Origin of the sequence: Streptomyces noursei (assembly GCF_016917755.1) — a bacterium.
In the GTDB taxonomy this organism is placed as follows: Bacteria; Actinomycetota; Actinomycetes; order Streptomycetales; family Streptomycetaceae; genus Streptomyces; species Streptomyces yunnanensis.
This window is the reverse complement of the sequence record NZ_CP070326.1, coordinates 8232251-8460202: the sequence shown is the minus strand read 5'-3', so window position 1 is coordinate 8460202 and position 227952 is coordinate 8232251. Positions and strand designations below refer to the sequence as shown.

Below are 227952 nucleotides of genomic sequence, written 5' to 3'. Positions count from 1 at the left end.
CCCCGCACGGCGTGCAGGTACAGCATCGCCATGTCGAGGGTGAAGTACGAGCTGTAGGAGATGTCCGGGGTGTCCCCGCCGGTGTGGTAGCCGCCGATCACCCCGATCACGGCGTAGCCGCGGAAGTCCCGTACCAGGAACGGCCCTCCGGAGGTGCCGCCGATGTAGCCGGCGCAGGGGATCTCCAGGAAGTCCCCCGGCGCGGCCGGGTCGGTGCTGGTGTAGCGGTGCGTGGACGAGGAGCAGTCCAGCGGTTCGGGGTAGTGGGCGTCGCTGCTGCCGGGGTAGCCGATGAGCCGGACGTCGGAGTGGTCGTACCCGGGGTAGGGGAGGAGGTCGAAGCCGCCGGTGACCTGCTGGACCCGGGAGCCGTCCTCGCGGGGGCCGACCCGCACGAGCGCGTAGTCCCAGCGGGCGCCGGCGTCCGTACCGAGGTCGTAGTAGCGCTGGTCGAGGTAGATCCGCTCGACGGGGTAGATGCCGTGCGGCTTGAGCCCGTCGTGGTACTGCGGCACGAAGGACAGGTACTTCTTCGGGTCGGGGGAGCGCAGGCAGTGTCCCGCGGTGATGACGAGGTCGCGGTGCGGGCTGCGGATCACCGTCCCGCCGCAGAACCGGCCGGTGTTGCTGCCGTCCGTCCAGAAGAACGTGCCCACCTGGGGCAGGCCCGCGAAGGGGTGGCTGGGCGGGATCGGCGTGGTGGCGGCACGGGGCCGGGGGGCCTCGGGCCCCTTGTCCACCACGGGTTCGGCGGCCTCCATGCGCCGCGCGCTCCAGTACGCGTCGACGGTGGAGGCCGGGTCTCCGGGCGCGCCGGCGGCGTGCGCGGGCGGTGCGGGTACCGCGAGGAGTGCCAGGACGAGCACCAGCAGGGCGGCCAGCGGCGCGGGGACGGGACGGCCGCGGGCGGCGAGGGGTCTGCCCATGGACGGGTTCCTTTCGGAGGGAGGGTGGGCCCGGCCGTCGACTCCCGGACGACGGGAACCTAGCGACGGGGCCGGGGACATGGTCGTACGACGGGCGGCGGCTGGCCAGAGGGCCGTCACCGCTTGCCTTCCGTTTCCCGTTCCGTGGCGTCGAGTTCCGCCAGAATGCGCGTCCGGTCCTCGTCCAGGGCCGGGATCCGGTCCATCCGGGGTTCCCGGCCGGCGACGGTGACCGGCGGCAGCAGCGCGTCCAGCGGGCCGACGGGGGAGTCCACGGTGCGCCAGCGGTCCCGGGCGGCGAGCTGCGGGTGCGCGGTGAACTCCGCGACGTCCCGCAGCCGTGCGTGGGCGATCCGGGCGCCGGCCAGCCGCCGTTCGATCTCCTCGGCCGCCAGTTGGGCGAAGCACGCCTCGATCCGCTCCCGCAGCGCCTCCCGGTGGGCGACCCGGGCGGAGTTCCGGTCGAACCGGGGATCGGCCGCCAGTTCGGGGAGTTCCAGCACCTCGGCGCAGAACGCCGCCCACTCCCGCTCGTTCTGGACGCCGAGGAAGACGCGGGTGCCGTCCGCCGCGGGGTAGGGCCCGTAGGGGGCGATGGCGGCGTGCTCGGCGCCGGAGCGGGGCGGGGTGGTGCCGCCGTAGCGGGTGAAGTAGGCCGGGTAGCCCATCCATTCGCCCAGCGCCTCCAGCATCGAGACCTCGAAGGCGCCGCCCCGGCCGGTGCGTTCGCGCTCGTAGAGGGCGGTCAGGATGCCGCTGTAGGCGTACATCCCGGCGGCGATGTCGGCCACCGGGATCCCGATCTTGGCCGGTTCTTGCTCCGTGCCGGTCAGCGACATCGCCCCGGCCTCGCACTGCACCAACAGGTCGTACGCCTTGGCGTGGGCGTACGGGCCGCCGGTGCCGTAGCCGGAGATGCCGCACACCACGAGTCGCGGGTGGGCCGCGAGCAGCGTCGCGGCGTCCAGGCCCAGCCGTTCGGCGGCCCCCGGCGCGAGGTTCTGCACGAAGACGTCGGCCCGGGCGAGCAGCCGGTGCAGCACCGCGGCGTCCTGGGGGCTCTTCACGTCGAGCGCGAGGGACTCCTTGTTGCGGTTGAGCCAGACGAAGTGGCTGGACATCCCGCGCACCGTCTCGTCGTAGCCGCGGGCGAAGTCGCCCGTGCCGGGGCGCTCCACCTTGATGACCCGGGCGCCCAGGTCGGCGAGTTGGCGGGTGGCGAAGGGGGCCGCGACCGCCTGTTCGAGTGCGACCACGGTGATGCCGTCCAGCGGGAGCATAAGCGGACCTTTCCAGAAGAGACGGGGCGGAGCGGGGCGACGGGGGTACCTATGTGCCCGTGGATCCGGACCGACGGACCCATGGATCCGGCAGGATCCGACGGCACCCACGCACCCGCAGGAGTCACCATGACAGCCGACCGGCACGGGCACGCCATGACCGAGACCGGCACCGAGGCCCTCGGTCACTACGAACGGGCCCTGGACGACCTGCTGTTTTTCCGCCCCGGCGTCGAGGAGCCCGCACGGGCGGTGCTGACCGCCGCGCCCCGCTCCCCGATGGGCCACGCCCTCGCCGCCTATCTGGGCGTGCTGGGCACCGAGGAGCAGCAGGCGGCGGCCGCCCGCGACACCTTCACCGCCTTCCGCACCGGCCTCGACCCCGCCCGCCTCACCCCGCGCGAGCGGATGCACCTGGCCGCCGCGGAGGCGTGGCTGGACGGCGACCTCGACACCGCCGGACGGATCCTCGGCGAGATCACCGTCGCCCACCCCCGCGACCTGCTGGCCCTCTTCGCCGGCCACCAGCACGACTTCCTCACCGGCGACGCGCTGCGGCTGCGCGACCGGGTCGGCGGCGCCCTGGACGCCTGGGACGACGACGATCCGCACTACGGCCCGCTGCTGGGCATGTACACCTTCGGCCTGGAGGAGAACGGCCACTACGAACACGCCGAGCAGACCGGCCTGGCCGCGCTGGAGCGGCACCCGCAGGACGTCTGGGCCATCCACGGCGTGGCGCACACCTACGAGATGCGCGGTCGCTTCACCGACGGCACCCGCTTCCTGGACGCCCGCACCGACGCCTGGTCCAAGGGCACCCTGCTCACCGTCCACAACTGGTGGCACTACGCCCTGTACGCCCTGGAATCCGGCGACACCGCCCGGGTCCTGGAGATCTACGACGCCGCGCTGCGCCACGACGAGACGCGGGACGTGGCCATGGAACTCATCGACGCCGCCGCCCTGTTGTGGCGCCTGCACCTCGCCGGGCACGAGCTGAGCGCCCGCTGGGCCGCCGTCGCCGACGCCTGGGAGCGCCGCGACGACGGCCCGTACTACGCCTTCAACGACGCCCATGCGGTGATGGCGTACGTCGGTGCCGACCGCCCGGACCGGGCCGAGCGGCTCGTCCGGGACCGCGAGCAGTGGCTGGCGCGGACCCCGGCCGGCCCGACGCCCGCCAACCGCGCGATGACCGCCGACATCGGCCTGCCCGTCTGCCGGGCCCTGCTCGCCTACGGCCGGGGCGACTTCGCCGGCGCCGCCGATCTGCTGCTGCCGGTCCGCCACCGGCTGAACGACTTCGGCGGCAGCCACGCCCAGCGCGACGCCGTCCAGCGCACCCTGGTCGAGGCCGCGCTCCGGGCCGGCCGGCACGACCTGGCCCGCACGCTGCTCAGCGAGCGCAGCCGGCTCCGCCCGATCTGCCCCTACAACTGGTCGGCCAAGGCCCGGCTGGCGGAGCAGGTGGGCGCACCGGAGGCCGCGGCGGCGGCCCGGGCGCGGGCGACGGCGCAGGCGGCCGGCGCCGCGCAGGCCGGGTGAGCCGGGTGAGCCGGGCCGGGCGGGGTCAGGTGGTCAGCACCTGCTCCGCCCAGATCACCTTGCCGTCGGTGGTGTAGCGGGTGCCCCAGCGGTGGGTGAACTGGGAGATCAGGAACAGCCCGCGGCCGCCCTCGTCGGTCGTCCGCGGATGCCGCAGGTAGGGCGAGGTGCTGGAGCCGTCGCACACCTCGCAGATCAGGGTGTGCTCCAGGATCAGCCGCAGCCGGATCGGCCCCGACCCGTACCGGATCGCGTTGGTGACCAGCTCGCTGACCACCAGCTCGGTGGTGAACGTCAGCGCCGGCAGGCCCCATTCGGCCAGCTGCCGGGCGGCCATCTCCCGGGACCGGCCCACCACGGCGGGGTCGGCGGCCAGTTCCCATGAGGCGAACCGGTCCGTGGCCAGCCCGCGGGTCCGGGCCAGCAGCAGCGTGACGTCGTCGTGCTGCCGGCGCGGCACCAGTGCGCCGATGACCGACTCGCACAGCGCGTCGAGGGAGTCGCCGGGCGCGGCGAGGGCGTGCAGCAGCCGTTCCTTGGCCGGTTGGCCGGCCTCGCGGTCCGCGCCGGCCAGCAGCCCGTCGGTGTAGAGCGCGAGCACGCTGTCCTCTTTGACGGCCACCTCGACGGCCTCGAACGGCAGCCCGCTGACGCCGAGTTGGGGGCCGACCGGGAGCTCCGCGTAGGCGGCGGTGCCGTCGGGGGCGACGATGACCGGCGGCGGGTGCCCGGCGCTGGCCATGGTGAAGCAGCGGCCGACCGGGTCGTAGACCGCGTAGAGGCAGCTGGTGCCCGTCGCGCCGGTCTCCGCGCCCTTGCCGCCCTCCTCCGACACCCGGCTGACCAGGTCGTCGAGGCGGGCGAGGAGCTCCTCCGGGCGCAGGTCCAGGGCGGCGAGGGTCTGTACCGCGGTGCGCAGCCGGCCCATCGTGGCGATCGCGCTGATGCCGTGCCCGCGCACCTCGCCCACCACCAGCGCCAGCCGTGCCCCGGACAGCGGGATGACGTCGAACCAGTCGCCACCCACCCCGGCCAGTTCGTCGGCCGGCCGGTAGCAGGTCGCCAGGGACAGTGCGCTGTGGTCGGCGACGCCCTGCGGCAGCAGGCTGCGCTGGAGGGTGAGCGCCGCCGCGCGCTCCCGGGTGTAGCGGCGGGCGTTGTCCAGGCACACCGCGGCCCGGGCCACGAACTCCTCGGCCAGCCGCTGGTCGTCCGGGCCGAACGGTTCGCCGGGCGCGCAGCGGAAGAAGCTGGTGACGCCCATGGTCGTGCCGCGCGCCCGGATCGGCACCACCATCGCGGTGTGCAGGCCCTGTTCCCGCAGCTGCCGCCGCCGGCCGCCGGGGACGTCGGCGGCCCACTCCGGGCCGTGCGGGTCCAGCCACTCCACCCGCCACGACGTGCCGTCGGCCATCGCCCGGATGGGCGGGGACCAGGAGTGGTAGGACGCCAGGTCCCCGACGGCGACGACCGCTTCGGGGATGCCCGCCCGGGAGGACTGCTGGCCGCCGCGGCGCAGTGCGACCCGGTCCGCGTCGCCGGGCGGCCCGGTGAGCGGCTCGCCGCCGCGGATCACCGAGTCCAGCAGGTCCACGGTGACGAAGTCGGCGAGGTCGGGCACCGCGACGTCGGCCAGTTCCTGCGCGGTGCGCAGCACGTCCAGGGTCTGGCCGATGGCGGTGCCGGCCCGGTCCAGCAGGACCAGCCGCTGGCGGTTGCGGTACCGCTCGGTGATGTCGATGACGGTGTAACACACGCCGAGTGGGCGGCCGTTGAAGCCGTCGAGCCGGACGAAGGACATCGCGTGGGCCCGTTCGTGGCGCGGTTCGGACTGCGGGCGGCCGATGTGCTCGTAGCCCAGCACCGGTTCGCCGCTCTCCAGGACGCGGCGCATCTGCTCCTCCAACGCCTCCGCGTCGAGGCCCGGCTGGACCTCGGCCAGCCGCCGGCCGATCCGGTCCCGCGCCCGGCCGCCGCCGAACCGCTCCAGGGCGAGGTTGGACCAGACGAACCGCAGGTCGGTGTCGACCACGGCCATGCCGACCGGCGTCTGCATCAGGAGCTTCTCCAGCACCGCCCGGCTCATCTCCCAGCCCGGCAACGACGACGCCTCGGCCGCCACCACCAGCCAGTGCGCGGCGCCCTCGCCGTCGGTCACCCGGGCCAGCTGCACCATGACGTCGACCGGGGCGTCGTTCTTGCGCCGGGCGGTGAGCGTCCCGCTCCAGCTGCCGTGCGCCCGACACTCCGCGGCGAGCTCGGGCAGCCGGTCCGCGTCGTCCGGGGCCAGCAGCGCCGCGGCGGCCCGGCCCACCACGTCCGCGGCCGGGTGGCCGAACAGTCGCTCGGCGCCCTCCGGCCAGCTCTCCACGCGCCCGCGGGCGTCGCACAGCACCAGGGCGGCATCGGCGATGTCGAGCGGCGCTCGCCGCCCGCCGTGGCCGTGCTCCTCGAAGTCCACCATCTGAGCCGTTCCGTCTCTGCCGGACGAGCAGGATGCATGCGTTATATGTGGTATTTACCCCATCTGAGGGTACTGGCCTCGGGGCTTTCGGTCCCCCTCACCGCCCCGCTCACAGCCCGGCGCATGCGCGGGCCCGGGCGAGCAGCTCCACCAGCATCTCCGGGGTGAGCGTGCGGGTGAAGGTGTTGCGTTGGCTCGGGTGGTAGCACCCGAGCACCCGCAGCTCCCCGCGCCCCGCGGCGGCCGGCAGGGTCACCTCGGCACCGTGGCCGAACGCCGGCCGCGGACGGGGCACCGGCCAGCCCGCCGCACCGAGCGCCGGCCACACCGCCTGCCAACCGAACCCGCCCAGCGCCACCACCACCCGCAGCCCCGGCGCCAGCAGATCCAGCTCCCGCACCAGCCAGGGGCGGCAGGTGTCCCGCTCGGCCGGCGTCGGCCGGTTCTGCGGCGGAGCGCAGTGCACCGGCGCGGTGACCCGCACCCCGTACAGCTCCAGCCCGTCGCCCCGGTGCGTGGCGGTCGGCTGCGAGGCCAGCCCCACCGCGTGCAGCGCCGCGAACAGGAAGTCCCCGGAGGCGTCGCCGGTGAACATCCGGCCGGTGCGGTTGCCGCCGTGCGCGGCCGGTGCCAGGCCCACCACCGCCAACGCCGCGTCCGCGGGGCCGAAGCCCGGCACCGGCCGCGCCCAGTACTCCCAGTCCCGGAACGCCGCCCGGCGCTCCCGCCCCACCTGCTCCCGCCAGGCCACCAACCGGGGGCAGGCCCGGCACCCCGCCACCGCGGCGTCCAGCGCCGGCAGTCCCGCGCACCCCGGCGCCTGGTGCGCCGGATACCCGCGGTCCTCCGTGTCCGGTGGTGCACCGCCCGGCTCCGGATCCATCCGTGCCCCTCCGCTCCGTACGCCGCCCGCGGACGCACCGCCTCCCGGTATACCGGGTCATGCTCCGCCGCCCGGTACGTCGGCGGTCGGGGCGAGCAGCAGCAGCGCCACGTCGTCCAGTCGTTCCGTATGGGCCCCGCGTCGGGCGAGGACCGTGTCGGCGAGGCCGCTCGGGTCCGGGTCCGGATACCGCGCCGCGCCCAGATCGGCGGCCAGGGCCGCCACCCCGTCGTCCAGGTCCGTGCCGGGCCGCTCGACCAACCCGTCGGTGTAGAGCGCGAGCACCGCCCCGGGCGGCAGGGCGACCGTGGTGGCCGCGAAGCGGGTGCCCGGCGCGACGCCCAGCAGCATCCCGGGCGGCACCCGCAGCACGTCGGTACGCCCATCGGGATGGCGCAGCACCGGCGGCGGATGGCCGGCGCTGGCCAGGCGGGCCAGGTGCGTGGCCAGGTCGAGGTGGACGTAGAGGCAGCTGGTGAACAGGTCCGGGTCCAGGTCGGCGAGCAGCCGGTTGGTGCGGGCCAGCACCTCGTCCGGCGCCGCGCCTGCGGTCGCGTAGGCGTGTACGGCGGTGCGGGCCTGGCCCATCAGCGCCGCGGCCGCCGCGTTGTGCCCCTGGACGTCGCCGATCACCGCGGCCACCTGGTGCTCGCCGAGCCGGATCAGGTCGTAGAAGTCGCCGCCGATGTCCATTCCGCGGGTAGCGGGCAGGTAGCGCGCGGCGACCTGGAGTCCGTGGACCGGCGGCAGCCGGTGCGGCAGCAGACCCGCCTGGAGGTCGTGTGCCAGCTGCTGCGCGGTGTCGTAGAGGCTGGCCCGGTCCAGGGCCTGGGCCATCAGCCCGGCCAGCGACGTCAGGACCTGCCGCTCCTCCGGACTGAAGGTCCGCGGACGCCGGTACGCCAGGACGCAGCAGCCCACCGGGCGGCCGGAGACGATCAGCGGCAGCACCGCCCGGGCGGCCATCCCGGTCTGCCGGGCCAGCCCCGGGAAGCGGGCCTCGGTCTCCTCGGCGGAGCTGAAGAAGCTCGGCTCGCCGGTGGCCAGGGCGCGCACGGTGGGGCTCTGCGCGGTGCTCAGCGGCAGGCCCTCGAACGCCTCCACGACCTCCGGCGGATAGCCGCGCTCGGCGACGGTCCGCAGCCGGCCGGCCTCCGCGGCGTACATCAGCATGCCCTGGGCGCCGAACGCCGGCACGATCTGGTCGGCGAACAGCTCGATGACGTCCTTGACGCCCACCGCCTCGGTGAGCGCGGCCGCCAGGTGCAGCACGTGGTACATCTGCCCGGCCCGCAGCGGGATGGCCTCCGTGGGCCAGCGAACCTCCGGGCGCGGCTCCTCGTCCGAGGCGCTGATCCACACGCTCACCCCGCGGCCGTCCGGGAACAGCCGGAACGCCAGCCACTGCCCCGGCGGGCGGCAGGCGGTGAACGAGACCGGGCGGCGGCTCAACACCGCCGCGCGGCAGCGGTCCTCGAAGGCCGGGCTGGCCAACCAGGGCAGCACCTCCCACGGCCGGGCACCGCGCAGCACGTCCGGGTCCGCGCCCAGCAGCCCCGCCGCGCCGGCGCTGAGCATGGTGACCCGGCCCTCCAGGTCGAGCGCGCAGCCGCCGCCCGGCAGCCGCTCGACGTAGTCGACGGCGGCCAGCGCCTCGTCGGGGCCGACGACGCGGGCCGGGGGCTCCAGGACCACCAGCGGCCCGTCAGGGGTGCCGCCACCGGGCAGCAGTGCCGCCAGTCGCCGGCAGGCGGCCTCGAACGCGGTGCGCTCGGCCGCCGACAGCGCGGACCCGTGGCCGGACGGCCACAGCAGCACCACCGCGCCCCGGCAGCCGGTCCCGTCGTCCAGCGGTGCCGCGCCCAGCGCGAAGTCGTACGGCAGCGCCACTGCCGTACGGGGGAAGTCCCGGGCCAGTTGCTGGTGGTCGGCCGCCCACACCAGCCGCTGTCGGCGCGCCGCCACCGCCACCGGGATGGGGGCCGCCAGCGCGATCCGCCGCCAGGGCTCCAGCACCGGCGGCGGGATCCCGCTCAGCGCGGTCAGCCGCAGCACCGGCGCGTCCGGCGCCAGCTCGTAGACCATGGCCGACGAGGCCCCGGTCTCCGCCCTCGTCCGCAGCAGTTCCTGGCCCAGCGGAGCCTTCTCGGCCCCGCCGGTCGTCATGGCGCACCTACCCACAGCCGCGGCACAGTGCTGACGTTACGCCGCCGGGCGGGGTGCGGCCTCGCCGGAGCCGGTGCGGGGATCACCGCTGCGGTTCGGCAGCTCCTCGCCCGGTTCGACGGTCGGCGGCAGCGTCGATCAAATGGTGAAATTCATCTTTCGAATGACGAAAGCTCGATATAGGGGTCCCGGGTGCGGCGGAGCACCGGCCCCTCACTCGGCCTGCTGCGGCCGCCAGGTGGCGGTGATCGTCAACGACGCCCGCCCGTTGGCCCCGACGATGCCGAGCTTGAGGTCCTGGCCGATCTGCACCCCGAACTGCACCGACATCTGGTCCGGGGGCTGTTCGGCGGAGGCGACCGCGTCATGGATCTCCTGGAGCAGCGGGCCCAGCGGCCGGAGCGTGGTGCGCAGCGCCGCCACCGCGGTCGCCGCGGCCCGCTCGCCGCCGCGCGCCCTCGGCATCAACTCCTCGATCCCGCCCGGCAGATCGGCCGCGGGGTCCCCGTCCGAGGAGTCCGCCGGCCGGGGCGCGCCGTGCGCCGGAGCGAGCTCCAAGCGGATGGATGTTCCATCGGCGAGGGTGAGTTCAGCGTGATTCGGCACGCCCTCATTGTGTCGACCGCCGGTGATCATGGCAGCGGAACGACGCGTTCGCCTCGCGGAGGGCCGCCCAGGCGTCCGCCACCGGGCCCACGTGGCCGAGCTTGTCGGGGTTGAGGACCGCGCGGATCGCCTGGATCTGCCCGTCCAGGATGTCGAGCGCCCAGGCGCCGAGGACCTTGCCGTCGCGGTCGCGGAAGATCGCGCCCGGATGCCGGTTCACCTCGCACGGCTCCACGATGCCGCCGATCCCGGTGAACCGCGGGGCGAACGCGGCGAGCAGCCGGGCCACGTTCTCGATGCCGAAGGCGCCCCGGCCCCACGGCGGGGCCTTGCCGCCGGCGTCGCCGACCGCCTGCACATCGGCGGCCAGCAGCTCCCGCAACCCGTCGACGTCACCCTCCTTGAAGGCGTCGAAGAACCGCCCGGCGAGTTCCTCACGCTCGGTGCGGTCGGCCTCGAACCGGGGCCGGCCGGCCGCCACGTGGCGCCGTGCGCGCACGGCGAGTTGACGGCACGCGGCCTCCGAACGCCCCGCCGCCGAGGCGGCCGTCGCCGTCCCACGACCCCGCCCCCATCTGCCGCGCACACTCGCATGACCAGCGCCTTCCGGATTCCCGAAGCTGTTTTCGTCACCTGGGACGAGACAGCCCGGCCGGCCGTGACACGGCTCGGCCCGCAGGGGGCGGGGAGGCCGCGTGCGCCCGGCCGTGCGGTGCCGCGGGACGGGAACCCGCGGGACGGTCCGCCGACCGGGGGTGTGATCCCCGTCTTTGGGCGGGGGCGCGGAAGTCAAGTAAAGTTCCGCCGAAGCTCGAACATGCGGTCCCGAGGGCCCAAGGCCCCGAGAGACCGAACGATCCAGGAAAGCGGCAGCGGCGATGACGGTGATCGAAGAAGGCCGGGCCGAGGGCGCCGGAATCGACGCGGAGCGGATGGCGATCTGCCTGAGCGTCCTGGAGGAACTGGACGAGCTGCCGGTGGACCACCCCGACGCGATCACCATACGGCGGGCCACCGCCGGCATCTTCCGCGAGGTCAAGCGCCGCCGCCGGCAGGAGCGCCGGTCCGCCAAGACCGCCCACGACAAGGCGGTCACCGAGGCCACCGCCACCGGCGCCGCCGACCGCATCGACGACGAGACCATGGGCCGCGCCCTGGCCAGCTCGGTGAGCACGGAGTACGCCGGCATCCTGCAGCGCCCCCGCAGCTGCTACGTCTGCAAGAGCCGCTACGTCGAGGTCGACGCCTTCTACCACCAGCTGTGCCCGTCCTGCGCCCACGAGAACCGGGCCCGCCGTGAGGCCCGTACGGACCTCACGGGGCGGCGGGCGCTGCTCACCGGCGGCCGGGCCAAGATCGGCATGTACATCGCGCTCCGGTTGCTGCGGGACGGTGCCCACACCACCATCACCACCCGCTTCCCCAACGACGCGATCCGGCGCTTCACGGCGATGCCGGACAGCGCGGAGTGGCTGCACCGTCTGAAGATCGTCGGCATCGACCTCCGCGACCCGTCGCAGGTCCTCTCGCTCGCCGAGACGGTCGGCGCCGAGGGCCCGTTGGACATCCTGATCAACAACGCCGCGCAGACCGTGCGCCGCTCGCCCGAGGCGTACGGCAGGCTGATCGAGGCCGAGTCGGCGCCGCTGCCCGCCGGAGAGCTGCCGACCTCCGTCGTCCTGGGCCGCTTCGGCAGCGGTGCCCCCGCGCTGCCCGCCGTGGCACCCGGCGGGGCGACCGAGCTGACCGCGGAGAACCTCACCGCCCTCGCGCTGACCAGCGGCTCCGCCTCGCCCGCCCGGATCGAGGCGGGCACCGCGATCGACGCCGGCGGCCTGGTGCCGGACCTGCACGCGACCAACAGCTGGATCCACACGGTGGACGAGGTCGACCCGGTCGAGCTGCTGGAGGTCCAGCTCTGCAATATGACCGCGCCGTTCCTGCTGGTCAGCAAGTTGCGCCCGGCGATGGCGGCTTCCCGTGCGCGCCGTAAGTACGTGGTGAACGTCTCCGCGATGGAAGGCCAGTTCAGCCGCGGCTACAAGGGTCCGGGCCACCCGCACACCAACATGGCCAAGGCCGCGCTCAACATGCTCACCCGCACCAGCGCCCGCGAGATGCTGGAGACCGACGGCATCCTGATGACCGCGGTCGACACGGGCTGGATCACCGACGAGCGCCCGCACCCGGACAAGATGCGCCTGGCCGACGAGGGCTTCCACGCCCCGCTCGACCTGGTGGACGGCGCGGCCCGGGTCTACGACCCGATCGTCCGCGGCGAGCAGGGCGAGGACGTCCACGGCTGCTTCCTCAAGGACTACGCACCGTCCCCCTGGTGAGCCCCGACGGCCCGGGGAGCGGGGAGCGCGGGGCGCCGGCGCGGTGCCCCGGCGCGGTGCCCCGCTCCGGCGGTCCGGTGCGTCCCGCGTGGAGATCATCGCACCGTACGCTGGTGCCGTGACCCCCGTATCCGGCTCCACGCCCGACTCCGACGACGTCCGCCGCATCGCGCTCGCCCTTCCGCAGACCGCGGAGAAGCAGGCTTGGGGGATGCCCACCTTCCGGGTCGCCGGGAAGATGTTCATCACCGTGCCGGACGACGAGACCTCGTTCGCCGTGCGGTGCCCGATGCACGAGCGGGGCGAACTGATCGCGGCGGAGCCGGAGAAGTTCTGGGTGCCGCCCCACGAGGCGGGTTCGAACTGGGTCCGGGTGCGCCTGGCCGCCCTCGACGACCTCGACGAACTCCGCGACATCCTCGTCGACTCCTGGAAGCAGGCGGCCCCCGCTGACCTCGTCGCGGCCTATCTCACGACGGACTGAAGTCCGGGTCGGGCAGCAGCACCGCGGCCCCCTGGACCCGGTCGCCCGCCAGGTCGCCGAGCGCCTCGGGGGCCCGGCCCAGGGGATACGGCGTGGTGGTCACGCGGATCCCGATCCGTGCCGCGGTCTCCAGGAACTCCCGCCCGTCGCGCCGGGTGTTCGCCGTCACGCTGCACAGGTTCCGCTCGTAGAAGAGGTGTTCCTGGTAGGTGAGCGGGGGGATGTCGGTGAGGTGGATGCCGGCGACGGCGAGTGTCCCGGAGCGGTCCAGCGCCGCCAGTGCCACCGGCACCAGCTCGCCCACCGGTGCGAAGAGGATGGCGGAGTCCAGCGGCTCGGGCGGGCGGTCGTAGGCGTCGCCGGTGGACACCGCGCCCAGTTCGCGCGCCAGTTGACGGGCCCGCGCGGATCGGGTGAGCACGTGCAACCGGGCCCCTTCGGCCACCGCGACCTGCGCGGCCAGGTGTGCCGAGCCACCGAAGCCGTAGATGCCCAGCCGCCCGCCCGGTGGCAGCGCGCACCGCCGCAGCGCCCGGTAGCCGATGATCCCCGCGCAGAGCAGCGGCGCCAGCGTCGCCGCGTCCTGCGACTCCGGCAGCGGGTAGGCGTAGTCCGCCGCGAGCAGCGTCAGGTCCGCGAATCCGCCGTCCGCGTCCCACCCGGTGTACCGCGAGACGGGGCAGAGGTTCTCGGCGCCGGCCCGGCAGTACCGGCACTCCCCGCAGGTGGCGCGCAGCCAGGCCCCGCCCACCCGGTCGCCGGTCCGGAACCGCGTCACCGCCGCACCCGCGGCAGCCACCCGGCCCACGATCTCGTGTCCCGGTATGGTCGCCGGCCGGTGCGATGGAAGATCACCCTCAGCGAGATGCAGATCCGTACGACAGACACCGCAAGCCTCCACCCTCACCAGCAGGTCCCCGGGCCCCGGCTCCGGAACGGGCCGGCGCACCGCCGTCAGCGGCCCGGAGGCAATCGGCCCCGGCCGCTCGACGGCCCACCCGGACAGCGTCTCCGGGAGCGCGGCGCACGCCATGCCTCCAGCGTCCCGCCCGCCCGTCACCCGGGCAAACGCTGCGCGGACCGCCCTGGCTCGTTCGTGCCCAACCAACTTCTACAGTGATGTAGATTTTCGGTCCGTACGCAACGGCGGTCGTCATCAGGGCGTCCTTGGAGAGCGACGTCCGTTACGCGGCGAGGGCCGTGGACGGCGACCGCCGTGGACAACGACCGAGGAGAGGATGTCCCGTGGGCATCATCAGCTGGATCGTGCTCGGGCTCCTGGCCGGGGCGATAGCCAAGTTCCTGCTTCCCGGACGCGATCCGGGCGGTCTGGTGGGCACCACGCTCATCGGCATCGCCGGTTCGTTCATCGGCGGCTGGCTGTCGGCGAAGTTCCTGCACCGGCCGATCGCGCACAACTTCTTCGACCTCGCCACCTGGGTCGCGGCCGTCGCCGGTGCCCTGGTCCTGCTCATCGTCTACCGGTTGCTGTTCGGCAACTCCCGGAACTGAACGGGTGCCCGGTCCGGCGGCCGGCGGCGGCCTCCGGGCCGCGGTGTCGGCCCCTCCCGCGAGCCGACCTGCGGATTGGTCGGCGGAAGCCGGAACTGCCGTGCCGGTGCATCCGTTTCCACTGGAGACCGACATATGGGGAATCAGATGAGTGTGAACTTGAGCAAGGGCCAGAAGGTCAGCCTGAGCAAGTCCGACGGCGGCGCGCTGAGCGTGGTCCGGATGGGCCTGGGCTGGCAGGCCGCGCGCCGCAAGGGCTTTCTCGCCCGGCTCACCGCCCGGGAGATCGACCTCGACGCCTCGGCGGTGCTCTTCGCCGGCCAGCAGCCCGTCGACGTCGTCTTCTTCAACCACCTCGTGAGCGACGACGGCTCGGTGCGCCACACCGGCGACAACCTCGTCGGTGGCGCCGGCCAGGGGGGCGACGACGAGTCGATCCTGGTGGACCTGGCGCGCGTGCCGGTCCATGTCGACCAGATCGTCTTCACCGTCAACTCCTTCACCGGGCAGACCTTCCAGGAGGTGGAGAACGCCTTCTGCCGGCTGCTGGACGAGACCAACGGCCAGGAGCTGGCCCGCTACTCCCTCTCCGGCGGCGGCTCGCACACCGCCCAGATCATGGCCAAGGTCTTCCGGTCGGACGGCGGTTGGGAGATGACGGCGCTCGGCGCGCCCGCGCACGGCCGCACCTTCGAGGATCTGATGCCCATCATCGCCGCGCATCTGTGAGTTCCCGGTCCGCGCGCTCCCGGCCGCCGGTGTCGGGAGGGCCGCGGATCGGCGGCCGTGGGCGTAGCCGGACGGTGCCGGCGCCGCCGAGGGGGTGCCTCGACGGCCCCGGTCAGGGCGCCCCGGGCGCCGTCGGCCCGGAGAAGCCCGGGCTGCCGAAGTCGGGTGCGGTGAAGTCCGGGGCGGCGTAGTCGGGAGAGCTGAAGCCGCGGCCGTCGGCCGGTGTCGGACGGGCCTCGCCCGCGCCGCCGGCCACCCCGGCCGTGGCCGGGCGGGGGAGCGCCGGTCGCCCGAGGGGTCTGCCGCCGCTGGTCGCGGTATCGAGCCGACCGAGCAGGAACGGCATGATCCCCCGCTCCAGCAGGGCCAGTTGCCAGGCTTCGTGCGCCCGCGCGACGTTCGGATCGGCCCCGGCGGGCGTCCGGGCGTCGGCCGCCGCACGGTTGCGTGAGGCCGTCACCAGCATCCAGACCAGCCCGATCAGGACCGCCACGCCGGCGACCCCGGCGGACGTCCAGCCCGCCGTGAGCAGTTCGTCGGCGAGCCGGGACGACGTGGCCACCGTGTGCAGCCCGAAGCCGAACAGCAGGAAGACGACCGCGGCGGTGGCGGCCAGGCCGGGCACCAGCACTCCCAGTGCGGGCAGCACCCCGCCGCTCCGGGACGACGTCCCGGCGGCGCGCGGGGGCGGCACCGGCCGCGGGGCGTCGGCCGCGGCGGCGCGCTGCCGGACGAGCTCGCGGTACTCGGTGGTCGCGGTGGCGGCGAGGGTGTCGCGCGCCCCGAGCGCCGCGCTGCGCAGCTGCTCGGCATTGAGCGAACCGGCCGTCTGCGACAGCGCCGCCCTGATCTCCGGGGAGCTCAGGGCCTGGTCCACGGTGCGCTCGAATGCGGTGGTGTCCGGTGCCTGTAAGCGGTCGTTCTGGTGCACGTGTCTTCCCCGATGGGTCGAGAGTCAAGGTTGCCCGACGGTCCGGTCCGGTGCGGGGCCGCGCGGCCCGGACGAGGGCGATGTCGGGCCACTGTCCGGACAACGCGGCGCACCTCTTGATGGTTCCCTGATTGCGCAATCCCTAAAGTGTTGCTCATGGATGACATGAAGGCGATGCGGGGCATGGCGGACGTGGAGCCGTGGGAGACGGCGGTGCTCTTCGGCGGGCCCGCCGACGGGGTGCGGTTGCGCCTGACCGGCCGGCCGAGCGTGCTGCAGGTGAGCCACCCCTGCCGGGTCGAGAACGCCCCGGACGGCATGCAGGTCGCGGCGCTGCACATCTACCGCCGCGACCTGAAGGTGAAGAGCGAGCCGCTGCGGTACGGCTTCGACGGGGTGAGTCCGTGAAGCGGGGCCAACTCCGCGCGCAGGGTGGACCCTTGAGGGGCGGTCCCCCGAGGGGGAGTTGGCGCGCACCGCATCCGGTGTCGGGCGTCCGCTGCCGCCCCGCCTCACGGTGCCGGGTTCGGCCCGGCCTCCCGGTCCGTACGGGCGGCGGCCGGGTGCTCGGAGGTGACGCCTCCGGACGTCGCCCCGGCGGTGGCGGGAGCGCCGGGTGCCGGGTGCAGTGTGCGCGGTGCCTCCACCGGCTCCTGCGGGCCGTGCGCATACGTGGTGGTGGGCGGCGTCCCGTCGTCGTCCTTCATCGCCTTGGTCTCGCTCTTGAGGATGCGCAGCGACTTGCCCAGCGCACGGGCGGTGTCCGGCAGCTTCTTGGAGCCGAAGAGGAGGATCACCACGAGCGCCACGACCAGCAGATGCCAGGGTTCCAGTCCGTTGCGCAGCATCGCTGCCACCCTTCTCTCGTTGTCACCACGGTCGGTTTCTGCGCCCGGTCGCGTGGCTCCGGCCGCGGGTATCACTTGCTACATTGCGCAACTGTATAACCCTGGGCGGGGGAGAGCCTTCTGCCGGCAGGAAAACGCACGGACGAGGGTGCACACGTGACACGCAGCCACACCGCAGGCGCCGCACACGGGGGCGGGGACGGAGCCGCCGGAGAGGGGCGGCGCGGGCTCGGCGGGATCCGGGCGGCGGCCGCGCTGACCCTCTCGCTCCTGGTGCTGCTGATCGCCGGCGCGGGCTGGGTCTACCTCCAGCTCAACGGCGACATCAACACCTTCGGCGCGGACGGCCTCAGCGCGAACCGGCCCGCCGCGGGCGGCGGCAGCAACGTCCTGGTGATCGGCTCCGACTCGCGGGCCGGCGGCAACCGCCGACTCGGCGGCGGGGAGGGCGACGTGGGGCGCTCGGACACCGCGTTCCTGCTGCACGTCTACGGCGACGGCCGGCACGCGCTCGCGGTGTCCTTCCCCCGGGACACCCTGGTGGAGATCCCGCCGTGCCGGCTGCCCGACGGCCGATGGACCCCGACGCAGTCCGACGCGATGTTCAACTCCGCGTTCACCGTGGGCCGCACGACCAAGGGCAACCCCGCCTGCACCCAGAACACCGTGGAGCAGCTCACCGGGCTGCGGGTGGACCACACCGTCGTCGTCGACTTCGCGGGCTTCGCCGCGCTGACCACGGCCGTCGGCGGGGTGCCCGTCTGCCTGCCCCAGGACGTCTACCAGGGGGACCTCGACCCGAACCGCGGGGCCCGCGGCGGGCTGGTCTTCGCCCGGGGCCCGCAGACCGTCTCCGGTCAGCGGGCGCTGGACTACGTACGCCTCCGACACGGCATCGGGGACGGCTCCGACATCGGCAGGATCAAGCGACAGCAGGCGTTCACCGCCGCGCTGATCAAGAAGGTCAGGTCCCACGGCATGAACCCGTCCGCGCTGCTCCCGTTGGCCCGGGCGGCCACCGCGGCCCTGACCGTGGACCCCGGACTGGGCTCCGCGGACCGGCTCCTGGCCTTCGCCCTGTCGATGCGGGACGTCGACCTGCACGACACCACGTTCCGGACCCTGCCCTGGCGCTACCAGGGCGCCCGGGTCGCGATCGTCCACCCGGACGCCGACGAGCTGTGGGCCGGGCTGCGTGCCGACCGCGCCGTGGACGGCCGGGCCGCCGGCGGCACCGGCGCCCCGGACGACGGCAAGGCCCCGCCGCCCGTCCCGACGCCGGACGCCGCACCGCCCGTGGCCGGCATCGGCGTCGCGGTCTACAACGGCACCACCGTCCCCGGGCTCGCCGCGCACGCCGCCGCCGAACTGCGCGCGGCCGGCTTCGACGTCACCCGCACCGCCACCGCCGCCGGTCAGCAGCGCACCACCACCGTCATCGGATACGGCCCCGGCCGGCAGGAGCCCGCCCGGACCGTCGCCCGGTACTTCCCCGGTGCGGTCCTCCGACAGGCCGCCGCCCCCGGCGTCCGCGTCACCCTCGGCCGGGACTACGCCGACCGGCCCGCCCTCGGCGCCGGCGCCCCGACCACCCCGTCGGGAAGCGCGGGCGGCGCCACACGCTCCGCCGCCGACGACCCGTGCTCCGATCTCTCGTACGGTTAGCCGCAGCGCATCGCGCGGCGAGCACCGGCACCGGTACGTCACCTCTTGCCCATGTCCCCTGTATCACCATGATGTTGAGGAGAAGATCAGCCCTATGTCCGCCCTTCGCCGGCCATCGCCCGGCGCTCTGCCCAGACTCCTGACCGGCCTGCTATTGGCGGCCCTGGTGCTGCTCGTCGGGGCTGGCCTGCCGCAGCCCGCCCACGCCGCAGGCACCGGCCTCGACACCGTCGCCGAGGCGCTCAAGAAGAGCCCGGTGTACGTCGATCCGCGGGTCCGCGACCAGTTCCCGGACGCCGACCGCAACGCCCTCGCGGAGAAGATACGGAACGCCGACAAGCCGGTCTTCGTCGCCGTCCTGCCGGACACCCCCGAATTCCCCCGGCCGACCCTGATGCGGGACCTGCGCACCAAGGTCGGCATCACCGGCGTCTACGCCGTCCACATCGGCGCCAACGGCTTCAACGCCGGCGCCGACCGACAGGTACTGCCCCGCAACGCGGCGTCCAACCTCAAGCTCGCCGCGCAACATTCCCACATGGGCGACACCAAGGGCATGGTCACCGAGTTCGTCCAGCAGGCCGCCGCCCAGGCGCACGGCGCGGCACCCTCGTCCTGGAACGACGGCGAAGGCGGCGGCTCGGCCACCGGCCTGCTCATCGGCGGCGCCGTGGTGGTGGCCGGCGGCGTGGGCGGCTACGCCCTCCTGCGCCGCGCCAGGAAGCAGCGTGAGGAGCGGGAGCGCGCCGAGCTGGACGCCCTGCGGGTGGTCGTCGACGAGGACATCACCGCCTTCGGCGAGGAACTGGACCGCCTCGACTTCAACCCGTCCGAGCCCGGTGCCACCGACGCCATGCGCACCGACTACACCAGCGCCCTGGACGCCTACGACCTCGCCAAGACGCGGATGGCCGAGGCCCGCCGCCCCGAGGACGTGCGCCCGGTGACCGAGGCCCTGGAGGACGGCCGGTTCGCGCTGGCCACGCTGGCCGCCCGCCGCACCGGCGCCCCGCTGCCCGAGCGTCGACTGCCCTGCTTCTTCGACCCGCGGCACGGCCCCTCCACCGCGGACGTCCAGTGGGCCCCGCCCGGCGGTGCCCCGCGCCCGGTCCCGGCCTGCGCCGCCGACGCCACCCGCGTGGCCGACGGCCTGGAGCCGATGTCCCGCACCGTCCAGACCCCGGGCGGGCCGCAGCCCTACTGGGACGCCGGACCGGCCTACTCGCCGTGGGCCGGTGGCTACTTCGGCGGCGGCGGTGTGCTCACCGCCATGGTCGCCGGGACCGTGCTCGGCTCGGTGCTCAGCGCCCCGAGCGCGTACGCCGACTCCCCGTCGTTCTTCAACGGCCCCGAGGGCGGCAGCGAATCCGGCGCCGACTTCAACGCGGCCGACTTCGCGGGCGGTTTCGGCGATGGCGGCGGGTTCGACGGCGGCGGGTTCGACGGTGGAGGCGGCGACTGGTGAGCCGCCCGCCCCGTCAGGCGTTCTGACCCCCTACGAGGGCGTGTTCCGCGGATCGTTCCGGCGATCCGTCGGGCACGCCCTCGCCGCTCTCCCGGCGCGCGTACCGCATCCGCGCGAACGCCAGCGCCGCACCGTAGAGCGTCAGGACCGCCGACAGCAGCAGGTAGTACAGCGGCGGCGGGGCCGACATGGCCAGCAGCGGCGCCACCGGCGACACCGGCAGCAGCAGGCCGACCACCGCCAGCCCGGTCACCGCCAGGTGGATCGGTCCCACCATGCGCCCCTCGGCGGCCCGCCGCCCCGTACGCAGCAGCAGCATCACCATCCCCTGGGTGAGCAGGTTCTCGGTGAACCACCCGGCGTGGAACATCGTCGGGCTGTCCGTCCCCGGCGTGGCATGGGCGACGAACGCCAGCACCCCGAAGGTCGCCAGGTCCGCCATGGCGTTGATCAGGCCGAACCCGGTGATGAAGCGGAGGAAGACCCGCGGCCGCAGCACCGCCGGTCGGCGCGCCGCCCCCACGGTCGGCCGGTCGAAGGCGAGCGAGAGCTGCGCCGCGTCGAAGCAGAGGTTCTGCACCAGGACCTGCGCCGGCAGCATCGGCAGGAACGGCAGCAGCAGCCCCGCCGCCAGCATGGCGATCACGTTGCCGAGGTTGGACGACAGGGTGATCCGCAGATAGGCCGCGATGTTGCCGCTGGCGTGCCGGCCGGCGGTGATCGCCCGCTCGATCGCGGTCAGGTCCTTCTCGGCCAGCACCACATCGGCGCCCTCGCGCGCCACCGGTACCGCCCCGCGCGGGCAGATCCCGACGTCCGCCGCTTGCAGCGCCGGCAGGTCGTTGACCCCGTCGCCCAGGAACCCGGTGGTGTGCCCGTCCGCCCGCAGTGCGGCGACGATCCTGGCCTTGTCCTGCGCCGTGCAGCGCGCCACGACCGTGGCCGCGCCGACTGCCTCGGCCAGCGCCGGCCCCTCCAGCCCGGCGAGCCGGCCGGCGGTGACCACCTCGCCCGGCGGCAGCCCCAGGTCCCGGCAGGCCCGGGCCGCGGTGCCGGGATGGTCGCCGGTGAGCACCTTCACCGCCACCTGGCGCTCGGTCAGCACCCGCAGGGCGTCCGCCGCCGACGGCGCCAGCTCATCGCTCAGCGCCACGAAGCCCAGGAAGGTCAGGCCCCGCACGTCGCCGTCGGTGTATCCGCCGAGCCGGGGCCGGCGGTCGCCGCGAGCCACCGCCAGCAGCCGGAACCCGCCGTCCGCCTCCTCGGCTGCGCACCGCAGCAGCCGTTCCCGGGCCGCCTCGTCCAGCGCGGTCTCGCCGCCGCCGGTCCGTAGCCGCCCGCACCGCTCCAGCACGTCCTCCACCGCGCCCTTGACGACCAGGGTGTGGGTGCCGTGCCGCCCCGGGCGGCGGATCACCGCCGTGGACATCCGCACCATCGGGTCGAACGGCAGCGCCGCGATGCCCTCGTACTCCAGCGGGTCGGTGCCCCGTTCGTCCGCGGCGGTCAGCACCGCCTCGTCCAGGGCGTCCGGCACCGGCAGTTCGGCCAGTTCGATGGTCCAGAAGCTGTTCACGGCCGCCCAGTGCAGCACGTCCGGATCGGGCGCGCCGTCCGGGCCGGCGGACCGCACCACGACCGGCCGGTCCTGGGTGAGGGTGCCGGTCTTGTCCAGGCACAGCACGTCGATCGCGCCGAGGTCGTGCAGCGCCGGCAGCCGCTTGACGATCACCCCGCTGGTCCGGGCCAGCAGCGAGGCGCCCCGGGCGAGCGCGGTGGTCACGATCACCGGCAGCATCTCCGGCGTCAGCCCGACCGCGACGGCCACCGCGAACGGCAGCGTCTCCAGCCCCCGCCCGCGCAGCGCGGCATTGGCCATCAGCACCAGCGGCGGCGTCAGCAGCATGAAGCGGATCAGCGTCCAGGCGATGCCGTGCACCGACCGGTCGAAGGCGGTCTCGCCGCGCCGCCGGGCCGGCCCGCGGTACGCGGCGGCGAACCGGGTGTCCGCGCCGGTCGCCACCACCAGACCGGTCCCGCTGCCGGTCGCCACGCTGCTGCCCTGGAAGCACATGTGCGGCGGCTCGGGCGCGTCCTGGTCGGTGCCGGGCGGGGCGTCCACCGCGCGCTTCGGCACCGGCGCGGACTCCCCGGTCAGCGCCGCCTGGTGCACCGTCAGCCCGTTGGCGCGCAGCAGCCGGACGTCCGCCGGCACCAGGTCGCCGGGGCCCAGCCGCACCACGTCACCGACCACCAACTGGTCGACGGGGAGCTCCCGCAGCTGCGGCGGCGCGTCCGCGGCGGACCGGCGCTGCACCGTCGCGGTGGTGGCGACCAGCTCCTGCAGCGCCGCCATCGCCCGACCGGCCTGGTGCTCACCGCCGGATCGCAGCGCACAGCTGACCACCACCAGCGTCATGATCACGCAGGCGGTGCCCCAGGACGCGACGGCCGCCGAGACCAGCCCCAGGCACAGCAGCACCGTGGTGAACGGATCCCGCAGCGCACCCAGGAAGCGCCGCGGCCAGGACACCGGACGCCACGACGGCACGGTGTTCTCCCCGCACCGGGTCAGCCGCTCCTCGGCCTGGGCCTCGGTCAGCCCGCGCGGCCCGCTGTCCAACCGCCGCAGCAGCTGCAACGACGTCAGCGCGGTCAGCGCCGCCGGCTCCACCGTCCCGGCCTCGACGTCCGCGCGCACCGCTTCCGCGTCCGGGGGCACCTGGCCGGCCCCCGGCGCCGCGGTGATCTCAGGCACCGAGCTCACGCAGGCGGGCCGGCGACACACCCTCGCTGCGGGCGGCGAGTTGGACGACGAGGGTGCGCATCACGGCGACGGTGTCGGGGTCGTCGACGAAGTAGACGACCCGGCGGCCCTCGCGGCGGGAGCGCACCAGTCCGGCGAGCTTGAGCTTGGACAGGTGCTGGCTGATCGCGGGCAGGGCGCCGCCGACCCGTTCGGCCAGTCCGCTGACGTCGCTCTCGCCCTGGGCCAGTGCCCAGACGATGTGCAGTCGTGGGGGAGAGGCCAGCAGCCCGAACATCGCGGCAGCCTCGGCCAGTACCTCGGCGGACGGATCGGCCGTCGCGGCTTCCCCCTCGATGCTCCTCACCACTGCCGCACTCCGTCCCATCGGTGGCCCAGAGCGCCCAGTGTAGGCGGCGTGTCCGACCCGTCGGCAGGCCGAAGCAGCCTGCCGAACAGGCGAGCGCGGAGTGCCGGGCGGGTCCTCGGCCCGCATGATGGCGGTGGACCCGACCAGGGACGGTCCGGGACCGCTCGGCGGACCGTCCCCAGGTGCGCCCACCCATCCCGCGAGGTGTGCCCATGGAAGAGAGCCGGTCCCTGCCGGAGGGCCGGGCGGTGCGGATGGCCCCGGCGCCCGGCCCCGCGCACTGCCGGCCGCCCGCCGTGCCGCGTGCCACGGCGCGCCCGCTGCCCTGGCTGGCCCTCACCGGCGCGGCCTTCGCCCTCCTCCAGCTGGTCCTGGTGGTCCCCGGGACCGGTCTGGGCTGGGACGAGACGGTCTACGCCAGCCAGGTCGCCCGGGATGTACCGGCCGCTTTCTTCAGCGCGCCCCGGGCCCGCGGCATCACCTACCTCATCGCCCCGGTCGCCGCGCTGACGCCGTCCGCCACCGCCCTGCGGATCCCCCTCGCGCTCCTCTCCGGCGCCGGCCTGTGGGTCGCGCTGCGGGTCTGGCGGCGGCTGCTCCCCACCCGGGTGCTGGCCCTCGGCGGCGCGCTCTTCGCCACGCTGTGGATCACCCTCTACTACGGGCCCCAGGTCATGCCCAACCTCTGGGCCGCCTACGGGGCGCTGGCGGCCACCGGCTTTTTCCTGCGCGCCGTACAGGACCGCACGGACCGCCGGGCGCTCGTCGGGCTGCCGCTGGCCGTCGCGGCGGCGGCGCTGATGCGCCCGCCGGACGCCGGCTGGCTGGTGCTGGTGCCGGCCGTCGCGGCCCTCGCGGTGCCCCGGTGGCGGCGCCCCGCCCTGGTCCCGCTGCTGGCGGGTGGGCTGCTGCTGGGCGCCGCGGACTGGATCGTCGAGGCGTACCTCCGCTATGGCGGCCTGCTCGCCCGTCTGCAGCGCGCGGCCGAGATCCAGGGCGGCATCGGCTGGAACCTGGCCGTGGACGACCAGATCCGCAGCCTGGACGGGCGCGGGCTGTGCCGCCCCTGCGACGTGCCCTGGACCCATCCCGTCACCGCCGTGTGGTGGTTCCTGCTGCCGCTCCTGACCGCCGGTGGCGTGCTGGCGGCGGTGCGCGCCCGGCGCCCGGCCACCGCGCTGCTGCCGACCGCCGTCGCGGCGGCGACCGCGGTGCCGTACCTCTTCCTCATCGACTACGCCGCGCCCCGCTTCCTGCTGCCCGCCTACGCCCTGCTGTCCCTCCCCGTGGCCGACGGCCTGTGGCGACTGGCCGCCCCCGGAGGCCGGCTCCGGCCGCGCGCCACCGCGCTGCTCGCCACGGCGCTCGCCGCCCACCTGGCCGTCCAGTTCGCGGTACTGACCGGGAACACCGCCCGCAACCGACACATGCGCCAGGACTTCACGGCCGCCGCCACCGCCCTGCACGCGCTCGGCGTCCGGCCGCCCTGCGTCCTGACCGGCGACCACGCCGTCCAGCTCGCCTACTACGCCGGCTGCGCCTCCCGGCAGACCGCCGGCCCCGACGCCGGGACCACCCCCCAGCAGCTGCGCGCCACGGCCGCCCACCAGCCCGTCGCGGTGCTCGTCCCGCCGTCCGCCGCCCCGCCCGCCCTCGCCCGCGGCTGGCGGCCCGCGGCGCTGGCCGGCACCGGCAGCTTCCGCGGCTACCGCGCCTACCGCTCGCCCGCCCCGGAGGCCGGTGCGGCTCCCGCACCGACCGCCCGCTGACACCCCGGCGTACGCCGGGGCACGCCGTGCACCCAGAATTCATCCGCTCTCCGCCCGCCGGTACCGATGGTGGGCTTGCGCACCGTGTTTGATCGAAGGCGCGGGGGAGTGTCCCCTCACCGCCCCCTCCGCGTCAGCTCTCCGCACCAGCAGCAGTTCCGGAAGTGGACCCATGAGCGCGATCAGCACCGGCCACGCCGAGCGGGCGCGGCGGCTGCGCGCGGCCGAGGACGCTACCGAGCGGATCGGCACCACGCTGGACGCCGGCACCACCTGCGCCGAACTCGCCCGGTTCGTCTGCCGGTCGCTGTGCGACGCCGCCGTGGTGGAGCTGCTGCCCGACAGCCCGGACCACCCCGCCGCCGACCTCGACGCGGTCGACGGCCGCCCGGCCGCCCTGCACCGGGTCGCGGCCGAGGGCCGCACCCCCCTCCTGGAACCGCGCGGCGCCGCCGTACCGGCCCCGCTGTCCGTCCCGCTGCTGGCCCACGGCCGGCTGTACGGCGTGCTGCGCGCCGCCCGTGCCGGCGGCGGCTTCACCGCGCACGAGACCGCCACCCTCCAGCACGCGGCGCGGCTGGCGGCCGTCCACCTCGCCCACGCCCGCCGGCACGCCGCCGCCCGGCGCACCTCCCTGGACCTCCAGCGCGCCCTCCTGGCCGAGCCCGGCCGCCCCCACCCCAACCTGGAACTCGCCACCCGCTACCTGCCGGTCGACAGCGGCGCCCTGGTCGGCGGCGACTGGTGCGAGGCGGTGCGGCTGCACTTCGGGCGGACCCTGCTGGTCATGGGTGACGTGATGGGCCACGGCCTGGAGGCCGCGGTCGAGATGACCGCCTACCGCTCGGGGCTGCGCTACGTCGCCGCCGCCGAGCTGCCGCCCCACCGGGTGCTGCGCCAACTCGACGCGGTGGTGGCCCGGGACGACCACCGCCGCCCGGCGACCTGCCTGCTGGCCCAGATCGACCCGGCCCGCGGGATCGCCTCGTTCGCCAGCGCCGGCCACCTCCCGCCGGTCGTCTTCGGCGCCGACGGCACCGCCCGGCCGCTGCCGGTGCCCGCCGGTCCTCCGCTGGGCACCGGCGCAGGTGGCTACGAGATCGTCACCCGCGGGCTCACCCCCGACGACACCCTGTTGATGTTCACCGACGGCCTGGTCGAGCGGCGCGGTGAGGACATCGACGCCTCCCTGGCCCGGCTCGCCCGGATGCGGCTGCCCGCCGGTGCCGGTGTGGCCGAGGTCCTCGACGAAGTGCTGGCGCGCCTCGGCGGCCGGTGCGGCGAGGACGACGTGGCGGTGCTGGCCGCGCGCATCCGCCGGCGCTGACCGCCGCCGTCGACCTGCCCCGCCGACCGGCCCGGGTCACCGCGCCGCGTACTCCGGCGGCCGGGTGATCGCGATCACGGCGACGTCGTCGCTCAGGTTGCCGCCCGCGTACCGGAGCAGATCGTCGTGGAGGCGCCGGACCAGCGCGGCCGGGTCGGGCTCGTTCCACTGGGCCAGCCGGTCGGTCAGCGGATAGAACGCGCCCGAGCGGTTCCGGGTCTCGATCACCCCGTCCGTGTACAGCAGCAGCACCTCGTCCGGCCCGAACGCGAAGCTCTCCAGCTTGTAGTCGCTCTCCAGCGGCGCGGTCAGTCCGAGCGGCAGCGCCGGCTCGGTGACCTCCAGCGGCCGGACCCGCCCGTTCCGCAGCACCAGGGGCGGGGGGTGCCCGCAGTTGACCATCTCGATGCGCGGTCCGTCGTCGAAGACGTCCAGGACCACGGCGGTCACGAAGGACTCCGAGTACTCCTCGGGGGCGTGCGCGAGGTTCCAGAACACCGAATTGCCCAGGTGCGCCGCGATCGCCGGCAGCGGCAGGTTCCGGTAGGCCGAGCCCCGGAACGCCCCGATCAGCACCGCGGCCTCCCCGATCGCGGGCAGGCCCTTGCCGCGCACGTCCCCGATCACCAGGCGGGTGCCGCCCGGCACCGGCACCGCCGCGTACAGGTCGCCGCCGATCTCGGCCTCCTGCTCCGCCGCGATGTACGCCGACTCGATGCGCAGCCGGCCGATCCGGTGCGGCAGCGGCCACAGCAGCACCTGCTGGGCCGCCACCGCCACCGACCGGACCTGGCTCAGCTGCCGCTGGTGCCGGTCGCGGGCGTAGCGGAAGACCGTGACCAGCACCGAGAGCACGAAGAGCGCGGCGATCTGCGCCTCGTGGTTGGCGGTCGTCAGCCCGCCGTGCAGATGGCCGATGAGGATCTGGGCGGCCACCGCCAGGGCACCGATGGCCCCGGTGAGGCGGGCTCCCGCGAACGCGGCGGTGAGGGCCGGCGCCGCGACCAGGAACGGGCCCAGGTGGATGGTGGTGGGCGAGCTGATGTCCAGCGCGGTGACCGCCACGATCAGGGCGAGCGGCAGGGCGACCAGCCCGTGGCTCAGCCGCCAGGGCCCGCCTTCGCGGAGCGGACCGCGCCGGACGCGCATACCTCTTCTCTACACCTGCGGCGGCTCCCGCGCCCGCAGGGCCGCCGCAGGGCCGGATCAGAGGGTGACGGCCTTGGTAGCGTCCGCGTAGTGGGCGCCGCGCGGGGTGACGACGGCCGCCTCGATCACGACGCGCTGCTTCTTGTGGAACACCGAACCGGGCTTGGGGTGCAGGACCAGCCGGACGATGTGGTTCCGGGCGTCGCACCGCAGCTTCTTGTTCGCGAGCGTTCCGGTGGCCACGGCCTTGTGGTGGCCCTTGGAGACCAGGCCGGTCGCGGTGGTCGCCAGGTGGACGGTCGACCCCGGGTCGCAGGAGTAGGTGATCTCGGCCGTGACGACCGCGGGGCGGCCGGCGCCGAGCGCGACCTTGCCGACGGCGATCGAGTTGGCCTTGGCGACGGCCGGGGAGGCCAGGGCGCCGACGGCACCGGCGGCCAGCAGCAGGGCGGTGGCGGCGGTGCCGGCGACCCGGCGGACGGGACGGGCTGGCTTCACTGAGAAATCCTCCACGGACATGGGGCGGGCCCGATCGGGCCCGCGGAGCGTACTGCTGTCGTCCCTAGTGAGGGCGATTCCCGCCGCGAGGTTGCCGATTGCGCCCGGCAGCTTCCGGACGAGTGGGTTCCGCCGGCCGGGCGGCCCCGGTGGGGCGGGGGAGCCCCACCGCGACCGCCCGGCACCTCCACCGGTCCGCTCAGGCGCCCGGCGGCAGGTGCGCCGGCCGGCCCGACCCGCGCGTCATGCGGTAGCCGCCGACGCCCGCCAGCGCCGCCAGCACACCGCCCACCGCGGTCCACACCCAGCGGTCCGACCACCGGCCCGAGGACCAGCCGCCGTCCGGCGCCCCTTCCGCCGCCTGCTGCTGCGCCGACGCGCTCGGCTGCGGTGTGGGCGACGCCGTGCCGGCGCCCGGCACCAGCGGGGCGGACAGCTTGCCGTCCACTGCCTGGGCGCCGCCCGTGTCGGTCGCGGACGCCACGACCTCGGTCTGCACCGGCTGCCCCAGGTCCTCCTGGGACAGACCGACCACGGTCAGCCGGATGTAGTAGTTGCCCGGCAGCGGGTCGTTCGCCCACTGCTCCGCCCAGCCGCGCACCGTGCGCAGCGTGCAGGACAGCTCGACCGTCCCGGCGTCCTTGGCCGCCGCCTTGGTCGTCACGCCGTACTGGCACGCCTGGCGGCGGCGCAGCCCGTCGTAGACGTCCAGCTGCCAGGTGGCCGCGCCGTGCCGGGCGGTCTCCGGCAGGGTCACCTTGGCCTTGACGGTGACCCGTTGACCGGTGTCGGCCGGCAGCACCCAGTACAGGTAGTCACCGGTGGAGGCGCTGGCGGTGGCCCGCTGGTCCAGCGCGATCGGGGTCGCGGTGCGGAAGGACGTGCCGGCCTCCGTGGGGCCCTTGGCGGCGTCCCCGCCCTCGCTCGCGCCGGCACTCGGGCTCGGGCTGTCGGCGACGGCCGCGCCCGCCCCGGCCACGCCGCCGGCGAACGCCAGGGCTGCGGCGCTCGCCAGCAGCCCGGCCGCCCGCACCGCACGGGCCGTCACGTTACGTACGCTCCACATCAGTTGGTCCTCCAGACGGTGATGCGCCAACGGGAGATCCAGCCCCACACCAGGCCGCCCAGGAACCCGGCGACCACCAGGGCACCGAGCAGCCACCAGCCCCGGCCGAGGCCGAAGGAGGCGACGTCGGAGGCGTTGTGCGGACCGTCGACGAGGTCCACGGCCAGCTCCACCGGCAGGCCCGGTTCGGTCTTGACCGAGGGGCCCGCCGCGAAGGAGTTGCTGACCTGGAGGCAGACCGTCTCGGGCGCGTCCTTGGCGGCGTCGTCCGAGGAAGCGACCTCGGACTTGGCGTAGCGCAGCCCGGTGGAGACGACGTCGGTCCGGCCGTCACCGGCCTCCGAGCCGCGGACGATCTCCCGGCCGTGCTGGGTCGAGGCCCGCAGCAGCACCCCGTAGTCGTTGTTGACCGCGCGGTCCGCGCCGATGCTCACCGAAGCGCGCAGTTCCTGGCCCGGCTTGACGTCCACCCGGTACCAGCGGTGCTCGGCGAACTTCTCGCGGTCGTTGTACAGGCCCGGCTTGAGCTCCGGGGCACTGGCGCACTCCGCGGCGCCCTGGACCTTCACCGGGGTGGCCACCCGATGGGCCGTGCGGTCCACCAACTGGTGGACGCGGTCGCGGAGTTGGTTGGTGTGCTGCACCGAGGTGTAGGTGCCGCCGGTCGCCTCGGCGATGCAGCTCAGCTGGCTGCGGGTCTTGGCGTCCGGCAGCAGCCCGAGGGTGTCGACGGTGAGGTGGATGCCCTGGGCGGCGATGTCCCGGGCCACCTGACAGGGGTCGAGCGGCTGGCAGGTGTCCTCGCCGTCGGTGATCAGGACGATCCGGCGCTGGCCGTCGCCGCCCTTGAGGTCCTCGGCCGCGGCCTGCAGGGCCGGGCCGATCGGCGTCCAGCCGGTGGGCGCGAGCGTGGCCACCGCGGTCTTGGCCTCGGTCCGGTCGAGCGGCCCGACCGGGTAGAGCAGCTTGGTGTCCTTGCAGCCGACCTGCCGGTCGTCGCCGGGATAGGTGGCGCCGAGCGTCCGTATGCCGAGCTGGACGTCCTTCGGCACGGCGTCCAACACCTCGTTGAACGCCTGCTTCGCCGCGGCCATCCGGCTCTGCCCGTCGATGTCCCGGGCCCGCATCGAGCCGCTGACGTCGAGGGTCAACTCCACCTTGGGGGCGGCCCCCGGGACGGGTTCGCCGGCGCTGGCCGGGGTGGGCGACAGCCCGACCGTCATCGCGGCGAGCAACCCGCAGACCCCGGCCGCCAGCCTTCTTCTGGTGATCCGTTTGCTGATCGTTCTGGTGATCATCGCCGGATCGTATGGAGAAATCGGCCCGACTCCAAAACGACCCTGACGGAGGCCGCAAACGCCCCATAGGCGGAGCGGCCGTGCGGAACTCCCCGTCCCCGTTTCCGGACTGCCGCGGTGCACGTGACCTGTGGGGTGGCCTCGCCCCGCCACCCCCGGACGCGCCACACGACGAGGAGACCCATGAGCACGCCCCTCGGAGGCCCCGGCGGCCACGGTGCGTACGGCCCGCCCGGCGGCGCTCACGGCAATCCCGCACCTCCCGCACCTCCCGCGCCGCCCTCGCTCCAGAAGCCAGGTCCGGCACCGAAGCCCACGGCGAAGCCCAGGCCCGACCCCGGACCCGCGCTGCGCCGTTCGCGGACCGGGTTGGTGGCGCAATTCGTGCTGCAATGCGTCTACATCCCGGTCTGGGCGCTGATCGCGATCAGCCTGACCGTGCTGGCGATCTGGCTCGACGTCAACTCCGGTGCCGATGTCGGGCCGCCGGAGATCGCCTTCGGCTTCGTCAGGACCGGGATCTCCTGGCGGCGGCTGCGCGCCGAATGGGGCGGACGCGCCGAGGACTGGGCGCCGTTCACCGAGCCGCTGCTCGTGGAGCGCTTCGCCAAGGCGGAGAAGGACACCTGTGGCGCGCGCCGCAGTCGGTCCGGCCCTCGGGCATCGGGCCAACTCCCGGGTGGGCGGCGGCGGGTGGGCGTAAAGGCCGTCGGGAGCGGGAAGTGGTTAACGGCGAACCGTGCGGGTCGCGTTCGCACCCACGTCGAAGGGGGTCTCTTGGCGGCTGCTGTGCCATCGTCTCCGGAGCCGCTGTCTCTGGAACCGCGCCTGGACGTGCGACTGGCGTCGCTGCTCGGCGCGGGGGACTTCCTCCCCTCGCTCGTCGACGCGCTGGGCTCGCCGCTGAACGTGCTACTGCCCGACCAGATAGCCGAGAACGCCGCCCGGTTCCGCACCGCGTACGGCACCCACCGGCTCGGCGGCCAGGTCTACTTCGCGCACAAGGCGAACCGTTCCAGCGCGCTGCTGCGGCGGCTCGCGGCGACCGACACGGCGGTGGACGTCGCCTCACTGGGCGAGCTGCAACACGCCCTCGGCGCCGGCTTCGCCCCGGACCGGATCATGGCGACCGGCCCGAAGAACCGCGAGTTCCTGTGGCTGGCCGCCCGGACCGGCGTCACCGTGCACGCCGACTCCGCCGGGGAGCTGGACGAGTTGGCGGCCCTGGTGCGCGCGCACCAACTCGCCCGCATACGGGTGCTGGTGCGGCTGTCCGCCTTCGACGGGCCGGGAGTCAAGGTGCTGACCCGGCCCAGCCGCTTCGGCACCCCGGCGGGGGAGCTGGAACCCCTGCTGAAGACCGTCGAGCGGCACGCCGACGTCCTGGAGCTGACCGGCGTCGGCTACCACCTCGACACCACCAGCCCGGAGGAGAAGGCGCGCGCCCTGGAGGGCTGTGTCCGGGCCCTGGACGTCTGCCGGAGCCGCGGGCTGCGCCCCCGGGCGGTGGACATCGGCGGCGGCTTCGGCGTCAACTACCTCGCGCACGCCGCGCAGTGGGAGCGCTACACCTCCGAGCTGACCGCCGCGGTGCTCGGCCACCGCCCCCCGCTCACCTGGCGCGGCCACGGCTACGGGCTCCGCAACGACGCCGGCACCCTGCGCGGCGCGCTCGGCCTCTACCCCGCCCACCGTCCCGTCGCCGGCGCCCGCTACCTCGACGAACTGCTGGCGCTGCCGGCCGCGTCGTTCGGCGGCCGGAGCCTGGCCACCCTCCTGCTGGAGAACCTCTACGACCTGTACACCGAGCCGGGCCGGGCGCTGGTGGACCAGTGCGGGCTGGTGCTCGCCCGGGTGCTGGAGGTGCGCCGCACGGACAGCGGGGAGCCGCTGGTGCGGCTGGCGATGAAGGCCGACGACGCCGGGCTGGAGGAGCACGGGGTGCTGATGGACCCCGTGCTGCTCGGGCGGGACGGCACCCGTGCGGTGGCGGGCGACGGCCCGGCGGCGGGTGTCTACCTCGCGGGCAGCCTGTGCCTGGAGGCCGACCTGATCACCCGCCGGATGGTCTTCCTGCCCCGGCTGCCCCGCCCCGGTGAGCTGCTGGCGTTCGTCAACACGGCCGGCTACTGCATGGACTTCCAGACCAGCCGCGCGCAGCACCAGCCCGTCGCGCGCAAGGTCGCCGCCTGGCAGGAGGACGGTTCCTGGCGCTGGTGCCTCGACGAGCAGTACTGGCCGATCACACGTCCGGGGGGAGAGCCATGAGGTACGAGAGCATCACCGAGGCCATCGGGAACACCCCGCTGGTACGGATCGATCCGGCCGTGCACGGTCTGCGCCACATCGACCTGTACGCGAAGCTGGAACTGCTCAACCCCTTCGGGTCGGTGAAGGACCGGGCCGCCTGGAACATGGCCCGGCCGGGGCTGGCCGCCGCCGCGGAGCACGGCAGCCAGGTCGTGGAGCTCTCCAGCGGCAACACCGCCAAGGCGCTGGCGGTGATCGCGGGGATGCACGGGCTGCCGTTCAAGAGCGTGACGAACCGGATGCGCATACCGGAGATCAAGGACCTGCTCCTGCTGCTGGGCGCCGACATCGAGGAACTGCCCGGGCAGAGCGAATGCCTGGACCCGACCAACACCGAGGACCCGCTCACCCTCTTCCACCGCGAGCTGTCCGAGCCGGGCAGCAGCTATCTCCACACCGACCAGTACTTCAACCCCCGCAACACCGAGGCGCACGCCACCGGCACCGGCCCGGAGATCGTCAAGGACCTGGACGGGCGGGCCCCCGACTGGTTCGTCGCCTGTGTCGGCACCGCCGGCTCGTCCACCGGTGTGGCCCGGGTGCTGCGCGAGCACGACCCCCGGGTGCAGGTGGTCGGCCTGGTCGCCGCCAAGTCCGACTTCATCCCCGGCATCCGCACCCTGGACGAGGTCCACGAGGTCGGCCTCTTCGACCCGGCGACCTACGACACGGTGGAGTCGGTCACCTCCGACGAGGCCATCGAGGGCATGCTGACCCTGGCCCGCCGCTGCGGCATCCTGGCCGGCCCCACCGGCGGCGCCGCGTACTTCGGCACGGTGCGCCATCTCGGTTCCCTGGACGCCCAGTTGACCGAGAGTCAGCAGTCGGATCCGGGGGCCCGCAGGTCGGCGGTGTTCATCGTCTGCGACCGGATCGAGAGCTACCTCAGCTACACCAGGCGGCGCCGGCCCGACCTGTTCCGCCAGCCGCCGCGGCGCAACGATCCGGCCGATCTGACGGACGCCGAGGTCGCCGCGGCCCCGGCCGTCGACACCCCGGACGCGCAGAAGTGGATCGAGCGGGACCGCCCGCTCGTGGTCGATCTGCGCAGTCCGTTCGCCTACGCCGCACTGCACATCGAAGGGGCGATCAACATCGTGGACGAACTCTTCGACGAACTGGTGCGCGGCGGCCTGCCGTTCAGCACCCGGCAGCCGGTGCTGCTGGTCTGTCCCGTCGGCGAGCAGTCCGCCCGCTACGCCGCGCTGCTGACCCGGATGGGCCATCCCGACGTGCGCAGTCTCACCGGGGGCGTCATCGCCTGGCGGGACGCCGGCGCGCCGCTGGTGCGGGACTGACCGCGGTGGCCTCGATCGCCGCGCACGGCCAGGGCGCCGCGCTCTTCACGGAGTGGGGGCCGTGGCAGCGCGCGCTGCGCGCCCAGTTCCCGCTCATCGCCGCCCATCCGGAGCTGGCGTACCTGGACAGTGCGGCCACCGGGCAGAAGCCGCAGGCCGTACTGGACGCCGTACAGGGCCAGTTGACCGACGCGCACGCCAACGCCGGCCGCGGTTCCTACCCCTGGGCCAACTCCTCCACCGCGCTGGTGGAACGGGTCCGCGACCGGGTCAAGAGCTTCCTCGGCGACCCGGATCCTGAGCGCTCGGCGGTCCACTTCACCAGCGGGACCACCGAGGGGCTGCGCCTGGTCGCCCGGGACTGGCTGGCGGAACTCCTGGCCGACGGCGACGAGATCGTCGTCCCGTTCGCCGACCACGAGGCCAATCTCGCCCCGTGGCTGGAGGTGCAGCGGCTGCTGGACCGACAGGGCGTGCGGATCCGGGTGCGGGAGATGCCGTACCAGACGTCGTCCGGGGACTACGACCCGGCGGCGCTGGCCCGGCTCGTCGGCCCCCGGACCCGGTTCGTGGCCGCCACCCACGTCCACCACGTCTACGGCGGCAACATGAACGTCCACCTCATCCGCCGGGCGGTCGGGCCGGCGGTGCCGATCTGCCTGGACGCCGCGCAGAGCGTCGGCCATCTGCCGGTCTCGGTCGCCGAACTCGACGTGGACTTCGTGGTGTTCTCCGGTCACAAGGCGCTGGCGCTGCCCGGCTCCGGGGCGCTCTGGGCCCGGCAGACCCGCGGTCCGGAGCTGCGGCCGGGCGGTTGGCGGGGCAGCCCCAACACCACCGGGATCGCGAGCCTGGCGGCCGCGCTGGACTGGCTGGAGGCCGCCGGCACCGACCGGATCGGGCGCTGGACGGTGGCCCTGGCCGCCCGCCTGTCGGACGGTCTGCGTCACCTCGACGCCTACGAAGTCCTGGGCTGTCAGCGCAGCCTGGCCGCCGAGGCGCCCGTCCAGCAGCGCTGCGGGATCGTCACCTTCCGGCACCGCGACATCGGCGCGAGCGACCTCGGGTTCATCCTCTTCAGCCATGGCTTCATGGTGCGTACGGACGGTCACTGCCAGGCGGGCGCGGGGGAGCGGACCAGTTCCGTACGGGTCAGCCTGCACGTCTACAACACCCCTGAGGAGATCGACCGGTTGCTCACCGTGCTCGCTTCGCTGACATGAGTGCCGTTCCGCGTCCGCTTCGTGCCGCTGCGAGCCCGTTCCGTGTCGGGCGGTGCCTCTCCGGAGTGAAAGGGGGGCCTTATGGCTAATGGAAACCGTTTCCACCTGTAGCCTCGTGGGTGACCATACGGCACAGGGGAAACGGCAGGGGTGGTGCGACCAGATGGGGCTGAGCATGGCCGTCGCGGAGTGGTGGGTGGAGCGCTGGGAGCGCCAGCAGCGGCGCTACGCCATCGACCGCGAGGAGCGCTTCACCGTGATCGCCGACGTCGTGGAGTATGTGACGGCCGGTCAGCGGCGCCCGCTGGTCGTCGATCTCGGCTGCGGCCCGGGCTCGCTCGCCGCCCGGCTCGCGGACCGGCTGCCGCGCGCCGAGGTCGTCGGCGTGGACATGGACCCGCTGCTGCTGGAACTGGCCCGCACCCATCACTCCTCGGCCGCCCGCTACGTCGATGCCGTGATCGGCGCGGACGGCTGGATCGAGGCGATGGCGCTGGGGCGCCCGCTCGACGCCGCGGTCTCCACCACCGCGCTGCACTACCTCCCCGAGCCCGTCCTGCGCCGCACCTACGCCCAACTCGCTGCCCTGCTGCGCCCCGGCGGCGCCCTCGTCAACGGCGACCACCTCCCGCAGCCCGGGGCCGTCGCCGGTGCGCTCGCCGCCCATGTCGGGCGCCGGCGCGCCGAGCGGCAGCGGGACGGCGACCACGAGGACTGGGCGTCCTGGTGGGCGGCGGTGGCCTCGGAACCGGAGCTGGCCGAGTCGCTCGCCGAGCGCCGCCGCCGGCTGAGCGCACCCGTCACCGGCGCGGACGACGGCGGTGCGGACAACGGCCTGTCGGTGTCCGACCACGCCGCCCTGCTGCGCGCGGCCGGCTTCGCGCACGTCGTCCCGGTGTGGCAGTTCGGGGACAGCTGCGTGCTGGTCGCGATCCGGTAGCCGGCGGCCGGAGCGCGACGCGCGCCCGGCCCCCCGTCCACTCGGGTCGACCGCCGTCGCTCAGCCCGCGACCGGTACCGCCGCTCCGGGGCCGCCCTCGGCCGGCCCGTCCGCGGGCGTGTCCTTGCCGGTCACCGCGAGATAGCCGATGAGCAGGGCGATGGGCACGGTCAGCGCGAGGGTGACCGGCCCGGTGCCCCAGTCGAGGCCGCCGCGGGTGGCCGGGACGCCCATCCAGTCGGCGAACGAGGCCCCGAGCGGGCGGGTCAGGATGTAGGCGCCCCAGAACGCGGCGACCGCGTTCAGCCCGAGGAACCGTCCGGCCAGTGCCGGCACCAGGATCAGCGCGCCGAAGGCGATGCCCGAGGTCAGATACCCCAGGCCCAGGGTGCCCGCGGTGAGGTCGCCGGCCGCGGTGCCCAGGGCGAAGGTGGTGAGCACGGTGGCCCAGTAGAAGGTCTCCCGGCGGCGGGTGCGGACGCTGTGCAGGGCGAGCGTGCCCTCGGAGGCGTACCAGGCGAGCAGGATGACGGCCAGTGCCACCGAGAAGGCGAGGGTGGAGACGAGGTAGGGGACGCCGAGGATGACGTGGACGACGTCGGCGGCCATCGTCCCGAAGACGCTCACCATGACGATCGTCGACCAGTAGAGCCCGGCCCGGTAGCGGGTCGATCGGAACTGCGCCACCATCAGGATCGCGAACGCCGTGAAGCCCAGGGCGCCGGCGGGTATCGGCCCCAGTGTCCGGCCGAGGTAGTCCGAGGCGGTCTCGCCCATGCCGGTGGTGAGGATCTTCACCACCCAGAACAGCGCCGTGACCTCGGGGACCTTGCTCCGGAGCGGAGCGGCGCCGGGGCGTCGCCCCCGGGCCGGGGGTGTCGCCACCGCCGCGCTGTCCGGCTGTCCGATCGTCATGTTCCGCCCTTCCGGCGCACGGCTGGCGCACGGTCGTCACCCAGAAATGTCTACAGGACTGTAGACGGTCATGGCGGGCGGAAGGTTCACCCCTCCCGGCGACGGACCTCGGGGCCGGCCGGCCGTCCGGCCACGGGCACGGCCCGACGGGATGGTGAAGGCACGGGAAACTCTTGGTGTCCAGGCCGTCGGAAGGATGTTCGGCGGCGCCGCGTCTGCCTAGCATGTGCGACGGGGAGGCGGCAGGTCCTTCCCGCGAGCCAACACCCTTTCCGTACGCCCCAGGAGGACCCGTGCCACGAGCCGGCCTGCGGCGGCTTCGTTCGCCGCGCGTCTGGGGTCCCGGCGGCGCCGTCATCGTGGCCGGAGCGGTCACCGCGGTCGCCCTGACCACCGGCGCCGGACCGGACACCGCGGCCACCGCGGACGGCCTCCCGCACACCACCGTCGAGATCTCCCCGGGCGACTGCGGACGCGGCTGGCAGCACCCGCACTCCGGCACCCAGGTCTTCGACCTCCGCAACAGCTCCAGCACTGCCGCCGAGGTCTACCTCCGCGGTGCCGGCGGCGGCCCGGTCTACGGCGAGGTGGAGGGCATCGGCCCCGGCACCACCCGCCAGTTGCGGGTCCGCCTCGGCCCCGGCGCGTACGCCTTCACCTGCCTGCCCGACGACGCCAACGCGACCACCGGGCCCACCGTCCGCGTCACCGGCGGCGGACCCGCCGGCCCGGCCGCCGCGCCGGTCACCCAGCACGACCTGATCGACCCGGCGATCGACTACCAGAAATGGGTCGCCGGCGGCCTCGACGACCTCGTCCGACAGACCGACGCCCTGCGCGCGGCGGTCACCGACGGCGACCTGGCCGCCGCCCGCACCGCCTGGCTGCCCGCCCATCTGACCTACGAGCGGCTGGGCGCCGCCTACGGCGAGTTCGGCGACGCGGACCAGAAGATCAACGGGACCACCGCCGGACTCGCGGGCGGCGTCCACGATCCCGGGTTCACCGGCTTCCACCGCGTCGAGTACGGCCTGTGGCACGGCGAGTCCGCCGCCGGGCTGCGCGCCCCGGCCGCCGCGCTCGCCGAGGCCGTGCGCGCCCTGCGCGACGAGTGGACCCAGGACCGCATGGACCCGGCGGCGCTCGGCCTGCGCGCGCACGAGATCCTGGAGAACACCGCGCAGTTCGAGCTGACCGGCCGCACCGACTACGGCAGCGGCAGCAACCTCGCCACCGCCCGCGCCAACCTCGACGGCACCCGCGCCGTGCTCGTCCGGCTGCGCCCCCTGCTGACCACCCGCTACCCCGAACTCCCGCGGCTGGAGAGCGGGTTGGACCGCACCGGGCGACTGCTCGACGGCTTCCGGCGGGACGGCCGCTGGACCCCGCTCGACGCGCTGAGCCGCGCCGAACGGCAGCGGACCAACGCGGCGGTGGGTGACCTGGTGGAACGGCTGGCCTCGGTGGCCACCCTGTGCGATCCGCGGAGGACGGTGTGAACGACGCCCAGCACGGCGGCGACGACGGTACGGAGGGCACGCGGCGGACCCGCGTCGGCCGGCGCGGCTTCCTGCGCGGCGCGGCGCTGGCGGGCGCCGGCGGACTCGTGGCCGGCACCGCGCCCGCCCGGGTCCCGTACGCCGACGGCGCCGGCCCGCAGCTCCCGCTGCCCGGCACCGGACCGCTCGGCGGCCCCGCGCCCGCCGCCCCCTTCCACGGGCCGCACCAGGCCGCCGTCCTCACCGCGCCCCGCCGGGTCACCGCGTTCGTCGCCTGCGACGTCACCGCCGACGGCCGCGCGGACCTGGCCGACCTGCTGCGCACCCTCACCGAACGGGCCCGCTTCCTGACCGGCGGCGGCGTCCCGGACCCGCTCGGCGTCACCGGCCCGCCCGCCGACTCCGGCATCCTCGGCCCCCAACTCCCGGCCGGGGCGCTGTCGGTCACCGTCGGCGTCGGCGCGGCGCTCTTCGACGACCGGTTCGGGCTGCGCACCCGCGCGCCGCGCCGCCTCACCACCATGCCGGCCTTCCCCGACGACGACCTCCGGTCCGACTGGTGCCACGGCGACCTGAGCCTCCAACTGTGCGCCGACGACACCGACACCGTGCTGCACGCGCTGCGCGACCTGACCCGCCACACCCGCGGCGCCCTCCAGGTCCGCTGGCGGCTGGACGGCTTCGCCAGCCCGCCCCGCCCCACCGGCACCGCCCGCAACCTCTTCGGCTTCAAGGACGGCACCGCCAACCCCGACCCCGGATCGAGCCGCGAGATGCGGCGCCTGGTCTGGGTCGAGGCGGGCATGGGCGAACCGGACTGGGCGGTCGGCGGCAGCTATCAGGTCGTCCGGCTGATCCGGATGCTGGTGGAGTTCTGGGACCGGGTCTCGCTGACCGAGCAGGAGCGGATGTTCGGCCGCACCCGGGAGACCGGTGCCCCGCTCGACGGCAACGACGAGCACGACACCCCCGACTACCCCGGCGACCCCAAGGGCGACGTCATCCCCCTGGACAGCCACATCCGCAAGGCCAACCCGCGCACCGCGGACACCGCCGACCAGCGCCTGCTGCGCCGCGCCTACAACTACGACCGCGGCATGGACGCCAACGGCAACCTCGACATGGGCCTGCTCTTCTGCTGCTACCAGCAGGACCTTGCCCGCCAGTTCGAGACCGTCCAACACCGCCTGGCGGGCGAGCCGCTGACGGACTACGTCAAGCCGTTCGGCGGCGGCTACTTCTTCGCGCTGCCGGGTGTACGGGACCGGGCCGACTGGTACGGCCGGGCACTCCTGGCGTAGCGGCTTTGGCCCCGCCACCTGGCGGGTCGCCCACCGCTCGCGTAAAACGGAGGCGGATCGGGCCGTTGACCTCATCGGTCAACAGACGGTCAAGCTTTGCCCTGGGATACCTGACCCGGTGTTCACTTTCGCGCCATGATGGCTCTGCCCCGCCGCCGTTCGCCCGGCAGAGCATCCGGCCGTACGGAGCAACCGCGACCCGCCCGGAGGATGAGAACCAGATGGCCATGAGGGGAAAGACGCACGTGATACGGACCCTGGGGGCCGTCACCGGAGCCGTGGCACTCGCCGCGCTGGGCGGCGGCGCACCCGCCCTGGCCGCCGGCGGACCGCACCCCGGCCACCCCGGGACCGCCACCCCCATCAAGCACGTGGTCGTCATCTTCGACGAGAACATCTCGTTCGACCACTACTTCGCCACCTACCCCGAGGCCGCGAACACCGACGGGACGAAGTTCACCCCGTCCCCGAAGACCCCCCGGGACGTCGACAACCTGCGCACCGCCGGGCTGCTCAAGCACAACCCGAACCAGTACCTCCCCAAGCGGCTCACCCCGCAGCAGGCCATGACCTGCGACCAGAACCACGAGTACGGCCCCGAGCAGTACGCCTACAACGCCGGCAAGGCCGACAAGTTCGTCCAGAACACCGACTCCGGCAAGTGCTCCGGCGGCCTCTTCGGCGAGCCCGGACTGGTGATGGACTACTACGACGGCAACACCGTCACCGGCCTGTGGAACTACGCCCAGCACTACGCCCTCAACGACCGCTCCTTCGGCTCGGTCTACGGCCCGTCCTCCCCGGGCGCGATCAACCTGGTCTCCGGTCAGACCCACGGGGTGATCTCCACCGACCCGACCTCGGGCACCGAGAACCCCAAGCAGACCGCCAAGCCGGACGGTTACGCCGTCCAGTCGCCCGACGCCAAGGGCGTCGGCACGATGATCAACGACCCGGACCCGGCGTTCGACGACTGCTCGGGCAAGGACCACTCCAGCAAGAACGCGCTCGCCGCGATGCAGGGCCGCAACATCGGTGACCTGCTCAACACCCGCAACATCAGCTGGGGATGGTTCCAGGGCGGCTTCCGGCCCAGCGCCCCGTGGGACGGCCAGCAGGGCCACTACGCCCAGTGCCACGGCACCACCCACACCAACGTCGGGGGCGCCGCGGTCGTCGACTACAGCCCGCACCACGCCCCGTTCCAGTACTACAAGTCCACGGCCAACCCGCACCACCTGCCGCCCAAGAGCGTCGACGAGATCGGCCACGCCGGCCAGGCCAACCACAACTACGACCTGACCGACTTCGACGCCGCGCTGCGCGCCGGCAAGCTGCCGGCCATCAGCTTCCTCAAGGCCCCCGCCTACCAGGACGGCCACGCCGGCAACTCCGACCCGCTCGACGAACAGCACTTCCTCGTCGACCAGATCAACCACATCCAGCAGGCGCCGCAGTGGAAGGACACCGCCGTGGTCGTCGCCTACGACGACTCCGACGGCTGGTACGACCACGCCTTCGCCAAGCCGCGCAACGGCTCCAAGGACTCCTCGACCGACGCCAACGGCAAGTCCACCGACAGCCCGGCCTGCCAGTCCGGCCCGGCGGCCGCCGGCGGCTACCAGGACCGCTGTGGCCCGGGCACCCGTCAGCCGCTGTTGGTCATCTCCCCGTACAGCAAGACCAACCACATCGACCACACCGCCACCGAGCAGACCTCGGTGATCAAGTTCATCGAGGACAACTGGCACCTCGGTCGGATCGGTGACGCCTCCTTCGACGCCCGCGCCGGCGCGCTGACCTCGATGTTCGACTTCCGGCACCCCAACAACAAGCAGGTGCTGCTGAACGCCGACGGCTCGGTCAAGTCCGTCGGCCCGATCCGTCCGGTCAAGCCGGTCCGGACCACCATCACCCAGGGCGCCGCGATGCAGAACACCGCCGCCGTCGACGACCAGTCCGGCTTCCCGGTCCTGCCCGTCGGCATCGCCGCCGCCGCGGTCGCGGCCGGCGCCACCGGCACCTTCTTCGCGCTCCGGCGCCGCAAGGAGCAGGGCGCGGTCTGAACCGGGTGACCCCCGGGCCCGCACTCCTCGCGCCCGGCCGGACCACCGCCCACGGCGGCGGCCCGGCCGGGCGCGGCCATGCCGGCGCGGTTCTCCCGCCGCCGCCCGCCCCAGGCAGGCGCGCGCGGTCGAGCGAGGAACCGTACGGAGGGACGATGTCGTGATCTGGGCGGGTTTGGTTGGCCTGGTGATAGCCGTGTGCTGTGCGCTCCTGGCCCGTGTGGCGAACGCCCGGGCCCGCGCGATGGAACGCACCGAGACCCTCCCGGTCGAGGACCTCCGGGCACTGCACGAGGCGGCGGCTGCGGCCGCAGGTGCGGGCCACTTCCGCTACCGCTGCGAGGTGGTCGGCCAGGCCCTCCCGCACAAGGACGGCGCGCTCCGCTCCGAGCCGGAGAACGCGGAGTGCGTCTGGCACAAGCACAGGATCACCCGCAAATACGAGGAGACCTACCGCGACGGCGACGGCGACGGCGACGGCAACCGCCGCCGCCGGACCAGGACCGAGGTGGTCTCCGAGCACTCCAGCCGCACCGCGTTCTTCGTCGCGGACACCACCGGCCGGATCGTGATCCGCCCCGGCGACGAGGAGTTCATCGGCGCGGAGAAGATCCTCGACCGGTTCGACCCGCACACCGGCGACGGCACCCGCCTCAAGCTCGGCCCGCTCAGCCTCGACCTCGGCGGCGGCAGCTCCGCGCTCGCGCTTCCCCGTCCGTCACCGGTCCCGGCCGTGCCGGTCCGCCGCGACCGCGGTCACAGCTCCTGCGCGGGCCAATCCAACAGCCGGGCGCCGATCACGGCGGTGTGCAAGGTGTACCGGTGCACCGGATCGGCCGGATCCGCGCCGGTGAGCTGGTGCACTCGCGCCAGCCGGTAGGTCAGCGCCCGTACGCTCAGCGACAGTCGCCGGGCCGCCTCCGCCGCGACGCACCCCGCGTCGAAGTACACCGCCAGCGTCTCCAGCAGCGGCCCGGCCCCGCCGCGCGCCTCCTGCAGCGGCCCCAGCGTGCTGCGCACCAGGTCGGCCATGGCCTGCCGGTCCCGGGTGAGGACCGGGTAGACCAGCAGGTCGGCGGCGTGCAGCACGGGATCGCCGAGCCCCATCCGCTCGGCCAGCTCCAGCGCGTTGAGCGCCTCCTCGTAGGACTGGACGATGCCCCCGGCGCCGCCGTGCGTCCGGCCCACCGCCACCCGGCCCCCGGTGGCGGTGTGCGCCTGCCGCGCGAAGTACGCCAGCACCTCCGCCGGATCGCCCGGGGCGATGCAGATCAGCCGGCCCTCCTTCGTGGTCAGCAACATCTGCCGGTCCCCGAACCGCCCCACCAGCGCCTGTTGCACCCGCCGGGCCACCGGGTCGGCCTCCGAGTACGCCACGGACCCCTCGGCCACCGCGACCGCATGGGCATGCGAGAGCCGCAGCCCGAAACGTTCCGCCCGCTCCGCCAGCCGGCCCAGGTCACTGCCCCCGTACAGCAGGTCGTCGATGAACTCCCGGCGCGCGGCCTCCTCCTGGCGCACCGCGAGGTGCTGCGCCCGTTCGTAGCCGCCGGCCAGCGCGTCCACCGCCTGGGCCAGTGCCGCCAGCACGCTGTCGGTCGGCGCCGACGCGGTCCGCGGCCAGGACGCCCGGGTGACCGCGAGGTGCGCGTTGACCAGCGCCCGCAGGCTGTGCCCGGCCTCGGCGGCCCGTTCCCCCGCGGCGCGCCGCGCCTGGAGCTCCTGGCGATTGAGTCGGCGCCCGGTGTGCGCGACGTCCCCGAGGACCCCCGCATACCCGTCCACGAACTCCTCGGGCAGCTCCCGCCCCGTCACGCGTCCCCCACCCTTCGGTGTGTTCCTTTTGGCTTCTTCTTGACGCTTTCTTAACACATGAGGGGTGTGGGCCGTCCAGGCGAGCGGTTGCGGGGGAGCGGGGCGGGCCGTCGACGATCGTGCTGGTCCGCGGCCTGCGGCAGCGCTCAGCGGTGCGACCGGCCGCCGGAGGTCGAGCTTCCGCCGCGCGTCGGGCACTATCGGATGTCGGCCCGCGGTGATCGCCGGCCGGCGCCGTGCGCCCGAACCGACGCCACGTGGAGGCGAGAGTGACCGAGTCCCGGCGGAACGCTGCCCGGCCCGAGCGGTTGCCCAGCGGCCGCCACCACCTCAGCCGTGACGAGGTGGTGGCGTCGCAGCGGGTGCGGATGCTGACCGCCACCGCGGAGGTGATGAAGGAGAAGGGGTACGCGGGGACCTCGGTCGCGGACGTCATCCGGCGCGCCGGGGTGTCGCGGGAGACGTTCTACCAGCAGTTCCGCTCCAAGGAGGACTGCTTCGTCCAGGCCCTGGACGCCGCCACGCACCAGCTGATCGGTCTGCTGGAGGCCGCCTGGCAGCAGTCGCCGGCCGACTCCCCGCGGTCGATGCCGTCCCCTCCGCGGCCCACCCCGGAGGAGATCTTCCGCCGACTGCTGCGCCGCTATCTCCACGCCCTCGCCGAACGGTCGGCCTTCGCCCGGCTGTTCCTCGTCGAGGTGTATGCGGCCGGGCCGGCGGCGACGGCCCGCCGCATGGAGTGGCAGTGCCGGTTCGCCGACGCCCTCGCCGAGATCTTTCCGGCCGGGGACGAGGAGGATCCGGACGAGCGGCGCTTCGGCTGTGAGGCGCTGGTCGCGGCCGCCGCACACATGGTGACGGTGCGTCTGGTCGCCGACGACGTGGCGGGCCTGCACGCGTTGGAAGAACCGCTCGTCCGTCTAGCGGTACGGCTCCTCGGCTGACCGGCTAGCCGGCCGCGGGGAGCGGGGGGAACTGCGCCAGCCGGTCCCGGAGGCCGGCGGGCAGCAGCGACGCGATCGCCTCGCGGTGCCCGGCCAGCTGTTGCCCGCCTGTGGTGGGATCGCCGTTGAGCAGCGTGTGCGGTGTCCTGTGCGGGACCCGCAACCCCGGGCCGCAGACCGGGACCTTCGGTGCCTGGCGGTTGAGCTGGTCACCGCCGCCGGAGACGGCATGGGGGTTGATGGCGTAGCCGTGGTCGCCGGTGAAGTAGCCGACCACGCCGTTGACGAAGCAGGCCAGGTTGGTGAGCACGTTCTCGGAGTAGCAGATGCCGTCGTTGGTGTTGCAGATCTCCTTGACCGTCAGATCGCCGAAGCCGCGCGGCCCCCTCATGGTCATGCCCGGCAGGATCGTCGGCAGGTTGGTCTCGATGCCGCCCGGGCCGCCGTTCGCACCGGGTCGCCGGGGGTCTCCGTAGAGCACGCCGTTGAGCTGGTCGTGCGGGACGGCGTTGCTGCCGGAGAGGGCGGCCAGCTCGTCGCCGGCGACGATCGCGCCCTGCGAGTAACCGGCGATGGTGAGGTGACTGGCGGTGCAGGCACCGTGGAACTCCTCGACCGCCGCGTCGAGTTTGGTGATGCCCTCGGCCACCGAGTCGTCCAGCGTCACGGTGTCGCCGGGATACGGGGCGATCGACGCCGAGTAGTGGATCTTTGTGAACGACACGCCCTCGGGGAGGGTGGCGTTGCTCGGGTCGTAGACCGTGGCATCGCGATCCAGGTGGCCGCCGACCTCGAAGATCATGGTGTTCGGGCAGTTGGCGCGTGTCTGGGCCGGTGTCCGGGCCGGTGTTGGGGTCTGCGGGGCGGCCGCGAGGGCGTGTGGCGAGTTCAGTCCCAGCACGGGCAACGCTACGAGCAGCGCCAGGAACGATCGTGCCTTCCGCATGAGCACCTCGTCTCGAATTGGCTTGGGGGGAACGGGAGTTCCGGCCCAGTGCGTCGCCCAAGGTAGCGCCGGGCGAGGTTCTGCGAACAGAGGTGTTCGTGAAAGTACGGTGTGCGAGGGCGGCGCATCGTGCAGGCGGGAAACGCGGGGCGCGCGCCGCCTGCGGCGCGGAGGGGCAGGCGAGGGCGACGACGATCACCGTGACGATGGCCAGTGCGTGCCGGGAGGGGCGCCGTTGCCGCCCCTCCTGCGCTCCAGGAACGCCATGCGGTCCGTGACGACATGTCCGGTGGCGGCACCGTCGCGCCAGTCCGGCGGAACGAAGCGGTAGTACTCGGGCGGCCGAGACCCCTGGGAGAGTACGACGGCCATCGCGGTCCGCAACGCCTTTTGACGCCTCGTCGGCGATCGCCGGCCGGCTCCGTCCGGCTACTGCGTGGCCAGTGGGCGTCGGCGAGATGGACGGCACCCGCCTGGTCAATGCGGGTGAATCCGGCGGTGCCACCACCGTGATGGAGTAACGCTGCGTGATCTCTTGGTTGTCACGTCGTTAGCGCGGTGAACCCGGCGCACGGTCGGGGCCGGACAGGAAGGAAGTTCCGTCGTGGGTAAGGCAATGCGTGTGGCCGCGGGAGCCCTTGGGGCCGGTGCGCTGCTGTTGTCAGCGGCAGGCACGGCCAGCGCGAAGGGGGGCGGGGGCGAGGGATTGCTGTTCGATCAGGATATTCGGTGTATGCCGTCGTTCAGCCTGCTGCTCCCGCCCACGGATGGTGGGTGCATCACCAACGTCTTCATCGACAACCAGAAGAGGGTGGCCAGGGCTAGCCAGCAGGCCGGTACCTACATCAGTGGCGGCACCGCCGTGAGCGGCCGTGGAGGCGGCCGCCGCTGATCCGAGCGCCGCACCCTGGAACGCGATGTTCCGGTGCGCGCCGCGACGCCCGCGCTCCTGTCGGAGCGCGGGCGTCAACTTGCTTATGCGCAGGGTCAGTCGGTGACCTCGATCCTGCCGTTCGCAGCCGCAGCGGACGCGGCCGTCGCGGGGGCGGGAGCCGCGCCGCCGGTCCCGTTCGGACCATCGGTGCCCCCGGTCACCCGCTTCAGCAGGCCGGCCAGATCCACCCCCGAGACCGACCCGAGGAGTTCCACGCCCTGGGCGACGTTGTTCGCCACCGTGCGGGGCAACTGCCCGGCGCCGTCGGTGGAGATCACCGTCAGCTTGTCCACGGCCCCCAGCGGTTCGGACGCCTTGGCGACGACCTGGGGAAGGACCTCCACCAGCATCTGGAGCACGGCCGCATCGCCGTAGCGGGCGAAGGCATCGGCCTTCTTGTGCATCGCGTCGGCCTCCGCGGCCCCCTTCGAGGCCAGCGCGGCGGCCTCCGACTCGCCCTCCAGCCGGACCGCTTCGGCGAGCGCGGCGCGGCGGAGCTTCTCGCCCTCACCCGTCAGCCGAGCCCGCTCGGCGTCCGCTTCGGCCTCCTTGACCTGCGCGATCCGGCGGGCCTCGGCCTCTTGCTCGGCCTGGTACCGGGCAGCGTCCGCGGGCTTGCGGACCTTGGTGTCCAGCTCCCGGTCGGTGAGCGCGGCCTGCCGCTCGGCGACCTTCTCCTGCTCGGAGAGGACCTCTTGCTGGCGCGCGGCCTCGGCCAGCGGGCCGGCCGCGTTCGCCTTGGCGGAGGCGGCCTCGGTCTCGACCCGGATCTCGGCCTGCTTGAGGTAGAGCGTCCGCTCCGCGACCGCGATCTCCTCGGCGGCCTTCAGTCGCGCCTGCTCCGACACGCGCTTGGCGTTGGCCTCTGCGATGTCCGCCTCCTGGCGGGCCCGCGCGGCCTCCGGCCGGCCCAGGTCCTCCAGGTACGAGCCCTCGGTGGTGATGTCCTGGATCTGGAACGCGTCCAGGATCAGGCCCTGCCCGGACAGGCTGGCCTCCGCCTCCTCGGCGACCTGCCCGGCGAACGCGGCCCGGTCGCGGATGATGTCCTCGACCGCCATCCGGCCGACGATGGCCCGCAGCGCGCCCGAGAGCACTTCCTGGGTGAAGCCGACGATGCCGTCCTGTTGCTGGAGGAAGCGCTGCGCCGCGGCCCGGATGGCGTCCTCGCTGCCGCCCACCTTGACGATCGCGACCCCGTCGAGGTTGGCCTTCACACCGCGCAGGGTGACCGCGCCGCGCACCGCCACCGGCAGGTGCCGGCTGGACAGGTCCAGCGAGAAGCGCTGCTGGACGAACGGGATCACGAAGACGCCGCCTCCGACGACGACCTTCTGGCCGCTGTTGTCGACGCTGACCTCGCCGGTCTCCGGGTCGGTGGACATCTTGCCGCGGCGGCCGGTGATGATGAACGCCTCGTTCGGCCCGGCGACCTTGTAGCGCGTGATCACTACCAGGGCGAGCAACACGACGAGGACGACGGCGCCTATCACGGCGACAATGACTGAACTCATAACGAATCCCCCCTGCCTTCCTGGGGGTAGGCAGATCAAGGTGATGGTGTGCATGACCGGCCCGGCGGCGGGTGTGCCGGGTCCGGGGTGTAGGAGCGGGGCCGGGCCCGCATCGGCGTCGGGGCCGGGCCCCGCCCCCGCTCAGCGTTCGACGGGACGGACCGCCACTGAGGTGGACGAGAGGGAAGCCTCCACCCAGATCTCGGCGCCGCGGGCCACCGGGACCGCGCTCCTGGCCGACAGCTTCACGGGGTGACCGGCGAGCCGCAGCAGCACCTCGCCGTACCCGTCGGCGGGGATGGCGGTCACCACCGAACCGGCGGTGCCCACCAGGTCCTCGCGGCGCGGTGCCGGGTCGGTCCGGTCGCGCATCAGCGCCCGGCTGAACCGCCAGGTGGCGCCCCCGGCCACGACCCCGGCGGCCAGTCCGGCACCGATGGCCGGCCCGGCGCCCAGCCCGGTGCCGCCCCACACGATCGCGCCGGCGAACCCGAACATCGACAGGAACCCGGCGATGACCGGCAGGGACAACAGCCCGTCGAAGAGCCCGTCCAGCACGCCGCCGAACAGCCCCTCCAGCAGCCCGTCGAAGATCAACGACAGTGCGAGTACGACGATCCCGCCGATGCCGAGACCAAGAAACCAGGCCATGTGCAGCCCTCCCGCACTCGCTCATTCCGCCTGAACGGGGATGATCGTCACACGTGGCCGAGCCGCCGCACATTGCCGCATCCCGGCAATCTTTATGCGCTCTTGATGTGCAGCACCGCGCGCCGACCTGCCGCGACGGTTATTTCCGTTCTCGTTGGGCTCAGCTCTTGACTATGGGCAAAACGGGAGGAAACTGGAGATTACCCAGAAAACCGGAGAGCCGCACCGTTGACAAAGACGTTTGTTGACAGGAGACCCTTGACGTGGCCCTGGCTAGGCCCCCGGAAGCCCCGCGAACCGGAGCCTCAGCGACGACTGAGGTAGATGGTGGCGATGCGGACTCCCGGGGACTGTGTTGTTCACGATGAGCGGAAGCGACGGAGCCCGGGGTTAACAACCCCGGGCTCTCGTGTGCGCGGGCCCGCGCGTGCCCCTTGCGGCTGCTTCGCCGTCCGTGATGAGCGGATCCCCGGTGGATCGATCCCCGCGCCTATCGCCGCACCGATCCCCGCGCCGATCGTCGTGCCGATCCCCGCGCGATGGTCGTGCTGATCGGAGACCCCGGTGGCGGGGCCTGTGCGCGTGGGGTGACTGCTGCCCGGTCGCTGGCTCTGGGGATCCAGGGGCCAGGGGGTGGGGGATATGAGTCCTGATGTGACATCACATCGGCGTCGGGGGTGGCTCGTTCGGTGGGGTGAGGGTGTTCTGTCGGAGGTCCGCCATGCCGCGGTGCCGACCGGGGGTTCGCGTTCTACCGCCCGTCGCCGCAGGACTCGTGGGTCTTGACCACGGTGAGGATGATCGCTCGGGGCGGCAGTGGGGAGCCTGGGCGGGGGTGTTGGTCGCAGACCTTCCAGTTGCTGGGCCACAGCACGTGGCGTCTGGCGCCCCGGCCGTCCCTGAGTTGGACCGCGGTGTCGTAGCCGAGTGCCTGGTAGGCGGTGACCAGGCCCTTGCCGCTGACGTGGGGCATGGTGCCGCCGTCGGCGTGTGCTGGACCCGCCGCGGCGAGGGTGGCCAGGGTGAGGGTTGCGGTGGCGAGGGGTGTCAGGAGGGTGCGGAGGACGGAGCCGGTGCGTCGGGGGATGTTGGCTTGCGTGCGCGAATTGGGGGGATTGTCCGTTGCGTTGGGGATGTGCGTGTTGTTCATGTCTGGAGAACGCGCGGGGTGGGTGGCGGTCACGACAGGGTGTGAGGTGGGTGGGGATGCGCCGGGGCGGGGGCGGCGGAGTGGGGACCCTGTGTCCGGTCCGCGCGGGGCGCTGGCTAGGGTTGTTATCCCCTCGTGACTATGTGACTACAGGAATGTAGACATCTTCGGACCGCCTGACTAAGGTATGCCTTCGCTAACTGAGGTAAGGCATACCGGTGCGGTTGCGGGCCGGAGAGGACAACTATGTGGGACGACGCGTTTCCGAGCTTCTTGATCGGGTTGAGAGAAGGTCTAGAAGGCGGACTCATCGTTTCGATCCTCGTCGCCACACTTGTCCGGGCCGGGGCCAAGTCCCGTCTGCCGCAGGTGTGGACCGGTGTATTGGCCGCGATCGCAGTGGCCATGAGCTTCGGCGCGGTCCTCACCTTCACCGCCGCCTCGCTCTCGGCCACCGCGCAGGAAGCTTTCGGCGGCACGCTGAGCGTCATCGCGGTCGCGTTCGTCACCGCGATGGTGTTCTGGATGCGCCGCTCCGCGCGCAGCCTCTCCGGTGAGATCAAGGAGAAGGTCACCGGGGCGCTCGCCATGGGCTCGGGAATGCTGATCGTCACCTCCTTCCTGGCCGTGGGCCGCGAGGGGCTGGAGACCGCGCTGTTCCTGTGGACCACGGCGCGGGCGGCGGGCGAATCCGTCGGGCCGATGATCGGCGCCGGGATCGGGTTGGTCATCGCGGCGGGGCTCTGCTGGGGCCTCTACCGCCGGGTGCTCAAGATCAACCTCACCAAGTTCTTCACCGCGACCGGTGCCGTGCTCATCGTCATCGCCGCCGGTGTCCTGGGCTACGGCCTGCGGGACCTCCAGGAAGGCGGGGTCCTGCCCGGCAAGGCCGCGTTCGCCTTCGACCTCGGTCAGAGCATCGACCCCAATGCCTGGTACACCACCCTGGTCCAGGGCGTCTTCAACCTCATGCCGGCGATGACCTGGCTCCAGGTCATCGGGTACGCGGCATACCTCGTCATCGTGATGACGCTGTTCGTCCGCGGAATACGGGCCACGGCGAAGCCGGCACCGGCGCAGCGGGTGGCGGAGGACAAGGCGGACAAGCCGGCGGCGGTCGACGCGGCGGCGGTCAAGGCGGCCGAGGCGGCCGAGGCGGCCGAGGAGAAGGTCGTCGTCGAGAAGGACGGGGCCGTGGCGGAAGCTTCGGCGGAGGGTCTGGTTGATGGGACGGACGCCCCGGAGCCGGATTCCGAGTCGAAGCCGGCATCCGAATCGGCATCCGAATCGGCATCCGAGTCGGGGTCCGAGCCTGCGTCTCCGGCGGATGCGGAGCCGGTGGCGGCGCCGGCCGGCGGGGGGCGGAAGCGGCCCGCGTGGCTGCTGCCGGTCGCCGTGGTCGCCGTGCCCGCCGTCGTCGCGGGCGGGATCGTCGCCTTCGGCAAGTCCAAGCCGGCCGGGGCGCCGACCATCGCGGTGTCCGAGAAGGAGTGCGGCAAGGGCTTCACCCCGCCCAAGCCGGGGCGGCAGACCTTCCAGATGCAGAACACCGGTGACAAGACCTCCGAGGTGTACCTCGTCGACCCCGCAACCAACGCGGTCTACGGCGAGATCGAGGGCCTGGCCCCCGGCACCACCCGCGACCTGGTCGCCACCATCGCCGGTGGTTCGTACGCCTGGCGCTGCGTGCCCACCGGCGGCAAGCCGGTCACCTCGGCCGCCGTACAGGTCAGCGGCGGGGGCGGCACCAAGGCTGTCATCCCGGTCTCGGAGGAGGACCTCGCCGGGCCGCTGCGCGCCTACAAGCAGTATGTCGACCAGGGGCTGGCCACGCTGACCGGCCAGACCCAGAAGCTCAGCGACGACCTCGCCGGCGGCGACCTGGACAGCGCGCGGACGGACTGGCTCACCGCGCACCGCACCTACTCCTCGCTGGGCGCCGCCTACGGCACGTTCGAGGACTTCGACAAGAAGATCAACGGGCGGGTCGACGGGCTCCCGGGCGGCGTGCACGACAAGGACTTCGCCGGCTTCCACCGGATCGAGTACGGGCTGTGGCACGGCGCGTCCGCCGACGAGCTGAGCGGACCGGCCCAGCAGCTGCACGACGACGTGGTGGGACTGCGCAAGGCGTTCCCCACCCAGGACTTCGACCCCGGTGACCTGCCGCTGCGGACCCACGAGATCCTGGAGAACACCCTCCAGTTCGAGCTGACCGGCGACACCGACCAGGGCAGCGGCAGCAACCTCGCCACCGCCGACGCCAACCTCACGGGCACCCGGGAGCTCCTCGACGTCCTGCGCCCGCTGATCGCCAAGCGCGAGCCGCAGCTGCTGACGTCCATCGAGAGCGACATCGCCCGGATGCAGAAGCTGCTCGACGACGCCCACCACGACGGGACGTGGACGCCGGTCGAGAAGCTCGACGCCACCGCCCGCCAGCGGCTGAACGGGATCACCGGGCAGCTGCTGGAGCACCTGGCGCCGGTGCCGGACCTCCTGGAGATCCGCAAGTCCGCCTGACCCGCCCGTGGCCGGGACGCCCGGTGCGTCCGAGCACACCCCGCCGGACCCACCGGGCGCCCCGCCCGAACGGCCACCGCACCACCCGCCCCACCCCGAGTCACACCGCACCACCCCACGCACGCTCCGAAGGGAACCACGAGATGTCCGCCGAAACGCCCGGTCCGCAGGGCCGCTGTCCCGCCGACCGGCGCTCGTTCGTGAAGACCGCGCTGGGTGCCGGCGCGGCCGGTGCGGTGCTGGCCGGCGGCGGCTTCGCGCTGAGCCAGAGCAACGCCGGTACGGCGCGGGCCGCCGACACCGCCGACGCCGGGAAGGTGCCGTTCCACGGCGTTCACCAGGCGGGCATCCTCACCCCGCAGCCCGCCGCTGCCGCCTTCGTCTCCCTGAACGTCATCGCGGAGAACCGCAAGGAACTCACCGACCTGCTGCGGACCATCACCGAGCGGGCCCGCTTCCTGACCGCCGGCGGCGCCCCGCAGGACCTCGGCGTCGGCGCCCCGCCGTCCGACAACGGCATCCTCGGGCCGGTGGTCCCCGCCGACGCGCTGACCGTCACGGTGGGTGTGGGCGCCTCGCTCTTCGACGACCGCTTCGGCCTGGCGAAGGCCAAGCCGCGCAAGCTCGGCCCGATGCGGACCTTCCCCAACGACAACCTCCAGGCCGCCGAGTGCCATGGCGACCTGTCGCTGCAGATCTGCGCGGAGCGCCAGGACACCGTGCTGCACGCGCTGCGCGACATCGCCCGGCACACCCGCGGCGGGATGCAGATCAAGTGGCGCATCGACGGCTTCCAGAACGCTCCCCGGCCCAGCGGCACCCAGCGCAACCTGCTCGGCTTCAAGGACGGGATAGCCAACCCCGACGTGGAGTCGGGGCGCGAGATGGACCGTCTGGTGTGGGTCGGCGACGGCCACGGTGAGCCTGCCTGGGCCACCGGCGGCAGCTACCAGGTCATCCGGATCATCCGGATGCTGGTGGAGTTCTGGGACCGGGTCTCGCTGGCGGAGCAGGAGAAGATGTTCGGCCGCCGCAAGGACACCGGTGCCCCGCTGGACGGCGCGGGCGAGTTCGACGTGCCCGCGTACCACAAGGACCCGCACGGCACCGCGATCCCGCTGGACTCCCACATCCGGCTCGCCAACCCGCGGACCGCCAAGACCGACGACTCCCGCATCCTGCGCCGCGGCTACAACTACGACCGGGGCGTCGACAACGTCGGCAACCTGGACATGGGGCTGGCCTTCTGCTGCTACCAGCAGGACGTCCTCCGCCAGTTCGAGGTCACCCAGGAGCGGCTGATCGACGAGCCTCTGGTGGACTACATCTCGCCGACCGGCGGAGGGTACTTCTTCGCGCTGCCCGGTGTACGGGACTCCGCGGACTGGCTCGGCCGGAGCATGCTGGCCGCCGTCTGAGCCACCCGCCGCCCGCTATCCGCCGCTGACCCTCAGATCCGCAGGGTCAGCGGCGGATGTGCTCCGTTGAGGTAGTGGTCGCCGATGGCCCGGAGGCTGTGCGCGGACGAGCGCTGGGCGGTCAGTACGCGGGCGTTGCGCCAGAACCGGTCGAAGCCCGGGTCGCCGCCGCCGGCGGCGTCGGCGGTGGCGGTCAGCTCCAGGATGCGGGTGGTGATCTGCAGCGCGGACTGGCCGGTGACCGCCTCGGCCGCGGCGACCAGCACCGCGATGTCGGCGCGCTCGTTGACGCCCAACTCCCGGCCCATCAGCAGCCCCCTGGCCAGTGCCTCGGTGGCCGGCTCCACCACGGCCGCGGCGGTGTGCGCGGCGGCGACCAGTTCGCCGTACGCGAGCAGGAGGTAGGGGTCGCCGCCGGGCCGCTCGGCATACGGGGCCGGGACGACGTCCGCGGCCCGCCAGGTGCGCGGGGCGGCGCGGTTGAGGTCGCGGGCCTCGGCGAGCGCCCCTTCGGCGATGCCCAGCGCGACGTGGACGAGGGCCAGCCGCAGCGTCAGCGGTGCCAGGGTGGCGTACGGGGTGACGTGCTGCTCGTCGTGGGAGACGGTGCCGAGGATCTGCTCGGGCGGTACCGGCACGGCGTCGAAGGCGACGCTGCCGGCACCGGTGAGGCGCTGGCCCAGACGGTCGTGCGCCGGGTCGGTGGTGACGCCGGGGTGGGCCGGGTCGACCAGCGCGATCAACCAGTCGCCGGTCTCGGCACAGGCGGCGCCGACGACCAGGCGGTCGGCGACGGTGACCCCGGCCGCGAACGACCGCCGCCCGTGCAGCAGATGGCCCCGACCGTTCGGGGTGAGGGTGAGGTCGGGGACGATGCCCGGGGCGGGCGGTTCGGCGTCACTCGCCGGGTTGCCGGCGTCGCCGGCCAGCAGCCACTGCTCTTCCGCCACCCGGCGTTCGAACGCGTCGGCCTGGTCCGGGGTGCCGAAGAAGCGGGTGCTCCAGGAGAGGGCGTAGTGGCGGGCGAGGAGTTCGCCGATGGAGCTGTCGGCCGCCGCGATCTCGCGGACGACCCCGCAGGCGGTGCGCCAGTCGCTGCCGCCGCGGAGCGGGCCGGGCGGGGTCAGCAGGGCCGGCAGCCCGGCCTCGCGCAGCCGCGACAACTCGTCGAAGGGCGGCTTGCCGGCCCGGTCGCGGACCAGCGCGTCGACGGCGAGGTCGTCGGCGAGTTCACGGGTGACGCGCGGCCAGATCTCGTCTTCCGCCGGGGCGACGGCCTGCGGGGCGGCGGGGCGTGTTGCGGACCTCTTCGGCATGGCGCCGTTCACCGTCCTCCTCGGCTGGAACCGGGCTGCGCACCGGACTGCGGGGCCGCACCGGTCAGGCTTTCCCAGTTTTCCCACTGGATTAGTAGGGAATTAGAACGACTGCATGATGCGACCTGAACTTCGTTCCGAGCAAGGTGTGTTCGAGGGGTGGACGGATCAGGGTCGCATTCCGGACGCGTACGCGAGGTCCGGCGGTGGTTTCACGTCATCGATTCGCGTCACCGGTTTGCGATACGGGCGCGCTTCACCGGGTTCCGATACGCGTTCACGCCAGCGGGTTCCGATACGCGTGCGCGTCACCGATCTGCGATACGCCTGCGCGTCACCGGTTTCCGATGCGCGTGCGCGTTACGGGTTCGTCCACGAAGCCGGGTCCTCGGTCAGTGCGGAGACTCGGCTGGGGAGTTCGGCCGACGCCACATCGGCCAGCGAGACGCCGTCGAGGATCTGGCGGACGTTGGCCCGCAGCGCCACCCACAGCGGCAGCAGGGACTCGGCGGGCCCGGTGTACGACAACTCCGGCGGCCGCACACCCCGTACGGACACCAGCGGCCCGTCCACGACCCTGATCACATCGGCGACGCTGATCTCCTCCGGCGCCTTGGCGAGCCGGTAACCGCCGTTCCCGCCGCGCTGGCTGAGGACCAGCCCGCCCCGCCGCATGTCGTTGAGGATGCCCTCCAGGAACTTGTGCGGGATGTCCTGCGCATCGGCGATGGCCTCCGCCTTGAGCGGGCGCCCGTCCCGGGCGTGCGCGAGTTGCAGCGCGGCGCGCACCGCGTAATCCGCTCTGGCTGAAATCCGCATGCCGGCATTATCCCCGAGGGGGAGAGCCGGGCGCGTCGGGCTTCGGCCGGGATCGGCCCGTCCTGTGGGGCGGGCGGGAAGCGCAGAGGGCGTGGGTGTTCGTCGCGCGGGGCATGCGTCGCGCGGTCCACCACCGGAACCGCGCCGGCGCACCACCCTTGACGCCGGCCGGTACCGCCTCGACACTCGAAGGCGGGAACCCTAGCGAACAGGTGGGAATCCATGGGGCACGCACAGCAGGACGGCGACCGCGCGGTATGCGCGGGCCGGCCGCTTCCCCTCCTCACCTCCCGCCGGCACATCGATCTGCTGCGCGTCTGCAGCGCCGCATAGCCCTCTCGCGGGGCGCCCACGCCCCGGTTCCCCGACGCCGCGCCACCCTCGCGGGCCCCGGCCCGTGCCCGGCGCCACCGTGCGGACGTCCGTCCACGCCCGTACGCGCCCGCCGCCAAGTGCCCGCCCGTACGCCCACGCACCGGACCTCGCACCCAGGGACTCGTATGACCTCCACCTCCACCTCGGACGCATCCGCCGCCGAGACGTCCGCCGCCACCGCCACCGTGCCGGCCTTCCGGGGCCGCATCGGCTCCGACATGCGCAGCGGTCACTACCCCGTCCCCCACCGCTACCGCCTCTACCTCTCGCCCTCCTGTCCGCACTGTCTGGGCATCGCGATCACCCACAGCCTGCTCGACCTCGGCGACACCCTCCCGGTGACGCCGCTGCCCGCCGTCCCCGACGCCCCCGAGTGCGGCTACGCCGCGCTGCGCCCCCTCTACGAAGCCAGCGCGCACCAGTACCGTGGACCGGCCACCGCCCCGGTGCTCAGCGACGACTGGACCGGACGCATCGTCAGCACCCACGCCCCGGACATCCTCCGCGACCTCGCGGAGCGGTTCGGCACCCGCGGACCGGCCCTGTACCCGGACCACGCCCGCGACGCCATCGACGCCCTGGCGCGCCGCTGTGAGCAGGACCTCAACCAGGCCGCCCAACACGCCGGTGGCCTCGGCAGCGACCACCCCGGCTACGAGACCGCCCTGGGCACCCTGCTCGGCACGCTCGCCTCACTGGAGCGACGACTGGCCGACCGCCCCTACCTACTGGGCGACGAACTCACCGCCGCGGACGTCCAGTTGTGGGTGACCCTGGTCCAACTCGACACCGTCCACCGGTGGCACCTCGACGCCGCGGCCGTGCAGCGCATCGCCGGCCACCGACGCCTGTGGTCCTACGCCCGCCGGCTGGCCGCCCTCCCCGCCTTCGGCCGCCACCTCGACCTGGACGCCATCGCCCGCCGCCACCACGCCGGCTGCCGCGGCCAGGAGGCCGCCGGGGCGGCCGTACAGATCGTGGACTGGACGACGGCCCACACCTCCGGACGGCACGTCACACCGGCCGCCCCGCACTGACCACCCGTCGAAGCGTTGCCCCGCCGGCCTGCCGCCTCCGCCTCAGGCCGCCAGGCGCAGGGGCAGCGACTTCAGCCCGTGGATGAAGTTCGACACCAGCCGCTGTGGCGGTCCGGCCACCGCCACAGCGGGCAGCAGCGCGCAGGTCTCCTCGTAGAGCACCCGCAGTTGCAACCGGGCCAGATGCGCGCCCAGGCAGACGTGCGGGCCGTCGCCGAAGGAGACATGGGGATTGGGCGAGCGCGCCAGGTCCAGTCGGCCGGGGTCGGCGAAGACCCGCTCGTCGTAGTTGGCCGAGCCGTGGAAGACCACGACCTTGTCGCCGGCGCGGATCCACCGGCCGGCCAACTCGGTGTCCGTCGCGGCGGTCCGGCGGAAGCTCAGCACCGGCGGATGCCAGCGCAGCAACTCCTCCACCGCCGGGCCCACCGCGACCGCGCCGCCGCGCAGCGCGGCATAGCCGTCCGGGTGCCGCGCCAGCGCCAGCAGCCCGCCGGGCGCGGCGCTGCGGACGGTGTCGTTGCCCGCGATGGTCAGCAGGAAGAAGAACATCTCCAGTTCGGGCACGGCCAGTTCGGGGTCGGTGGCGAGCACCGTCATCACGTCGTCGCCGGGGTACCGTCGCTTGTGCGCGGCCAGCTCGCGGGCGAACGCGAACATGTCCTGGAGCATCGCCGGGGAACGGGGGTCGGCGGGCCGTCCGTCCGCCCCGGCCGCCGTCGGGCCGGCCTCGTCCGGGTCCTGGTAGCCGATGACCCGCCGGGTCCAGTCCAGCATCAGCCCGCGTTCACCGGGCGGGACGCCCAGCAGATCCGCGAGGTTGAGCAGCGCGTAGTCGTCGGTGACGGCGCTGACGACGTCGCACCCGCCGTCGCCGGACCGCGCGGTGTGCACCGCAGTGGTCAGCAGCGCGCGGGCCCGCTCCCGCACGGCGGTCTCGAAGCGGTCCACCCGCCGTGGGGTGAAGGCCCGGCTCACCAGCCGCCGCAACCGCCCGTGTTCCGGCGGATCCTGATTGAGCATCATCCGCCCGATGAACGGCAGGTCGGCGGGATCGGGGTCGCGGATCTGGGTGGCACCCAGCTGGGAGGAGAAGGTCCGGGCGTCCTTCAGCACCCGTACGACGTCCCGGTGCCGGGTCACCGCCCAGAAGCCGGGGCCGGCCGGCCAGCCGAACACCTCCGGCTCGTCCTGCCAGGCCACCGGGTGGTGGTCGCGCAGCAGCCGATACGCGTCGTGCGGCAGGCCCTTGGCGTACTGGCGTGGGTGGAAGATGTCTGGGACTTCTGGCAACCGTGGGGCCGCTGACACCTTCAGAACCTCCTGAATCTCCGGGACTTCCAGGTCCTCTGGGAGCTCTGTGTTCTCCAGGATCTCTGTGTCCTCCGGGATCTCTGGCGCGGTAGGGGTGGCTGGGGTGGTCGGGGCGTCTGGCTCGTCCGGCGGAAGGGCCGCTTCGGGGGCGTACGGCTCCCCGGGCCCGACGATTCCCGCGGTCCCGCGGTCACGCGGCCGCCGTTCCGCCGCTCGCGGAGCCGGTGCTGGTGCCGATCGAGTGGCCGATCACCTTGTGCGGAACCCCGCTGTGCAGGGTGTGCGGGAGGATGAAGGAAGCCACGCGCTCTCCACCTCTGTACCGGGCCGGACACCGCCGACCAGCTAACGGGACGATGCCGACCACCCTGACCGCCCCCACCCCGCCCCGCAAGGGCGCCGCGGCCCCATTCCCACGCCCGCTCCCACCACGGTTCACCGTTTGGCGTGACGCTCCGTCACCGGCGTCGATCGGCAACATGGTGGCACGGTGGCACGGGGAAACGGAGACACGGAGACACGGGGGAGGGAGAGAGGAGGTCATGGTGGAGGAGCGGTGACGAGGCCGCAGCATGGGGCGAAGCGACAACAGAGACCAGGCAATAGGCGACAGACAACAGACGGCCAACCGACAGACAGCCAGCCACCAAGGCAGCAAGGCACCAACCAACCAAGGGAAAACTCGTGATCGAAGCATCCATCGGGGCACTGCCGGGCCTCATACCGGTGTTCCTCGTCCTCGCCGCGGTGTTGGGATTGGCCGCCGCGGCGGTCGCGAAGGCGAAGGGCGGTTCCGTCGTCCTGTCGCTGCTGTGCGCGGGTGCCCTGGCGGGCGTACTCGTCGTGACGCTGCTGCCCGGGGGCGGAGGAACGGGGCAGGGCGCATTCTGCGACACGGGCCTGCCGGGGTGGGCTTTCTTGGGCTCGGAGTCGTCGCGCCTGAACGTCGCGCTGTTCGTCCCGATCAGCTTCCTCGCCGTGCTGCTGTTCCGGCGCCCGATCGTGGTGCTGTCGGGGTCCTTGCTGCTCACCGGATGCATCGAACTGGTACAGGCAGTAGGGGAGTTGGGGCGGGCGTGCAGCTACGACGACCTCAAGGCGAACGCGCTGGGTGGGTGCCTCGGGGTGCTGTTCGGCGTCGTTGCGTTGTGGGTCCGGCAGCGCCGCTGGCCCCTGACGCGCAGGGACACCTTGTGGGGTGCCGGCTCGGCAGCGCTCGGGGGACTGCTGCTGACCGGGGCCTTCGCGGCGGCCGTCGAACCGGTTCATGGGGACGCGCAGGCGCAGGCCCGGCGCGCGCTGGAGTTCGCACAGGAGTCGTGGCTGGACGGAGCCATAGCGGACCTGTACGGCCGCCCCGAGGACGGCATGACGGTGATCCGGAAGAAGGTGGCGGAGGGGCGTTGGCGGCTGGAGGTGGATCTGGGCCGGCGTGGGTCGCTCGTCGTGCGGTGGCCGGAGCGGCGGCTCGAACGGTTCAGGTGGGAGGAGCCGGACGGGGACAGGGGCGGGGCGGCTGGTGCCGGCGATGGGGTGCGGGCCGCGGGCCGGGCGCGGAGCGCCGGTGACCGGTTCGTCGGGAAGTGGTTCCCCGAGGTGCGGGCGGGGGCCGAGGTCACGGTCGTGCCGTTGCGGGATGGGCGGGGCGGTCACGTGCTGAGTTATCGGGATCCCGCGTCGGGGGGCGGGGGACCGGCGTGGCTGGAGGCGAGGGTGTCGCCTGGCGGCCGGGTGGTGGAGGTGACGGCGCACGGCGTCCCAAGGGTCGGCTGACGTGCCTGTGCCTGTGCCTGTGCCTGCGTCTGTGGCAGTGCCCGCGTCGGTGTCGATACCGGCTCCGGCGCCTGTGCCGCGGTCTGTGCCTGTGCCTGTGCCTGTGCCTGTGCCGGGGACGAAACCCGTTCGTGGTCGTCCGAGGTGGCGATTAGGCTGTGCGTCCATGGAATCCGCAGGTGAGGGCCGCGTCACGTTCGACTGGCAGTCCGTGGTGTACCGCGACTTCGACGTCGATCTGGACGAACCGGGCAGTCGGAGCGGGGCGGCTCTCGACGCCCTGCTGGACGACCTGGGTGTGCCGGAAGGGGAGGGCTGGGCGCTCGTCGGCGCGTGGGCGGAGCAACTGTCCCGGGCATTGGCGGCCGGGGTGCCGGCGCTGCTCCGGCGGCTTGCCCACCCGGACGTGGCGGTGCGACGCATGGTGCCGGTGGTGCTCGCCTATGCGGCCGCTCCCGCCGACGTGATCGTCCCGGCGATCCGCGAACACAGCCTGCACGCCCCCGATCCCGCCGTCCGGCTCGGGCTGTTGGTGGTCCTGGGACGGTACGCCGACCGTCCCGCCGTACGTGCGCAGTTGCGCCGTTGCCTGCGGGGCGAACCGGCCGACGCGCTGGGCGCCGCACTGGGGCTGCTGCTGCGCCCGGCGCCACGGCCCGGCGGGGCGTCGGCAGTTGTGGGCTCCGGCGCGACCTCCACGACGGACGGCGCCGGACCCGTCGAGGACGCGGTGGTCGAGGCGCTGGCACTCTGCGGAGGTGAAGCCGGAGCGGCACTGGGGGAGTTGGCCTGGTGCGATCCGGAGTGGGCCGGCGCGGTGCCGTACGGCCCGGTGGACGCCGTCGACTCCTGGCTTGTCGGCACGCCCGAGGTGCGCTCGCGCTGGCTGACCCTGATGCTGGCGGCCCTGGGTGACGGCCGGCTGGACGCCGTCGCGGCGCGCGTCCTTGTTGAGGCCGCGGACCGGCTGTACGCCGCGGACTCCACGCGGTACGCATGCCACGCGGCGGCCGTGGGGGCGCTGCTGGACCACCCCGACCCGGCGGTACGGCGGGCCGCGGCATCGACCAACTACCTTCAGGCATGCGGCAGTTACCTCGATGCGCTGGCAGTGGCCGCGAGTGGCCCCGCGGCCCGGCGGGATCCCGAGGTGGCACAGGCGGCGTTGGCCCGGCTCGCCCGACGGGGCGACCGCAGGTGTCTGCCGGGCCTCCGGGAACGTGTGGCCGCGGGCACCGCAGGGGCCGAACTGCTGCGCCCAGCCGCGGCGTTGGCCGAATACCTGTGGCCGGCGATCCGGGAACGGCTGGCACAGGACCTCCCGGCAGCCGAGGTCAACGCGCTGCTCACCGGTACGCAGCAGTGGCGCGGCGGCGGCCCGGCGGTGCCGGAGGTGGTGGCCGCGCTGGAGCGGTTGAGCCGACGCGTCGACGCCACGGTTTCGGGCGACCCGCACGCCCGCCCCGAGTTCATCGAACTGGAGGCCGCGTCGGCGGCCTGTGCGTTCCTGCGCAGGTGGGGGCTGGACGACGCACGAGCGCTGGCGGTGCTGCGGCGGGTCGCCGTGGGCGCCGACCCGGAGACCGGACTCGCTGCCATCCGCGCCCTGATGGGACAGAACACCTCGACGGACACCACGACGCGCTCCTCAACGCGCTCCTCAACGCGCTCCTCAACGCACTCGTCAACGCGCTCCTCAAGGCACTCTTCAACGGACTCCTTGACGGACGCAGCGGCGGACTCGGCCGACTCGGCCGCGGGCGAGATGGCGTCCCAAGTCATCCCGCTCCTCCTGAACGTGTTGGCCCGCCGTCATCGGCCCGGCCGCGTGGCCGGCCGGCGCGGCTGGCGGTTCGACGACAACGCCTGTGGCTGGCTGGGAGAGTTGGGACCGCGCGCCGGGGCCGCGGCGCCCGCGCTGCGCGGCATGCGCGACGACCCGGCGGAGGCCGGCGCCCTACGCGTAGCCGCCGCTGACGCACTGTGGTACATCACCGGGGACGCGACCGGCGCAGTGCCTGTGCTCCGGCACTTCGCGAACCCCGGCACCGCCAGCGCCACCGCCGCCACCATAGTCACCGGACGTGCCCCCGTGGCCAACGAGGGCGGTGTCGACGCCGCTCTGTTGGCACGGGCCCAGGACGCCCTCCGACGCATCGAGCGCGAGATCGCGGCGGCCGGCCCGGGCGACGAGGGCGACGACGACCGGCCAGCCCCTACGGGCTGAGGCGGCGCCCGGGGGCCTGTCCACCACCCTGCATCGACAGGCACGGACAGTCGAAGTTCGCCCCATGCCGATCGCCCACCGAAGGCGGGGCGACTACCCGGGACCGACGGCGGGTCTTCGACGGGATCTTGTGGAGGGCCAGGACCGGCTCGCCGCGACGAGACGCCCCGAGCGGGTACGGGACGTGAGAGTCGGCGTACTCCGACCTCCGGCGCCGGCGGATCGACGGCGCCCGAGATCCCGCGTCCGCAAAGAACTCCAGGTCACGCCGATGCCGACGACGTGAACGAGTGAGAGGTGTCCGTCGACTCGACCGTTTGCCGTGCTCACCACCGTCTCAACGCCCCGGATGGGAAAGTCCTGCACGCGGAGATCAGCATCCAAGGGTCCACCCTCATGCTGGGTGACGCTGAAGGACCCGCCTTCGCGGCACCGACCAGCATCGGCGGCACCACGGTGGCGCTCCATGTCTTCGTCAAGGACGTCGACGCGCTGGCCCGGCAGGCCACTACGGCCGGGGCGGAACTTCTCCAGCCGCCGACCGACCAGTTCCACGGCGACCGCACGGCCATCCTGCGCGATCCCTACGGACATGTATGGGTCTTCCTCACGCACGTAGAGGATCTGACCCCGGATGAAATCGCTCGGCGGGCCCAGGCGCTCGGTCGCTGAGCGTTGATCCGTCGGACAGGCGCTCTCTCCGGCTCCAACCCCGGCCCTCCGCCACGCCCGTACGCGAGGCCGTCGAGCGAGTCTCCCGGCGCATGGACACAGCCTTCCGGTGGGTCAATCTTGAGATCCTTGGCAACACCGACGGGTTCTTGCACGCGCATGTCTGGCCACGGTTCGAGTGGGAGCCGATCGACTTGGTGAGCAAGCCGGTCCGGCTCTACCCCCACGACGGTTGGACCGACGAACAGTTCGCACTCGGCCCGCAGCACGACGCGCTGCGCCAGGCCATCGGGGACGAGCTCGACGGTCTGCGCTCGGCGAACTGACGGCAGCTGATCGAGAAGCGGCCTTGCCTGAGCACGCGGTGGAGGTTGGGCGTGCCTGTGGCGCCCGCCGGCACATCCGATGGCGACGGACTCGGGACCCGCAGGGAGCATGGCGCAGGCAGACTTGCGGGGGTTGTCCATCGCAGTGGGTTGCCTGGACCACCAAGGGGCAGTACCTGTACTTGCGGTACCGCCACGGCGAGGGGGCCGTCGAGCAGCATCCGTGCGAAGACCCTGACACCTGGGACGGCGAGGAGTCGACACTCCGGACCCGCTGGGACGATCGGGAACCCAGAGCGGCCGTATCGAACTCGCCGACCTCCTCGCCAGGGCCGGTCTGCGGCTGGCGCCGGACGCCGAGGTTCGCACCCCATCGCCCACGATCGACAGGACAGCCTGGGTGCCATCGACGACGCCGACTTTCCCCACGTTATGACGGGCATGCCTGGCGTCGTTCAGTCGGAAGTTACGTGGGGCTTGGGGCTTCACGGTGTGGTCGGTCACGGCAGGATCTCGACGTACCCGTCGGTTCCGTGCACGCGGATCCGCTGCCCGTCCCGGATCAGCCGGGTGGCCTGCGCCACGCCCACGACGGCCGGCAAGCCGTACTCCCGGGCGATCACCGCGCCATGGGTCATCAGGCCGCCCACCTCCGTCACCAGGCCCGCGATGCCGACGAACAGCGGCGACCAGCTGGGGTCCGTGAAGGTCGTGACCAGGATGTCGCCGGCTTCGAGATCGGCCTGCGCCATGTCGAGGATGACACGGGCTCGGCCCTCGATGGTCCCGACGGAAACCGGTAGACCGATCAGGGCGCCGGCCGGCACGTCGTCGCGCCGGTACGCCCCGGAAAGGGCCTCACCGTCCGAGGTGAGCACCCGGGGCGGCGTGAGCGCGTGGTACGAGCGGAACGCGTCCTTGCGCTGCTGGATGAGCTGGTCATCCACCTGGTTCGAGCGCACGACGTCGTGGAGTTCCTGGAAGGTGAGGTAGAAGATGTCGTCCTTCTCAGGAAGCACGTCGGCCTGCACGAGGCGCTCGGCCTCCTTCAGCAGGGCCTGCTTGTAGACGAAGTAGCGGCTGATGATGCCGTACTTCGGGTACTCCCGGTACCCGATGAAGGTTCTGACCCGGTCGATCATCCGCTTGGTCTCGTCGGCTTTCCGGTCCCCGTCCGGCAGGGCCCGCAAGCGCGACAGCACGTCCTGTTTCTTCTTCCGGGCCTTCTGCCGGCCTTGTTCGAAGCGCCGCTCGGCGGCGCCCGGCTCGAAGTTCCGGACGTTGTCGAGGATCACGGGCACCAGCGTGGTGGGGCGCTCGCGCCAACGTGGCCTCGTGATGTCGATCTCGCCGACGCAGCGCATGCCGTAGCGGTCGAGGTAGCCCTCGATGGCGGCGTGTGCTTCGGCCCCGCCCGCGAGCTTCGTCAGCTCGTCCAGGAAATCCTCGTCCTCGACGCCCTGGAGGAACGCCACCACCTCCGGCCGCGCGCGGATCACGTCCGCGACGTCGAGCAGCGCCAGGCCCATTTCGGAGGTGATGTTGTCGGGGGCGGACAGTGTGAGCGTGTCAGCGACGTTCTTCTCGCCAAGCCACTCCTGCAGCTTGTCGTTGAGCCACCACGTGGCCTCCATCCCCGCCATGATCGCCTGAAGGTTCAGTGGATCACCGAGGACTCGCTTGTGCTCCTCGAAGGCCGTCAGCAGGAAGTCGAACAGCGCCGGTCCGGTCTTCGTCCGGATGTCGCGCTCCAGGGCGGCGACGGACTCCCGGCTGCGCTCGATCAGTTCGGTGACGATGGCCGGATCGGTCGCGATCGGGGTGGGCGCGCCGCTGGCCGGCGGCCCGCCGGACTGCGGCCTGCTGGACTGCGGTCTGCCGGGAGGGGCGTCCGGGAGCGACGGGACGAAATCATCGTGGCCGAGGACGGTCTCCAGAGCGTCCCTGACCAGCGGATCGCCTCTCCCCATGAGGTCCAGGAGGGCGGCGCGGCTCGTGGGCGAGGCCAGGCGCCGGGTGGCGTCGACGAACAGCCTGCCGCCGGCCTCGTGCATCGGCACCATGGCCGTCAGCTGCCACATGGAGAGCCCCAGGGGCTTCATGGGGTCGGTCATCATCTGCTGATGACCGACGGAGACGTAGACGTGATTCTCCTGGTCGCCGGCCTCGGGGACGGGGAACAGCGTCGTGATCGGCCGGCTCTGAACGATCTGGAAGCCGTCGTCGGCCAGGCACCATTCGATGTCCTGCGGGCGGCCGAAGTGTGCCTCGATCCGCCGACCGAGCTGCACGAGCCGCACGACCTGCGCATCCGTCAGCGCCGGCTGCTCCTGCCGCTGCGGGGCGATCGCCACTTCCTGCGTACCGCCGGCCGGCAGGGCGTGAACGGCACGCGTTTTGGAGGCGATCGCCTTGGCGACGACTTCGCCCTGCCGCACCGTGAAGACATCCGGGTTCACCAGGCCGGAGACCAGGGCCTCGCCGAGGCCGAAGCCGGCGTCCACGGTGGCGACCTTCCGGTTTCCCGTGACGGGGTCGGCGGTGAACAGGATGCCGGCCGCATGAGGGAAGACCATCTGTTGCACGACCACGGCCATCCGGACCGTACGGTGGTCGATGCCGTTCCGCTGGCGGTAGGTCACGGCCCGCTCGGTGAACAGCGAGGCCCAGCACCGGCTGACGTGCCGGAGGACGGACGCCGGGCCCACGACGTTCAAGTAGGTGTCCTGCTGGCCGGCGAACGAGGCCGTCGGCAGATCCTCCGCCGTCGCGCTGGAACGGACGGCGCAGGCGGCCTGCTCGCCGAGCTGGGCGAGCGCGCGGGTGATCGCCACCGAGATGTCGTCCGGGATGGCGATCGCTTCGATGGTCCGACGAATCTGCGCGCTGAGCGTGCGGATCGCCTCCCGGTCGTCCGGTGCCACGCGCGACAACTGATCGAGCCGATCGTCGATCGACGGCGCTTGCGCCAGGATCCGCCGGAAGGCGTCCGTCGTCACGCAGAAGCCCCCCCGGCACACGGATTCCTTCGATCTGCGACAGCTCGCCCAGATGCGCGCCCTTGCCACCGACGACTGCGATCTGCTTCTCGTCGACCTCCCGAAGGTCCCACACGTACTGCTCGATCACTGCGATACCTCCGAGGCAGCCGCGCTCCGCCGCACTGCGGCGGCCGGTCGAATCACCGGCGCCGCCAGATCTGTCGTATCTCCTGTCGGGCACGTCCTCATCTCCAGGTGTCGTCCCCTCGATGACTCGGCCGGCCGCTTCGCCCTCCCGGGCGGCGCGCACCCCCGCACCTCCGCCCCGAGAGCCCACGACCGCACGACCGGTCCCACCACCGGTTCGACGTCACCGCGTCCTCCACGCGTCGACAACAACACACGCACGTCGTGCCTCCCTTTCCGCAGGTTTGCGGCATCGGCCGACGATTCTGCGCCATGACCGGGGCCTTGCGGCAAGCCCCCCAGTGCGCTATACGTTGAGAGTGGCAAGGAGACGTTTCTCCTTGCCTTTGCTTTTGCCGTCCAAGGGAACCGACAGGCTTCTCGCGGAGCGGTGGAGCGCCGCGTACGGCTGCCGTCCCTCGTCTTGCTGCTGCCCACCGAGCTTCCTTCCGGCTCCCCGCGCCGACCGGTTGCCCGGCGACAGGGCATTCGTCTACCGGATCCCGGCTCCTCCGCTCTTTCACGGCGATTTCATCGGCTGCTCCTAACCTGTGCATCCTCGGGCACGCGCTACGGGGGAGCTGTGCGCCCAGACCGCGGCTCCCCTCACCGGCGTTGGGGATGCTGATGCGCCGGGAGGGCATGCGCCTGCAGACCTGGTGACGACCGTCCCCGCCCCGGGGCCATGGCCTGACCGAAGTTGGCGAGGCAGTGCGCAGCTTCAGCTGTCCGGCGTGCTGCGGGAAGGAGCGCGCCGTGAGTGACTACGTCAAGCGTCTGCCCCCGGGGGCACTGCCCGAGGGCGGCGTGGCGTCCTGGTCGGTCCCCGATGCCGAGCGCTGGAGGAAAGCTCGCGTCCCGGTCGTCTTCGCTCCGGTCGCGGGCAGTTGGGTCCTGCTCGTCCTGGTCGCCGTGTCGTACGTCCTGACCGGTGGGTTCTCGATCTTGCGGTGGGGCGGTGGCGGGTCCGCGCACGGTGGCACCCACTGGCTCGGCTATCCCGGGGCGGTCCTGCTGGCCGCGCTGCCGTTGTGGTACCGCTATCTGCCGGTCCCCACGGTGCCGGCCACGGTCGTGGTCGCGGCGGACGCGGCGGTGCCACTGGCGTCGCCCGACGTGCTCGGCGCCGACGGCCGCCTGGCCGCAAGCGGATACTTCCTGGCCCTGGTCGCCTCCGCATGGGCGTTCACCGGCGCGTGTCTGCGCCTTCGGGCCCGCCGCAAGCAGCGGGCGCTCGCGCTCGCCGCGGCCGGCCGGCGCCGTCACGAACTCCCGGACGGGGCGCCCGAGACGGACGACTACCGCGGGTACCGGCAGTTCTACCTCGGGCTCGTCCTCTGCCTCATCGCCGGCGCCATCCTCACCGACGGTCTCGTCGAGGACCTGACGGCACCGGACCGCGCACCGTACGACGCCGTCGGGCAGCAGATCGCCGCCCTGCTGTTCCTCGTCCCGGGCACCATCGTGTTCGGGTACGGCCACGTTGCCTTCCGGGCGGCGCGCCGCCTGCACGAGCAGCCCCAGCCGGCTCTGATGGTGGGCGTACGGATCGCGCCGGACGGCTACCACTGGCTGTATCCGGATGTCAGCGCCACCTCGGGGCAGCCTCTGATCGCGTACTTCCCCAAGGGCCGGGACGCCGACCGCACGGCGCGGCTCCTGGGCACGAGCTCCACCTACCGACCCGACGACGGGCACTACGACATCGACCCCCGTAGCGAACCCTTCGAGGCGGTCCTGTACGGCGCGCCCTGGGAAGGCGCTGAGGTCGCCCTGGAGTACGCCGTCATCGAACGCAAGGCATACCAGGGGCCGGAGCACACGTATGCCGGCGTCACGGTCGCCCCGCTGCTGCCGCGACGCCGCCATGGCCTCGGCCCGTGGCAGCCGGCCGACGGCGCGGCCCGGGACGCTGCCCGGCGCGAAAAAATCCGCAAGGAGGAGCAGGAAAAACGCGAGCGGGACGAGTGGTGGGCAGCGAGCCTGCGCCAGCAGGAACGGACCTACCGGGCGCGGGGAGCAGGTCGGCCCCGCGGTAGCGGGGCGCGCGGGAAGCGCTACGGCAGGCCCGACAGCTGGGGCGGCGGGGGCGGCTGCGGAGGCGGCCACAGCTGCGGCGGGCACGGCTGCGGTGGCCATGGTTGTGGCGGGCACGGCTGCGGCGGCGATTGAGCGCGAAGACCGCTCCCGAGTCCCGAGCCTCGGACGGTTGGGCGCCGTCCTCCCGGCCACCCGGCACTGCCGCGGGAGGACCCACTCATCCATGGAGCGCCCGATCAGCAGTCCGGGCCGGTCAGCCGGTGGGCGTGCCCACCTGGTCGCGTTCGAGCGTGGAGCGCAGGATCGAGAGGGTCCGCGCGACTGCTGACAGCGAGGGGTCGTCCAGGGTGCCTCCGAGTAGTTCGGCCAGGCCACTCGTGAAGGTCTGCTCCGCCTCCTCGACGAGTCGCGCGCCGTCGTCCGTCAGGGCCAGCAGCGAGGACCGGCGATCCGCCGGGTTCGGCCTGCGGGCGGCCCACCCCTGCTTCTCCAGGCGGTCGATGCCCTTGCTGGTCGCCCCGACACCGATGGCGAATTCGGCGGCGAGGTCCGCCACCCGGCACCCGGGGTGGCCGCGCAGGTAGCTCAGGAACTCGTACTGCGAGGTGACGATCCCGGGAGAGCGGGCCGCGGGGCGGACGGTGGCCCCAACGCAGGAACGATCCGGTACTTCCACGGCGGCGGCTGGGTCTTCGGCTCGCCCGAGTCCGCCCTCTCGCTGACCGGGTACCTCGTGGCCAGGACCGGCCTCGGGGCGTACTCGCTGGACTACCGGCTCGCCCCCGAACACCCCTTCCCGGCCGCGATCGAGGACACCCTGAGCGCCTACCGGGCCCTCCTCGACCGCGGCGAGGACCCCTCGGCCATCGTCTTCGCGGGGGACTCCGCCGGTGGCGGCCTCGTCGTCACCACCTGCCTCGCCGCCCGGGACGCGGGCCTCCCGATGTCGTCCTCGACGTCACTGCCGACGTGCCGCACGTGTTCCAGTCGTTCGCCGGCGTCCTCGACGAGGCGGACGAGGCACTGGACCGTGCCGCCCTCTTCGTGCGTCAGCGGATCCGTGCCGGAGGCGCAGTGCGGATGTCCGTCGGGTAGACGCGTACCGGTCGCCGGTCGCCGGTCGCCGGTCGGCTTGCGACTGGACGCAGGAGTGGTTGCCACTCGGGGTCCTTCTTTACGGTGACCGGAACCCGCCTCATGAGGCAGAAGCAGTCACGCGGGACAGATTGACTGTGTGACGAGTACCTCAGCAGCAAGTTCCCGCCAGCGCCGCTGCCACCCCGCGGGCGCTCTCAGGCACGTCGTTGTGTCCGCTGCGCTGGCTGCCTCGATGAGCGTCAGCACCGGAGCCGACCCCGCGGCAGCGGACGTTCCCCCGGCCCCGGGCGCGTCCACGAGCGTCGGTTCGGACGTTGTCAGCCTGACTTCCCCCCTGAAGGGCGACATCTACCGCGCCGGATCTCAGATGACGATTGCCTGGACCGATCCCAAGGTCCAAACCATCAGTCAGATCGTTTTGGTGACAGGGTCCGATGACGGCCCCCAGCCGGTGATGACCGTCGCTGAGGACGTCGACGCCCAGAGTGGCAGCTACGAGTGGACTGTCCCTGACGATCTGACGGAGGGCCTGTACAGACTGGAGGTGGGGACACCCCCGGATGTGGCGTACTCGGGGCAGTTCTGGGTCGAGCGGCCCGATTTGTTGAGGCTCAACTGGTAGTGGGCGACAACGGGTGTGGCGGCCGCCGCACCCGACGGCATCAAGGCTCGGCTCGTCGGCCGACGGTTTCCCGGGCAACGTCGATCGGGCGGTGCATAGTCTGTCTGCCATGGCGAAATGGGCGTACGTAATAGTCATGCACTTCGGTCATGGCAAGAGCTCGGCGAAGGGGGTCGGCTCGAAGTACAGCTACGGCAGTCCCGAGGCCGCCCGTCGGGCGATGCTGCAGGAGCTCCACGAGCTGAGCGCCGAGTATCAGGACCCCGCGACAGCGCAGCGACTGGGCGATGTCGAGGCAGTCGGGAGCCAGGGGCCGGTGGTACTGGCACAGCACAGTGGGCGGGTGTACCGGCCTCGGGGGAAGGGACGTCAGCAGGTGCCGGTGCCGGTGCAGAACCCGGACGGGGCGGCCGAGCCGGTCACGGTGACGGTGGCCGCCCCGGTGGGCCCGTCGGGCGGCAGCAACTCGCCGGGACGATTGCTCATCGGTCTGGGCGTGCTGTTCCTGGGGGCCGCCGCGATCACGATGGCGGTTGACTGGGGACAGGTCGGCGCTGTCCTCGGCGCGCTGGTCACCGGAGCGATCGGTGCGGCCTGTCTGGTGAGCGGTATCCGCGAGCTCCGCTAGGGTCTGTCCGATGGGTCAGGGTCGGACAGACCCTGAGCGCCGGGACGGGCCGCCCTGAGCGGTCCGAGGCGCTCGGCTGAGGTTGGGATTCCGAGTTGAGAAAAGGCGGAGTGTCACGGGGGCGGTTCGGTTCGGGCGGTGCCGGCTGCCACCATTGCCGCCGCGGCCAGGTAGGCCACCACCAAGGGCCGTTCGTCGTCCCGACGGGCGGCTACCGCCAGATGGGAGGGGGAGATGCCCCTGACCGGCACGGCGATCACCTCGTCCCGGACGACCAGCGAGGCGTTGCCGGTGGCCAGAAGTGCCACGCCCTGGCCGTTGGCAACAGCCTCGTGGGTCTCCTCGGCGCTGCCCACCACCCCGCCGATCCGCGGTGCGCGATCGTCCCGGGCGTCCAGGGCCAGCCAGTAGTCCCGTAGCGGACCAGCCTCGGACGGGAGCGCGAGGAACGGCTCGTCGAGGAGATCGGTGAAGTCCACCGCCCCCTCGCTGTCCGCTGCGGCCCGTGCCGCCAGGGGGTGCCCCTGCGGCAGTGCCACAAGGCGGGGCTCCTGGGCCACCACCGCGTACCGGTAGCGGTCGCCGTCCGGCAGCGGCAGCCAGACGAAAGCGACATCGCTGGATCCGTCCGCCAACCCGGCACTGGGATCGGCCCAGTTGACCTGCCTGAGGACGGGCCGTGCGTGCGGATGCCGGGAGACCAGCCGGGTGCGCAAGGCGGGCAGCAGTCCGCGGCCCGGGCTGGTCGACATGCCGATCACCAGGGTGTGCAGCTCGGCGGCCTTCGCCTCCTCCACCGCCGCCTCGGCGGCCTCCCATGCGGCCAACATCCCGCGGGCGTGCGGCAGCAGGGCTTTCCCCACCACGGTCAACCGCACCGCCCGCCGGTCCCGGTGGAACAGATCCGCGCCGACCTGCTTCTCCAGCATCCGTATCTGTTTGCTGAGCGCGGGCTGGGAGACGAACAGCCGCTCGGCGGCCCGTGTGAAGTTCAACTCCTCGGCGACTGCGGCGAAGTAGCGCAGATCGCGTCCATGGACATCCATAACTCATGGCTATCACAACAGGTCTTGGACGAGGTCCCGGATCCCGGCGAAGGATGGAGGTCGTCGGCGGGGAAATCCCGAACTGCGGTTGATGAGGGAGACGAAGAGATGACCGAGAACGGCAAGGTCTGGCTGGTCACCGGTGCGAGCAGCGGTTTCGGGCGGGCCATCGCCGAGGCCGCGGTCGCCGCCGGTGACACGGTGGTCGGCACGGCCCGACGGCCCGAGGCACTGGCCGACCTGGTCGCCGCGCACCCCGACCGGGTGGAAGCGATCGCACTCGACGTCACGGACGGCGGGCGGATCGACGCGCTGGCCGCCGACGTCCTGGCTCGCTACGGCCGGGTGGACGTGCTGGTGAACAACGCCGGGCGCACACAGGTCGGGGCGTTCGAGGAGACCACCGACCGGGAGCTGCGCGACCTGTTTGAGCTGCATGTGTTCGGCCCGGCGCGGCTGACCCGGGCGCTGTTGCCGCAGATGCGGGAACGGGGCAGCGGTTCGATCGTGAACATCAGCAGTTTCGGCGGGCAGTTGTCCTTCGCCGGGTTCTCCGCGTACAGCGCGACCAAGGCGGCGCTGGAGCAGCTGTCTGAGGGGCTGGCCGACGAGGTGGCGCCGTTCGGCATCAAGGTGCTGATCGTGGAACCCGGCGCCTTCCGCACCAACCTGTTCGGCAGGGGCGCGGCCTACTTCTCCGTGGAGCACCCGGCGTACGCGGAGAAGGTCGGTGCCACCCGGAAGGCGGTGCAGGGCGGCGACGGCACGCAGCCCGGGGACCCGGCGAAGGCCGCGGCGGCGATCCGACTGGCCTTGGACGCCGAGAACACCCCGCTGAGGCTCGCCCTCGGCGGTGATGCGGTGGACTCCCTCGTCGGACACCTGGACGCGGTGCGGGCCGAACTCGCCACGTGGGAGAAGGTCTCTCGAGGGACGGACTTCGACACGCAGTGACACGGCAACAAGGGCCTGCCCCACACAGCCGGCAGTCGGCAGGCAGTCGGCAGGCAGCGGGGGTAGCAGGCATGCCAGGCATGTAGCGCTACGTCGGGCGGTGGGACTCTCGCCGCCGGTGTCCGCTCACCTCACCGCGCCAGGCTGTCCCGCTAGCAGCCGGCCCGTCAGAGGTTGCCCCTGCCCCCCTCGTCTCGATCACACACCGTCAAGAATGTCTCAGGAGCGCCTTGATGAAATCCCTGCTCAAGTCATCCCCAGGGGCCGGAGCCGGAGCCGGAGCCGCGGCTCCGCACGCGGCCCGTGGCGGATCCTCCACGGTGCTCGGCGCCGCCCTGTTGGGCTTCTTCCTCATCTCACTGGATGCGTTGATCGTCACCGTCGCACTGCCCGACATCGGCCGCAGTCTTGGCGGCGGTATGTCCGGCCTGCAGTGGGTGGTGGACGGCTACACGCTGATCTTCGCCGCCCTGATGCTCTCCGCCGGCGCCCTGTCCGACCGCATCGGGGCCCGCCAGGCGTACGGCGGCGGCCTCGTGCTCTTCGGGCTGGCCTCGGCCGCGTGCGGACTGGCGCCCGGTCTCGGTGTACTGGTGGCGGCGCGGCTGGTGCAGGGGGGTGCGGCAGCGGTGATGATGCCGGCCTCGCTGGCGCTGGTCCGGCAGGGCTTTCCCGACCAGGCGAAGCGGGCCCGGGCGATCGCCGTCTGGACCGTGGGTGGTGCGGTCGCGGTGGCGGCCGGGCCGGTGCTCGGCGGGGCGCTCACCGCATCCGTGGGCTGGCGGTGGATCTTCTTCGTCAACCTCCCAGCGGGCCTGCTGGCGCTCGCCCTGCTCACCCGCGTACCCGCCTCCCCACGGCTGCCCGCCCGTCTTGACGCGGTCGGGCAGGTGACGGCGGTGGTCGCGATGGGCGCGCTGACGTACGGCGTGATCGAGGGCGGCGACAAGGGCTTCGGCCGGCCAACCGTGGTGGTGTCGCTGCTGGTGGCCGCGGGCGCGGCAGCCGCCTTCCTCGCCGCGCAGGCCAAGGGCTCGCACCCGATGCTCCCGCTGCCGCTGTTCCGCTCCCGGGTGGTCGCGGTGTCCTTGATGGTCGGTTTCATGCTCAACGCCGCCTACTACGGAGGGGTGTTCACCTTCAGCCTGTATCTGCAGCAGGAACGCGGTCAGTCCGCCCTGCACGCGGGCCTGATGTTCATTCCGATGACGGCACTGGTCGCCGTGGTGAACCTGGCCTCGGCGAAACTGGCTTCGCTGTTCGGCCCGCGGGTGCCGATGGTCGCGGGACAACTGGTCGGGACGGCCGGGCTGTTGACTCTGCTCACCGTCGGACCGCACACCAACGTGTGGGTGGTGGCCGCGCTGATGGTGCCGGTCGGCCTCGGCGGGGCGCTGACAGTCCCGGCGCTGACCGCGATGCTGCTCGACGCCGTCCCCGCAGACCGGGCAGGCACTGCGTCCGCCGTGCTCAACACCGGCCGCCAGGTCGGCGGGGCCATCTCGGTGGCGGTCTTCGGGGCGCTGCTGTCCGGGGCGGACACGTTCCTGGCCGGCATGCGGTGGAGCATGCTGCTCGCGGCGGCCGGACTCGTCCTGACGGCCGGCGCGACGCTGACGCTGCCGCGGGCCCGGCGCGGGCGTACGGAAGCGTGAGCCGGGCTGGGCGGCGACGGCCCAAGCGATCGCCGTCCCCCCCCGCGTCGAAGAGCGGGAATTCCGGCCGTGGGCCTGTGGCCAACACTCTGGAGCGGTTGTCGGCGGCGCCGGTCAGGGCAGGCATCAGAGGAGGAGGGCGCCCGTACCTCCGGAGGATCTGCCGGCAGCCCTGGCCCCGAACGACGCCAACGTCCGCGCCATGGGCCGTGGGACGAAGGAAACGAGAAGATCTGACTCTTCTCGTCCCATGAGATCCTTTTGTGAGTCAGGAGAATCAATACGTCCCGCCGCACGCCCCGCCGCCTGGGATCTGCTCACACAGATCGAGAACATTCCGACAGAGTGGTGCTGACGTGCCCTTGGTTGTGGTTGTGGTTGTGGCCGTGGCCGATCCAGGAGTTGTCCAAGGCCATGTCGCCACCCGGACTGCGCCGTAACGACAACCAGGACCCAGGCGGTTTCGTTTCCAGGAGGTCAGGGGCGGACGGCGGCCAGGAGCTGGTCGGTCGTCACCACCCGGGCGAAGCGTCCGCCGTGCAGCGAGAGAGCACTCGCCCGGGCCAACTCGTCGGCCGTCAGATGCCAGCCGTTCGGGCCGGTCAGGTCGAAGGTGTGGGTGGCATCGAGGGCGACCAGCACGTCGTAGCCGAGGTTGCCGCCCATGCGGGCGGTGGTCTCCACGCACATATTGGTCTGGATGCCGGCCAGTACAACCTGGGTGATGCCCGCCGCCTTGAACCAGTCGTCGAGGTCGGGGGTGCCGTAGAACGCCGAATTCACGGACTTGGTGACGAGCAGCTCCGGCCCGCCGCCCTTGCCGCGCCGCTCCTCGACGTACTCCTTGAAGTCGTTTCCCTCCTGCCCGGTCCGCAGCGGCGAGCCGGGTTCGTTCGAGTCGTGCCGCACGAAGACGACCGGCCGGTCCGTGCCCTGCCAGGCCGCGATCAGCGAGGCGATGTGCTCGTCGGCGGCCGGGTTGTTGCGCGGGCCCCAGAACTCCGACTCGTCGAAGCCCTTCTGCACGTCCACCACTACCAGCGCCGCGTTCTGTGTGATCTCCATGTCCACGATCCTGCCGTCCCGCCGGGTCCGCTCACAGAAGGCGGAAAGACAGCGATCGATGGTTTACTGCCAGGATGACCCGACCGACGCCGGCCCATCGCATCGCCCTGCTCGCCTTTCCCGGCATCCGGGCCTTCGACGTTTCGGTGATCACCGAGGTGTGGGGGGCTGACCGCACCGACCGCGGAGTGCCCGCGTTCGAGTTGCGCCGGGTGGCCGCGGGCCCCGAACCGGTACCGATGCGCGGCGGGCTCGCGCTCACACCGGACCGCACTCTCGCCTGGCTCCCTCGTGCCGAGCTCGTCCTCGTGCCTGGCCTGGACGACCACGTCACCCCGGCACCCGAGCCGGTCCTGGCGGCGCTGCGCCGCGCCCACGCCCGGGGCGCCACCATCGCCGCGCTGTGCGGCGGCGCGTTCACACTCGCCCAGGCGGGACTGCTGGACGGCCGTCGGGCGCTGACCCACTGGGCGCTGACCGACCTGCTGCGGGCCCGGCACCCACGGGTGCGGGTCGAACCGGACGCCTTGTTCGTCCAGGACGGCACTCTGTGGACCTCCGCCGGAACCGCCGCCGGCATCGACCTGTGTCTGCATCTGGTGCGCGCCGCGCACGGCGCCGAGGTGGCTGCGACAGTCGCCCGCTCCATGGTCACCGCACCGTTCCGGACCGGCACCCAGGCCCAATTCATCGAACATCCCACCCCGCACGCCGACCGCGACGCGGATGCCCTGGCCCAGGTGCGCGCCTTCGCCCTGGCCCATCTCGACGAGCCGCTGACCGTGTCCGCGCTCGCCGCCCGCGCCGGGATGTCGCCGCGCTCCTTCGCCCGGCACTTCACGGCAGCCACCGGGACCACCCCACTGCGCTGGCTCGTCGACCACCGCATCGCGGCGGCCCAGAAGCTCCTCGAACGCACCGACCTGCCCATGCCCGAGGTCGCCCGCCGGTCCGGATTCGGCAGCGAGATCACCATGCGCCAGCACTTCGCGTCCCGCCTGGCAACCAGTCCGCGGGCCTACCGCGCCGCATTCGCCGAACAACCGCCCGCTGCGCAGAGGCTGTGACTTTTCGGACTGGAGGGGGCCTTCGGTGCGTCCGCGGAGGGTGTCTTGGCCAGTGCGGAGGACGAAGTGCCCTACCGGAACGGCATGTTGGGCGAGGACCGTGCTGATCCCGCGCCAGTACTCACTCCGCGCCCAGGACAGCAGTGCACCGGTCGTGATCGACATGGTGCCGTTCTTCGCCGAGGCGAATCCATACGCCCGCGGGCGGCATCGTGCTCGGCATCAGCCGCATCGCTGAGGCACTGCGCAGGGTCGATGGCCTGACCTCCCCCGACCACGCCTCCTTTTCGGGGGATACCGGGCGGAAATGGCCGGCATTTCCGATGTCTCTCACTATTCTTCTTGTATGCCAAGGCCCTTGGGTGATTTGGAAGACGCGGTGATGACGCGGGTCTGGGAGTGGAACCGCCCGGTCACTGTTCGAGAAGTTCTGGAGGATCTCCAGAAGGAACGGTCGATCGCCTACACCACGGTCATGACCGTATTGGACAACCTGCATCAGAAGGGCTGGGTGCGCCGCGAAGCCGAAGGCCGAGCCTATCGATACAAGGCGGTCTCCACCCGCGCCGCCTACTCGGCCGCGCTGATGAACGAAGCATGGTCCACCAGCGACAACCCCGCCGCCGCACTTGTTGCCTTCTTCGGCATGATGGCGCCGGAACAACGACGATCTCTCCGTGACGCCCTACGGATGGCGCAGGTCGAAGGCCAGGTCGAGGCGAAGGAAAAATAGGGTGTTCGGTCGAGGGGCCCGGGGCAGTCGGGTGGCTTGATGAGGACCTCAACTGGGCGAATTCCAGAACTCTGACCATGGTCTCGTGAATGGTCACGAGCAGAGGTTTACGGATTCCGGCCATCGGCCGCATACCGTCTCGGCCCGGGCCCGAGGGCGGGGGTGCCGTGGCTGTGCCCCACCGCGCAGCCGCTCTCAGCAGCCACTGTTGCGCTCTCCGGCATGGCGCAAAGCGTGGGGTATGTGTCGTTGACGCCCTCCGGTGCCGAAGACAGGGTGGAGGAGTGGAGCAGCGCCGCATCGTTTTTGTGATCTTCGAGGGTTTCCAGCCCCTCGACCTCTTCGGCCCGTACGAGGTGTTCGACCATGCTCATAAGCTCACCGGTGGGTACACCTGCCAGGTCACGGCACCGCAGCCGGGGGCGGTCCGGTTCGGCAGTGGCCTCTCGGTACACGTTCCCTACGGCGTGGCCGATGTGGATCCCGAGGGGATCGACACCGTGGTGGTGGCGGGGGGCGGTGGGGTCGACCAGGCCAGGCATGATCCCGCACTGACGCGTTGGATCGCCGAGGCTGGGGTCAGCGCCCGCCGGGTCACCTCGGTGTGCAGTGGGGTGTTTCTGCTTGCTGCCGCCGGTCTGCTGCGGGGGCGCAGGGTGACCACTCATTGGGCGCGTGAGCAGCAGCTTGTGCGGGAGCATCCTGAGCTGGTTGTTGACTGTGATCCGATTTTTCTCAGGGACGGGCGGGTGTGGACGTCGGCGGGGGTGACGGCGGGGATGGATCTCGCGCTGGCCTTGGTGGAGGATGACTTGGGTAGGGAGGTCGCGCACGCCGTGGCGCAGGAGATGGTGTTGTTCTTGCGCCGCCCGGGCAGTCAGTCGCAGTTCAGTGTGCCGTTGTGGTCCGCGCAGCCGGCCACCGATCCCCTCCGTGCCGTGGTCGCGGCGGTCCATGCCGACCCCGGTGCTCGGCACGGCATCACCGAGCTCGCCTCGCGCGCCGGGCTGAGCCCCCGTCATTTCCAGCGCAGGTTCACAGCCGAACTCGGTGTCCCGCCGGCGACGTATGTCGAGGGCGTACGCATCGAGGCCGCCAAGCGGGCGCTCGCCGAGAGCGACCACCCCATCGAGACCCTCGCACGACGGTACGGCTTCGGCACCGCGGAGACGCTGCGCCGTGCGTTCCACCGGCACGTCGGCGTTGCACCGTCCGACTACCGCGACCGATTCCGATCCACCAGGGAGCACCTATGACCGCCTACGGGATGCTGATCTTCGAGGGAGCGGAGGAACTGGACTTCGTCGGGCCGTGGGAGGTGTTCACCGCCTCCTCCATGCTGCGCGACCACACCGACACGGTGCGGCTCATCGCCGAACACCCCGGCGCCGTCCGTTGCAACAAGGGCATGCGGGTCCTACCGGACCACACCCTGGACGATCACCCTGCGCTGGACGTCCTGCTGGTCCCGGGCGGCAACGGGACCCGCCGCCAGGTGTCCAACCCCGTCCTCATCGACTGGATCCGCGCCACCGCCGCCCGCACCACCTGGACCACCAGCGTGTGCACCGGAGCCCTGCTCCTGCACGAAGCAGGCCCGGCACGCGGCCGACGGGTCGCCACCCACCACCTCTTCGAGGACACCCTGCAGGCCAGGGGCGATGTCACCGTGGTCCGCGACGCCCGCTATGTCGTCGACGGGAACCTGGTCACCAGTCAGGGCGTCTCGGCCGGCATCGACATGGCCCTGTGGCTCATCGGCCGCCTCCACGGCCGCGACCACGCCCGCGCGGTCCGCCGGTACATCCAGTACGAACCCGCCCCGCCCTACCTCGCCGACGAGCCAGTGCCCGCATGACACCGTTGGTTTCGGACGACGGCGGCAAGGACGGTGGCGATCCTGGGGAGGAAGATCCGCTGGCGACCCTCTGGAGGGTCTTGTGCTCCTTGGCCTCGGCACAGAGCCACGGACGGTGCAACTTTGCCGGCCGATGGAGTGGGAAGTAGGCGCGCCTGCGTGAAATCCGGCGTGCAGAGGTACACATCTCGCGCCCGATTTCCTGCCGACCAGGAGAAAACGCGATGCATACGTACATAGGCCGTTCGCTTGCCGCTGCGGCGCTTGCCGTCGTGATGGCCGCCCCGCTCGCCGGCCCTGCCCAGGGTGACCCTCAGAGCCGGGCCATGGGGATGAGCGGTGACCACGGCCGCGATCGACGGCACGACGGGTGTGACCCGTGGTGCCGTGGTGGTGATGATGACGGTTTTGGCTCGGGGGACGTTGGTGCGGGGGGTGATGGGGAGCGGGTTGACGGCCGGCGGCACGATGGGTGCGATCAGTGCCGTGATGACGGCGATGGGTTCGGCCCGGGTGGCGTCGGCTCGGGTGGCGTCGGCTCTGGTGGTATCGGCTCTGGTGGTGTCGGCGCGGGGGATGGCGGCGGGCGGGTTGACGGTCGGCGGCATGACGGGTGCGATCAGTGCCGTGGTGACGGCGATGGTCCGGGCTCGGGCGACGTTGGCCCGGGGAGCGTCGAGGGGGGTGACGGCGAACGGAGCCATGGCGACCAGGGGGGCTCCGATGGGGATGGCCCCGGCCTGTTCGACGAGTTCGGTTCCGAGCTGTTTCGTTTGGGACTGTTCGGCGTGGATCCGCTCGGCTTCGGTAGCTCCCTGTTCGGCTGATTCCGCCGCCAGAAGCCGGAAGCCAGAAGCCAGAAGCCAGAAGCCGGAAGCCGGAAGCCAGCCAGGGATGCCGAGCCGGGTGGACTGTTCGCACAGCTCGGCATGCTGAGAGGGGTGGCTCGATGCCGTGAATCCGTCGTGATTTCGTGGCATCGGTACAGGGACCGCCATGGAGCGGTGAGGGCGCCAACGGAGCCGTGATTGGCGGGCGTTACCGGCTTGTCGACGTGATCGGACGAGGTGGGATGGGCCGGGAGGGGCGTGGCCTCAGTGGGTGGGGCCTGGCGCGGCGTTCTGGCCGGCCCTGGTCATGGTGACTTCCACCGGGAGAACGCCTCCTGCACGTCGTGTGGTGAGTTGGCGAGGGCTTCGTCGTCGGGTTGGGCTGCGGTGACGTGGGGGAGGTGGATGATGACGTCATAGGCGTCCAGGGGCCTCACATCGGAGTAGAGGGTGCCCAGACGCTGCTGGGAGCTGGCCCGGACGGCGGCGGTGTCGGCGGGGGACAGCCGGCGCAGGTCGGTGGCGAAGGGGCCGTCGCTGCTGGCGGCCATGAGTGCATCCAGGCTGCCGGGCCGGGGTGGCTGCAGATCGGTGAAGAGCTTGCCGGCGTAGAAGTCGGCTCCTGTGCTGAGGGTCTCTCCGGTGCCGTTGGTGATGCCGATGGCAAGGTAGTCCTCGCCGATCCGATCGGCCAGGTGCATGCCCATGGCGGCGGCCGAGGTCATGCCGGGCCACAGGGCCGGCCAGCGCTGGACGTGGCCGTTGTGGGCGACCAGCATGATCCGGTCCTCCCGGCGCAGGATCCATTCGACGGTGTCCGCGATGGCGGCGTCACGGTTGGCGAACAGGCTGTCCCGGTCGCCTCGGGCCATGGCGCGGGCATTGGCGTCGATGACGACTGCCAGGCGTAGCGCGCGCAGCGCGCGTTCGTAGGCGCCGGCAGTGGTCCGTCCCCGGTAGTGCAGGCCGCGTCCCTCCATGCGCCCGGTGAGCTCGGCCAAGCCCGCCGTCAACGCGTCCCGACGCGCGGGTGCGAGCTGCCCGTAGGCGGCAACGGCCTGGGCGAGGGAGAGGGCGGAGGGCACCGCGAAGGCGGCCGCGGTTTCCCGGATGTTCGGGTCCACCTCGAAGTCGGGGTCCGCCTGCGCGAGGTAGGCGATGGCGGTGTCGAGGCCGGGTAGCACGGACACGTTCGACCCGGACAGGTCGATGCCGTAGAAACCGACCGGTCGAGCGGCGGTGAGGTTGTGCCCGCGCATCCACTCCAGATGGTCCCGCATCTCGGTCCACAGCCCCATCAGCGAGGTGATGCCGTTGGCCATGACGTGGCCGGGCTGCCCCTGACCGCCGCGGACCCAGTCGTCGGTCAGCCAGCCCTCGACGAATCCCGACTCCATCGCGTAGGCGCCGAACCCGTGCCGCTCGACCAGGTAGCGCATCAGGCGGTGACGTAAGAGGTAGGACTCGTGGTTGTAGTGGGCGTTCTCGCCGATCGCCACCACCCTCGCGTCGCCGATCGCCTCGTCCAGCCAAGCCAGATCGTCCTGCGGCCCGTCCGGGTCCAGTGTGCGCAGCGGATGTACCGCCTCGCTGCTCAACCGAGTCGATGCCGGCGAGGCGTCCGTGTTCGCTGTCATGTTCCCATGCCCCCTTCATGAGTTCTCAACTTTGGGAACGGTACCAGGTATGGGAGCATTAGGGAGTGGACACCCTCGACCTGCTGCTGCACCCGGTGCGACTGCGCATCACCCATGCCATGTCCGGCGGGCGGACCTGCTCCGCCGTCGAGTTGTGCGCGATGCTGCGCGATGTCCCCAAGTCCACCGTGTACCGACACGTCGGTCTACTGGCCGAGGGTGGAGTGCTGGAGGTGGCGGGCGAGCAACGGGTGCGCGGCGCGGTGGAGCGGCGCTACCGGCTCCGCCGGGACCGGATGGCGATCACCCCCGAGGCGGGAGCGTCGATGTCCCTGGACGACCACCGCCGCGGGTTCGCCGCCGCCATGGCCGTCCTGCTCGCCGAGTTCAACGCCTACCTCGACCGGCCAGGAGCCGCGCCGTTCGCCGACTCCGTGGGCTATCGGCAGGGCGTCTACTGGCTCAGTCCCGACGAACTCGCCGAAATGATCGATGAGTTGCGTCATTCCTTCGCGTCGCGCGCGGGCAACGGGCCGGCGCCGGGCCGTAGGCCCCACCTGATGAGCCCGATCTTCTTCCCGGCCGAGGAACCAGTCAGCTGCGAAGAGCACCCCGACGGCCGCAGCGGGGCCGATGGGCAGGCACATACGGAGGGACAGGCACAGGTGGCTGGGCGGGCCGATGGAGAGTGACGCGGTCACCGGGCAATCCGCGCCACCCCGCCGGCCGCCTCGTAGTGAGTGTCTGGTCCCACTGACGCCAGTCGACTGCGGGCTGCCGACCAGGGGTGACTGGCTTCGCCGAGACGGCCGCTCGCCGGCTGGGCGTGGAGATCCCATCCCGATGGCCCGCGTCGACTCGGCTCGTTGAGACGGATCGGCCGATTCCGGCCGCCCTGAAGTGGGCCGGCCGCCCCCGCGCACAGCCGGACGGCGACCTCCGCCACCAGGACCGTGATCGGTGGCCGGAGGCCGAGCGGATGAAAGATTGACCAAAAAGTTCACTTAGGGTGTGTCCGGATCTCTTCGCACGGCAGAACGGACACAGTCCGCCATGGACATGAGCGCGGCCAGCACAAAGAACCTCAGCCTTTTCGCCTTGATCATGATTGGGCTGGGGTCCATTTTCGGCTCCGGCTGGCTCTTCGGGGCCGGTCAGGCCGCACAGGTCGCAGGGCCCGCGGCGCTGGTCGCCTGGGTCGTCGGGGCCGTCTTCATCGGCATGATCGCCATGTCGTACGCCGAGGTCGGGGCCGCCTACCCGCTGCCCGGCGCCATGGCGCGCTTCGGATCGATCTCCCACGGCCCGGTGCTCGGTTTCGTCAGCGGCTGGGCGGTGTGGATCGGGGTCGCCTCCCTGATCCCGATCGAGTCCATCGCGGGCACCCAGTACATGTCCTCCTGGAATTACGACTGGGCCAGGGGGCTCGTCTCCGACGGCAGCCTCACGGCCTCCGGCATGGCGATGGCCCTGTTCCTGACCTTCGTCCTGTGGTTCGCCTGCTACTGGTCGGTCGCGCTGCTGGCCCGGGCCAATACGGTGCTGACCCTGGTGAAGTTCGCCATCCCGGTGCTCGTCGTCGCCGCGCTGATCGCCTCCGGCTTCCACCCCGGCAACTTCACCGGCCACGGCGGCTTCGCGCCCAACGGCTGGTCCGCCGTGATGACGGCCGTCACCACCTCGGGCGTCGTCTTCGCCTTCAACGGCTTCCAGGCCGTCGTCAACCTCGGCGGTGCCGCCCGGAACCCCGGCCGAGCCATCCCGCTCGCCCTGGTCGGCGCGCTCTCCCTGGGACTGGTGATCTACCTCGCGCTGCAGGTCGCCTTCCTCGGCTCGGTACCGCCGGAGAAGCTCGCCGCGGCAGGCGGGTGGCATGGGATCAACTTCGCCTCCCCCTTCGCCGACCTGGCCAAGCTCCTGATGCTGCACTGGGTCGCCACCCTGGTCCAGTTCGGCGCCTTCATCTCGCCGTGCGGTGCCAACATCGCCAACGTGGCCTCTGCCTCGTTCCTGGCGCAGAACCTGGCGGAGACCGGTTTCTTCCCCAAGAAGATCGCCGAGGTGCACCCCCGCTACGGCACCGCCCGCCCCGCGATGTGGCTCAACCTCGGCTTCTCCGTGGTCCTGCTGCTCACCATCGGCCACAGTTGGGAAGCCCTGGCCAGTGTCGTCTCGGCCGCCATGGTCGTCTCGTACCTGATCGGCCCCATCGCGGTGGGCGTCCTGCGCCGGACCAAGCCGGATCTGCCGCGCCCGTTCCGCCTGCCGGCCGCCTCGGTGCTCTGCCCGATCACCTTCGCCTTCGCGGCGTGCGCCCTGTACTGGTCGAAGTGGCCCAACACCGGCAAGGTGACCCTGCTCGTCCTGGTGTCCGTACCGATCGCGGCCCTGGTGTTGCGCCGCCGAGGCGAGCGGAACCTGTCCCGCCAGTTCGCCGCCGCCTGGTGGATGATCGGGTTCCTGCTGTGGCTCTCGATGCTGTCGGCCCTGGGCGGCAAGGAGTTCGGCGGCAACGGTGTGCTGCCGGGCGGTGTGGACATCGCCCTGGTCGGTGTGTCGGCCCTGGGCTTCTACTTCTGGGCGGTGCGCGCCGGCGTCCAGGCCGATCGCGCCGGCCTGACGGATTCCGACCTCACGCTCGCCACCGAGCCCGAGGCGGAACTGACCGTCCTGCCTGGCCAGCGATCCGGGGAGCGCGAAGCCGTGGTCTCCTGAGACAACTCGCTCGGACAGCCGTCGGATGGGCAATGACCCGTCCGGCGGCTGTCTGTTTCTGGATGCCTTCGTATGCCTTCGTATGTCTTCGTCCCGGGCGATCGGGCGATCGGGACGCGTACGTGGATGACCGTCGGTCCGGCGCGGGAGCATGACGGGCCGGTCAGCGGTCCGCACGCAGCGCACGTGGACGCATCGTCGAAGAAGTTGCCGAACACTGCGCGAAATCAACGCAGTTCAGGTCTCTGGCGGGATTGAGGTGGCAGGCGTCGCCCGTGGGACCGCCCTTGACTTCTTCGACCGCGCCGCTGCCACCAGCCGGCGAGCCCATCGCCAGGCATTTCGAACCATGCTGTACAGCGGGCTCGTCCCGATGGTGGCCATCGCGCTGGACCACTTCTGCGACGACGAGGGGCTCACCCGGTTCGACCTGGACGACGAGGCGCTCCATCCCAACGTCCTTGCTCTCGCCCGCCAGCTCCTGACGCTGTCGCCGTCAACGGTGCGGGTCAGCCGGGAGACCGGCGCCGGAGCCAGTCACGCCAGCGCGCTGGACGTCCTGGCGCTGCTCGCCGGGCCCGAGGACGCCATTCTGCTCACGACCGCGCTCCGACGCCGTGACGCCGAAGCGCTGGTCCGCGAGCGTGCGATCCGCGCGGCGCAGAACTGCCTCGACCGATGGGAAGAGCCGGACGCCCGAGTCGTCGCCGCCCTGGAAGAACTCGTCTTCGACCCCACGGCTGCCATGGACGACCGCACGCTCGCCGTCATCGCCCTGTTCGACGTGCCCGGACCAACAGGTCACCGCCGTGCTCCTGCGCGCCGCCCACTCCGACGTCCTGCCCCTCCAGGTCGAAGGCGCGCTGGGCCTCACCCACGACGACCAGATCGACCAGCATCGCGACCTCGTACGCGACCTCGTCGCCTCCTGGCCCGGCGGCGAGGACGAACCCGAACGGGCCTGGCTCGTCCGGCACGCGCTGAGGGCCTGACACTCAGCGAGAACCATTGCGGCGCCGCGGCAGCACCGGCGAGGACGGAACGAGCGGACGCCGCGGCGGAACAAGACGGCGTGGTGCATGGTGATGTCTTCGCCCGGCCCAACGGACCCGACCTGGGACAGAATTGACTTGTCCCAGGCACAACGCCCCGATACCTTCCGGTCCATGCCTGCTCAGACTCCGCTGCCCGTCACGCTCACCGGCCGCCAAGTACGCCTGGAGCCGCTGGCGATGAACCATCTCGGTGAACTCTTCGAGGCGGGGGGCGGCGACGAGGAGCTGTGGCGGTGGCTGGGTGGGCCGGTGCCACGGACACAGGTGGAGCTGGGCGAGAAGCTCGCCACTGTGCTTGAGGCCGCCGAGCGGGGCGTCTACGTTCCCTTTGCGGTCATCCACCGTGCCACCGACAAGGCCATCGGCTGGACCACGTACATGGACATCGACGTGGACGACGAACGACTGGAGATCGGCTGGACGTGGTACGGGCGCGCATACTGGCGCACCGCCGTCAATACCGAGTCGAAGCTGCTCCTGCTCACCCACGCCTTCGAAGACCTGGGCATGGAGCGCGTGCAGTTGAAGACCGACCATCTCAATCACCGTTCCCAGGCCGCGATCGCACGTATCGGGGGGCGCCGCGAAGGCGTACTCCGCCGCCACTACCGACGCCCCGACGGCACCTGGCGGGACACGGTGTACTTCTCGATCCTCGCCGACGAGTGGCCTGAGGCCAAGCACAACCTGGCTGCTCGCCTGGGAGAAGCCGGCCATGCCGGATAGTTGCGACGTGCGCCTGCTGCGGGCGGGAACGCGGGTACATCGACAAGGGTCCGGTCTACGCGGCCGAGGAGTTCAAGGGCCGGCTGTGCCCCTGGTGCATCGCGGCGCCTGAGCGCGGCGCCATGGTTGTTGGAGCGGCACGCGCCGAACACGGCGTGAATCACGCTCGGGCCGGTGTCCGTCCGGCGTATTCGCGAGGCGGTCCCCCTCGACTGTCGTCTCAGTCGAGGATGTGACGTAGATAGGACTGCGGGTCGGCGAGATAGCGACGCCAGTGGTCGACCAGGGTGAGTTCGTGCCAGGCAAGCCGGCGCATGCCGTGCTCGCCGACCTCGATGATGTCCGCGCCAGGCAGTGCGGTCAGCAGGGGCGAGTGGGTGGCGCAGATGACCTGACCGCCGTTCTTCACCAGCTGGTCGAGGTGTCCGAGCAGTTCCAGGCAGGAAGCGAACGACAGCGCGGCCTCGGGCTCGTCCATCACATACAGGCCGGGCTGGAGGAACTTGCCTCGGAATGCCGCGAGGAAGCCCTCTCCGTGACTGACCGACTCCGGCGCGAACCCTTCTCGGTCCAGGGCGTCCAGCGCCGTCTCGGCGCGCAGGAAGAACCCCTTGCGGGCGGCCCAACTGCCCAGCATGCGGCGTCCGCGCGGAGTCGCGTCGAAACGGATCCGCTCACCCAGCACCGACTTGGGGCGGTGACTGGCGTAACGCCAGTCGTGGGAGCCGCCCCACGAGTCCAGACCGAATCCCTCTGCGAGGGCCTCGACCAGGGTCGACTTGCCCGAACCGTTCTCGCCGACGAGGAAGGTCACAGGCGCGGTGAACCGCAGCCCTTCCGCCATCAGCCCGCGCACACAAGGAACGGACCAGGGCCACTCATCTCGGGCATACGAGGCCACATGTGCGTACGCATGTTCGATAATCACAAGACGAGTCTCCCATACGGCGGACGAAGGGTGCGTGGTTTGGCGCGAGTGTGTGATCAGCTCTGGGGCGCATGGCCGATGGTGCGCAGGATCTCGGAAAGCCAGACGAGATGACAGTCCAGGGCCTCGTCCGGCTCGTCAGGCAGTTTCTCGACCGACTGCCAGGAGTGGGCGAGTGAGCCGAGGGTGAGTTCCGTCGGCTGGCGTCCCGTGTCGTAGAGCTCTTCCTGGGGGATGGACCAGAAGTAGTCCTCGGACAGCGCGATGGCATCGCCGTGCTGCGCTTCGGCGTTCCGCAGCGCGACGTCGAGGGCGGCACGCAGGCGAGCAAAGGGGATGGTAAGGGAGTAGTCGGTCATGGTGCCTATTTTTACGTGTCGGGTGACGCGTGAGTTGCCAGGGTCGGTGGCGGGTTTGGTGGGGGAGAGCGGGCGACGCAACGGCTCACTTCACGCGGCAAGCGTTGGGCGCTTGGGCGCTTGGGTGCAGGTGTCCTGCCGGCCCGGCCGTGGCCCGTCGCCGTCAGCTGTGGGCCCAGCCGCACCCCGGAGCCACAGCCATTCCGCCCCAGCGGCGAGGTGGTCGGAGTGGTCTCGCCGATCCGATATGATCATGACGCAGCTTCGGCCCGCGGACAGTGGGCGGGCAGGAGTAATGCGTCTGTGGTCCAAGGAAAGACGTCCACCATCCGGTGGGAGATGCAGGTGCAAGGCCGGCCAGGCGCTCCATTCAGAAGGTCCCTTCCCGCGTACGGGGAGGGACCTTCTGCATTGCCTGGCCGCTCCTCCCCAGGGGCCGATCACGACCAGCTAGGGAATGGTGGTGCGCCCTGGAAACTGCCCTGGCCCTAGCTCTCGCCCCCGCCCGGCGCGGTCATGCCTGACGTGAGAGCGGTGGGGATCGGTGTGAGACTGGGCACGGAAGGGGTGATCCCTGTGTCGGACCTACCGCACACGTCCGCCGGTCCGGACACAGCCGTCGACGAGAGTCGGCTGGAAGAGCTGATCATCGAGGCACAGACGGTCCTGCCGTTCGAACTGCCTGCCCTGGCGAACCGGTGCGCCTCGGCCCTCGGCCTGGACTCTGCACTGATCTACCTCGTCGACCTGCAACAACGACTGCTCATCCCGCTCGACGAGGTCATGGAGCCGCTGCCGGTGGACCGCTCGCCGGCCGGCTGGGCGTACCGCACGGTCTCCTCGCGGGTGGCCGAGGCCGACGACGGCGTGATCGTCTGGCTGCCCTTGATCGACGGTGCGGAGCGGCTGGGCGTGCTGGCGGTGCGGACCGCCTCGCTCAACGGGGCGCGGATGCGCCGTAGCCGGATGTTGGCCCATCTGTTCGCCATGCTGATCACCTCCAAGCGCGCCTACAGCGACTGGCTCGCCGGCCTCACCCGCACCGCCACCATGCGGTTGCCCACCGAGATGCTGCGGGCCTTCCTGCCACCCCATACCGTCGGCAGCAGCAGGTGCGTCTCGACCGCGGTCCTGGAACCGGCGTACAACGTCGCCGGTGACGCCTATGACCACTCGGTGGTCAAGAACGTGCTGCACGCCATGATCCTCGACTCCATGGGGCACGATCTGATCGCCGGCCTGACCACCTCGGTCGCTATGGCGGCGGCGCGGAACGCCCGCCGCGGCGGTGGCGACCTGGTCGACGTGGTCGGCTCCGTCGACCAGGCGCTCGCCCAATGGCTGCCCGACCACTTCTGCACCGGCGTGCTGTGTCGGCTCGACGCGGTCACCGGGGTGCTGCAATGGGTCAACTGTGGTCACCCGCCGCCGCTGCTGATCCGTGACAAGCGAGTGCTCGACGGTGTGTTGGACAGGCCCCCGCAGCCTCCGATCGGCCTGGCCGGCCAACTCGCCCCGGCAGCACGGGAAGTGCACGAGACCACGCTGGAACCAGGCGACTGCGTCCTGCTCTACACCGACGGTGTCGTGGAGGCTCGTGACGCGGACGGAGCGGAGTTCGGCCTCGGCCGGTTCACCGAATTCATCATCCGCTCCTCCGCCGCGGGCCAGCTCCCGGCCGAGGTGCTGCGGCTGCTGACACACGCCATCCTCGATTACCAGCGCAACCAACTACGGGACGACGCGACCATCCTGCTCTTCGAGTGGCGTCCGCAGTACCGGTGACGCGGTGGTACGGCACCGAGCCTCGCTGTGCCGCTCTCGCGCCCCCTCCGGCCGGTTCAGGTGCTCGGCCAGCACCTCCGGGAACACCCCGAGTTGCTCGGTGGCGGACGCGACGTTCGACGCCGCCCCCCCTGCCCGGTCCGTACGGCACGGATGTCGCGCCGGTCTGGGGTGTGGATCGCGTCCGTGTCGCGGTAGCCGGCGGCGGCCGACGCCGCGTTGCCGCATCGCCGCATCGCCGCATCGCCGCGTCGGCAGTGCGCGGGCCCGTCGTGCATCGGGCCGCTCACGAGCCGGATCAGGCGCTGCGGGCTGTGGGGTGGCGGCGGAAGGCCGGTCGCGTCAGCAGCCAGACCCAGGTGGCTGCCGGCAGCGGGCGTATGTGTTCGGCGGCGCAGTGGGTGGCGCCCGGCACGAGCCACACCGTGGTGCCCGGCCGGTCGGCCCGCCGATGTCCACCGCCGCGTCGACCACGCCTTGTATGGCCAGTTCGACCGCCCAGTGGCCGCCGAAGCTCAGGCCCAGGTAGGCCACGGGGCGCCCGGGTGCCGGCGTCGACGGCCAGCGCCCGGGAGACGGTCGGGGCGGGAATGCCCCAGGCGGCGAACTGCCGGGCGCGTTCGTCGAAGAGCTCGGCGGGAGCGATGTCGAAGGTGAACATCGCCCCAGAGCGTGCGCCATCCCCAGTCTCCACAACTCGCATGGGACGGTCCGTGGCGCCCTCAGGGCTGGACGGTCCGGCCCAGGGTGGCCCTTGCGCCGAACGCGGGGGAGGGAGGGGCGGGTCAGAGGCTTCGGGCGGTGATGTCGCCGTTGGGGGTGGTGGCGGTGATGTCGAGTTCGGTGGTGCCGTTGTTCTTGAGGGCGTTGTTGATGCGGCCGTGGCTGGTGCTGGCGTCCAGAGCGGCGGAGACGCCGGCGGCGGCGCCGATGGTGATGTCCCCGGAGTGGGTGTGGAGGGTGACCTTGCCGCCGGTGGCCTCGGTGATACGGATGTCGCCGTGGGCGGTGCTGACGTCCGCCGGGCCGCACCGGCCGACCTCGACGTCGCCGTCGATCGCGGTGAGGCGGATGCTGGCGGCTTCGTCCAACTTGATCTGGCGGTACGCGCCTTCGAAGACGACATCGCCGAGGCGGCCGACGGTGCGCAGTTCGGTGCTGGCCGTCTTGGCCTCGATGCCGGAACCTGCGGGCAGTTTGACCGTCACCTCGACGGATCCGGAGGGACCGAAGTACTGGTCCTTCGCCGAACTCGCGATCCGCAGAACTCCGTCGGCGTATTCCACCGTGGTCTGCTCCGCCGCCTTCACGTCGCGGCTCTTCGAAGCGTTCACGGGCAGGATCTCGACGGTGGTGTCGGCGCGGTCCGCGGCGATGAACTGGACGCGTCCCGCGGGGATGTTCAGGACGGCGGAGATCGGGGCGGGGGTGTTGTACTTCTGCATCGTGCTCTCCCTGGTGCTTACGGCTCGACTGCCGACGGCTTGCTGTTTCCTTATGATGGAAACGCTACGTTGCTTTCTTGGTAGCGGCAATGGCGGTTTTGCTTCCAGGCGGCATTCATGCAGGTGAAAGCGGAGTAATCATTGCAACGCCTTCTCGCTTAATGCAACGATAGAGCGATTGGTCGTTGCAATATGTTGAAGGTGAACGCTATGGTGACGGTGTAACGGAACATCGAGCAGCCCCACGGAGCATCCGTGGGGCACGAAGGGGGTCGTGATGCCGGGAGGCAGGCTCACCCAGACCGAACGCCAGCAGATCGCAACGGGACTGGCGGACGGCCTGGCCTACGCCGAGATCGCCCGCCGTCTCGACCGGCCGACCTCCACGATCACGCGTGAGGTGATGCGCAACGGCGGACCCGCCGGCTACCGCGCCGACCTGGCCCACCGCGCCACCCAGCAGCGCACCCACGGACGCAGGCAGGCCGTACCCCGAGGATCACAGACGTCCCCGCAGGCATACGGACGCGACGCCGAGGCCGTGCGCGACTACCAAGAGGCCCTCACCACCGTCTACATGGTCTCGGGCCTGCCCAAGATGATGGCCCGGGTGCTGGGTTGCCTGTACACCACCGACACCGGCAGCCTCACCGCCTCCGAACTCGCCCAGCGCCTCCAGGTCAGCCCGGCGTCGATCTCCAAGGCGATCACCTTCCTGGAGAGTCAGGACCTCGTTCGCCGGGAACGGGACGAACGGCACCGCCGCGAGCGCTACGTCGTCGATGACGACCTCTGGTACCAGGCGATGATCCGCAGTGCCCGGGCCAACGACCAGTTCATCGAGATCGCACGGCAGGGCGTCGGCATCCTGGGCCGCGGCACCCCGGCCGCCACCCGCCTGGAGAATGCCGCCCGCTTCCTCGACTTCGTCAGCGAAGGACTCATCCGCGCCGCGGAGCAGGGTCGCGAAGTCCTCTACGCCAGAACCGAATCGACCCCGGACGGCACCGCCGAGCCGAGTTCAGACGACGGACGAGCCACCGCCCCGACGCCCGCACCATGAGGCGAAGCTGACCGTGCAGCCGCGGGCTTTCCCTCCGCCGGTCGGGTTCCCCACGCGGGCCGGGAAAGCCAGCGCGGCCGGGCGCCCGGGCGGCCCGCCTGCTCGCTGCGTCCAGTCCCTTGTCGTGCGTGAGTGGGGCTGGGGCAATGCTCGGGAGGGTCCGGCCGTGGCGCCCGGCCGTACGTCAGGGCCGCGCTGCCGAATGGATCAGGTCGGGAAGTAGTCGCTCAGTACGCAGCCGTCGACGAGTGCCTTCTCCGTCCGATGGCCGCTCGGCGGCGAGAAGTCCGGGGCGCAGGTCAGGAAGGCGAGCCCGGAAGGGGAGAGAGCCTCGATCTGGTCGTCGCCGACGGGGGCGTCTCTTTCCGTACCTGCGGCAACGCCTCCCATCGGCCCTCGAAGAACTCCGCATCGCCCGCCGCGAGGCGGAGTTGGTGACCCGCATCAGTGCGAACGGTCCGCCTCGCCCTGGGCGAGCGACTCCGTCAGACGCTCCAGGCGCATGGCGAAGGCGTCAGCCTCGCCTGAAGGCCACGTCGCCATCTCCTCCGCCAGGAAGGACTCCAACGCCCCGCGCAACGCCGTGACCGCCCGCTCGCCCTCAACGGTGAGGGCCAACCTGGTTGCGCGGGCGTCAGCGGGGTCGGGGCGACGGGCGACCAGCCCGGCCTCCTGCAGCCTGGTCGCGTAACGGGTGGTGACGGTGCGGTCCATCCCGATCGCCTCGGCCAGCTTGGTGGCGGTGACGGGACCCACGCGGGCGAGCCCGGACAACACCGGGTAGGTCGTGGCGTCCACGCCCTCCACTTTGGAGGTCAACCGGCCGTAGAGCCCGGCACGGGTGGCCCGCAGGGTCAGTGCCCCGATGGCTGCGGCCACGCGGGCGGCGGACGTGCTGTCACGTGTCGTTTCGCTCACCCCTCGATGATACGTGCAAAAAGCACGGAGTCCTGCTACCGTCAATTGCGTGCAGAAAGCACGTGCATCAAGCACGCAAATGCCCGAACACGCCAGCGCACGCCAACGTGCAACCACGCAAAGGACAGTCATGTCGCATTCGTCTTCCCGCCCGCACCAGCCCGCCGTGCGCCCCGAAGATGTCCTGCCCGAGGGCATCGACTCGACCGCGATCAACGGGCTGACCGTCCGCAAGGGTTCGGTGGCCGCATTCGTCGCCAACGCCGTACGGCTGGACGACCTCACCGAGGGCACCCCCGAGTACGCAGCCCTCGTCACGCAGATGCGGGAACTCGCTCCCGCCTTGCGCACCATCGGCCTCCTCGACGTCTTCCGGCCTCGCTCCCCGGCAGTGGAGCGGATCCTCGCCGAGGCCGCGTAACGCGGCGCGTGCAGCCGACGGCCGCCCGGCGCCCGGGGAAGCGAAGAATGCGAACCCGGGCGCCGAACCGCCGAGCGGTGCATGGTGAAACCGCGTGGTGCTCGAACTCCCGGCTGCTGCACAGGGCGTCGGCGTCCGTCTCGTCCGACGGTGCCTGAAACGAGAAACGCACTGTCCGGTGATGCGCCCTCTGCGGAGCCCCTCGATGCCAGGCCGCCGGTGTTGCCGCCGCTCCGGCCGCGGGGTGCGGCCGGCTCGCCCACCAGCCCCTCTGCGTCCAGCTCGGCTCCCTGACGGAGGTTCCGGGACGCCATAGGGATTCCCTATGGCCTCTGCTGACATTTCGTCTTTGCCTCTCGTTCTCCTCCGGACCTACCGTGAAATGGCTCGACGGCTCGACGAGTTGCTCATCGCGATATCTCCGAATTTTCGCGCTCTGTGCACGTGGGTTCCACTTTTCCCGTCGAGCGGACAACGACGCGATGGAAAGGGCCGGTGGTATGGCTACGAATGAGAACGGATCGGGAAAGCGGGAACTGGAGGGAAAGCGGGCGCTGGTGACGGGTGGTTCTCGCGGAATCGGAGCGGCCGTCGTGCGCCGACTCCTGGAGGCGGGTGCCGAGGTGCTCACGACTGCCAGGTCGGCGTCGAGCACGGTGCCGGAGGGGGCCACCTTCGTAGAGGCCGACGTGCGGACCCGGGCTGGAGCGGAGGCGCTCGCCGCGGCCGCGCAGGAGATGCTCGGCGGGGTGGACGTCCTGGTCCACAACGCGGGCGGGGCGCGGCCGCACAAGGGCAGTTCGGCCATCCCCGATGAGGAGTGGCAGGAGGCGCTGGACCTGAACTTCCTGGCGTCGGTACGGCTGGACTCGTTGCTGACACCGGGGATGCGGGAACGGCGTTCGGGGATGATCGTGCATGTTTCCTCGGCCGTGGTCCCCGCGCCGGTAGCGCCGTTCCTGCACTACACGGCGGCGAAGGCGGCGCTGGAGAACTACAGCCGGGGACTGGCCTTGGAGTTGGCCCCGTTCGGGATCAGGGTCAACACCGTCTCTCCCGGCAGAACCGCCACCCCCGGCGGCGAAGAGACGCGGGAGCAGTGGGCTCGCCTGGACGCGCCGCCCGACCAGAACAACACCGTGGCACCGGACCAGAAAGACACCGCGGCGGCGAACCAGGACAACAGCACCGTGCCGCTGGGGCGTGATGGCCAGCCCGACGACATCGCCCACGCGGTGCTGTTCCTCGTGTCCGAGCAGGCGAGCTGGCTGACCGGGAGCAATCTCGTCGTCGACGGCGGTGAATTCCACAGAGGTTGATGTCGACAGCGTTCCGGCGTTCCGGCGTTCCGAACTTTCGGTCTTCCGGCATCTCGGTGTTTCAGTATTCCGGTACTCCGGGACGTCATTTTCGACGAGGGGAATTCATGCCCGCCCGCTTTCTTCGCAGCCGTCAGGACGCAGGTGAGAAGAGAGCGGACTCGGACCAGGTCTCCTGACGGAGGAGTTCGAGCAAGGCCATCTCCGCCGGGCCCGGGCCGGGCCGTACCACGGCGAGGACGGGCTGGGACACGGCCGGGAACACAGGGCGCACAAGGTGCTCGTGACCGTGGGGCACCGCAGAGGCCGGGACGAGCGTCACTCCCAGCCCGTGGGCGGCCCAGCGCACGGCCGTCGCCGTCTGGGACACGCGGGCGACCGTGGTCGGGGTCAGATCGTTGTTGCGCAGCGCGTCCAGCAGCACGCCGTCGAGCGCGCTGTCGCGGTCGAACCTCACCCACGGTTCTCCCTCCAGTTCGCGCAGCTGGACCCGGTCCGCGGCGAGCTGCCGGTGTCCGGCGCCCAACACCACGACGAACTCCTCGTCGCCGAGGTGGTGGGCGTCGGCGGGGCTCTGCTCGCATGCCGCCATCAGGGCGAGGTCCAGCGCTCCGCGGCGCCCCAGCCGATCCAACTCGGCGGAGCCGGGCTCCTCGAAGACGGTCACCTCCAGCCGCGGGAAACGGCGACGCAACGCGCTCAGCGCGCCTGGCAGCTGCCGTGTGCCAAAGCCCAACTGCACCGCGACCGTCAGCTCGCCCACCAGCTCATCGGCACCGGACCGCGCCGTCGCCCTCGCCCGCCGCGCCGCACTCACCGCGACCTCGGCGTCCCGCAGGAACGCGCGGCCGACCACGGTGGGCACCAGTCCGCTCGGTGTGCGGGCGAAGAGTTGCACGCCGAGGTCCCGCTCCAGGCCGCGGATCTGCTGGGACACCGATGGTTGAGCAACGTGCAGCAGTTCCGCCGCTGCGGTCACCGAGCCCTGCTCGGCAACGGCCAGGGCGTACTCGAACTGACGAAGACTCATCGGCTCCCGTCCCTCTCTGCGGTGCACCGCGGTCCATCCTGGTGTGATCGTTGTAATAGCCGGTAACCCAGTTCCGCCGGCGGAGATTCCCGATGTCAGGAACTACTGTGGCAAGCATGGTCGAACACGATGCCCTCACTGCCACCCGCGACGCCTACGACGCCGCCGCCCCTCTGTATGCGCAGCTCTTCCACGGCGAGCTGAATGACAGGCCGCTGGACCGCGCGATCTTGAGTGCCTTCGCCGAGGTCGTACGCGCGGGTGGCGACGGTCAGGTCGCGGACCTGGGGTGCGGAACCGGCCATATCACCGCCCATCTGGAGGAGTTGGGGCTGGCGGTGTTCGGGATTGATGCCTCTCCTGAGATGATCAAGCAGGCTCGACACGCCTATCCCGGGCTACGGTTCGAGGTGGGCTCGATGGCCGCGGTGAACGTCGCCGACGGCGAGCTGGGCGGCGTACTCTCGCGTTGGTCCATCATCCACACTCCACCGCAGGAACTCCCCGCCATCTTGGCGGAGTTCCGTCGCGTGCTGGCACCTGGCGGCCACCTTCTGATCGGCTTCTCGGCGAGCGATGGTCCGTCTCACCCGACTCAGGTCTTCGATCACGCAGTCGCGCCGGCCTATCGGTGGTCGCCGGATCACCTTGCCGCGATGCTGCGCACGTTCGAGTTGGCCGAGGTGGCCCGGATGGTGCGCGAGCCGCAGCCCACCGACCGACGGCAGTTCCAGGAAGTTCAACTGCTCGCCCGCAAAGCCTAGGCAGGGGCTGTCTGGCCCGGCGCGGGACCGCGTCGAAGCGGAGAGTCGTCGGAATCGGTGGAGGGTAGGGGGGCCGGGACAGACGGGGCGGCGTCCTGCTCCCGAAACCGTTCCAACCTCCAAGGCGACCGACTGTGAGCCAGCGCACGGTTGAGGTTGACCTTGGGGCAGGGTGAAAGCTCGTCGCAGCGGCCCGAGGACGACCCGGGCGCAACGGCTGTGAAGGAGCAACATGTCCATCATCCCTTCCGACCAGGGGCAGAATCGCCCGGAGCTGCAGAAGGCGATCGAGGAGATCGTCGAAACCGGTTTCCTCGGGGTGCAGCTGCGGGTGAACGACGAGCAAGGGGAGTGGGTCGGCAGCGCCGGGGCGCGCGAGCTGGGCCAGAGCGGCAAGCCGCTGACCAACGGGCACTTCCGCACCGGCAGCACCACCAAGAACTTCGTTGCGACCTTGGTGCTCCTGCTGGTGGCGGAGGGCAGGATCGGCCTGGACGCCCCGGCCGATGGCTATCTGCCCGAGTTCGGCCTGGACCGGCGGATCACGGTACGGATGCTGCTGCAGCACACCAGCGGGATCTTCAACCACACCGGCGAGCTCTACGAGGACGGGACGATCGTGCCGGGAGTCCCCTGGCAGGGCAAGGAGTGGGTGGACAACCGATTCCACACCTACCCGCCCGAAGAGTTGGTGCGGCTGTCGTTGTCCAAGCCGGCACGGTTTGCGCCGGGGACGGGCTGGAGCTACGCCAACACCAACTACGTGCTGGCCCGCCTGGTGATCGAGAAGGTCACCGGCCGTGCGTTCGCCGAGGAGCTGCAGCGGCTGATCCTGGGGCCGTTGCGGATGACCGGCACCGTGGCGCCGGGCACCTCGCCGGAGATCCCCGAGCCCCACAACCACAGCTACTACCGCTATGAGGATGCCGGGCGGGAGAAGACGGTCGATGTCACCCGTCACAACCCCTCCTGGGTTTCGGCCGGCGGCGACATGATCTCGACCACTCAGGATCTGCACACGTACTTCTCCGCACTGATGGGCGGCAGGCTCCTGCCGGCCGAGCTGCTGACCGAGATGCGTACGCCGGAGGCAACCGTCGGCTACGGCCTGGGGGTGTTCGCGCAGGACACGGGCCCGGGTGGCGGCACCGTCTTCCACCACAACGGCGCCACCATGGGCTCGGTGGCGCTGATGTACAGCACACCCGACGGCAGCAAGACCCTGACCGCCGGGCTGACCTGTGTGGACGACGCCGACCTGTCCATGGCGCCAGCGTTCCACAAAGCCCAACAACGGCTCGTCAACGAGGTGTTCTGCGGCGGGCAGGGCGATCCGGGCCAGCCGGCGACTTGAACACCTGGGGTGCGTAAGCTTCGAGAGCCGACGCCTTTCCGTCGGGCAACAGGCAGAACGCGAACCGCGGCCACGCCGAGCCGGGTGAACTCGGCGTGGCCCGTCCCTCCATATGCTCGGCCGAGGTGTGCCTGGCCGCCGAGCCCGAGCGCAAGGCAGGCTGAGCAGATGATGAGCGGAGTCACGATCGGGCAGGCGGCGGCGTTCGTCGGCGTCACGGTGAAGACGGTGCGGCACTACCACAAGCTCGGCCTGGTCGAGGAGCCGGAACGCGACAGCTCCGGATATTGAACTGAACCGGATTTTGTAGCGGCCCTGAAGCCAGGCATGATCGCCTCGGCAGATGGGAGAACGCAGGTCCGATGCCCGCACCACGGAAGTACCCCGACGAGCTGCGCGAGCGAGCCGTCCGCGAAGTCCAGACCTCAGGCCGTCCGGTCGCTCACGTGGCCCGTGACCTCGGTATCCACAAGGAAGCCCTGCGTGGCTGGGTCCGCCAGGCCGAGGCCGACCAGGGCAGCCGGTCCGACCTGCTGACCACGGCCGAGCGGACTGAGCTGGCCCAACTCCGCAAAGAGATAGCCGAGTTGCGACGGGCGAACGAGATCCTGAAGGCCGCCAGCGTGTTTTTCGCGAAGGAGCTCGACCAGCCCCGCACGAGGCCGACGCGGTGATCAACCACCTCCGCGACGACTTCGGGGTCGAGCCCGTATGCCGGGAACTGGACCTGTCGGTCTCGGCATACAACGCCCGCCGCAAGCGCCCGATGTCCGCCCGGCGCCAGCGCGACGCACACCTCACCGAACGCATCCGCCGTATCCACGCTGCTTCCGGCGAGACTTACGGAGCCAGACGCATCCACCGCCAGCTGGGGCGCGAGGGCATCGCCGCGGCCCGCTGCACCATCGAGCGGCTGATGCGCGAGGACGGCCTGGAAGGCGTGATCCGCGGGCAGCGGCGCCGCACCACCATCCCCGAGCCGTCCGCTCCCAGACCGCCGGACCTGGTCAACCGGCACTTCACCGCCCACCGCCCCAACCAGCTCTGGGTCGCCGACCTCACCTACATCCGCACCTGGTCGGGCTGGGTCTACGTCGCCTTCGTCCTGGACGTGTACTCGCGGATGATCGTCGGATGGCAGCTTGCCACCCACATGCGCACCGATCTTCCACTGGACGCCCTGGAGATGGCCCTGTGGCGGCGCGGGATCAAGAAGGGCTCGGGTCTCATTCATCACAGCGACCGCGGTTCGCAATACGTGTCCATCCGCTACGGCGAACGGCTCATCGAGGCCGGCGCGACCGCGTCCGTCGGCTCCGTCGCCGACAGCTATGACAACGCCATGGCCGAGGCCCTCAACGGCACCTTCAAGGCCGAACTGATCGAACACCAAGGGCCCTGGCACGACGCTGGCCAGGTCGAACGCGCTGTCGTCCAGTGGGTCGGCTGGTACAACACCGAGCGCCTTCACTCCGCCCTCGATTACCTTCCACCCGAGGAATTCGAGGCCCACTACTACCGATCCCAGGCGAACCCCAACGCCGCCTGAAAACACGCAAACCGGCCGCTACGAAACTCGGGGCAGCTCATATCGGCGGTACGGATCGGACGAGCTGCTCCGGCTGGTGCAGGTCCGGACGCTGGCCGCCGCCGGGGTGCCGCTGGCCGAGACCGGGCCCCTGCTCGACGCCGACGCCGCGCAGTTCGCCGCCACCCTCGTCGACGTCAAGCAACAACTCACCGCAAAAATCGAGGAGTTGACGGCTCGGCGGGACGCTCTGCAGCAGCTCGCCGACGGTGACCGGGCCCTGTTGCCCGACCGCGCCTGCGCGATCCTGGACCGGATGCCCGGCCTCGGCTTCAGTCCCGACTACGTGGCCGCGCAACGCGAGGCCCTGGTGCTGGCCCGGGCGCTGGTGCCGGCGGGCTTCGACGGCTTCCTGACCCAGCTGGAAAACTGGCTCGACGACCCCGAGTGCATCGACCTGACCAAGCGTGGTTGGGAGGCCGAGACCTGGGAACCGGACGATCCGAGGATCGAAGAACTGGCGACCGCCATGGCCGACCACTACCTCGCCAACCCCACACTGTTGGGGAGTCCCACCAGCCTGCAGGCATGGAGCAAGGCTTCCACCCAGTACCGGCTGATCAACAACCACCGCGGGGACCAGGCACCGATCGCAGCCCGGCTGACCGCGCTCACCGAGGCCAAACTGCGCTCCGCAGGCGTACCCATCCCACGCCAATGACCTGAGCCTTGCGGCACATTGTGCTTCAGCGGGCGCCCGTACAGGGCACCTCCGTGATCCGCCGCGGTGCACTCGTCTACTGATGTGTCGCCTGCTCGCGGAGGGCCTGGATGAACGCCGTGACGTGCGGGCGGTCGCGAGCGCGGTCGAGCGTGACAACGCCGATGTGCCGGGTCGGAGCCGGCGGTTCGATGGGGACGGCGTGCAGGCCCGGCACCGTCGGGACGAGCGCGATGGAAGGGACCAGGGAGATCCCCATTCCCGCGGCGACGAGCGAGCGGGCGAAGAAGTAGTCGGTGGTGGTGCTGCGTACGTCCGGTGCGAAGCCTGCGCGCTCGGCGTAACGGCGCAGGTAGGCATCGGTCTTCAGGCATCCGAGTACCCAGGGCTCGGCTGCCAGCTCGGCGATGTCGAGCGATGCGCGGTCGGCGAATCGATGCCCCTCCGGCATCACGACGTGCAAGGGATCTTCCAGGAGCGCGGTCCACTGCAGGCGGGAGCTCGGGCCCGGCCCCACGGGCAGCGGGCCGTCGAAGCGGTAGGCGAGAGCGAGGTCGACTGCGCCTTGGCGAACAAGGGGCAAGGTGCTCTCGGGCTCGCCCTCCCTGACGTGGAGCACGGTATGGGGATGGGCTGCCATGAACCGGGGGAGCGCGCCGGGCAGTAGGTGCCTGCCGCCGCTGGTGAAGGTGGCGACGGTGAGCTGTACGCGGCCCGTGCTGAGCCGCTCGACCTGCTGCTTCGCCTGTTCGAGCTCGGCGGTGACGGACTCGGCGGCCCCGACCATGATCTGGCCGGCCTGGGTGAGGGTGACGCCGCGTGTGCTGCGTGCCACGACCTGGGCGCCGAGGCTGCGTTCCAACACCGCTATGTGCTGGGAGACGGCGGAAGGAGTGAGGCGGAGAGCCGTGGCCGCCTGGCTGAAGCTGCCGTGGTCCGCCACCGCCCGCAGGATGCGGAGCCGCTGCACATCAATCAACAGTATTCCTTAAGGCGTTTCCAGTAAGTCACCACTTCTGCTGATGACGATAGGCATCCAGGGTGGGGGCATGCAAAGGATCTGCGTCATCGGCGGAAGCCGGTACTTCGGAAAGCTCCTGGTCGAGCGACTGCAGGCCACCGGTCACCGGGTCACCGTGATCAACCGCGGCTCCACCGGGACGCCCGCCGGCGTCGAGCACCTGGTTGTCGACCGCAACGACGAGGCGTCTCTCATCGCCGCGCTCGGCTCTCGCACCTTCGACGTCGTTGTCGATCAGGTCTGTTACACCCCCGTACAGGCCGCGATCGCCGCCCGCGCCTTCACCGGCCGCACCCGGCGCTACGTCATGACCTCCACGATCGAGGTCTACGACCCGGCGACCGCCGCGCTGCCGGCCGTGCCGGCGGGCACCCCGGTGCCGGAGGAGAGCGTGGATCCGGCCACCTGGCTGGCGGCCATGGACCTGCCCTGGCACGACGAGGCATACCTGGAGGCCCACTACGCCGAGGGCAAGCGCCAGGCCGAGGCCGTCCTCACCCGCGCCGGCAGCTTCGCGTTCGCCTCCGTGCGCAGCGCGCACGTGCTCGGCGGCGGCGCGCGGGAGTTCACCGGCCGGCTGGCGCACTTCGTCGAGCACATCTGCCAGGGCACAGAGATCACGGTGCACGAGAACGCGCTGCCGACGGTGTTCATCCACCACGAGGAGCTGGCGGACCTGCTGCTGTGGGCGGCCACCGCCACCGACTTCACCGGCCCGGTCAACGCCTGCTCCGACGGCCTGCTCGACGTACGCGACCTCGCCGCGATCGTCGCCGCACAGGCCGGCCGGGAACCCGTCTACCGGGTGGTCGCCGCGGGCGAGACGGCTTCGCCGTTCTCCTACGACCACCACTACGCCATGAGCAACACCCGCGCGAAGGAACTGGGTTTCGCCTTCTCCCGCGCCATCGACTGGCTGCCCGGCGCCGTCGACGAAACCCTCACCGCATCCGCCACCCCGCCACCACTGCCATCCAGGTAACCCCCGCCACCTCTGCCATCCCAGCAACCCCCGCCACCTAAGGATCACGAACCGCCATGCAGCACCGCACCATTGGAGACACCACCGTCAGCGCCGTCGGCCTGGGCGCCATGCCGCTGTCCATCGAGCACCGCCCGGACGAGCAGCGGGCCATCGCCACCGTCCACGCCGCCCTCGACGCCGGCGTCACGCTCATCGACACCGCCGACAGCTACCACTGGCACGCCGACGAGGTGGGCCACAACGAGCTGCTGATCGCCCGCGCCCTGGCCCGCTACGGCGGCGACACCTCCGGCGTCCTGATCGCCACCAAGGGCGGTCGCGGCCGGCCCGGCGACGGCAGCTGGACCGTCAACGGCGCCCCGGAACACCTCAAGCACGCAGCCGAAGCCTCCGCCAGGCGGCTGGGCGTCGACGCCATCGGCCTGTACCAGTTGCACAAGCCGGACCCGGCCGTGCCCTGGGCCGAGTCCGTCGGTGCCCTGCGCGAACTCCTCGACGCCGGCACGATCCGCGCCGCCGGCATCTCCAACGTCACCACCGCCCAGATCCGCCAGGCGCACGCAATCCTCGGCGCCGAACTCGCCTCCGTTCAGAACCAGTACTCGCCCGCCGTCCTCGACAGTGAGCCGCAGCTACGGCTGAGCACCGAACTGGGCCTGGCGTTCCTGCCCTGGAGCCCCCTCGGCGGCATCTCCCGCAGCTCCCTCGACGGCCCCTCCGGACCGACCTCCACGGGCACCACTTTCCACCGCGTCGCGGCCGAGCACGGCGTCAGCCCGCAGCAGATCGCCCTGGCCTGGCTGCTCGCCCGCTCCCCAGTCGTGATCCCGGTGCCGGGAGCCAGTCGCCCCGCCTCCATCACCGACTCGGCCCACGCCGCGCAACTCATGCTGAGCGAGGCGGAGCTGACGCAGCTTGACCACGCGCTGCCGAACTGAGCCAGGTCAGGGCGCCGTCGCTGAGCTCTTCGGCCGATCCGACGGGTCCGACTGGCTGTGGCATGCGGCGTGGGTACTCCCCGTCGATGGAGGACTGGTAGTGCTCGCACAGCCTGGTCAGTTCCGTGCGGGTGGCCTGGCTGATCGGCAGGCGTTCCAGTTCGCAGGGGTAGTCGTACAGGCTGTCCGTGTCGTACCGGGCCGCCCTTGACCTTGTCGCGACGTCAGGGTTTCTACTGAACTCATGCGAATCGGCGAGATCGCCGCCCTCGTCGGGGTCACCCCTCGGGCCGTGCGGCACTACCACCATCTCGGGCTGCTGCCCGAGCCCCCACGGCGGGCCAACAGCTACCGCGAGTACGGCTTCCGGGACGCCGTCCTGCTCGCCCGGATCCGGCGGCTGACCGAGCTGGGACTCGGGCTCGACGAGGTCCGGGACGCCCTCGCGGACGACGAGGGGCGGGAGCTGGTGGAGATCCTGGAGGAGTTGGACGAGGACCTCGGGCGCCAGGAGGTGGCCATCCGGGATCGGCGGGTGCGGCTCGCCACGCTGCTGGCCGAGGCGCGAGCCGGGCGGCTGACCGCCGACGGGCCGGTGTCGCCGGAACTCACCAGGGTGTTGGCGGACCTCGGCGACCTGCCGGACTCCCCGATGGCCGTGAAGGACCGGGAAGTCCTGGCCCTCATCGACACCGTGATCCCCGAGGCGGAGCGAGCCCGGCTGATGGGGGCGCTGCGCGGAATGGCGGAGGGCGCGGGCGAGGTGTACGGCCTCCTGGACGCCCTCGCCGACGCGCAGCCGGACGACCCACGGGTGACCCGCGCCGCGGCGGCGCTGGCGGCCCTGCTGCCGGACGAGTTGGGGGTGCAGCTGCCCGCCGAGGGCGCCGACGGTCTGGCGGACGTCTTCTTCGCGGACCTGGCCCCGGCCCAGTCGGCGGCGGTCCGCCAGGCGGTCCGCCTCGTAGCGGAACGACGAGAGGGAACGCCATGACGGCTCCGTGCCCCCAGACGTCCCGGTCTCAGTCTCAGTCTCAGTCTCACTCCCGGTCCCGGCCTGCCGCCCCGCCGCGGGGGCGGGTCCTGCGCGGGCTGCGCGCCGTCGCGTACGCAGCGCTGCCCGCCGAGGTCGTGCTCGCCGCCTGTCTGATCGGCGGGGTGCGGCTACCCGGCGCCGTCCTGCTCGGTGCCGAACTGCTCATGCTGTTGTTGCTCGGTGCCGAGGTGTTCGTCTGGCTGCGGCTGCGGCGGCGTGGGCTCTCCCGACGGGAGACGCTCGCGGAACTCGTGCCCGAACCCGTGCTGCGTGTCGCCGGGCACGAGCTGCGGCTGATGACGAGCCTGGCCCGGTGGGTCGCCCGCCGCCCGCACGGCATCAACGGGGCCGACGCGGTCTTCCCGCACGCCCGCGACCAGGCCGCCCAGATGTACGGCTTCGCGTTCGTCTGCGTCGTCGAGACCGTCGGCATGTCGTTCCTGCTCGCCAACCGGCCCGTCATCCACGCCGTGGTCCTCGTCCTGGACGTCTACACCGTCCTCTTCGTCCTCGGTCTGCAGGCGGCCTCCGCAACCCGGCCGCACGTGCTCGCCGACGGCGTCCTGCGCGTTCGCCAGGCGGCCCACGTCGACGTCCGCGTGCCGCTCGACCGGATCGTCTCCGTCCGGCGCGAAATGTTGTTCACCCACCAGAAGGCGGACGGCGAGCTGAACCTGGACGTCGGCTCGCAGACCTCCGTCACCCTCGAACTGGCGGAGCCCGTCGACGCGCCGCGACTGTTCGGCGCGCCCCGCCCCGTACGGCTGATCAGGCTGCACGCGGACGACCCGAAGGCCCTCCACGACGCCGTCACCCACTCCCGAACCGCACCTTCGCCCGTCCCGGCCCCGCCTGCGTCGGCCTGACGCGGAGCAGCTCCCCGAGCGTCCGGGCCTGGTGGAGGCCATGAGCCTGTCCGCGAGGCCCCACGTGAGGGGAAGGGGCCGTCGGGCCGTAGATCCTATGGCCGAGGGTGGAGGCCGCTCGTCGTCGGCTTCGGCCGGAAGATTGATCGACTGATTGATCGGCCCGGTTCCTCTGTCTGGCGACCTCGGACTGGGGTTCGCCTTCCCGGGTGCCTTGCCCTCTTCGGCACCGCTGATCCCCGCAGGCGGACGATACCCGCAGGCGGACGCTGCCCGTGACCTGCGTCTTCGCCGGTCAAGCCTTGATCGCCGACGCGGTGACGATGTTCTTCCAGGGCCTGCACAGCGACTGCCTGCCCTGGCCCGCGAGGAGGCCAGGGTGGCGCCATGGCGAGGCGGTCAGCGTGTGCGTTTGGGGGCTCGGGGCCTCGGGCGGCCGGGCCAGCGGACCCAGCGCAGCGCCTCGGCCTCCTCCGGCGGCAGCAGGCCCGCGCCGATGAGCGCGGCCCGGCCTGCCTGTTCCGCACCGATCCGGTAGGCGCTCGCCCAGGAGTCCGTCTCGTGGAAGTAGCCGTCTGTGAGAAGTACCGCTGCCGATACACCGCCGAGCCCCTGAGCCAGGCCCTCCCGGATCGCCGGGAGGAATTCGACCGGCAGCCGCTGCTCGGACACGGCGCTGAGCAGTTCCAGTTCGCCTTCGCTGCCCGGAGGTTCGAAGTCCGCGACGAAGCGTGCGAACGGCCCGCAGCCGCCGCGGTTCATCAGCACGCAGACGCTCACGCCTCGCACGGGGAGGGGAAGGACGGTCATGGGGCCACCGTAGCGACGCTGCGATCGTGCGAGTACAGCCGGGCCTGACGCTCCACCAGACGCTCAGGCGCCTCAACGCCGGGTTCGATTCCGATGCCGACCTGCCGCAACCTCGACTTAACGACGGACAGCGGGCCGAGTGGGGGCGCATCGTGGACCGGGTGTCGCGGGAGCTCGGACCGGTCGAGTCTGAGGAGTACCTGTACTGCTCGGGTCCGGCGGCATTGGAGGTGATGGAACTGGCCTACCGCATCGCCCGCATCGTCGAGGAAGAAGCCATCGAGGAAGAAAGCCATCTGACCGGCCATGACTTCGAGGTGGGCCAGTTTGTGGACCTGTGGACCTGTGGACCTGTGGACCTGTGGACCTGTGGACCTGTGGACCTGTGGACGTGTGGAGTGTCGGTGTCTCCAGCGTCGCGTCGTCGTTGACGGGCTGTGACGGACGACAGGCAGGACCACGGACTGATCCACGGGCTGGACTACAGACTGAGCCACAGACTGAACCACGGGTTGTTGGATGTGGCGGGACGGTGGCAGACGGCCGCCGGGGAGAGTGGGCGGCTGCCGCTCACGGTTGCGTTGGCGGCGTTCGTCGGGGCGTTCCTGGTCACCCGGGTGATCACACGCATGATCCGGGCCGGGCGGGGGCCGTTTCGCAATGTGCGGCCCGGCGGGCTGCACATCCACCATGTGGTGCCGGGCGTGGTCCTGACCGTCGTCGGGGGGTTCTGGGCGGTCGGGGTGTCCGGGGAGGGCGTGGCGCGGTGCCTGGCCGCCGGTGTCTTCGGTGCGGGGGCCGGTCTCGTCCTGGACGAGTTCGCGCTGATCCTGCACCTGCAGGACGTGTACTGGTCGCGGGAGGGACGTGCCTCCATCGAGGCGATCACGCTCACCGTGGCCGCGGTCGCCGCGGTTCTTTCGGGGTTCAGTCCGCTGGGCGTCGACTCGTTCGGCGACCTCGCGACTGCCGGGCGCGGCACCTGGATCGCGGTGATCGTGGCCGATGTGCTGTGTGCGGCGGTGGCGTTCGCCAAGGGGAAGATGCGGCTGGGGGTGCTCGGCCTGTTCGTCCCGGTGCTCGGCCTCGTCGCCGCCATCCGGCTGGCCAGGCCCGGTTCGCCCTGGGCAGCCCGCCGTTACCGCGACCGCCCGGCCGCGCTGGCGCGCGCCGAACGACGCACCGCTGCCCACGACGCCCGCTGGCGGCGCCTGCGCACCTGGTTCCAGGACACGATCGCCGGAGCACCGACGCACACACCGGACGACGACAACGACCGGCCGGATCGCTGACGGGGGTGTCTGTCACCGGGAAGGGGGGGTGGGGCAGCGGGCCGCGGATTGCGTGCGAACCAGCGGGCGATGGGTTCCCTCGTGACGCCGTGCAGGATGACGCTCAGCAGCACGGTCGCGCACGTCAGGTTGAAGGCGAACACGGCCTCGCCCAAGGGGAGTTGGATGTAGGCGAGGATCGGCGCGTACGTCAGGAACGGCAGAGTCAGGCTGGTCAGGCGCAGCCCGGCGGGCCCGGCCCAGCCGGCCTCCAGGCAACGCCGTACGAGAAAGGCGGCCAGGACACCCACGGCAGAGCCGACGAGCACCGCGAACACCGCCCCCTTGAGGGCGTTGAGCACCAGGTCCGTGAAGGAGTCGCCCTTGGTGTTGGTGAGGTCGGCCACGCAGAACACGAAGAGCGGGGAGATCAGCCCGTCGTTGAAGCCGCCCTGATGCCGTCCTCGGCGGGGGCACGATGAGGTGGGTCAGGCCGCTGCCGTCCACCCGGACCCGGCTGATCCGGTGGCCCTCACGGTCGCCCCAGTAGAGCGTGCCGGTGCCGTCGCCGGTCAGCTGCTTGCCGGTCGTCATCGCGCCGGTCGGGACCACGTCGCGCCGGGGGCCGCCGTCCAGGCAACGAGGCCGCACAGCCGGGGCGCTCCGGCGGGTGTGGTCGAGGCCCAGTGGACACCCGAGGGCGTAGGTCTATTCAATAGATGATTGCTCCGTGAACGACATGTTGGGCGATATCAACCTGTCGCGTCGACTGCTGGGACAGTTCCGGGCGGTGGCGCAGGAGAAGCACTTCGGCCGGGCCGCCGAGCGGCTCGGCATGAGCCAGCCGCCGCTCAGCCAGTCGATCCAGCGCCTGGAGCGCGCGGTGGGTGTGCGCCTGCCGGACCGCGGCCCGGGCGGTGGGAGATGCAGGTGCAAGGCCGGCCAGGCGCTCCAGTAGAAGGCCCCTTCCTCGCGCGAGGAAGGGGCCTTCGTCGTTGGGAACCGCGCCTACGCCTCCGATGGGCCGGGCCAGCCGCCACTGCTTGGCGACGGCTTCGAGCGGTGCTGGTCACCAGGTGGTGCCGGCGGGTTCCTCGATGGTGGTGTTGATGCGGTTGAAGAAGTTGGTGAGGGCGATCATCAGGATGATGGCGGAGAGCTGTTCCTCGTTGAAGTGGTCTGCGGCGTGGTCCCAGATCGCGTCGGGGACGGCCTTGCCGGTGTGGTCGGCGATTCGGGTGGCGGCTTCGGTCAGGGCGAGGGCGGCGCGTTCCTCGTCGGTGAAGAACCGGGGCCTCGTGCCAGGCGGCCACGGCGTGGAGGCGTTCGTCGGTTTCGCCGTGCTTCTTCGCGCCGTTCACGCCGGCGAATACGCAGGCACTGCAGCCGTTGATCTGGCTGGCGCGCAGGTGGACCAGTTCCAGGATCTGCGGGTCGACGCCGCCTTGGTACATGGCCTTGTAGATGTTCTGGATGCCTTTCATGGCGTCCGGCAGGACCATGGCGGGGTTCTTCATCCGGGCAGTGGTCGTCGCGGTGGTGGTTGCAGTGGTGGTCGTGGTGTTGGTTGCGGTGTTCATTCGGTGCTCTCCTCGCGGTCGCGATCGGTTGGTGTCTGTCACTGGACCGACGGATCCCGACGCGGGGGTGTGACAGCCGAGCGAAGAAAACTTTCCGGCCGACCGGAGCCGGGCGCGAGGCCGGGCGGAGCGGCCGGACTGAGGAGCTGTCGGCCGACCGTGCCCGACGGGGGCAACTTCCGTACGACGACGGCTACTTCGTCGCCCTGCGACGCCGCCGGCGGGCGGTCGCAGCCCGCAGCCGCGGCCGTCCCGTACAGCCCGAGTACCACGCATGCAGCGTACGGACCAGCAGCCACAGTGCAGCCAGCGCGAACATTCCTGCGCTGATCAGCAGCCAGCGGGCCCAGAAGACCTCGCTCGGCAGTCGGGTCGTCAGTGTGTAGTGCGCCGCCGCGGCGCTGCCGGGCGCAAGGGTGATCAGCGGCCACCACACCAGCAGGAGCAGTCCGGAGAGCGCCGCAGGAACCCGTACGTATCCGGTCCACGCCCGGTGCCGCGCGGTACCGGCCGTCACCCGCGCCACCGCCTGGGCGGCCACCGTGTACAGCGGCACCAGCACGAGATCGTGCAGCAGTGCCGCCCCCACGAACCACACCACCACCGACGGCCATTGCGCATCGGCGAGCAACCGCACCCCGACATAGCCAGTCAGCGCGAACGAGGCCACCATCAGCAGCAGGTGCAGCGGCCCTTCGCCGTACCAGCGGCCCGCCCGGCGTGCCCCGCCCGTCACGGCTCGTCGTAGCCGCACCCTCGCAGTGCCTTGCCGCCGCGCCATCACACCGCTCCGAACGTCATCCGCGCCACCCACTTGGTATTGAGCACCCCGGGCGCCGCCGGCACGATGATCCGCGCCGGATACCCGTGATCCAGCGAGAGATCCGCCCCACCCACCCGCAGCGCCAGCAACGACCGCGGATCGCGCACCTGGTTGTCCCGCAGTGCGGCCCGCCGGAACGCGCCGGACAGCTGCAGCGACTCCACCAGCACTCCGGGCGGCGCCTCGTCCAGCCCCACCAGCGCGGCCAGATCCCGCAGCCGTACCCCGCTCCACCGCTGGTCCTGCGTCGACCAGCCCTCCACACAGGCGATCGGCAACGCCACTTCGTACTGCGGCAGCCGCAGCAGCTCGGCCCGGCTCAACCGCACCCGCCGCCCGCCTCCCTCGACCATCAGCTGCCAGTCTTCGCCGGTGTCCCGGGCCCGCACGCCCGCCCCCGCCGCTGACTTGTTGATCTGGAAGCCGTTCGGGCCGCTACCCGGATCCGCGCCTCCGTGCGGCGCCAGCAGCGCGGTACGCCGCCACCAGCCCCCGATGCTCTGCCCGGCCGTCGTCACGAACAGCAGCAGCGATCCGGCACCCACCAGCCCCAGTGCACCGCGCCGCGACACCGTCGGCGGGGCCGGGCGGACCGCCACCAGCCCGGTGTCATCGGCCGCCGCATCCGGATCCGTACGCTCGCGCAGCGCCCGTACGGTCCGTGGCAGCTTCAGCACCACATGCACCACGAACGCCCCGATGAACACCCACGCCCCATAGAAGTGCAGCGAATAGAACGACCCGGGAAACACATAGTCCAGCTGGACGTTGAGGAGACCGGTGACGAACTCGAACAGCGCCCCACCGACCAACAGCAACAGGGAGAGCCGCTCCAGCGCATGCCCGATCGACCGGGCCGGCGGCATCGTGAACAGCTTCGGGAGCACCGACCACAGCTTCGCCAGCAGCACCGGCACCAGCACCACACCGAGAGTGACATGCACACCCTGGGTGAGCCGGTAGAGCCAGTGCGGCCCGGTGGGCCAGGCGAAGAGAGAGAAACCCAACAGGCCCTTGCCTGGAGTCTTGTCGTTGACACCGCCGGCCAGATCCGGGTTGTACGCGGCATACGACAGCAACCCGGTCACGAACAACAGGGTGATCCCGGCCAGCAGGACCACGCCGAGCAGCGCCGTCAGCCGGGGGCCGCGCAGCGGGCTGCGCCAGAACGCCGGCGAGGTCGGGGGAGTGAAACGACGGGCAGCACCCATGGGAAACCTCCAGGTGTATCCGTCCGACCATAAGCAGGGCAATGCCCCTCAAGGCCGCCGCGACGTATGACGAAACCCTTACGTCCGCCACCAACTGACGGATCGCTGTGCTGCTGCGCTGCCACGGTGTCCGTGCGGTTGCGTCGTCACGAGGCGGGGCGCCGATGGTTCGTCAACGTTCCGTCAACTGCACGTTCTCGTAGGGGGTATTCCGTGACTTGGCGTGTGTGGAGAGCCAGGGCGGCGCACCTTCCAACGGAGAGGGGACGACGAGGTCCCGTGGAAGGCCAGGTCACGCGTCAGGTTGTGCCATGAGGACCCCGGCGGAGGGTTGTCACCGTGAGCACCGGGTTGATGCGTTCGACGAGTTGCTCGGTTGCGAGGGCCGTGAGGTGGGGTGGGGCTGTGCCGTCGAGCAAGGCGTTGACGTAGTGGAGTGCCTGGGCGGGGGTCAGCTTCGGGAGCTTCCGTCGCAGGGCGCGCACGGAGGGCAGCCGCCCTTGTGCGGTGGCGATCTCGGTTATCTCATCGTGCAGATCGTCCACCGCGGTGCGGACGGGCATGCCGCGGATGCGGGTGCGGTAGTCGGTCTCCCACTCTCCGCCGATCTCGGAGAGGACTCCGATCTGGTGCAGCCCTCCGTCGATACGGTCCACCAGGTAGGGCCCGAGGCCGACGAGCATGGCTCTGGAGTCCCGGGTGCGCACGTACTCCTCTGACTGGACGTAGACCTTCCACACCAGCTCGTGTTCCTCGACGTGCATCACGATGGCGCGTATCGACTCCACGCCCATGGCCGACCACCGCTGATTCTCGCGGTCCAACTCGTCCTCGACGATCCGTACGGCGGCCTCTCGCTCGATCACATGTGCAGCATCCCCCATGGTCCAGGGGCTGACCAGCGAGTTTCCCACCTAGGGCAGGGGCGAAATGCGCGGGGCCGGCAGCTTGCCTCGTGAGCCTGCCTGCCCGGGTGGTCCGGCCGAAGGGTGGGAGAGCAGTTGGAGGATGCCTGTCGAGCAGCGGCTTGTTCTACGGTGCGGCAGCCCCGGGTGGGTTCCCGCCGGGCCGGAGGAGCCCTGCCTCGTGGGCCAGGAGGGCGGCCTGTACGCGGTTTTCCAGGCCGAGGCGGGTGAGGATGCGGTTGACGCGGCTCTTCACGGTGGCCTGGGACAGGCCGAGGTCCTCGCCGATCTGGAAGTTGGAACGGCCCCGGGCGACCAGGACGAGCACCTCCAGCTCGCGGGCGGTGAGGGTGTCCAGGAGTCGTGCGGCGCCCCCGTGGGGAGGCGGGGCGTCGGGCAGCAGGGCCGCGGGCAGTGCGGTGAAGGTGTTGATCAGGCGGTGCGTGACGCTGGGCGCGAGCATCGCCTCCCCGTCGGCCACCACCCGCAGGGCATGGGCGAGTTGGTCCGGCGGGCTGTTCTTGAGCAGGAAGCCGCCGGCCCCGGCGCGCAGTGCGGCGTGCACGTACTCGTCCAGGTCGAAGGTGGTCAGGACCAGGACGCGGGGCGGCGGCCCGGGGTGCGGCCAGTCGGCGTGCAGCCGGCGGGTGGCCTCCACGCCGTTCATGCCGGGCATCCGGACGTCCATCACCACCACGTCCGGGCGCAGCGCGACGGCCAGGGCGACCGCCTCCGTGCCGTCGGCGGCGGCACCGACCACCTCGAAGTCCGGGCGGCGGTCGATGACGGCCCGCAGCGCGTCCCGGACCATCTCCTGGTCGTCGGCGAGGAGCACACGGAGGGTCATGCCGGGGCCTCCAAGAGCAGGGTGGCGGACAACTGCCAGCCGCCGTGCGGGCGCGGCCCGATACGCACCGTGCCGCCGAACGCCGCGACGCGCTCGCGGACGCCGATCAGTCCCCGACCGGAGCCGGGCGGCGGCCGGTGCCCGTCGGCGGGCGGGCCGTTCTCGACGGCGACGGTCAGCGCCGTCCCGTCCTGGTGCAGCGCGACCCGTACGTCCGTGGGGCCGGCGTGCTTGAGGACGTTGGTGAGCGCCTCCTGGACGATGCGGTAGGCCGAGATCTGGAGCGCGGGCGGCAGCTCGCCGAGGGCCTCGTCCAGCGTCGCGGTCACCGGGCAGCCGGCCGCCTCGGCCGCGGCGAAGAGCCGGTCGAGGTGGCGGAGGGACGGTTCCGGGGCCGGGCCGGCGTCCCCGTCCCGCTCCTCGACAGCCGTCAGCAGGCCGAGGATGCGGCGCATCTCGACGAGCGCGGTGTCGGCGGTGGCCGCGATGCGTGCCACGCCCCGCCGGCCGTCCGCCGGATCGTCCTGGACCACCTCCTCGGTGGCGCGCGCCTGGAGTGCGATGGCGCTCACGTGGTGGGCCACCACGTCGTGGAGGTCGCGGGCGATCCGGGCCCGCTCGGCGACGACCGCCTGGCGGGCGTTGATCTCCCGCTCGGCGCGCAGTCGTTCGTTGGCCTCGCGCAGCCGGGCATTGACGTCCTGCAACTGGCCGTTGGTCGCGCCGAGCCGCAGATTGAGGTCGCCCAACCGGTCGGCCTGGCGCACGATCCGCCGCCGCCCGTACCCCACGAGCCAGGCGGCACCGTAGAAGACGACGAAGGTGGTGGCGGTGATCGGCTCCAGCGAACCGGGCTGCGGCGGCCCGGTCCGTCCGGTGAGCAGGTCCGTCGTCACCGCCGTGAGCAGGGACAGCACCACCCAGGGCAGCCCGGCCGGCACCGGGGTGTAGCGGGCCACCGCATACACCCCGAGGACCAGCAGGAACGGGCCCGGGATCTTACTCGGCACCGGATCGGCAACCTCGAAGGCGACGAACGCGGCGGTCATGGCGCACAGCACGGCGCGCGGCCAGCGGCGGCGCCACAGCAACGGAACCGTCTGGAGCCCCCACAGCACCACCCCGGCCGGCCCCGGTGCCGGCTCCCGCGCCAGCAGCGTCAGCATGTCGAACGCGGTGAGCCCGCCGCCGAGCGTGAGATCGGTGAGCCGGGGACGCCGGTCGGCGAGCCGGCGCCAGGCGCCGCGCGGGGCGGCAGCGAGATGTGTGTCCATAGCTGCCCGCAAGGCTAGCCACCCGCATGCGCGAGGTCATCGTGCCGGAGGAGGGAACGGGACCACGGCCGACGCAACCAGGGTTGCGCGGGCCCGCGACGGATCGGCACCCAGGACGACGCCCCGGCCACCTCCCCCTTCGTAGCGTCGGAACCCGACCGGAAAGCGCCACCGCGCCACCTCGAAGGGACCGACGAACCACGTGAACACGACGAGCACCGCCGGGCGGACGGCCCGCCCCGGCCCCCATACACCGGCGGCCCGCGCCCGCTGGGCCTGGCTGGTCCTGGGCACCGCAGCACACCTCCTCGCCGTCGGCGGCCGCTGGGACATCGCCGCCGCGGCCTGGATCTTCCCCGTCCTGCTGCTGCGCTTCGCCCGCACCGGTCGCGTCTGGTCCGGCGCCCTGTGGCTGTGGGCGGCCAACACCGCGGCGGCGGTCTTCTGGCTCGCCGAGTCGGCGCTGTTCAGCCCCGCCACGTTGGGGGGAGCGGTCGCGCTCGCCGCGCTGCTGACCCTGCCGTTCCTCCTCGACCGGCTGCTCGTGGGCCGGTTGCGCCCGTGGGCGGCGCTGCTGGTGTTCCCCACCGCGGTGGCCGGCGCCGAGTTCCTGATCACCCTGCTCTCGCCGTTCGGCACCGCCTACGGCTCGCTGGCGGTCACCCAGTACGGTGTGCTGCCGCTCCTCCAACTGGTCTCGGTCACAGGCTCCTACGGCATCGGCTTCCTGATCGGCTGGTCGGCCGCGGTCGCCAACCTCGCCTGGGAGAGGGCTTCCTGGCGCGCCGCGCGCCGCGCCGTTTCCCCCTGTGCCGCGGTGCTGCTGGCCGTCGTCCTCGCCGGCGGCGCCCGGCTCGCCTTCTTCCCGGCGGACGGGCCGACGGTGCGGATCGCCGGGGTCACCGCCGACAGCGCCGTACTCCGGGCCCAGAAGGCGGCGTACGCCCAGGTCACCGGAGGGCCCGCGGAGCTCGTCAACCACCCGCCGGCGAGCCTTGGGCCGGCCATGCGGGCGGTGCTCGACAACCTGCTGGCCGCCACCCGGCGCGAGGCCGCGGCCGGCGCGAAGATCGTGGTCTGGCCCGAGCGGGGGGTGCGGACGCTGGCCGCCGACGAGCCCGCGGTCATCGCGGCGGCCCGGGAGGAGGCCCGCCGCTCCCGGATCTACCTGGAGATCGGCATCTGCGTCCACACCGCCCAGGCACCGGCCTACGGCCGCAACGAAACGCTGCTGATCGACCCCCGCGGCACCGTGCGCTGGACCTACCAGAAGGCCCACCCCATCCCCGGCTCGGAGACCTATGCCCCCGGCGACGGCCGGGTCCCGGTAGCCGCCACCCCGTACGGCCGGCTGGCCAACGTCATCTGCTACGACGCGGACTTCCCCGGCATGATGCGGGTCCCCGCCGACATCATGCTCGTCCCGTCCCACGACTGGCGGGAGTACGGCCGCGCGCACACCCGCAAGGCCGCCCTCCGGGCCGTCGAGGCCGGCTACGCGCTGTTCCGCCAGGACGCCGAGGGCGTCACGGCCGCCCTCGACAACCAGGGCCACGTCCTGGCCGACACGGACTACTTCACCACCGACCGGCAGGCCACCGTGGCGTACGTCCCGATGCACGGCACCACCACGGTCTACGACCGGATCGGCGACACCTTCGCCTGGCTGTGCCTGGCGGCCGTCGCGGCACTGCTGGTGGCCGGCGCGGCGGCCGGCCGTCGGCCGTCGGACCGCGGTCCCCGAGCCGACGAACCTGCCCAACCGGCCGCGCAGCTACGGTAGTCGGGCCCCGCGCGCGCCCGGCTGCTCACCGGCCACGGCCACCTGGGCGGGGCGCAGCAGCCGGTCGCCCACCCGGAACCCCGGGCGGAGGACGTCGGCGCAGACCGCCCGCTCGCCCGCCGCGGCCCGGGCGGCCGACCCGGCCGTCGACCCGGCCCGCTCGGGCGGGGTGTAGACGAGCGCCTCGTGGACGGTGGGGTCGAACGGCTCGCCGGCGGTGCCGAAGGACGCCAGGCCCAGGGACGCCAGCTCCGTTTCCAGGAGGTCGGCGACGCGCCGGAAGCCGTCGGTCAGCTGGCCCTGGCCGGCGGCCTCGGCGATCGCGTCGAGCACCGGCAGCAGCCGGGCCAGCACATTGCCCACGGCGATCTGGCCGACCGCCAGCCGGTCGCGGTGCACCCGGCGCCGGTAGTTGTCGAACTCGGCCTTGAGCCGCTGCAGATCGGCCGTGCGCTCCCGCAGTTCGCCCGCCAGCCGTTCGAGGTCGGACCCGCCGGCCTCCGGTCGGGCGGCGCCGGGCGGTGCGGTGCCGCGTCGGGTCGGGGGCGCCACCGCACCGGCGGTGCCCCGGTCCGGCCGTACCGGGTCCGACTCCGGCCGGGGCGGCGGGGCCGGGTCGCGCTCCGGCCCGGTGCGCCCGACCAGCGCGAGCGGCGGCCGGGGGAGACGACCGACATCGGTCGGACGGTTCATCGTCCGCCTCCTTCCCGCTTGTCGTCGTCCACGATCTCCGCGTCGACGACCTCGTCCTCGGCCTTGGCCTGCCCGCCGCCGTGCGTCCCGGTGCCGTCCGCGGTCGCGCTCTGGGCGGTCTGGGCGTCGGCGTACATGGCCTGGCCGAGCTTCTGGGAGACGGTCGCGACCTTCTCCGACGCGGTGCGGATCTCGGCGGTGTTGTCGCCCTTGAGCTTCTCCTTCAGCTCACCGACGGCGGACTCGACCTCGGTCTTGACGTCGCCAGGCACCTTGTCCTCGTTGTCCTTGAGGAACTTCTCGGTCTGGTAGACCAGCTGCTCGCCCTGGTTGCGGGTCTCGGCGGCCTCCCGCTTGCGACGGTCCTCCTCGGCGTACTGCTCGGCGTCGCGGACCATCCGGTCGATGTCGTCCTTCGGCAGCGAGGAGCCGCCGGTGACGGTCATCTTCTGCTCCTTGCCCGTACCGAGGTCCTTGGCGGTCACGTGCATGATGCCGTTGGCGTCGATGTCGAAGGCGACCTCGATCTGCGGGACGCCGCGCGGAGCCGGCGGCAGACCGGTCAGCTGGAACATCCCGAGCTTCTTGTTGTACGCCGCGATCTCCCGTTCGCCCTGAAAGACCTGGATCTGCACGGACGGCTGGTTGTCCTCGGCCGTGGTGAAGGTCTCCGAGCGCTTGGTCGGGATCGTGGTGTTGCGCTCGATGAGCTTGGTCATGATGCCGCCCTTGGTCTCGATACCGAGGGACAGCGGGGTGACGTCCAGCAGCAGGATGTCCTTGACCTCGCCCTTGAGGACACCGGCCTGGAGGGCGGCCCCGATGGCGACCACCTCGTCCGGGTTGACGCCCTTGTGCGGGTCCTTTCCGGTCAGCTGCTTGACCAGTTCCGTCACCGCGGGCATCCGCGTCGAACCGCCCACCAGGATCACGTGGTTGATATCGGCGACCTTGATCCCCGCGTCGTCGACGGCGTTGTGGAACGGCGCCCTGCAGCGCTCCAACAGGTCCGCGGTCAACTGCTCGAACTGGGCGCGGGTGAGCTTCTCGTCCAGGTGCAGCGGCCCCTCGGGCGAGGCGCTCAGATAGGGCAGGTTGACCGTGGTCTCGGTGGCCGCCGACAGCTCGATCTTCGCCTTCTCCGCGGCCTCGCGCAGCCGCTGGGTGGCCATCTTGTCCTGGGACAGGTCGATGCCGTACGCGTTCTTGAACTGCTTGGTCAGGTAATCGACGATCCGCTGGTCCCAGTCGTCGCCGCCCAGGTGGGTGTCGCCGTTGGTGGCCTTCACCTCGACCACGCCGTCGCCGATCTCCAACAGCGACACGTCGAACGTGCCGCCACCGAGGTCGAAGACCAGGATCGTCTGGTCGTTCTCCTTGTCCAGGCCGTAGGCCAGGGCGGCGGCGGTGGGCTCGTTGACGATCCGCAGGACCTTCAGCCCGGCGATCTCCCCGGCCTCCTTGGTCGCGGTGCGCTGCGCGTCGTTGAAGTACGCGGGGACGGTGACCACCGCGTCGGCGACGTCCTCGCCGAGGTAGTTCTCGGCGTCCCGCTTCAGCTTCTGCAGCACCCGTGCGGAGATCTCCTGGGCGGTGTAGTGCTTGCCGTCGATGTCGCCGCTCTCGGGGAAGCGCCATTGCGCGTCTCCCATGTGGCGCTTGACCGAACGACATGTGCGGTCCACGTTCGTCACCGCCTGGCGCTTGGCGATCTCGCCGACCAGGACGTCGCCGCCCTTGGCGAAGGCGACCACCGAGGGGGTGGTCCGGGCCCCTTCGGCATTGGCGATGACCGTGGGCTCGCCGCCCTCCAGCACGCTGACCACCGAATTCGTCGTCCCGAGGTCGATACCGACTGCTCGTGCCATGGTCTTCTCCTCGTCTCGCGGCCCGATCCGGGGCGACGACGCGGTGGTGGGCCCGCCCCGGCCGGGACGGCCCCGGCCGCATCCCTCGCAACGCCTCTCACCTGCTGATATGGCGACCAAGCCGGCTACATCATCTGGATAGAACGTGCCCCGACGACTGTCAAGATGCACCTTTTGCTGCGAATATTCCCCATCGTGGGTGGGCGGGTTACCCGTCGCGCGCAGCATCCGCGGCCCCACCGGCGGAAAACGATGCAGTCTCTTCGTCTGACGGCGTCCCGAACATCCCGGACATCCCTGACGTCCCCGACGGCCGGTACGCGTCGCGGCGAACCGGGGATGCCTCCCCGCATGACCATCCACCTCGGAACCTCCGGCTGGCAGTACCGCGACTGGCGCGGCACTCTCTACCCACCCGACCTGCCGCAGCGCCGGTGGTTGGAGGAGTACGCCCGGCGCTTCGCCACCGTCGAGAGCAATGCCGCCTTCTACCGGCTGCCCGAGGCCAGGACCTTCGCCGACTGGCGGGACCGCACGCCGGACGACTTCGTCATGGCCGTCAAGGCCAGCCGCTACCTCACCCACATCAAACGGCTCCGCGACCCCCAGGAACCGGTCCGCCGCCTGATGGCGCGCGCCGCCCACCTCCGCCCCCGGCTCGGCCCCGTCCTGCTGCAACTGCCGCCCACCCTGCCCGCGGACGCCGGACTGCTGGCCGACTGCCTGGACTGCTTCCCCACCGGTACCCGGGTGGCCGTCGAACCCCGCCACGACTCGTGGTGGACCGACGCGATCCGCACCGTGCTGGAACGCCGCGGCGCCGCCCTGTGCTGGGCGGACCGGGGCTCCCGGCCCGTGACACCCCTGTGGCGCACCGCGGACTGGGGGTACCTGCGCTTCCACGAAGGCCGCGCCGCCCCCTGGCCGCGCTACGGGCGGCAGGCGCTGGACGCCTGGGTCCGGCGGATCGCCGACGCCTGGCCCGACCGGGCCGACGTCTACGCGTACTTCAACAACGACCCCGGCGGGGCCGCCGTCCTCGACGCCGCCCGCTTCGCCCGGGCGGCCACCGCCGCCGGCCGCACGGTGACCCGCACGCCCGCCGGACGGGAGTGAGCCCCGTCCGCGTGCGGTGACGACTGTGCACACGGCCGTTCATGACGAAGCGGCGTGCCGCCCGGGGCGACCCGCCGCTGTGCCGTGTGGCGCGGGTGTCAGTCGATGGCGAGCTCGCCCATCGCGCTCCAGCCGTCCGCGCCCGGGATCACGTGGCTCACGATGTCGGGCGTGCGGCGCAGCAGCGGGCGCATCGCCTCCAGGCCGGCCCGGAAGTGGTCGGAGTTCACATGGGCCTCACCTGCGTCGTCCTGGAACGCCTCGACCAGGACGTAGGTGTTCGGGTCCTCAAGGCTGCGGGACCACTCGAACCAGAGGTTGCCCGGCTCCTCGCGGGTGGCGCGGGTGAACGCGTCGACCTTCTCGGGCCACTCCTCGACGTGTTCGGGCTTCACGGGAAACTTCACAACGATAAAGATCATCCGTGTACCCTAAACCATTTGTCTCATCTCTCGCATTTCGTCCCTCGGGTGCCGTCAAGTAGCTCTTTCGTGCGGTGAGTTACCGGCCGGTAATTTGGCTGATCATGATCTCGTCCGGGGTGGCCGCGCCGCCCTACGCTCCCGATCACCGCACCGGACGGGCGCCACCGTGGCGCCGCGGTCTGAAACCTGGAGAAGTGATGGCGCGACCCCGCCGTACCGCCGGCAACCCCCTCGGCCGACGACGCAGGACGACAACGTCCCTCTGCGCCGCGGTAGTTGCCGCAGCCCTCGCCGTGGCCGTGCCCGGCGGCCCCGCGGTGGCCGCCGCGCCGGGCCGGCCCGCGGCCCCCGCCGCCGTGGCGTCGGCCGCCCCGGCCTTCCGCCTGGCCGACATCACCATGAAGGACGGCACCGTCCTCAAGGCCGATGTGTTCACGCCCGCGCCCGGCACTCCCGGCGCCGACCGCAACGGCCACTACCCCCTGGTCGTCCAGCCGGCCAGCTGGGGGCAGAACGACCTGGAATACGTCGCCCAGGGCCGACAACTGGCCGCCGACGGCTATATCGCGGTGACGTACACGGTGCGCGGCTTCTGGGCATCCGGCGGGAAGATCGACGTCGCCGGGCCCAAGGACGTGGCCGACATCTCCGCGGTCATCGACTGGGCCCTGGCCCACACCCCGGCCGACCGGAGCCGGATCGGCATGGTGGGGCTCTCCCTGGGCGGCGGCCTGACGCTGATGGGTGCCGCCTTCGACCCGCGGGTCAAGGCCGTCGCCTCGCTCAGCGGGTGGGCCGACCTGACCGACGCGCTCTACAGCGGGCAGACCCGGCACCTCCAGGCCGCCGGGCTGCTGGCCGCCGTCCAGACGCCGACCGGCCGCCGCAGCCCCGAGTTCGCGCGGACCCTGGCGGACCTCTTCGCCGACCGCGACCTGCCCCGCGTCGTCCAGTGGGCCGACACCCGGTCCCCGGCCACCTACGTGGACCGCATCAACGCCCACGGCACCGCCGTCTTCCTCGCCAACGCCTGGGGTGACAGCATCTTCAACCCCGGCCAGATGACCTCCTTCTACCAGCGGCTGACCGTGCCCAAGCGGCTCGAACTGCGGCCCGGCGACCACGCCACCCAGGAGCTGACCAGCCTGCTCGGCCTGCCCAACGCCACCTGGTCGAGCGCGCGGCAGTGGCTCGACCGCTACCTCAAGGGCTCGGGCGGCGCCGAGAAGGCGCGCCAGGGGGTGGAGCTGGAGGTCCGGCCCGGCGGCGGGCACGAGGGCTACCGGGACTGGCCGGCCGTCAGTTCCCGGACCGAACGGCTGCGACTGGGCCGCCCCGATTCCCACGGCACCGGGACCCTCGGCGGCCCGGCCGGCGACGGCTGGTGGCGGCAGGTGACCGGCGGCAAGGACTCGGGTGCCGACGGCGGCATCGCCGAGCTGTCCGGCGCCCTCGACCAGATCGTCGGCCTGCCGCCCACCGTCGTCGTCCCGCTGCTGCCGCGCAGCGCCGCCGCGGTGTGGCAGAGCGCACCGTACGCGACGGACCAGCACCTCCGCGGCGCCGCGCGGCTGCACACGGCCGTCACCGCGTCCACACCGCAGGGCACCGCCTTCGCCTACCTCTACGACGTGAACACCCTGGGCGTGGGCAAGTTGATCTCGCACGCCCCGCAGAGCTGGTCGGGTCAGAAGCCGGGGCGCGCCTTCCCGCTCGACGTCACGCTCTTCCCGACCGCGTACGACCTGCCGGCCGGGCACCGGCTCGCCCTGGTCCTGGACACCGCCGACCCGCTGTACGGCGGGAGCACCCCGCACGGCAGCAGCGTGTCGTTCGGCTCGCCGGCGGGCGGCCCCGCCGAGCTGGCGGTGCCGCTGAGGTGAGGGGCCGGCGGCGCGGTCAGCTGCCGGTGATGAGCGGTGTGCCGCAGTCGGGGAAACCCGTGGTGTGCCAGCAACCGCCGTCCGCGGTGACCGCCAACGCCTCGTGACCGGGCAGGGATTCCAGCCAGTCGGCGGCCTTCGCACCCATCGCGAAGGCCGCCGTGGCGTAGGCGTCGGTCATGGTCAGCGAGCGGCCGACGACGGTCACGGCGGCCGGGCCGTGGGCCGGGGCGCCGGTGTGCGGGTCGAGGATGTGCGCGCCGCGTTCGGCGGTGCCGGAGGTGGCGACGGCCAGGTCGTGGCCGGTGACGACGGCGCAGAGGGTGTCCGGGCGCAGCGGATGGGCGAGGCCGATGCGCCAGGGGACGCCGGGGGCCGTCCCGCCGCTGAACCGCAGGTCACCGCCTCCGTTGACGCAGACGTGCCGGGCGCCCGCGGCCCGCAGACGCTGCGCGGCCCGCTCCACCGCCCATCCCTTGACCAGGCCCGACGGGTCGAGGACACCGCCGGCGACCGGGCTGAACCAGCCGTCGGTGGCGTGCCGGGCGGCTTCGCACAGGTCGAGGACCTCGCGCACCTCCGCGGAGCAGTCGTCGGGGCGCACGGTGCCGCGGGCGAGGCGGCTGACGGCGCTGTCGGGGCGGTAGGGGGAGAAGACCCGGTCGACGTGGTGCAGCCAGGCGACGGCGTCGCCGAGGGCGGTCTCCAGGGCGGGGGTGGCGGGGTCGCGGACGTCGAAGGAGAACACCGTGCCCATGACGTGTTCGACGTGCCGCAGGCCGGCGCGCTGTCGTTCAGGCACCGGCCCGGTCCAAGGCGCTCTGGAGCGACTGGATGTAGCCCGCGCTCGTGTAGCTGGCGCCGGACACCGCGTCGATCGCGGCGCCGTGCACGCTCAGCGCCTCCTGCGTCAGGCGGGGCACGGCATAGCCGGCGATCTCCTGGTCGCGCCCGTTGTCGGACGGTACCTGGAGCACCTTGACGGCGGTCAGCCGGCCGCCCTTGAGGGTGGCGGCGACCTGCACGGTCCCGTATCGGGTGGGTATCGGTGAGCCGGTGTACGTGCCGTCGGCGGGCCGGGCGCCGGGATGCCGGGTGCCGGTTGGCGACGGCTCCGGGGCGGCCGCGGGCAGGGCGGCCGGATGGTGCGGTTTGAGCGACAGCAGCAGGACGACCAGTGCGCTGGTCGATGCGGTGGTGAGGACGGCTCGGCGCACGCGGCGGCTCCCTGGAGTTGCGGATCGGAACGGGACGCGGGGCGGCGTCAGAAGTCGAAGGACTCGTGGTGGATGCGGTGCCGCGGTACGCCGGCGGCGCGCAGGGCACGGCGCGCGGCTTCGGTCATGCCGGGCGGTCCGCAGACGTAGACGTCGTGCGCGGCCAGGTCGGGGACCAGCCGGCCAAGGGCGCGGGCGGTCAGCGGGCAGGGAGTTCCGGCCGGCTCGCTGACGGCGTAGTGCACCACCGCGCGGCGGGCGGCGGCGATCGCGTCGAGTTCACCGCGCAGCGCGAGGTCCTCGGGGCGACGGGCCCGGTAGAGCAGGGTGACCTCGCCGGGGAGGGTTTCGAAGAGCGCGCGCAGCGGAGTGATGCCGACGCCGCCCGCCAGCAGCAGCACTTTCGGGGCGCTGCGCCGTGCCGCGGTGAACGCCCCGTAGGGACCCTCGGCCCAGACCCGGGTACCGGGCCGGAGCCGGGCCAGCGCCGCACTGTGGCCGCCGGCCGCCTTCACCGTGATGCGCAGTCGGTGGGGGAGCGGGGGCGCGGACAGCGAGTAGGGGGTGGCGGTCCACCACAGCCCGGGTGCCAGGAAGCGCCAACGGAAGAACTGCCCCGACGCGGCGCGCAGTTCGGTCAGCCGCCGGCCGGTGAGGTGGACGGACAGCACGCCCGGCGCCTCCGGGTGGACCTCGACGACCCGGAGGCGGTGGCGCAGCGCCCGGCGGAGGGGGAGCAGGAAGCGGTACCACGCGACCAGTGCCCCGGCGCCGACGTACAGGGCGTACCACGCCAGCTGGACGGTGCGGTTGCCCACGAAGTCCGCGCCGTTGGAGAGCTGGTGGCCGAAGGCGAGGAACAGCGCCACGTAGGTCAGGAAGTGGAGGTAGTGCCAGGTCTCGTAGCTCAGCCGGCGGCGGGCGGCCCGCGCGGAGACGACGCCGGTGCCGACCAGCAGCAGGAATCCGGCGGTGGCCATCAGCATGTCCGGGTAGTGGAGGACGAGGGTGGTGGTCTCCTGGACCACGCCGCTGTGCACGGTGAGCGAGGACCCCCAGACGATCAGCAGGGCGTGGGCGAGGGCCAGGCCGACGGTGTACCGCCCGCCCATCGCGTGCCAGCGGGCCAGCCGGTCGGTGCCGACGGTGTGGTCCAGCAGCGGCACCCGGGCCATCAGCGCGACCAGCACCGCGCAGGCGTACCCGGCCAGCAGCCCGGTGATCCGGCCCGCTCCGGTCAGCCACCCCGCCGTACCGGTCACCGACGCGGTGTCGGCCCACCACAGGCCCAGCACACCGGCCGCGCCCGCCCAGATCAGGAGCTGGGCAAGCGCGGGGACCAAGGAGACCGGTCCGCGCGCGAACCTGCTGGTCGGGGCGGTGTCGCGGGGTGGGGTGAGGACACTCATGGGGCTCCGTTCCGGTGGGGGCTCCAGCGTCGCAGCGGAACTTCTGAAGAAGCTCTGAGCAGCGTCCCGGCCACCGGATTCACAGGAAACTCAGAGCCGGCCGCGGACCGGGAGCGCGGCGGGGCGAGGGATGCTGGAACCACCATGACGAACCACCGCACCACCCCCGCCCGCCTGAACAGCGACGACGGCTCACCGGTCCGGGTCCTGGTGATCGACGACGAGCCGGACCTCACCGAGGTGCTGTGCGGCGCGCTGGCGGGCGAGGGCTGGCAGGTCCGTGCCGCGCCCGACGGCGCCACCGCGCTCACCGTGGCCCGGTCCTTCCGCCCGCACGCCGTGGTCCTCGACTGGATGCTGCCCGACACCGACGGCATCGAGGTGCTGCGGCTGCTGCGCCGGGAGCTGGAGACGGTCTGTGTGCTCTTCCTCACAGCCCGGGACTCCGTCGAGGACCGGATCGCCGGGATCACCGCGGGCGGGGACGACTACGTCACCAAACCGTTCAGCCTGGAGGAGGTCCTCGCGCGGGTGCGCGGACTGCTGCGCCGGGCCGGCATGGCCAGGGAGCCGGTCGGCGACCGGCTGGCCGTCGGGGACCTCGTCATGGACGAGGAGGCCCGGGAGGTGTTCCGCGGCGGCGATCTCGTCGAGCTGTCCCGCACCGAGTTCGAGCTGCTCCGGTTCCTGATGCGCAATCCGCGGCGGGTGCTGTCCAAGGCGCAGATCCTCGACCGGGTCTGGTCCTACGACTTCGGCGGTCGGGCGCACGTCGTCGAGCTCTACATCAGCTACCTGCGCAAGAAGGTCGACGCCGGCCGGACGCCCATGATCCACACGGTGCGCGGGGTCGGCTACGTGCTCAAGCCGGACGCCTCGTGAGGCCGCCGTTCCCGCGCAGCCTGCGGGGCCAGCTCACTGCCGGGCTGGTCGCGCTCCTGGCGCTGGCCTGTCTGGCGGTCGGCGTCACCACCGTCTTCGCCCTCGAAGGCTTCCTGGTGGGGAGGCTGGACCAGCAGCTGTCCGCCTCGGCCGGCCGGTTCGCCGCCAGCCTGGAGCACGAGGCGCGGCCCGACGCCGACAACCGGCCCGACACCCGGGGGCAGGCCGACGGCACGTTCGGCGCGCGGCTGCTGCACGGCACCCCGACGCAGGCCGCCGTCGTACGGCAGGCCACTGACGCCACCGTCCCGCTCGACGCCCGTGACCTCCGATCGCTGGCCGGACTGCCGACCGACGGCACCGGGCACGGCGTCCGACTGTCCGCGCTGGGCGCGTACCGGGTCAACGCGGTGCGCGGGGACGACGGCGACGTGCTGGTGACCGGGCTGCCGCTGCACCCGGTCGAGGAGACCGTGCACCGGCTGGAAGCGGTGGAAGCGGGCGTCTTCGGCGCGGCGCTGCTGGTCACGGGCGTCGTCGGAGCGCTGTGGGTGCGGCTGTCCCTGCGACCGTTGCGGCGGGTGACCGCCACCGCCGCCGGGGTGGCCGAACTCCCGCTGGCCAGCGGGGAGGTGGCCATGCCGGCACCGGTCCCGGTGGCCGATCCGCGGACCGAGGTCGGTCAGGTGGGCACCGCCTTGAACCGGATGCTCGGCCACGTCGGCAACGCCCTGGAGCGCCGCCAGGCCGGCGAGGAGCGGCTGCGCCAGTTCGCCGCCGACGCCAGTCACGAGCTGCGCACCCCGGTGGCCAACGTCCGCGGCCATGCGGAGCTCGCGCTCCGGCACCGGGGGCCGGTGCCGGGCGAGGTCCGGCACTCCCTGGAGCGCATCAACGCCGAATCGGAACGCCTGAGCCGCCTGGTCGACGACCTGCTGCTGCTCGCCCGGATCGACGCGGGCCGGGCGCTGGAGCGGACGCCGGTCGACCTGACCCGCCTGGTCCTGGACGCGACGGACGACGCACGGGCGGCCGGCCCGGACCATCGCTGGCTGCTGGACCTCCCCGAGACGCCGGTCACGGTGACCGGCGACGAGCACCGGCTGCACCAGGTCATCGGGAACCTCCTGGCCAATGCCCGGACCCACACTCCCGCCGGGACCGCCGTCACGGTGCGGCTGCGGCCGGCCGCCCGGACCGTGCGGCTGACGGTCGCCGACGACGGCCCGGGGATCCCGGAGGAACTGCGGCCGGAGATCTTCGGTCGGTTCGTCCGTGCCGACCACGGCCGTTCCCGTGCCGCCGGTGGCACCGGTCTGGGCCTGGCGATCGTGCACGCCGTGGTCACCGCGCACGGGGGCACGGCCGGCCTGACCAGCCGCCCGGGACACACGGCGTTCACGGTCGGTCTGCCGATGCGCCGTCCCGCCGGCGGGACGCAGGAGGGGCCGGCCGACGACCGGACGAGTCGTTCCGATCCGTGACTGGGCGCGCGGGGCGGCCACTTCGGCGCTCAGCGGCCAGGAGCATCCGGTCAGTCGAGGATCGCGGTGGCTTCGATCTCGACCAGGTGGTCGGGCGCGTCCAGTGCCGCAACGCCCAGCAGCGTGGCCGGCGGAACCGGGGTGACCCCCAGCTTCGCGGCCGCCCGGGAGATCCCCTCCAGAAGCCGGGGCATCTTGTCGGGCGTCCAGTCGACGACGTAGAAGGTCAGTTTCGCCAGGTCGTCGAAGGAGCCGCCGGCCGCGGCCAGGGCGGTGCCGATGTTGAGGTAGCACTGCTCGACCTGCGCGGCGAGGTCGCCTTCGCCGACTGTGGCCCCGTCGGCATCCCAGGAGACCTGTCCGGCGATGAAGACCAGCCGCGACCCGGATGCGATCGACACCTGCCGGTAGACATCGATGTGGGGCAACTCGCCGGGGTTCACCAGGGTGATGGCCATGTTGACTGCCTCCTTGTCCGGGCGCCCGTGGGCCCGGGTCCGCCGGACCAGGACACTCGTGGTCTCTTGTGGTTACTCAGGAACCGTAGGAGAGTGCTGGTTGACATGGAAGAACGCACTTTTCAGTGACGGGGGAACCTGATGGTGACCAAGCAGGTGGGGGGCTCGCCCGAGGACGCGGACCTGAGGCGCGCGGACTCCCTGGCGCGGGAGATCTTCTCGGATGTCGCCAACAAGCGGGCGTTCCTGATCATCGAGGCTCTGGGGGAGCGCACCCTGCGCTTCAGCGAGTTGCGGGATGAGGTCGAGGGCATCAGCCACAAGATGCTCACCCAGAACCTGCGCATGCTGGAGCGCAACGGCCTGGTCCGGCGCGCGGTGTACCCCACCGTGCCACCGCGGGTCGAGTACAGCCTCACCGAGCCGGGCCAGGCCCTGCGCGCAACGGTCGACGGCATGTGCGGCTGGACCCACCAGTACCTCGGTCACATCGAGGACGCCCGCCGCCGCTTCGACGCCTGACGGCTGGAGCACACGCAGGCAAGCCATGGCCGGACCTCGTTCGGGCGGTCCGTCGGGTCATGGCCCGGGCTCGCGGCGGCCCGGGCCGTTCGGCCCCGGCGCGGTGCCCATCGGTCCACTGGCCGAGCGCGGCCGGGACGCGCAGGCTCGATAGCACGGGGCGAGCGCTCCGCCCACCGCACCGTGTGAGGAAAAGCCATGGAGCCGGAGATCATCACCGTCGGGCTCGACGGCTCGGCGGAGGCGCTGGCGGCGGCTCGCTGGGCCGCCGACGAGGCGCACCGGCGTGGCGCCGTGCTGCGGCTGCTGCACGCCTGGATCCTGCTGGCCGCCCAGGCCCCGGACACCGCCCCCGAGCGGGACCAGAACGTCTACGCCCGCCAGGTCGTCCGCGACGCCACGGCCGCGGTGCGGGCCCGCCATCCGGATCTGCGGATCATCGAGGACCTGGTGGGCGACGAGCCGGAGCCGGTGCTGATGCGGGCCGCGGCCGAGTCCCGGCTGCTGGTCCTGGGGTCGCGGGCCCTCTCGACGTGGCGGAGCTTCGTCCTCGGCGACGTCAGTCTGAGCGTGGTGGCCCGGGCCGAGGGCCCGGTCGTCCTGGTGCGGGCCGACGACGGGGAGCCGCAGGACCGCGCCCGGCCGCCGGAGGCCACCGGGCCGCGCGTCGTGGCCGGGCTCGGCCTCCGCGGTCCCGCCGAGCGGCTGCTGGCCTTCGCCTTCGACGCGGCGGCCAGCCGCGGGGCGCTGCTCCAGGTGGTGCACGGCCGCCCGTTCCCGGTGACGGTCTACAGCCCGTGGGGCGTGGACCCGGACGCGGCGCACGAGGCGACCGCGGAGGCGGAGCGCGAGCTGGCCGAGGCGCTGGACCCGTGGTGCGCACGGTTCCCCGACGTACCGGTGCAGCGGACCGTGCTGCCCGACAGCCCGGCCCGGGCCGTCGTCGAGGCCGCGCCGGGGGCCGGGCTCCTGGTCGTCGGCCGCCGGCACCACCGCCGGGTGCCGGCACCCCGCATCGGCCCGGTGGTGCACGCCGCCGTCCACCATGTGACCTGCCCCGTCGCCGTCGTTCCGCAGGACTAGGTCGTGTCGGGTGGTCCATCCCCGGTGCCGTCGCGTCGCGGTCTGGGGTGGGCCCCGTGCGCCGTTCGGGAGCGCGACGCGGGATCATGAAGGAAGGACTCCTGCCGAAACCGGCCGGAGCCGACAGAACGAGGCACATCCGGAGGTAGTGGCCCACCATGAGGCACCGCAGAGTGGCCGACCTGATGACCCCCAACGCCGTCACCGTCCAGCGGGGCACCCTGTTCCGGGAGATCGCGCGGTTGCTCGACGAGTACGACATCACCGCCGTGCCGGTCGTCGACGACGACGGTCGGCCGGTGGGGGTGGTGTCCGAAGCCGATCTGCTGCGCCGGCAGCTCTCCAAGGCCGGGGCGGCCAACGCCGAGGCGATCATGACCAGCCCGGCCGTAGTGGCACGGCCGGAGTGGAGCGTGGTCGAGGCGGCCCGCACGATGGAACAGCGCAAGGTCAAGCGGCTGCCCGTGATCGACGACGGTGGCCGGCTGATCGGGGTGATCAGCCGCAGCGACCTCGTCCAGCTGTTCCTGCGGCGCGACCGGGCGATCCAGGAGGAGATCCTGGAAGAGGTGCTGACCCGCACCCTCGGCGTCGCACCGTCCGCGGTGACCGTCGCCGTCGCCGACGGCACCGTGACGCTCACCGGCACACTGGACCGCAAGAGCCTGGTCCCGATAGCGGTCCGGCTCTGCGAGAGCGTGGACGGGGTGGTGGAGGTGATCGACCGGCTCACCTTCGAGCGGGACGACGCGGCCCGGGACGGCAGCGTGCCGGACGGCGCGGCTCGCCCCGGTCGGCCCGCGCCCGAACCAGGGTGACGGGCGGGGCGGTCCGGTGCCCCGGACGGCCCACCGGACCGGGCGCCCTCCGGATGCCGGAGGTGTACTTGACACACAGCGACTCGTACGGAAAGTGAGGTCGGCCGCCGGTCGCCGCCGGCGGCCGTGAACGAGGGGAGCGGCCCGTGTCGCCATCGGATGCCACTGCCCTTCCGGCCCGGCCCGACCGGATCTTCGACCGCGCCGACGAGTGGACGGACCTCGTGGCGTTCGCCCAGGACCCCCGTCCCGGCCCCACCCTCGCGCTGGTCTCCGGGCAGCGCCGCCAAGGCAAGACGTTCCTCCTGGAAGCGGTGAGCCGAGCCACCGGCGGCTTCTACTTCGACGGGCAGGCGGCGGCCGAGGCGGAGTCCTTGCGGCGCTTCGCCGAACGGCTCGCCGCCCACACCGGCGCGGAGTCGGTGCCGCACTGGCACGGCTGGGACGAGGCCGCACAAGCGCTGCTCGTGCTGGGCGACGAGCGACCGGCACCGGTGATCATCGACGACTTCCCCGAGCTCGTCGGCCACAGCCCCGCGCTCCCCTCGGTCCTGCACGCCGCCTTCGCCCGGGTGCACCAGGAGCGCCCGCACAACCGCACCCGGCTGATCCTCAGCGGCGCCAGCCCCGCCGTCATCCGCCGGCTCTTCGCCGGCCCGTCGTCGCTGCACGGCCTGGCCTCCCTGGAGCTCGCGATGCGGCCGTTCGGCTTCCGCAAGGCCGCCCGCTTCTGGGGCATCCGGGCACCCCGGCTCGCGGTGCAGGTGCACGCCGTCGTCGGCGGCACCCCCGCCTACCGCGGCGACCTGGTCTGCGACGACGTGCCGGCCGGGCCGGACGACTTCGACGCCTGGGTGTGCCGGACCGTCCTCAACCCGCGGGTGCCGCTGTTCTGGGAGGCCCGCCACCTGCTGGAGCAGGAGGGCGACTACGCCGACCGCGCCCTGTGCCACTCCGTGCTGGTCGCGATCGCCGGTGGCCGTTCCACCCCCGGTGGGATCGCCGACCGCCTGGGAGCCTCGCTGCACGACGTCTCGCACGTCCTGGCCGTGATGCACAAACACGGGCTGCTGCACGGCGAACCCGATGCGTTCCGACCGGGGCTGACCCGCTACCGCATCGCCGAGCCGCTGCTGGCCTTCGAGCACGCCATCGCCTGGCCGCACCGGGCCGCACTGGAGCAGGAGGAGGCGCCCGCCGTCTGGCGCCGGATCCGCCCGGTCTTCGACGCCACGGTCGCCGCACCGCACTTCGCCCAGCTGTGCCGGGACTGGGCCACCCAGTACGCCGCCTGGGACACCTTCGAGGGTGAGCCGACCACGGCGGTCCGCGGCACCGTCCTCGACCCCGAGGAGGACGCCCGGCTCGACGCCGAGGTGGTGGTCCGCGGCATGGCCGACGGGCGTCCGGGGGTGCTGCTGTCGGTCGGGCTGGCCCGTTGGAACGAGATCATGGACGCCCCGCACCTGGCCCGGCTGCGCCGGATCCTCGCCCTGCTCACCGCGTCCGGCGAGGACGTCGGCCAGGTCGTGCCGGCCTGCTACAGCGGCGTCGGCTTCGGTCCGGAGCTGCGCGCCGCGGAGGCCAAGGGCGAGGTCATGCTGATCGGCACCGACCGGCTCTACCACGGCGATTGACCACCGTTCTCCGACGTCCCGTCAGTGGGTCGGGGGCCGTCCGACTCGCGCGGCCGCGCCCGGGGTGGCCAGCATGGAGGGAGCAGAACCGTTCTGCTGCCCGTACGGGGAGGTGACCCGCGATGAATCTGCCCATCCGCCAACGGTCCGGCGGCCTGCGGGAGCGCGGACGGGGCTGGCCCCAGCCGATGGCCGAGTTCCAGGAGCTGTTCGACCGGATGAACCACTTCCTGGAGTCCGCCTCGTTCACCCCGTCCCTGACCGAGCCGACGGCCTTCGCCCCGCCCGCCGACCTGCACGAGACCGACGAGGCGTACCTGGTCGAGTGCGAACTGCCCGGAATCAAACGCGAGGACATCGACGTCGAGGTCGGCGAGCACGAGGTGAGCATCTCCGGGGAGCTCACGGCGTGCGAGCGGGAAGGCGCGGTGCGCCGCCGCGGCCGTCCCACCGGGAGCTTCGAGTACCGGGCGCTGCTGCCGGTGGACGTGAAGTCCGACGAGGTGACCGCTGCGCTCTCGGACGGTGTTCTCACGGTGACGATCCCGAAGGCCCAGCCCGCCACGCCGCGCCACATCGAGATCCAGGGCTGAACCGCCGGGGCGCCGCCGGGCCTTGCCACTGCCCCTCGTGCGGTCCCCGGCCGCGTACGCACACTGGAAGCAGGCGCGGCGCGCGCCCCGGCAGGGCGAGCGCGCAGAGTCACGGCAGTGCAGGGAAAGGGCGAGCGGCGATGCAGGCGCACAAGGGAGACGTACTGCGCTTCACCGGGCGCGCGGTGGGCAGCCCGGAGCACCGGGCCACGGTGGTCGAGGTGCTCGGGGCCAACGGCGAACCCCCGTACCGGGTGCGGTACGAGGACGGCCACGAGACCGAGATCTACCCCGGCCCGGGCTGCGTCACCGAGACCCCCGCCGGCGCGGCCCCGGCGCGGACCGACGCGCCCAGGCACACGGTGTAGTCCCCATGGGACGCAAAGCGGCGGCCCGCCGACACCACGCGATGCCCGCCAAGAACGGACAGCCCGACCGCATCGGCAAGCCGGGTCGCGTCGACCAGCCGGGCCGCACCGGGAAACCGAGCGGGCCCGGGAAACCCGGCCGCACCGGGAGGCCGCGGGGCCCCGCCGTCGATCCCCCGCGGGCCGACGAGACCCCCGGCGGCCGGCTGCCGCCGCGCCAGGAGCCGAAGCAGAAGCGACCGGTCCGGACGATCCGGGTGCCCGGCCTCTTCGGCTGACCCCGCGGCCCGTCCGCCGAGGTCGCCGGGCCCGACAACGCCTATGTCGTCGAGGCCGAACTGCCCGGTGTGCAACGCGACGCCATCGACGTCGAGATCGGCAACCGGGAACTGCACATCACCGGTGAGTACAAGGAGTGCGGCAACGAGGGCGTGCTGCGCCGCACCACCCGCCGCACCGGCCGCTTCGAGTACCGGTCGGCGCTGCCCGTCGACATCAAGTTCGACGAGGTCACGGCGGACCTGACGGACGGGGTGCTGACGGTGACCATCCCCAAGGCGGAGGCCGCGACACCACGGCACATCGAGATCACGGACTGACCCGCGCCGGCGCCCGGCCCCCTCAACTCGACTGCGGTGCCTGACCGTTGAGGCCGTTCTGCGGGCGGTCCGTACCCGCCCCGCACGCGCCACGGAACTGTTCGCTCCGCCCCCTCGGCGTCCCCCGGGTGCCCCCGTGTCGGTGTCGGTGCGGCCCCTTGTCGTGGGGCGCCGACGCGGTCCCACTCCCCGCCGGTCGACACGCAACGTGTCCCGCTTCTCGACGGTGGCCGCTCGCTTCTCGGCGGTTGCCGCGAGGGGGATCGCGACCAGATCGGTGCGCTGCGGCCCTGCCCGCGATTGACATGCAACCGAATGCCTGCCTATCGTTTTTAGGCAGCCATTCGGTTGCATATGAGGGGTGGGAGCAGGAGAGCGGACATGGACGAGGTCTTCAAGGCGCTGGCCGACGCGGGGCGCCGCCGGCTGCTGGACAGCCTCAACGCCCGCAACGGGCAGACCCTGCGGGAGCTGTGCGCGGAACTCGACATGACCCGGCAGTCGGTCAGCAAACACCTGGCCGTCCTGGAGGCGGCCAACCTGATCACCACGCTCCGCCGGGGGCGGGAGAAGCTGCACTACCTCAACGCCGAGCCGATCAACGCCCTCGCCGACCGCTGGATCAGCCACTACGACCGCGACCGGGCACGCGCCCTCGCCGACCTCAAGCACGCACTGGAGACGCCACCCATGGACAGCAACGCGTTCGTCTACACCACCTACATCCGGACCACGCCGGAGCGCCTCTGGCAGGCCCTCACCGACCCGTCGTTCACCAGCCGCTACTGGGGAGTGGAGTTCGCGACGGACTGGCGGAGCGGATCGACCATGGCCTGGACCGAGCGCGGGGCCACCACCGCCCACCCCGAGCAGGTCGTCCTGGAGTCCACCCCGCACCGCCGGCTGTCGTACACCTGGCACGCCTTCACCCCCGAGTGGGCCGAGAGCGCCGGCATCGCCGACGACGTCGCGGCCAGGCTCGCGGCCGAACCGCGCTCGAAGGTGACGTTCGAGATCGAGCCGCTCGGTGAGATGGTCAAGCTCACCGTCGTGCACGACGGCTTCGCGCCCGGCTCCACCGCCCGCGGCATGGTCCAGCACGGCTGGCCCGCCCTGCTGTCCAACCTCAAGACCCTGCTGGAGACGGGCGAACTGCTCCCCGAGCCCGAGCCGGCGTCCGAGCCGGCGTCCGCGTCCGTGGCGAGGCAGGCGTGACCCCAGGCTCCCGGCCGCCGACCCCGTCCCCGACCCCGTACTCCGAGATTCCCGCTCCCTCCGGGCCCTCCGGGCATTCCGCGTCCTCCGCACCCGCCCCTCCGGGCCGCAGGACCTGGGCGCCGGCCAGCAGTTCCGCGATCACCTCGTCGAGGTCCAGACGCCGCTCCACCGCCTGCAGTTGGGGCAGGGCGGCCCGGGTGCTGACCCGGGGCGGGGCGAGCAGCCGGCAGCAGTCCTCGTCCGGCAGGACCGAGATGTCCGCCGTGCCGATGGCCCGCGCCTCGTCGATGATCTCCTGTTTCTCCCAGCCGATCAGCGGCCGGAGGACAGGGAGCGCGGCGGCCTCGTCGACGGCGGCGAGGTTCGCGAGCGTCTGACTGGCCACCTGCCCCAGGCTGTCCCCGGTCACCAGCGCTTGCGCCCGGATCCGGCCGGCCAGCACCGAGGCGGCCCGGACCATCAACCGCCGCTGGGCGACCACCTGCAGCCGCCCCGCGCCGGCCACCGCCAGCTGCCGCTGCGCCCGCCCCAGGGCGACGACGTACAGCCGGCCCGGCGGCTGATGGCGGTTGAGCTGCCGGGCGAGCGCGTACGCCTTGTACGTCGAGGACGCGTCGGTGTACGGGGCGCCTGTGAAGTGGACGAAGTCGCAGGCCAGGCCGCGGCGCATGGCGCGGTAGGCGGCCACCGGCGAGTCGTAGCCGCCGGACAGCAGTACCAGGGCCCGGCCGCTCGCCCCGACCGGCAGCCCGCCCTGCCCCGGATAGCGGGCCCAGGACAGATAGCTCTCCCTGTGGTCGATCTCGACCGCCAGCCGGACGCCGGGGTGGGACAGGTCCACCGGCAGACCGTCCAGTGCCTCCTGGATCCGCGCCCCGACATGGGCCTCCAGCTGTGATGACGTCATCGGGAACGCCTTGTCCCGGCGCTTGGCCCGGACGGCGAAACTCGCCACCGGCCGCTCCGCGAGCACCGCGCGCAGCGTCCACACCGCCGCGACACTGATCGCGTCCACGGTGCTGGGCACCCGGATCGCGGGTTCGACGGAGTTGAACCCGATCACCCGGCGGGCCCGTTCGACCAGGGCCTCCTGCGGCACCTGCCCGCCCAGCACGGTGACGTTCTGCGCGATCTTGATCCAGGTCGAACCGCCGACGCCGCGCAGCGCCAGCCTGAGGTTGTCGTGCAGCCGCTCGGTGAACAGCCGGCGGTTGCGCCCCTTGAGGAAGATCTCCCCGTGCTTGAGCAGGACACAGCGGCGGTACGGGCCGGGCGTCCCGGTGGCGGAGACGGGTGCTGCGCCGGACACGACTCTCCTTCGCGCGTCGTCGTGCGGCCGGAGGGCGCGGGCCACCGGCTTCCCCCTCCGGTGCCCGGCCGGCGGACGGGGCGGACCTGCCGCAACTCCAGAGTAGACACGCGGGCCGCCCCTGCCCCACGGGTCGCGCCCCGGCCACCCGGCCGCGCTCGCTCAGGCCGCCGGAGCGGGCCGATGACGACCGGCGAGCACCCGGGCGGCGAGTTCGAACCGGAGCGCGCACTCGTGCCGGCCCGGGCCCGGGACGGCCGCGGCGATGGCCGGCTCGAACGCCCGCTGCAACACGACCACCAGGTCGTCGTGCTTGCCGGCGAAGTAGGCGAGGTTGCGCCGCCACTCGCGGTGCCGCGCGGTGGCGACCGGCTCCCCGTACAGGTGGTAGACCGCCGCCTCGGTGGCGTACCGCAGCCGCAGGCCGCGCCGGGTGAGCCGGTAGCCCAGCTCGGCGTCCTCCAACCCCCAGCCGACGAACGCCTCGTCGAACCCGCCGGCGGCGACCAGGTGGCGCCGCCGGACCGAGGCGTTGCACGCCCACAGGTAGTGCCAGGCGGTCTCCAGGTCGGCGAGCTCGCAGCCGAACGCCTCCAGCACCGGCTCCCGTTCGTCGCCCCGCACCACCGGCGGCAGCGCCTCGAAGCTGAACTCGTAGCGCAGCCGCTCCCGATCCACCGGCCCGTCCCCCAACTGGAACCTGCGCCCGACGACCACCGCCGCGTCGTCCCCGGCGTGGGCCCGGGCGTGCTCGGCGAGGAAGGTCGGCGCCACCACCTGGTCCGCGTCGAGCAGCACGACGAGATCGCCGGTCGTCTGCGCCAGCCCGAGGTTGCGGGCCCGGGCGCGGCCGGACGTGGGGGAGCGCGGTATGTACACATAGCGGAGGTCCAGGCCGGAGGGGAGCGCGGCGACCATCCGGTCCGTGCCGTCGGCCGAGCCGTCGTCGACCACGATCACCTCGGCCGAGAGCTCCGCGTCGAGCGACTGACGGGCCAGGGACAGCAGGCACAGCTCCAGCGCGTCCCGGGCTCGGTAGGCGGGGATGACGACACTGATCCTCATGCTCCGACGGGCCTCATTCCTCGACGGGCGGCAGCCTGGTGCAGGACCTGCGTGACCCATGCTCCCCCGGGGCCAGGGCGATGCCCACGGCGTTCGACGAACCCGGGGATGCGCTGGTCCCTGCCGGGGCGCGCGGCGTGCTGCGGGTGACGGGGGATGACGCGGGAAGTGAACCACCGCGTCAAGGCGAGGGTCAACGGCACTCCTGTGTACCGGAATTGACCATCTTGACAGGTATCGATTCCGTGCAGTAGCGCGCCCGCGCAGCGCCCCACCCGCACCACTGATGACATTGGGGCGCGTGCGCAGTCCTGAGGCGGGGCCCCGCGGTGAGGGCCGCCCCCGGCGCGCGCCGGGCCGGCCCGTGCCCCCACCCGCCCCGGCCCCCGGCAGCCCGAACGGCGCAGCGGAAACCGGTCCGAACACGGCCGAGAAGGCCGCCCCACGGGTGGGGCGGCCTTCTCGGCCGTGCCGCCTGGGGTTATCGGCGGCGCTCCACCCGCCGCTCGTCCCACACCGGTTCGGGGGTCTCCCGGACCCGGCCGTCCTGCCCGAACACCAGGTACCGGTCGAACGACCGCGCGAACCAGCGGTCGTGCGTGACGACCAGTGCCGTCCCCTCGTACGCCTCCAGGCCCTTCTGCAGCGCCTCCGCCGACTCCAGGTCGAGGTTGTCCGTGGGCTCGTCCAACAGCAGCGCGGTGGCCCCGCCGATCTCCAGCAGCAGGATCTGGAACCGGGCCTGCTGCCCACCGGACAGCTTCTCGAAGGGCTTGTCCCCGTGCTGGTCGAGCTCGTAGCGGCGCAGCGCGCTCATCGCCGGCCCCCGGCTCTTCGCATGCTCGGTCCAGAGGATGTCGACGAGCGTGCGCCGCATCAACTCCGGCCGTGCGTGCGTCTGCGCGAAGTGCCCCGGCACCACCCGGGCGCCCAACTTCCACTGCCCGGTGTGCGCGACCTCCTCACCCGCCAGCAGCCGCAGGAAGTGCGACTTGCCCGACCCGTTGGAACCGAGCACGGCGACCCGCTCGCCGTAGAAGACCTCCAGGTCGAACGGCTTCATCAGCCCGGTCAGCTCCAGCCGCTGGCAGGTCACCGCCCGGACGCCGGTGCGGCCGCCCTTCAGCCGCATGGTGATCTTCTGCGGACGCGGCGGCTCCGGCGGCGGCCCGATCTCCTCGAACTTCTGCAACCGCGTCTGCGCCGCGTGGTACCGCGACGCCATCTCGTCGCTGCGCGAGGCGTACTGCCGCATGTCGGCCACCAACCGCTTCAGCTGGGCGTGCTTCTCGTCCCACCGTCGCCGCAGTTCCTCGAACCGTGCGAACCGCTCCGAACGCGCCTCGTGATACGTCGCGAAGCCGTCGCCGTGCACCCACACGTCGCTGCCCGCCGGGCCGGGCTCCACGCTCACGATCCTCTGCGCCGCCCGGGCCAGCAACTCCCGGTCGTGCGAGACGAACAACACCGTCTTGCGGGTCTCCCGCAACTGCTCCTCAAGCCACTGCTTCCCCGGCACGTCCAGGTAGTTGTCCGGCTCGTCGAGCAACAGCACCCCGTCCGGCCCGCGGAGCAGCGCCTCCAGCACCAACCGCTTCTGCTCGCCGCCGGAGAGTGTCCGCACCGCCCGCCACTGTGCCTTCTCGTACGGGATCCCCAGCGCGGACATCGTGCACATGTCCCACACCGTCTCGGCCTCGTACCCGCGCGCCTCCGCCCAGTCGCTCAGCGCCTGGGCGTACTGCATCTGCGCCGCCTCGTCGTCCCGCTCCATGATGGCCGTCTCGGCCTCGTCGACGGCGTGCGCCGCGTGCCGGATCCGGTCCGGCGCCACCCCCACGAGCAGGTCGCGCACCGTCCGGTCGTCCCGAACGGATCCGACGAACTGGGGCATCACCCCCAGCCCCCCGCTCACCGTCACCGACCCGCCGTGCGGTTTCAACTCCCCTGAGATCAGCCGCAACAGCGTGGTCTTGCCCGCGCCGTTGGCGCCGACCAGCGCGGCGACGGCCCCCTCTCCCACTCGGAAGGAGGCGTCGTCGAGCAACACCCGCCCGTCCGGCAGGTAGTACTCCACGTGCGCGACTTCTACATGCCCCATGATCGGCCCAAACTGCGAATGCTGAAGAAACGTGCAAAACCAGAACCAGAGAAAGCGTGCCGACACCCCACCGGACGCCGCGCCACGGCCGGCATCCCGCAGGCGTGATCACGGCCCGCTTTGTCACTGTATCGGAACGGGGAACCGCGCACCGTCCGCCGAACTCCCGCCGCACACCGCGCCCTTGCCCCGCGCGCCGCCCGGCAGGCTGTCGTCATCCCCCTTCCCCGCCCTCGTCCACCGGCTTCTCCCACACCGACACATGCCGATGACTCTCGTTCGTGAACGGTTCGCTCGTCCACCCCTCCCACCGCTCGCGCAACCGCAACCCGGCCAGCTGCGCCATCAGATCGAGCTCCGCCGGCCAGACATACCGGAACGGGATCGACTGGTAGTTGCCGCGCCCTTCGGCCACGTCGACGTAGTTCGAACTCATCGCCTGGGTGGCCACGTCGTAGACGTCGAACGCCCACCGCGTCGGGCTGACGTGGAACGGCACGACGCGCTGGCCCGGTGGCAGCTTCCGCAGCTCGGGGATCCCGACCTCGATGACGAAACAGCCGCCCGGTTCGAGGTGTGCCGCGACGTTGCGGAAGCAGTCGACCTGTGCCTGTTGGGTCGTCAGATTCATGATGGTGTTGAAGACCAGGTAGGCGACGGAGAACGTCCCGTCGACCCGCGTGGTCGCGAAGTCGCCGATCGTCACGCCGACGTCGTCGCCACCCGGCTTGTCCCGCAGCCGGGCGACCATCGCCCGTGACATGTCGATGCCGTGGACGGGCACGCCGCGACGCGCCAGCGGCAGTGCGATCCGCCCCGTCCCGACGCCCAGCTCCAGAGCCCGACCCCGCCCGGCGAGCCGGGCCAGGAAATCGACGGTCGGATCCACGACGCCCGGCGCGAACATCCCGGCCGAGGCATCGTCATAGGTCGCCGCGACACTCTTCCCGAAGTAGCCGTCCTCGTCGTCCATGCTCGGACCGTACTGTCCACAGCGCCCGCTCCGCCCGCTAATTTCGCCGGGCCCCCGGCGCCCACCACACGTCCCTCGGGCGGACCGCCGTCGCGGCCTCCTGCCGGGCGCGGACATCGTCGTCCAGGAGCGGCACGGTCACCGGCGCGTTCCCCGTCGGGGAGAACAGTGGGGATGCCCCACTGTGCCGGCCGGTGCCGTGCGGGCTTCCGTGCGTGGCCCTTCTTCCGTCGGCCGGGCCGTGGTTCAGCTGCCGGCCGGCACGACGTCGGTGGCGTCCACCGCGTGGCGCAGGGCGCGGGCCAGGCGCACGGCGTCGCCGACCGCCCACACATGGACGAAGAACAGCCGGGGTTCGTCCGTCAGCCCGTGGTTGTGGAGTTCGACGAGCTTGGCGTCGGCCTTCCGCAGCGCCCGCAGGACGCGCGGCACCTCCTTGGCGATCATGCAGCAGTCCGCGCTGATCGCCGCCCGGCCGTGGCCGAGCGGTTGGAAGTTGAACGCGCTGGTCGAGCCCAGGCCCGGCGGGAGCACCAGTGTGCCGTCGGTGATCTTCTCCCGACGGACGAAGATGCACTTGTAGATCCCGTCGTCGACGGACCCCTTGGCGCCCATCGCGTCGTCGATCCCGTCGGTGTCCAGATCGACTTTCTGGTCCGGGTCGGACGCCTTGTCGGGCGGGGTGCCGGTGCCGTCGAACGCCTCGCGGAGACCGCGGGCCATGGCCACCGGATCGTCGCCGTGCCCGTGCACATGGACCCACCAGACGTCGGGCCGCTGGGAGAGCAGGTGCTTGTGCAGCGCGGTCAGGTGGAGACGGTGCTCCTGCAGGGTGTCGACGAAGTCCTGCAGCTCGTGTTCGGTCACGACGATGTCGCCCATCACCAGGGTGCTGTCGTCGGCGTAGCGGACGAACGAGACGTGCGAGCCCAGCGCCAGGGGCGCCTTGACGCGAACGTGATGGGAGTCCACGCGGAGGTCCCGGCGGGGCAGGCCGGTGTGGTACATCACCTTGCGTTTCATGTCGCCGGTCCGGCCCAGCGCCCTGGCCACTTTCTTCCAGTCGGCGAGGGTGGTGTGGACCGGTTCGATCAGCTCCCGTCCGCCCGGCGTGATCGGCTCGCGCGGCAGGGGTGCGGGACGGGCGCGAGCCGGGGTGGGCGCCGCGGCCAGCAGCGGGGCGAGGGCCGCCGCGGTCAGTACCCGCCGCCGGGGGGAGCCCGTGTGCGGGTCGGTGGTCTGCTGTCTGTCTCCCGCCATTACGTGAGCACCTCCACGATGACCTTCATGAGGAGATGGCAGCATGGCGGATCTGAAGCCCCGTCACATCGTTCTTGGCGGCCAGGTGGGCTAAGTCGTCATCGTGATGGGTGAGCGGGTGCGGCCGGATGGCCATGGGCGGGGGTGCCGGCAGCCGCCGTTCGCGGTCGCCGGCTCGGGGCGCCGCCGCCCTCCGGACGACACGGTGCCCCGTCCCTGCCGGGGCAGGAACGGGGCACCGCGCCCCTCAGCTCGTGGTCCGGCGCGTGTGTATGGCATCCGTCCAAGCGGCGAGCAGTCGCTCGTACTCGGCTTGCTCTTCGGGCCATAGTGGCCGACCGACACGGGCGGCCATGAACGCGCGTATCCGTTCGTTGGCCTCGGCGGTGGCGTCTGGGACGCATGTGGGCGCCATGCGGAAGATGATATTCGGCTGGCCGGTCTGGGGCTATTACCGCGTTTGGGTGATGCTGGCAAGCTCTGCCCTTGATGTCACGCACATATGCCCGCGTCGTGTTCGCTCGCGCCGCCGACCGGCTGTGCCGACCTGGCCGAGGGGCCGGCGGCCGGCTCCCGGGAGGACCGGGCCCCGCTCAGTAGCGTCCTTCACGACCCGCTGACGCATCAGTCGCCGGACTCGGCGAGCCGGCGCAGCAGCGGTTCGACCTCGGTCAGCCGGCGGATCTCGTCCGGCTGCAGCGCGGTGAGGCGGCGGGTGAGCACCCGTGCCTCACCGCGGGCGATGTCCGCCAGCGCCGCGGAGCCGCGTTCGGTGAGCAGGACGCGACTGGCGCGCCGGTCCTTCGGGTCGGCCTCGCGGCGTACCAGGCCCGACGACTCCAGGCCGAGGACCGCCGCGGTGGCGGTCGGTTGGGAGCAGGGCACCCACTGCGCGATCTCCCCGATCCGGGACGGCCCGCGCTGGGTCAGCAGCGCCAGTACGGCGACATGGGTCAGTTGGATGCTGCCTGCCGTGGCGGACCTGCGCAGGCTCCGGGTGAGCCGGTGCAGCGAGATCACCAGCTGCAGCGCCGCGTCGTCACCGATTGTCATCGCTCCCCCATCGCCTCGTACCGGACCCGGTCAGCGGCGGGCCCCGCAGGGCCCGTCGTGGATCAAGTGAGCGTAATCGCGGGGGAGTACATCTCCAACCACAGCGCCAGATCCAGTGTGCGTTCGAGGCCGCGTCGTGATGCCTGGGTGATCTGCGGCGCCTCGTGTTGCGCCGCGCGACGCAGCCAGTCGCGGTCGACGAGGTCGAAGACCTGGTGCGAGGGGCGCGCCAGCAGGTCCTTGGCGTGCTGTTGGAGTGCGACCGCGTACTGCGGGTCCTGCGTGGACGGGTACGGGCTCTTCACCCGGTCGTACACCGACCTGGGCAACAGATCGGCGGTGGCCTCGCGCAGCAGGCTCTTCTCCCGGCCGTCGAAGGACTTCAGAGACCAGGGCGCGTTGTAGACGTACTCGACCAGGCGGTGGTCGCAGAACGGGACGCGCACCTCCAACCCGACGGCCATGCTCGCCCGGTCCTTGCGGTCCAGCAGGATCCGGACGAAGCGCGTCAGGTGCAGATAGCAGATCTTCCGCATCCGGAACTCGAAGTCGCTCTCCCCGTCGAGCCGTTCGACGTCCTTGATGGCCCGGTCGTAGCCGTCCTGGATGTAGGAGCCCAGGTCGAGGGCGCCGGTGACGTCGGAGGTGAGGATGTTCTCGTCGTCGCCGAAGTGCTGGGTGAAGCGGACGAGCCAGGGGAAGGTGTGTGCCGTGCGCGCGTCCTCGTCGAAGAACTGCTTGTACCCGCCGAAGACCTCGTCGGCCGACTCGCCGGACAGGGCCACCGTCGAGTGCTCCCGGATCGCCTTGAACAGCAGGTAGAGGGAGGCGTCCATGTCGCCCAGGCCCATCGGCATGTCGCGGGCCCGCAGCATCTTGGCGCGGACGTCGAGGTCGGCCAGGGCGGCGGAGTCCAGCACGATGTCCTGGTGCTCGGTTCCGGCGAGCCGTGCCACGTCGTGCACGAAGGGGGTGTCGGGGGTGGCGCGCAGGTCGTCGGCGATGAAGTTCTCGGTCTGGCCGACGAAGTCGACGGCGAAGCTCCGCACCGTCTCGCCCACGTCGGCCAGTTGACGGGCGGCCAGCGCGGTCATCGCCGAGGAGTCCAGCCCGCCGGAGAGCAGGGTGCAGCGCGGTACGTCGGCGACCAACTGGCGGCGGACGATGTCGTCGAGCAGCGTCCGCACGTGCGCGATCGAGGTCTCCTGGTCGTCCTGGTGGGCCCGGGTCCGCAGCGACCAGTAGACGTGCCGGCGCAGTCCCTCGGAGTCGACGGTGACCACGGTGCCCGGCTCGACCTCGTGCATGCCGTCCCACACGGCGTGGCCGGGGGTCTTGACGAAGGCGAACAGCTCGCGCAGGCCGTCCAGGGCGACCCGCCGCCCGGCGAGCGGGTTGGCGAGGATCGCCTTGGGCTCGGAGCCGAACAGCACGCCGTCGGCAGTGGGGTAGTAGTAGAACGGCTTGATGCCCATCCGGTCGCGGACCATCACCAGCCGTCGGCGCCGCTCGTCCCAGACCGCGAAGGCGAACATCCCGTTGAGGTGGTCGGCGACCGCCTCGCCCCACTCCAGGTAGCCGTGCAGCACCACCTCGGTGTCGGAGTCGGTGGTGAAGCGATGGCCCTTGGCCGCCAGTTCGGCGCGCAGTTCGACGAAGTTGTAGGACTCGCCGGAGTAGACGATGACGACCTCGGTGCCGTCGGGCCGCTCGGCGGCCATCGGCTGACGCCCGCCGGGCAGGTCGATGATGGCGAGGCGGCGGTGGCCGAGCGCGGCCGGTCCCCGAACCCAGGTGCCGCGGTCGTCAGGGCCGCGGCAGGCCATCGTCTCGGTCATCGCGTCCACGGTCTCCTGCTCGGAGCGCAGATCGCGGTCGAAGGATATCCAGCCGGTGATGCCGCACATGCCGTGTCCTCCTGCTCCGCACTCTGGGGCCGCCGATGCCGCGGACGGCGGGAGGTGCCGCCGTGGGTCGGGGTCGGGGAGGGGGTGGGCAAGGCCGGTGCGCCGGCTGCCCGATCCGCTCCGCCAGAGTCAGTTGTATCGAGCACCTATGTAACGAGAGTGTTCCTCGGGTGCCGGTCGCGTCAACCGGGGCGTAACGCGGAAAGGGGTGCGCGGCGGTGCGCCGGACCGGCCGATGATCCCTGGTGGAGCGCCGCTGAGCTGCGGTTTCATCGAGGGAGAGGGGGTGCGGGCGGCCCGGACGAGGGCCCGGGCGCGCCACCCGAACGAGGGAAAGGTTTTACCTTGAGATTGCGGAGGCGGGCCGGGCGGCGTGCCCCGCCCGCCGTCCGCGTCAGCCGTTCTTCCGGCCGCCCCGCCCGGCCACCGGCACATCCAGGGCACGGGCGATGCCCACCACACCCTCGTCGAGCCGCTGGAGGTGCCGCAGCACACGGAAGGTCACGGTGTGCGACGGCGGCACCGGGGAGCCGCCCGCGTCGAGCAGCGAGGCGATGCTGGCGCCCGCCTCCACCTCGCCGTCGGCGGGCTCGTCCGCCACCCGCGCCGCGATCAGCTCGATGTTGCGCTCGATGCGCCGGCCGACGCGTCCCAGCCGGGGGTCGGCCGCCACCGATCGGCTGGCCGGCAGGAGTTCCGCCGTCGCCGCCAGCGACCGGGCGTGATAGGCGCAGGTCTCCAGGAGCGCCACCAGATAGCGCGCGGTCTGCCGGCGGACCCGCAGCGGGGTGATGGGGTGCACCAGCGGCTGGGTGGAGTCGCGCAGGTCGTTCAGCGCGGTGTCCAGGTCGCGCGCCAGGGTCAGCAGGTCCGCCGTCGGCCCGCCGGACAGCTGGGCCACCGCCGCCGCAACCGCCTCCCGCAACCGTTCCAGGACGGCGCCCAGATGCTCGTCGGTGCGCCGGTCGGTGTGCACCGGCAGGATGACCGCCGCGGCGATGATCCCGCACGCCGCGCCCAGCGCGGTCTCCTCGATGCGCAGCACCAGCGTCGCGACGCTGTAGGTGTTCAGGACGGTGTAGAGCAGGCCGAGCATCGCGGTGACGAAGAAGGACATCAGCGCGTACGACAGCGGCGCGGTGAAGAACATGCCGAAGACGCACAACAGCACCAGCGCGAACGCCGTCCAGGTGTGGTTGCCCACCAGCCCCGCCAGCGCCACACCGGCGATCACGCCCAGCACCGTGCCGACCAGCCGGCGGTACCCCTTGACCAGGACCTCGCCGGTGGACGCGGTGTTGAGGAACACCACCCAGCAGGTCAGCACCGCCCAGTACCAGCGCTGGGTGGACAGGAACTCCCCGCCGACGATGGCCAGCGCCGAGCCCACCGCGACCTGGAACGCGGCCCGGGTGGTGGGCCGCTGGAGCCCGGTGTGCTCGTCCTCCTCGGCCTCCTCGGCACCGACGATCGCCAGGTCCTCGGCGTCGAACTCCTCCCGCGAGCGGATCGTGGCGGAGCTGTCGTCGGACTCGTCCTGCGGCCCGTCCAGCGCCAGCCGCAGACCCAGCACGGCGCGGGCGGCCTCACCGAGCGCGCGGAAGGCGTCCTGGACGGCGCCCGAGCCGCGCGGCAGGTTGTCCTCGTCGCGGTAGCCGAGCAGCCGGTTGCGCACGTGGGCCAGCGCGGTGCCGCGGTCGTCGGGCGCCCGGCGGGCCATCAGCAGCGCCAGGGCCTCCAGGTCCCGGCGGAGCGTGGCCACGGCATCGCCCTCGGACTGCATGCGGTTCGCGGTGGCCGGTACCGGGGCGTGCGGCAGGTGCAGGGTGAGGGTGTCGGTGCGCTCCGCGCTGCGCGCGTTGAGCAGCGTCATCCCCAGGCGTTCGGCGGCGATCTCGGCGTCCGCGATGCGGCGCTGGAGCAGCGCCGCGGTGGTCGCGTCGCGGGTGCCCTCCTCCAGGCGGCCCTGGATCATCAGCGCCGTCTCGTGCAGCCGGGCGGTGTGCCGCCGCAGGTCGTCGAGGACGCCGTCCAACTCCTCGGGCCCGGCGTCCACCAACTCCCGGTGGGTGGCCACCAGCTGTGCCAGGCGGGCCCGGAACGCCTCCCGCAGTCGGCTCAGGGTGCGTTCGGGGGTGTCCGGGAAGGCGGCGAAGCGGGCCACGGCGCTGCACGCGAACGCGACGGCCAGGGTCAGGAACAGCTCCGGCAGGGTGGCCACGGTGGCGTGCACGAACAGCGAGATGAAGTAGACCTGAAAGCCGATCAGACCCAGCGCCGTGCCGCGGTCGCCGAACCGGCGGGCGTACGCGGCGCCGAAGATCAGCGCGATGAAGAACAGGTCACCGGCGATGATCCGACTGTGCAGCAGCGCCCCCAGCGCCACCGCGGCCAACGCCACCGGCAGGCCGAGGGCGAGGGTGACGGCCTGGCCGCGCACCTCCTTCTCCCGGATGGCGAAGGTGGCGACCATCGACGCCATGGCTCCCGCGACCAGGAGCGTGACGCCGGTGTCGAGCAGGGCCAGCGCGACGAGGGTCAGCACGATCGCCCCCACCGTCCGCAGCCCGGCCATCAGTCGCAGCAGTCCCGGGTCGGAGGCCGCGAAGCGGTTCCAGGTGCCCGTAACGGTCCGTCGTATTGCTGCCTTCACGCTGCCGTACGCTCCCCATGTTTGGCATCGGCCGAGGTCACGTGCCTCGGCCGGGCGCCCCCAGCATCGCACGAGGGCCGTCGGAACGGCCGTCGTGTGTGCCGTCAGGTGGCTTCGTAGGCGGCACCCGCGACCGCGAGGTCCTCCCAGGCCATGCCGACGCTCTTGAACAGGCGGGGGCGGTCGGGGTCGACGGCGGCGGCTCCGGTGGCCAGGCCGGCGAGCGTCACCAGTGCCTCCCGGTCGAGCCGGCCGCTCTCCAGCTCCGGGATGAGGTCGCCGGCTTCCCGGGCCGCGGCGGACCGGGACTCCACCACGACCGTGCTGCGCAGGACGGTCGTGCCGTCCACCTCGCGGCTGCCGCGCTCGTGGGAGCCGACCGCGGTCACCGTGGCGTGCGGCGGGAGCAGGGCGCCGTCGAACAGCGGGGCGCGGGCGGTGGTGCAGCAGGCGACGAGGTCGGCGCCGGCGACCGCGGACGGCTCGCCGGCCTCGACGCGCAGGCCGGTGTCCCGGCGGGCCGTCGCGACGAACCGCTCGACGTTGGCGGGGGTCCGCCCCACCACGGTGACATGGGTCAACGGACGCACCGCGCGCAGTGCGTCCAGGTGGCCGCGGGCCTGGGGACCGGTGCCGAACACCACCAGGTGGCTCGCCTCGGGGACGGCGAGCAGGTCGGCGGCGAGGGCGGAGACGGCGGCGGTGCGCACGGTGGTCAGCGCGATGCCGTCGAGCAGCGCGAGCGGGGCGAGGGTGGGGGCGTCGAAGAGCAGGTACTGGCCCTGCACGCGGGGGAGTCCGGCGGCCGGGTTGTCGGGGGCGACGGTGGCGATCTTGACGCCCGCGTACCGGCTGCGGTGCGCGGGCATCAGGAGCAGTTGGCCGTGCTCGACGGGCACGATGGTGCGCGGCGGGTCGGCTTCGGGGTCCGGCCCGTCGCGCAGCGCGGCGCGCAGTGCGTCGACGGCCGTGGCCATCGGGAGGGCGCGCAGCAGGCCGGTCTCGTCGATGGTCCGGGGCAGGTGGGGGACTGGGGGCGTGGCGCTCATACCGCCGAGTCTGCCCCGGCCGGCTGCCGGGATGCGTGATCTTCGACGCACCGGACGTGCGGGGCGGGGAGGGGAGGAGCGCCCGCCGGAGCGCTCCTCCCCACGGGGTCAGCAGGTGCCCAGGTCCTGCCAGACCCCCGAGCCGCCGGTGGACGGCGCCTCGCCCTGGGTCCACCACCGGGCCTTCCAGGTGTGGCCGTTGTAGGAGACGGTGTCGCCGCCGACGTAGACGGTGCCTGTGGCGTAGGGGCTGGCGGCGCAGCTGCCGCCCGGGGGCGTGGTGGGCGGCGTGGTCGGGGGCGTGGTGGGCGGCGTGGTCGGGGGCGTGGTGGGCGGCGTGGCGCCGGCGAACTTCACCGAGTACTTGGTGAAGTCCCAGGCACCCTGCGGAACGCTGCTGCAGGTGCCGGAGGTCCGGCCGTTGTTGTCCGGCGGGGTGCACTGTCGGTCGCGGTTGACGGACCAGTTGGTGAAGCGCGCCATGTGGTGGGAGGTGGCGTAGTCCAACACGGTCTGGAAGTCCGCCTGGGTGAAGAACTCCCCGGTGTCGCTGCGGCCGTTCATCTGGGAGATGCCCTCGTGGGCGTAGGCGGTGGCCTCGTCCCAGCCGAAGGTGGAGCGCAGGACGGCGTTGAAGTTGGTCAGCGCGGAGGTCTGGGCGGCGGCGCCGTTGAAGCCGCCGTCGAACGGCATGATGGAGAAGTTGTCCGGCACGAAGGACTGGGACTTGGCCTCGTTCAGCATCTGCTTGCCGAACCAACCGGTGCCGTCGGCCGTCCCGGCGGTGGTGACGGAGAGATAGAGGCCGGGGTTCTGCTGCTGGAGGATCTTGGCGGCGCCGATCTCGTTGTGGATGGCCGCGGAGTTCTCGTACTCCGGTTCCTCCAGGTCGAAGTCGAGTGCCTTCAGGCCGTACTTGTCGAGGACCTGCTGGTAGGCGGCGGCGGTCGCCTCGGGCGTGCCGCACGCCTGCCCCAGCTTGGTGCCGTTGTAGCCGCCGATGGACGCGGAGACGTCGCCGCCCTTGGCGCGGATCGCGGAGATCACCCCGGCCACCGCGGTGTCCGACGCCACCGGGTGGAGACCGTCCCAGGTCGGCGAGCAGCCGCCGCCGTTGGGCGCCAGGACGAAGGCGAGCTGGAACGCCTTGAGGCCGGTGGCGTCCATCACCGCGCCGGCGTCCGGCGGGTCGTTGTCGAGCGGCATGAGGTACGGCGCCGCCGCGTACCAGTTGCCGCCCAGCGCCTTCGGTGCCGGTGTCGCGGCGGCGGGCCGAGGGGCGGCGCGCTGGCCGGTGGCGAGCGCCGTGCCGGCGACACCGAGCGCGATACAGGCCGCCGAGACGGCGGCGGCCAGGGTTCTGACGTGACGAGGTGGCACTTGACCTCCACGAGCCGACGAGGGGGTGGTCCAGACCAATCGACCACAGCGTGAACCTTCGCCGTGGGCACGTCAACACTTTGGACCGGACCAAGTCGGCGCGGCGGGCGGGCCGCCGAGGCGGCGAACACTTACCGGCCGCACGATCACCTAGACTCGCGAAAATGGCCAAGTACTTCGACGTCCACCCGGACAACCCCCAGCGCCGCACCATCACCACGGTCGCCGACACCGTCCGCTCCGGCGGGCTCATCGCCTACCCGACCGACTCCTGCTTCGCCCTGGGGTGCCGACTGGGCAGCCGCGACGGCATCGACCGCATCCGCTCGATCCGCGCCCTCGACGACCGTCACCACTTCACCCTGGTCTGCCAGAACTTCTCGCAGCTGGGCCAGTTCGTACAGATCGACAACGACGTGTTCCGCGCGATCAAGGCGGCGACCCCCGGTCGCTACACCTTCATCCTCCCGGCGACGAAGGAGGTCCCGCGCCAGCTCCTGCACCCGAAGAAGAAGACCGTCGGCGTCCGGATCCCCGACCACACCGTCACCCAGGCACTCCTGGAGGAGCTGGGCGAACCGCTGCTCTCCAGCACCCTGCTGCTGCCTGACGAGGACGAGCCGCTGACCCAGGGCTGGGAGATCAAGGAGCGCCTCGACCACGTGGTGGACGCGGTGGTCGACTCCGGCGACTGCGGCACCGAACCCACCACCGTCGTCGACTTCTCGGGCGGCGTCGTGGAGATCGTGCGGCGGGGCGCCGGGGACGCGTCGCGGTTCGAGTGAGCGGCGGCGGAACGATGGCAGCAAAACGGAACCGCGCGATACCGGCGCTCGCGGTGGCGCTGGCGCTCCAGGCGGGCGTGGCCGGGGTGGCCACGGCCCAGGCGGCCCCGGCGGTGGCGAGCGCCCCCGCCGCGGCCCCGGCCGCCGCGATCAGGATCACCGAGGGGCAGGTCGGCGAGGTCGGGCCCGGCCGCACGATCGTCTACCCCGCGGTCACCAGCTGTCTGACGGTCACCGTCCGGCTGGCGGACGGTGGGAAGGTCGGCGCGCACGCCAGCCTCTTCCAGGTGCCCGGGGAATACCGGTCCGACCGGATCCTCGCCGCGGTCCAGCAGCGGATCGGGACGCGGGCGGTACGCGCCGTGGAAGTGCGGGGCGCGGTCGGTGCCTGGCATCCCAGCTACTTCACCAGGGCGATCGAGAGCTACCCGGAGGGCGCACAGATCCCGGTGCCCACCGCGCCCGACCCCGACGGCCTGGCCCGGGCGGTGGCGGACGGCCTCGGCCAGCCGCGCGGCAAGGTCACCGTGCAGGACCTCCCCGACGGGGACCAGACGGTGGAGTGAATCGGAGCCCGGAGCCCGGAGCCCGGAGGTCGAGTTCGGAGCCCGGAGCCCGGAGTTCGGAGTCTGGCGGTCGGACAGTGGAGGCCGGGCGCCCGGGGTCGGACACTTCTTGAACGCGGCGGAGGCAAGTCCCCCGTACCGCACGGAAGCGCGTAGCGGCACCAACTGCCTCTATCAGCACATGTGTTGACGGTCGGTCGGTGTCGTCGCGTGAAACTCGGGTCGTGGCTCTTGACGCACCCTTCACGAAGCTGAAGCATGCGACGGCGGGAGTACGCTTCCCACCCCCCACATCTTCACTTCCTGAATCAGGAGAGTCACCCATGACCCCTGCCTCCAAGGAACCCCCCACGCCCGAACGTCCCACCGTCGGCCGCCGCACCGTCCTCGGCGCCGCCGCCGCGGTGGCCTCGGCCCCCGCCCTGCTCGGCCCTGCCCGGACCGCCCACGCCACGCCGCCGCACAGAACCCCGGGTGCCCTGCCCGGCGGCGGCGATCTCGGCCCCAACGTCCTCGTCTTCGACCCGGCCACCCCCGGCATCCAGGCGAAGCTGGACGAGGTGTTCAAGCAGCAGGAGAAGGCCCAGTTCGACACCGGGCGCTACGCCCTGCTGTTCAAGCCCGGCACCTACCACGGCCTCAACGCCCAACTCGGCTTCTACACCTCCATAGCCGGCCTGGGACTGTCACCCGACGACACCACCATCAACGGCGACGTCACCGTCGACGCCGGCTGGTTCAACGGCAATGCCACCCAGAACTTCTGGCGCTCCGCCGAGAACCTCGCCCTCGTCCCGGTCAGCGGCACCAACCGCTGGGCCGTCGCCCAGGCCGCGCCGTTCCGCCGGATGCACGTCCGCGGCAGCCTCAACCTGGCGCCCGCCGGGGACGGTTGGGCCAGCGGCGGCTACCTCGCCGACAGCCGCATCGACGGGACCGTGGAGCCGCGTTCCCAACAGCAGTGGTACGCCCGCGACAGCGCGGTCGACGGTTGGTCCAACGGCGTGTGGAACATGGTGTTCTCGGGTGTGCAGGGCGCCCCGGGGCAGACGTTCCCCAACCCGCCCTACACCGTGCTCGACACCACCCCCCTCTCCCGCGAGAAGCCCTTCCTCCACCTCGACGGCGCCGACTACCGGGTCTTCCTGCCGGAGCTGCGCACCAACGCCAGCGGTGTCACCTGGGGCAACGGCACCCCGCGCGGTACCTCGCTGCCCCTGTCGCAGTTCTACGTCGCCAAGCCCGGCGTCTCCGCCGCCACCCTCAACCAGGCACTCGCGCAGGGACTCCACCTGTTGCTCACCCCGGGCATCTACCACCTCGACCAGCCGATCCAGGTGACCGCGCCCAACACCGTCGTCCTGGGCCTCGGCTACGCCACACTCATCCCTGACAACGGTGTCACCGCCGTACGGACCGCCGACGTCGACGGCATCCGCCTGGCCGGCTTCCTCATCGACGCCGGCCCGGTGAACTCCGCCACCCTCCTCGAAATCGGCCCGGCCGGCGCCGCCGCGGACCACTCCGCCAACCCGACCACCGTCCAGGACGTGTTCCTCCGCATCGGCGGCGCGGGCCCGGGCAAGGCCACCACCAGCATCGTCGTCAACAGCCGGCACACCATCATCGACCACACCTGGGTCTGGCGCGCAGACCACGGCGACGGCGTCGGCTGGGACACCAACCGTGCCGACTACGGCATCCGTGTCAACGGCGACGACGTCCTGGCCACCGGCCTGTTCGTGGAGCACTTCAACAAGTACGACGTGCAGTGGTACGGACAGCGGGGCCGCACCGTCTTCCTCCAGAACGAGAAGGCGTACGACGCCCCCGACCAGGCAGCCGTCCAGGATGGGGACGTCAAGGGATACGCCGCCTACAAGGTCGCCGACTCGGTCACCTCCCACGAGGCGTGGGGGCTCGGCAGCTACTGCTACTACAACGTCGATCCCAGCATCGTCCAGCACCACGGCTTCGCCGCCCCGAACGCCCCGGGGGTGAGGTTCCACGACCTGCTGGTCGTCTCGCTCGGCGGCAAGGGCCAGTTCGAACGCGTCATCAACGACACCGGCGCGCCGACCTCGGGCAGCTCGACGGTTCCCTCGACCGTGGTGGCGTACCCCTGACCTCCGGCCCGTCCCGTACCACCGCCCGGCCCGCCGTGCCATGGGAGGAGGCCATGGCACGGTCGGTCGGCTTCGGCCGCGGCGCCGAACTCCTCGTCCGCCACTGGCGACGGGCGGCGCTCAGCCCATCCGGTAGTCGAAGGTGTACGGGAAGGACGGATTGCCGGCCTCGTACCTGAAACTGCCCGACCCGCTCAGGCCGACCAGGTCCCCGGTGGCCGATCCGGGGACGACCTCGAAGGTGCAACGCACCGTGCCGTCGGCGTCGAAGGCGCCGCGCTCCTCCAGCACGAAACCGCCCTCCCGCCCGTCCAGCCGCCCGGTCAGCAGCTCCAGACCGGTGAACGTCCCCGTCTTGTCCGAGGTGTAGACGATGGTGTACTCGCAGGCCGTGCGGTCGGCCTCGATGCCGCCGGAGAAGTTGTTGGTGACACAGGCGCGCGCGAGCCGCGGGCTCGTCGCGTCCGAACCGATCGGCTGCTCGGCCCAGTTGGCGTAGCTGATGCGGCCGGTGGTCTGTGCGGGCATGGCTGTCCTCTCGGTCTCCCGCACGGCCGGTGCCGGGCGGTGTGCAGCCATCCTGACCGCCGTACCTGACACCTTCTGTCAGGTACGCGAGACAATCGGAGCATGCGCGCCGACCGGCTCCTCGCCCTGCTCCTGCTGCTCCAGAACCGCGGGCGGATGACCGCCGCCGAACTCGCCGCGGAACTGGAGGTGTCGGTCCGCACGATCTACCGCGACATCGAGGCGCTCGGCGCGTCCGGCGTCCCGGTCCGCACCGAGCGCGGGCCGGACGGCGGCTACCGCCTGATGGACGGGTACCGCACCCGACTGACCGGGCTCACCGGTGCCGAGGCTGATGCGCTCTTCTTCGCCGGAGCACCCGGCCCGGCCCGCGACCTGGGGCTGGGTGCGGTGCTGGCGACCGCCCAACTGAAGGTGCAGGCGGCGCTCCCGGTCGAACTCGCCGAGCGGACCCGGCGGATCCAGGACCGCTTCCACCTCGACGCACCGGCGTGGTTCCGGGACGCAGATCCGGTCGCCCACCTCGCGCCGGTCGCCCGGGCGGTGTGGGAGCAGCGGGTGGTCCGCACCCACTACCGGCGCTGGCGCGGCGAGGTCCACCGCGAGCTGCGCCCGCTCGGCATCGTCCTCAAGGGCGGCATCTGGTACGTGGTGGCGCTCGCCGACGAGGCGGTGCGGACGTACCGGATCGCACGGTTCCAGGCCGTGGAGCTCACGGACGAGGCGTTCGCACGGCCGGCCGGCTTCGACCTGGCCGCGTATTGGGCCGAGTCCTCCCGCCGCCTGGCCGCCGCGCTGCACCAGGACACGGCGCGCCTGCGCATCTCCCCGCAGGCCCGGCGCCTGCTGCCGATGCTCTACGGCGCGGTGGGCCGGCGGGCGTTGGAGGGCGCCGGGGAGCCGGACGCGGACGGCTGGACGGAGGTGATGATGCCGGTCGAGGGGCCGGCCGTGGCCGTCGGCGACCTGCTCCGGCTGGGCGCGGAGGCGGAGGTCCTCGGCCCACCCGCGCTGCGCCGCGCCGTGGCGGAGGCGGTGGCCGTCCTGGCCGGCCGCTACGCGAGGGCGGACGACCCGTCGGAGAGACCCGCTTCGGCCAGGACCGAGCTGGTCCGCACGGGAGTTCAGCCCTGCGGACTGAGCTGGATCTTGCGGCCGGTGCCCTGGCGGAAGGTGTGGAGCGCGGTGTCGAAGCCGGGGTTCCTGGTGCGCCCCGCTCCGGCTCCGCGGGGCGGCCGGGCCGCCCGACTCCGTAAAATCAACAAAATCTTCGATCCTTCTCCATATCCGTCAACGCCGCCTATCTATACGGCATTTGGCATGAACATCCGCTACATCGGGACCAACCACCCCATTTGTGCGGCGCTTTTCGATGCTCCGCGCCACGAACTCCCCCTGAAACATGGGTTGGTTGTTTTTCCGCGTGATATGAGCCACTTGACACCCCAACCGCCCCGGCATTCACTTCTGCGGCGGTCGAAGACCCTTTCGGCGGCCTGCCACGGGGCACAGTCAGCCCCTGCCAAGGAGGTACGGATGAAGTTCGTTCGTCTCGTGAAGCGGATGCGCACCGAAAAGAGCCTCAAGGCGTACGCCTGGTACGGCTGGATCTGATCGGCCCACGCCCACAACGGACGGTGGCGGGCCGCACGCAAGGGTCCGCCACCGGCCCGCGTTCCCGGAGGTTCCCGATGTCCCAGCGACCGACCGTTACCCGCGGCGACCGGCGGGTGCGCTTCGCGCCCAGGATCGACGCCCTGCTGCACCGCCACACCGGTCAGGAGCTGTTCCGACTGGAGCCCACCACGATCGGCGTCGCGGGCGCCGACCTGATGGACGCCCTGCTGCGCAGCCGGCCGGCCAACGCCGAGGAGCGCCCCACCTTCAAGCCCGTCCTCGGCCGGCACGTCGGCCGGGCCGACGCCGCCGCCTACATGCAGGCCCTGGGCGCGGACGTGCGGAAGGCCCTGCAGCGCCCCTTGGAGACCTCGGTCGATCTGACCGGCGCCTGGCCGGCGGTGCCGCACGCCTACCTCCGCGACCTCGTCTTCGGACAGGAACTCGGCCGCCTGCGGATCCTGGTCGACCGGAGACTGGAACTCACCCCGAAGCTGACCTGGTCCGCCGTCGCGTCGGGCGCCGCCCTGCTGCGCCGCCCCGACCCGGCGGAGCCGCTGTCGAAGCTCGCCACCCTCGCCCTCGGCGCCGCCGGCTACGCCGACCGCCGCTACGCCCTGTACCTCTACCGCCGGGTGGCGGCACCCATCTGCTTCACCGTGGCCGCGTTGGTCACCAACGCGGTCTGGCTGGGCGCCCCGTTCGACGACGCCGTCCCGAACCGGCAACTGCTCGCCGAGGCGCTCCGGCTGTTGCCCCCGTCGTGGAACATCCTGCGGATGGCCTCGCCCGAACTCACCGCCGTGGACGACCGGATCGGCCCGACCGACGACGTCCTCCTGCTGCCCCTGCTGAGCCATCGCGACCCGGCGTTGTGGGAGGACCCCGGTGCCTTCCGGCCCGAGCGCTGGGCGGATCTGGACCCGGACAACCACCCCGGATACCTGCCGTTCGGCCACGCCGACGAGCGCTGCTGGGCCCGCCACATGGTGCTCCCGCTCGCCGAACGCATCCTGGACCTGGTGCGCCGGGACGGCCTCACGGTGCGCTCCGCCCAGACCGTCGGCCGGGTCGAACTCGACGGTCTGATGGAGGTCGCGGAGGTCCGGGTGACCCGAGGCTGAACTCCGTCCCGCCGCCACGAGCCAGCGGAGGGCGGGCCTGACACGTCATCACAGTCATGTCAGTGACTGGACGTTGTCCCGCACATACGCGGCGAAGGAACGGGGTGGCCGCCCGGTGACGCGGGTGACGGCATCGGTCACCCGGTCCTCGGCGCCCTCGGCGATCCGGCGGTCCAGGTCCGCGAGGATCGCCGCGAAGTCCGCCGGAAGATGCCGCGCGAGCCGCGTGCGCAGTTCCGCCTCGGACACCGCCCGGTGGCGTACGGGTCGGCCGCTGACCTCGGTGAGGATCGCGGCGACGGCGTCGTAGGAGAGGGCCGCCGGCCCGGTGAGCACCCAGTCGGTGTTGTGGGGCACGGGGTCGGTCAGCGCGTGCGCGGCCACCGCGGCGATGTCGTCGGCGTCGATGAACGCGACCCGGCCCCGGCCCGTCGCCGTGGTCAGCAGGCCGTCAGTGCGGATGGCGTCCGCGTGCGGGTGGTGGCCGGTGAAGTTCTGCATGAACCAGGAGGGGCGCAGCACGGCCCACTCCGGGACGAGGGCGGGCAGGGCCTGGTGGACGGTTCCGGTGGCCGGACCGCCCGCGGGGATCAGGGAGGAGCTGAGCAGGACCGCCCGGCGCACTCCGGCGCGCCGGGCGCGATCGAGGAAGGGCAGCATGACGGCGGCGGGGTCCGTGGCGCCGGGCGGCGGCACGAGGTAGACGGCGCTCGCGTCGTCCAGCGCCGCGTCGTGGGTGGCGGGGTCGGTCCAGTCGAAGGCCACCGGTTCCGCACCGGCGACCGGAGCGGGGTGGCGGCCGGCGGCCCTGGTGGGGAGCCCGGCCCGCGTCAGCCGGGCCACCAGGCGGCTGCCGGTGGTGCCGGTGGCGCCGGTGACGAGGACGGGGCCTGTGGTCGGGGGCGTGTGGTGGGGTGTGGTCACGGGGGCCTTCCGGGCGGGATGGGCGGGTGTGCGGGAGAGGGCGGGGTCAGCTGCGCATGGAGGCCGGGACGGCCAGGGGATTCCCGTAGTCGCGGTAGTGGGCGATGCGGCCGTTGGCGACGGCGACCACCGCGACGTACGACATCGCGAACGGCTCGTCGGTGGCGACCAGGCGGCCCACGGCGCTCATCTCGGCGATGATCGTGCCGGGGTCCTGGGTTTGATGGAACGTCAGGTGCGGGAAGTCGTCCAGCTCGATGTGATGGGGGTAGTCGCGCATAGGGGCGGCGACGGCGGACCTGCCCTCCAGGCGGCGCGGGCGGCCTTCGGGGGCGAAGGGGAACTCGAAGACGCCCTGGTCGTCCCAGAGGTCCACCCATGCGGCGAAATCCTGGTCCAGAAGGAGGCGGAGCCCGTGACGGAAGAGGTCCTCCGGAGTCCGATGGGCGGTCGTGGCGGGGGGCATCTCGCTTCTCCTCGATCAGGAGCGTGCGGCGCGGTCGTCCGATACCGTTGGACCGCCGGTCCGTTTCGACGATACGGACCGGCGGTCCGTATCGCAAGAGAGGTCATGACCGATGCCCGAACCCCGACAGCGCGCGGACGCCGTCCGCAGTCGTGAAGCCGTTCTGGATGCCGCCGAGGCGCTGTTCGCGCGCAGCGGTCCCGCCGAGGTGAGCATGAACGCCGTCGCGTCGGCCGCCGGCGTCGGCAAGGGAACGGTCTTCCGGGCCTTCACCGACCGGGCGGGACTGCTCCAGGCGCTCGCCGAACGACGCACCGCGGCGCTCCGCCGGGCCGTCGCCGAAGGACCCGCCCCGCTGGGGCCCGGCGCCCCGCCGCACGAGCGGATCCCCGCGGTACTCGACGCCCTGGCCCGCTTCAAACTGGACAACCAGAGCCTCTACCTCGTCCTGGAGGAAGCCGGCGCGGCCAGCCCGTACCGGAGCCCGTCCTACACCTGGTGGCACACGACGCTGCGCGACAGCCTGGCGCAGTGCGCCGACGCCGGGCGCGCCGACTTCGTCGCCCATGCCCTGCTGGCCGCCGTCCGTGCCGACCTCATCGCGCACCTGCTCACCGTGGAGGGGCTGTCGGTCGACGAGATCCGCGACCGACTGGCCGTCTACGTCCGCTCCGTGCTGCCGCGCGACACGCACGCGTGAGGCGCCCCCGGTCGGGGTCGCGGCCGCCGGCCCCTGGCCTGGCCGGCCGTCACGTCACGGCTGGCCGATCAGGCCCGTCCGCAACCGGCCCAGGATCCGGGCGAGCAGCCGGGAGACATGCATCTGTGACACCCCGAGCTCCTCGCCGATCTCCGACTGCGTCTTCTCGTGGACGAACCGCAGGGTGAGGATCCGGCGATCCCGCCGATCGAGCTTCCGGACCAGGGGGGTCAGCGCATGGAGGTCCTCGGCGAGCTGCAGCCGCGGGTCCTCGTCGCCGAGGGCGTCGGCCAGGCTGCGGGCCGACTCGTCCTCGGCCGGGTCGCTGGGCTGGTCCAGCGACCCCGCGGTGTAGCCGTTGCCGGCGATCAGCCCGTCGATCACCTCGTCCTCGCCCAGGCCGAGGTGCTCGGCGAGCTCGGCGACCGTGGGGTCCCGGTCCAGGCGGGCGAAGAGGCGCTCCTTTGCCTGGGCGATGTCGATCCGCAGCTCCTGCAACCGCCGCGGTACGTGGACCGCCCAGGTGGCGTCCCGGAAGAACCGCTTGATCTCGCCCACGATGTAGGGCACCGCGAACGTCGTGAACTCGACCTCGCGGGACAGGTCGAAGCGGTCGATGGCCTTGATCAGCCCGATGGTGCCGACCTGGACGATGTCCTCCATCTCGCTCGGATCGCCGCCGCGGTTGCGGAACCGGGCGGCGGCGTACCGGACGAGGGAGAGGTTCATCTCGACGAGCGTGTTGCGCACGTACTGGTACGCGTGGGTGCCCTCCTCCAGCACCGCGAGCCGCTCGAAGAACGGCCGGGACAGTGCCTTGGCGTCCTTCGGCGCCATCTTGGACGCCTCCGCGATGTACGGCAGTCCGCCGGTTCCGGAACTCACGGTCCGGTGGCCCTGTACCTGGCGCTGGCCGTGCCGCGTTCCGGTGTGTGTGGAAACTGCCGTCGTCATGGCTGCCCTCCCATAATTTGGATCATGGTCCGGTAAGCCGCGTCTGCCCTTCGTTCGCGGAACAAAACATCAGCCCCATCTTTTTTGCCATCCAGGATCTTGACGCTGCGTCAGCAGGTGTGGTGCGGCGATGCGCACTGCTCTCTCCCGGCCATCGGACGCATCGTGGCCTTCGTCCCGCGCTCGGTTCGGTCTCCCCGTGGCCCTTCCATCGGCCCTTCCACGGCCTTTCCGTGGTCTCTCCTCGGCTCGCCCAGGGTCCCTCTCGGCCCGGTCGGGGGCGTCAGTGCGCAGCCCCGATGCGCCGGTCGAGCTGTTCCAGGACGTGCGGCCAGGCGTCCCGGTGACGGTCGCGCGCCGCCTCGTCGGCGAACCCGGCATGGCTGAGCCGCAGCCGCGTCCCGGAGCCCTCGGCGGCGAATGCGACCGTGACCACGGTCTCCGCGCCCTGGGTTCCGCCCGCGCCGGTGACCCACGTCAGCTCGACCAGCCGATCCGGATCGAGCCGCAGGAAGCGGCCGTAGTGCGGGTGGCGGGCCCCCTCGTGCTCTGTCTCGAAGAAGAACGCCGTGTTCACCCGGCCCTCCATCAGCACCGATCCGGGGGCCGCGAACCAGCGGTCGAACTGCTCGGTCCAGGCCCGGTACAGCGCGGCCGGCGTTCCGCTCATGAGTCGTTCGACGGCGAGTTGGTGCGGCCGGGAGGAGAGATCTGGCAGGCGCATCGGTTCATTGGACATGGAGGGAATGTAGCGTAACGGGGCAAAAGTGGCGGTTCCTTGCTGGGTCGAAGGGGGCCCGATCGGCGTCCTTGCCCTTCGCTGACCGCGACTCTTCCGCACCGTTTCCCGGACCTCCGCGGATTTCACCGGGAACGGGCCGGGTGGGGTGGGGCGCGGGTGGGGAAAACTGGGGCCGACGTGGGCCGGAACGTGGATTTCTACGGGGAGTTGGCGTTGACGGGGGACGGTGCGCCGACTGTCGAGATGAGCGCACTTTGGCCTTTCCGGCGGATGGCAAGTCGCCCGGACCGCTCGGTTAGGGTCGGACGCATGAGTGAGGAGATCGCCGCACTGGTACGTCGTCTGGCATCCGAGAGCCGGGAGGATCGCGCGGCCGCACAGGAAGCACTGACCGCTCTCGGGGCCCCGGTCGTCGAACACCTGCTGCCGCTGCTGCGCAATGACGAAACGCCGGGCAGCTCGGCCGCGGAATCCTGTCTGGAAAGCCTGGGGGACGCGGCAATCGATCCGCTCCGCGAGGTGCGCGCGGAGGGTCCCGGAAGCCTGCGGAAGGCCGCGCTGCGCATGCTGGCCACGATCGGCGGCGCCGATGCCCTCAGTGACGCGGATCGGGCGGCCGTGGAGCGGTTGGTGCAGATCAAACTGCCGGACGAGGAGCCGGGCGATCTGCCTGCCGACTGCTGGATCGCGGTGCCCGAGGCGGAAATCGGCGATATCGTCCGGGCGTTGGACCTGCACGACGTCCGCCCGGTCACGACGGCCATGGGGCTGTCCGCCGCCGTCGAGCACGAGAATTCCCTCCGGCGCCCCACGGAAGACGGCGGCGTCACCACGGCATACCGGGTCTTCATCACCCCGGAATTCGACGGCTGGCGACTGATCTACGGTGCCGATTACCTCAACGACAACTGGGCGCAGATCGTGACACGACTCAGTGCGCGCTGCCGGGAAGCCCACTTCTACGCCATCGACGACTACAACGGCGCGCAAGTGTGGTGGGTTTCGGAGAACGGACACGACAAGCGCGGCTACCGCACCTACGGCGACCCGGAGTGGATCGGGGAACCGATGGAATTCGAGCGGAACTTGATGGCGGGCGGCGACGCGTACGACGACGAGGACGACGACGCCGAGCAGTACGCCGAGGGCGTCCGTGATCCGGAGGAGGTCGCTTCCTCGATCTCCATCCAGCCGACCGTGGTCGAGGTGCTCGACCGGGTCGGGCACGGCTGGCTCGCGGTGACCGACCCGGACGTCGGGCACGGCCGGTTCCGCGGCGCCCTGGACATCTGAGGGCGCCCCGAGGCGGTGCCGCCGCCGTGGCAGAAGGCCGGCGGCGGCACCCGCGGAGTGCGTCGGCGCTGTCCGCTACAGCAGACTCGGCTGAATCTTCTTCCAGGTCGAGTCCAGATGGGCGATATGCCGGTCCATTTCGCGGACCATCGCCTGCTTTTCGGGCGTCGTCATCCCGTTCTTACGCTTGGTGAACTCCGCGTCGATCATGTCCGAGAGCTTCTTGCGCTGTTCCGCTTCGCTGAGCTTGTCGATCTTGCCCTTCTCTGCCGCGATCCAATTCGCGCTCTTGCCCTCGCGGCGATCGAGCCGGTCGTTGATCTCCTTCTGCACGCCGGCGATGGGCTTCTTGTCGAACTCCTTCTTCAGCTTCTTCTTCTCCGTGTCGAGCTGCTTCTTCGCCTTGACGTCTTCCGGGTCGGTTCGGTAGGTCGTGCTGTAGTACACCTTCGTGTCTTTAGGAGTCATTTCCCTCAGCACGTTCGAACACTTCGCGTGCCCCTGGCCGTTGCCGCACGGTTCACGCTCGGTGTAGAGGGCCTTCGCGCTGTATTGCGCGCCCTCTTGATTGGCCCGATTAAGCCACTCCATGAGATGTTTCTCCGAGTGGCGTCCCGACACGTACTTCTCGCCCACCGGAACCGAGGAATCGGCAACGTAGTGGGTTTCCCGCGCGGGCGGCGGCCCTTCGACCTCCAACACCGCGTAGTTGCGGTCTGTGAAGTCCGGACTGTTCTGCTTCAGGCTCTCCGGCATCGGACCGTCGTGCTTCAGCTTGTCGAGGTACTTGTTGCCACTGTTGCGGTGCCCTCGGACACCCAGTGACTCGTCGGAGTTCTTGGCGGCACTGTCCGTGGTGCCGTCCTTGGCATCCGGCTCGTTCGGAGGACGGTACGGCTTGTCGACGTCCACCGGATTGCTGCCGACACCGTGCTGCTCGTGGAATCCCACACTGAGCCGGGTCAGGGACGAGACGACGGCGAGTTTCTCACCGCGGTCCAAGTCCTGGAATCCGGGCAGCCGCTTCTCCAGGTCGCTCTGGGTGAACTTCTGCGGGCCCTTGCCCGCGTCGGGGCCGTTGGTCTGCGGATGGCCGGAAGAGGCCCGGAGCACCCGTGCCAAACTTCCGTCGTCCGCCCAGCCGGTCAGCCGGTCGTGGACCCGGTCGAGTGGGATGCGGTGCACGTCCCGATCGTTGCGGAGCTGCGCCTGGAGCTTGTCCGGAACCTTCCCGTACTCCTTGGAATCCTTCTTCTCCGCGTCGAGAGTGTGCTTCCCCTCCTTCTCCTGCTTGGAGGTGTCGCTCGTGCCGCGATCACGCGGATCGGAGTAGGGCTCTTTGCCGTCCGTCTTGCCGTCCGTTTTGCCGTCTGTCTTGCCGTCTGTCTTGCCGTCGGTCTTGTTGTCGGTCTTGTTGTCGCCCTTCCCGCCGTCCGTGTTGTTCCCGTTGTCCTTCTTCGGGTCCGCCGTGGAGCCGGTCGACTGCCCGTGATCCTGCTCGGAGGCGTTGCCGCCGCCGCTGTTCGACGGCCCGGCGGGCGGCTGGCCGTCGAGATCCATCGGGGCATCGGGAGTGGGCTTGCCGTACGGCGGCCCGGAGGTGGGATGCTCCGCCGTGCCGGAGCCGGTGTTCGTCCCTTGGGTCTGCGGTGCCTGCTGTGGCGGTGAATGCTGTTGCGTGTGGTCGTCGTCGACGTCCATGCGGTGGTCGTCGAGGCCCAGGGCGTCCATGTGGTCCGGGAGGGAACCGAGGGTCGCCTGGGGCGGTGACGGGGTGTCGGTGTGGGGATCGGTACCAGACTGCTGGCCCGGCTGTCCCTCCCCGCCCACCTTTATTCGGGTCCGCCGGTGGGAATCGGACCCGGACTCGGGGGGCGAGCTGACGGACTCACCGTCGGGCGAAGGCTGTTCGCTGGCCTTGCGCTTGAGGGCGGCGGGGTCGGCCGCCGAAGGCCGCTCGTCCTTCCCGTGGTCCGGGCTCGGTGCGCCACGCCTCGCGGTGCCGTCGCCCGAGTCGTGGGAACCGTTCGCCGCAGGGGGCGACTGGTCCGCGTGCGCAGTGTGGTCGGAGTCCGTGCCGTCGGACTTGTGGTGCGAATCGGTGGCACCGGAACCGTTGGAGGCATCCGGGGCGGGATGCAGCGGCTTCCGGTCGGCGTCCAGCGGGATGTGGAAGACGTCAGTGGCGCCCTCGGTGTTGATGGGGTGGTGGCTGACCTCACCGCTCTGGGTGTCGACCCAGACGATCTTCCCGTTGTGGTTGACGGCGTTGAACGCATGACCGCCGCCGTCCGCCCAGTTGACCTGGACGATCGCCGCGGAGCCCGGCCCTGCCTTCAGCAACTCCTGGGCGATGGCATGGTGCCCGTCCGGGCTGGTGCCGGCGTAGGAGTGCGGCGCCCCGGCCCAGTCGATGATGTTCTCGTTGGCCTTGGACTCCGGCGACCAGTGGTCCGGGGTCCCGTCCGGGGTCTGGTCGGGGGTCCGGGGCGCGGAGACCTGGGGGTTGCCGTACCAGGTCTCCAGGAACGAACGACTGCAGTCGGCGCAGTTGTTGGAACGGCCCGGCACGTTGGTGCCGCCGTCGTTCTGCAACTGGGCCCAGCCGGCCGTCGGATCGGGGAAGCGCTGTGGGCTGCCGTCGTCATTGCGCGGGACGGCGTTCTCCAGCGCCTGCTGGTCCACGGTGTCGGGCGGCAGCAGGCCGCCGGGGGACTCCTGGATACCGGACCGGATCTCGTCGAGGCTGGGACGGTCGTCCGGGGTGGCGGTGGCGTCGGATGCGTCAGGTGCATCTGACGTGTCAGACACGTCAGACACGTCAGATGGGTCAGATGGGTCGGGCGTGTGGGAAGTGACGTCCTTGTTGTCCGGCGCTTGGTCGTCCTTGGGGCGCGACTCGCTGTCCGGCTTGGGGTCGTGGTTGGTGTTCGGCGACTGCGAGTCGTGGTCAGGGGTGGTGGGCGACGGCGGTGCGTCGCTGGTGTGGGGCGGTTGCTGCGCGGGCCGGGACGGACGCGGGGACGGCTGCTCGCCGTGCGGACGCTCGGTGCGCGGCGGTTGGGCGGTGCTACGCGCAGGTGTGGGCCGTGGGCGCGACGACTGGTCGGCCGCGGTGGGGTTCCGCGGGTCCCGGGTCGGCGTGCCGCGCGGGGGTGCGCCGCCGTTGCCGGCGGGGGAGGACGGGGCGGTCGACCGCGGGGGTGTCGTAGCGGACGGGGATCCGCCCACGGGAGTCCCGGCGGGAGAGCCCGCAGGCATGGTGCCGCCGCCCATGACGACGCCGGGCTGCGGCGATTGCTGTGTAGACGGCGGCGGGGCGGCGGCCGAGCCGGGGGTCTCGCCGCCTGCATGCGACGGCTGGGCGCTGCCCGGCGGCGGAGGTGCCAGGGTCGCGCTCTCCGTGTGCACGGTGACCGGGCCGTCGTCCTGGGGCCGGTTGGGATCGGGCTGGTGCGGCGCACCGGACGAGGAGGGACCGGAGTACCCGTGTCCGGACGGGGCCGCATGGGGAGCGCCGCCGCCCGATGCCACTCCACCGCCCGTCGGCATGCTGGGACGGCTGCCCCCGCCGTTGCTGTTGCTGTTGCCGTCGTCGTGCTGGGTGCCGGAGTGGTCCGGCGTCGGGGACGGGGAGGGGGAAGGGGACGGGGAGGGAGATGGGTCAGGGGCTGGTGATGGCGCGTGCTGCGGTTGCGGGCCCGTATGGGTACTGGTGTCAGTGCTGCCGTCGTTCCCACTGTTGGTGACGCTGCCACCAGTGGTGCCAACGCCGCCAGTGTTGCCACTGCCGCCGTTGGGGTCGCCGATCCCGTTGCTGTGATGTTCGGGAGTGGGGGCAGCGGAGTCCGGGCGTGGGGCGGTGTTGGTGCTGGTGTCGGTGTTGCTGTCGTTGTTGCTGGTGTCGTGGGAGGTGGGTGTATCGGTGTTCGGTCGGGCGGACGAATCCGAGGACGACGGGGAAGAGGTCGCGGACGACGAGGCGTCAGGCGTGGGCGATGCCGCCTGTGCTTCCCGGTAACCCGCGTCGAACGGCGTCAGTTGGCTCGGCGGCGGGGCGGCGGAATGCGCCGGCCGGGGCGAGTTACCGCCGTCCGGCGAGTGACCGCTACCTCCGGCCGAGGAGGAACTTCCGCCGTCGGCAGCTGAGCTCCCGCCGTCGGGAGAGGAGTTCGGCGGCGTCGAGGAGTTGTTCGTGGGGGTGGAATGGCCTGCCGACGACGATCCGCCCGATGCGGTGGCCCCACCACTCGCCGACGATGCGCCGGCTGACGTTCCGCCCGCGGACGATCCACCCGCCGGTGCCCCACCCGTGGACGATGAGCCGTCGCCTCCCGACGGCGATCCGCCGCCTCCGGGCGATGAACTACCGCTATCCGAGGGTGAGTTGCTGCCGCTCGACGGCGAGTGGTTGCCCCCGGGCGACGACTGGCCGCCGCCCGAAGTGTCGGATCCTGAGGAGGTGTTTCCGCCCCCGCTCCCGCCGCCTGCGGACTCATGTCCCGAACCGCCGCCCGAGTCGCCGCCGGAGTTGTGGCCGGCGGCTGATTCCAGACCGTTGCGGACGTGGTGGCCCGCCTTGGCGCCCGCGCCGTCGCGCAACGCCTCGGTGAACGTCTGCCCCGAGTTCTTGAGCGCGTTGACGCCTTCCTCGGCGCCCTTGTTGACGGTCCGGCCGACGTCGAATCCGTTCTGCGCGCCGAAGCTCATGTTCACGGACTGCGCGATGACGTCCGAGATCATGGCCTGGAGCGCCGAGACCGCGGGCTCCTTGGCGGTTTCCAGCGCCGCGTCGAGGACCTGCTTCGCGGCCTCCTTGATGATTTTCCGGACGATCGCCCGGGTCGCCGCGGTTGCCGCCGCAACGCCGATCTCCGACAGGCCGAACGTGAACGGCGCCGCCGCCTGGGCCGCGATGATCTCCGCCGCAAGGATCGCCAATTGGGCGATCACCGCGACTTTCATGCCGATGACGAGGCCGGCGGCGACGTCCAGGGCGACGGCGATGGTCTCCGCGGCGGTCCGGGCGTCGGCGAAGTACCCGGAGCCGGAACCTCCGTTGAACTTCTCCCAGGTGGTGTTGAAGCCGTCGATCGAGTCGCCGGAGTTCTGGGACACCACATTGCCGGCAGCGGTGACGCCGCGCTGCTGGAGCTCTTCCACGCCGGATGCGAAGTTCCGCCACTGCTGGGCGGATTCCCGTAATTTGTCTTCGTCTGCCGTGGGCCAGTTGAACCCCAGCATTTCGAGGACCCACTCAAGTGCGTCCGGCAGCATTAACGACACAGTGGGGATCTCCAGGCAGGCGCGAGGTCAGGAAGAGAGGGCGGAGCGGAAAGGGGTGTGGAGGGGGACGGGCAGGGCGGCGCGAGCAGGGGCACCGCGAGGGACGGCGGGAGGGGCGGTGCGAGGGGCGCCGTGAGGGATGACGGGAGGGTGACGAGGGCGACGAGGGGGAGGTGCGGTGAGTCGCTAGACGTTGGGGCTCCGGAAGCGGGCGATTGCCTGGTGCTCCGTCTCGGCGTTCGCGATGTGCTGCCTCAGCATCGAATCGTTGAAGTCCTCGTCGGCCTCGTGGTTCTTGGCCATGTTGTTCAGCCCGCCGCCGATTTCTTGGAGCTTGGCGGCGAGATGGCCCATCGATTCGTACATACCGTCTCGTAAGCCCTCATAGACGACACCGAACTTCTCGCCCAGATCGTCGTCCCCCCACGGGGGTGTGTCGTTGCCCTCCAGGGAGGTCAGTGCGTCCTTCAGCTTGTCGACGAGGCCCTGGTAGTCCTTGCCGATCTGGTCGAAATCGGTACCACCGGTGCGCAGTGACGCTATATCAGCTTTTAGGCCGTCTCCCACCAGAATCCCCAGGTAGTTCTCTTGTGCATGGCCGTGGGGCCGCAACGCTGGTGGAAAGTTTAAACAGTTGACCTGGTCAATTCTCAAGGATGTCTTTGCAACAGCTTTGTTGCAGGGTCCGATTCGCGCCACCCGGGTTGGGAGCCTGCGTCCCCGGCGTCGATGTGCGTCCCGTCGGTGCCTCGCCGCCCGGACGTGCGATCTGAACGTTCGCTGAACAATCGGCGGCCCGCGGATCCCCGACGCCCCTCCGGCCATCTCGCACACCGACCGGCGAGTACCACCAGGGAGGATCGTCCATGGCCAGCACGACCCCAGCCGGGAATGCGTCTCCAGTCGGGAACGCGCCCCTAGTGGGGGACGCGTCCCCAGCAGGGAATGCGTCCTCGGCGTTGAACGGGCCCGCAGCGTTGGACGGGTCCGTAGCAGTGGACGGGCCCGCAAGGGGGGAAGCGTCCCCGTCGGGGAAGCCGGGTCCGTCGGGGGAAACGATCTCGGCGGTGGGCGTGCCGACCGGGCGGGCCGGCGGCGGTCGCCTGCTCCGCCGGATCGGTGCGGCGCGCCGGACGCCGGAGCCCCGGCCGGCGTACTCCAGACCCGCGCTGCTGGCGATCCTCGTCATAGCGGGGGTGCTGTTCGCCTGGGACATCCAGCACAGCGCGTTCCACGCGTTCTACTCGGAGACCGCGCGCAGCATGTCGGAGAGCTGGCACGCCTTCCTCTTCGGCTCCTTCGATCCCGGCGGCTCGATCACCATCGACAAGCTGCCGGGCTTCCTGTGGCCGCAGGCGCTCTCCGCGCGGATCTTCGGCTTCCACCCGTGGGCGCTGACCTTGCCCCAGGTGATCGAGGGTGTGCTCAGCGTCGCCGTCCTGTACCGCGCGGTGCGTCGCTGGGCGGGCGAGAACGCCGCTCTCCTGGCGGCCGCCGCCTTCGCCCTCACCCCGGCGATCGCCGGGCTGTTCCGCACCGAGGTCGAGGACCCGGCGTTCACGCTCTGCGTCCTGCTGGCCGGCGACGCCACGTTGCGCGCGGCACGCGGGGCCCGGCTGCGTCCGTTGCTGGCCGCCGGGGTCTGGGTGGGCCTGAGCTTCCAGGCCAAGATGCTGGAGGCGTGGGCGGTGCTCCCGGCGCTCGGCCTGCTGTATGTGCTCTCGGCGCCGACGGCGCTCCGCCGACGGCTGGCGCACCTGGCGGCGGCGGGCGCGGTCTGCGTGGCGGTGTCGGCGTCGTGGGTGCTGCTGGTGACGTTCACCCCCGCCAAGGACCGCCCGTACATCGACGGCACGACCAACAACTCCGCGGCGAGCCAAGTGGTCGGCTACAACTTCCTCAACCGTTTCTCCAGCGTCAGTGTGAGCGCCAAGGACACCGGGAGCGTCGCCGTCTCCACCATGGCCGGCACCGCGCCGGCGCCGCCGACCGGACACTCCCGGCCGACCGCCGGGCAGTGGGTCAAGATGTTCGCCCCGTCGCTGGTCTCGCAGATCGGCTGGCTGTACCCGGCCGCCGCGCTCGCGGCGGTGTGCGGTGTGGTGTGGCGGCGCGGCCGGCCGCGTACGGATCCGCTGCGCGCCGGCTTCGTGCTGTGGGGGGTGTGGCTGGTCACGTACTTCCTGGTGTTCAGCGCCGGGGCGGTCGGTGGCCATACGTACTACATGGGGGTGGTGGCCGTTCCGCTGGCGGCGCTGTTCGGGGCCGGGATGGTGCAGTTCTGGCGCGCCTGGGTGCGCGGCGGCCGCGCCCGGGCGTGGGCGCTGCCGACCGTCGTGGTGAGCACCGTGGCCTGGTCGGCGGTGATCGCCGAGCTGTTCCCGACCTACCTGCCGTGGCTGGCGCCGGCCGCGGCCGTCCTGGGGGCGGGCGGCCTGGGGCTGCTGGCCTGGGGCCGTCGGGGCACCCGCACCCGCACCCGCACCCGCCCGGCTTCCGGCCCCGGCTCGCCCGCAGGCCCCGGATCGGCCTCCCGCCTCGGTACGGCGTCCGCTTCCGGCCCGGACTCCGGCTCCGGAGGTGACGCGGGCCGACGGCGGACGGCCGTGCTGGGGCTCGTCACGGCCCTGGTGGCGATGCTCCTGCCGTCCGCCGCCTGGGCGTCCTCGGTCCTCGACCCGACGTACGGGCACTCCGGCATGGGCTCGACCGGTCCGGTGGCCATCCGGCACCGCACCGCGGCCCACCATCCGGCGGCCCACCGGGCTCCTGCCGCCGACCCGTCCGACGGCACCACAGGCCGGACCGACGCCTCCACTGGCCACTCGCCCCGACACCCCGACCCGTCCGACGGGACGGCACACGAGGCTGCCCGCAAGACTGCTCACCAGACCTCGGGCGAGACCTCGCTGAGCCCCGCACAGCGCCAGCTCCTCGCCTACACCCGGGCCCACCAGGGCGGCGCCACCTACCTGTTCGCCACCACCAGTTGGCGGGTCGCCTCGCCCTACATCCTCCACGCCGGTGCCGCGGTGCTCCCCATGGGCGGCTTCACCGGCACCGCGCCGTCACCCACCGCGTCCGGATTCCGCGACCTCGTCGCCACCGGCCAGCTGCGCTACGTCGTGCTCGGCGGTCCGGCGACCACGCCCGGCCGTGCCATCGGCCCGTGGGTGCGCGCCCACTGCGACCGCGTGCCGGGCCAGGCGTACCAGCTCTATCGCTGTACCCCGGAGTCCGCCGCGGCCGACCGGTCCGGGGCCGAGCGCCGCTGACCGGCACCGGGCCCGGGCGACCGCCGCCCGGGCCCGGAGCGCGGAGACAAACCCCTCGCAGCCCACCCGGCACCCACCAACGGCAGCCGGCCGGGCAGGCACCCCGTTCCGGGTCAGGGTTGCGTCAACGTCGGTGCAGCACAGCGCGGTTCCCGGTGGTGGGCGGTGACGATGCTCGCAGGACTCAAAGGAGGAGTTCGCGCGCCGGCCGGTGACAACCGCGGGGAGACGCTCCACGCGGTGCCGCCCGGCGCGCCGTGGTACTGAAGGGACGTACGTCATGGGGTGGGGCAGCGAGGGGGACGCGGCGGATCGGCCGCGGCCCGGCAGGCTCAAGGTCTTTCTCGGGGCCGCCCCCGGTGTGGGCAAGACCTACCGGATGCTGGACGAGGGCCGGCGCCGGACCGCGCGGGGCACGGACGTGGCGGTGGCGTACGCCGAGTGCCACGGACGCCCGGCCACCGAGGCGATGCTCGACGGGCTGGCCGTGCTGCCGCGCGCGATCCGCAGCCATCGCGGCACCGAGTTCGGCGAACTCGACCTGGACCTGGTGCTGGAGCGGCGCCCCGAGGTGGTGCTCATCGACGAACTCGCCCACACCAACGCGCCGGGCTGCCGGCACACCAAGCGCTGGCAGGACATCGAGGAACTGCTCGGCGCCGGCATCGACGTGGTGGCCACGCTCAACATCCAGCATCTGGAGTCGCTCACCGACGTCGTCGAGAAGATCACCGGGGTGCCGCAGTACGAGACCGTGCCCGACGAGGTGGTCCGCCGCGCCGACCAGATCGAACTGGTCGACCTGCCGGCCGAGGGCCTGCGGCGCCGCATGGCGCACGGCAACATCTACCCGCCCGAGAAGGTCGATGCCGCGCTGTCGCGCTACTTCCGGCTCGGCAACCTCAGCGCGCTGCGCGAGCTGGCGCTGCTGTGGGTCGCCGGCCGGGTGGACGAGGCGCTGCGCAAGTACCGGCACGAGCACCGCATCGGCCCGGTGTGGGAGACCCGCGAGCGGGTGGTGGTGGCGCTCTCCGGTGGCCTGGAGGGTACGACGCTGATCCGTCGGGCCGCCCGGATAGTCAATCTCTCCCGCGCTCTCAGCGCCTCCCCGACTCTCAACTGCGTTCGAGCGGGGGGACCCCCATGCGCAGGGGGGACTCCCCTCCCCGCGGGTGACCTGCTGGCCGTGCACATCACCCGCAGCGACGGCCTGGCCGGTTCCTCGCCGGCCGCGCTGGCCGACCAGCGGCAGCTCACCGAGAGCCTGGGCGGCACCTACCACGCGGTGGTCGGGGACGACGTCCCCGCTGCCCTGCTGGACTTCGCCCGCGCCCAGAACGCCACCCAACTCGTCGTCGGTGCCAGCCGTCGCGGCAGACTGCGGCGGTTCCTGGCGCCGCGCGGCGTGGGGGAGACCGTCGTCGAACTCTCCGGAGACATCGACGTCCACACCGTCGGCCACGCATACGCCGGGCAGGGGCGCACCTGGGTCATCCCCGGCAGCGGTCTGCCGCGCACCCGCCGGGTGGCCGGGCCGATCGCCGGCCTGGTGCTGCCCCTGCTGCTGACCCTCGTACTGCGCGGCGTCTCGGGTCCGTTGTCGCTCAACCTCACCAGCGAGGCGCTGCTCTTCCTGCTGACCGTGCTGGGTGTGGCCTGCATCGGCGGAGTGGTCTCCGCGCTGCTCGCCTCGGTCACCACCTCGCTGCTGCTGAACTACTACTTCATCCCGCCGGTCGGCCAATTCACCTTCGCCGAGGCCAATATCGTCGTCGCCCAGGCCGCGTTCACCACCGTCGCGGTCACCGTCGCCGCCATCGTGGACCGTTCGCTGCGGCTGGGGCGGCGCGCCGCCCGGGCGACCGCGGAAGCCGAGACGCTGTCCTCGTTGGCCGGCGGCATCCTGCGCGGGGACCGGGCGGTGCCGGACCTCCTGGAGCGCACCCGCGAGACCTTCGGCATGGACCGCATCGAGCTGTGCCCGCGCGACGACGCGCCGGGGCCCTGGCCGTCCACGACCGGCCGGACGGCCACGGGATCCGCACGAGCCGTCCCAACCGCGGGCACCGCCGGTGAAGTGGGCACCGACCACCGGACCGAGGTCGCGATAGGGGACGACAGCGTGCTGGTGTTGATCGGGCGTCGCCTGCCCGCCTCCGAGCACCGGGTGCTCACCGCCTTCGCGGCCCATCTGACCGCGGCCGTCGAACGCGCCCGGCTGGCCGAGGCCGCCGCCGAGGTCGAACCCGTCAAGGCGGCCAACCGGATGCGCACCGCACTCCTGGCCGCGGTGGGGCACGACCTGCGCACACCGCTGGCCGGCAGCTGGGCGGCGATCAGCTCGCTGCGCAGTCGCGAGGTGGACTTCTCACCCGAGGACCGCGAGGAACTGCTCGCCACCGCCGAGGAGTCGCTCGCCAAGCTCAGCCGCCTGGTCGACAACCTCCTGGACATGAGCAGACTCCAGGCCGGTGCGCTGACCCTGCACCTGGAGCCGGTGGCGCTGGCCGACGTCCTGCCCGCCGCGCTGGACACCCTCCCCGGCTCGCCTCCACAGGCGCCCGGACGCGTCGTGCCGCAGGCGCTGGACACCGCCCCCGACGTGCTGGCGGACCCGCCCCTGCTGGAGCGCGTGGTCGCCAACCTGGTGTCCAACGCGGTGCGGCACTCGCCCGCCGGCCGCCCCGTCACGATCGGAGCCAGCGCCCTGGCCGGCCGTGTCGAAGTACGGATCATCGACCGCGGTCCCGGCATCCAACTGCTCGACCGGGAGCGGGCGTTCGAGCCGTTCCAGCGCCTCGGCGACACCGACAACACCACGGGCCTCGGCCTCGGCCTGGCGCTCTCCCGCGGCCTGACCGAGGCGATGGGCGGCACCCTCACCCCGGAGGAGACCCCCGGCGGCGGCCTCACCATGGTCGTCTCCCTCCCGGCCGCCCCGGAGTCGCACCTCCCGGAATCCGCGGAGGTTCAGCCCCCGCCGGCCACCGGTGTCGCCGTCCCGCCCACGGCGGAGATGGCGGAGACGGTCGCCACGGCCACGCGTGCCGTGATCGCCCGGACCGTTGGCACTGCCGGGGCCGCCGGCACGGCCGACGAGGCGTGAACCGGGCGTCGGTCCTCCTGGCCGGCCCGGCCGACCGCGCAGGTCAGGAGGGCCGTCGCACGACATACACGCAAGGCGATTGGCCGAAAGTCCTCGTTGAGTCGATCAGGGTCGGTGGCGCGGCGCACCGGGACCCCTGCTCGGCGCCCCGCCCCGACCCGCCCCACCCGCTCCGCGCTACTGTGCGCGCGTGAGTCTTTACGTCGTCGTAGGTTTTGGTCCCGCCGGGGCGGCCACCGCCCGGCTGCTGGCCGGAGCGGGCCATGCGGTTCGGGTCGTCACCACATCGGGCCGAAGCCCGGAGCCGGGCATCGAGCACCTCGCCATGGACGCCACCGACCACGAGCGACTGACCGAGGTCGCCCGGGGCGCGGCGGCCATCTACGGCTGTGCCGCACCGCCCTACCCCCGCTGGGCGCGCGACTGGCCGCCGCTGGCCGCGTCGCTCCGCGCGGCGGCCGAGGCGACCGGGGCCGTCCTGGTCATGCTGGGCAACCTCTACGGCTACGGCCCCGTGGCCGGTCCCATGACGGAGCAGCTGCCGCTCGCCGCGACCGGCCCCAAGGGACGGGTGCGCGCCGCTGTCTGGAAGCAGGCGCGGGACCTGCACGAGCAGGGCCGGATCAAGGCTGTCGAGGTGCGGGCCTCGGACTTCTTCGGCCCTGGCGTGACCGACGGCGGACACCTGGCCGCGCGGGTCATGCCGCGGCTGCTGCGCGGCAAGCCGGTCTCCGCGCTCGGGGATCCTGACGCCCCGCACAGCTGGAGCTATCTCCCCGATGTGGCCAGGGCCCTGGTGGAGGTCGCGGGCGAGGAACGTGCCTGGGGGCGTGCCTGGCACGCGCCGACGGCGCCCGCACTGTCCACCCGGGAGATGGTCGACCGCCTGGCCGCCCGGGCGGGCGTGGGGCCGGTCGCGGTGCGCGGGCTGTCGCCGGCCGTGCTCGGCATCGCGTCGCTCTTCTCCCCGCTGATCCGCGAACTCAAGGAAGTCCGCTACCAGTTCGACCGTCCCTTCGTCGTCGACACCAGCGCGTACGAAGCCGAGTTCGCCGTGCGCGCCACCCCGGTCGCCGCGCAGGTCGAGGCGACGGTGGACTGGTGGCGCGAGCGCCCGGCCACCACCGGCTGACCTCGGCCCGCTACGCCAACCCCGCAGCGGCAGCGGGGAGTTGGCAGACCTGACAGACCCTAGCCCGCGACCGCCTCCACGATGGACGCGAAGGTGGGCGTGGGCAGGATCCGGGTGCGGCGCAGGCCGGCCCGGGAGAAGAGGTCGTCGAGCTCCTTCGGGCCGCGTTCCTTTCCCGTCACGACCGTCATCATCGCCACGTCCAGCGCCTTGCCCGGATGGGGGGCGTTGCCCGGGACGGGGACGGAGTCGACGACCAGGACCTTTCCGTCCGGGGCCAGGCCGTGCCGGCAGGCGGTCAGGATGCGGACGGCCGAGGCGTCGTCCCAGTCGTGCAGCACGTGCTTGAGCACATAGACGTCACCGCCGGCCGGCACGGCGGTGAAGAAGTCGCCCGGTTCGGCGCGCCAGCGGCCGGACAGCTCCGCGGTGTCCAGCACGTGGTCCTGCACGGCCGCCGCCTGGTCCAGCAGCACTCCCGACAGGCCCGGATGACGCAGCAGGATGTGGCGCAGCAACCCGCCCCGCCCGCCGCCGACATCGACCACGGTGCCCCGCTCCGGGAACGGATAGGCGCTCGCCACCAGGTCGTTGATCGGCTCGGAGAACGCCGCCATGCCCGAGTCGAAGAGCTCCCGGGTCTTGGGGGCACCCTGGAGGTACTCGAAGAACGGGGCGCCGAAGACCTTGGCGAAGCCCGGTGCCCCGGTGCGTATGGTCTCGTCGAGCGCCGACGACGAACGCACGAAGATCTCGTCGGTGAGCATCAGCACCGCGTCGCGCAGCGAACCGGGCACCCCGGCGCGCAGGAACTGGGCGGTCGGCGTCAGATGGAATGCGCCGTTGTCGTCCTCGCGGAAGACCTCGCGCGAGGCGAGGTAACGCAGGCAGCGGCGGAGGAAGACGGCGTCGGTGCCGGTGAGCCGGGCGAGTTCGGCGGCGGTGCGGGGGCCGCCGGCCAGATGGTCGGCCAGGTGGTGGAGGGCGGCGGTCCGTAACGCCGCGGAGTACAGATGCCCCAGCGACTGTTCGATCAGATGGGCCGCCCCCGCGTGCGCCGCGGCACCGGTGAGGTCGGGGTGGTCGGTCGGGTTCGGGGTGTTCACCGTCAGCCTCCGGGCAGATGGGTCGGTGAGTCGGGCAGGTGCCCCCTCACTCTTGCCGCGTCCTCCCGCCTCCGGCACCGCCCAGGTGTGGATCTTCGTCTCGGCCTTCCGGCCTAGGGCTTCCCGACATGCCGGCCCAGGGTTCGCGAGGGGAACCGTGTGGTCGATCGGCGGCGGTGTCCGGGAACGGCAGGACCGCCCCCGTCAGCAACGGGGATTCGAGAATGGCGCAGTGCGTGGCGCTCGGCAAGACTGCCAGGCGGGCCGCGGGGCGGGCCGGTCCGTCCCCCGCCGCGGGACTGGGACGAGGGGCATGCCGCTTCGAACGGACCGCTGCCGCCCGCCGGTACGGGCGGGCACGGCCCAGCTCAGCCGACGAACCCCCCGTCCCGCAGGATCTCGTCGATACGGGTGCGGTGCGCCAACTCCCAGGCGTCGAGGGACTCCTCGGCCTCCTTGGCCAGTTTCGCCCGGGCGGCGCCGAGGGCCTCCTCCTGCCGGGCTCGGGGCACCACGACGACGCCCTCCTCGTCCGCGACCACCATGTCGCCGGCGGACACGTCCACCCCGCCGCACCGCACATCGACGTTGAGCGGCTCAACGGCCTTCTTGCTCCCGGGGAACGGGATCACGCCGCGGGCGAAGACGGGGAACCCCATCGCGCGGACCTCCGCGAGGTCGCGGATCAGCCCGTCGGCCACGAACGCCGCGACTCCCCGGCGCTGGGCCACGGCGCAGACGTTGCCACCGGCCAGCGCGTGGTCCAGGTCGCCCGATTCGACGACGATGACCGAACCCGGTGCCGCGCGGTGGATGGCCGCGTGCAGCATGAGGTTGTCGCCGGGTGGGCAGCGCACCGTGAACGCCGGCCCGGCGACCCGCGGCACCATGGACCACAGGGGTCGGATGCCGACGTCCATGACCTGCCCGCGGCCCAGGACGTCCGCGAGCGTGGTCGGCGAGATCTCCCGGAAGGCGTTGGGGGTGGCCGTGGGGGAAGCGGCGTGGTCGTCGTTCATGCTCTTCCTCCGTTCGGGCGGGCTGCGGCGCACGGTAGCACCGGCGCGGAGCGCGTCCGCCGCACCGCGGTCCGGCCGCCGCCGAGGGCTGCTGCGGAGTCCGCCCAGCGCCTCGTTCACGGCGTGGTCGAGTTCCGTGCGCAGCGGCGTGCATTCGCGGACCGGATCGGCCTTCGGGCAGGTCAGCAGGTGGGCGAGGAGGCGTTGGGCGGCCTGCAGATGAGTCATCCGGTCCTTGATCGCCGCGATCGAGGCGGTCAGTACCGCACGGCCCGTCGGCCGGCCGTCGGCCGGACCGTCGCTGATCAGCGCGGCGGTGTCGGTCAGGCTGACCAGACCGCGGTGGTGCAGCCGTTGGACGAGGGCGAGCCGGCGCAGTTCGGCGTGGCCGTAGTAGCGCACGTTCCCCCGGCGTTCGGCCGCCGGGAGGAGCCCCAGGTCGTCGTAGTAACGCAGCGTGGACACCGGCACGTTGAAACAACGGGCGGCCTGACTGATCGAGTAGCGCTCGTCTCCCATGACCTCATGGTGCGCCCGATGTTGCGCTCAAGTCGGCTTGAGCGGGGAGTGTGGTGATCGACCACCGCGCGGCGGAGCGACGGCGAAGCGGTGAAGCCATGGCGTCGTGACGTCGTGACGTCGTGAAGGGAGCGTGCGATGAGTGCCGAATGTGGCAGGGGAACGGAAGCGCAAGGAGCGGGACCGCGAGCCGATGTGCGCGATGTGCGCGATGTGCCTGATGCGCCCGATGTGCCGGTGCTGGTGGTGGGGGCCGGGCCCGTCGGGCTCTCGACGGGGATGTTCCTCGCGCACTGGGGCGTCCGGCCGTTGGTCGTCGACAAGCGGCCGGACGCGATGGCGGCGGTGCCGCGGGCGAGCACCAGCCTGCGCACCCTGGAGCTGTTCCGGGCGATGGGCCTGGGCGCCGCACTGGAGCGGGAGGGCTGGGAGGGCGGCATGCCGATGCGGACCGTCTTCAAGGACAGTGGGTTGGGCAGCACGCTGCACCGCGGAGGTCTGCCGCCCCGCTACGCGAGGCTGGTGGAAAACTGTAGCCCGGTGCCTCCCCGACTCGTCCTGACGCATGATCAGGTGCAGCGGCTGGCCTGGGAGGAGCTGCGCCGACGGGGTGGTGAAGTCCACCTGGGCGTACGGCTGGTGGGGCTCACGCCCGGTGACGACCATGTGCGCGCCCGGCTCGTCGATGTCGCCACCGGCGAGGAATCGGAGATCACCGCCGGCTATCTGATCGGTGCGGACGGGGCGAAGAGCGACGTCCGCACCCGACTGGGCATCACCATGCCCGACCGCACGGTCATCGACCACCTCAACACCGCCTTCTACCGCGCCGACCTGGGGCCCGTACAGCGCGACTGGGGAACCCACGTCTGCTTCGTCCGGAACGACGCCGTATACGCCACCCTGATGTCGAAGAACGGGCGTGACCAGTGGGCCACGCACCTCCTGGACCATCCCGGCAAGCCGCCGGCCGGCCCCTCCGAGCTGACCGAGGACGCGACCCTCGCGCTGCTGCGGTCCGCCATCGGCGACGCGGCGATCCCGATCGAACTGCACGCGGTCAACGCCTGGGAGGCCGCCATCGGCATGGCCTCCGCCTTTCGGCAGGGTCGGGTCTTCCTGGCCGGTGACGCCGCCCATGTGCAGAGTTCGGCCGGCGGCCTCGGCATGAACACCGGCATCCAGGACGGTCACAACCTCGCCTGGAAGCTCGCCGCCGTCCTGCACGGGCACAGCGCCCCCACGCTCCTGGACAGCTACGATCCCGAACGCCGGGCCGCCGCCCGGGCGTCCCTGGCCCTCTCCCGCAATCTCCTCCAGGGGTACCAGGCATTGGACGGCGATCCCAACGACCTCTACGACAAGCTCGCCGTCGACTACCTGCGCGCAATGATGTTCTACGGATACCCGCCGCACGGCACCGTCACGGGTCCGGGCCCGGACCCCCTGGACGACATCATCCGTCCCGGCCACCGCTTCCCCCACCGCTGGCTCAACACCCCACCCCACAGCCGGACATCGACCCTGGACCTGATCGGTTCGCGCTGGACGCTGTTCACCGCGGCGGACCTCCCGCGCTGGCGCGCTGCGGCCGCCCCTCTGGGGCTGAAACCGCAGCGCGTCCACAAACTCGGCGCACCGCACGCGAGCGACCTTGCCGTCGGGGACGATGCCGTACTGGTGCGACCCGACGGCTTCGTGGCCTGGCGTGGTACCACGGAGGAAGCCCTACGGGCCGCGCTCCGCGAGGGGCGGTAGCCGCCCCCGCGTCATGCTGTGCGATAGGCGAGCAGCCCCATCATCCCGCTCTCGCCGTGATAGGCGTTGTGACAGTGGATCAGCCACTGACCGGGGTTGTCCGCGTCGAAGTCGCAGGTGACCGTCGCGCCCGGCAGGACGATGACGGTGTCCTTGCGGGGACCGTTCGCTCCGAGTTGGTAGGTGTGCCCGTGCAGATGCATGGGGTGCCACATGTCGGTGGAGTTGACGAACTCCAGCCGGACCCGCTGGCCGCCCTCCACGGCGAACGGATGGGCGTCCGCGTCATTCATGTCGAACCGCCGCCCGTTCAGCGCCCAGTCGTACTTCGCCATCCCACCGGTCAGCTTGATGCGATGGGTGACGTCCGGCTGACGGGCCTTCAGTCGGACGTCCTCGGCGGGCCGCAAGGCGGACGCGGTCGGGATCCGGCCGTTGAGTTCCCCGGGCCGCACGGCGGCGGACGGGGCGCGGCCCGAGCCGGTCCGCACCAGGGCCAGGCCGGCGGCCCCCTTGCCCTCGGCCAGCGCGACGAGCGGGAAGACGCCGTCGCCGAGCGTGACCAGGGCGTCGTAGCGCTCACCGGGGCCGATCAGGAGGGCGTCGGCGGGCTCGTGGGTGAGGGGATAGCCGTCGGCGTGGGTGACGGTCAGCCGGTGTCCGCCGAGGGCGACGCGGAAGGCGGTGTCCCCACCGGCGTTGATGATCCGCAGCCGCAGTTTCCGGCCTGGCTTGCCCTGGTACGTGGCCGGCGCGGCCGGGACGCGGCCGTTGATCAGGTAGTGCGGGTACTTCACATCACCGGCGTCCCCGCCCAACAGGGGGCTGGTCGCGCCCATCAGCATGAACGGGTCGTCCATGCCCGCGCCCATCCCGCCTCCCGCGCCCATGTCCGTGCCCGCATCCATGTCCATGCCGGGCATCCCCGCCATGCCCTGCATGCCGTCCATGCCGTCCATGCCGTCCATGTCGCCGTGCGCGCCCGTCTTCCCGTTGCCTCCGTGGGACGACGACCCGTGATCCATGCCTCGTTGCAGGGCGGCGAGCGCCTGGTCCGGGGTGCCGGTGACGCCGTCGAGCCAGTCGTCGAGTACGACGACCCACTCGTCGTCGTACCGCAGCGGCTCGTGCGGGTCCTCGACGATCAGCGGACCGTACAGGCCGCGGTCCAACTGGACGCCGACGTGCGGATGGAACCAGTACGTGCCGGGAGTCTCGGCGACGTAGCGGTAGGTGAAGGACCCGCCGGCCGCCACGGCCCGCTGGGTGACGGGCGGCACGCCGTCCATGTCGTTGCGCAGGGCGAGGCCGTGCCAGTGGACGGAGGTGCTCTGTGGAAGGTGGTTGGCGAGGTCGGCGACGAGTGTGTCGCCCGCGGTGAGCCGGATCTCCTTGCCCGGCAGCGCACCGTCGAAGCTCCAGGTCCGCACGGCCTTCCCGGCACCCAGGTCGACCGTGCCGGCGGTCGCGGTGAGCCGGACCCGGTGCTCCCGACCGGAGTGGCGCCGCTCCTTCTCGGTGGCCGCCACGGCCGGCCCGGACGGGCTGAGCAGGGTCGGCGCGGGCCGGGCGGAGCCCTGGCCGTCGCCGGAGCAGGCGGTGAGCAGGCCGGCGCCTGCCGCGCCCAGGCCCGCCAGCAGAACGGAGCGTCGGTTGAGCGTGTTCATGGGGTGGTGTCCTTACGCAGATGTGCCCGGCGCGGCGGCGCGCGCACCGTCGGGGTGCGCAGCGCGCGGGCGCCGTGGGAAAAGGCCGAGGTGGGGGAGGGAGGACGGTCGGCCTACATGCGAAGGACGGAGAGGGACACCGGATCGGGCGGGGCGGGCCCGCGGGCCGGGCCGGCGCCCGACCGGCAGGAGGGCGTGGGCCCAGGCGCGCGGACCTGGCCGAGCAGCGGTGGCGGCGGGACCAACTGCTCGGCCCGCACGTCGTACGACGAGCAGTGCGCCCCGCCGTCGTGCCCGTGCCCGGACTGCGCTTCACCGGACCGCGCCCGGTCGGGTCGAGCGAGCCGGGGCCGGCTGTGACCGGGGCCCGCCCGGTGGGGTGCGGCGACAGCAACGGGCACCATCGGCCGGGCGGACGGGACCGGATTCCGGGACGGCATCGGCTGCGCGGAGGGGACCGACGGCATGGCCGCCATCGGCTGCGCGGACGAGGCCGGCTGCATGGCCGCCATCGGCGCGCAAGTGTCGGGCAGGCCGTGGTGGGCGATCACGGAAAGGGCCAGCCAGACGAGGGCGAGCAGCACCGTCGCCCGACGACCGCCCCGCGCATCCGAACGCGTCCGCACGGTACGGCTGATCGCCCGTCCCCGAGCCGTTCTCCGCATGCGCAGGCGCACGATCCTCCCCTCCCTCCCACGTCACGGACTGCCGGGCCGCCTCACGTACGACTCCGCGCCCCGACGCTCGACGATACCCCCCAGGGCTATGGGCGAGACGGCGGCCTCCCCCCGTACCGTTCGTCCGACTGTGCTTCCGCCTGATCTTCGGTCGACGGTCGGACGACGGACGGGCGACGGTTGGATTGCGCCTCCGTCGGTCGGTGTACGGGGCGGCAGGGATCGGATTCGGCCACTCTCTCCTCGGCATGGCAGGCGGTGCGCGGTGATCTGCCACGATGTGGCGGCCCGACAGCGGTGGCCGTGCGATGCCTGTGTGCGATGTCTGCGCGGACGCCGCGGAACGTCTCCGCGAGACGAGAGGAGTGGCCCGGTGAGCAGAGCTTCCCTCAGTTCGGCCGTGATGACCCACCCGGTGCGCGAGGAGCAGGCCGCGGCGCTCGCCGCCCGGCTGGGGCTCGGGGGGCTGGCGCTGGACCCGGACCCGGGTGGACCGCCGTCCGCGCTGCGCACCGCGCTGGTGGCCTGGGCGGCGCGGGCGGCGGACGCCGGGCACCACCTGGTCGTGCAGGACGACGTGGCCGCACCGCCCGAGCTGCTGGAGCTGGTGGCCGGATCGGTGGCGCGGTTTCCGGACGAGGCGTTGATCTTCTACACCAACTGGCATGCCCGGAACGGCGCCGCGGCCCGGCTGGCGGCGCTGGCGGGGGCCGGATGGGTGCGGGCCGTGCCGGAGGAGTTCGCGCCGACGTTGGCCATCTGCCTGCCCGTGCGCACGGCGGACGCGTTCCGGGCGTTCGCCGCGGACAGCGCCGAGCGGCACGACGACGAGGTGATGGCGACCTTTCTGCGGGCCGAGGGGCGCTCGGGGCTGCTGGCGGTGCCGAGCGTGGTCGAGCACATCGGGACGAGCAGCATCAACGGGCACGCCGCACAGGGGATCCGGCTGGCGGTGTGCCCGGTGGGGGCGGCGGAGGCGCGCCCGCTGCTCGACCGCGGATGGCTGCTGGAGGAGTTGGACTGGTTGCCGTACATGCGGTACGGCGAGGGGTACGTGCGGCCGGCCGGACACGAGCGGAGCGCCGATCCCCGGCGGCATCTGCGGTGGACCGAGGCATTGCCGGAAACCGGCCTGACGGAGGGTCAAGTTCGGGACGTGGTGCGGCGGCACCGGCCCGAGGCCGCCGCGGCGGCCGTGGGCCGGCTGTTCGGCGCCGCCTTCGCGGACGAACTGTGGGTCCACTGCCTGCTGTTGGGGCGGCAGGCCGAGGACGCCGCCCGCCGGCACGCGGCCCAGCGGGCGGCGGCCGGGCCGACCGGGGAGGCCGGCGCCCGGGTCCGGGCCGCCGCACTGTCCACGGTCGGCCCGGCCGGTCTGCCGCCCGAGCGGCGGCCCGAGGTGGTCCCGGACCATGCCGCGCTGATGGCGGCGTACGCGGAGAGCGCCGTGCGGTGCGGCGGTGCGCTGCTGGGGCGCTTCTGACGGCGGATGTCCGCGGCGTCCACGGAGATCCGTCAGAAGCACCCTACGTCGGTGCCTGGCCGTGGTCGCGGACGTCGTGGGTGATCCAGACGCAGGGTTCCCAGTACGCGCCGCGGTCGTGGTGGTGGTCGATGTCGAGGAGGGCGAGTCCGCCGGGGAAGACATAGCGGCCGTCGTCGGGGAAGGACATCCGGGTCCACGCCTCCCATTCGGCGACGGTGCCGGTGATGCGGGAGGACTCGGCCACCGCCGCGGCGATGGTGCCGCCCTGGCGCACCTGCGTGCGGATCCAGGGGTCGAACGGGGCGCCGTCGGGGCGGGTCCAGGTCGCGTAGCGCTCGATGGGGACGAGCGGGTAGCGGTCCTTCCAGGTGGGGCGGACCGGGACGACCACGTGGGAGAGCCCGGCGGCGCGGGCCATGGCCGCCATGTGCGCCAGGAGGCGGGCCGAGTACCCCTTGCCCTGGTGGGCGGGGGAGATCTCGATGCCCAGGGCGCACAGGGCGTTCGGCGCCGCCCCGTTGTCGTGGTCGCGGAAGGCCGCCTCGATGGAGGCGTCGAGGCCGGTGCCGAGGCCCTCGGGGGTGCCGTCCCAGGTGCGGGGGAGGGTGCGGCCGGCGCCCAGGACGGTGTCGGTCGCGGTGTCGTGCAGGAGGAACTGGTGGTCCGGGAAGTCGCTGAACAGCCGGTTCCAGAAACCGGAGTTGATATCACCGTGCAGGTTGTATTCCGGGACCACTCCGGCGAATTCTCCGGTGAGCCGGTCCCACAATTCCGGCCGTTGGGTGTGATGGACGAACTGGAGCGTCATACGGCACCCTCCCGGGGATCTGCGGCGGGCTTCTCCGCGGCCCAGACGATGACCAGCGGAATTCCTTCCCAGGCGGCCCGGGCGGCATCCGCGATGGATTCCTCGTAACCCCCGGGCGCCAGCCGGCCGTTGAAGGTCGGCTCGTGGCATTCCCGCACGGTCAGTCCGGCGGCATGGAAAGCATCGAGATAGCGGCCGGGTAGGTGCACGTGATTGCGGACGAAGGCCAGACGGTCCGTGTCGTGCACGAAGACGCACTGGCCCTGGAGAGAGATGACGAACGGGTGAATGTCGGAGAGGATGATCCGGCCGCCGGGGCGGAGCACCCGGGCCAGTTCCGCGATCCCCGTCGAAACGTCCGGGAGGTGCGTCATGGCCAGGGAGCAGACCGCGAGATCGACGCTCCCGTCGTCGAGCGGGAGGTCTTCCAACCAGCCCCGTCGGAATTCCGCGTCGGGCACCTTGCGGCGGGCGTGTGCCAGCATTTCGGGCGACTGGTCGACGCCGATGGTGCGATAGCCGCGGGCGGCCAGTGCGGCGGTCTGGCGGCCGGTGCCGCAGGCCGCGTCCAGCGCGGTGCCCACCGGGCCGCGGTCCAGCAACCCGTGCACCACCGGCTCCTCGACTTCGATGTACGAGCTGGGCAGCGAGTCGTAGCGGGCGGCCCAGGAGGCGTAGCCGGCCGCCGCGTCCAGTTCGCCGACCGCCGTCCCGCCGTCCGGAAGCGCCGCGCCCGGACCCGTCGTGAGGGCGCGGACTTCCTCGATCCGGGCCTTCAGGAAATTCTCGTCGGCGTCCATCGCATGGCGCAGCAGGGCCAGTCCTTCGATGCCCAGCATGAGTTCGCGTACCCGGAATTCCTTGTCCATTTCGATCGATCTCCGTTGGCTGGAAGGGCTGTTGTCGGTGCTGTGTCCGCGCTCCTAGCATGACGCGGATGATCGAGGGATATATGGAACGTGAGAGCGTGACAGTCGGTCGACGTCTCGGATTTCATGTGTCGACGGACGCCGAGGAATTTCGCGTCCGTTTCTATCGCTTGGGGAGGGAACTTTCCTTCATGGCGGAGGCCGGGCCCTATCCGGGTGTGTCGGCCGCTCCGCCGCCCCACCCGGACGGCGTCCCGGAGCACGCCTCGCCCGCCGTGGACTGGAATTGGCCGCCGTATCACCACACCGTTCCCGAGGACTGGCCACCGGGAATCTACCTCGCCCATTTCGTCGCGGGGACGGAGCCGCAGGCCCGGCGCGTGCCCTTGCTCGGCGAATCCGACATCGAGGGTTTCGAGCGGGAGTTCTTCGTCGTCCGGCCCCGCCGGGCCGGTGCGACCGGGGCCCGGATCCTCTACAAGAAATCGACGTACACCCGGCACGCGTACAACCGCGCCGACCGGGCGGACGTCCAGCGGGCCGCCAGTCTCTACGACCACCCCGTCCACCGGCAGGCCGGTCCGGACGGGCCGCGCGGCCACCGCCTCAGCCTGCACCGACCCGGCGGGGTCATCGATCTTGCCTACTGGGACGCGCCGTTCATCGCCTGGCTGGAGCGCAGCGGCTACCCCGTCGAGTACTGCACCGACCTCGACCTGCACGAGGAACCGGGGCTGCTGGCCCCCTACCGGCTGCTGCTCAGCGTCGGGCACGACGAGTACTGGAGCGCGGCGATGCGCGACCACGTCGCGCAGTTCGTCCGGGACGGCGGGAACGTGGCGTTCCTGAGCGCCAACACCTGCTGGTGGCGGGTCCATCCGGTGGACGGGAACAGCGCGTTCGTCTCCGACACCGACCACCACGTCGGCGAGGAGTATCCGCACCTCCCGGCGACCGACCAGTGGTGGCCGGCCCCGCCGGACGGCGTCGGCGAGCCGGAGAACACCCTGACCGGCGTCAGCTTCCGCAACGGCGGGATGTGGCCGGGCGACTGGCCCGGCGACCGGCCGCGCGACGGCTACCGGGTGCAGCACGCGGACCACTGGGTGTACGAGGGCACCGGGCTGCGGGACGGTTCCGAGGGCGGGCCGGCCGATGCCCTGGGTGCCGGGACGCCGCTGATCGGCTACGAGTGCGATGGCGCGGCCTTCGCCCGGGACGCGAACGGCGTGGCGCACGCCACCGGGGTGGACGGCACGCCCGAGTCCTTCCTCATCTTGGGGATCTACCTCCTCGATCCGGTGCACGACGACTTCCACCACCTGAAATGGGGGCATTGGAACTGCCCGGCGCGCGAACCGGCGATCACCGGTCCGCGCGCCGCCACCATGGGGCTCTACACCGCCGGCGGCACGGTGTTCACGGCCGGGACCACCGACTGGCCGGTGATCTGCGGCCGGGAACTGGACGCCGGCGTCGTGCGGGTGACCCGCAACGTCCTGGACCGGCTCGCCGGCCCGGGGCCGACTACACCAGAGCGCTGAGCGCGGTCAGCGAGGCGATGCGCGCGGCCCCGTCCGGAAGCGACGGGGCCGCGCCCGCCACCACCCGGTCCGGGCGCCACAGGTGCACCGCCCGCATCCCGTACGCCAGCGGTCCCGCCACGTCCGACTCCCACATGTCGCCCACGAACACGGCCTGTTCGGGGCGGAGTCCGCACTGGTCCAGCACCGTCCGGTAGATGAGGGGGTGCGGTTTGCGGGCGCCGGCGCGGGCCGAGGTGACCGCGATGTCGACCAGCTCGGCGATCCCGACGCCCTCGATGGCGCGGTCCAGGTCCCAGAACCAGTTGGAGCAGACGGCCACCGTCAGGCCCCGGGCGCGCAGCCCGGCCAGCGCAGCCGGGACGTCGTCGAACAGGGCCAGTCGCAGGTCCTTCATCGCCCGGTCGAGGTCGGCGGCCAGCGGGCCGGCCGCCGCCCCGGGGACGCCGCAGGCCAGTGCCCGCCGTCGCAGTCGGTCCAACTCCCAGGCGTGGTACGCCCGTTCGCTGGTGGAGTGCGCGGTGTGCTCCTCGCCGTCCCGGGGGCCGACAGCCCACTGGTCGCCCCATTTGTCGGCGGCCTCGACCAGCCCCCGGCGCAGGAAGAACGACCGGTGGCTGGGCGGCAGCGGCTCGACCAGCCGGACCAGCGTGCCGTAGAAGTCGAGGATCACGCCCCGGACGGCGCCCTGGCGGGGCGGGGACTGGGCCGACACCGGCCTCAGTACCGTCCGTAGCGGTGCGGGAAGTAGTCCTCCAGCTGCCCGTCCCGTTCGATGTCGAAGGTGGCGCAGTGCAGCCCGCCGCCGAACGGCCCCACCGCGCGGAACGGCACCGGCACGATCTCGAAGCCGTAGCCGGACAGCTGGTCGGCGAGCGCGACTTCCTTCTCCTCGATGCACAGGGTGTCGGGGCCGAGGTTGAGCATGTTGCCGGCCAGCCACGGGCTGCAGTACGACAGCTTGGGCGGATGGTCCCAACTCGCCGGCTGCACCGCCTCGACGATCTCCCAGTCGTTGCGCCGGAAGAACTCCATCAGCTCGGCGTCCGCCAGCCGCTCACCGCAGTGCAGCACCAGTCCGGGCCGCAGCGGCACCCAGGTGGCGTCGATGTGCAGCGGATGGGTGTTGGTGGAGGTGACCGCGTGCACCCGGTGGTCGGGGAAGTGCCGTTTCAGCCACTGGTAGCCGCTGCGGTTGGTGACGAACGACAGCTGGACGAAGAGGTCCTTGCCGAACCGGGCGATGTCCGCCGCGTCGAACAGCGGCTCCTCCTCGGTCAGCACCAGGTCGTAGTCCCGCACCCGCGCCAACTGCACGTCCGTGGGCAGGGTGTTGTAGGTGTCCCAGAACCCCGGATTGTAGGAGGCGTCGGTCAGCCGGGGCTTGGGAGCCGCCTCCCAGCGCATGTGCGGGTCGGCCTTGAAGATCCCCTGGAGGAGCGGCCGGTAGCAGAGGTACTCGAACCAGCGGCTGCGGTACGACATGGTGGCTTCGAGGATCTCGTTGCCGACGGTCAGCAGCAGATCGCGCGGTGGCATACAGCCGGACATGGTCTCCTGGGTCCAGTCCGGCGTGCTGACCTGCTGGTTGAAGTCCACGGGGGCCGGGCGATCGACACGGATGCCGCGGCGCCGCAGCAACTCGGCGAAGTTGTCGAGCTGTTCGTTGGCCTCCGCGGTCATCTCGGCCGGCATCGGGCCGTAGGTGCCCAGCGGGAAACCGTCGTCGGGGAAGTCCCGCCGGATCGCGGGCTCGGGGGCCTGCACCACCGTGTTGTCGGCGCGTCCGACGACGACGTGCCGCAGGGGATCCCAGCCGTTCCAGGAGTTGACCTTCACCGGGCGGGTGGCCGGATCTGCGGCCGGCGTGCCGTACTCAGTCACGTGCAAACCCTTCGATAGGGGACGTGGGAGACACCCGAGCAAAACTGAGGCAGCAGGGGCGGCACCGTCAAGAGCCGATCATTGAGGCAGCGCGCCTTTTGCGTCAAAACAGCGATGCCTTTGCTCCGGTGAACTCAAGATCGGAATGCGGTCCGGCCTGCCGGGCGCCCGTTCACGGATTCCCCGGCCGTACAGTTCCGGCCGTCGGATTATCTGGCCGGAAAGCCTCCCCGAGGTGAGAGATCGGATACCGGGGGTAGATACAGCCGGTTCCGACAACCCGACGGAGGAGATCATGGCCGAGCGCATCTCCCGTTTGGCGGCGGGCCTGGGAGCGATGGTCCTGATGGGCGCGATGGCCGGCTGCGGTGGCGGCAAACCGGTCGCCGCCGCGGACCGCACGGGGGAGCTCACGGTCTGGCTGACCGTGGACGCCCAGGAGAGCTGGCCGGATCTGGTGAACGAGGTCAACGACCGCTTCCGGAAGACCTATCCCAAGGTCAAGGTCACCGTGCAGTACCAGCAGTGGACCACGAAGAACCAGAAGATCGACGCCGCACTGGCCGGTCGCAAAGTCCCCGACGTGATCGAAATGGGCAACAGCGAGACCACCAATTACATCGTCAACGGGGCCTTCGCCGCCGTCGATCCGGCGAAATTCGACCACTCCGCGGAATGGCTACCGGCACTGCGCGATGCCTGCCGGAACGACGGCAAGACCTACTGCGTCCCGTATTACGTCGGCGCCCGGGTGGGAATCTACCGCACCGATCTGCTCGCCCAGGTCGGCGTGACCCGGGCACCGCGCAGCTATATCGAACTCCGTGCCGATCTCGACAAACTCAAGGCGAAGTTCGGCGCCACCGACAAGAATTTCTCGGCCTTCTACATGCCCGGCCGCTACTGGTACGCGGCGATGGCCTTCGTCAAGGACGCCGGCGGCGAGATAGCGGCGCGCGGAAAAGACGGCCGCTGGCACGGCGCGCTCTCCTCCGCCCATTCCGTCGCCGGACTCACCACCTGGAAGGACCTCCTCGACTCCTATTACACCGGCGACCGTTCCAAGGACAACGGCGACGAACCGGCGGTCGTCGGCCAGGGCAAGGTCGGCATGTTCTACGGCAACACCTGGGAGGCCAAGGCCGCGACCGACAGCAGGTCGGGCGGTGACCCGGCGCTGCGCGGGAAGTTCGGCACATTCGCCTTCCCCGGCCCTTCCGGCAAGATGATGCCGTCGTTCCTGGGCGGCTCCACCCTGGCCGTCCCCGCCAAGTCCGAGAACCAGGACCTGGCCCAGGACTGGATCCGGCTGTTCACCGACCGCACCTCCCAGCGCCGCCTGATAGCCGCCGACACCCTGCCCAACAACACCGCCCAGCTCAAGGAAGTGGCCGCCGACAGCGTCAACGGCCCCGCCGCACAGGCCGCCACCCGCGGCTGGGTGACCCCACTGGCCCCCGGCTGGGGAGCCGTCGAGAAGTCCAACGTCCTCCAGGAGATGCTCCAGGACATCGCGACCGGGAAACAGTCGGTGCCGGACGCCGCGCGGGCCGCGGACCGCCGCATCGACGCCGTGATCAACGAGAACTGACGGCGGTGGGGAGCGTGGAACTGCCCGGACCGCCCCGCGCCGTCCGGCCGCCGCGACCGGCCCGGGCACCCCGCCCGCGGCGCACCATCCGGCGCCGGGCGCTGCCGTATCTGCTGATCGCGCCGACCGTGCTCGCCCTCGCCGCGGTCCTCGGCTACCCGCTCGTCGACCTGGTGATGCTGTCCTTCCAGGACATGACCCGGCGCGAACTGTTCTCCGGGGCCACGCCGCCGTGGGCCGGGCTGGCCCACTACCGCTCGATCCTCTCCGACGGCTTCTTCTGGACCGTCGTCGGCCGCACCGCCCTGTTCACCGTCGCCTGCGTCGCGGCCACGATGGTGCTGTCGCTCCTGGTGGCGCTGCTGATGCGACGGGTCTCACGATGGGTGCGGACGGTCATGACCGGCGTCCTGGTCGCCGTCTGGGCCATGCCGGTCATGGTCGCCGCCTCCATCTTCCGCTGGCTCTCGGACGCCGATTACGGCGTCGTCAACTGGCTCCTCGGCCTGCTGCCGGGGCTCGACTTCAGCAAGCACAACTGGTTCGAGAACCCCTGGCAGGGCTTCGCCGTCATCACCGGCGTGGTGGTCTGGGGCGCCGTCCCGTTCGCCGCACTGACCCTGCAGGCCGCGCTCAGCCAGGTGCCGGCCGAACTGGAGGAGGCGGCACTGGTCGACGGCGCGCGCCCCGGCCAGCTGTTCCGGCACGTCACCTGGCCGGTGATCAAACCGTCCGCCGTCCTGGTCACCTCGCTGTGCGCCATCTGGGACTTCGGGGTGTTCAACCAGATCTGGCTGATGCGCGGCGGCCAACCGGAGAAGGACTACTACCTGCTCGGCGTCTACTCGTTCATCGAGTCCTTCGCCGTCAACCGCTACAGCGCCGGCGCGGCCATCGCCGTCCTCACCGTCCTGATGCTGCTGGGCGGCGCGGTCGTCTACGTGCGTCAGCTCGTCCACCTGGGAGCGGCCGAGTGAACACAGCCCCCCGTACCGGCAACGCCCCCGGCCGCCGACGACGGCGCGCGACGGCGAACGCCCTCGGCCTCGCCCTCAGCGCGCTGATGGCCTTCCCGCTCTACTGGATGCTGCTCACCGCGTTCCGCCCGGCCACCGAGATCCACGCCGATCCGCCGCACTTCTGGCCCGACCACCTGACGCTGGAACACTTCCGCCGCGCCCTGAGCACCCCGACCTTCTGGGCCAACGTCCGCTCCAGCGTCCTGATCGGCGTCGGCACCGTGCTGGTCTCCCTGTTGATCGGCACCCTCGCGGCCTTCGCCCTCGCCCGCTTCTCGTTCGCCGGGCGCAAGGCCCTGGTCCTGATCATCCTCGGCGTTCAGATGATCCCGCTGGCCGGCCTGATCATCCCCGTCTACCTGCTGCTGAGCGACGCCGGACTGACCGACAGCCTGCCCGGTGTCATCCTCACCTACCTCGTCTTCATGCTGCCGTTCACGGTCTGGCTGCTGCGCGGCTTCATCGCCGCCGTCCCGGTGGAGCTGGAGGAGGCCGCGATGACCGACGGCTGCACCCGCCTGGGAGCCTTCCGCCGGGTCGTCCTCCCGCTGCTCGCCCCGGGCCTGGTGGCGACCTCCATCTACGCCCTGGTCCAGGCGTGGAACGAGTACGTCCTCGCCTACGTCCTGCTCTCCAGCAACGACAAGCAGACCCTCAGCATCTGGCTGCTGTCCTTCCAGACCAGCTTCGGCACCGACTACGGCGGACTGATGGCCGGCGCCACCCTCACCGCGCTGCCCGTCGCGGTCTTCTTCGCCCTCGTCCAGCGGCGGATCGGCGCGGGCCTGGCCACCGGCGCGGTCAAAGGGTGAGCCGCCGAAGACGGGACGCCGCTCCCGCGCAGGCCGGCCGCCGCTGAGCCGCCGGGCGCCCCGGCCGCCCGGCACGACCGCCCCGCCGGGCACGCCGCCCCAGAGCCATGTCGCACGCACTCGACCGGCGGACCGACGTCCGTCGGTATACGGAACCTCCGACAATGCAGGAGAACACGTGACGTTCGACCGTCTCGACCTGGTGTCCAAGCTGTACCAGCCGGCCGGTTGGCCGCGGATCCTCGAAGCCGCCACCGGGACCCGCTCCAGCGGCCCGCTGGTCGTGGACCTGGACCCGACGACCTTCTGCGACCTGGCGTGCCCCGAATGCATCAGCGGGAAGCTGCTCAACCAAGGACGCTTCACCCCCGAACGGCTCGCCGAACTGGCCGGCGAACTCGTGGAGATGAAGGTCCGGGCGGTGGTCCTGATAGGCGGCGGGGAACCGCTCGCCCACCGGGGCACCCGCCAGGTCCTACGCGTCCTGGGCGAGGCCGGCATCGCCATCGGTGTGGTCACCAACGGCACCCTGATCAAACAGAACCTGGCCGAACTCGCCGCCTACGCCTCCTGGGTACGGGTGTCCATCGACGCCGGGACCAGCGAGACCTATCGGCGCTTCCGCCCCGACCGCAAGGGCCGCAGCGTCTTCGACAAGGTCATCGCCAACATGCGGCTGCTGGCCGAGGCCAAGCGCGGCGCCCTGGGCTACTCGTTCCTCGTGATGAGCCGCCAGGAGCCGGACGGCACCGTCGTCAGCAACCACCACGAGGTCCTGGAGGCGGCCGAACTCGCCCACGACATCGGCTGCGACTACTTCGAGACCAAGGCGATGTTCGACGACGGACACCACGTCATCCAGGTGCCGGACGAGGTCCTCGCCTCCGTGGAGGAGCAGCTCGCCAAGGCCGCCGTCTTGACCGGCGACGCCTTCGAGATCGTCAACTCCTCGACCCTGACGTCGCTGCGCAACCGGGTCGGGCCCGTCCAGGACAAGGACTACCACCGCTGCCGGGTCGCCGAGCTGCGGACCCTGGTGACCCCGTCCGGCGTCTACGTCTGCTCCTACCACCGGGGTAACGCCGGGGCCCGGATCGGGGACGCGGTGACCGAGCGCCTCCCCGAGATCTGGCGGACCTCGGACCGCGGCATCGTCGACCCCAGCCGGGACTGCCGCTTCCACTGCGCCCGCCACCGCTCCAACCTCGAACTCGACCGGATCGGGACCGGAACGGCGGCGGGAACGCTGGCCGCACCGGAACCCGGCACGGACTACGACCCGTTCATCTAGCGGCGGGGCAGGGCAGCCCCGGCTACGGGGCCGGCGCCGCGGCGATCTCCGGCGCGAGGCCCGCCGCGGCCCGGGCCGGGATCACCCGCGTCCGGGGGTGCGCCGGGCCGAGCGCCCGCCGCAGCCGCGCCACCACCTCCGCCTGGTCGGCCGCCGGACAGACACCGACCAGCGCCCCGCCACCGCCGGCCCCGCTGAGCTTCAGCGGCAGGTCGGCGGCGCGCAGGGCCAGTGACCGCAGCTCCTCCAACAGCGGCGTGGACATGCCCTGGAGGTCCCGCATCGCCCGGTGCGCCCGGCTCATCGCGACGCCGAGGGCGGACAGGTCACGGCCCCGCACGGCCTCCCACACCGCGGCCGAGGCGGCGTCGGTCCGCTCGCGGTACGCGGCGAGCCGGGCGTCCCCGGCGGCGAGCTGCGCGCGGACCGAGCGGATGTGGTCGCTGGTGTCCTTCCGGGTCGCCGAGTCGAGCACGACCACCGCCCACTCGTCGGGGAAGTCGGCTCGCTGCGCGATCTGCGGCAGCCCGGTGGTCCGTCCGTCGAGCAGCAACAGCCCGCCGGCGATGACCGCGAGGTGGTCCATACCACCGCCGTTGAAGATCGCGAACTCGAACTCGTACGCCCACTGCGCCAACGTCCGCGCGGGCACCGACCAGCCCCCGGTGTCCCCGGCCACCGGCACCGCGGCCTCGGTGAACGCCCGGAACAGCGCCACGATCAGTGCCGTCGACGACGACAGCCCGCTGGCCGCCGGTGCCTCGCTGCGCGCGGTCACGGCCGGTGGACGGGGGCCGAGGCCGGGCAGCCGCCGACGCAGGAACGTCCACACCTCGCCCGCCCAGGCGCCGGCGTCGCCGTCCGGCGCCGCGTCGGCGGGCGGCCGGGCGCTCGGCGGCCGCACCGCGACCGAGGTCGTCAGGTCCAGTGCCAGGCTGACCGACCGGCCGCCCAGCCAGTCCAGGTCCTCCCCGGACAGGCAGGCCCGACAGGGCACCACGGCCTGTCCCGCCGGGCCGCCGAGCGGCGCCGCCGTGTCGTCCTCCGCTCCGGACGCCCTCGTCGGTGCGTTCATCGGGCCTGGAACCTTCCGGTCGAGCTGAACTCCCGGAACATCTCCAGGACCACAGCGGTGGGTGGGTGCAACGGCCGCGGCGGATCCCCGAGAGCCCGGAAACCGGCCCGGGTCACCTCGTCCGGTCCGGGGGAGAGCTCCCCGGACCATCGGCGGGCGACGAAACACAGCGCGAAGCAGTGGGTGACGTCGCCGTTGGGATAGGTCAGGGTGTGGACCGCGGGGTCGGACAGCGTGCCGAACGCCTCCAGATCGTCCCGCTCGACGTGCAGCCCGGTCTCCTCCGCCAGTTCCCGCCGGGCCGTCCCGACGAAGTCGTCGCCCTCCTCGCACGCCCCGGCCGGCAGCTCCCAGACGCCGGTGTCCGCGCGCTGCTGGAACAGCCCCCGACCGGCCGCGTCCAGCAGCAGGACCTGGGCGCCGGGCACGAGCAGCGGCCGGCTGCCCACCTTCTGCCGCAGCTCCCACAAGTACGAGCCGACATAACTCACCTGAGTGTCACCTTTCATCGTGCCTTATCCGCATATACGGGGGCAGATTGTCATGCGGCGGCCTCGGCGGCCAGCCACTTCGGCACCGCGTGCGGGGTGGCGGACAGCCAGCGCACATACCGCTCCACGCCCGCCCGGACGTCGATCCGCGGCCGCCAGCGCAGCAGTTCACGGCAGTGCTCGGTGGCCGCGTACCCGCCCAGCGGGTCGCCCTCGGGCAGGGGAGTGGTGACGAAGTGCGCCCGCGGGAAGTGCGGCGCGATCAGTTCGCCGACCTCGCGGACCGAAGTCGGCACGCCCGTACCGACGTTGACGGTCGCCCCGGCCATCCCGTCCTCCACCAGGGCCAGTGCGGTGGCCGCCGCCACGTCGTCGACGTGGACGAGGTCCCGCACCTGGACCCCGCCCCCGTTGAGCCGCATCGGGCGGCCCAGCCGGGCCTGCATGGACAGCCAGGCGACCATCCAGGAGTGGCTGCCGGGCTTGGGAACCTGCGGATCGCCGTAGACGGAGAAGTACCGCAGCACCGCGTACTCGGGGGTGTCCGGACCACTCAGCAGCAGTCGGGCCTGGTGCTCCGCCCAGAGCTTGGAGTTGGCGTACACCGACACCGGCAGCAGCCGCTGATCCTCGCGGAAGACCTGCGGCCCCCGTATGGACGGATCGCCGTTCCCGTACACCGCCGCCGACGACACCAGCACCAGCCGCCGCACCTCGGACGCCGCGACCTCCTCCAGCACCACCTGGGTGCCCTGGACGTTCGCGTGGAACGCGATATCGGGCCGACGGGTGCAGGCGGCCACATCGGCATAGGCCGCGGCGTGCACCACATAGTCGGCCCCGGCCAGCACCCGGCGCACCACTTCGCGGTCGCAGACGTCCCCGACCACCAACTTCGCCCCGAGGCTGTCGACGCCGAACAGCGAGGAGTGCACCGCGTCCGGATAGGCGTCCAGCCGGTCCAGCATCGTCACCTCGGCCTCCGCCCGGCGTAACAGCCGGACCAGCCGACTGCCCACCAGACCGGCGCCGCCCGTCACCACCACCCGGGAATCCCGGAGTTTCTCCAGCCGGGCCTCCACCGATTCTCCGTGGACATCGGGCTCCGGACTCCCCGTTCCGGCACCGCCATTACCCCGCGCATTGCCATTCATTCCGACGTCCCCGTTTCCGTTCACCGTTCCGGGCATGGAACCCCCTCTTCCCACATAACAGCGCACGAGTCGGCCCGGCGTGGGCCAGCGGTCAGCATGTCCGTCGTCGATTCCGGTGGCCAGAGCGCCATTTCGGCAGTCTTGCGGCGCGTGCGCGGACCGCCGTACTGTCCGGATTCACGTGCCGGATCCATCCGATGCGATGCAAAAGCCCGACGGGCCGGGAAAACGGAGAACCGGAGGAATTGATGACCCGTTATCGATTGAGCGGGGCCGTGATGACCCATCCCCAACGCCAGGCCGCCGCCGAAAGGTTGGCACGGTCCGCGCCGCCCGGAGCCCTGCGTGTCGTCATGGACCCGGACCCGGCCGGGAAACCGTCCGTATTGCGGACCGCGCTGTGCGCCTGGGAGGCGATCGAGGACGGTGCCACCCACCAGCTCGTCGTCCAGGACGACATGATCCTTTCCGATACGTTTTTCGAACGCGCCCGGATGGCGATTGCCGAGATGCCCGACGCCGCGCTGGCGCTTTTCGCACTCTGGGACTCCCGGAACGGCGCCGCGGTGCGTTTCGGTGCCATGGCCGGCGCCCGGTGGGTGGGCGCCGTCAACGAGTACTTTCCCTGTGTCGCCATCATTCTCCCCAGGGAAGTCGCCTCCGGTTTCGCGGCTTTTGGGCGACGCCATCTTGACAGCTGGCCCGACGACATCCTGATGAACCGCTACTTACGCGCGCATGGAATCCCGTCCTACGTTTCGGTGCCCAGCCTCGCCGAACACGAGGACCACGGCAGCATCTCCGGCAATGCGTTCCGCGGACCGCGCCGTTCGGTGTGCTTTCTGCCCCAGGATGTTCCCGGGCGCGAAGGCGCACGACTGACCGGTCTGCGGGTGCTCCCGTTCTTCAAACAGGGCGTCGCGCAGTGCGCGGTACGCACAGTGCCCGCCGACGCACGCGCCCCGCACGCGCTCCGGGGCCCGGACGCCGGCCGCTGGCTCCACCTCGACTGCGAGCAGTACCTGGAGGGCTCCGGCGTCCGTATCGGAAGGCAGCAACCGGCCATCGTGGGAATGGCCGAAGCCACCACCCCCGAGGCGGCGCGAGGAGCCTGGCTCACCGCCTTCACGATGGGATTCGTCCACCAGAAGGATGGACTCCGCTGCGATCCGGCGACGGGCGATCCCGGCGACGCCCCGGGCCCGGACGCCGTACCGGACCCCGCCGTGCTCGCCGAGGCGCTCGCCACCGTGGGCCCCGGCGGAATCAGCTACGCCCAGGCGGAGGAGCGGATCGCGCAGCAGCGCGACGAACTGGCGCGGATCACCCGGGCCGGCCTCGACGCCGGCCGCGACGCCGCCGAACGGACCCGACCGCCCCGCCGGGCCCACCCCACGCCGACCGACGCCCACCCAGCCGACGCCCACCGCGTCGCGCTACTCGGCGGCGCCGGTACCCCCCTCGGCGAACACCTCGTCCGCGGACTCACGGACGCCGGACACCACGTCACCACCCTGACCCGACGACCGAGCGGTCACCCCCCGCACGCTCTCCTGGACCTGACCCCCCTCGCCCTCCCGCCGACCGCTTCCCCCAACCCCACCCTCACCCTCGAACTCCCCGCCCTCACAACGAAGTTCACCCTCCATCTGGGCGACCTCTACGGCCCCGGCTGCCCCCATGACTCCCGCATCGGCCGCCTGGTCTGGGACGCCCTGCGCAGCTACCCCCTGACCCTCGACGACCCCGCCGAGACACTGCGCCCGCTGCACACCCGGGACCTGGTCACCGCCCTGTCACTGCTGCTCCGCACACCGCCCCCGGAGTCGGTGATCGGCCTGGCGGACGCCTCGATCACCGCCACCGAGTTGGCGGAGGCCATCCGCACCGCCGTCCGCCCCGTCCCCCTCGCCCCGCCCGAGGAAGCCGCACACACCACCCCCGAGACCGCCGCCTGGCCTCCCTCCCCACCCGGCTGGAAGCCCGTCACGGAGCTCCGCTACGGGCTCCACACCCACGCCCAATGGCTCGCCTACGAAGGCATCCACCTCGTCCTGGAGGTCTGACCCGGGCCCGCCGACCACGGCGAGCTGCCGCGCCCAGAGGGGCGTCGGTCCTCGCCGCGGTCGCGGGTCGTGGTGGGGAGCGCTCCCCACCACCGCCATCAGGCCGCCGGGCGCACCGGCTGACGCACCGTGATCGCGTTGACCCGGATCGCGCACTGCGCGACGTCGTCCATCGCGAGCGCACCGGCCTTGTCCGCACTCAGGCCGATCGTCACGTTCACACAGAACGCGACGGCGTAGACGAAGCCCTCGGTCTCCTCGTCGTGCAGCGCGAACAGCAGGTTGTAGTAGTAGCCGGTGCTGTCGGGCGCGTCACCGTAGAAGGACAGGTGGGTGCCCTCCTGGCGACCCAGGTCGACGAAGACCTCGGTGAGCGCGGCCTCGGCCCGCTCCCAGAACGCGGGGTTGCCGAACGGCTGGCCCAGCGCCTGGCGGACGGCCTCCCGGAGCGACATCACCATGACGCCGACGGGCGCGGTCTCCTGGAGCCCCCAGCCCCGGACGATCTTCACGGTGGCACCGTCGGGAACGGCGCTCGCGGCCCGGCTGATCTCGCCGAAGTCGAAGTCGACGGTGGCCGGCGCGATCGCGTACTGGAACTTCTCGGCAAGGGCCTGCGCCTGCTCCAGGACGTCCGGACGCACCTCGAAGACGGCCTTGAAGGTCGCCTTCCCGGTGGTGGGCTGGTCGGACATGACTGCTCCTCACATACGGGAAATCGCGTCGCGCCGACGGGCAGTATGCACCCGCTGCATCCGGCGGCGGCCACCACCCTCACCCCGAACCGACCCCGACCGCTCCCAGGAGGAACCCGGCAGCTTCACGAACCGGCCGCCGTCGCGCGTCGTCCCCGCGCCGCATCCGCGGAGTCCCGGGAGCGCCACCCCAACCCCGGCGTCACGAGCCCCACCAGCACCACGGCTCCCACGCACAACACCCCACCACTCACCAACGCCGCCACGCCCGACGTCGCATCCGCCACCAACCCGCCCCGCATGTTGCCGAGGTCCGGGCCGGCCTGCCCCACGATCTGCTCGGCCGCACCGACCCGCCCGAGCATCTCGTTCGGGGTGTGCGACTGGACGAGCGTGTTCCGGGACACCACGGAGACCGTGTCGGCCGCGCCCGCCAGGACCAGACAGGCCAGCCCCAGCCACCTGTTGGGCGCGAGGCCGCAGAGCGCCAGCGCAAGTCCCCAGGTCACCGAGGAGCCGAGCATCGCCAGAGCGGGTCGCGCACTCCGGGTGAACGTCCCGGAGAAGAGCGACGCACCGACCCCGCCGACCGCGATCGCGGACAGGAACAGGCCGAGCGTGCGCGGACTGTCCCCGAACCGCTCGGCATTGATCAGCGGAAACAGACTGATCGGCATGGACAGCACGGTGGCCGCCAGATCCGTCAGCAACGCCCCGCGAACGACCGGTGTGCGGACGAGGAAGGCCAGCCCGTCCCGAACGCCCCGCAGCCCCGGACGGGCGCTCGCCTCCCCCTTTGCGACCCGCATCGGCAACCCGAGCGCCCCGTACAACGCCGCGACGAAACTCACCGCGTCGATCGTGTAGCAGGCACCGGCGCCCAACGTGCCCAACACCAGTCCGGCCACCGCCGGCCCGACCAACATCGCACCCTGGAAGGAGATCCGCCGCAACGCCAGACCGGCCGCCAACTGCTCCCGCGGCAACAGGGCCGGAACGAACGTCTTCGACGCCGGCCCGCCCCCGGCCACACAACAGGACTGCACGGCCACCAGCAGCACCACCACCCCGACCGGCACGCCGCCGACGTACGCCTGCACCGCCAGCACCACCGAACAGACGGTTTGCCCCGCCGTCATCGCCACATAGAACCGCCGCCGGTCCACACGGTCGACGAGCGTCCCGGCGAAGAGCCCGAGTGCGATGAGCGGTACGGCCTGGGCCAGCGCGACCGCACCCGTCCACGTGGTGCTGTGCGTCAGCTGCCACACCTGGAACATCACGGCGACGACCGTCATCTGGCCGCCGAAGCCGGACAGCGTCTGCCCGACCCATAACCGCCGGAAGGCCGGCGACGCCCGCAGCGGCGTGACGTCGATCAGCGCGTGCCTCATTCCCACGCGGGATCCTCCGCCAGCTTCTCCGCGATCCGGTCGTGGAAGCTCTTGCGCTCCAGCGCCCGCTCGATGTCGGCGACGACCCGGCTGAGCGGATACGGAACCTCGGCCTCGATCTCGGCGACCGCCGCCTCGGTGGCCCGCCACTCCGCCGCCAGCCGCCCGATGACTCCCCGGGCCTGCTCCGTCAGCGTCACTTCCTTGCTCCGCGCATCGGCACCGGCAACGGTCTCGACCCAACCGGCCGCCCGCATCGCGGCCACCTTCTGGCTGAGCGCCGAATGCGTCCGGCCGACCGACTCCGCCAATGCGCCGATCGTCATCGGCCCACGGGCGTGCAGTCGCAGCAGCTCCATCACGAAGCTCGGCTTCAGTCCCTCGATCCGCCGCTCCGCGTAGATGCGCGCGATCTCCGCATCCATCCCCTCCTGCAGCACCCGCAACGGCCGCCACAGACTCTCCCGACTGGGATCACCCACGCCGGCGCCGGGATCTTCTTTCCGCGTCTCGCCCTTCTCTGCCATTCCGCCACAATAACAGCACTTACGTAAGTGCCGTTATGTACTCAAAGTCGTAAGACAGCCACGGCTTGGAGACATGTCCATGAGGTGCCGTTCCGCGGACGTCGCCGCCGCGTGGCGGCCGGCGGTGCGCACACGGGCGCGGACGACGGACGGCTCCGCGGTGAGCCACGCGGCGGCGACCCGGGGGACCGTCAGGCCCGCGACCCGGCCGGGCCGCAGCGCCGAGCCCTCCAGCAACAGGCCCGTCGCCGCCCCCTCGGCGCCGGCCGCATGGGCCGTGACCAGCTCCTCGATACGGGGCCACAGCCGTGCGTAGTGGTCGAGGACGGAGGTGATCAACTCGTCCACCGGGAGCGACGCGTAGTGCTCGGCGACGTGCTCCGGCACGGCCCGTTCCACGGTCCGCCAGGGGCGCCCCGGATGCCGGGCCAGCTGGTCCGTCGACCGGTAGGCGAACCCCAGCCGCTCGGCGACCACTTGCGCCACCGTCGACTTGCCGACATTCGACGTCCCGCCGATGAGCACCACCCGTACGCCGCGCACGAGCTCGATCCTGGGGCCGGTCCCCTGGGTCAGGACGCGAGCCGCGCGAGGCGCAGTACGGCCGCCAGCCCGCGGTGCGAGCCGGGCACGGCGCCCGCCGGCAGGACATAGGAACGCAGCCCCGCGCCGGCCGCGCCGCCGTCCTTCGCGGGATGGTCGCCCACCATCAGCGCGGCTGCCGGCTCGACGCCGAGTTCCTCGCACGCACGGTGGAACAGCAGCGGATCCGGCTTCTCGGTGCCGTGTTCGTAGGAGTGCACCCAGGAGGAGAAGCAGTGGTCCAGCCGGTGGTGGGCGAAGGTGGGGCGCAGCTCCCAGCCGATATCGCTGACCACGCCCAACGCCAGTCCGCTGTCCGCGAGTTGCCGCACCGTGGACGCGGTGTCGGCATACGGCTGCCAGTACTCGGGGGTCTTGAGCTGCCCGTACAGCGCCTCGGCGACCGGCGCCAGCTCGGGCGCCGAGGAGTACCAGGTGGTGAAGGCGTGCCGGTGGGCCTCCGCCGAGACGTCGCGGGCGCGCTGCGCCTCCCGCACGCCGGGGTCCGCGAGGCCCGCCTCAAGTCCGTTGAGGATGTGGTCCATTGTCGCGTCGTGCACCGGTGGTGGCAGCACCGCACGGATTCTTTCCGCGTACGAGCGGATCTGGAACAAGGTCCCGGAGAAGTCGAACAGGACGGCCCGGAGCGGGGGTTCGGAGCCGGCGTGCGGCGCCGGGGGAGTGGTGGTCGCGGTGACGCGCAGGGGGCCCTCGGGGCCACACACGGGGAGGCGAGGCATGCGGACTTTCTACCGCACGTCCCTGTCGGTGGTGGGCGTGCTGCCGGTGGTCGGTCAGCGGTCGACCATGATCTCCACATGGGCCGGCGGGGCGCCCGCCGCCGTGATGGTGAAGGTCGCGGTGCCGGCGGCGTCGCCGGCCGTGAGCCGCGGGCTCTCCGCGTAACCCTGCGGGTCGGTGAGGACGGTCACGGAGATCTCGCCGCCTTCGAACAGCGCCTGCTGGCTCATCGAATCCCAGACGAAGGTCACCGGCAGCTCGGCCACCGGCGCCTGGTCCTGGATGTCCACGACCCGGGCCTTCAGCGTGTGGGGGAAGGTCTGGTGGTGGCCGGCGTGCTGGCCGATTCCGCCGGCCGGCTGGATGGCGTACGTCCGGCCGTAGCCCGCTTCCGTGCTCATACCGTCTCCTACTGGCTACTGGCTACTGGCGACTGGCCGTTCCTCCGGGCGCGTGAGCCGCTGCGGACCCGGGCCGCGTTCCCGCCCTGCCCCGTTCCTTCGGCCGCCGTCCGTGGGCCGCTACCAGTAATGACGCCGTCCGCCGACCGCGTGCCCCATCACGCCGAGCAGCCACAGGACCGCCCCGATGAGGAGCAGGATGCCGCCGATCGTCACCAGAAAGGAAAGGCCGGCTACCAGGCCGATGACGAGCAAGATGATGCCGAGAACGACCACGATGTGCTCCGATCTCGTTCGAGCGTCCCCTTTCACTGTGTGCCTCGGTTGCAGTAACGGCAACTTCTGCTAGACGAGGGCTGCGGCAGGCGTAAAGAGCCAGGTCAGGGCCCAGATCACGGCTGACGGTCGCGGCCGACGACCGCCGTCCGTGGTCGCCGCCCGTGGCCGCCGTGCGGCGACCGTCCACCGGCGCCCCCGGTGACCCGGCCGGGTGCCTTCGGGGGAATACCGGTTGGTTGTGTTCGATCCCCTCCCGGCGGTGATACCGCTCTCTTCGGGGCCCCGTGGCAGGAGGGTCCCCATGAAGGCCCGCGGGCGGGAGGAGGTGGCGGCGCAAACGTGCCGAACCGATCCCGCAGGGCCGGTCCCACCCGCAGACCGCGGGATGCCGCGTCCGCCGCACAGCGAGCCGTCCCGCATCGGCGTCGATGGCTCGTCGTGCGGCGGACCGGTGGGACGTCGGCCCCACGACCGCGCGAGGCCGTCGCCGTACCCAGGTCGCTGCGCATGGCTGCCGCGTACGGCTGGCGGCTGCTGGTCGTGGGCGCCGCCGTCTACGCCGTGTTCGCGGTGCTGGGGCGGTTCCACCTCGTCACCCTGGCGGTGTTCCTGGGACTGGTGCTCACCGCCTTGCTCGAACCGTTGACGAACCTGCTGGGCCGGTGGCTGCCGCGCGTCGCGGCGGTCACCGCCGGGCTGCTGTTCGGGATCCTGCTCCTGTTCGGCGTGCTGAGCCTGATCGGGGCCAACGTGGCCGATGAGTGGCCCGGTCTGCGCCTGGTGTTCATCGGGGGCGTGGCGAGGATCGAGCGATGGCTCGAAGGTCCGCCGTTTCACCTCCAGCCCGGCTCCCTCTCCCATCTCCAGGAGTGGATCTCCCACTTCGTGTCCACCAACCGCGCCAACCTCATCAACACCGCGGTGAGTGGCGTGGGCCGGCTGGCGGAGGTGCTGACGGTCGGCGTGCTGGCCCTGTTCTGCTCGGTCTTCTTCCTGCATTCGGGCGCCCGGATGTGGCTCTGGTTCGGCGGTCAGCTCCCGGAGCGCGGACGCCGGCCGGTCGGTACCGCGGGACGCGCGGCGTGGACCACGTTCACCGGCTACACCCGCGGCATCGTGCTGATCGCCGCCACCAACGCCGTCCTCGTGGGCGTGGCCCTCTTCGCACTGGGCGTGCCGCTGGTCCTGCCGCTCGCGGTGCTGGAGTTCTTCGCCGCCTTCGTCCCGCTCATCGGCTCACCGGTGGCGCTGGCGGTGGCCGCGGTGGTGGCCCTGGCGGCCAAGGGGCCCCTGGTGGCGCTGCTCGTCATCCTGCTCATCGTGCTCATCGGACAGCTCGAAGGGCATGTACTGCACCCCGTGGTGATGAGCCGCGCGGTGAGCCTGCACCCGATCGTGGTGGCGCTGGCGGTGGTCTGCGGGGGCGTCACGGCGGGTGTTCTCGGTGCGGTGGTCGCGGTGCCGCTGGTGTCGGTGGTGTGGTCGGTGTACGGGGCGCTGCGGAGCCAGGGGCGACCCGGCTGACCCGCGCCCGTACCGGCGGCACCCTCGCCCCGACCGCTGACCCGGCCCTGACCCGTCGGAGAACCCTTAGGCTGCCGCCATGCTGTGCACATCGGATCGCCAGGCGCTCGTGGACGCGGTGCGGGACGCCCTGGAGCGCGACTGTCCGGCATCGCGGACGCTGCTGCTGGGCTCACTGGCGGCGGGCACCGCGGACGACTACAGCGACATCGACGTCGAATGGGTCGTCCCGGACGGCGAGTTCGGTGCGTGCCTGGCGCGGGCGGAGCAGGTCCTGCGAGGGGTGCGGCCGGTGGCGGCGCTGCGCTCCGATCCCGACTTCCGGCATTCCGATCGGCGCCGGTTGCTGTTCGTCCGCTTCGCCCAGGTGCCGCTCTTCTGGCGGCTCGACCTGAGGAGCCCGCAGATCTGGGAGCGGCCGAAGGGGGTGCGGCGGGCCGGGCGGACGCGAGGTGGCCCGCGGCGATCGCCCGCCTGGCACGGGCCGCGGCGCGCCAGGAACCGCAGTTGGAGCCACTGGCCGAAGAGGTCGTCCGGCTGTCCGAGGAATACCGCGACGTGGGTCGTTGAGGCCCCGCACGCAGGTCGCCCCACCCGCTCCCCGGCCTCGCAGCCAGCCCCGGTCCCAGCCCCGGTCCCAGCTCCGGTCCCAGGCCAGTCACCGGTCAGGGGAGAAGCGATCCGCCCCGGACCGCATGGAGTTGTCCGGCGTAGAGCACGCTGACGGCGACCGACCAGGACGAGCACCAGAGGCGGGGCGAGCGTGCGGACCTCCTCCCAGTCCCGTGCCCGGCCGATGGCGAACAGGCCGGGAGCGACGCCGACGTTGGCTTGGCCATCTCTTCTCCGCCCCCAGTATCGTCGCCGGCGCCCTGCGTTCGATGGACAACGGGCTTCACCCCACCGGCGCCGGATCCCGGTCCGGCCGGGGGGCGGCGGCCAGTCGCTCCCGTTTGAGCACCTCGCGTCCGACCATCACCCGCACGCTCACCACCGCGGTCGCCGCGAAGGCCAACATCCCGCAGCCGATGGCGATCCCCGCGGCCAGTGCCGTCGGCCGGTCGAGCCCCGCATAGTGCTCGAACAGCAGCCCCGCCGCGGCGGAGAACGGCGGAGCCAGGCACAGCGCGACGAGATGCAGCCGCCACTCCTCGCGCGCCCAGCTCCTGCCGTCCCGGCCTGCCCGCCGCTGGCAGACGAACATGGTGGCGTAGGCCGCGGCGAAGGGGACCAGATAGGCGGCCGTCAGACGGGCACCGCCACTGCCCCACCCCATGGCGGACTTGACGAGCCAGCCGAGCGCCGACGCGCCGGCCACGTGGGCCGCGACCAGCACCGGCGTCGGCACCCAGGTGCCGCGGACCCCGGATGGCGCGTCCCGCTTGTCCATCGCGCGCGAGGCGACCAGGGCTCCGAAGGCGACGACGGCCCCGAGGTGCATGATCGCGACGCGGTTGGCGTCCGCCATGGAGAGACCGGGGAGGAACGCCGGGAGCGCGCCCCATTCCAGGCGCAGCAGCGGCGCGGTCATCAGGTAGGCGTAGCACAGCAGCATCCAACGCTGGTGCAGATCGGGGAAGTTGCCGATCGCCGCGAGGATGCCGAAGGTGACGCTCAGGACGGTGCCGACCAGGATGGTGGCGAGCACGATCCAGAACGCCGGCCCGCTGAACGCGTCACGCGGCGCGGTCCGCGCCAGGTAGATCGCCGCGCCCGCCATCGAGGCGTACACCGTCAGTGCGAACGCCACGCCCAGGACGCGGTGCAGCCGCCTGCGCCGCCGGATCGCCGAGATCAACTGAGCGGGCCCGAGCAGCATCAGCACGCCGCCCAGCACCGAATGGAAGATCATCGCAGCCAGGCTGCGGCCGTACGGTCCGATGCGGGTGGCGAGGGCATCCGCGACATAGCGCGGTGACACCGCCCGGCCCAGCAGCCATTCACCGAAGGCGGGGGCGCCCCGGTGCGCGTACGGCCACAGCTCGGTCATCGCGATCGGCGCGTACCCCACGCAGACGACCACCACGGCGATGGTGGCCGCGCGGCGCCAAGTGGCCCTCCTCGGACGGTTCATGGCGACTCCCTGGATCGCGGCCCTGCCTCCGACGGGCCCGGGTGCCCGGCAATGGTCCTAAGTGGATGGTCCTAACTGGACTGTCGAGAAGGTAGGGGTGATCCGGTCCGCGGTCAATGGCCGGCGCGGCTTCCGCGCCGCGTGCCGGCGCGATGCGCATGTCCTTGGTGGGAAATGGGCGGATGTTCGCAGGGGGAGGCTGTGCATGGGTGGAGCGCCCGGCGTGGCCTATTCGCCCCGCTGGTCGCCCCGTTGCTCCACCCACTGCCAGAAGTCGATCATCATCCGCTCGTAGCGAATGCCGAACTCCAGCGCCTCGCGCTGCCCCCGCGTCAGCAACTCCCCTACGGTCTCGGCTAGTTCCTCGTACTCCGTCAGCGTGCGGTGGTGTTCGCTGATCTGGACGGGGGAGTGGACCTCCGGCCGGCCGCCGAACCACAGCTTGAGGATGCTGCGCTCCCGCGCCTCGACCGGGACGAAGGTCGAGTCGGCGAGCCACTCCGTCAAGGCCGCCTTGCCCGCCCGAGTCAGCTTCAGCAACCGCCGGTTGCGCCCGCCCGACTGCCGGGATTCGGACAGCAGTCCCGCCGCGACGAGCCGGTCGCACTGCGCATAGACCTGCGCGTGCGGCATCGACCAGAACGGGGCCACCGTGCGGCCGGCCTCGACCTTCACGTCGTAGGGGGTGGCCTCGCCCAACTGGTCGATGAAGCCGAGCACGAGGAAGGACGGCGTGGTCAGGCGGGGATCGGCGCTGTGGGAATCAGCCATGCGGTGACGGTATCGCGGCGGGGCGCCCGAGCGGGCCGCCTCCGGAGGCGGCCGGGCCTCCGCCGCCTCACCCGGCTCCCCTCCGACGCTTCCGTGGCGTCCGGCCGGTGTGCCAGACCGCTGCGACCACCAGGGCGCAGCCCGCGGCCTGGGTCGGGGTGGGCCGCTCGCCGATCGCGACCCCCAACCCGAAGGCCATCACCGGCTGGAGCAGCAGCAGCGCGGCACCGACGTTCGGCGCCAGCCTCGGCAGTGCGGCCGTGATCAGGAGCCAGGCGAGCACCTGCCCGACGAAGGCGAGCGTGATCAGCCAGCCCCACGCGGGCCAGCCCGGATCCAGATCGATCCCGGTCCACAGGCCGCCCAGCACGGCAGCCGTCGCGGCGGCCGCCGCGGTCGAGACGCACACCGGAGTGACGGTGTGCTCACGTCCGCCGCCCAGTCGCATCAGGAACAGGTATCCCGCGTACGTCACCCCCGCCGCCGTCCCGAACGTCACCCCGGCGACCGGATCGCTGCCGGCCTGCGGACGCCCGAGCGCCCCGCTCGCCAGCGCCACCCCGGCCAACATCAGCGGGACCATCAGCACGAACCGTCCCGTCAGCCGCGTCCCCGACACCAGCCGGGCGAGCAACGGGAAGACCACGACCTGGACGTTGAGCAACACCGTGGCGACCGAAGCGCCGACGTCGAGGACGCTGGCCGCCCAGAACACCATGTCCACGCCGAGCAGCACGCCGGCGCCGATGTCCATCAGCTGATAGCGCAACGGCCGGGCGCCGACCCGTCGCACCTCCCGCCAGGCGAGCGGCACCAGCAGGAACAGCGCCAACGCGCAGCGCAGAAAGGCCGCCGTGCCCGCGTTCGTCCCGGAGAGCTTCATGAAGACGGCCGAGGCGGAGATGCACGCCGATCCCGCGATGGCCAGTACGACGGGACGCCCCGCCCGGCCGTACGGCGAAGGCCGCCACCCCGATGCGCCAACGACGCCCGCCCGCATGCCTGTTGACGCCTCTCCCGGTGCCGACCTTGGCGACGCCGGCTGTCCCGATGCCGACTCTGGCGAAGTTGACGTTCCCGAAGCTGGCTTTCCCGATGTCAACGACTCGTTTCCACGCGTCATGCCATCCACTGTGCCTGGCCGCACCATAAACAAAAAGCAATGATTCAAGCCCAATAATCGGTAGCATCCCTAATGTGTTCAGCATTGATCGGCTCCGCGCGCTCGCCGCCGTCGCCACTCACGGATCGATCGCCCGGGCCGCCCGCACCCTGCACATGACGCCCTCCGCGGTCTCCCAGCAACTGGCCAAACTGGAACGCGAAGCGGGCCACGCCCTCCTCCAACCGCACGGCCGCAGCGTCCGCATGACCCACGCCGGCCGCGTCCTGGCCGGCCACGCCGATCGACTGATCGCACAACTGGCGTCCGCACAAGCTGACTTGGCCGACCTCGGCAGCGAGGTGCTGGGCCCCCTCCGCATCGGCGGCGTCGGAAGCGCGGTGCGCACCCTGCTGCCCGACGCGCTCGCCGCCCTCGCCGCCGAGCACCCTCGCCTCACCCCCACGGTCGTCGACGGCGAGGCCGTCGACCTGCTGCCCCGCCTCGCCGACGGTGAGCTGGACCTCCTCCTCGTCGAGAGTTGGACCACCCGCCCCCTCGCCGTCCCGGAAGGCGTCAGGCTCCGCACCCTGATCGGCGAGGAGGTCTATGTCGCACTCTCCGTGCACCACCCGCTCGCCGGGCGCTCGGCCATCGACCTCGCCGCCCACGCCGATCTCCGTGCGCTCGCGGACACCGCCTGGGCCTGCTGCCCGCCCGGTACGGAGCCGCACGGCACCCTCCTCCAGACGCTCCGCGCCCGCGGCGTCGAGCCCGACATCCGCTACCTCCTCGCCGACCACCTCACCCAACTCGCCCTGGTCTCCCGCAATGTGGCCGCCAGTCTCACCCCGGCCATGTCGCGCCGCCTCGCGCCGCCCGACGTACGCTTCCTCGCCACCCGCCCGGCCCTGCGCCGCGACATCCGGGCCGCCTGGCTCGCCCGCGCGCAGAGCCCGCCGGTCCGCGCCTGCCTGAGCGCGATCGCGACCGCAGTGCCGGAGGTGCCGGACGGCGCCGGCGAGGAAGGGTGACCGGCCGCTACCGCTACCGCTGCCGCCGGCACCGCGCACCCCTCACCCGCCGCTGCTCACCCGCCGCTCGTCGCCTGCCGCCCGTCGTCACCGTCTCCTCCCAGGCGATCCGATGGAAGTGCAGCGCGCGGAACATCTCCTCGGGCGCCCCGATCGCCGGCGCGGGCGCGACGCTCTTGCCCGCCTTGACCTTGTTGACGGCCGCGGCGTTCTGCCCGATCGCCTCCACGCGCGGGCGCCGCAGTGCTTCGTAGGCGGCGAACGCCTCGCGGTGGGTGGGGAGATCGCGCAGACAGCGGGCCAGCTCGACCGCGCTCTCCATGGCGAGCGAGGCGCCCTGCCCGGAGCTGGAGGAGGGCGCGTGCACCGCGTCGCCCACCAGCACCATCCGTCCCCGGTGCCAGTGCGGTACGGACGGCATCTGCTCCATCTGGCCGACGACCATCAGCGTATCGGGGTCGGTGTGCCGCAGCAGCAGCTCACCGGGGACGTGGCCGGCGTACAGGTCGCGCAGCCTGCTCATCCACTGGGTGGTGGGCACCCGCGCCAGCTCGTCCTGGCTCGGCGGGGTGTCCGTGGGCAGTCCGGCGAACCAGATCAGCCGGCCGTCCGCACCCCGCCAGTAGCCCATGAAGGCGCGGCCGAACGCGAAGTACATGGTGCCTGGTTCGACCTCGACCTCGGCGTCGATGCCGCAGTCCGCCGCCGCGTAGCCGCCGAAGCTCAGCACGCCGCCGTACTCGGGCGCGGGTGCCTGGGGATCGATCACCGTGCGGACCGTGGAACGTATGCCGTCCGCCCCGATCAGCAGGTCGGCGGTGGCGGAGGTGCCGTCCGCGAAGTGGGCCGTGACGCCCTCGGGCGACTCCTTGGCGTCGACCAACCGCTTGCCGTACTCGAACCGGATGCCCTCGCCGGCCGCGTGATCGGCCAGTGCCCGGAACAGCCGGTCGCGCGGCATCGTCATCGTCGGGGGCAGCTCGGGGAAGCCGTCGAAACGGGTGAAGTGGTTGCCGGCGCCGTCCGCCATCACCATCCCCGGGACCGGCTCGCCCACCGCGCGCACCGCCGCGTCGGCACCGACCGTCGCCAGCGCCGCCAGCCCGTTCGGCGCCAGGCCCAGCCAGGCCCCGACCCCGTCCGCGGCGGTCGGGTACGCCTCGTAGACCGTCGCCGCGATGCCTGCCCTGCGCAGCGCGAGTGCCGTCACCGGCCCCGCCACCCCACCCCCGATGACCAGTGCCGTCCGCGTCCGGCCGCCGTGGCCGCCGAGCCCGCCATTGAGGTCCATAACCGCTCCCAGTTGAAGTGCGTGGATCGTTGCGAAGTGCATGGATCGTTCGCGTCGCACCGGCGACGGCGGTGCGTGTGCGCCGCCGTGCCGATGCCCCATAGTTGCAAAGCAACTAGTCCCAATGCAACTAGTTACGTCGTTGACTACGATGACCCGCATGACCGCCCCCGTGAAGAGCTCGCCGCTCGGCCTCACCGTGCTGACGCTGCTGCACCACCGCCCGCTGCACCCCTACGGCATCCAGCAACTGCTCAAGGAGTGGGGCAAGGAGCAGGTGGTCAACGTCGGCCAGCGGGCCGGGCTCTACCGCACCATCGAGCGGCTGCAGACCGGCGGACTGATCACCGTCCGGCACACCGAGCGCGATCAGCAGTACCCGGAGCGGACGGTCTACGAGGTCACCGACGAGGGGCGGGCGGTCACTCGCCAGTGGCTGGAGCAGATGCTGGCGGTGCCCAAGGCGGAGTTCCCGGTGTTCCCGGCCGCGCTGTCGAACATGCTGATGCTCAGCCCGGACGAGGTGGCACCGATCCTGGAGCGGCGCCGGAAACGGCTCGCGGCCCAGCGCGCCGAACTGGAGCGCCAGAACGCCGCGGCCCCGGCCGGACTCCCACGGATCACGCTGATCGAGAACGAATACCTCCTCGCCGTCGTCGGTGCGGAGGAGCGCTGGCTCCAAGGAGTGCTCGACGACCTGCGGGACGGCAGCCTGACCTGGTCCCCGGAGATGCTGGAGGCGTTCCAGGACGCGGCGGAGCCGGGCGCGGACGCCCCCGCCGCGCACGAATCCACCGAGACCGCCGAATAGGGCCGGGAGAACGGCGAGTTGGGCGGACCGAGTCGGGTCCGCCCTGCCGTCCCTGCCGGCCCGATCGCAGCCGACCGCGCCGGGCACCGCCCCAGACCACCGCACGACCGTCACCAGCGCACCCACGCGACGGCCGTCCGGCGAAGTACACCCACACCGCCGCGGCGCAGCAGTTCCGGAAGGCCGGCGTCGCCTGGACCTCGTCCGGCCGGTGCAGCAACCGGAACAACCGGAGCTGCACGTCCTTCGAGCAGATCAACCGGACCACCGTCGCCGGTGTGATCGTGTTCAAGCGGGCGAGCCGGTGCGCGGTCACCGTCACCGCGGGCACCGAGAAGGGCCACCAGGAAGGCAAGTACAGCCACTGGAACGGCTACAGGGTCGATGTCCATGTGACCCCGTGCGTGGACAGGTACATCGCCGGCCCCTTCCGCTACACGGGCCCACGCCCGGGTGACGGCGCCAAGACCTACAAGTCCCCGGCGGGCAACGTCTACGCCCGCGAAGTCGCACCGAGCGGCACCCACTGGGACATCACCTACTTCAACGGCGACCGCTGACCGAGATGGGCCCGGGCCACCGGGCCCACCGGCGTCCACCGGGCAGTGGTCAGAAGGCGGCGGCCACCAGCCGCATATAGCGGGGCCAGTCCCACAGTGGACCGGGGTCGACGTGGTCGGCGCCGGGCACCTCGTTGTGGCCGATGATGTGGCGGCGGTCGATCGGGATGCCGTAGCGGTGGCAGATCGCGGCGGTCAGCGCGGCCGACCGCTCGTAGAGCACATCGGTGAACCAGTGGGGTTCGTCGACCCGCCCCTCGTGCTCCACCCCGATGCTGCGCCAGTTGTACGTGCTGTTGCCGGCGTGCCAGGCGACGTCGTGTTCCTGTACGCACTGGGCGAGGTAACCGTCCTGGGACCGCAGGGTGTAGTGGGCGGAGGCGCGGTAGCCGGGACGGCCGAACAGCATCAGGGTGTCGGGGAACGTCTCCTGCGTGACGTGCACGATCACCATCTGTACGGGATGACTGGCCGGCCGGTCGGCGGGGGTGAAGTTGGTGATGCTGGCGGGAACCCACTGCGCCTGCGGATAGCCCGGTGCCGCGCGGCTGGCGCCGGGCCCAGGGGCGCCCGAGCCCGAACACGCCGAGGTGGCGGCGAGCGCGGCCAGCCCCGTCACGAGATGCCTACGGCCGAGCGCCCACTCGTCGCGGTTCACCGGGGCCTCCACGGCGATGAGAAGAAGCGCGGACGCATGGTGGGTCGCTCCCTCCGGCCGCAATGCCTGACGCATGTGGAACGAGTGACTGAACGAGTGACTGTCCGTCCCGAAAACTACCTGCGGGCCGCCGCACGTCCCGGCTTCGACACGGGGAACCGGTGGGCGGGAACGGTAGGCGGGAACAGTGGGCAGGGCGGCGTGGGACGCGGCGGCGTAAGGGTGTTGACAGGATGCGTAAGGTGGAAGCGCAGCACGCACCCCGGTCCGATTGGCCGGCCGGGCGTACCCAAGTGGGGGGAAGAAAGGTGCGTGCCCGATGAGTATCGGGCTCCTGTCTGCTGTTGGTGTTGCCCTGTATGCGGCGACGGTCTCGGTTCTCGCCTTCACCTCCGCCTTCGCGCGGCGCGAGGAACTACGGCGTGAGGCCCGGAGCACACTGTCCATCCTCGTCGCGTCCCGCACCGCGGAACGGGCGGTGCCGGACGATCAGTGAGGCAGGGCGGGCGCGAGTCGGTGGCAGGGGGCGTTCGTCCCTGCCACCGACCGGCCGAGGAAGCCCGCGGACATCACGGTGCGTGCGGGAGGACGACGCGCATGTCGAGTCCGCCGCCTTCGCGGGGTTCGGCGGTGATGGTGCCGTCGTGGGCGCGGACCACGGACCGGACGATGGACAGGCCAAGGCCCACGCCCTTGTCGCTGCCGGTCCGCTCCGTACGCAGCCGCCGGAACGGTTCGAAGAGGTTCTCCACCTCGTAGGCCGGCACCACCGGCCCCGTATTGGAGACCACCAGCACCGCACACCCCGGCTGCGGCTCCGTGGTCACCTCCACCCAACCGCCCTCCGGCACGTTGTACCGCACCGCGTTCTGCACCAGATTCAACGCGATCCGCTCCAACAGCACCCCATTGCCCTGCACGAACACCTGCTGCCGCACCCCGCGCAGCTGCACCCCCTTGGCCTGCGCCTCCTCACGCGTCTGATCCACCGCCTGCGAGGCCACCTCCGACAGATCCACCGGACGCTTGTCCACGATCTTGTTCTCACTGCGCGCCAGCAGCAGCAACCCCTCCACCAACTGCTCACTGCGCTCATTGGTCGCCAACAGCGTCTTCCCCAGCTGCTGCACCTCCGGCGACGCCTGCGGATCCGCCAGCTGCACCTCCAACAACGTCCGATTGATCGCCAACGGCGTCCGCAACTCATGCGACGCGTTCGACACGAACCGCCGCTGCGACTCAAACGCCCGGTCCAACCGGTCCAACATCTCGTCGAAGGTGTCCGCCAACTCCTTCAGCTCGTCATCCGGACCACCCAACTCGATCCGCCGATGCAGATCCGACCCCGCCACCCGCTGCGCGGTCCGCGTGATCCGCCCCAACGGCGACAGCACCCGCCCCGCCATCGCATAACCGAACGCGAACGCCACGATCGTCAACCCCAACAACGCCAACAACGAACGGTTGAGGAACTGGCCCAGCGCCAGGGTGCGTTGGTCCTGGATGCAGGCGCTGATCGCCGTGTTGATCTCGTCGACGCTGCCGGACGTCGGCAGGATGGGGCAGTTGACGTTGCTGACCCTCAGGTTGGTGCCGAAGACCCTGAAGTCCGGAGTGCCTTCTTTGAGGGTGCCGGCCGCGAAGAAGAAGATGATCGTGAGCAGTACGACGCCGGCCATCAGGAACATGCCGCCGTACAGCAGCGTGAGCCGTATCCGGATGGTGGGGCGCAACCACGGCGCGGAGCGGTGGCGCGGATCGGGAAGCGGGCTTCGGACGGGCTTGGAGGGGAGGGGCCCCAGTGTCGCGGTGGATTGCGGGGAGTTCGCCATCGTCGTCAGCTCCGATGCTCCGCCGGGCCGGGTGCGGAGGCTGACATCGGGATGACGGGTGGGCGCACTGGTGGTCCTTTGATTCTTCCTCAGGTGTCCTGAGGCACACGAACGTTGCCAAGACACACCCATAGTGCTCAAAGGAACCGTAAATCGGCAGTAAGGAAAGCGGCGATAAAGGCGCTGGGGAGGCGGCGGGCGCGCGGTACAGCCGGATCACCTCTTTCGATAAATGTCAGGCCAATGCGTTACGGTGCGTGCGTAATTCCCGGAGGCGGACAAAAAGGGGTGGGGCATGCAGAAGGGGATCGCGCGGCGCACCGGCGTCTCGCTCATGGCGGTGGCCGTACTGGCAGGGGCGGCGGGCTGCCAGCAGGGCGCGAAGAAGGTCGCGGGGGACGGCTCCGGCGGGGGCGCCGAGCGCGCCCCGATCCAGGCGCTCACGGTCGCCTACAAGAAGACCGCGGCGGCGAAGTCGGCGAAGGTCACGATGAGCATGTCGATGCCGGCGGGGCTGCCGGACGGTGGCGAGACGAAGGTGTCGGGCGTCATGGGATGGGACCCGATGGTCATGGACGTGACCATGAGTGAGAGCCCGCTCGGGGGCCGGGCGGGCGGCGCCGAGACGTCGCACATGGTGTGGCTCGACAACACCGTCTACGTGGACATGGGCAAGCGGACCGAGGCGTTCGACGGCAAGCGGTGGGGCAAGTTCGACCTCCGGGCCGCCGCCGCGGAGTCGGCCGACAACGCCCTCATGCGGCAGGTCACCGCCGGCCTGGACGACATGAACCAGGACCCGTCGCAGCAGCTCGCGATGCTGCTCGGCTCGCCGGACGTCAGGCACCTGGGCGGCGGCGAGGTCGACGGCGAGCACGCCGAGCACTACCAGGGCTCGCTGGGCGTCGAGGCGGGGCTCGGGTCGCTCAAGTCCGTCACCAACCTCACGGCCGAGCAGCGGGAGAAGCTCTTCGCGAACATCAAGAAGGCGGGCGTCAAGAGCTACGACTACGACGTCTGGGTCAACGGCCAGGACTACCCCGTGAAGATGGACGTGGACATCAAGACCCCGCAGGGCACGATCAAGACCAGCACGCGCTACTCCGACTACGGCGCCAAGGCGGCGGTGCAGGCCCCGCCCGCCGACGACACCGCCGACGTGCTGAAGGTGCTCCGGGACCTCGTGGCGCAGCGCGACTGACCGGCGGGAACCGGCCGCGGGCGGGGTCGATCGGGTCGGTGCGGACCGGCGTCAGTTCGGCCCCAGCCCGGTGAGCAGGGACCGGGTCACGAGGTCGGCTCCCTGCGCGGGGGTCAGTTCGGGCATCTCGTGGGACGCCATGTTGGTGAGGTGCGTCAGCAGGGTGCGTGCCCAGCGGTCCGGGAGGCCCGGGCGGAGGACGCCTTCGCGGACGGCCCGCGCCATGAACGCGTCGAGGTGTTGGAGCAGTCGCTGAAGGCGTGCGGTTGCGGCCTCGTCCCGCGCCTGTTGGAGATCCACCGGCCATTTCCTGCTCACGGCGATGATGTCCTCGGCGTACCGGTGCAGTGCCACGGTCACGGGCGCCTCGGTCAGCCGGGCCTGCGCGAGGACCTCTTCGCAGGCGTCGAGTTTGGCGGTGTGGACGGCGGCCATCAGCGCCTCGCGGGTGCTGAAGCGACGGTAGACGGTGCGGCGGTCCACGCCCGCAGCGGTCGCGATCGCCGCGATGCTCGTCGCGGGATCGTGCGCCAGCAGGCGTGCTCCGGTCTGCAGGACCGCGTCCAGGTTGCGTGCGGCGTCGGCTCTCATCGTGACGGGATCTTAGGGGTGCGCGAGGCCGATTGGCCAGAAAATGCCACTAGAGGATTGTGGTTCTCTCGATAACTGTCACATAGTTGTGTCAACTACTGCGCTCGTCGTGCGGCCGTGGTTGTCGCCGGCTGCCCGGCGTCGAGATCCCTCGGCGAGGTGCCTGGCTTCCCTCCTCACCTCTGGAGTGCTACGTGAGCCCAACCCTCATGCCTGTGAACGAGTCCGCGACGCCGTACGGCCGCTCGCCGCGGTGTTGGCCGACCCACCCCAGGCGCCCCTGAGCGCCTTGGTGCAGGGGACGCCGCTCCGGGTCGACGGCCCCGGTTTCGAGGTCGCTGCGGCACGGCGGCTGCGGCGCGACACCGAACTGCTGCTGGGCGGCGCCTGAGCGAGCGGCGGCGGGTGAGGGGAGGGGGCCCCGGCCCCGTGCCTCTCCCCGCCTCCGCGCCGTCCCGTTGCGTGGCGGCTGCGGCGCTGCCGGCATGACGTCACCCTTGGTTCACCAACGACTGGTGGGCTGGGGCGCGTTGGACCAGACGTCCACGTCCCACGGATCTTCAAGGAGACGTTTCATGCACCGACCCTCCCGCCGTCACGTCATGGCCGCCACCGCCTTGGTCGCCGCCACCGCGGCGGCCGCGGCCGTGGCCACCGCGGCCGGCGCCTCCGACACCGTGCAGCAGGCCCAGCACGCCATCAAGGGCGGCAAGGCGAAGAACGTCATCCTGCTCATCGGTGATGGCATGGGGGACTCCGAGATCACGCTCGCCCGCGACTACGTGGTCGGCGCGGGCGGCCGGCTGAACATGGACGGGTTCCCGCTCACGGGCGCCTACACGACCTACGCGGTCCACGCCGACGGCACCCCGGACTACGTGACCGACTCCGCCGCGAGCGGGTCCGGCTGGGCGACCGGCCGCAAGACGGTCAACGGCCGTATCTCCAAGACCCCGGACACCGACAAGGCCGTCCCCACCCTCCTCGAACTGGCGCAGCGGGGCGGTTACGCCACCGGCAGCGTCACCACCGCCGAACTCACCGACGCCACCCCGGCGGTGCTCGCCTCGCACGCCACGGACCGCTCCTGCCAGGGCCCCGGCGACATGGCCAAGTGCCCCACCGACACCCTCGCCAAGGGCGGTCCCGGCTCCATCGCCGAGCAGTCCGTCAACCACAAGGTCGACGTCCTCTTCGGCGGTGGGAAGCAGCGTTTCGACCAGAAGGTCACCGAGGGCAAGTACAAGGGCCTGACGGTCACCGAGCAGGCCCGGAAGCTGGGCTACCAGGTCGTCACCGACGGCGCCGGCCTGAAGGGCGTCAAGGCGGGCAAGCCGGTGCTCGGCCTGTTCGCGTCGGGCAATGTGCCGACCGAGTGGACCGGTAGGCCGGCGGCGGTCGGCGGGACCGACCCGCAGCGGTGCGTGACCTCCAACCCCAACCGCCCGTCGGCCACCCCGAGCCTGGCCGATTCGGCGACCAAGGCGATCCAGCTCCTGGAGGCCAAGCAGAAGCACGCCAAGAAGGGCTTCTTCCTCCAGATCGAGGGCGCGTCCATCGACAAGCAGGACCACGCGGCCGACCCGTGCGGTCAGATCGGCGAGACCGCCGCGTTCGACCGCGCGGTGAAGGTGGCCCGCGACTACGCGGCCAAGCACCCCGACACGCTCGTGGTGACCACCGCCGACCACGGCCACACCAGCCAGATCGTGCCGCTGGAGGCCACCCCGCCCGGCCTGAGCTCCACTCTCGTCACCAACGAGGGCCAGCAGCTCAAGGTCAACTACTCGACCAACACCCCGGGTCAGTCGCAGGAGCACACCGGTACCCAGGTGCGGATCGCCGCCTAGGGCCCGCAGGCGTACCGGGTCCTCGGCATCACGAACCAGACCGACCTGTTCACCACGATCCGCAGGGCGCTCGGCCTGAAGTAAGGGTGCACCGGGCGCCGGTCCGCTACACCACCGTCTGGTCGCCCTGTGACGAGCAGATCGCCCCGTGAGCAGCACCGCGCTGAGCGGGGCCCGGAACATCGAGGCGGCGTGCCTGAAGCGCAACGAGCTGCTGACGGACGAGACGGTCGCGGCGGAGGTGCGAAGCGCCTTGGACTCCGACTGACGTCGGTGCGGCGGCCGGTGGAGGCACCCGTGCCGGTGGGCTTCAGCCGGCCGTCCGGGCGGGCGGCACCCGCTCCAGGGCTTCCCAACTGACGTCCCGTGCGCGCTCGGCGGCCTCGGCACGGCCGCCGCCGCGCACGCCGAACAGCCGCTTGGCGAAGAGCAGGTAGATCACCACCGCGAGGTTGACGAGCAGGGTGAGGACCTTGGTGACGGTCACCCGGGAGAGCAGCTCGTAGACCTCGGGGGCCAGCAGGACGGTGGTGGCGACGAACGTGAGGTACTCCGCCCACCGTCTGCCGAACCACAGTCCGACCGCCTCGACCCCTTCCAACAGCGCATAGGCGGCGATCACCAGACCGATCAGCCACAACGTCGACGAGCGCACCGCGAACGCCTTGGCCACCTCGCCGAGCAGCCCGCGGTCGGAGACGCCCCCGGCCCCGCCCACCCCGTTCTGCAGCAGGTCCATGAACCGGTAGAACGGTGCCTGGAGGCTCGCGCGCTTGTCCGCGAAGACCAGGATGCCGGTGGCCAACGCCCCGAGCACCACGAAGTGCAGCAGCCGGTCCAGCGCGATCAGCCGCAGGACATAGCGGTCGCGCAGCGGCTTGCCGCGCAGCGGGAGGGCGATCTCGTCCCGGTCGGGTGGGTGCGGACGGTCCGGCTGCGGTCGGGGCGTCACCGGAACCCAGGCATCGCACCGCAGGCACCGGTGCCAGCGCAGTCCCTCCGGGTCCTCACGGACCAGCAGGCCGTCGGCCGGCCGCACCCGTTCCGCGCCCACGCCTTCGAGGTGGTGACCGTGCAGCGCGCAGCTCAGCAGTTCGTAGCGCAACCGCCGCCGGTCGCCGCCCGTCCCGGGCACCGGAGCCGGTGCGTCGCCGTCCTCCTCCGCCATACGTTCCTCCGTCGCGACCGGGGCCTGGTTCCGCGGGTGCCTGCGCGGCGGTACCGGGGCGGTCCGCACGGGCGTCCGGGGCCAGTCTGGGTCACGCGGGCCGGCGATCCCGGGAAATGCGGTGGGGCGGCGCGTACGGCAGGGGCGGCGGGCGGCGCGGTGCCCGTCCGCGCGGGACGCCTTACTCCTCGGGCAAGGCGCCCGCCGCCCCACCGCCGTCCCTACAGCGTGGCGAGGAAGTCCCGGACCGCGGCGGCAAAAGCCTCCGGGACACCGGTGGGCAGCAGGTGGTCGCCGTCCAGCTGGACCGCCACGGTGCCGGGGCGGCGGTCGACCATGCCGCGGGCCTCGGCGGGCGGCAGGTAGCCCTTGGTGGCGTGGATCAGCAGGGCGGGGCAGCTGCTGGACGTCCAGTCGTCCCAGTAGTCGCCGTGCACCTCCTCCTCGGACCGGAACATGTCGTCGGGGTGGAACGGCAGCCGCCAACTGCCGTCCGGGCTCTGCCGCAGCCGGTCGGAGAACTGGGAGCCGGCCGGGCCCAGACCCGCGGCGAGCTCCTCGCGGGTGGCCGCCCGGCGGGGCAGGTCGAGCAGGAACGCGAGCGGGTTGGGACCGTCCAGTTCGAGCTCCACCGGGCCTTCGACGTTGATCAGCGCGCTGACGCGCTCGGGGTGGCGGGCCGTGAACTGGTAGGCGTTGACGGCGCCCATGGAGTGGCCGAGCAGCACCACCTGGTCCAGCGCCAGATGGTCAAGGAGGGCCCGGACGTCGGCCAGATATCCCTCGCGGGTGTAGTCGTCGGCGCGTTCGGACTCGCCCTGGCCGCGTTGGTCAGGGGCGATCAGCCGCCACTCGGGCCCCAGTGCCCCGGCGAGGTGGGTGAACATGACGCCCTCGGATATGTGGCCGTGCAGCGCGACCAAGGGACGGCCGTCCCCACCGAAGTCGAGGTACGACAATCGGCGCCCACCAATGGAGAGTTCGGACCGGACGGTGTGGTTGCCCAGGGTCGAGTCGGACATCGCCATCCCCTCATCTGACTGGCCTCTGCCGAGGCCGGCGCAACGGGACCGTCCCGAGCGCCGGGTATCTGCTACCCGATATTCGATCACCGGTACCCAGTACCCGGACATCGCCTCGGGCCCGCGTCGGTCTGTCCGTCCTCAGCAGGCCGGGGAACGGACCCGGCCGACCGCCGCTCGTCAGGCACCCGGTGTCGCTCAGGCATCCCACGCCAGGTGGTATTCGACCGCCCGCCGGGTCGTCGGCGCGAAGCCGAGCGAGACCAGGGCCGCCTCGAAGACCTCGTCGCCAGGCGCCACACATGTCTCGACCGCCGGGGTCCCCGGGGCTTCCGCCGTCACCTGGCGCACCGCCAACGACACGAGCGCCGCGAGCGATGCGGCCGTCCCTTCCTCCTGCCGGTCGTGCACCAGCACCGCCCGGCCCTCGTCCACCTCGACATCGCACCAGGCATCGCCCACCCCGACCCGGAAGAGGGTGCCCTCCGCAGTCGGTGACCCGGGGGCCCGGCCGCCCGGCGTGGCGGCCGGTTCCGCCGCCAACTCCCTGCGCCACCAGCGATGGACCTCGTCCCCGGCGACCGCCCCCAACTGCTCCAGGGCGGCGGCAGCGGAGAGGGACAGCTCGCCCGTCTCCTCGACCCATCGAAGCGTCCGACCCCCGGCGTCCCGCACCACCGGCACCGCCGCCCCCACCAGCGGCACCCGGACCTCCCCCGGGCCCGCCACGACTCCCACGAAGCGGAGATCGGGGTCCGCCGCCCCCAGGTCGAGCACCGCCAACGACCCGACGGTCGACCCGGCGTCGCGCGCCACCACCACCGCGAACGTCCGGTCGTCGCACCAGAGGTCGGGGACCGCCCCACGCTCCCGAAAAACCTGCACAGAAACCGACATACCGCGATCATTGCACGCCCCGATACACCGAAGCGAACTACCGTTCGGTTCGGTGTGGTGCGTCATGCGCGTGTCTGGGGGCGGTGGGTGCATGATGCCGACCAGTGTCGTCACCGTCGGGGAACGTGTCGCAGATTGCCTGCAAACCTGGCCGGAATGACGAGGGCGGGCACCCGGGGAACCCGACTCGTGGTCCCGAAACGACACCCGGCCTGCCCCGATTCCCCGCCCTCGGCGGCTCAACGCGGGCCGCCGGGCGGTGCCTCAGTGGACCGTGACGGTGATCGGGCGGGAAGTCGAGCGGGTCTTGGGGTGCTGGTCCTGGGCGGAGCGGCCTTCGAAGAGGGCCGCGCGCAGCTGGAGATGGCCGCGTTGCTTCACGCGCAGGGTGACGTTGACGGCGCCTCCGGCGTGCCGCGCGGGCTTGGAGCACGCGACGTTGTGCCAGGCGGTGGCCGACCAGCGCTGCTGTACGCAGACCTTGTTGAACGTGGCGTTGTCGTCGCTCGCCTTGGCGGCGGCGCGGACGAGGCCGCCCAGGCCGACCGAGCGGGGGCCGGCGGTGAAGGAGAGCGAGGACTTGGCCGAAGCCGGCCCCGCGGTGACCCCCAGCGAGGTGACTGCGACGGCGCCGATGAGCGCACAGTGGAGGGTGCGGCGGTGGTGAGGGGTCATCCTTTTCTCCTCCATGGCCTGTCCGAATGTGAGGGCGTCCGGGGCGGGACGACTGCCGCACCGCGGGAACACCCGGCTGATCACATCACCTTACGTCTGCTTTACCTTGTCGATGACAGTTTTTGGGTAGTTCTTAGCGAAGTAGGTGTACTGCGTGAAGTTGGCGCGCGTTTCGGCCGTGGTCGCCGCTGCGGCGATAGCCCCGGCCGTGTTGTTCTCCTCGCCGGCGATGGCTGCCGACCGTGGTGCGTCACCGGCCAACTCGGCCCCGGACGCCTCGCCGGAGACGAAGCCGGCGGAGTCGGCCGGGGAGGGCGATGCGTCCGCCGAGCGGGACCGGATGGCGATCCTGCGGATGCTCGCGGACAAGAACATCGGCAAGGGGCTGGAGCGGGAGGCCCAGCGGGCGCTCGACGGCGGCCCCGAGGCCATGCGGCACTTCCTCGACGTCGGCCAGTACGCGGCACGCGACGAGGACAACCGCGTCGCCATCCTGAAGATCCTCGCGGACAAGGGCATCGGCCGGGGCGTCGACGAAGCGGCACAGCGGGCGTTGAACGGCACCCCCGAAGACCGGGTGCGCTTCCTGGAGTCCGGTTGGCGCGCGGCCCGGGACGACGACGACCGCGTACATGTCTCGCAGCTCCTCAGCTCCGGTGGCCCCGAGGTGAGGGCGGCGGCCAACAAGGCGTTGGACGGCACGATGGAGGACATCCGCCGCTTCCTCGACGTCGGCCAGTACGAGGCCCGCGCCAAGGACGAGGCGAACGCCGAGGCCGAGGCCAAGCGCAGGGCCGAGGAGGAAGCGGCCAAGAAGAAGCCGACCCCCACCACCGGTGACGGTGGCGAGGCCGGCGAGCGGGGCGACGGGACGGCCACCACCGCCGAACCCGCCAAGCCCGGTACCGGCGGCGACAGCACCGGCGGCGTCCGGCCCGCGGTCGCGCCCCCGCTCGGCACCGGCTCCGCCCCCTCGGCCGGCGACCGCCAACTGGCCGCCACCGGAGTCGGCCCCGCCACCCCGTGGGCGCTCGGCGGCTCGGCGCTCGCCCTCACCGCCGGCGCCGGGCTGGTCGTCGCCGCCCGCCGCCGCACCTCCGCAGGTCACTGACACACCGTCGGGCCCTCGTCGTGCCACCCGTACGACGAGGGCCCGCGCGGCTGTCCGCGCGGCTGCCGGTCAGTCCGCCAGCGCGGTCAGCCCGCGCGGCAGCGTCTGCGTGTGGAGCACGCCCAGCCGCTGGGTCGCCCGGGTGAGCGCGACATAGAGATCGCTCGTCCCGAACTCCGCCGGCTCCACGACCAGAACGGAGTCGAACTCCAGCCCCTTGGCCTGGCGCGGGTGCAGGATCACCACCGGGCTGGTCAGGTCGGGCGTGGGACCGACGGAGGCCGTCGGCAGGGCGGCCGCCAGGGCGGCGCAGTGCTCGCTCGGGGCGATCACGGCAAGACGGCCCTGACCGTCGCCCGCCGCCTCGCGGGCCACCGCCTCCGCGACGGCCCGCGGCAGGTCGTCGGTGCGCCGGGCCCACGGGGGGACGCCGGTGGAGCGGATCGACTTCGGCGGCACGAAGGACGCGTCGACCATCCGCGGGATCTCCGCCGCGGCCTCCATGATCTCGGTCGGCGTACGGTAGTTGACGCCGAGCCGGACGTGTTCCCAACGGTCCTCGACGTACGGCGCGAGGATGGTCTCCCAGGCACCGCAGCCACCCGGTTCGGAGGTCTGCGCGGGATCGCCGACCAGCGTCATGGAACGGGTCGGGCAGCGCCGCATCAGCAGTCGCCACAGCATCGGCGAGAGCTCCTGCGCCTCGTCGACGATGATGTGGCCGAAGGCCCAGGTGCGGTCCGCCGCGGCGCGTTCGGCGGCGGTGCGGTGGTCGGCCTCCTCCTGGCGTTCGGCGAGCCGGTCCGCGTCGATCAGGTCGTGTGCGGCCAGCACCTCCGAATCCTCGTCCTCCCGGTCCTCGAACTCCTGGGTGCGCGAACCGTAGGAGAGGTCCAGCACGCCCTGCGCGTAGGTGATGAGTTCCTGGCGTTCGGCCTCGGCGGCGGCCCGGGCGGCCGAGTCGTCCTCGCCGAGGAGTTCGGCCGCCTCGTCCAGCAGCGCGACGTCCGCCGGGGTCCAGTCGCCGCCGGTACGGCGGATCGCCGCCGCGTCGGCGTCCGGCAGGTGCACCGGTTCGGAGAGGAAGTCGGCGACCAGCTGCTGCGGGGTGAGCGACGGCCACAGTTCCTCGATGGCGCGGTGTACCTCGCCGCTGGTGGCGATGCCCTTGCCCAGCTGGGCGATGTCGTCCGGGCCGAGGAGGTTGGGGCCGCCGTAGGGGTCGGCGCCGATCCGCTCGGTGAGTTGGGCGGTGAGCGCATCGATCACATGGAAGGCGAAGTGCGGGCGCGCCAGGTTGTGCGGCAGCAGGGTGGCCCGGGCCTGCCGGCGGGCCTCGTCCGCGATCGCCGCGTCCAGGCACAGCTCGCCGTCCTCGTGGTCGATGACGAGCTCGGGGTCGGGGAGCAGCTGCTGGTCGGCCACGAAGCGCGCGAGGGCGTCCGCCATCGTCGCGCTGCCCTTGACCTCGGCGGCGCGCGGCGTGTCGGTGCCGGTCGCGGTCACCCCGGGGAACAGCTCGCCGGGCGTCGCCAACAGCACGCCGGTCTCGCCGAGCGAGGGCAGGACCTGCCCGATATAGCCGAGGAATGCCGGGTTGGGCCCGACGATCAGCACTGCGCGGCGGGCGAGTTGCTCGCGGTGCGCGTACAGCAGATACGCGGCCCGGTGCAGGGCCACGACGGTCTTGCCGGTGCCCGGACCGCCCTCCACGACGAGGACGCCGTGGTGCGGGGCGCGGATGATGCGGTCCTGGTCGGCCTGGATGGTCTGGACGATGTCGTGCATCCGCCCGGTGCGCGCAGCGTCCAGCGACGCCAGCAGGATGGCGTCCGCGTCGGCCCCTTCGTGGCCGCTGCGTTCGGAGTCGGTGAGGTCCAGGATCTCGTCGTGCAGTGCGGTCACCCGGCGGCCCTTGGTGGTCAGATGGCGCCGGCGCCGCAGTCCCATCGGGGTGTGCCCGGTGGCGAGGTAGAAGGGGCGGGCGACGTCGGCCCGCCAGTCGATGACCAGCGGAGTGCGGTCGGCGTCGTCGCGCCGGATGCCGATCCGGCCGATGTGGTGGTCGCGGCCGTCCCGGAACGCCAGACGGCCGAAGCACAGTCCGTGTTCCCCGGCCTCGAAACCGGCCAGCAGCTCGGCCTGTTCGGCGACCATCACATCCCGTTCCAGGCGTGCCTGGAAGGTTCCCCCGGCCTGCGGAAGGGCCTGTTCCATGGTCGTGCGTGCCCCGGATCGCAGGGTGTCGAGGCGATCGTGCAGCAGGCCGATGAATTCCTGCTCCTTACGCAATTCCTCGTTTGACAATTCAGCTCCGCTCGAATATGCTGTGCAGCAGTGAGATTCTTTGGGTTGATTTCTTCGCAATATTCAAACGCTCAATATACGCGGAGAAATGCCCCGGTTGTCAAACCCCGTTCGCATCACGATGCGCCGGGGTTTTTTCATTTCCCGGCTCCTGCCCGGCCGCCGGTCGGAGCCGGCGGCCGGGCAGGTATTCCCACCGTTGGACAGCGTTGGACAGTGCCCCGCGGCCGTCGATCAGCGCCCCGGCGTCCCGGCGGCCGAGCGGCTGATCGGCCGGTCTCCGTTGGGCCGGGACCACCACAGGGCCTCGCCGCGGGTAAGCCCCGGCAGCCGATGCTCCGCCGATCGCACCCGACTGGCCGGGATCACGCCCTTGACCAGCCACGAAGTCGTACCGCCCGCGGTCTCCTCCAGGTCCGCCCCGAGGGCGGCGAGACATGAGGTGACGGCCGGCAGCGCGTCGAGCGGGATGTCCACGTCGAAGGTGTGGCAGGGCTCGTAGAGCTGCGTCCCGGCCCGCTCCAGGGCCTGCCCGAGCACCAGCGGTGTCAGGCCCCGGAAGTCGCCGGCGGTGCTGACCGGGCCCGCGAAGCCCGAGCGGGTCAGGGTCACGGTGCAGTCGGTGACCGCCCAGCCCCGCGGGCCGCTGCGGAGGGCGGAGTGCACGGTCTCCTCGATGGCGGTGTGGAAGGCGTGGGGGAGGGCGCCCCGTTCGGTTTCGTACCGGAAGGCGACCCCGGAGTTCCGTCGCGCGGGCTCGACACGCAGCCCGACGGTGGCCCAGAAGCCGCTCGGACTCGGCGCCCGCCGCCCGAGCGACTGGTGCGCCTCGCCGACGCCCACCGGCCGCTCCAGGTAGACCGTGCGGCTGGGGGCGAAGACCGCCTCGATGCCGAAGTCGTCGGCGAGGGTCGCCGCGAGGATCTCCTTTTGGATCTCGCCGTACAGCAGGACCGATGTGCTGCCCTCGGGGCCGGGAGCGGCATGGATGAGCGGATCCTGTTCGGCGAGGTGCTGCAGCGCCGCGTGCAGGCGCGCCGCCGCGCCCGGTACCTGGACCCGGGGACGGACGAGCGTCCGCAGGGTGGGCGCGGGGAAGTGCGGCGGCCGCGGGCCGTCGTCCCGGCCGGCGGGGTCGGTCAGCCGGTCACCGACCCGGACCTCCGTCAGCCCACTGACCTTCCCGATGGTCCCGGGCGTCAACTGCCGGATGCCCTGGCCGCCGGCGAGCCCCGTGTTGCCGTTGCCCGGCCGGCCGACGACCTGGAGCGTGGTGATCTGGCCGGGGTATGTCAGGCGGCTGCCGTCCGGGCCGTTCCGGTGTAGGGCCACCCGTTGGCGCGCGGCCAGCGTTCCGGAGAACAGCCGCACATAGGCGGTCTTCTGCCCGGAGGGTTCGCGCTCGACGGCGAAGACCGTGCCCCGTGGGCGCGCCGCGCCGGCCGGGTCCGCGCTGCGGCCGACGGGCGCCGGCCGGAGCAGGCGGGTGATCCCGTCGATGAGCGCTCCGATGCCTTCGCCGCTGCGCGCCGACCCGAAGTGGACGGGGTGCGTCCGCCCCTGTCGGGTCTGCGCGGCGAGTGCCGCGTGCAGCTCGTCGGGGGAGGGGAAGGGGCCGTCCACGACGCGGGCGAGCAGCGCGTCGTCGAGCTCGGCGAGCGCTTCGGCGACCTGGGTGCGGAATTCCGGCTCGTCGTCGAGGGCGCGCGGGAGCACGCGGGCGGACGGCGTGCCGAGCTCCTGCACCGACGTCATCGGGACGATGTGCGGGGCCAGCTTGCGCCGGATGTCGGCCAGCAGCGCCTCCCCGCGGGCGCCCGCCCGGTCGATCTTGTTGACGAAGAGCAGGGTCGGGAGCCGCATCTCGCGCAGCGTCCGCATCAGGACGCGGGTGTGTGCCTGGACCCCCTCGACGGCGGAGAGCACCAGCACGGCGCCGTCCAGGACGCCGAGGACGCGTTCCACCTCGGCGACGAAGTCGGAGTGCCCGGGGGTGTCGATCACGTTGACCTGCGTCGCGCCGATCGTGAAGGGGGCGACCGCGGAGCGCACGGTGATGCCGCGCTGCCGCTCGATGGCGCCGGAGTCGGTCTGGGTGTCGCCGGCGTCGACGCTGCCGAGCCGGTCGATGGCGCCGGTGTCGAACAGCAGACGCTCGGTCAGGCTGGTCTTACCTGCGTCGACGTGCGCCAGGATGCCGATGTTCAGAGTGTGCTGGATGTGCATGGGTGCCGAAGTCCTCGAAATTCACCGTCCGGTAGGGGCGCTGGGGGTTTTCGAGGAATCGGCGCATGGCAGGCTCCCGCTCTGTTGACGATCGGCCGGGGCCCAGACTGCTGGCTTCCTGCGGACATCGGCAACTGATTTTTCCGGTGTGAGGAAAGGGGCCGGCGGAAATGGCCGCCGGCCCCTCACCCGTCGATGCGCGCCCGATCGGGCGCGGTCAGTGCCCGCGGTTCCGCCCCAGGGTGAGGCGGTAGAGGAGCAGGACGATGACGGAACCGACGATGGCGGCGATCCACGTCGACAGGTGGAAGAAGCCGTTGATCGAGTGCACGCCGAAGATGACTTTGCCGAGCCAGCCGCCCAACAGGCCGCCCGCGATGCCGATCAGCATGGTGATCAGGCAACCACCGGGGTCCTTGCCGGGCATCAGGGCCTTTGCGATGGCACCGGCGAGCAGACCGATCAAGGCCCAGGCGATAATTCCCATGTCTGTGCACCCTCTCCGCAAGATCCTCCGATGGGTAAAGACTCGTTCCCGCACCGGGGTCTTTCACGCGGGCCTGCTGCGAACGTGTGACGGGGGCGTCCAGGTGCGGCGTCGGACAGGGGACGGCGGCGGAGATCGACCTCGGTTGATTGCCCGGATTGGTCAACCTAGGCTTACCACCATGACTCGGAGTGCGGACGTCGACGACGTGGCCGGTGCGCTGTACGACAGCCTCGGCCTGCTGGCGCGTCGGCTGCGCCAGATGCGGGCACCGGGCGACCTCTCGTTGCCCGAGCGTGCCGCGTTGGCGCGATTGGACCGGGGCGGCCCGGCCACGGCGGCGGAGTTGGCGCGGGCCGAGCAGATCACGTCCCAGGCCATGGGGACCACGCTGGGTCTGTTGGAGGAGCGCGGCCTCGTCGAGCGCCGTCGCGATCCCCACGACGGCCGACGGATCATCCTGTCGTTGACCGAGGCCGGCGTCGAGATGCTGCGCCACAAGCGCGACGCCCGTGGTCGGCAGCTGGCGAAGGCCCTCGGCGAGCACTTCACGGACGCGGAACTGGCGACGCTCAAGGCGGCGGCGCCGCTGATCGAGCGGCTGGGCGACAGCCTCTGAAACCGGCGGCTGCCGGGCCTTCGCGCCCGGTCCGTCAGCCCGTCCCGCCCGCGGACTGAGCGGACCCCCCGTACGAGCGGACCAGGCGGGCCAGCTGGCGGCCCACCGTGCGCAGTGGCTCCTCGCTGCGGGTGACTTGCGCGGTGACCTCGGCGCCCTCCAGGGCGCTGATGACGGTGGTCGCGAGCTCCCGGGCGTCCTGCGCGTCGAAGCCGCCGCGCAGCAGCTTGTCGCGGACCAGCTCCTCCCAGTCGCGCAGTGCCGCCGCGCACGCCTGTTGGATCGGGGAGTCGGTCCCGAGCGTCTCCAGGGCCGCCGCGGTGACCGGGCAGCCGTCGATCCAGCCCGACTCGCGGAGTTCTTCGGCGAGTTGGCCGGCGCAGGAGTCCACCGCCGTCGCCGGATCGGCCTCGGCGTCCAGCGCCTTCCGCAGGAGCGCGGCGAACTCCCGGCTGCTGTGCTCGATCGCGGCGACCGCGACGGTTTCCTTGCCGCCGGGGAAGAAGTGGTAGACGGAGCCGAGGGTGGCCTGGGCCTCCTGGGCGATCTGTTTGATGCCTGTGCCGACGTAGCCCTGCCGCTGGAGGAGGCGGGCTGCGGTGATGACGATCCGGTCCCGGGTGCTGGTCTGCATGGTGCCACCGTACCGACTATTGAGTAGAGCGTTCGTTCTAGTGCTGTGGTACGTTCTCGACATGCTCTAAATAGAGCGCTCGTTTTAGTGACGGACGGAAGGGTTTCCCATGGGCACCAACGCACACCCCGGCACGGCCATCTCGACCGCGGGCACGGTCGCGGAGCAGCGGTCGGTCACCGTCATCGGGCTCGGCCCGATGGGCCGGGCCATGGCCGACGCCTACCTGGACCGCGGATACGAGGTCACCGTCTGGAACCGGACGGCCTCCCGCGCGGACGCCCTGGTGGCCCGCGGCGCGACGCTCGCCCCCGACGTCGCCCGGGCACTGACCGCCAACGACCTGGTGATCCTCAGCCTCACGGACTACGAGGCGATGTACGCCGTACTGGAGCCCGCCACCTCCGCGCTGGCCGGCCGGGTCCTGGTCAACCTCAGTTCGGACACGCCGGACAAGGCCCGAGCCGCCGCCCGCTGGGCCGTCGACCACGGGGCCGTCCAACTCACCGGAGGCGTCACCGTCCCGCCGTCGGGCATCGGCCGGCCGGAGTCGTCCACCTTCTACAGCGGCCCGCGCGAGGTGTTCGACGCCCACCGCCCGGTGCTGGAAGTGGTGACCGGCAAGGCCGACTACCGGGGCGAGGACCCGGGACTCGCGGCGCTGTACTACCAGATGGGCATGGTCATGTTCTGGACGTCCATGCTCGGCTACTGGCAGGCCATCGCCCTCGCCGACGCCAACGGCCTCGCCGCGTCCGACATCCTGGGACACGCCGTGGAGACCGCGAACTCCCTGCCGGGCTTCTTCACCTTCTACGCCGAGCGCATCGACGCCGGCGCGCACCAAGGCGACGTGGACCGCCTGGCCATGGGTCTGGCCAGCGTCGAACACGTCCTGCACACCAACGCCGACGCGGGCGTCGACACCGCACTGCCCGCCGCGGTCGTCGAACTCTTCCGACGCGGCATCAAGGCCGGACACGGCGCCGACAGCTTCTCCAGCCTGCTGGAGCTGATGAAGAAGGGCGGTGAGAGCTGACCGGGGCTGACGCGACGGGGGTACGGCCGGCGGCTCTCCACCCGGCGGTGGAGCGGGCGGGTGGAGGAGCGGCCCGACGGGTCCGGCCCGGGGGCCGATGCTTCTCCACC

Annotated in this window: 200 protein-coding genes and 12 pseudogenes (1 of these 212 running past the window's edge); 106 read left to right on the top strand and 106 right to left on the bottom strand. The window is 72.0% G+C overall.

Annotation, left to right across the window (positions count from 1 at the left end; all coding sequences use genetic code 11):
- On the bottom strand, positions 1–926 hold the 5' portion of the coding sequence (locus JNO44_RS36685) for a trypsin-like serine peptidase (RefSeq protein WP_205368359.1). Its footprint begins 34 nt before the window's first position; the window shows 926 of its 960 coding nt (coding positions 1–926); the start codon lies at positions 924–926; its stop codon lies beyond the left edge, outside the window.
- 116 nt (positions 927–1042) lie between these two features.
- On the bottom strand, positions 1043–2206 hold the full coding sequence (locus tag JNO44_RS36680; RefSeq protein WP_205368358.1) for a CaiB/BaiF CoA transferase family protein: 1164 nt from the start codon (positions 2204–2206) through the stop codon (positions 1043–1045).
- Positions 2207–2335: 129 nt separating this feature from the next.
- Here JNO44_RS36680 and JNO44_RS36675 point away from each other — a divergent pair, with 129 nt between their 5' ends.
- Positions 2336–3754 carry a tetratricopeptide repeat protein gene (locus JNO44_RS36675; protein ID WP_205368357.1) on the top strand — a complete coding sequence of 473 codons (1419 nt, stop codon included), beginning with the start codon at positions 2336–2338 and terminating at the stop codon, positions 3752–3754.
- 25 nt (positions 3755–3779) lie between these two features.
- Here JNO44_RS36675 and JNO44_RS36670 read toward each other — a convergent pair whose 3' ends face one another.
- The 5 genes and pseudogenes from JNO44_RS36670 to JNO44_RS36650 form a co-directional block, all read right to left on the bottom strand.
- Entirely contained in the window at positions 3780–6218 is a 2439-nt protein-coding gene (locus JNO44_RS36670; RefSeq protein ID WP_205368356.1) for a SpoIIE family protein phosphatase, read from the bottom strand.
- A 109-nt stretch (positions 6219–6327) separates the two neighbouring features.
- Entirely contained in the window at positions 6328–7101 is a 774-nt protein-coding gene (locus JNO44_RS36665) for a uracil-DNA glycosylase (RefSeq protein WP_205368355.1), read from the bottom strand.
- A gap of 57 nt (positions 7102–7158) precedes the next feature.
- Positions 7159–9267 (bottom strand): SpoIIE family protein phosphatase, encoded by a 2109-nt coding sequence (locus tag JNO44_RS36660; RefSeq protein ID WP_205368354.1) that lies wholly within the window; start codon positions 9265–9267, stop codon positions 7159–7161.
- Positions 9268–9480: 213 nt separating this feature from the next.
- On the bottom strand, positions 9481–9873 hold the full coding sequence (locus tag JNO44_RS36655; protein WP_205368353.1) for a CU044_2847 family protein: 393 nt from the start codon (positions 9871–9873) through the stop codon (positions 9481–9483).
- A 4-nt stretch (positions 9874–9877) separates the two neighbouring features.
- Positions 9878–10423: pseudogene (locus tag JNO44_RS36650) on the bottom strand (sigma-70 family RNA polymerase sigma factor family protein); the annotation flags it as partial.
- A gap of 328 nt (positions 10424–10751) precedes the next feature.
- On the opposite strand from JNO44_RS36650, the gene JNO44_RS36645 reads away from it, so the two are divergent.
- On the top strand, positions 10752–12212 hold the full coding sequence (locus JNO44_RS36645; protein WP_205368352.1) for an SDR family oxidoreductase: 1461 nt from the start codon (positions 10752–10754) through the stop codon (positions 12210–12212).
- A 118-nt stretch (positions 12213–12330) separates the two neighbouring features.
- The gene (locus JNO44_RS36640; RefSeq protein WP_205368351.1) at positions 12331–12696 is read left to right on the top strand and encodes an MmcQ/YjbR family DNA-binding protein; all 366 of its coding nucleotides are present in this window, start codon (positions 12331–12333) and stop codon (positions 12694–12696) included.
- Here JNO44_RS36640 and JNO44_RS36635 read toward each other — a convergent pair.
- Complete coding sequence (locus JNO44_RS36635) at positions 12683–13729, bottom strand: zinc-binding alcohol dehydrogenase family protein (protein ID WP_205368350.1); 1047 nt, start codon at positions 13727–13729, stop codon at positions 12683–12685. The two genes, JNO44_RS36640 and JNO44_RS36635, sit on opposite strands and share 14 nt — an antisense overlap.
- Before the next feature lie 212 nt (positions 13730–13941).
- Here JNO44_RS36635 and JNO44_RS36630 point away from each other — a divergent pair, with 212 nt between their 5' ends.
- Positions 13942–14208, top strand: a complete 267-nt coding sequence (locus JNO44_RS36630; RefSeq protein WP_039629725.1) for a GlsB/YeaQ/YmgE family stress response membrane protein — start codon at positions 13942–13944, stop codon at positions 14206–14208.
- Positions 14209–14355: 147 nt separating this feature from the next.
- A complete protein-coding gene (locus JNO44_RS36625) occupies positions 14356–14937 on the top strand; it encodes a TerD family protein (protein WP_205368349.1) in 582 nt (193 codons plus the stop codon).
- 112 nt (positions 14938–15049) lie between these two features.
- Here JNO44_RS36625 and JNO44_RS36620 read toward each other — a convergent pair whose 3' ends face one another.
- Positions 15050–15868: a hypothetical protein gene (locus JNO44_RS36620; protein WP_205368348.1), complete on the bottom strand. Its 819-nt coding sequence runs from the start codon at positions 15866–15868 to the stop codon at positions 15050–15052.
- 156 nt (positions 15869–16024) lie between these two features.
- Here JNO44_RS36620 and JNO44_RS36615 point away from each other — a divergent pair, with 156 nt between their 5' ends.
- Positions 16025–16276, top strand: coding sequence for a hypothetical protein (locus tag JNO44_RS36615; protein ID WP_240167831.1), 252 nt, complete (start codon positions 16025–16027; stop codon positions 16274–16276).
- Positions 16277–16380: 104 nt separating this feature from the next.
- Here the strand turns inward: JNO44_RS36615 and tatA are convergent, their stop codons facing one another.
- On the bottom strand, positions 16381–16716 hold the full coding sequence (gene tatA, locus JNO44_RS36610; RefSeq protein WP_205368347.1) for a Sec-independent protein translocase subunit TatA: 336 nt from the start codon (positions 16714–16716) through the stop codon (positions 16381–16383).
- Positions 16717–16872: 156 nt separating this feature from the next.
- Between tatA and JNO44_RS36605 the strand changes: the two genes are divergently transcribed.
- Positions 16873–18381 carry an LCP family protein gene (locus JNO44_RS36605; protein ID WP_205368346.1) on the top strand — a complete coding sequence of 503 codons (1509 nt, stop codon included), beginning with the start codon at positions 16873–16875 and terminating at the stop codon, positions 18379–18381.
- A 94-nt stretch (positions 18382–18475) separates the two neighbouring features.
- Positions 18476–19846: a hypothetical protein gene (locus JNO44_RS36600; RefSeq protein WP_205368345.1), complete on the top strand. Its 1371-nt coding sequence runs from the start codon at positions 18476–18478 to the stop codon at positions 19844–19846.
- A gap of 13 nt (positions 19847–19859) precedes the next feature.
- On the opposite strand, the gene mgtA is transcribed toward JNO44_RS36600, so the two are convergent.
- Entirely contained in the window at positions 19860–22613 is a 2754-nt protein-coding gene (gene mgtA, locus JNO44_RS36595) for a magnesium-translocating P-type ATPase (protein WP_205368344.1), read from the bottom strand.
- A complete protein-coding gene (locus tag JNO44_RS36590) occupies positions 22597–22980 on the bottom strand; it encodes an ArsR/SmtB family transcription factor (protein ID WP_205368343.1) in 384 nt (127 codons plus the stop codon). Before JNO44_RS36590 ends, mgtA begins: the two co-directional genes overlap by 17 nt.
- 194 nt (positions 22981–23174) lie before the next feature.
- Here JNO44_RS36590 and JNO44_RS36585 point away from each other — a divergent pair, with 194 nt between their 5' ends.
- Positions 23175–24731 (top strand): hypothetical protein, encoded by a 1557-nt coding sequence (locus JNO44_RS36585; RefSeq protein ID WP_205368342.1) that lies wholly within the window; start codon positions 23175–23177, stop codon positions 24729–24731.
- A gap of 172 nt (positions 24732–24903) precedes the next feature.
- On the top strand, positions 24904–26058 hold the full coding sequence (locus JNO44_RS36580; RefSeq protein WP_205368341.1) for a PP2C family protein-serine/threonine phosphatase: 1155 nt from the start codon (positions 24904–24906) through the stop codon (positions 26056–26058).
- A 36-nt stretch (positions 26059–26094) separates the two neighbouring features.
- Here JNO44_RS36580 and JNO44_RS36575 read toward each other — a convergent pair whose 3' ends face one another.
- The 4 genes from JNO44_RS36575 to JNO44_RS36560 all read right to left on the bottom strand — a co-directional run bounded on the left by JNO44_RS36575 (position 26095) and on the right by JNO44_RS36560 (position 30069).
- Positions 26095–27207, bottom strand: coding sequence for a PP2C family protein-serine/threonine phosphatase (locus tag JNO44_RS36575; RefSeq protein ID WP_205368340.1), 1113 nt, complete (start codon positions 27205–27207; stop codon positions 26095–26097).
- A gap of 57 nt (positions 27208–27264) precedes the next feature.
- On the bottom strand, positions 27265–27705 hold the full coding sequence (locus JNO44_RS36570) for a hypothetical protein (RefSeq protein WP_205368339.1): 441 nt from the start codon (positions 27703–27705) through the stop codon (positions 27265–27267).
- Positions 27706–27904: 199 nt separating this feature from the next.
- Complete coding sequence (locus JNO44_RS36565) at positions 27905–28771, bottom strand: hypothetical protein (protein WP_205368338.1); 867 nt, start codon at positions 28769–28771, stop codon at positions 27905–27907.
- A complete protein-coding gene (locus tag JNO44_RS36560) occupies positions 28771–30069 on the bottom strand; it encodes a VWA domain-containing protein (protein ID WP_205368337.1) in 1299 nt (432 codons plus the stop codon). The genes JNO44_RS36565 and JNO44_RS36560 overlap by 1 nt, the downstream gene beginning before the upstream one ends.
- A gap of 789 nt (positions 30070–30858) precedes the next feature.
- Here JNO44_RS36560 and JNO44_RS36555 point away from each other — a divergent pair.
- The 4 genes from JNO44_RS36555 (at position 30859) to JNO44_RS36540 (ending at position 35840) form a co-directional block, all read left to right on the top strand.
- A complete protein-coding gene (locus tag JNO44_RS36555; RefSeq protein ID WP_205371167.1) occupies positions 30859–32337 on the top strand; it encodes a Y4yA family PLP-dependent enzyme in 1479 nt (492 codons plus the stop codon).
- The gene (locus tag JNO44_RS36550) at positions 32334–33677 is read left to right on the top strand and encodes a pyridoxal-phosphate dependent enzyme (RefSeq protein ID WP_205368336.1); all 1344 of its coding nucleotides are present in this window, start codon (positions 32334–32336) and stop codon (positions 33675–33677) included. The genes JNO44_RS36555 and JNO44_RS36550 overlap by 4 nt, the downstream gene beginning before the upstream one ends.
- Before the next feature lie 5 nt (positions 33678–33682).
- The gene (locus JNO44_RS36545; RefSeq protein ID WP_205368335.1) at positions 33683–34900 is read left to right on the top strand and encodes an aminotransferase class V-fold PLP-dependent enzyme; all 1218 of its coding nucleotides are present in this window, start codon (positions 33683–33685) and stop codon (positions 34898–34900) included.
- A gap of 163 nt (positions 34901–35063) precedes the next feature.
- Complete coding sequence (locus tag JNO44_RS36540; RefSeq protein ID WP_067344065.1) at positions 35064–35840, top strand: class I SAM-dependent methyltransferase; 777 nt, start codon at positions 35064–35066, stop codon at positions 35838–35840.
- A 60-nt stretch (positions 35841–35900) separates the two neighbouring features.
- Here the strand turns inward: JNO44_RS36540 and JNO44_RS36535 are convergent, their stop codons facing one another.
- Positions 35901–36755, bottom strand: coding sequence for a COG4705 family protein (locus JNO44_RS36535; RefSeq protein ID WP_205368334.1), 855 nt, complete (start codon positions 36753–36755; stop codon positions 35901–35903).
- A 293-nt stretch (positions 36756–37048) separates the two neighbouring features.
- Here JNO44_RS36535 and JNO44_RS36530 point away from each other — a divergent pair, with 293 nt between their 5' ends.
- The 4 genes and pseudogenes from JNO44_RS36530 to JNO44_RS36515 form a co-directional block, all read left to right on the top strand.
- A complete protein-coding gene (locus JNO44_RS36530; protein ID WP_205368333.1) occupies positions 37049–38254 on the top strand; it encodes an EfeM/EfeO family lipoprotein in 1206 nt (401 codons plus the stop codon).
- The gene (gene efeB, locus JNO44_RS36525; RefSeq protein WP_205368332.1) at positions 38251–39555 is read left to right on the top strand and encodes an iron uptake transporter deferrochelatase/peroxidase subunit; all 1305 of its coding nucleotides are present in this window, start codon (positions 38251–38253) and stop codon (positions 39553–39555) included. The genes JNO44_RS36530 and efeB (JNO44_RS36525) overlap by 4 nt, the downstream gene beginning before the upstream one ends.
- A gap of 221 nt (positions 39556–39776) precedes the next feature.
- Positions 39777–41621 carry a phospholipase C gene (locus JNO44_RS36520; protein WP_205368331.1) on the top strand — a complete coding sequence of 615 codons (1845 nt, stop codon included), beginning with the start codon at positions 39777–39779 and terminating at the stop codon, positions 41619–41621.
- Between the two features lie 244 nt (positions 41622–41865).
- Positions 41866–42291, top strand: a pseudogene (locus JNO44_RS36515) (GIDE domain-containing protein); the annotation flags it as partial.
- 86 nt (positions 42292–42377) lie between these two features.
- On the opposite strand, the gene JNO44_RS36510 reads toward JNO44_RS36515, so the two are convergent.
- A complete protein-coding gene (locus tag JNO44_RS36510) occupies positions 42378–43436 on the bottom strand; it encodes a PucR family transcriptional regulator (protein ID WP_073445586.1) in 1059 nt (352 codons plus the stop codon).
- A 269-nt stretch (positions 43437–43705) separates the two neighbouring features.
- Between JNO44_RS36510 and JNO44_RS36505 the strand changes: the two genes are divergently transcribed.
- The gene (locus JNO44_RS36505; RefSeq protein ID WP_205368330.1) at positions 43706–44380 is read left to right on the top strand and encodes a TetR/AcrR family transcriptional regulator; all 675 of its coding nucleotides are present in this window, start codon (positions 43706–43708) and stop codon (positions 44378–44380) included.
- 4 nt (positions 44381–44384) lie between these two features.
- On the opposite strand, the gene JNO44_RS36500 is transcribed toward JNO44_RS36505, so the two are convergent.
- Positions 44385–45326, bottom strand: a complete 942-nt coding sequence (locus JNO44_RS36500) for a PE-PPE domain-containing protein (RefSeq protein ID WP_205368329.1) — start codon at positions 45324–45326, stop codon at positions 44385–44387.
- A 733-nt stretch (positions 45327–46059) separates the two neighbouring features.
- Here JNO44_RS36500 and JNO44_RS44065 point away from each other — a divergent pair.
- Positions 46060–46218: a hypothetical protein gene (locus tag JNO44_RS44065; RefSeq protein WP_240167830.1), complete on the top strand. Its 159-nt coding sequence runs from the start codon at positions 46060–46062 to the stop codon at positions 46216–46218.
- A 95-nt stretch (positions 46219–46313) separates the two neighbouring features.
- Here JNO44_RS44065 and JNO44_RS36490 read toward each other — a convergent pair whose 3' ends face one another.
- The 3 genes from JNO44_RS36490 to JNO44_RS36480 form a co-directional block, all read right to left on the bottom strand.
- Positions 46314–47774 (bottom strand): flotillin family protein, encoded by a 1461-nt coding sequence (locus JNO44_RS36490; RefSeq protein WP_205368327.1) that lies wholly within the window; start codon positions 47772–47774, stop codon positions 46314–46316.
- 141 nt (positions 47775–47915) lie between these two features.
- Positions 47916–48425, bottom strand: a complete 510-nt coding sequence (locus JNO44_RS36485) for a hypothetical protein (RefSeq protein WP_205368326.1) — start codon at positions 48423–48425, stop codon at positions 47916–47918.
- 751 nt (positions 48426–49176) lie between these two features.
- Positions 49177–49575 (bottom strand): hypothetical protein, encoded by a 399-nt coding sequence (locus tag JNO44_RS36480; RefSeq protein ID WP_240167829.1) that lies wholly within the window; start codon positions 49573–49575, stop codon positions 49177–49179.
- 246 nt (positions 49576–49821) lie between these two features.
- Between JNO44_RS36480 and efeU the strand changes: the two genes are divergently transcribed.
- Complete coding sequence (efeU, locus tag JNO44_RS36475) at positions 49822–52098, top strand: iron uptake transporter permease EfeU (RefSeq protein ID WP_205368325.1); 2277 nt, start codon at positions 49822–49824, stop codon at positions 52096–52098.
- A 143-nt stretch (positions 52099–52241) separates the two neighbouring features.
- A complete protein-coding gene (efeB, locus tag JNO44_RS36470) occupies positions 52242–53516 on the top strand; it encodes an iron uptake transporter deferrochelatase/peroxidase subunit (protein ID WP_205368324.1) in 1275 nt (424 codons plus the stop codon).
- Between the two features lie 32 nt (positions 53517–53548).
- Here the strand turns inward: efeB (JNO44_RS36470) and JNO44_RS36465 are convergent, their stop codons facing one another.
- Both JNO44_RS36465 and JNO44_RS36460 read right to left on the bottom strand, forming a co-directional pair.
- Positions 53549–54832, bottom strand: a complete 1284-nt coding sequence (locus tag JNO44_RS36465; protein WP_205368323.1) for an acyl-CoA dehydrogenase family protein — start codon at positions 54830–54832, stop codon at positions 53549–53551.
- Between the two features lie 360 nt (positions 54833–55192).
- A complete protein-coding gene (locus JNO44_RS36460; protein WP_039629685.1) occupies positions 55193–55651 on the bottom strand; it encodes an RrF2 family transcriptional regulator in 459 nt (152 codons plus the stop codon).
- A 222-nt stretch (positions 55652–55873) separates the two neighbouring features.
- On the opposite strand from JNO44_RS36460, the gene JNO44_RS44900 reads away from it, so the two are divergent.
- Positions 55874–55984, top strand: coding sequence for a putative leader peptide (locus JNO44_RS44900; RefSeq protein ID WP_328285897.1), 111 nt, complete (start codon positions 55874–55876; stop codon positions 55982–55984).
- Between the two features lie 167 nt (positions 55985–56151).
- The gene (locus JNO44_RS36455; protein ID WP_205368322.1) at positions 56152–57063 is read left to right on the top strand and encodes a glutathione S-transferase C-terminal domain-containing protein; all 912 of its coding nucleotides are present in this window, start codon (positions 56152–56154) and stop codon (positions 57061–57063) included.
- Positions 57064–57105: 42 nt separating this feature from the next.
- On the opposite strand, the gene JNO44_RS36450 is transcribed toward JNO44_RS36455, so the two are convergent.
- Positions 57106–58356, bottom strand: a complete 1251-nt coding sequence (locus JNO44_RS36450; RefSeq protein WP_240167828.1) for a cytochrome P450 — start codon at positions 58354–58356, stop codon at positions 57106–57108.
- Positions 58357–59061: 705 nt separating this feature from the next.
- Between JNO44_RS36450 and JNO44_RS36445 the strand changes: the two genes are divergently transcribed.
- The 4 genes from JNO44_RS36445 to JNO44_RS36430 all read left to right on the top strand — a co-directional run bounded on the left by JNO44_RS36445 (position 59062) and on the right by JNO44_RS36430 (position 63375).
- Positions 59062–60150, top strand: coding sequence for a VanZ family protein (locus JNO44_RS36445; protein ID WP_205368320.1), 1089 nt, complete (start codon positions 59062–59064; stop codon positions 60148–60150).
- Between the two features lie 166 nt (positions 60151–60316).
- On the top strand, positions 60317–62377 hold the full coding sequence (locus JNO44_RS36440) for a hypothetical protein (protein WP_205368319.1): 2061 nt from the start codon (positions 60317–60319) through the stop codon (positions 62375–62377).
- Positions 62378–62674: 297 nt separating this feature from the next.
- The gene (locus JNO44_RS36435; protein WP_235095332.1) at positions 62675–63049 is read left to right on the top strand and encodes a VOC family protein; all 375 of its coding nucleotides are present in this window, start codon (positions 62675–62677) and stop codon (positions 63047–63049) included.
- Positions 63046–63375 carry a hypothetical protein gene (locus JNO44_RS36430; protein ID WP_420882771.1) on the top strand — a complete coding sequence of 110 codons (330 nt, stop codon included), beginning with the start codon at positions 63046–63048 and terminating at the stop codon, positions 63373–63375. The genes JNO44_RS36435 and JNO44_RS36430 overlap by 4 nt, the downstream gene beginning before the upstream one ends.
- Positions 63376–63875: 500 nt before the next feature.
- Here the strand turns inward: JNO44_RS36430 and rph are convergent.
- Positions 63876–66504, bottom strand: a pseudogene (gene rph / locus JNO44_RS36425) (rifamycin-inactivating phosphotransferase).
- Positions 66505–67298: 794 nt separating this feature from the next.
- Here rph and JNO44_RS36420 point away from each other — a divergent pair.
- Positions 67299–68714 carry a hypothetical protein gene (locus JNO44_RS36420; protein ID WP_205368317.1) on the top strand — a complete coding sequence of 472 codons (1416 nt, stop codon included), beginning with the start codon at positions 67299–67301 and terminating at the stop codon, positions 68712–68714.
- Between the two features lie 121 nt (positions 68715–68835).
- On the opposite strand, the gene JNO44_RS36415 is transcribed toward JNO44_RS36420, so the two are convergent.
- A complete protein-coding gene (locus JNO44_RS36415; protein ID WP_205368316.1) occupies positions 68836–69258 on the bottom strand; it encodes a MarR family winged helix-turn-helix transcriptional regulator in 423 nt (140 codons plus the stop codon).
- On the opposite strand from JNO44_RS36415, the pseudogene JNO44_RS45330 reads away from it, so the two are divergent.
- From JNO44_RS45330 to JNO44_RS36400, 4 genes and pseudogenes are all read left to right on the top strand, one after another.
- A pseudogene (locus JNO44_RS45330) lies at positions 69151–69495 on the top strand (alpha/beta hydrolase fold domain-containing protein); the annotation flags it as partial. The gene JNO44_RS36415 and the pseudogene JNO44_RS45330 overlap by 108 nt on opposite strands.
- A 56-nt stretch (positions 69496–69551) precedes the next feature.
- Positions 69552–69677 carry a hypothetical protein gene (locus tag JNO44_RS45325; RefSeq protein ID WP_275695821.1) on the top strand — a complete coding sequence of 42 codons (126 nt, stop codon included), beginning with the start codon at positions 69552–69554 and terminating at the stop codon, positions 69675–69677.
- A gap of 235 nt (positions 69678–69912) precedes the next feature.
- Positions 69913–70302, top strand: a complete 390-nt coding sequence (locus JNO44_RS36405) for a GPI anchored serine-threonine rich family protein (RefSeq protein WP_205368315.1) — start codon at positions 69913–69915, stop codon at positions 70300–70302.
- A gap of 109 nt (positions 70303–70411) precedes the next feature.
- The gene (locus JNO44_RS36400; protein ID WP_205368314.1) at positions 70412–70930 is read left to right on the top strand and encodes a hypothetical protein; all 519 of its coding nucleotides are present in this window, start codon (positions 70412–70414) and stop codon (positions 70928–70930) included.
- Between the two features lie 113 nt (positions 70931–71043).
- On the opposite strand, the gene JNO44_RS36395 is transcribed toward JNO44_RS36400, so the two are convergent.
- A complete protein-coding gene (locus JNO44_RS36395; protein WP_205368313.1) occupies positions 71044–71976 on the bottom strand; it encodes a LysR family transcriptional regulator in 933 nt (310 codons plus the stop codon).
- A 108-nt stretch (positions 71977–72084) separates the two neighbouring features.
- Between JNO44_RS36395 and JNO44_RS36390 the strand changes: the two genes are divergently transcribed.
- Together JNO44_RS36390 and JNO44_RS36385 are read left to right on the top strand one after the other, a co-directional pair.
- A complete protein-coding gene (locus JNO44_RS36390) occupies positions 72085–72930 on the top strand; it encodes an oxidoreductase (RefSeq protein WP_205368311.1) in 846 nt (281 codons plus the stop codon).
- A 233-nt stretch (positions 72931–73163) separates the two neighbouring features.
- Entirely contained in the window at positions 73164–74585 is a 1422-nt protein-coding gene (locus tag JNO44_RS36385) for an MFS transporter (RefSeq protein WP_240167827.1), read from the top strand.
- Between the two features lie 477 nt (positions 74586–75062).
- Here the strand turns inward: JNO44_RS36385 and JNO44_RS36380 are convergent, their stop codons facing one another.
- On the bottom strand, positions 75063–75650 hold the full coding sequence (locus tag JNO44_RS36380; RefSeq protein ID WP_205368309.1) for a cysteine hydrolase family protein: 588 nt from the start codon (positions 75648–75650) through the stop codon (positions 75063–75065).
- A 74-nt stretch (positions 75651–75724) separates the two neighbouring features.
- Between JNO44_RS36380 and JNO44_RS36375 the strand changes: the two genes are divergently transcribed.
- The 4 genes from JNO44_RS36375 (at position 75725) to JNO44_RS36360 (ending at position 79308) form a co-directional block, all read left to right on the top strand.
- Complete coding sequence (locus JNO44_RS36375; RefSeq protein ID WP_205368307.1) at positions 75725–76717, top strand: GlxA family transcriptional regulator; 993 nt, start codon at positions 75725–75727, stop codon at positions 76715–76717.
- Between the two features lie 346 nt (positions 76718–77063).
- A complete protein-coding gene (locus tag JNO44_RS36370; RefSeq protein WP_205368305.1) occupies positions 77064–77450 on the top strand; it encodes a BlaI/MecI/CopY family transcriptional regulator in 387 nt (128 codons plus the stop codon).
- A gap of 284 nt (positions 77451–77734) precedes the next feature.
- The gene (locus tag JNO44_RS36365) at positions 77735–78706 is read left to right on the top strand and encodes a GlxA family transcriptional regulator (protein ID WP_205368304.1); all 972 of its coding nucleotides are present in this window, start codon (positions 77735–77737) and stop codon (positions 78704–78706) included.
- On the top strand, positions 78703–79308 hold the full coding sequence (locus JNO44_RS36360; protein ID WP_205368303.1) for a DJ-1/PfpI family protein: 606 nt from the start codon (positions 78703–78705) through the stop codon (positions 79306–79308). Before JNO44_RS36365 ends, JNO44_RS36360 begins: the two co-directional genes overlap by 4 nt.
- On the opposite strand, the gene JNO44_RS36355 is transcribed toward JNO44_RS36360, so the two are convergent.
- Both JNO44_RS36355 and JNO44_RS36350 read right to left on the bottom strand, forming a co-directional pair.
- Entirely contained in the window at positions 79278–80288 is a 1011-nt protein-coding gene (locus JNO44_RS36355; protein WP_205368302.1) for a hypothetical protein, read from the bottom strand. The genes JNO44_RS36360 and JNO44_RS36355 overlap by 31 nt on opposite strands.
- A 155-nt stretch (positions 80289–80443) precedes the next feature.
- Positions 80444–81775, bottom strand: coding sequence for an erythromycin esterase family protein (locus JNO44_RS36350; RefSeq protein ID WP_205368301.1), 1332 nt, complete (start codon positions 81773–81775; stop codon positions 80444–80446).
- Positions 81776–81840: 65 nt separating this feature from the next.
- Between JNO44_RS36350 and JNO44_RS36345 the strand changes: the two genes are divergently transcribed.
- Positions 81841–82467, top strand: coding sequence for a helix-turn-helix domain-containing protein (locus tag JNO44_RS36345; protein ID WP_205368300.1), 627 nt, complete (start codon positions 81841–81843; stop codon positions 82465–82467).
- 361 nt (positions 82468–82828) lie between these two features.
- Entirely contained in the window at positions 82829–84490 is a 1662-nt protein-coding gene (locus JNO44_RS36340) for an APC family permease (protein ID WP_205368299.1), read from the top strand.
- Positions 84491–84653: 163 nt separating this feature from the next.
- Here JNO44_RS36340 and JNO44_RS36335 read toward each other — a convergent pair whose 3' ends face one another.
- Together JNO44_RS36335 and JNO44_RS36330 are read right to left on the bottom strand one after the other, a co-directional pair.
- On the bottom strand, positions 84654–84941 hold the full coding sequence (locus tag JNO44_RS36335; protein WP_205368298.1) for a hypothetical protein: 288 nt from the start codon (positions 84939–84941) through the stop codon (positions 84654–84656).
- Between the two features lie 45 nt (positions 84942–84986).
- Complete coding sequence (locus tag JNO44_RS36330; RefSeq protein ID WP_205368296.1) at positions 84987–85295, bottom strand: hypothetical protein; 309 nt, start codon at positions 85293–85295, stop codon at positions 84987–84989.
- 4 nt (positions 85296–85299) lie between these two features.
- On the opposite strand from JNO44_RS36330, the gene JNO44_RS36325 reads away from it, so the two are divergent.
- From JNO44_RS36325 to JNO44_RS36315, 3 genes are all read left to right on the top strand, one after another.
- Positions 85300–85482, top strand: a complete 183-nt coding sequence (locus tag JNO44_RS36325; protein WP_205368295.1) for a hypothetical protein — start codon at positions 85300–85302, stop codon at positions 85480–85482.
- A 174-nt stretch (positions 85483–85656) separates the two neighbouring features.
- Positions 85657–86271 (top strand): GNAT family N-acetyltransferase, encoded by a 615-nt coding sequence (locus JNO44_RS36320; RefSeq protein WP_205368294.1) that lies wholly within the window; start codon positions 85657–85659, stop codon positions 86269–86271.
- Complete coding sequence (locus tag JNO44_RS36315) at positions 86268–86507, top strand: CbrC family protein (RefSeq protein ID WP_205371160.1); 240 nt, start codon at positions 86268–86270, stop codon at positions 86505–86507. The genes JNO44_RS36320 and JNO44_RS36315 overlap by 4 nt, the downstream gene beginning before the upstream one ends.
- On the opposite strand, the gene JNO44_RS36310 is transcribed toward JNO44_RS36315, so the two are convergent.
- Both JNO44_RS36310 and JNO44_RS36305 read right to left on the bottom strand, forming a co-directional pair.
- Positions 86492–87199 (bottom strand): AAA family ATPase, encoded by a 708-nt coding sequence (locus tag JNO44_RS36310; RefSeq protein ID WP_205368293.1) that lies wholly within the window; start codon positions 87197–87199, stop codon positions 86492–86494. The genes JNO44_RS36315 and JNO44_RS36310 overlap by 16 nt on opposite strands.
- 56 nt (positions 87200–87255) lie before the next feature.
- Positions 87256–87558 (bottom strand): hypothetical protein, encoded by a 303-nt coding sequence (locus tag JNO44_RS36305; protein ID WP_205368292.1) that lies wholly within the window; start codon positions 87556–87558, stop codon positions 87256–87258.
- Between the two features lie 567 nt (positions 87559–88125).
- Here JNO44_RS36305 and JNO44_RS36300 point away from each other — a divergent pair.
- Entirely contained in the window at positions 88126–89343 is a 1218-nt protein-coding gene (locus tag JNO44_RS36300; RefSeq protein WP_240167826.1) for a PP2C family protein-serine/threonine phosphatase, read from the top strand.
- Positions 89344–89641: 298 nt separating this feature from the next.
- Here JNO44_RS36300 and JNO44_RS36295 read toward each other — a convergent pair whose 3' ends face one another.
- Positions 89642–90004: a hypothetical protein gene (locus JNO44_RS36295; RefSeq protein ID WP_205368290.1), complete on the bottom strand. Its 363-nt coding sequence runs from the start codon at positions 90002–90004 to the stop codon at positions 89642–89644.
- Positions 90005–90128: 124 nt separating this feature from the next.
- A complete protein-coding gene (locus tag JNO44_RS36290) occupies positions 90129–90788 on the bottom strand; it encodes a DUF4097 family beta strand repeat-containing protein (RefSeq protein WP_205368289.1) in 660 nt (219 codons plus the stop codon).
- A 277-nt stretch (positions 90789–91065) separates the two neighbouring features.
- On the opposite strand from JNO44_RS36290, the gene JNO44_RS36285 reads away from it, so the two are divergent.
- Complete coding sequence (locus JNO44_RS36285; protein ID WP_205368288.1) at positions 91066–91851, top strand: GbsR/MarR family transcriptional regulator; 786 nt, start codon at positions 91066–91068, stop codon at positions 91849–91851.
- A 207-nt stretch (positions 91852–92058) separates the two neighbouring features.
- Here the strand turns inward: JNO44_RS36285 and JNO44_RS36280 are convergent, their stop codons facing one another.
- Together JNO44_RS36280 and JNO44_RS36275 are read right to left on the bottom strand one after the other, a co-directional pair.
- Entirely contained in the window at positions 92059–92241 is a 183-nt protein-coding gene (locus JNO44_RS36280) for a hypothetical protein (protein WP_205368286.1), read from the bottom strand.
- 54 nt (positions 92242–92295) lie between these two features.
- On the bottom strand, positions 92296–92769 hold the full coding sequence (locus tag JNO44_RS36275; protein ID WP_240167825.1) for a MarR family winged helix-turn-helix transcriptional regulator: 474 nt from the start codon (positions 92767–92769) through the stop codon (positions 92296–92298).
- A 130-nt stretch (positions 92770–92899) separates the two neighbouring features.
- Between JNO44_RS36275 and JNO44_RS36270 the strand changes: the two genes are divergently transcribed.
- Both JNO44_RS36270 and JNO44_RS36265 read left to right on the top strand, forming a co-directional pair.
- Positions 92900–93190: a hypothetical protein gene (locus JNO44_RS36270; RefSeq protein WP_205368282.1), complete on the top strand. Its 291-nt coding sequence runs from the start codon at positions 92900–92902 to the stop codon at positions 93188–93190.
- A gap of 500 nt (positions 93191–93690) precedes the next feature.
- Positions 93691–94509: an SDR family oxidoreductase gene (locus tag JNO44_RS36265; protein ID WP_205368280.1), complete on the top strand. Its 819-nt coding sequence runs from the start codon at positions 93691–93693 to the stop codon at positions 94507–94509.
- 133 nt (positions 94510–94642) lie between these two features.
- On the opposite strand, the gene JNO44_RS36260 is transcribed toward JNO44_RS36265, so the two are convergent.
- Positions 94643–95539 (bottom strand): LysR family transcriptional regulator, encoded by an 897-nt coding sequence (locus JNO44_RS36260; protein ID WP_205368278.1) that lies wholly within the window; start codon positions 95537–95539, stop codon positions 94643–94645.
- 116 nt (positions 95540–95655) lie between these two features.
- Between JNO44_RS36260 and JNO44_RS36255 the strand changes: the two genes are divergently transcribed.
- The 5 genes and pseudogenes from JNO44_RS36255 to JNO44_RS36235 all read left to right on the top strand — a co-directional run bounded on the left by JNO44_RS36255 (position 95656) and on the right by JNO44_RS36235 (position 99906).
- The gene (locus tag JNO44_RS36255) at positions 95656–96303 is read left to right on the top strand and encodes a class I SAM-dependent methyltransferase (RefSeq protein ID WP_205368276.1); all 648 of its coding nucleotides are present in this window, start codon (positions 95656–95658) and stop codon (positions 96301–96303) included.
- A 232-nt stretch (positions 96304–96535) separates the two neighbouring features.
- Entirely contained in the window at positions 96536–97657 is a 1122-nt protein-coding gene (locus JNO44_RS36250; RefSeq protein WP_205368275.1) for a serine hydrolase domain-containing protein, read from the top strand.
- Between the two features lie 168 nt (positions 97658–97825).
- Positions 97826–97945: pseudogene (locus tag JNO44_RS36245) on the top strand (MerR family transcriptional regulator); the annotation flags it as partial.
- 74 nt (positions 97946–98019) lie between these two features.
- A protein-coding gene (locus JNO44_RS36240) for an IS3 family transposase (RefSeq protein ID WP_420882600.1) occupies positions 98020–99206 on the top strand; the annotation gives its coding sequence in 2 pieces (ribosomal slippage) (positions 98020–98293 and positions 98293–99206; 1188 coding nt in all).
- 76 nt (positions 99207–99282) lie between these two features.
- Positions 99283–99906, top strand: coding sequence for a MerR family transcriptional regulator (locus JNO44_RS36235; RefSeq protein WP_240167824.1), 624 nt, complete (start codon positions 99283–99285; stop codon positions 99904–99906).
- A gap of 76 nt (positions 99907–99982) precedes the next feature.
- Here the strand turns inward: JNO44_RS36235 and JNO44_RS36230 are convergent, their stop codons facing one another.
- Positions 99983–100885 carry a LysR family transcriptional regulator gene (locus JNO44_RS36230; RefSeq protein ID WP_205368274.1) on the bottom strand — a complete coding sequence of 301 codons (903 nt, stop codon included), beginning with the start codon at positions 100883–100885 and terminating at the stop codon, positions 99983–99985.
- A 70-nt stretch (positions 100886–100955) separates the two neighbouring features.
- Here JNO44_RS36230 and JNO44_RS36225 point away from each other — a divergent pair, with 70 nt between their 5' ends.
- The 4 genes from JNO44_RS36225 (at position 100956) to JNO44_RS36210 (ending at position 104752) form a co-directional block, all read left to right on the top strand.
- The gene (locus tag JNO44_RS36225; protein WP_205371157.1) at positions 100956–101909 is read left to right on the top strand and encodes an NAD-dependent epimerase/dehydratase family protein; all 954 of its coding nucleotides are present in this window, start codon (positions 100956–100958) and stop codon (positions 101907–101909) included.
- Positions 101910–101965: 56 nt separating this feature from the next.
- Positions 101966–102850: an aldo/keto reductase gene (locus tag JNO44_RS36220; protein WP_205368273.1), complete on the top strand. Its 885-nt coding sequence runs from the start codon at positions 101966–101968 to the stop codon at positions 102848–102850.
- Between the two features lie 244 nt (positions 102851–103094).
- Complete coding sequence (locus JNO44_RS36215) at positions 103095–103844, top strand: MerR family transcriptional regulator (protein ID WP_205368272.1); 750 nt, start codon at positions 103095–103097, stop codon at positions 103842–103844.
- A gap of 137 nt (positions 103845–103981) precedes the next feature.
- Positions 103982–104752: a hypothetical protein gene (locus JNO44_RS36210; RefSeq protein WP_240167823.1), complete on the top strand. Its 771-nt coding sequence runs from the start codon at positions 103982–103984 to the stop codon at positions 104750–104752.
- Positions 104753–105151: 399 nt separating this feature from the next.
- On the opposite strand, the gene JNO44_RS36205 is transcribed toward JNO44_RS36210, so the two are convergent.
- A complete protein-coding gene (locus JNO44_RS36205; RefSeq protein ID WP_205368271.1) occupies positions 105152–105562 on the bottom strand; it encodes a hypothetical protein in 411 nt (136 codons plus the stop codon).
- A 26-nt stretch (positions 105563–105588) separates the two neighbouring features.
- Between JNO44_RS36205 and JNO44_RS36200 the strand changes: the two genes are divergently transcribed.
- From JNO44_RS36200 to JNO44_RS36190, 3 genes and pseudogenes are all read left to right on the top strand, one after another.
- Positions 105589–105993 (top strand): hypothetical protein, encoded by a 405-nt coding sequence (locus tag JNO44_RS36200; RefSeq protein WP_205368270.1) that lies wholly within the window; start codon positions 105589–105591, stop codon positions 105991–105993.
- Positions 105994–106083: 90 nt separating this feature from the next.
- Positions 106084–106854 carry a hypothetical protein gene (locus JNO44_RS36195; RefSeq protein ID WP_205371145.1) on the top strand — a complete coding sequence of 257 codons (771 nt, stop codon included), beginning with the start codon at positions 106084–106086 and terminating at the stop codon, positions 106852–106854.
- A gap of 718 nt (positions 106855–107572) precedes the next feature.
- Positions 107573–107752: pseudogene (locus JNO44_RS36190) on the top strand (helix-turn-helix domain-containing protein); the annotation flags it as partial.
- Positions 107753–107902: 150 nt separating this feature from the next.
- On the opposite strand, the pseudogene JNO44_RS36185 reads toward JNO44_RS36190, so the two are convergent.
- The 6 genes and pseudogenes from JNO44_RS36185 to JNO44_RS36160 all read right to left on the bottom strand — a co-directional run bounded on the left by JNO44_RS36185 (position 107903) and on the right by JNO44_RS36160 (position 113473).
- Positions 107903–108350 (bottom strand): annotated as a pseudogene (locus tag JNO44_RS36185) (carboxymuconolactone decarboxylase family protein).
- Positions 108351–108606: 256 nt separating this feature from the next.
- Complete coding sequence (locus JNO44_RS36180; protein ID WP_205371143.1) at positions 108607–109086, bottom strand: hypothetical protein; 480 nt, start codon at positions 109084–109086, stop codon at positions 108607–108609.
- Positions 109087–109193: 107 nt separating this feature from the next.
- On the bottom strand, positions 109194–110447 hold the full coding sequence (locus JNO44_RS36175) for a molybdopterin-dependent oxidoreductase (RefSeq protein WP_205368269.1): 1254 nt from the start codon (positions 110445–110447) through the stop codon (positions 109194–109196).
- A gap of 299 nt (positions 110448–110746) precedes the next feature.
- The gene (locus JNO44_RS36170; protein WP_205368268.1) at positions 110747–111313 is read right to left on the bottom strand and encodes a YrhB domain-containing protein; all 567 of its coding nucleotides are present in this window, start codon (positions 111311–111313) and stop codon (positions 110747–110749) included.
- A gap of 166 nt (positions 111314–111479) precedes the next feature.
- Complete coding sequence (locus tag JNO44_RS36165; protein WP_205368266.1) at positions 111480–112199, bottom strand: response regulator; 720 nt, start codon at positions 112197–112199, stop codon at positions 111480–111482.
- The gene (locus JNO44_RS36160; RefSeq protein WP_205368264.1) at positions 112196–113473 is read right to left on the bottom strand and encodes a sensor histidine kinase; all 1278 of its coding nucleotides are present in this window, start codon (positions 113471–113473) and stop codon (positions 112196–112198) included. The genes JNO44_RS36165 and JNO44_RS36160 overlap by 4 nt, the downstream gene beginning before the upstream one ends.
- Positions 113474–113675: 202 nt before the next feature.
- Between JNO44_RS36160 and JNO44_RS36155 the strand changes: the two genes are divergently transcribed.
- A complete protein-coding gene (locus tag JNO44_RS36155; RefSeq protein WP_205368262.1) occupies positions 113676–115256 on the top strand; it encodes a nitrilase-related carbon-nitrogen hydrolase in 1581 nt (526 codons plus the stop codon).
- Here JNO44_RS36155 and grpE read toward each other — a convergent pair.
- Complete coding sequence (grpE, locus tag JNO44_RS36150; protein WP_205368260.1) at positions 115248–115949, bottom strand: nucleotide exchange factor GrpE; 702 nt, start codon at positions 115947–115949, stop codon at positions 115248–115250. The two genes, JNO44_RS36155 and grpE, sit on opposite strands and share 9 nt — an antisense overlap.
- Positions 115946–117817, bottom strand: coding sequence for a molecular chaperone DnaK (gene dnaK / locus JNO44_RS36145; protein ID WP_205368258.1), 1872 nt, complete (start codon positions 117815–117817; stop codon positions 115946–115948). The genes grpE and dnaK overlap by 4 nt, the downstream gene beginning before the upstream one ends.
- A 351-nt stretch (positions 117818–118168) precedes the next feature.
- Here dnaK and JNO44_RS36140 point away from each other — a divergent pair, with 351 nt between their 5' ends.
- Positions 118169–118933, top strand: a complete 765-nt coding sequence (locus tag JNO44_RS36140; protein WP_205368255.1) for a DUF72 domain-containing protein — start codon at positions 118169–118171, stop codon at positions 118931–118933.
- Positions 118934–119031: 98 nt separating this feature from the next.
- Here the strand turns inward: JNO44_RS36140 and JNO44_RS36135 are convergent, their stop codons facing one another.
- The gene (locus JNO44_RS36135) at positions 119032–119355 is read right to left on the bottom strand and encodes a putative quinol monooxygenase (RefSeq protein WP_067343953.1); all 324 of its coding nucleotides are present in this window, start codon (positions 119353–119355) and stop codon (positions 119032–119034) included.
- Positions 119356–119555: 200 nt separating this feature from the next.
- Here JNO44_RS36135 and JNO44_RS36130 point away from each other — a divergent pair, with 200 nt between their 5' ends.
- The gene (locus tag JNO44_RS36130) at positions 119556–121241 is read left to right on the top strand and encodes a CocE/NonD family hydrolase (RefSeq protein WP_205368253.1); all 1686 of its coding nucleotides are present in this window, start codon (positions 119556–119558) and stop codon (positions 121239–121241) included.
- 16 nt (positions 121242–121257) lie between these two features.
- Here JNO44_RS36130 and JNO44_RS36125 read toward each other — a convergent pair whose 3' ends face one another.
- The 3 genes from JNO44_RS36125 to JNO44_RS36115 are packed head-to-tail and all read right to left on the bottom strand — an operon-like array spanning position 121258 to position 123867.
- Positions 121258–121998 (bottom strand): FAD:protein FMN transferase, encoded by a 741-nt coding sequence (locus JNO44_RS36125; protein WP_205371141.1) that lies wholly within the window; start codon positions 121996–121998, stop codon positions 121258–121260.
- A gap of 37 nt (positions 121999–122035) precedes the next feature.
- Positions 122036–122458, bottom strand: a complete 423-nt coding sequence (locus tag JNO44_RS36120) for an FMN-binding protein (RefSeq protein WP_039629521.1) — start codon at positions 122456–122458, stop codon at positions 122036–122038.
- Between the two features lie 47 nt (positions 122459–122505).
- Entirely contained in the window at positions 122506–123867 is a 1362-nt protein-coding gene (locus JNO44_RS36115; protein WP_205368252.1) for a ferredoxin reductase family protein, read from the bottom strand.
- Between the two features lie 144 nt (positions 123868–124011).
- On the opposite strand from JNO44_RS36115, the gene JNO44_RS36110 reads away from it, so the two are divergent.
- Both JNO44_RS36110 and JNO44_RS36105 read left to right on the top strand, forming a co-directional pair.
- Positions 124012–124749, top strand: coding sequence for a response regulator transcription factor (locus tag JNO44_RS36110; protein WP_275306276.1), 738 nt, complete (start codon positions 124012–124014; stop codon positions 124747–124749).
- A complete protein-coding gene (locus tag JNO44_RS36105; protein WP_205368251.1) occupies positions 124746–126233 on the top strand; it encodes a sensor histidine kinase in 1488 nt (495 codons plus the stop codon). The genes JNO44_RS36110 and JNO44_RS36105 overlap by 4 nt, the downstream gene beginning before the upstream one ends.
- 50 nt (positions 126234–126283) lie before the next feature.
- Here JNO44_RS36105 and JNO44_RS36100 read toward each other — a convergent pair whose 3' ends face one another.
- Complete coding sequence (locus tag JNO44_RS36100; RefSeq protein WP_205368250.1) at positions 126284–126691, bottom strand: RidA family protein; 408 nt, start codon at positions 126689–126691, stop codon at positions 126284–126286.
- Positions 126692–126832: 141 nt separating this feature from the next.
- On the opposite strand from JNO44_RS36100, the gene JNO44_RS36095 reads away from it, so the two are divergent.
- The 9 genes and pseudogenes from JNO44_RS36095 (at position 126833) to JNO44_RS36055 (ending at position 133526) form a co-directional block, all read left to right on the top strand.
- Complete coding sequence (locus JNO44_RS36095) at positions 126833–127213, top strand: winged helix-turn-helix transcriptional regulator (RefSeq protein ID WP_205368249.1); 381 nt, start codon at positions 126833–126835, stop codon at positions 127211–127213.
- Positions 127214–127411: 198 nt separating this feature from the next.
- Entirely contained in the window at positions 127412–128296 is an 885-nt protein-coding gene (locus tag JNO44_RS36090; RefSeq protein ID WP_205368248.1) for a universal stress protein, read from the top strand.
- 158 nt (positions 128297–128454) lie between these two features.
- A complete protein-coding gene (locus JNO44_RS36085) occupies positions 128455–129114 on the top strand; it encodes a CBS domain-containing protein (RefSeq protein ID WP_205368247.1) in 660 nt (219 codons plus the stop codon).
- Between the two features lie 146 nt (positions 129115–129260).
- The gene (locus JNO44_RS36080) at positions 129261–130751 is read left to right on the top strand and encodes an AAA family ATPase (RefSeq protein ID WP_205368246.1); all 1491 of its coding nucleotides are present in this window, start codon (positions 129261–129263) and stop codon (positions 130749–130751) included.
- Between the two features lie 122 nt (positions 130752–130873).
- Complete coding sequence (locus JNO44_RS36075) at positions 130874–131344, top strand: Hsp20/alpha crystallin family protein (protein WP_205368244.1); 471 nt, start codon at positions 130874–130876, stop codon at positions 131342–131344.
- A 140-nt stretch (positions 131345–131484) separates the two neighbouring features.
- Positions 131485–131712 carry a DUF1918 domain-containing protein gene (locus tag JNO44_RS36070; protein ID WP_205368242.1) on the top strand — a complete coding sequence of 76 codons (228 nt, stop codon included), beginning with the start codon at positions 131485–131487 and terminating at the stop codon, positions 131710–131712.
- A 5-nt stretch (positions 131713–131717) separates the two neighbouring features.
- Positions 131718–131990 carry a hypothetical protein gene (locus tag JNO44_RS36065; RefSeq protein WP_205368240.1) on the top strand — a complete coding sequence of 91 codons (273 nt, stop codon included), beginning with the start codon at positions 131718–131720 and terminating at the stop codon, positions 131988–131990.
- A gap of 45 nt (positions 131991–132035) precedes the next feature.
- Positions 132036–132311 (top strand): annotated as a pseudogene (locus JNO44_RS36060) (Hsp20/alpha crystallin family protein); the annotation flags it as partial.
- Positions 132312–132692: 381 nt separating this feature from the next.
- The gene (locus JNO44_RS36055; protein ID WP_205368238.1) at positions 132693–133526 is read left to right on the top strand and encodes an ArsR/SmtB family transcription factor; all 834 of its coding nucleotides are present in this window, start codon (positions 132693–132695) and stop codon (positions 133524–133526) included.
- On the opposite strand, the gene thiI is transcribed toward JNO44_RS36055, so the two are convergent.
- The 10 genes from thiI to JNO44_RS36005 form a co-directional block, all read right to left on the bottom strand.
- The gene (gene thiI / locus JNO44_RS36050) at positions 133438–134838 is read right to left on the bottom strand and encodes a tRNA uracil 4-sulfurtransferase ThiI (protein WP_240167821.1); all 1401 of its coding nucleotides are present in this window, start codon (positions 134836–134838) and stop codon (positions 133438–133440) included. The two genes, JNO44_RS36055 and thiI, sit on opposite strands and share 89 nt — an antisense overlap.
- A gap of 162 nt (positions 134839–135000) precedes the next feature.
- Positions 135001–135903 carry a glycosyltransferase family 2 protein gene (locus JNO44_RS36045; RefSeq protein WP_205368236.1) on the bottom strand — a complete coding sequence of 301 codons (903 nt, stop codon included), beginning with the start codon at positions 135901–135903 and terminating at the stop codon, positions 135001–135003.
- Between the two features lie 481 nt (positions 135904–136384).
- Positions 136385–138004 (bottom strand): ABC-F family ATP-binding cassette domain-containing protein, encoded by a 1620-nt coding sequence (locus tag JNO44_RS36040; protein ID WP_205368234.1) that lies wholly within the window; start codon positions 138002–138004, stop codon positions 136385–136387.
- A gap of 214 nt (positions 138005–138218) precedes the next feature.
- The gene (locus tag JNO44_RS36035) at positions 138219–138977 is read right to left on the bottom strand and encodes a class I SAM-dependent DNA methyltransferase (RefSeq protein ID WP_205368232.1); all 759 of its coding nucleotides are present in this window, start codon (positions 138975–138977) and stop codon (positions 138219–138221) included.
- A gap of 246 nt (positions 138978–139223) precedes the next feature.
- Complete coding sequence (locus tag JNO44_RS36030) at positions 139224–140237, bottom strand: DUF1259 domain-containing protein (protein ID WP_205368231.1); 1014 nt, start codon at positions 140235–140237, stop codon at positions 139224–139226.
- 624 nt (positions 140238–140861) lie between these two features.
- Positions 140862–141290 (bottom strand): MarR family winged helix-turn-helix transcriptional regulator, encoded by a 429-nt coding sequence (locus JNO44_RS36025; protein WP_039629507.1) that lies wholly within the window; start codon positions 141288–141290, stop codon positions 140862–140864.
- Between the two features lie 62 nt (positions 141291–141352).
- Positions 141353–143197, bottom strand: a complete 1845-nt coding sequence (asnB, locus tag JNO44_RS36020) for an asparagine synthase (glutamine-hydrolyzing) (protein WP_205368230.1) — start codon at positions 143195–143197, stop codon at positions 141353–141355.
- A gap of 394 nt (positions 143198–143591) precedes the next feature.
- The gene (locus JNO44_RS36015; protein ID WP_235096202.1) at positions 143592–145772 is read right to left on the bottom strand and encodes an FUSC family protein; all 2181 of its coding nucleotides are present in this window, start codon (positions 145770–145772) and stop codon (positions 143592–143594) included.
- A gap of 182 nt (positions 145773–145954) precedes the next feature.
- Positions 145955–146899 carry an ornithine cyclodeaminase family protein gene (locus JNO44_RS36010; RefSeq protein ID WP_205368228.1) on the bottom strand — a complete coding sequence of 315 codons (945 nt, stop codon included), beginning with the start codon at positions 146897–146899 and terminating at the stop codon, positions 145955–145957.
- Positions 146900–147007: 108 nt separating this feature from the next.
- Positions 147008–148279 carry a chitinase gene (locus JNO44_RS36005; RefSeq protein WP_205368227.1) on the bottom strand — a complete coding sequence of 424 codons (1272 nt, stop codon included), beginning with the start codon at positions 148277–148279 and terminating at the stop codon, positions 147008–147010.
- Positions 148280–148443: 164 nt separating this feature from the next.
- Here JNO44_RS36005 and JNO44_RS36000 point away from each other — a divergent pair, with 164 nt between their 5' ends.
- The 3 genes from JNO44_RS36000 to JNO44_RS35990 all read left to right on the top strand — a co-directional run bounded on the left by JNO44_RS36000 (position 148444) and on the right by JNO44_RS35990 (position 151756).
- A complete protein-coding gene (locus JNO44_RS36000) occupies positions 148444–149064 on the top strand; it encodes an L-threonylcarbamoyladenylate synthase (RefSeq protein ID WP_102924992.1) in 621 nt (206 codons plus the stop codon).
- Positions 149065–149078: 14 nt separating this feature from the next.
- Complete coding sequence (locus tag JNO44_RS35995) at positions 149079–149630, top strand: hypothetical protein (protein WP_205368226.1); 552 nt, start codon at positions 149079–149081, stop codon at positions 149628–149630.
- A gap of 323 nt (positions 149631–149953) precedes the next feature.
- Complete coding sequence (locus JNO44_RS35990; RefSeq protein ID WP_205368224.1) at positions 149954–151756, top strand: coagulation factor 5/8 type domain-containing protein; 1803 nt, start codon at positions 149954–149956, stop codon at positions 151754–151756.
- A 120-nt stretch (positions 151757–151876) separates the two neighbouring features.
- On the opposite strand, the gene JNO44_RS35985 is transcribed toward JNO44_RS35990, so the two are convergent.
- The gene (locus tag JNO44_RS35985) at positions 151877–152284 is read right to left on the bottom strand and encodes a DUF3224 domain-containing protein (RefSeq protein WP_205368222.1); all 408 of its coding nucleotides are present in this window, start codon (positions 152282–152284) and stop codon (positions 151877–151879) included.
- Positions 152285–152386: 102 nt separating this feature from the next.
- Between JNO44_RS35985 and JNO44_RS35980 the strand changes: the two are divergent.
- The 3 genes and pseudogenes from JNO44_RS35980 to JNO44_RS35975 all read left to right on the top strand — a co-directional run.
- Positions 152387–153349, top strand: a pseudogene (locus tag JNO44_RS35980) (helix-turn-helix transcriptional regulator); the annotation flags it as partial.
- 255 nt (positions 153350–153604) lie between these two features.
- Entirely contained in the window at positions 153605–153898 is a 294-nt protein-coding gene (locus tag JNO44_RS44890) for a tryptorubin family RiPP precursor (protein WP_338058618.1), read from the top strand.
- A gap of 77 nt (positions 153899–153975) precedes the next feature.
- Positions 153976–155025 (top strand): cytochrome P450, encoded by a 1050-nt coding sequence (locus JNO44_RS35975; RefSeq protein WP_205368221.1) that lies wholly within the window; start codon positions 153976–153978, stop codon positions 155023–155025.
- 54 nt (positions 155026–155079) lie between these two features.
- Here JNO44_RS35975 and JNO44_RS35970 read toward each other — a convergent pair whose 3' ends face one another.
- Both JNO44_RS35970 and JNO44_RS35965 read right to left on the bottom strand, forming a co-directional pair.
- Positions 155080–155949, bottom strand: a complete 870-nt coding sequence (locus JNO44_RS35970; RefSeq protein ID WP_205368216.1) for an NmrA family NAD(P)-binding protein — start codon at positions 155947–155949, stop codon at positions 155080–155082.
- A gap of 46 nt (positions 155950–155995) precedes the next feature.
- Entirely contained in the window at positions 155996–156415 is a 420-nt protein-coding gene (locus JNO44_RS35965; protein WP_205368214.1) for a nuclear transport factor 2 family protein, read from the bottom strand.
- A 112-nt stretch (positions 156416–156527) separates the two neighbouring features.
- Here JNO44_RS35965 and JNO44_RS35960 point away from each other — a divergent pair, with 112 nt between their 5' ends.
- Positions 156528–157115: a TetR/AcrR family transcriptional regulator gene (locus JNO44_RS35960; RefSeq protein WP_205368211.1), complete on the top strand. Its 588-nt coding sequence runs from the start codon at positions 156528–156530 to the stop codon at positions 157113–157115.
- A 54-nt stretch (positions 157116–157169) separates the two neighbouring features.
- On the opposite strand, the gene JNO44_RS35955 is transcribed toward JNO44_RS35960, so the two are convergent.
- Both JNO44_RS35955 and JNO44_RS35950 read right to left on the bottom strand, forming a co-directional pair.
- On the bottom strand, positions 157170–158069 hold the full coding sequence (locus JNO44_RS35955; RefSeq protein ID WP_205368208.1) for an RNA polymerase sigma factor SigF: 900 nt from the start codon (positions 158067–158069) through the stop codon (positions 157170–157172).
- Between the two features lie 283 nt (positions 158070–158352).
- A complete protein-coding gene (locus JNO44_RS35950) occupies positions 158353–158808 on the bottom strand; it encodes an SRPBCC family protein (RefSeq protein WP_205368206.1) in 456 nt (151 codons plus the stop codon).
- A gap of 192 nt (positions 158809–159000) precedes the next feature.
- Here JNO44_RS35950 and JNO44_RS35945 point away from each other — a divergent pair, with 192 nt between their 5' ends.
- The gene (locus JNO44_RS35945; RefSeq protein ID WP_205368203.1) at positions 159001–160104 is read left to right on the top strand and encodes a HEAT repeat domain-containing protein; all 1104 of its coding nucleotides are present in this window, start codon (positions 159001–159003) and stop codon (positions 160102–160104) included.
- A 75-nt stretch (positions 160105–160179) separates the two neighbouring features.
- On the opposite strand, the gene JNO44_RS35940 is transcribed toward JNO44_RS35945, so the two are convergent.
- Positions 160180–165381: a toxin glutamine deamidase domain-containing protein gene (locus JNO44_RS35940; RefSeq protein WP_205368201.1), complete on the bottom strand. Its 5202-nt coding sequence runs from the start codon at positions 165379–165381 to the stop codon at positions 160180–160182.
- A 195-nt stretch (positions 165382–165576) separates the two neighbouring features.
- Positions 165577–166044: a hypothetical protein gene (locus tag JNO44_RS35935; RefSeq protein ID WP_240167820.1), complete on the bottom strand. Its 468-nt coding sequence runs from the start codon at positions 166042–166044 to the stop codon at positions 165577–165579.
- Positions 166045–166457: 413 nt separating this feature from the next.
- On the opposite strand from JNO44_RS35935, the gene JNO44_RS35930 reads away from it, so the two are divergent.
- The 3 genes from JNO44_RS35930 to JNO44_RS35920 all read left to right on the top strand — a co-directional run bounded on the left by JNO44_RS35930 (position 166458) and on the right by JNO44_RS35920 (position 172903).
- Positions 166458–168665, top strand: a complete 2208-nt coding sequence (locus JNO44_RS35930) for an ArnT family glycosyltransferase (protein WP_240167819.1) — start codon at positions 166458–166460, stop codon at positions 168663–168665.
- 280 nt (positions 168666–168945) lie between these two features.
- Positions 168946–171771: a sensor histidine kinase gene (locus JNO44_RS35925; RefSeq protein WP_205368197.1), complete on the top strand. Its 2826-nt coding sequence runs from the start codon at positions 168946–168948 to the stop codon at positions 171769–171771.
- Positions 171772–171961: 190 nt separating this feature from the next.
- Positions 171962–172903, top strand: a complete 942-nt coding sequence (locus tag JNO44_RS35920; protein ID WP_205368195.1) for an NAD-dependent epimerase/dehydratase family protein — start codon at positions 171962–171964, stop codon at positions 172901–172903.
- A gap of 59 nt (positions 172904–172962) precedes the next feature.
- Here the strand turns inward: JNO44_RS35920 and JNO44_RS35915 are convergent, their stop codons facing one another.
- From JNO44_RS35915 to JNO44_RS44050, 3 genes and pseudogenes are all read right to left on the bottom strand, one after another.
- A complete protein-coding gene (locus JNO44_RS35915; protein ID WP_205368193.1) occupies positions 172963–174009 on the bottom strand; it encodes a methyltransferase in 1047 nt (348 codons plus the stop codon).
- A 368-nt stretch (positions 174010–174377) separates the two neighbouring features.
- Positions 174378–175028 carry an RraA family protein gene (locus JNO44_RS35910; protein ID WP_205371135.1) on the bottom strand — a complete coding sequence of 217 codons (651 nt, stop codon included), beginning with the start codon at positions 175026–175028 and terminating at the stop codon, positions 174378–174380.
- Positions 175029–175373: 345 nt separating this feature from the next.
- Positions 175374–175547: pseudogene (locus JNO44_RS44050) on the bottom strand (MerR family transcriptional regulator); the annotation flags it as partial.
- 213 nt (positions 175548–175760) lie between these two features.
- Between JNO44_RS44050 and JNO44_RS35900 the strand changes: the two are divergent.
- Positions 175761–177305, top strand: a complete 1545-nt coding sequence (locus JNO44_RS35900; RefSeq protein WP_240167818.1) for an FAD-dependent monooxygenase — start codon at positions 175761–175763, stop codon at positions 177303–177305.
- 11 nt (positions 177306–177316) lie between these two features.
- Here JNO44_RS35900 and JNO44_RS35895 read toward each other — a convergent pair whose 3' ends face one another.
- Both JNO44_RS35895 and JNO44_RS35890 read right to left on the bottom strand, forming a co-directional pair.
- Positions 177317–178972 (bottom strand): multicopper oxidase family protein, encoded by a 1656-nt coding sequence (locus tag JNO44_RS35895; RefSeq protein ID WP_205368189.1) that lies wholly within the window; start codon positions 178970–178972, stop codon positions 177317–177319.
- Positions 178973–179085: 113 nt separating this feature from the next.
- A complete protein-coding gene (locus tag JNO44_RS35890) occupies positions 179086–179598 on the bottom strand; it encodes a hypothetical protein (protein ID WP_205368187.1) in 513 nt (170 codons plus the stop codon).
- A 424-nt stretch (positions 179599–180022) separates the two neighbouring features.
- Here JNO44_RS35890 and JNO44_RS35885 point away from each other — a divergent pair, with 424 nt between their 5' ends.
- The gene (locus JNO44_RS35885; protein ID WP_275695782.1) at positions 180023–181132 is read left to right on the top strand and encodes a hypothetical protein; all 1110 of its coding nucleotides are present in this window, start codon (positions 180023–180025) and stop codon (positions 181130–181132) included.
- 43 nt (positions 181133–181175) lie between these two features.
- Here the strand turns inward: JNO44_RS35885 and JNO44_RS35880 are convergent, their stop codons facing one another.
- A complete protein-coding gene (locus JNO44_RS35880; RefSeq protein ID WP_205368185.1) occupies positions 181176–181943 on the bottom strand; it encodes a GNAT family N-acetyltransferase in 768 nt (255 codons plus the stop codon).
- The gene (locus JNO44_RS35875; protein ID WP_205368183.1) at positions 181940–182812 is read right to left on the bottom strand and encodes a class I SAM-dependent methyltransferase; all 873 of its coding nucleotides are present in this window, start codon (positions 182810–182812) and stop codon (positions 181940–181942) included. The genes JNO44_RS35880 and JNO44_RS35875 overlap by 4 nt, the downstream gene beginning before the upstream one ends.
- 59 nt (positions 182813–182871) lie before the next feature.
- On the opposite strand from JNO44_RS35875, the gene JNO44_RS35870 reads away from it, so the two are divergent.
- Positions 182872–184356 carry a N,N-dimethylformamidase beta subunit family domain-containing protein gene (locus tag JNO44_RS35870; RefSeq protein WP_420882714.1) on the top strand — a complete coding sequence of 495 codons (1485 nt, stop codon included), beginning with the start codon at positions 182872–182874 and terminating at the stop codon, positions 184354–184356.
- On the opposite strand, the gene JNO44_RS35865 is transcribed toward JNO44_RS35870, so the two are convergent.
- Together JNO44_RS35865 and JNO44_RS35860 are read right to left on the bottom strand one after the other, a co-directional pair.
- Positions 184340–185071, bottom strand: a complete 732-nt coding sequence (locus tag JNO44_RS35865; RefSeq protein WP_205368179.1) for an HAD family hydrolase — start codon at positions 185069–185071, stop codon at positions 184340–184342. The genes JNO44_RS35870 and JNO44_RS35865 overlap by 17 nt on opposite strands.
- A gap of 5 nt (positions 185072–185076) precedes the next feature.
- Complete coding sequence (locus JNO44_RS35860; RefSeq protein ID WP_205368178.1) at positions 185077–186240, bottom strand: serine/threonine protein kinase; 1164 nt, start codon at positions 186238–186240, stop codon at positions 185077–185079.
- Between the two features lie 295 nt (positions 186241–186535).
- Between JNO44_RS35860 and JNO44_RS35855 the strand changes: the two genes are divergently transcribed.
- The 4 genes from JNO44_RS35855 to JNO44_RS35840 all read left to right on the top strand — a co-directional run bounded on the left by JNO44_RS35855 (position 186536) and on the right by JNO44_RS35840 (position 190953).
- Positions 186536–187831 carry an extracellular solute-binding protein gene (locus JNO44_RS35855; protein ID WP_205368175.1) on the top strand — a complete coding sequence of 432 codons (1296 nt, stop codon included), beginning with the start codon at positions 186536–186538 and terminating at the stop codon, positions 187829–187831.
- 5 nt (positions 187832–187836) lie between these two features.
- Positions 187837–188808: a carbohydrate ABC transporter permease gene (locus JNO44_RS35850; protein WP_205368173.1), complete on the top strand. Its 972-nt coding sequence runs from the start codon at positions 187837–187839 to the stop codon at positions 188806–188808.
- Positions 188805–189662, top strand: coding sequence for a carbohydrate ABC transporter permease (locus JNO44_RS35845; protein ID WP_205368172.1), 858 nt, complete (start codon positions 188805–188807; stop codon positions 189660–189662). Before JNO44_RS35850 ends, JNO44_RS35845 begins: the two co-directional genes overlap by 4 nt.
- A gap of 178 nt (positions 189663–189840) precedes the next feature.
- Positions 189841–190953: a radical SAM protein gene (locus JNO44_RS35840; RefSeq protein WP_067343873.1), complete on the top strand. Its 1113-nt coding sequence runs from the start codon at positions 189841–189843 to the stop codon at positions 190951–190953.
- A 22-nt stretch (positions 190954–190975) separates the two neighbouring features.
- Here JNO44_RS35840 and JNO44_RS35835 read toward each other — a convergent pair whose 3' ends face one another.
- Genes JNO44_RS35835 through JNO44_RS35825 form a run of 3 tightly spaced genes read right to left on the bottom strand, consistent with a single transcriptional unit; the run spans position 190976 to position 193601 of the window.
- Positions 190976–192028 (bottom strand): mevalonate kinase family protein, encoded by a 1053-nt coding sequence (locus tag JNO44_RS35835; protein ID WP_205368171.1) that lies wholly within the window; start codon positions 192026–192028, stop codon positions 190976–190978.
- Positions 192025–192519 (bottom strand): NUDIX domain-containing protein, encoded by a 495-nt coding sequence (locus tag JNO44_RS35830; protein ID WP_235095404.1) that lies wholly within the window; start codon positions 192517–192519, stop codon positions 192025–192027. Before JNO44_RS35830 ends, JNO44_RS35835 begins: the two co-directional genes overlap by 4 nt.
- A 50-nt stretch (positions 192520–192569) precedes the next feature.
- On the bottom strand, positions 192570–193601 hold the full coding sequence (locus JNO44_RS35825; RefSeq protein ID WP_205368169.1) for an NAD-dependent epimerase/dehydratase family protein: 1032 nt from the start codon (positions 193599–193601) through the stop codon (positions 192570–192572).
- 320 nt (positions 193602–193921) lie between these two features.
- On the opposite strand from JNO44_RS35825, the gene JNO44_RS35820 reads away from it, so the two are divergent.
- Entirely contained in the window at positions 193922–195739 is a 1818-nt protein-coding gene (locus tag JNO44_RS35820) for a hypothetical protein (protein ID WP_205368168.1), read from the top strand.
- Positions 195740–195837: 98 nt separating this feature from the next.
- Here the strand turns inward: JNO44_RS35820 and JNO44_RS35815 are convergent, their stop codons facing one another.
- From JNO44_RS35815 to JNO44_RS35785, 7 genes and pseudogenes are all read right to left on the bottom strand, one after another.
- Positions 195838–196434, bottom strand: a complete 597-nt coding sequence (locus JNO44_RS35815; protein ID WP_205368167.1) for a Type-2Aa cytolytic delta-endotoxin — start codon at positions 196432–196434, stop codon at positions 195838–195840.
- 125 nt (positions 196435–196559) lie between these two features.
- A complete protein-coding gene (locus tag JNO44_RS35810) occupies positions 196560–197828 on the bottom strand; it encodes an MFS transporter (protein ID WP_205371122.1) in 1269 nt (422 codons plus the stop codon).
- Positions 197825–198355 (bottom strand): MarR family winged helix-turn-helix transcriptional regulator, encoded by a 531-nt coding sequence (locus JNO44_RS35805; RefSeq protein WP_240167815.1) that lies wholly within the window; start codon positions 198353–198355, stop codon positions 197825–197827. The genes JNO44_RS35810 and JNO44_RS35805 overlap by 4 nt, the downstream gene beginning before the upstream one ends.
- A 75-nt stretch (positions 198356–198430) precedes the next feature.
- Positions 198431–198898, bottom strand: a pseudogene (locus JNO44_RS35800) (hypothetical protein); the annotation flags it as partial.
- A 29-nt stretch (positions 198899–198927) separates the two neighbouring features.
- Entirely contained in the window at positions 198928–199677 is a 750-nt protein-coding gene (locus tag JNO44_RS35795) for an HAD family hydrolase (RefSeq protein WP_205368165.1), read from the bottom strand.
- A gap of 54 nt (positions 199678–199731) precedes the next feature.
- On the bottom strand, positions 199732–200079 hold the full coding sequence (locus tag JNO44_RS35790; protein ID WP_039629471.1) for a hypothetical protein: 348 nt from the start codon (positions 200077–200079) through the stop codon (positions 199732–199734).
- Positions 200080–200199: 120 nt separating this feature from the next.
- Positions 200200–200355, bottom strand: coding sequence for a DUF6131 family protein (locus JNO44_RS35785; protein WP_180990259.1), 156 nt, complete (start codon positions 200353–200355; stop codon positions 200200–200202).
- Between the two features lie 510 nt (positions 200356–200865).
- On the opposite strand from JNO44_RS35785, the gene JNO44_RS35780 reads away from it, so the two are divergent.
- Together JNO44_RS35780 and JNO44_RS35775 are read left to right on the top strand one after the other, a co-directional pair.
- On the top strand, positions 200866–201882 hold the full coding sequence (locus JNO44_RS35780; protein WP_205368163.1) for an AI-2E family transporter: 1017 nt from the start codon (positions 200866–200868) through the stop codon (positions 201880–201882).
- A gap of 79 nt (positions 201883–201961) precedes the next feature.
- Positions 201962–202606, top strand: a complete 645-nt coding sequence (locus JNO44_RS35775) for a nucleotidyltransferase family protein (protein WP_240167814.1) — start codon at positions 201962–201964, stop codon at positions 202604–202606.
- Between the two features lie 171 nt (positions 202607–202777).
- On the opposite strand, the gene JNO44_RS35770 is transcribed toward JNO44_RS35775, so the two are convergent.
- The 3 genes from JNO44_RS35770 to JNO44_RS35760 all read right to left on the bottom strand — a co-directional run bounded on the left by JNO44_RS35770 (position 202778) and on the right by JNO44_RS35760 (position 205610).
- The gene (locus tag JNO44_RS35770; RefSeq protein ID WP_205368160.1) at positions 202778–203956 is read right to left on the bottom strand and encodes a DUF2306 domain-containing protein; all 1179 of its coding nucleotides are present in this window, start codon (positions 203954–203956) and stop codon (positions 202778–202780) included.
- Positions 203957–204184: 228 nt separating this feature from the next.
- Entirely contained in the window at positions 204185–204727 is a 543-nt protein-coding gene (locus tag JNO44_RS35765; protein WP_205368157.1) for a PadR family transcriptional regulator, read from the bottom strand.
- A gap of 67 nt (positions 204728–204794) precedes the next feature.
- Complete coding sequence (locus JNO44_RS35760; protein ID WP_240167813.1) at positions 204795–205610, bottom strand: DMT family transporter; 816 nt, start codon at positions 205608–205610, stop codon at positions 204795–204797.
- On the opposite strand from JNO44_RS35760, the gene JNO44_RS35755 reads away from it, so the two are divergent.
- Both JNO44_RS35755 and JNO44_RS35750 read left to right on the top strand, forming a co-directional pair.
- A complete protein-coding gene (locus JNO44_RS35755; RefSeq protein WP_205371463.1) occupies positions 205609–205893 on the top strand; it encodes a hypothetical protein in 285 nt (94 codons plus the stop codon). The two genes, JNO44_RS35760 and JNO44_RS35755, sit on opposite strands and share 2 nt — an antisense overlap.
- 31 nt (positions 205894–205924) lie before the next feature.
- Positions 205925–206863, top strand: coding sequence for a LysR family transcriptional regulator (locus JNO44_RS35750; RefSeq protein WP_205368154.1), 939 nt, complete (start codon positions 205925–205927; stop codon positions 206861–206863).
- Between the two features lie 13 nt (positions 206864–206876).
- Here the strand turns inward: JNO44_RS35750 and JNO44_RS35745 are convergent, their stop codons facing one another.
- On the bottom strand, positions 206877–208154 hold the full coding sequence (locus JNO44_RS35745; protein ID WP_205368152.1) for an FAD-dependent oxidoreductase: 1278 nt from the start codon (positions 208152–208154) through the stop codon (positions 206877–206879).
- A gap of 160 nt (positions 208155–208314) precedes the next feature.
- Between JNO44_RS35745 and JNO44_RS35740 the strand changes: the two genes are divergently transcribed.
- Together JNO44_RS35740 and JNO44_RS35735 are read left to right on the top strand one after the other, a co-directional pair.
- Positions 208315–208965: a PadR family transcriptional regulator gene (locus tag JNO44_RS35740; RefSeq protein ID WP_240167812.1), complete on the top strand. Its 651-nt coding sequence runs from the start codon at positions 208315–208317 to the stop codon at positions 208963–208965.
- A gap of 278 nt (positions 208966–209243) precedes the next feature.
- Positions 209244–209525, top strand: coding sequence for a hypothetical protein (locus JNO44_RS35735; protein ID WP_205368148.1), 282 nt, complete (start codon positions 209244–209246; stop codon positions 209523–209525).
- Between the two features lie 49 nt (positions 209526–209574).
- Here the strand turns inward: JNO44_RS35735 and JNO44_RS35730 are convergent, their stop codons facing one another.
- Positions 209575–210183: an N-acetylmuramoyl-L-alanine amidase gene (locus tag JNO44_RS35730; protein WP_235095415.1), complete on the bottom strand. Its 609-nt coding sequence runs from the start codon at positions 210181–210183 to the stop codon at positions 209575–209577.
- Positions 210184–210502: 319 nt separating this feature from the next.
- On the opposite strand from JNO44_RS35730, the gene JNO44_RS35725 reads away from it, so the two are divergent.
- A complete protein-coding gene (locus JNO44_RS35725; protein WP_205368146.1) occupies positions 210503–210679 on the top strand; it encodes a hypothetical protein in 177 nt (58 codons plus the stop codon).
- A 73-nt stretch (positions 210680–210752) separates the two neighbouring features.
- On the opposite strand, the gene JNO44_RS35720 is transcribed toward JNO44_RS35725, so the two are convergent.
- The gene (locus JNO44_RS35720; RefSeq protein ID WP_205368144.1) at positions 210753–212015 is read right to left on the bottom strand and encodes a sensor histidine kinase; all 1263 of its coding nucleotides are present in this window, start codon (positions 212013–212015) and stop codon (positions 210753–210755) included.
- 295 nt (positions 212016–212310) lie between these two features.
- Between JNO44_RS35720 and JNO44_RS35715 the strand changes: the two genes are divergently transcribed.
- Complete coding sequence (locus tag JNO44_RS35715; protein ID WP_205368142.1) at positions 212311–213216, top strand: SCO4651 family lipoprotein; 906 nt, start codon at positions 212311–212313, stop codon at positions 213214–213216.
- 51 nt (positions 213217–213267) lie between these two features.
- On the opposite strand, the gene JNO44_RS35710 is transcribed toward JNO44_RS35715, so the two are convergent.
- Entirely contained in the window at positions 213268–213807 is a 540-nt protein-coding gene (locus JNO44_RS35710; RefSeq protein ID WP_205368140.1) for a TetR family transcriptional regulator, read from the bottom strand.
- A gap of 187 nt (positions 213808–213994) precedes the next feature.
- On the opposite strand from JNO44_RS35710, the gene JNO44_RS35705 reads away from it, so the two are divergent.
- Together JNO44_RS35705 and JNO44_RS35700 are read left to right on the top strand one after the other, a co-directional pair.
- Positions 213995–214198: a hypothetical protein gene (locus JNO44_RS35705; RefSeq protein WP_205368138.1), complete on the top strand. Its 204-nt coding sequence runs from the start codon at positions 213995–213997 to the stop codon at positions 214196–214198.
- A 184-nt stretch (positions 214199–214382) separates the two neighbouring features.
- A pseudogene (locus JNO44_RS35700) lies at positions 214383–215741 on the top strand (alkaline phosphatase).
- Between the two features lie 226 nt (positions 215742–215967).
- Here the strand turns inward: JNO44_RS35700 and JNO44_RS35690 are convergent.
- The 4 genes from JNO44_RS35690 to JNO44_RS35675 all read right to left on the bottom strand — a co-directional run bounded on the left by JNO44_RS35690 (position 215968) and on the right by JNO44_RS35675 (position 219419).
- Positions 215968–216825, bottom strand: coding sequence for a DUF2127 domain-containing protein (locus tag JNO44_RS35690; protein WP_205368136.1), 858 nt, complete (start codon positions 216823–216825; stop codon positions 215968–215970).
- A 221-nt stretch (positions 216826–217046) separates the two neighbouring features.
- The gene (locus tag JNO44_RS35685; RefSeq protein WP_205368134.1) at positions 217047–217847 is read right to left on the bottom strand and encodes an alpha/beta fold hydrolase; all 801 of its coding nucleotides are present in this window, start codon (positions 217845–217847) and stop codon (positions 217047–217049) included.
- A gap of 198 nt (positions 217848–218045) precedes the next feature.
- Positions 218046–218744, bottom strand: a complete 699-nt coding sequence (locus tag JNO44_RS35680; protein WP_205368133.1) for a hypothetical protein — start codon at positions 218742–218744, stop codon at positions 218046–218048.
- A gap of 264 nt (positions 218745–219008) precedes the next feature.
- Positions 219009–219419 carry a hypothetical protein gene (locus JNO44_RS35675; RefSeq protein ID WP_205368132.1) on the bottom strand — a complete coding sequence of 137 codons (411 nt, stop codon included), beginning with the start codon at positions 219417–219419 and terminating at the stop codon, positions 219009–219011.
- A gap of 154 nt (positions 219420–219573) precedes the next feature.
- Here JNO44_RS35675 and JNO44_RS35670 point away from each other — a divergent pair, with 154 nt between their 5' ends.
- Positions 219574–220530 carry an ALF repeat-containing protein gene (locus tag JNO44_RS35670; RefSeq protein WP_205368131.1) on the top strand — a complete coding sequence of 319 codons (957 nt, stop codon included), beginning with the start codon at positions 219574–219576 and terminating at the stop codon, positions 220528–220530.
- Between the two features lie 69 nt (positions 220531–220599).
- Here JNO44_RS35670 and JNO44_RS35665 read toward each other — a convergent pair whose 3' ends face one another.
- From JNO44_RS35665 to JNO44_RS35655, 3 genes are all read right to left on the bottom strand, one after another.
- The gene (locus JNO44_RS35665; protein ID WP_205371118.1) at positions 220600–222822 is read right to left on the bottom strand and encodes a HelD family protein; all 2223 of its coding nucleotides are present in this window, start codon (positions 222820–222822) and stop codon (positions 220600–220602) included.
- A 249-nt stretch (positions 222823–223071) separates the two neighbouring features.
- Positions 223072–225063, bottom strand: coding sequence for a tetracycline resistance ribosomal protection protein Otr(A) (gene otr(A) / locus JNO44_RS35660; RefSeq protein ID WP_205368130.1), 1992 nt, complete (start codon positions 225061–225063; stop codon positions 223072–223074).
- A 217-nt stretch (positions 225064–225280) separates the two neighbouring features.
- Positions 225281–225550 (bottom strand): GlsB/YeaQ/YmgE family stress response membrane protein, encoded by a 270-nt coding sequence (locus JNO44_RS35655; protein ID WP_039629439.1) that lies wholly within the window; start codon positions 225548–225550, stop codon positions 225281–225283.
- Between the two features lie 181 nt (positions 225551–225731).
- On the opposite strand from JNO44_RS35655, the gene JNO44_RS35650 reads away from it, so the two are divergent.
- Positions 225732–226169, top strand: a complete 438-nt coding sequence (locus tag JNO44_RS35650; RefSeq protein WP_205368129.1) for a MarR family winged helix-turn-helix transcriptional regulator — start codon at positions 225732–225734, stop codon at positions 226167–226169.
- A gap of 34 nt (positions 226170–226203) precedes the next feature.
- On the opposite strand, the gene JNO44_RS35645 is transcribed toward JNO44_RS35650, so the two are convergent.
- Complete coding sequence (locus JNO44_RS35645; RefSeq protein ID WP_205368128.1) at positions 226204–226803, bottom strand: TetR/AcrR family transcriptional regulator; 600 nt, start codon at positions 226801–226803, stop codon at positions 226204–226206.
- Between the two features lie 109 nt (positions 226804–226912).
- On the opposite strand from JNO44_RS35645, the gene JNO44_RS35640 reads away from it, so the two are divergent.
- Entirely contained in the window at positions 226913–227842 is a 930-nt protein-coding gene (locus JNO44_RS35640; protein ID WP_205368126.1) for an NAD(P)-dependent oxidoreductase, read from the top strand.
- Positions 227843–227952: the final 110 nt, after the last annotated feature.

Excerpts from the sequence above, each read along its gene's own strand:
- JNO44_RS36045 (WP_205368236.1), bottom strand. The coding sequence starts at position 135,903 with ATGAGGATCAGTGTCGTCATCCCCGCCTACCGAGCCCGGGACGCGCTG.
- JNO44_RS36040 (WP_205368234.1), bottom strand. The coding sequence starts at position 138,004 with ATGGGGCATGTAGAAGTCGCGCACGTGGAGTACTACCTGCCGGACGGG.
- JNO44_RS36110 (WP_275306276.1), top strand. The coding sequence starts at position 124,012 with ATGACGAACCACCGCACCACCCCCGCCCGCCTGAACAGCGACGACGGC.
- JNO44_RS36125 (WP_205371141.1), bottom strand. The coding sequence starts at position 121,998 with ATGGGCACGGTGTTCTCCTTCGACGTCCGCGACCCCGCCACCCCCGCC.
- JNO44_RS35950 (WP_205368206.1), bottom strand. The coding sequence starts at position 158,808 with ATGTCCAATGAACCGATGCGCCTGCCAGATCTCTCCTCCCGGCCGCAC.
- JNO44_RS36140 (WP_205368255.1), top strand. The coding sequence starts at position 118,169 with ATGACCATCCACCTCGGAACCTCCGGCTGGCAGTACCGCGACTGGCGC.
- JNO44_RS36305 (WP_205368292.1), bottom strand. The coding sequence starts at position 87,558 with ATGACCGACTACTCCCTTACCATCCCCTTTGCTCGCCTGCGTGCCGCC.
- JNO44_RS35715 (WP_205368142.1), top strand. The coding sequence starts at position 212,311 with ATGCAGAAGGGGATCGCGCGGCGCACCGGCGTCTCGCTCATGGCGGTG.
- JNO44_RS35895 (WP_205368189.1), bottom strand. The coding sequence starts at position 178,972 with ATGAACACGCTCAACCGACGCTCCGTTCTGCTGGCGGGCCTGGGCGCG.
- JNO44_RS36175 (WP_205368269.1), bottom strand. The coding sequence starts at position 110,447 with ATGGGTGCTGCCCGTCGTTTCACTCCCCCGACCTCGCCGGCGTTCTGG.
- JNO44_RS35745 (WP_205368152.1), bottom strand. The coding sequence starts at position 208,154 with ATGGACCTCAATGGCGGGCTCGGCGGCCACGGCGGCCGGACGCGGACG.
- JNO44_RS36295 (WP_205368290.1), bottom strand. The coding sequence starts at position 90,004 with ATGTTCACCTTCGACATCGCTCCCGCCGAGCTCTTCGACGAACGCGCC.
- JNO44_RS35940 (WP_205368201.1), bottom strand. The coding sequence starts at position 165,381 with ATGCTGCCGGACGCACTTGAGTGGGTCCTCGAAATGCTGGGGTTCAAC.
- JNO44_RS35685 (WP_205368134.1), bottom strand. The coding sequence starts at position 217,847 with ATGTCCGACTCGACCCTGGGCAACCACACCGTCCGGTCCGAACTCTCC.
- JNO44_RS35875 (WP_205368183.1), bottom strand. The coding sequence starts at position 182,812 with ATGGACAAGGAATTCCGGGTACGCGAACTCATGCTGGGCATCGAAGGA.
- JNO44_RS35640 (WP_205368126.1), top strand. The coding sequence starts at position 226,913 with ATGGGCACCAACGCACACCCCGGCACGGCCATCTCGACCGCGGGCACG.
- JNO44_RS36440 (WP_205368319.1), top strand. The coding sequence starts at position 60,317 with ATGGAATCCGCAGGTGAGGGCCGCGTCACGTTCGACTGGCAGTCCGTG.
- JNO44_RS36350 (WP_205368301.1), bottom strand. The coding sequence starts at position 81,775 with ATGACAGCGAACACGGACGCCTCGCCGGCATCGACTCGGTTGAGCAGC.
- JNO44_RS35690 (WP_205368136.1), bottom strand. The coding sequence starts at position 216,825 with ATGGCGGAGGAGGACGGCGACGCACCGGCTCCGGTGCCCGGGACGGGC.
- JNO44_RS36085 (WP_205368247.1), top strand. The coding sequence starts at position 128,455 with ATGAGGCACCGCAGAGTGGCCGACCTGATGACCCCCAACGCCGTCACC.
- JNO44_RS36130 (WP_205368253.1), top strand. The coding sequence starts at position 119,556 with ATGGCGCGACCCCGCCGTACCGCCGGCAACCCCCTCGGCCGACGACGC.
- JNO44_RS36220 (WP_205368273.1), top strand. The coding sequence starts at position 101,966 with ATGCAGCACCGCACCATTGGAGACACCACCGTCAGCGCCGTCGGCCTG.
- JNO44_RS35755 (WP_205371463.1), top strand. The coding sequence starts at position 205,609 with ATGAAGACGGCCGAGGCGGAGATGCACGCCGATCCCGCGATGGCCAGT.
- JNO44_RS35720 (WP_205368144.1), bottom strand. The coding sequence starts at position 212,015 with ATGGCGAACTCCCCGCAATCCACCGCGACACTGGGGCCCCTCCCCTCC.
- JNO44_RS36030 (WP_205368231.1), bottom strand. The coding sequence starts at position 140,237 with ATGGCGGGAGACAGACAGCAGACCACCGACCCGCACACGGGCTCCCCC.
- efeB (WP_205368324.1), top strand. The coding sequence starts at position 52,242 with ATGTCCGCCGAAACGCCCGGTCCGCAGGGCCGCTGTCCCGCCGACCGG.
- JNO44_RS35810 (WP_205371122.1), bottom strand. The coding sequence starts at position 197,828 with ATGAGGCACGCGCTGATCGACGTCACGCCGCTGCGGGCGTCGCCGGCC.
- JNO44_RS36115 (WP_205368252.1), bottom strand. The coding sequence starts at position 123,867 with ATGAGTGTCCTCACCCCACCCCGCGACACCGCCCCGACCAGCAGGTTC.
- JNO44_RS36180 (WP_205371143.1), bottom strand. The coding sequence starts at position 109,086 with ATGGTGGCCTCGTTCGCGCTGACTGGCTATGTCGGGGTGCGGTTGCTC.
- JNO44_RS36135 (WP_067343953.1), bottom strand. The coding sequence starts at position 119,355 with ATGATCTTTATCGTTGTGAAGTTTCCCGTGAAGCCCGAACACGTCGAG.
- JNO44_RS36635 (WP_205368350.1), bottom strand. The coding sequence starts at position 13,729 with ATGGCGTGCGCCGCGCTCCCGGAGACGCTGTCCGGGTGGGCCGTCGAG.
- JNO44_RS36540 (WP_067344065.1), top strand. The coding sequence starts at position 35,064 with ATGGGGCTGAGCATGGCCGTCGCGGAGTGGTGGGTGGAGCGCTGGGAG.
- JNO44_RS35925 (WP_205368197.1), top strand. The coding sequence starts at position 168,946 with ATGGGGTGGGGCAGCGAGGGGGACGCGGCGGATCGGCCGCGGCCCGGC.
- JNO44_RS35795 (WP_205368165.1), bottom strand. The coding sequence starts at position 199,677 with ATGCCTCGCCTCCCCGTGTGTGGCCCCGAGGGCCCCCTGCGCGTCACC.
- JNO44_RS36390 (WP_205368311.1), top strand. The coding sequence starts at position 72,085 with ATGACCGAGAACGGCAAGGTCTGGCTGGTCACCGGTGCGAGCAGCGGT.
- JNO44_RS36535 (WP_205368334.1), bottom strand. The coding sequence starts at position 36,755 with ATGACGATCGGACAGCCGGACAGCGCGGCGGTGGCGACACCCCCGGCC.
- JNO44_RS36035 (WP_205368232.1), bottom strand. The coding sequence starts at position 138,977 with ATGGACGACGAGGACGGCTACTTCGGGAAGAGTGTCGCGGCGACCTAT.
- JNO44_RS36480 (WP_240167829.1), bottom strand. The coding sequence starts at position 49,575 with ATGAACAACACGCACATCCCCAACGCAACGGACAATCCCCCCAATTCG.
- JNO44_RS36320 (WP_205368294.1), top strand. The coding sequence starts at position 85,657 with ATGCCTGCTCAGACTCCGCTGCCCGTCACGCTCACCGGCCGCCAAGTA.
- JNO44_RS35880 (WP_205368185.1), bottom strand. The coding sequence starts at position 181,943 with ATGACGCTCCAGTTCGTCCATCACACCCAACGGCCGGAATTGTGGGAC.
- JNO44_RS36500 (WP_205368329.1), bottom strand. The coding sequence starts at position 45,326 with ATGCGGAAGGCACGATCGTTCCTGGCGCTGCTCGTAGCGTTGCCCGTG.
- JNO44_RS36270 (WP_205368282.1), top strand. The coding sequence starts at position 92,900 with ATGTCGCATTCGTCTTCCCGCCCGCACCAGCCCGCCGTGCGCCCCGAA.
- JNO44_RS35760 (WP_240167813.1), bottom strand. The coding sequence starts at position 205,610 with ATGAAGCTCTCCGGGACGAACGCGGGCACGGCGGCCTTTCTGCGCTGC.
- JNO44_RS36095 (WP_205368249.1), top strand. The coding sequence starts at position 126,833 with ATGGTGACCAAGCAGGTGGGGGGCTCGCCCGAGGACGCGGACCTGAGG.
- JNO44_RS36405 (WP_205368315.1), top strand. The coding sequence starts at position 69,913 with ATGAGCGTCAGCACCGGAGCCGACCCCGCGGCAGCGGACGTTCCCCCG.
- JNO44_RS35965 (WP_205368214.1), bottom strand. The coding sequence starts at position 156,415 with ATGCCCCCCGCCACGACCGCCCATCGGACTCCGGAGGACCTCTTCCGT.
- JNO44_RS35985 (WP_205368222.1), bottom strand. The coding sequence starts at position 152,284 with ATGCCCGCACAGACCACCGGCCGCATCAGCTACGCCAACTGGGCCGAG.
- grpE (WP_205368260.1), bottom strand. The coding sequence starts at position 115,949 with ATGAACCGTCCGACCGATGTCGGTCGTCTCCCCCGGCCGCCGCTCGCG.
- JNO44_RS36355 (WP_205368302.1), bottom strand. The coding sequence starts at position 80,288 with ATGCCACGAAATCACGACGGATTCACGGCATCGAGCCACCCCTCTCAG.
- JNO44_RS35995 (WP_205368226.1), top strand. The coding sequence starts at position 149,079 with ATGGCAGCAAAACGGAACCGCGCGATACCGGCGCTCGCGGTGGCGCTG.
- JNO44_RS36025 (WP_039629507.1), bottom strand. The coding sequence starts at position 141,290 with ATGACAATCGGTGACGACGCGGCGCTGCAGCTGGTGATCTCGCTGCAC.
- JNO44_RS36560 (WP_205368337.1), bottom strand. The coding sequence starts at position 30,069 with ATGATCACCAGAACGATCAGCAAACGGATCACCAGAAGAAGGCTGGCG.
- JNO44_RS35990 (WP_205368224.1), top strand. The coding sequence starts at position 149,954 with ATGACCCCTGCCTCCAAGGAACCCCCCACGCCCGAACGTCCCACCGTC.
- JNO44_RS35765 (WP_205368157.1), bottom strand. The coding sequence starts at position 204,727 with ATGGCTGATTCCCACAGCGCCGATCCCCGCCTGACCACGCCGTCCTTC.
- JNO44_RS35835 (WP_205368171.1), bottom strand. The coding sequence starts at position 192,028 with ATGAACGCACCGACGAGGGCGTCCGGAGCGGAGGACGACACGGCGGCG.
- JNO44_RS35645 (WP_205368128.1), bottom strand. The coding sequence starts at position 226,803 with ATGCAGACCAGCACCCGGGACCGGATCGTCATCACCGCAGCCCGCCTC.
- asnB (WP_205368230.1), bottom strand. The coding sequence starts at position 143,197 with ATGTGCGGCATCACCGGCTGGATATCCTTCGACCGCGATCTGCGCTCC.
- tatA (WP_205368347.1), bottom strand. The coding sequence starts at position 16,716 with ATGCTGCGCAACGGACTGGAACCCTGGCATCTGCTGGTCGTGGCGCTC.
- JNO44_RS36265 (WP_205368280.1), top strand. The coding sequence starts at position 93,691 with ATGGCTACGAATGAGAACGGATCGGGAAAGCGGGAACTGGAGGGAAAG.
- JNO44_RS36160 (WP_205368264.1), bottom strand. The coding sequence starts at position 113,473 with ATGGACACACATCTCGCTGCCGCCCCGCGCGGCGCCTGGCGCCGGCTC.
- JNO44_RS36395 (WP_205368313.1), bottom strand. The coding sequence starts at position 71,976 with ATGGATGTCCATGGACGCGATCTGCGCTACTTCGCCGCAGTCGCCGAG.
- JNO44_RS36455 (WP_205368322.1), top strand. The coding sequence starts at position 56,152 with ATGACCTCCACCTCCACCTCGGACGCATCCGCCGCCGAGACGTCCGCC.
- JNO44_RS36550 (WP_205368336.1), top strand. The coding sequence starts at position 32,334 with ATGAGGTACGAGAGCATCACCGAGGCCATCGGGAACACCCCGCTGGTA.
- JNO44_RS36075 (WP_205368244.1), top strand. The coding sequence starts at position 130,874 with ATGAATCTGCCCATCCGCCAACGGTCCGGCGGCCTGCGGGAGCGCGGA.
- JNO44_RS36615 (WP_240167831.1), top strand. The coding sequence starts at position 16,025 with ATGGATGACATGAAGGCGATGCGGGGCATGGCGGACGTGGAGCCGTGG.
- JNO44_RS35820 (WP_205368168.1), top strand. The coding sequence starts at position 193,922 with ATGACCCGTTATCGATTGAGCGGGGCCGTGATGACCCATCCCCAACGC.
- JNO44_RS36165 (WP_205368266.1), bottom strand. The coding sequence starts at position 112,199 with ATGACCCTCCGTGTGCTCCTCGCCGACGACCAGGAGATGGTCCGGGAC.
- JNO44_RS36590 (WP_205368343.1), bottom strand. The coding sequence starts at position 22,980 with ATGGGACGGAGTGCGGCAGTGGTGAGGAGCATCGAGGGGGAAGCCGCG.
- JNO44_RS35675 (WP_205368132.1), bottom strand. The coding sequence starts at position 219,419 with ATGACCCCTCACCACCGCCGCACCCTCCACTGTGCGCTCATCGGCGCC.
- JNO44_RS36090 (WP_205368248.1), top strand. The coding sequence starts at position 127,412 with ATGGAGCCGGAGATCATCACCGTCGGGCTCGACGGCTCGGCGGAGGCG.
- JNO44_RS35680 (WP_205368133.1), bottom strand. The coding sequence starts at position 218,744 with ATGTCGGTTTCTGTGCAGGTTTTTCGGGAGCGTGGGGCGGTCCCCGAC.
- JNO44_RS35650 (WP_205368129.1), top strand. The coding sequence starts at position 225,732 with ATGACTCGGAGTGCGGACGTCGACGACGTGGCCGGTGCGCTGTACGAC.
- JNO44_RS35805 (WP_240167815.1), bottom strand. The coding sequence starts at position 198,355 with ATGGCAGAGAAGGGCGAGACGCGGAAAGAAGATCCCGGCGCCGGCGTG.
- JNO44_RS35790 (WP_039629471.1), bottom strand. The coding sequence starts at position 200,079 with ATGAGCACGGAAGCGGGCTACGGCCGGACGTACGCCATCCAGCCGGCC.
- JNO44_RS35780 (WP_205368163.1), top strand. The coding sequence starts at position 200,866 with ATGGCTGCCGCGTACGGCTGGCGGCTGCTGGTCGTGGGCGCCGCCGTC.
- JNO44_RS36335 (WP_205368298.1), bottom strand. The coding sequence starts at position 84,941 with ATGGAGCGCCTCGTCGTCCAGGTCGAACCGGGTGAGCCCCTCGTCGTC.
- JNO44_RS36215 (WP_205368272.1), top strand. The coding sequence starts at position 103,095 with ATGCGAATCGGCGAGATCGCCGCCCTCGTCGGGGTCACCCCTCGGGCC.
- JNO44_RS35855 (WP_205368175.1), top strand. The coding sequence starts at position 186,536 with ATGGCCGAGCGCATCTCCCGTTTGGCGGCGGGCCTGGGAGCGATGGTC.
- JNO44_RS44900 (WP_328285897.1), top strand. The coding sequence starts at position 55,874 with ATGGGGCACGCACAGCAGGACGGCGACCGCGCGGTATGCGCGGGCCGG.
- JNO44_RS36280 (WP_205368286.1), bottom strand. The coding sequence starts at position 92,241 with ATGGGAGGCGTTGCCGCAGGTACGGAAAGAGACGCCCCCGTCGGCGAC.
- JNO44_RS36360 (WP_205368303.1), top strand. The coding sequence starts at position 78,703 with ATGACCGCCTACGGGATGCTGATCTTCGAGGGAGCGGAGGAACTGGAC.
- JNO44_RS35955 (WP_205368208.1), bottom strand. The coding sequence starts at position 158,069 with ATGACGACGGCAGTTTCCACACACACCGGAACGCGGCACGGCCAGCGC.
- JNO44_RS36575 (WP_205368340.1), bottom strand. The coding sequence starts at position 27,207 with ATGCGCGTCCGGCGCGGTCCGCTCCGCGAAGGCGGGCCCTGGCGGCTG.
- JNO44_RS36600 (WP_205368345.1), top strand. The coding sequence starts at position 18,476 with ATGTCCGCCCTTCGCCGGCCATCGCCCGGCGCTCTGCCCAGACTCCTG.
- JNO44_RS35655 (WP_039629439.1), bottom strand. The coding sequence starts at position 225,550 with ATGGGAATTATCGCCTGGGCCTTGATCGGTCTGCTCGCCGGTGCCATC.
- JNO44_RS36370 (WP_205368305.1), top strand. The coding sequence starts at position 77,064 with ATGCCAAGGCCCTTGGGTGATTTGGAAGACGCGGTGATGACGCGGGTC.
- JNO44_RS36645 (WP_205368352.1), top strand. The coding sequence starts at position 10,752 with ATGACGGTGATCGAAGAAGGCCGGGCCGAGGGCGCCGGAATCGACGCG.
- JNO44_RS36260 (WP_205368278.1), bottom strand. The coding sequence starts at position 95,539 with ATGAGTCTTCGTCAGTTCGAGTACGCCCTGGCCGTTGCCGAGCAGGGC.
- JNO44_RS36055 (WP_205368238.1), top strand. The coding sequence starts at position 132,693 with ATGGACGAGGTCTTCAAGGCGCTGGCCGACGCGGGGCGCCGCCGGCTG.
- JNO44_RS36465 (WP_205368323.1), bottom strand. The coding sequence starts at position 54,832 with ATGCCGAAGAGGTCCGCAACACGCCCCGCCGCCCCGCAGGCCGTCGCC.
- JNO44_RS44890 (WP_338058618.1), top strand. The coding sequence starts at position 153,605 with ATGAACATCCGCTACATCGGGACCAACCACCCCATTTGTGCGGCGCTT.
- JNO44_RS36485 (WP_205368326.1), bottom strand. The coding sequence starts at position 48,425 with ATGGCCTGGTTTCTTGGTCTCGGCATCGGCGGGATCGTCGTACTCGCA.
- JNO44_RS36565 (WP_205368338.1), bottom strand. The coding sequence starts at position 28,771 with ATGTGGAGCGTACGTAACGTGACGGCCCGTGCGGTGCGGGCGGCCGGG.
- JNO44_RS36670 (WP_205368356.1), bottom strand. The coding sequence starts at position 6,218 with ATGGTGGACTTCGAGGAGCACGGCCACGGCGGGCGGCGAGCGCCGCTC.
- JNO44_RS35960 (WP_205368211.1), top strand. The coding sequence starts at position 156,528 with ATGCCCGAACCCCGACAGCGCGCGGACGCCGTCCGCAGTCGTGAAGCC.
- JNO44_RS36400 (WP_205368314.1), top strand. The coding sequence starts at position 70,412 with ATGGCGAAATGGGCGTACGTAATAGTCATGCACTTCGGTCATGGCAAG.
- JNO44_RS36205 (WP_205368271.1), bottom strand. The coding sequence starts at position 105,562 with ATGACCGTCCTTCCCCTCCCCGTGCGAGGCGTGAGCGTCTGCGTGCTG.
- JNO44_RS36225 (WP_205371157.1), top strand. The coding sequence starts at position 100,956 with ATGCAAAGGATCTGCGTCATCGGCGGAAGCCGGTACTTCGGAAAGCTC.
- JNO44_RS36340 (WP_205368299.1), top strand. The coding sequence starts at position 82,829 with ATGGACATGAGCGCGGCCAGCACAAAGAACCTCAGCCTTTTCGCCTTG.
- JNO44_RS36660 (WP_205368354.1), bottom strand. The coding sequence starts at position 9,267 with ATGACGACCGGCGGGGCCGAGAAGGCTCCGCTGGGCCAGGAACTGCTG.
- JNO44_RS36285 (WP_205368288.1), top strand. The coding sequence starts at position 91,066 with ATGCCGGGAGGCAGGCTCACCCAGACCGAACGCCAGCAGATCGCAACG.
- JNO44_RS36070 (WP_205368242.1), top strand. The coding sequence starts at position 131,485 with ATGCAGGCGCACAAGGGAGACGTACTGCGCTTCACCGGGCGCGCGGTG.
- JNO44_RS36100 (WP_205368250.1), bottom strand. The coding sequence starts at position 126,691 with ATGGCCATCACCCTGGTGAACCCCGGCGAGTTGCCCCACATCGATGTC.
- JNO44_RS35710 (WP_205368140.1), bottom strand. The coding sequence starts at position 213,807 with ATGAGAGCCGACGCCGCACGCAACCTGGACGCGGTCCTGCAGACCGGA.
- JNO44_RS36250 (WP_205368275.1), top strand. The coding sequence starts at position 96,536 with ATGTCCATCATCCCTTCCGACCAGGGGCAGAATCGCCCGGAGCTGCAG.
- JNO44_RS44065 (WP_240167830.1), top strand. The coding sequence starts at position 46,060 with ATGCCGTCGTTCAGCCTGCTGCTCCCGCCCACGGATGGTGGGTGCATC.
- JNO44_RS36375 (WP_205368307.1), top strand. The coding sequence starts at position 75,725 with ATGACCCGACCGACGCCGGCCCATCGCATCGCCCTGCTCGCCTTTCCC.
- JNO44_RS35775 (WP_240167814.1), top strand. The coding sequence starts at position 201,962 with ATGCTGTGCACATCGGATCGCCAGGCGCTCGTGGACGCGGTGCGGGAC.
- JNO44_RS36460 (WP_039629685.1), bottom strand. The coding sequence starts at position 55,651 with ATGCGGATTTCAGCCAGAGCGGATTACGCGGTGCGCGCCGCGCTGCAA.
- dnaK (WP_205368258.1), bottom strand. The coding sequence starts at position 117,817 with ATGGCACGAGCAGTCGGTATCGACCTCGGGACGACGAATTCGGTGGTC.
- JNO44_RS36385 (WP_240167827.1), top strand. The coding sequence starts at position 73,164 with ATGAAATCCCTGCTCAAGTCATCCCCAGGGGCCGGAGCCGGAGCCGGA.
- efeU (WP_205368325.1), top strand. The coding sequence starts at position 49,822 with ATGTGGGACGACGCGTTTCCGAGCTTCTTGATCGGGTTGAGAGAAGGT.
- JNO44_RS36580 (WP_205368341.1), top strand. The coding sequence starts at position 24,904 with ATGAGCGCGATCAGCACCGGCCACGCCGAGCGGGCGCGGCGGCTGCGC.
- JNO44_RS36380 (WP_205368309.1), bottom strand. The coding sequence starts at position 75,650 with ATGGAGATCACACAGAACGCGGCGCTGGTAGTGGTGGACGTGCAGAAG.
- JNO44_RS35815 (WP_205368167.1), bottom strand. The coding sequence starts at position 196,434 with ATGTCCGACCAGCCCACCACCGGGAAGGCGACCTTCAAGGCCGTCTTC.
- JNO44_RS36065 (WP_205368240.1), top strand. The coding sequence starts at position 131,718 with ATGGGACGCAAAGCGGCGGCCCGCCGACACCACGCGATGCCCGCCAAG.
- JNO44_RS36290 (WP_205368289.1), bottom strand. The coding sequence starts at position 90,788 with ATGCAGAAGTACAACACCCCCGCCCCGATCTCCGCCGTCCTGAACATC.
- JNO44_RS35870 (WP_420882714.1), top strand. The coding sequence starts at position 182,872 with ATGACGCGGATGATCGAGGGATATATGGAACGTGAGAGCGTGACAGTC.
- JNO44_RS36625 (WP_205368349.1), top strand. The coding sequence starts at position 14,356 with ATGAGTGTGAACTTGAGCAAGGGCCAGAAGGTCAGCCTGAGCAAGTCC.
- JNO44_RS36490 (WP_205368327.1), bottom strand. The coding sequence starts at position 47,774 with ATGAGTTCAGTCATTGTCGCCGTGATAGGCGCCGTCGTCCTCGTCGTG.
- JNO44_RS35910 (WP_205371135.1), bottom strand. The coding sequence starts at position 175,028 with ATGAACGACGACCACGCCGCTTCCCCCACGGCCACCCCCAACGCCTTC.
- JNO44_RS36520 (WP_205368331.1), top strand. The coding sequence starts at position 39,777 with ATGGCCATGAGGGGAAAGACGCACGTGATACGGACCCTGGGGGCCGTC.
- JNO44_RS36255 (WP_205368276.1), top strand. The coding sequence starts at position 95,656 with ATGGTCGAACACGATGCCCTCACTGCCACCCGCGACGCCTACGACGCC.
- JNO44_RS36675 (WP_205368357.1), top strand. The coding sequence starts at position 2,336 with ATGACAGCCGACCGGCACGGGCACGCCATGACCGAGACCGGCACCGAG.
- JNO44_RS36585 (WP_205368342.1), top strand. The coding sequence starts at position 23,175 with ATGGAAGAGAGCCGGTCCCTGCCGGAGGGCCGGGCGGTGCGGATGGCC.
- JNO44_RS36665 (WP_205368355.1), bottom strand. The coding sequence starts at position 7,101 with ATGGATCCGGAGCCGGGCGGTGCACCACCGGACACGGAGGACCGCGGG.
- JNO44_RS36680 (WP_205368358.1), bottom strand. The coding sequence starts at position 2,206 with ATGCTCCCGCTGGACGGCATCACCGTGGTCGCACTCGAACAGGCGGTC.
- JNO44_RS35725 (WP_205368146.1), top strand. The coding sequence starts at position 210,503 with ATGAGTATCGGGCTCCTGTCTGCTGTTGGTGTTGCCCTGTATGCGGCG.
- JNO44_RS36010 (WP_205368228.1), bottom strand. The coding sequence starts at position 146,899 with ATGAGCGCCACGCCCCCAGTCCCCCACCTGCCCCGGACCATCGACGAG.
- JNO44_RS35770 (WP_205368160.1), bottom strand. The coding sequence starts at position 203,956 with ATGAACCGTCCGAGGAGGGCCACTTGGCGCCGCGCGGCCACCATCGCC.
- JNO44_RS36015 (WP_235096202.1), bottom strand. The coding sequence starts at position 145,772 with ATGGCCGGGCTGCGGACGGTGGGGGCGATCGTGCTGACCCTCGTCGCG.
- JNO44_RS35740 (WP_240167812.1), top strand. The coding sequence starts at position 208,315 with ATGACCGCCCCCGTGAAGAGCTCGCCGCTCGGCCTCACCGTGCTGACG.
- JNO44_RS36000 (WP_102924992.1), top strand. The coding sequence starts at position 148,444 with ATGGCCAAGTACTTCGACGTCCACCCGGACAACCCCCAGCGCCGCACC.
- JNO44_RS35975 (WP_205368221.1), top strand. The coding sequence starts at position 153,976 with ATGTCCCAGCGACCGACCGTTACCCGCGGCGACCGGCGGGTGCGCTTC.